This window comes from Sphingomonas sp. ID1715 (assembly GCF_013044515.1).
Lineage (GTDB): Bacteria > Pseudomonadota > Alphaproteobacteria > Sphingomonadales > Sphingomonadaceae > Sphingomonas_B.
Genome location: NZ_JABEPR010000002.1, coordinates 1 through 225,405, shown reverse-complemented (window position 1 = coordinate 225,405; position 225,405 = coordinate 1). Strand labels below are relative to the sequence as shown.

The window sequence follows — 225,405 nt, the reverse complement described above, 5'->3', positions numbered from 1 at the left end:
TCCAGCAGTTGCTCCAGGCTGGCGGGCCGAGCGGATCGCGAGCAAGAGCGCCACGGCGGCGGCGGGGCCTGTCGCCAGCGCCAGGGTGGGCAGGGCTGCCGGGGCCAGAATGGCGGTCAGCACCAGCACGCGCGCGAACATCACGGCCGAGGCTAGCGCGATTCCGGCTGTCACCGCCGCGATTTCGTTCGGACTGCCCCGCAGACGGGTTGAGAGGGCGGCGATCACGGCCGTAGACGAATACATGCCGCCGATCGCCGACGTGGCCAGAGTGCCGCGAGTGCGTCCGAACTTCTTGTCGGCGACATAGCCGGCCAGTGAAAATCCTGTGACGAGGACGACGACGGCCCACAAGGACCGTGCATTCCACGCATCATAAGGACCGAAGCTCTGATTGGGCAGCAGCGGCCAGATCGCGGCGGCGATCAGTGCAAAGCGGGCAGTCGCCTGAATGTCCGTTTCGCTGAGGCCCGATAGCCAGCCATGTAACTGCGATCGCGATGCGAGAAGAAGCGTGACGACGCAAGCGGCGGCAATCGCCTGCACTGCGAAGCCCGAAGTCGCCAACATGCCCAGCGCCAAGGTGAGCAGGGCCGCGATCGCGCTGGTCACGCTCAGGCTCTCGGGCGGTGCGGCCGCTCGGTAATAGCCCACTGCGATGCTGACGGCTGCCGCAGCTATAACAAGCCCGCTTGGCGCGCCCCAGCCCGCTTGCGCCAGCAATCCGGCAACGCCACCTAGCAAGCCGATCAGGCCGAACGTTCGAATGCCCGCGACTCTGTGGCCCGGCGGCTTGTCTCGTGATTGCCATCCCCGCTCCACGCCAATCAGAAGGCCAATCAGGAGGGCCGCGGCGAGAATGCTCGTGGTAGAGCCGAGCAGGTCGGTATTCGTCACCGTTTGCGCTCCGGAGGACTCCACTTGTTGGCTTCCGACGATCCGCCGGACGGCAAATGCGGCCAACCGTGCAGGATCATTGGCGACTGGCTGGATCGGCGCGGGATCATCGTTGTTCGTTTACCTCCCGCAACATAATCTGCCATGCATGTTGATGACGCGACGGAACCTGATCGGATCGATCGTTGCGGCGGCGGCGGTCACGCCCATGCGTGTCTATGCCAGATCCACCACGCACGCCGGGATCATCGGCGCTGCGCGACAGGCGCTCGCCCGTCATGGCCATGCGGCTTCCACGCGCGATCTGGTCGGCGTGGCCGATTTCAGCTCCGCATCCTCGGACGCGCGATTCCACATCGTCGATGTGGTCGGCGGAACGCTCTCCAGCTTCCTGGTGGCGCATGGCCGCGGTTCCGACCCCAGCCATAAAGGATGGGTCGAGCGCTTCTCGAACGAGACAGGCTCCAGCGCGACGTCCGATGGCGTCTATCTCACCGCTTCCGAATATGAGGGCAAGCACGGCCGCTCGATGCGGCTGAAGGGCCTCGACCGGACTAACTGCAATGCCGAAGTGCGGGCGGTCGTTGTGCACGGCGCCTGGTACGTCAGCCCCCAGATGCTGCGCGATCATGGCAAGCTTGGCCGAAGCGAGGGTTGCCTGGCGTTCAGCGAAGCGGACCTGCCGCGCGTCCTTGAACGATTGGGGCCGGGCCGTCTGATCACCGCAGGCAAGTTTTAACCGGCGAAGTCGAGAGCGCCGCGGTCGACGAGCTCGGCTGCGACCACATCGTCCCGACCATAGATGTCCGGGTAGGTGAGGAGCTTGCCGCCGCCATCCGCTTCAGCTGTGAAATAGACGACGTAGACCGGCAGCGGCGCCGCCAGATCGATCTTCTCTGTTTGTCCGGAGGCCAGCAGGCGATCGAGATCGGCGCGACTTTGGCCCGCCTGCCCGGCCAGCAACAGGGCGGCCAGATCGAACGGGTTCTCGGTCCTGACACAGCCATGGCTGAGCGCCCGCACCGGCCGCTGGAACAGCGCCTTGGACGGCGTATCGTGCAAATAGATGCTGAACGGATTGGGCATGACCAGCTTGATTTGCCCGAGCGAGTTGGTGGGTCCCGGACGTTGGCGCACGGCGCCGTTCGCCCACACATAGCCCCGCGCCCGCGCCGTTGCCGGCTGGGTTCGGATCAGCTTGCCGATGCTTTCCGCGACGATACTCTTCGGCACTTCCCACCAGGGATTGACGATCATGCCGGTTACAGTCGCGCTGAACTGCGGCGTCGGGGTCGAGGGCTTGCCAGTGATCACACGGTGCATGGCAACGGCGCGGCCCTCATCGTAGAAGGTCACGGAGTAGCTCGGCACGTTGGTTTCGAGCCGGCGAGCGCCCAGTGCCCGGGGGAGCCACCGCCAGCGCTCCATGTTCACCCGGATCGCCTGGAGTCGCTTCGCGTCCCCGGCTGATGTCTTTGCCAGGGCGGCACGCAGCCTGACATAGCGCTGATCGGAAGGAAGCAACTCGGCCAGCAGGGGGCGGATGCGTTCGCCACCAAGGGCGCGCTGCATCAGCGCCTCGCCTGCAGCCTTGCTGAGCGCGGGGCCGACAATGAACCAGGACAGCCGATCTTCGGGCCCGACATGGCCCTGCGTATAATCGCGCGCAAGGTGAATGAAGCGCCCCGAAGCCACTGCGTCCAATGCCGGCCCTGCACCGCTGCCAATCGCCCGACGCAACTCCTCAGGCTCGTAATCGCGCGGGTCGAGCCCTTCTGCCCGGGCCGCGGCGATCGCGTCCAGCAAGTCGGTCGCGGCCGCTACGGTCCAGCGCGGTGCCTGCTCCTGGGCGCGGGACGGGCAAGTCGAGAGGCCTGCCGCCAGGGCCAGGCACGCAAACGCTGCTCGCACGAGCTTACGCCTTAATGACCGAGCACCATGGGCAGGTTGCACGCGCTCAGCATCGCGCGCGTGACGCCGCCGAACAGCGCTTCGCGAACCCGGCTGTGGCTATAGGCGCCCATTACCAGGTAAGCCGCGCCGAAGCGCTCTGCTTCCTCGCGGATGGCAACGGCGATGCTGCTCGTCGCCGGCGCGATCTCCACCTCGGCATGGATGCCGTGGCGGGACAGGTAGGTGGCCCCTTCTTCGACCGTCAGCGCATCGTCCAAGTGTTCGCCCACCTGAAAGATCTTCACGTCGCTGGCGAGTGCCAACAGGGGCACAGCGCGCTGCAGGGTCGACATCGCGCGTTCGGAACCGTCCCAGGCGACGATCGCCTTGCCCCCGGCATCGAACCCTCGGCAGGAATCGGCGACTGCCACGACGAGCGCGTGCCGCTGGGTGAGGACTTCCGACACGATGTGCCGCATGTCGGGAGCGGGCGCTTCATCAATCTTGCGGTTGAGCACCACCAGATCAGCCGTCTTGGCCGCCTCGGCGACGCAGTCGGGTAGATAGCCGGTCGTGTCCGTCCAACTCCAGCTAATGCCTTCGCGGGCAAGCCGCGGCTCGAGAGCCGCCCGATTGGCGGCTTCGCGTTGCCGCTCATCGTCGAGCAGGATGGCCATACCACTCCCGCCGATGCCATCGACTATCACTGGCAGTTGCACGGCTTCGATGCAGTTCAGATGGCCGGAAAGCGCGCGAGTCAGGTCGAGCGCAGCCTGCAACCGCGCCTCTTGTCCGGCATCGTCGTGGACGAGCAGCAATATGTTTTTCATGACAAACCTCTTCCGTTCTTCCGTTCGTTCCTAGCCCTACGGGTTCTCGGGAGGTGTCTGAATCAGGAGTTCTACGGATCGCCGGATGCCAGCTGCTTCAGGGAAGAAGAGCCATGAACACGCTCCGAGCAGCCATCTTCTACGCCGGCGTCATCTTCGGTTTGGGCTTCGCATTCGGTACGGTCCGCGTGTTGTTGCTGATGCCGCGGCTGGGGCCAATCAGCGCGACCTTGATCGAAGTCCCGCTCATGCTCGCGGCTTCTTGGCTGGTCTGCGGCTGGTCGGTGCGGCGCTGGGGCTTGCCGAGGCGCTTCTCCGCCAGGGTGGCGATGAGCGCGATGGCCTTCGCCCTGCTGATGGGCGCCGAGGTGCTGCTCGGCCGTTATTGCTTCGAGCGGAGTTCGAGCGCCCAGATCGCTGCCTTGACCGCGCCGGAAGGTCTGATCGGCTTGGGCGCCCAGCTCGGCTTCGCGCTGATGCCACTGGCCCGCCGCTAGGGACCATTGCGTATGCCAGGATACGAATCTCGGCGTCAAAACCACTCTCGAGGGCGAGAAAGGGTTTGAGATGAAGACGATGCACGCTGCCCTGGTGCGGGAATTCGGGAAGCCGCTCACCATCGAGCAGGTTCCGGTGCGCGAGCCTGGGCCGGGTGAGGTGTTGATCAAGATCGCCGCCTGCGGGGTCTGCCATACCGATCTCCATGCCGCGAACGGGGACTGGCCGGTCCGCCCCAAGCTGCCCTTGATCCCGGGCCATGAAGGTGCCGGCTATGTCGCGGCGTTGGGTGCGGGGGTGAGGGACTTGAAGGAAGGCGATGCCGTGGGTGCGCCGTGGCTTCACGATGCCTGCGGCCATTGCGAATATTGCACTGCCGGCTGGGAAACGCTGTGCGAGCGTCAGCGCAACACCGGCTACGGAGTCGATGGCGGCTTTGCCGAATATGTCGTCGCACCGGCCGCCTTTCTCGGTCGCTTGCCGCGTGATGCCGACATGGTGCGCATGGCGCCGATCCTTTGCGCCGGCGTCACCACCTACAAGGGACTGAAGGAAACCGAGGCACGGCCCGGCGAATGGGTCGTCATCTCCGGCATCGGCGGACTGGGGCATGTCGCCGTGCAATATGCGAAGGCGATGGGGCTGCACGTGCTGGCTGTCGATGTCGCCGGCGACAAACTGGCCCTCGCATCACGTCTGGGCGCGGACGCGACCGTGGAGTGCACCGCCCCCGATGCGGTAGAGCAGGCACAGCGGATCACCGGCGGCGGGGCGCACGGCGTGCTGGTCACCGCCGTTTCCACCGGCGCCTTTGCCCAGGCGCTTGGCATGGCACGTCGCAAGGGGACTGTCGCGCTGGTCGGCCTGCCGCCGGGTGACTTCCCGACGCCGATCTTCGACGTGGTGCTGAAGCGGCTCACCATTCGGGGCTCCATCGTCGGCACGCGCAAGGATCTTGAGGAAGCGATCGCCTTTGCCGCCGAGGGCAGGATCGTGCCCAATGTCGAAGAGAAGCCGCTCGAGGCGATCAATGACGTGTTCGCACGGATGAAGGCAGGGAAGATCGATGGACGCATCGCGCTTCGGCTCTGATCCGCGCAAATCCTGGCTGCCTGGGGCCGGTGGCTTTGCGCGCTTCGCCACCAGCGTCGCCATGCTGGCTGGCCAGCCGATCGCCTTTGTGCTGGCGCTGGGAGCGATCCTGCTCTGGCTCTTGAGCGGTCCGCTGTTCGCATGGTCGGATACCTGGCAGCTCGTGGTGAACACAGCGACCACCATCATCACCTTCCTGATGGTGTTCCTGATCCAGAACTCGCAGAATCGCGACGCGGCCGCGATGCAGGCGAAGCTCGACGAACTGATCCGCGCGATGCGCACCGCGCGCAACGACTTTATTGGGATTGAGCATCTGACGGACGTGGAGATCGAGCTCATTCGGCGCGATCTCGAGCAGCAGGTCGCCGCGCATGAGCCGGGACGCCGGGCCGCGGACAGCGTGAGGCACCTGCTGAAGCGCCGCTAGCTGGAGCTGGCGAGCTCTTCCCGGAACCTCGGGTGAGCGATGCCGATCAGGGCTTCCTTGCGCTCGAGGAGCGACTTGCCGGTCAAGTCGGTCCAGCCATATTCGGTGACGACGATCTGCGTGTCGTTGCGGGGCGTGGTCACCGGCCCGTTCAACGCGGGCACGATGCGCGAGATCGTGCCGTCCTTGGCCGTGGAAACGCAGGCGATGATCGACTTGCCGCCCTTGGACGCCCTGGCCCCGCGCACGAAGTCGAGTTGACCGCCCGAGCCGCTATATTGCCGACCCATCATGTGCTCGGAGTTGCACGCGCCGGACAGGTCGACCTGCAGGGTCGCGTTCACCGACACCACATTGTCGTTCTTCGCGATGTGACGTGGATCGTTGACGATGTGGACCGGCGCGCTGTGCATCGACGGATTGTCGTCCAGAAAATCGTAGAACGCCTTGTCGCCCATCGCGAAGGTGAACACGCTGCGCCCGGTGTACGTCGTTTTGCGCCGGTTGGTGACAGCGCCGCTCTCCACCAGCCTGGCCAGGCCGGGCGTCAGCAGCTCGGTATGGATGCCGAGGTCCTTGCGGTCATGCAGCAGCGCGCAGACAGCGTTCGGCAGCGTGCCGATACCCATCTGAAGGCAGGCGCCGTCATCCACCATCGCGGCGATCGTGCGGGCGATGGCCTCGTCTTCGGGCGACGGCATTGGAAAGGCGAGGTCGGGAAGCGGCGCGGCGTTTTCGACGATGGCATCGACTTCGGAAACATGCAGCAGCGAGTCGCCGAAGACGCGGGGCATGTTCGGGTTGACCTCGACGATCAGGCGCTTGGCAGCGCGCGCGGCGGTGGTCGCATAGTCGTTGCCGGTCCCGAACGTGAACCAACCATTCCGGTCCATCGGTGAGACCGTGACAATGAACGCGTCGAGGCTGACCCGTTCCGACAGGATGCGCGGCGCCTCGCTGAACGCAGTCGGCACGAACTCGACCGGGTGACGGCCTTGCGCTTCACCCTTGCGCATCAATTCGCGCTCAATGCCGGTCAGGAACATGCAATGGGGGCGGATGCGGTCCGTCAGTTCGTAGCGCAGCACCGTTGCGCCCGCATGAAGCAGGGAATGAAAATACCAGAGGTTGAAGCCGGGCAGGCTCCCGCGCTCGACGCGGCTGGCCAAGGCGGCGAGCAGGGCGGGCGGCTCCGATATCGCCATGCCCATGGCGACATTCGCGCCGGCTCCGATAGCTGCGACGGCAGCGTCTGCGCTGACGAGCTTCGATGCATACGAATCGGCGGCGTTCATGCCGCCATTTGACCCTCCGCGGCCACGACGCGATAGGGCAAACGGTCGCCGTCGGGCTCGGTGATGGTCACATATTCGCCCGGCTTCAGCGGGTGCGATTCCAGATGGAAGAGATCCTCGTCGTCGGCGTCACCTACGGCATAGGAAAATGCCCAGCCGTTCGGCTTGCGGATGACATAGCCGGACCGGTCGCGCTCATTGGGCCAATGGCGTCGGACCGTCGCAAGCGCGGGTGAGCGGCGAAATTCTCCGTCGTCGACCAGCCCCTCATCGTCCAGGGGCAGGTGGAGCAGATAGGCACGACTCGCCGATCCGTTCGGGAAACGGGGCGATCGGGCCAGTTCCAGGCGGATGGTCTTCCATTTCATGGTTTGAAAATGGCCACTGCAGAGCTAGGTCGAAATACGCATTGATACGGAGCGCACGTCCGGTGAAATGAGCCGATGCCGTCGACCGCTGCTTCTCAATCGCTTCACACCCTAAGCGAGGCTCATCTCCGCTCCATTCTATCCACTGTGCAGGATGCGATGGTGGTGATCGACCCCCAAGGCAAGATCCTATCATTTAGCGCTGCAGCGGAGCGCATGTTCGGTTATTCCGAGGCAGATGTGCTGGGCGAAAATGTCAGCATGCTGATGCCCTCGCCTGATCGCGAGCGGCACGACGGTTATCTTGAACGCTATAAGCGAACCGGCGAGCGGCGGATTATCGGCATCGGACGCGTCACGACAGCAAGGCGGCGAGACGGATCGACCTTCCCCATCGAATTGTCGATCGGCGAGGCCCGCACTGGAGAGGAGCGGCTGTTCACCGGTTTCATCCGGGACCTGACGGAGCGTCAGCAGACGGAGCGCCGGCTACAGGATCTGCAGAGCGAACTCGGCCACGTATCGCGGGTCAGCGCCATGGGGACGCTCGCCGCCGCTCTGGCGCACGAACTTAACCAGCCGCTGAGCGCGATATCGACCTATATGGAAGCCTCGCGCGATCTGCTCAGCCAGGAGATGACCCCGGACGGGGCCGAGATGCTGAAGGAGGCGTTCAACGAGACTGCCGACCAGGCGATCCGGGCAGGTCAGATCGTTCGGCGTCTACGCGATTTCATCGCCCGCGGCGAAGCGGAGCGGAGGGTGGAAAGCCTCTATAAGTTGATCATCGAAGCGAATGCGTTGGCCCTGGCCGGCGGAGGCGATCGGGGCCTCGATCTGTCGCTTGATCTCGATCCAGACGGCAATCTCGTGCTGGTCGATCGCATCCAGGTTCAGCAGGTGGTGCTCAATCTTGTGCGCAACGCCGTCGAGGCGATGGAAGGATCGCCCGTCAAGAAGCTCGAGATCCGTTCCCAGCGCGAGGGCGAATATGTGCACGTCACGATCGCCGACAGCGGCCCCGGCCTTTCCGAAAACATCCGGGCCAATCTGTTCGAACCGTTTCAGAGCACCAAGGATGCGGGCATGGGATTGGGCCTTTCCATCTGCCGGACGATGATCGAGGCACAGGGCGGGCGAATCTGGGCGGAACCGTCACCCTTGGGCGGCACGGCGTTCCAGTTCACCCTGGCGGCGGGAGACGAGATCCAGAATGACTGAGAAGCAGGTCTATATCGTCGACGACGACGAGGCGATCCGCAGGTCGCTGAACTTCATGCTGCGCACCTCGGGCTACAAGGTGGAGCAATTCACTTGCGGCGAGGAATTCCTGAAGGCTGCGACCAAGCTTTCGCCTGGATGCGTATTGCTCGACATCCGGATGCCCGGTCTGGATGGGCTGGAGGTGCAGCAGGCGATGGCGCGCGAGGGTGTGACCCTGCCGGTCGTCATCATGACCGGGCATGGCGACGTGAACCTGGCCGTTCGGGCGATGAAGGCGGGCGCGATCGACTTCATCGAAAAGCCGTTCGAGAAGGCAACGTTGATGTCGGCGCTCGACCAAGGCTTTGCGAGGCTCGGGGAAGACGATGTGCGCAAGCTTCGCGCGCAAGAGGCGGCAACCCGGCTGGAGGTGCTGACTCCGCGCGAGCGCGATGTGCTCCGGGGGCTGGTCGAAGGACTACCCAACAAGACCATTGCCTATGATCTCGGCATCAGCCCGCGCACCGTCGAGATCCACCGAGCCAATCTGATGACAAAGCTGAATGTGAAGAGCCTATCGGAGGCGCTACGCATTGCCTTCACCGCCGGATTGGGAGTGGTGGAGGCTTAAGGAGGCATCCGGATAGCGGCAACGCCAGCGCTGCGGGAAGCTTCGTGGATGAAACGGGAGTTTGCCATGCGCCATGTTTATCATCAGTCGAGCTTGTTCGACGATGCATTCCGGCTGTGGCTGTTGTCGTTTGAGCTCGTTGGCGAGGGTGTTCTTGCCGCAGCCGAGTTGCTGGGATTGTCTGTGAGACGCCATCAGCAGCAGGGGACCCAGCTTCAGGTGCCAGATCCGATCGCGCAGCACGGCGAGCATAATCTCTTCGCCTGAGAGGCCAGCACAGTCTCCACAGATGATGCCCCGGCGCTCCGCGCGAGGGACGCGCAGCCCTTCGTCAACTGAAGGCGATCGGCCCCGATCGGCGCGCATAGGGACTTACCCTTAGTCACCCCCAAAATTGCGCCCAATCAAAGTCCGCTGCGGCGAGCGCTTCTAACGCGATGGCAGACACATACGAAAGGACGAAGACAATGCGTTATCTGGCCATCGCCGCGATGCTGATGGGGGCCGCTTCTCCTGCGTGGGCAGAGGCAGGCGATGTTCTGGTGCGACTGCGCGGCATCGTGGTCGCGCCGAACGAGAAGTCCGGCAGCGTGCTGCCCGCCTTCCCGGGTGAGCGCGTGTCGGTCAACAACAGCTTCATGCCCGAAGTGGACGTTACCTATATGGCGGCCGACCATTGGGGGCTGGAACTGATCGCCGCGACCACCAAGCACAGCGCGTCGGGCCGCACCGGCACGACGGGCACGATCGGCAAGCTCGCCTCCACCTGGGTGCTGCCGCCGACGCTCACCCTTCAATATCATCCGGTGAAGGATGGGCCGGTGCGGCCTTATCTCGGCGCTGGCGTCAACTACACGCTCTTCTATTCGGAAAAGGCCTCGCGCGGGCTGGTCACGGCGGTGGGCAAGACGAAGGTGCGCATGTCCGACAGCGTCGGCTGGGCGGCGCAGGCGGGCGTGGACGTGGACGTCGGGCGCAACCTGTTCCTGAACCTCGACGTCAAATATATCGACATCGACACGACGGCGCGGCTCGACACCACCGCGGCCGGCACGCAGCGGGTGCGCATCAACCTGAACCCCTTCGTCTTCGGCGCCGGGGTGGGCATGCGCTTTTAGGCGGCGAGCGCCTGGAGCTGGTCGGCGCGGGCGAGCACGACGCCCCGCCGGCCGGCCAGCTCGATCACGCCTTCGGACTTGAAGCGCGTGAGTTGCCGGCTGACCGTCTCGATGGTGAGGCCGAGCAGATCGGCCATCTGCTGGCGGCCGAGCGGGAGGTCGAAGCGCCCGCCGTCCCTGTCCTGGCCGGCAAAGGCGAGCAGCAGCGCCGCCACCCGCTGCTCCGCCGAGCCCCGGCCGAGCAGCAGCAGCTGGCGCCGCGCCCGGTCGAGGTCGTCGAGCGTGCGCTGGAACAGGCTAAAGACCAGCCCGCCATGGTTCCGCGCGAACTGCTCGAACTCCGCCTGACCGAAGAGACAAAGCTCCACGGGGCCGAGCGCGATGGCGCTATAGGGCGATTGTGCGCCGAACAGTCGGCCAACGAAGTCGCCTGGTTGGGCAAGGCCGACAATCTGCTCCCGACCGTCGGAGGACAGGATGCAGAGCTTCACCGCGCCGGACTTGATATTGGCGACCACGACGGCTTCCTCGCCTTCCCAGAGCAGTGCCTGGCCGGGGGAAAGCGTGCGGCTACGGCCGAGCCTGCTCAGCGCGTCGAGGTCCTGCGCCGAAAGCGTACCGCACAACCCCGTGTCGAAAGCCTGGCAGCTGTTGCACCGCTCGCTCATACCGCACTGCTGAACCGGCGCGGATCGACCTGGCGATAGGGATCGAAGCAGGCGGCGATGGCCCGCGCATAGGGCAGCGCCCTGTCCGTCAGCTCCAGCCGATCCTCGTCGAGCGCGATCAGGCCGGCCGCCGCGAAGGGATCGAGTGAGGCGCGGGCGGCAGGAAAGCGTGCCGCGCCGTCGGCTGCGCCGTGGCAGAGCAGCCGCTCGATGATGCGGCCGCGCGCCTGGTCTTCGGCGGTGCGGAGGACGCCGCGTTCGGTGGCGAACTGGCCCGCGAGCGTGCGCATCCGGTAACGTCCGGCGCTCTTCTCGTTCTGGGTGAGGAGGCCGGGGAATTGGCTAATCGCGCTGGCGCCGAGGCCGATCAGCACCTCGGCGCGATCCTCGGTGAAGCCCTGGAAGTTACGCCGCAGCCGCCCCTCGCGCGCCGCCACTGCCAGACCGTCACCAGGCAGGGCGAAATGGTCGAAGCCGACCGGTTGATAGCGCGCCTTGACCAGCAGGTGATGCGCGAAGGCGGCCTGCCGGAAGCGGCCGAACTGGTCGGGCAATTCCGCCCCGTCGATCCGCTTCTGCCGAGGGATCAGGTGCGGCACATGGGCATAGCCGAACACCGCCAGCCGTTCCGGACGGAGCGCAATGGCCTGGTCGAGCGAGTCGAACAGCTCCGGCAAGTCTTGACCGGGCAGCCCGTACATGAGGTCGAAGTTGATCGACTCGATCCCCACCGAGCGTAGTTCCTTGGTCACCTCCGCGATCAGGTTCGTCGGCTGCACGCGCCCGATCTTCGCCTGCACGCTGGGATTGAAGGTCTGCACGCCGAGGCTGGCGCGGGTGACCCGCGCGCGGGCGAGTACGTCTGTCCACTCGGGCATATAACCGCGGGGATCGAGTTCCACCGACAGCACCGCATCACCGGTGTCGAAGCGATCGTTCAGATGCGCGACGAGGCGGCCAAAGGCGGCGGTGTCGATCGCGTTCGGGCTGCCGCCGCCGAACGCCACGCGGGAGATGCGCACGCGGTCGGAAATGCGGCCGGCGAGCAGGTCGATCTCCGCGTGCAGCGCGTCGAGATAGGCGGCGAGGCGGGCGCTCTTGTTGGCCGCGCCGGTGTTGCAGCCGCAATACCAGCAGATCTGCTCGCAATAGGGGATGTGGAGATAGAGCGAAACGGCCGCGCCCGGCACGACCGTCGCCAGTGCCGCCTCATGATCGCTGCTGCCGACGGCATCGCGGAACTCGGCCGCGGTCGGGAAGCTGGTGTAGCGCGGGACAGGCCGCGCTAGCAGTTCGGGATAATAGGGCCACATGCGTCCGATCTGCCGGCAAGCGCGGCGTGGACCAATACGGACTTATACCGATCCAGCCCGTTTGCGGCCGTGGCAGAGCATCGCGTGACAGGCCGAAGGGCAGCTCCGGTCGCGCTGGTCGCGGTCGATCGGGATGTCCGTGCTGCCGCCATTGCAGAGCGCGACGTGCAGCGTCATCACCGTCACGGGCCTGACCGGCCAGGCGAGCATCAGCGCGGCGGCGAGGGCGGGGAACGGCGTCACGGCTGTTCGTCCTCGATCAGGATGCGCACGGCCGCACCGTCCATATCCTCATATTGGCCGTTGTTCAGCGACCAGATGAAGGCGACCAGGCCGCTGAGGCCGAGGCCGAGGGCGACGGGAATCAGGAACGCCAGGCCGCTCATTTAGCGCAACTCCGCAGGCGCAGGGCGTTGGCGATGACGATGATCGAGGAGGTCGACATCGAAACGGCGGCGATTAGCGGCGTCACATAGCCACCGATGGCGAGCGGCACCGCGAAGACGTTATAGCCGATCGCCAGCACGAAGTTCTGCTTGACGATGCGTAGCGTGCGCCGCGCGGCGCGCACCGCGACGGGCACGGGCGCAAGGCTGTCGCCGAGGAACACCGCGTCGGCGGCGGTCTGCCCGACATCGCTCGCGGAAGCGGGTGCGAGCGAGACATGCCCGGCGGCGAGCGCGGGGCCGTCGTTCAGGCCGTCGCCGACCATCAGCACGCGCTTGCCGCCGGCGCGGAGCGCTTCGATCGCCGCGAGTTTGCCCTGCGGCGTCATGCCCGCCCGTGCGGCGAGGCCGAGCTCGCTCGCGACCGGCAACACGGCTCGCGGCCGGTCGCCGGACAGGATCTCGGACTGAATGCCGAGGCGGCGCAGCTCGGCGATGGCCTCGGCCGCGCCGGGACGCAGCCGGTCGCTGAAGCGGAGCAGGCGCGGTTCGGACCGGCCGATCGCGAACGCCGCGACCAGGCCATCTTCGTCGGCGCCGAGCACGTTCAGCCAGTCCGGCCGGCCCAGCCGCACGACCTGGCCGTTCCACAGCCCTTCGACGCCCTGGCCAGGGGTTTCCCGCAACGCCTCCACCACGGCCGCCTGCACGCCCCCCGCCTGCAATGCGGCTGCCAGCGCACGCGAAATGGGGTGAGTGCTGGCCCGCGCCAGCGCCAGCGCCAGCGGCTTTTCCTCATCGGAAAGCGGCAGCTGTTCCGCGACCGGCCGGCCGAGCGTCAGCGTGCCGGTCTTGTCGAAGCATGCATGATCGGCTTCGGCGAGCCGTTCGAGCGCAGAACCGTCCTTGATCAGGATGCCGCGCTTCATCAGCGCACCAGCGGCGACCACCTGCGCCACCGGTACGGCAAGGCCCAGCGCACAGGGGCAGGTGATGATCAGCACGGCGACCGCGATCAGCAACGACGCGTGCCAGCCCGCGCCGGCGATCATCCAGCCGGCAACGCTCAATGCCGCCAGCGTGTGCACCGCCGGCGCATAGTAACGTGCCGCCCGGTCGGCGATGCGGACATAGCGCGACCGGCTCTGCCCCGCCGCCTCCATCAGCCGCGCGATTTCGGCGATGGTGGTGTGCTCGCCCGCCGCCGTGACCCGCAGGGTGAGCGGTGCATCAAGGTTGAGCGCGCCGGCGACGACACGTCCGCCTGGCGCGACAGACTCGGGCCGGCTCTCGCCGGTGATCAGCGATAAGTCGAGGCTGGAGCGGCCGCTCTCGACCATACCATCTGCCGCAATCCGTTCGCCAGCCGCCACCAGCAAGGTCATGCCGGGCTCCAGCTCCGCGGCCTTCAGCCAGGCAGTCGTCCCGTCCGGTCTCAGGATCGTGCCGCCGGGCGCCGTCTGGCGCAGCAGCGCGGCGACGCCGTGCCGCGCCCGGTCGCGCATCATGCTGTCGAGATAGCGGCCGATCAGCAGGAAGAAGAGCAGTGCGATCGCCCCGTCGAAATAGGTGTGCTTGCCGCCGACGATCGTCTCGAACAGGCTGAGCGCCGTCGCAAGGATCACGCCGATCGAGATCGGCACGTCCATGTTGGTGCGGCCGCGCCGAAGCGCCGCCCAGGCCGACTTGAAGAAGGGCTGGCCGGCATAGGCGACCGCCGGCATCGCGATCAGTGCGCACAACCAGTGGAACAGGTCACGGGTCGCGCCACTCGCTCCCGACCAGACCGACATGGCGAGCAGCATCACGTTCATCGCCGCGAAGCCCGCCACACCCATCGCTTTCAGCAGCGCCTTGCTCTCGCGGTCGTCCGGCGTCTCCGTCCGCGCCGTGATCGGCTGCGCCTCGAATCCGAGCTTCTCCAGCTCGGCCCGGATCGCATCCGGCGTCAGCTCCGCCACATGATTGACCATCACGCGCTTGGACGTGAAGTTCACGCGGGCGCTGCTGACGCCGGCGAGCGGCGCGAGGCCGGCTTCGATCTTGGAGATGCATCCGGCGCATCGCACACCGGGCAACGCAAACTCGCTATGCTGCGCCGCCACGCTCACAAGGTGATGTCCTTCAGATAGGCGGCACGATCGCCACCGCGGCGGACTTGAAGATGGAGGCGCCAGCGCCCTGGCGGGAGTGGCTGACGGGAGAGGTAACGTCCGGGTGCAACCTCCACGAAGGCGAGCTTGAGCTCCTTCAGTCGCCCCAGCGGATGAACCGCGTTGGCGGCGAGGTCCGCGCCCTCGACGGTCCTGACAGCGACCAGGCCCGACCGACCGGACACGTCGGTCGTCCACCCCAATCGTTCCTGAGCTTCGGCCTCGGCAATCCACTTGTTGAATTCCTGGCTTGCCACGTAGCTGTTCTCCACCACCTTGCCGCCAAAGGTGCGGGTCGCCTGCGTGGCCATAACCGTGTTCACGCCGATGACGACGGCGAAGAAGCCGATCATCGAAGCGGCCATGTGGCGGCCGGTGAATGATTTGCGCACAGGAAAAGCCTACTCTGGACGTTCGAACCGAACCTCGTCGGTGTCGCCGGCCTTGTCGCCGTCCAGGGCCTCCACTCTCAATGCGTAGTTTCCCGGACCCGAACGCGGCGCGCGGACATAAATGCGCCGCTTTTCAACCTGATCGGCGGGCACGGTCAGCGTCAGGCTGGTCGCGGCCTGTCTTTCGTTTGCAAGCGAGTCCCACATGGTGGCGCCGGGCAGTCCCTCGACGATGACGCGCACGGCGCGGGGCCGCGCCTCCATGTTCCGGATCTTGATCGTATAGGCATTGCGGATGTCGCCGTTCGACATCTGCACATAAAGCGGGTTGCGCTCCTGCGCGACGGACAGGTCGAGGCGGACGCGAGCGCCCAGCGACAGCACCATCGCAATGCCGATCGCGGACCACAGGCCGAAATAGAGAAGGGTGCGCGACCGCAGCAGCGTCCGCTTGATCGGCACCGGCGGCGCGCCCGCCGCTTCTACCTTGCAGTCCTCCAGCGTCGCATAGTCGATCAGCCCGCGCGGACGGCCGATCTTCGCCATCATCTCGTCGCACGCGTCGATGCACAGCGCGCAGGTGATGCATTCGAGCTGCGCGCCGTTGCGGATATCGATGCCGGCGGGGCAGACCTGCACGCAGGCCATGCAGTCGATGCAGTCACCGCTTTTCGCATTGACGTCGATCACGTCGAGCTGCCGCTTCAGCCCGTGGGTGCGCGGTTCGCCGCGCCAGTCCTTATAGGTGACGATCAACGACCGTTCGTCGAGCATGGCAGATTGGATCCGCGGCCAGGGGCACATATAGTTGCACACCTGCTCCCGCATCCACCCGGCAAAGACATAGGTGGTGGCGGTCAGCGTCGCGACCGTCGCGTAGGCGACATAGGCCGCCTGGCCCGTGGCCAGGTCGCGCAAGAGCGTCGGCGCGTCGGCGAAGTAGAAGACCCAGGCGCCGCCGGTCAGCAGCCCGACCAACAGCCACAGGCTGTGCTTGGCGACCCGTTTCGCGACCTTCTCCAGGCTGAGTGGCGCCTTGCGGAGCCTGATCTGGGCATTGCGGTCGCCGTCAATCCAGCGTTCGATGTGCAGGAACAGGTCGGTCCAGACTGTCTGCGGACAGGCATAGCCGCACCAGGCACGTCCCACCGCCGAGGTGATCAGGAACAGGCCGATGCCTGCCATCACCAGCAGGCCGGCGACGTAATAGAATTCGTGCGGCCAGATCTCGATCGCGAAGAAGTAGAAGCGGCGATGCGCGAGATCGACCAGCACGGCCTGATCGGGAGCGTATGGCCCCCGATCCCAGCGCAGCCATGGCGTCACATAATAGATCAGGAGCGTGACGGCCATGATCGCCCATTTCAGGCGCCGGAAAAAGCCGTCGACCTTGCGGGGAAAAATGTCCTGCCGCTTGGCGTAGAGCGGCTTCTTCTCCTCCACGCGCTCCATCACGCCCATGTTATTCGCCGCCGCCCAGGCTGTGCACATAGGCGGCCAGCATGTTGAGGGTGGCCGGATCCAGCTTCCTGTTCCAGGCCGGCATCACGCCGTAGCGCGCATTGGTGACGGTCTGGATGATCGACTCGCGGTCGCCGCCATAGAGCCAGATGGCGTCGACCAGATTGGGCGCGCCGAGCTCGCGGTTGCCCTTCAGATCGGGGCCGTGACAGGCAACGCAATTCGCTTCGAACAGCGCCGCGCCGCGCTGGGCGGACGCGCTGTTCTTCTCCGCCTTGCCCATGAAGCGCACATACGAGACCACGTCTTCGACCTGCTCGGGCTTCAGGATGCCGTCGCGGCCGAAGGCGGGCATCTGGCTCATCCGGGTGGTGTCGTCGCCGGGCTGGCGGATGCCATGTTCCAGCGTGGCACGGATGGTCTTCAGGTCGCCGCCCCACAGCCATTCATTGTCGTTGAGGTTCGGATAGCCCTTGGAGCCCGCCGCACCCGATCCATGGCACTGGACGCAGTTGACCTTGAACGCCGCACGGCCGCCTTCGACCGCGGTGCGCATCAGCGTGGGATTGGCTGCAATCTGTTCGACGTCGAGGCTGGCGAGCTGATGCTCGATGCCGGCGCGCGACTTCTTCACCTGTGCCTGTTCGTCGGCCAGTGCCCCGCGGCTCGTCCAGCCGAGCATGCCCTGCGACGCGCTGTTCAGGAACGGGATGGCCGGATAGGCGATGCAATATCCGATGGCGAAGACGATCGTGGCGTAGAAGGTCCACAGCCACCAGCGCGGCAGCGGGGTGTCCCGCTCTTCGATGCCGTCCCATTCATGGCCGGTGGTCTGTTCAACGATATCAGCCATTGTTCGGCTCCTCGTCGCGCAGCGGGATCAGCCGCGCGCTTTCATGTTGGGCCCAGGCGGAGGGACGCAGCGCGCGCCACAATGCCGTCAGGAAAAGCAGCAGCAGGAAGACGAGACCCCAGCTGTCCGCGAACTCGCGCGCGAAATGGTAATTCACTTCGCTTCCTCCTGCGCGGCGGCCGCCTTGGTATCGACCAGGGTGCCGAGCATCTGCAGATAGGCGACGAGCGCATCCATCTCGGTCACCCGCTTGGGGTCACCGTCCCAGTCGCGCACGGCGACACCCGGATAGCGCTTGGCGAAGGCGGCGGTGTCCGCTTCTGGATCGGCCTGCGCCGTCATGTCGGCAGCGGCGTTCTTCACCTGCGCGTCGGAATAGGGGACGCCTACCCGCCGCAGCGCGGTCAGCGTGGCGGACGCGTCCGGCGTCTTCAACTCGCGCTCGGCCAGAAAGGCATAGCCCGGCATGATCGACTCCGGCACCACGGCGCGCGGGTCCTTCAGGTGCTGGACGTGCCATTCGTCCGAATAGCGTCCGCCGACGCGTGCCAGGTCCGGCCCGGTTCGCTTCGACCCCCATTGGAACGGATGGTCGTACATCGACTCTGCGGCCAGGCTGTAATGGCCATAGCGTTCGGTCTCGTCCCGGAAGGGGCGGATCATCTGGCTGTGGCAGTTGTAGCAGCCTTCGCGGACATAGATGTCGCGGCCGGCCTGCTCGAGCGGTGTATAGGGCCGGACGCCCTTCACCTTCTCGATCGTGGAGTCGATCCAGAAGAGCGGCGCGATCTCCACGATGCCGCCGATCGCGACCGTGATGAGGGCGAGGACGAGCAGGAGCGTGACGTTCCGCTCGATCTTGCCATGGTCGAGGATTTTGGTTGCCATTGTTCGTGTCCTTACTCGGCCGGCACCAGCTCGGGCGCTTGCGGGGGACGTGGGGCGGCGACGCGGGCGGGGCCGATCGGCCGGTCGGCGTCGGGGTCGTAGGAGGCGTCGCTCAGCGGCGCTTCATCCCGGCGCTTGCCCCGGATCGTCTGCACGACGTTCCAGATCATGAAGGAGAAGCCGAGCAGGTAGAGCCCGCCGCCCATTGCGCGGATCAGGTAATAGGGCTTCATCGCCGCCACGACCTCCGCGAAGCTGTAGACCAGGTATCCGTCCGGCCCATATTCGCGCCACATCAGGCCCTGCATGATGCCGGCAACCCACATCGAGCTCGCGTAGAGGACGATGCCCGCCGTCGCGCACCAGAAGTGCCAGTTGATCATGCGCAGCGAGTAGAGGCGCTCGCGCTTCCACAGCCGCGGAACCATGAAGTACACGCAGGCGAAGGTGATCATGCCGTTCCAGCCCAGGGCGCCGGAATGCACGTGCCCGATCGTCCAGTCGGTATAGTGCGACAGCGAGTTGACGGCCTTGATGGACATCATCGGGCCTTCAAAGGTCGACATGCCGTAGAAGGCGAGCGATATCACCATCATCCGGATGATCGGATCGGTGCGGATCTTGTCCCACGCCCCTTGCAGGGTCATCAGGCCGTTGATCATGCCGCCCCAGCTGGGCATCCACAGCATGATCGAGAACACCATGCCCAGCGTCTGCGCCCAGTCGGGCAGCGCCGTGTAGTGGAGGTGGTGGGGCCCGGCCCAGATGTACATGAAGATCAGCGACCAGAAGTGCACGATCGACAGCCGGTAGCTGTAGACCGGGCGCTCGGCCTGCTTGGGCACGAAGTAATACATCATGCCGAGGAAGCCGGCAGTCAGGAAGAAGCCGACCGCGTTATGGCCGTACCACCATTGGGTGAGCGCATCCTGCACGCCGGCGAACAGCGAATAGCTCTTGGTGCCGACCAGGCTGACCGGCAGCGCCAGATTGTTGACGATGTGCAGCATCGCCACGGTCACGATGAATGACAGGAAGAACCAGTTGGCCACGTAGATATGCGGCTCCTGGCGCTTGACGATCGTGCCGAGGAAGACGGCGAGATAGGCGACCCAGACCAGGGTCAGCCACAGATCGACATACCATTCGGGCTCGGCATATTCGCGGCCGCCGGTAACGCCCATCAGATAGCCGGTCGCGGCCAGCACGATAAACAGCTGGTAGCCCCAGAAGACGAAGCGCGCGAGCGCGGGGAAGGCCAGCCGGGCGCGGCAGGTACGCTGCACCACCCAGAAGCTGGTCGCGATCAGCGCATTGCCGCCGAACGCGAAGATGACGGCGGAGGTGTGCAGCGGTCGCAATCGCCCGAAGCTCGTATATTCCAGCCCCAGGTTCAGCGCCGGAAAGGCAAGCTGCAGCGCGATATAGAGGCCGGCCAGGAATCCGGCGACACCCCAGAACAGGGTCGCGATCACACCCCAGCGGATCGGGTCATCGTCATAGCCGGTCGGCGCCGGCCGCGGCGCCTTGAGCCCCTGCAGCACCGCATAGTCGGCATTCTTCATTGCCCAGATGCCGGCGATGAGCGCCGCCGAACCGGCGATCGCCATATGGACGGCAAAGGCCTGATCGACCGTCACCATCATCCCCATTAGGGCGATCAAGGCTACGGCGAACCAGCCGAACGTCTTGAAAGTCAGCGTGTCCATTCTCTTGTCCCCTGCGCCCCACCGGACGCGTCTCGACGGAGCGGCAGGCCGCCTCGTCCGATTGGGAGCGAATGGCGTTTCGCACGTGCACAATCGATACGGAGTTCTACGGATGGGGTGCGGGGCCGCGCTCAACTATCTGGGGAGCCATGGAAATCGTGCCGCTCACCGCCAGGCCCCAGCCGGACTATGGTCAGATCTTCACCCAGGCGATCGGTCGGTTGCATGCCGAGGGTCGGTACCGGGTGTTCATCGACATTTTGCGCAACAAGGGGATGTTCCCCAACGCGCGCTGCTTTGCCGGGCATAATGGTCCGAAGCCGATCACGGTCTGGTGCTCGAACGACTATCTGGCGATGGGCCAGCATCCGAAGGTGATCGCGGCGATGGAGGAGGCGCTGCACGATGTCGGCGCGGGCTCCGGCGGCACGCGCAACATCGGCGGCAACACCCATTATCATGTCGATCTGGAGGCCGAGCTTGCCGACCTGCACGGCAAGGAAGCGGCTTTGCTGTTCACCTCGGGCTATGTCTCGAACGAGGCGACGCTGTCGACGCTCGCCAAGATCCTGCCCGGCTGCGTGATCTTTTCCGACGAACTCAACCACGCCTCGATGATCGCCGGCATCCGCAACTCAGGGTGCGAGAAGCGGGTGTGGCGGCACAATGATGTCGCGCATCTGGAAGAGCTGCTCGCCGCCGAAGACCCGGATACGCCCAAGCTGATCGCGTTCGAGAGCGTCTATTCGATGGACGGCGACGTGGCGCCGATCGCGGCGATCTGCGACCTGGCCGACAAATACGGTGCGCTCACCTATCTCGACGAAGTGCATGCGGTCGGCATGTACGGCGCGCGCGGCGGCGGCATCTCCGAGCGGGACGAGGTCGCGCACCGGCTGACCATCATCGAAGGGACGCTCGGCAAGGCATTCGGCGTCATGGGCGGCTATATCGCGGCGGACCAGGTGATCGTGGACGTGATCCGCTCCTATGCGCCGGGCTTCATCTTCACGACCAGCCTGTCGCCGGTGCTGGTCGCGGGCGTGCTCGCAAGCGTGCGGCACCTGAAGGCATCGAGCGCCGAGCGCGACGGCCAGCAGGCGGCGGCCGCTAGCCTGAAGCGCATGTTCGCAGACGCGGGCCTGCCGGTGATGCCGTCGACCACCCACATCGTGCCGGTGATGATCGGCGATCCGGTCAAGGCCAAGCGGATCAGCGACATCCTGCTCGCCGAGTATGGCGTTTACGTCCAGCCGATCAACTACCCGACCGTGCCGCGCGGCACCGAACGGCTCCGCTTCACCCCCGGCCCGAGCCACACGGCCGAGATGATGCAGGAACTGACCGACGCACTGGTCGAGATCTTCGGCCGGCTCGAACTGAAACGGGCGGCTTGAGCCTTAGCCGTCGGCCGACGCGAGAGGTGCTTCCGAAGCGGCCTGACGCACCATAACCATGTGAACGGACATCTTGAGGGCGCTTGACCCTGACATGATGTCAAGTCCTAGAGGGGTCTGCGTTGGAGGATTCGGATGATGAAACACGATCGCCACGCAGGACATGGAGCACACGGCCTGGGGAGGAACTGCTGCAGTTCCGGGTCAACGCCGACAGCGTCCACTGTCAAGGACCCCGTCTGCGGCATGTCCGTCGATCCGGCCGCAACACCTCACCATGCGCAGCATGAGGGTCATGAGTATCATTTTTGCAGTGCCGGTTGCCGGACGAAGTTTGTAACGGATCCCTCTGCCTACCTCGGCGACAGGCCTCGTCCCGAACCCAAAGCGACGCCCGGTGCAATGTGGACCTGCCCCATGCACCCGGAGATCAGGCGGGAAGGACCTGGCACCTGTCCCATCTGCGGAATGGCGCTGGAGCCGGAGGAGCCGTCGCTCGATGATGGCCCCAATCCCGAACTCGTAGACTTCACCAGACGCACATGGGTCGCTGGCGTCCTGACTGTGCCGCTGGTGATGGTCTCGATGGTCGCCGAAATGCTCGGGATCCATTTCGTGCCACCTGCCTGGAACCCATGGGTTCAGCTCGCACTGACGGCTCCGATTGTGCTGTGGGCGGGCTGGCCGTTCTTCGAGCGGGGATGGGCTTCGCTTCGGACGCGGCACCTGAACATGTTCACGCTGATCGCCATCGGCGTCGGCGCCGCCTTTCTCTACAGCCTGGTCGCCACGGTCTCACCCGGACTGTTTCCGCCCACCTTCCGCATGCGCGGCATGGTACCGGTTTATTACGAGGCAGCAGGGGTCGTTGTGACCCTCGTGCTGCTGGGACAGGTTCTGGAGCTGCGTGCTCGGGCCGCGACTGGACGGGCGATCCGCGCTCTCATGGACCTCGCGCCGAAGACTGCGAGAAGGATTTCTCCGGACGGCAGCGAAGCGGAGATATCTCTTGCCGATGTCTTCGTAGGCGACTGGCTCCGCGTCAGACCAGGCGAGGCGATCCCGGTGGACAGTGAAGTCGTCGAGGGCCGCTCCTCGGTCGATGAGTCAATGCTGACGGGGGAGCCTGCTCCTGTCCTGAAGGAGGTCGGTGCGACCGTTACCGGCGGAACTGTCAACACGACCGGCGCCCTCGTCATCCAGGCTCGGGCAGTCGGAGCCGACACCGTCCTGGCGCGCATTGTGAAGATGGTCGCCGAGGCGCAGCGCAGCCGTGCCCCGATCCAGGCAGTGGCCGACCGTATCTCCGGATGGTTCGTGCCGCTGGTCGTGGCGATCGCGGTTGCCACTTTCGTCGTCTGGAACCTTGTTGGGCCGGAGCCTCGCTTTGGCCACGCGCTGTTGAATGCCATTGCCGTACTGATCATAGCCTGCCCCTGTGCGCTGGGTCTGGCCACGCCGATGTCGATCATGGTCGGCACCGGCCGCGGTGCTCATGCCGGCGTTCTCGTCAAGAATGCCGAGGCGCTGCAGGCGCTGGACCGGGTCGACACTCTGGTCATCGACAAGACAGGGACACTGACGGAGGGCAGGCCGAAGCTGGTCGCCGTCGAGACGCTGGGCGAGGTGCGAGAGGACGAGTTGCTCTCGCTCGCTGCGGCTGTCGAAGCACGTTCCGAACACCCGCTCGCGCACGCGATTGTCGTGGCAGCGGAGGAGCGCGGCCTTGAAGTGCCCTCAGCCGAGGATTTCGCGTCGGTGACCGGAGCCGGTGTTTCTGCCCGCGTCGCCGGGCGCAGGGTCGCGATCGGAAACGGCACGATGATGCGCGCCGAAGGAGCCGACCCGGAGCCAGCACGCGCGAACGCTGAGGCAAGGAGGTTGGAAGGCGCGGGCGTGATGCTCGTCTCTCTTGACGGTCGTCTGGCAGGCCTGCTGGCCGTCGCTGATCCGCTTAAGGATTCTGCTCGCACGGCCATCGCGGATCTTCACACCGAGGATCTGCGAGTTGTGATGTTGACCGGAGATGGCCACGGTACCGCGGATGCCGTGGCCAGGATGATCGGCGGTATCGACGAAGTGCATGCTGATCTGAAGCCGGAGGACAAGGCGCGTATCGTCGTGGAGCTGAAGGCGCAGGGAGCCGTCGTCGCCATGGCGGGGGACGGTATCAACGATGCGCCTGCGCTAGCTGCCGCCGATGTAGGCGTCGCGATGGGAACCGGTACGGACGTGGCGATCGAGAGCGCGGGCATGACTCTCACCAAGGGTGACCTGTCGGCAATGGTTCGGGCGCGGCGGCTCGCCAGGGCAACGATGCGAAACATCCGGCAGAACCTGCTCTTCTCTTTCCTGTTCAACGGGATCGGCGTGCCGGTTGCCGCCGGCATACTCTATCCCGTCGCGGGCATATTGTTGTCGCCCATGCTCGCCGGGGCGGCAATGGCGCTGTCTTCATTTGCCGTCGTCACGAACGCGCTGCGGCTGAACGGAGCTCGACTGTGAACATCGGACAGGCTTCCGACGCCACCGGGGTGTCCCAGCGAATGGTTCGCCACTACGAAAAGATCGGGCTCATTCCGGCGCCTCCACGGCGAGACAGCGGCTATCGGGACTATTCCGACGAGGATGTGCATCGCCTGCGGTTCATCGCTCATGCTCGGGATCTTGGCTTCCCAATCGAGGAAATCCGTGAGCTTCTGGGCCTCTGGTTGGATCGCGATCGGTCAAGTGCCGACGTGAAGGCGCTGGCGATCGCGCGCGCCGAAGATCTTGGTAGAAAAGCGCAGGTGCTGGAGCGTATGCAAGCGACCTTGCTGGATCTCGCGGCGCGATGTCACGGAGATAGCCGACCGGATTGCCCGATAATAGCTTCGTTGGCCGACGGTGAGCGGACGTAACCGATGCCGCTTGATCGCCGGGCCGGAGCGGACCACAGGTGCCTCGGCCAGAGGCGCTGATCACTCCATGCCTGATCGAACTGACCCGAGCTTTCCCTGCAGCGACCGACGAGTGTTTGCTTCGGAGCAACTTGGAACTTGGCTCTGGTGGCCCGAGCGGCCACAACTCGGTCATCTGGACTCGTGACACTTCCGCCGAAGTGTCACATTTCAGGAATGGGTGCCTGGCGAGCTTTGCGGAAAGCGGGGACGCGATCGAAACTGCGGCCGGTCCACACATAGGCATCGAACATTCACTCAGGCTCGTCAGTCAGGTTCTTGTCGGTTGTCGCTAAAGGCAATGAGCTGTCGCGACGATAGTCGAAGCTGGGGGAGGGCCCGTCACCGTGGCCAGGTTTGCAGTGCCCGCGCTGTGCCTGCTTGCTCGTACTCAGCAGCCGAGCCCTCCCGAGACGAGATTCAATTTCTCCGGTGGCGCATACAGCACCCGAGCGGGCTGACGCATGGCTTCAATCCTGGTGTGGAAAGCTATGCTATACCAGCACAAACATGAACGAAGCCAAAGAAGCTACGTACGTTACCATGCGCCGCCAACAGACAGGTTGAGGCGAGGCGTGTGCGCGGACGTGCGTCAAAGGCCGCTGAAAGCCATGCGCAAAGTGGGCATGAGCGTGGGCAGGGATTTGTTTTGGAGAAGAAAACCGCTTGTTATTAACGGCAGCTGGCGGAGACGGAGGGATTAGAACGGCCATTCTATGCTATTGAATTAACTCAGAATTATTGCGCCAGCGAAGATTACGCCCACATTTACGCCCACACTTTTCCAGATTGTCGTTTTCGCTCGACAGAACCACCACTGTCTCCCCACTCGTCTCCTAACGATGTAACTTGAATGTCGGGTAGTAGTCGGCGATTACCGGCGCGAGGCGTCTGGACCCTGCATGGAATTGTAAGAGCAGATCCGCGCCGAATTGCATAGATCCTAAGTGTACCGGGGACGGGGCCGGTCAGGCCTGCAGCATGTCGGGCACCTCTTCTTTAACACCTGAGTGGAGTTGGCGCTGGCAGGATCGTGTCGGAGTTCACCCCGACCCAACTCGTCGACATACTCTGATGAAGATGTGTGCCCAGCCAGGAAGAAGCGCGCACGTTGCACCAGTAGATCGAACCGTCGCCTCAGTCCGGGAAGGTTGAGCGAATGACCCGTTCCGGGGGTGGCGCGAATCTCCGCCGCTCGCGTAATTCTGGAAACCAAGGCAACAATACCAGGGCGGACAACTTTTATGAGAGCGCGGCTTTCGCCGGTACCTGTGATGATAGTGATGGTTCTGGCTGGCCTAATGGCCGCGGCTGCCTTCACGCAGTTGGCGATAAGCCGTCCATGGCTGGGCCTGACGTTTGCCGTTCATGAATCTAGGGCCATCCACGTGGTGTCTGCGCCCGGCATGGATCTAACCGCGAAGCAGGTAACGGCCATTCGCGGGAATGATGGTCAAAGAGTTGCAATCGAGGCCGGTGACCTGATTGAAGAGCCGGACACGCTGGCAACCTATGCGGACATGCGACGCTTCTTTGCCCGCCAGTCGGCGCTGGCCGGTATGTTGCGCGCCCAGAGTATCTCGATCGAGGCACTGGACGGCGATACGCTGCGACAGATGATGGTTTCGCCCGCCAGAATGCGGCCGATCGGTGATCTTCCCGCCGCATTTTGGGTGCAGATGCTTGTCGGCCTGTCGAGTTTTTTGATCGGCGGCTGGGTCTGGGCCTTGCGGCGAGACGATTTGCCCGCGCGGCTGTTCGCCCTGGCCAGTCTTGGAATTCTGGTTTTCACATTTCCTGCCGCGCTTTACAGCACTCGTGAACTCGCCATCGATGGTGGCCTTTTCCGCGCCCTTTCGGTTATGAATCACGGCGGCGCCCTGCTTTTTGGCGCGGCGATGATCGCGCTGCTGCTGCGCTATCCGAGGAGTCTTGTTCCGACACGATGGCTCTGCGCGCCGTTCGTGTTGTTTGGGACATGGTGGCTGGCGGACAGCATGCAGCTGTTCGATGGGCCTCTTGTTGGTTCACAGTTGCCGACGATGCTCGAGATGATCGGCATCCTGCTGGCAGCCGCGCTGCAGTACTGGCGCTCGCGCCGTGATCCCCGCAACCGTGCGGTTGTGCGGTGGTTCGGTCTGTCGGTTGCAATTGGCTCCGGCGCTTTCGTCTTCACGGTGATCGCGCCCAGCCTGGTCGGTCTGACGCCGAGTTTGCCGCAGGGTTATGCCTTTACCTTTTTTCTCCTGATCCATGGCGGAATAGCTGTCGGCGTTGCCCGTTACCGCCTGTTCGACCTCGACCGATGGGCGTTCCGCATCCTGTTCTACATGACGGGCGCTGCACTGCTGATCGCGGTGGACGTGCTGCTCATATCGTGGGTCGCGCTGGACCGCGCGCCGGCTTTCGGGCTGGCGCTAGTGCTGGTTGCATTCCTTTACCTGCCCCTGCGCGATATGATTGCGCGTAAGCTGTTCCAGCGCGGCGGAGAGGTCAAAGCGAGGTTCCAGGACATGCTTGCCGTCGCCCTCGCAGACGGCGAGACGGAGCGCATGGCCCGCTGGCGTGACTTGCTCACGCGAGTGTTCCAGCCGCTGAATATCGTGCCGGGTGATAGCATCGCTCAGCCTACCGTCCTTGACGATGGCGCAGCCCTTGCCATCCCCGCCACCGGAGTGTTGCCGCCTCTGCGGCTTGAACACGCCATGCACGGTCGGCGTCTTTTCTCGTCACGAGAGCAGACAAGGGCGGGTGAACTTTGCGCTATGTTGGATCACGCAATCGCAAGCCGCCTTGCTCACGAACAGGGTGTTGCCGAAGAGCGCCAGCGCATCACCAGCGACATGCACGACAATATCGGCGTGCAACTGCTCGGCGCGCTGCACAGCCGCGATCCGGTGCGGAAGGATGAACTGATCCGCGACACGCTAGCGGACCTGCGGGAAATCATCAACAACAGCGCCGGCGAGCGGCTGACCCTGGCCGAACTGATGGCCGACCTCCGCGTAGAGATTGCCGACCTGCTGTCATCCGCAGGCATCGGGCTGGTCTGGCAGATGGACACTGCGGCGGAATTGCCGCCCCAATCGGTAGCCGCCATGCGCTCGATCCTGCGCGAAGCCGTGGGCAACGCGCTACGCCACGCCGAAGCTTCGACGGTCGGCATACGCCTATGTGACACGCTGGGTGGCCTCGTTCTGACGATTGCGGATGACGGAAAGGGCTTCGATCCTGACACTGCTCAGGCGGGCAACGGCCTGCGCAACATGCGTTCGCGCGCGACCGCGCTTCACGGCACGCTGACCGTTTCGCACGGAGCAGCCATGGGGATGCGCGGAACGGTGATCGAAGTGCGCTTTCCGCTGGAAAGCGTGGCGGCATGAAATCTGTGCTGATCCTGGAAGACGTATCGGAAACGCTGCACTGGCTCGGCGAGATCGCGGCCGAGGCGTTCCCGGGCTGCGGGGTGACGGGCGCATCCAGCGTGAACGACGCGCTGGCCGCAATCGGTCGGCAGTCCTTTGACCTGGCCCTTATCGACTTGCGCCTGCCCGACGGTTCCGGTTTTGACGTGCTGCGCCGCCTGCGCACGGCCTTTCCCAACACCATCTGTGTCGTCACCACTGCTATCGCTGATGACAGCTCGATCGTCGGCGCGCTGTCGGCGGGCGCATCCGGCTATCTGCTGAAGGAGCAGATGCGCGAAGGAATCATCCGCCAATTGCAGCAGATCAACGAGGGGGTTCCGGCGCTATCACCCTCGATCGCGCGGCGGATCATGGAGCATTTCCGGCGGACCGGGCCAGCGGCGGGCGGAACCGGCGACTTGACAGCGCGTGAACTGGAAGTGCTGACCCTGATCGGACGGGGCATGCGCAATGCGGAGGTCGCCGCGCAGCTTATGCTCAGCGAGAACACGGTCTCAGGCTATATCAAGGTGATCTACCGCAAACTAGGAATTTCCAGCCGGGCCGAAGCGTCATGGCATGCTGCGCAGCTTGGCCTGTCCTACGGGGGAAAAGAATGAGAATGACTGCCTCCTAGAATGCAGGCGTCAAGCATGTTCAATGACTTGCTTCCGCCGTGATAGCCCCCCTGAACAGGGGGTGCATGATCTCCCAAAGACCGGTTAGGCGCCAGTTGCTCGCGGTATTACGCGCGCGGGCGCTTGATGGGGGCACTGCCAGAAATGACCGGAAAATTTGCGAGCAACGCATTGTTGAACACCACGACCGCGATCGTCGGCACGTTGGGGTCTGCTGCCTTGCTGGCGGGATTTCCTGCACCTGCGTTCGGTCAGGTCACAGGTTCCGAAGAGATACCCGGAAGTCCGGACGGAGCCGAGAACGGGTCGAACTCCGACGGCACTTCCGTCGAATTCGTGGACATCTCCGGCGACGGTACGTCGGTCATCGGCTTTCACAATAAGGTGGTCGGGAACAAGTCTGTTCTCGAAGCCTGGGTATTCACCCCGACCGGCGCGACGAAACTCGCAGCGCCAACCGGTTACCTTCACTACGTCGGCTATGGCATATCCGATGATGCCTCGGTGATCGTCGGCGAGGCCAAGCCGACCGCACGCACGGATTTCAGCGGCATGGTGGGGGTAAAATGGCTGAACGGCACGCCCACAATCCTGGCACAACCTACCGGCGCTGGAAATTACAAGGCAGTCGCCGTCAGCGGTGACGGCAACGTGATCGGCGGTCTGGCAGTATATCGGGCTTCAACATCCCGATCCTGTGGACGGGCCCCGCCGCTCCAGAGCAGCTGCTTCAGGTCGGCACGACCAGTCCAGTGCAGAATGGCGTGACCTTCAACGCCGAAATTACCGGCATCTCACGGGATGGCTCGGTCATCGCCGCTATCGGCGGGCGCGGCCAGCAGCGGGACGCAAATGGGACCATCGTTGGGCCAAACGTCCAGGCGCTGCGGTGGACCCGCGCCACCGGCTTTGTCGAACTGGGCGTTCTTGCCAGCCATTCCGCCGCCGGCGCGAGCAGTTGGGCGAACGACATTTCGGTCGATGGCGGAACAATCGTCGGCTATTCGCAGCAGGGCGGCGTGATGGGCAACGACCTGTTCAAGAACGATAACCAGATCGCCATCAAGTGGACCCAGGCGGGCGGCATGGTCGCCTTGCCAAAGCTGACCAACCAGGTCGCATCCTCTGCCTACGGGGTGAATGCAGATGGCAGCGTGATTGTCGGTGAAGCCCTTGTTCCCGGACAGCCTATCGGCACGCTGGTGATCAACGAATCCCACGCCGTGCGCTGGAATGGCGCAAACGCGCAAACGGTTGCGGCATGGCTGGCCGCCAATGGCGTGGCCAATGGCACGAACCAGTACCAGAAGGCCCTGGGCGTCAGCGACGACGGCAACGTGATCGTGGGCTCTGGCATCATTAACGGGCACAAGCAGGGCTATATTGCCCGCGTTGCCGGAGCGGCCCCGTCACCGACGCCTACTCCGACACCCACGCCGACTCCGGCACCCACGCCGACTCCGGCACCGACTCCGACTCCGACTCCGACACCTACTCCGGCGCCGACGCCTACTCCGACTCCGACGCCCGCGCCCACGCCCACGCCCACGCCGACTCCGACACCCACACCAGGGCCGGTGGCTATCAGCGCCCCGACGCCGGCCCCCATTGCTACGGCAGTTCCCTCGATCACCGGCGATGATCTGCTTCCGGGTGGTCCGGGGAGCGGCAATGTCCGTTACAACAGCATTTCCGGAGACGGACGCGCCATTGGGACCTCTGACGGGTTCATCATAACGGGCTCAGGGCGTTACAAGGTTTCCTCTGCCCGACAGTTTTTCAACCAATCAGATGACGATAAGCGGTCTTTCCAATGACGGGACCGTAGCCGTCGGATCCTATGCTGCCACCTCCCAGATCACTGCGGCCTTCCTGTTCCGCAATGTCGATGGCACGGGAACATCGGTCAGGCTGGCGGGATTTGACGGCGCGGTAAATGTCCAGGCGCTCGGCGTTTCGGCGGATGGGCGCGTGGCCGTGGGCTTCAGCTCGCCGGAGTCCAGCGCCAGCGCAAGCACTCGCGCGGTCATCTGGATAGACGGCGGTCGCGCCAGGCCGATCACGTCGAACGGATTCGCCTATTCGCTGGCCCGCGCGGCCTCAGCCGATGGATCCGTCGTCACCGGAGAGGCTTCGGGAGGCGGCTTTGATGGCCAATTTTCGGCCTTCCGCTGGACCCAGGCAGGCCAAATGGTGTCGCTGGGAGCGATCGGCCGCTACGGTGAGTCGTTCAGTTCCTCCGGAAACGACATTTCCGCAGATGGCTCGGTCATCGTCGGGAGCTCAACCGCTCCTACCGGTATGGTCGCATTCCGATGGACACAGGCGGGTGGGATGGTCGCGCTTGCGTCCCTGCCGGGACAAACGCGATCAGTCGCAAACGCTGTAAGCGCCGACGGCGCGGTCATCGTCGGCACCTCGTCTGCGGGTTTCACCGACTCGGCAGTTCGCTGGACGGCCGCTGGCACCCAGTCGATCGCCGACTGGCTCGCCGTTGCGGGCGTGAACAACGGCGCGAATATCTATAACAGTGCGGCCGATGTGAGCGCTGACGGCACGATGGTGATCGGGCACGGGAACATCAACGGCACCAGCCAGCCCTATCTTGCGAGGGCCGCAGCCGGATCACCCGCTCCGACGCCAACGCCAACGCCAACGCCAACGCCCACGCCGACACCGGCTCCGACACCAACGCCGACACCCACTCCAACTCCGGCACCGACACCCGCTCCAACACCAGGAACCGGCGTCATCGGTCTCGACGACTTTGGAGCAACCGTGATGCAGGCAGCGCCCAATCTAGCGTTGCAGGGTGGGCTTGGGCTGATGATGTGGGGGGCACATCACCGGATCCTCACCGATTATGTGCAACCGGGCCGCGGCTGTGCGTGGACCGTGCTCGATTATCGCCGGGATGGCCGCAATGATGGGGATTCCACGTTGGCCGAAGCAGGCGCCTGCGTTGACGCCGGCCCGCTCCGGCTAGGGGCTGGCATCGGCTATGACCGGTCGAATTCCGATCTGCCGCTGGGCGGCAGGCAAAAGCTCGAAGGCTGGCATGGCGTGGCCGAGGCCGACCTGCGGCTCGGCCAGAGCGGCGCTGTGATGAGTGCGACAGCGATCTATGGTGACTGGAACGTCAACCTGCGTCGCAACTATCTCAACGGTACGAACACCGACACCAGCACCGGATCGACTGACGCCCGTGGGCTTGCCCTGCGCGCTCGGCTTGACTGGTTTGACATCGTGGGAAGCGGCCGCTTCGGACTGACCCCGACGATCAGTTACACTTGGAGCCGGGTGACGGTCGATGGCTATACCGAGACTGGCGGCGGCTTCCCGGTCACTGTCGGTCGCTCCAGTGACAAAGCTTCAGAAGGGCGCCTGGGCCTGACCGGTCGCTTCGCCCTGGCCGAGCCAACCACGCTGCGCCTGCGCGGGGAGTATATCCACCGCTTCGACCGGTTTGACGGTGGTCCGGCCTTCCAGATCATCGGCACTGGCATGGGGGGTGCGGGCGGCGTCTATGCGGTAGACCGCGACCATGCCCGGCTGGGCGCGGACATCGACCAGCGGATCGGGCGCAGTGGCGTGCTCTCTCTCTCGGCACACAAGAGCGTGGGCAACGCGGGAGGCAATCCGTTCTCGGTCAGCGCCTCGCTCCATTTCGGGTTCTGACCGGCGGTTCCTGTGCGCGGGGCTACTGTCCGGCGCGCAGGAACCTGTTCGATCGACAGGGACAGAATGCAATTCGCTGAACCGAGCTGGCAGGAATGGATCGCCAGGAACCTCTCCGCAGGCTGCGATCCGGCGGACATGCAAGTCCGGATGATTGCCGCCGGATGGAACGAGGCGGATGCACGGGCAGCCCTTTCCACTGGCATCGCGCAGGTGTTCCCCGACCTGACGGCACCCGTCGTGGCACTGCCGGTTGTGCCTGACACCGGAATGATCCGGTGCGAGGATCGCGAGATCAGAGTGACCTTTCGACTCCAAAACCCCGCCATCGCGCTCTGTGAAAACGTGTTGTCTGAGGAAGAACGAGCTGAATTGCTGAAGTACGCGCAGGAACGGGGGCTGCAGCCATCCACGGTAGTGGATGAGGTCAGCGGTGACAATTTGCCCCATCCGGAGCGGACGAGCTCAGGCGTGATGCTGGACCGCTCCGAGACCGGCTTGATCTCCCGGCTGGAGCGACGTCTTGCAGCGCTGACTGACTGGCCAGTCGTCAACGGCGAGGGTCTGCAGATACTTCGTTATCGGAAGGACGAAGAATACCGACCGCACTTTGATTCCTTTCCAGATGGTGCCGGCGGTGCGGTTCATATTGCGCACGGCGGCCAGCGTGTGAATACCGTGCTGATCTATCTGCAGAGCCCGGCATCGGGCGGCGCTACAGCCTTCCCGTCTTGTGGCGTCGCGCTGTGCCCGCGGCCCGGATCAGCGGTGATCTTTCGCAACGTCGACCTTGCTGGCCGACGTGATCCCGCGAGCCTGCACGCGGGATTGCCGGTCGTAGAGGGCGAGAAGGTCATCATGACATATTGGCAGCGCGCGGGCGCGTTCGCATGACCATGCGATCAGGGGCGGTGACTTGCCGTGTTCGGTACCCGCGAGTGAATCACCCGAAGCTGCTATGTTGACCCCTATGCAGGCGACGACTCTATGGGTCGAAGGCACAGATGGCCGAGCGACAGACGCTTCCTCAGCTGGCCGATCGCCGCCTGGGGCTTCGAGAGCGAAACCGTCCCAACCGCGATCCGGCTGTCTGCGGTCCCGTTGATCTGATGCACGCAGGTCAACCCGGCCGCTTCCGATCCGAGCCCCGCGTGGTGGGGGTAGAGGAGCAGCAGGCGTTCGCCCTGGTAGACGTGAGCGTAGGCCATCATCTGGTAGACGTCGGCTTGGCCGACGCCGTACTTTGGATCATCGATCGCGCCCTTGAGGCGCTTCCATTTGGTGTCGATCACCAGCAGTGGCGCGCCTCGGCTGGCTATCGTGATGTCCGGCTTGGCGGCAAAGCGGCTTTGCCCCGTCTCGAGGTCAGCCGCGCATAGCCCCGTGGACCCTGCAGGCGGACCTCAAAGCCGGTTCCAGACAGGGCGCGGGCAAGGCTCCGTCCGACGAACTCCTCGAACAGCTTGTTCATCTCGAACAGGAGCGAGAAGCCCCGAACGTCACCGCTGCTCGTCGTATGGAAGCGGTCGCCGAGCAGCAGCTTAACCAAGGAAAGCAGTGCGCCCAGCGAGCGGTTGGTTCGGTCGATAACCACCTGATGCCCACGGAAGGGCTTTGACAGGCAGCGCGGTGATGTCGGCGAAGGCAGAGCTAAGCTCCGACTGTCGCTGCTGGTTCTCCCGCCCCCTCGCAAACCTCCCGTCTTGCCAATTTCCTGTGAACACCTTGCCCCCCCGTACGTTGAGGGCCAGATCGTCAGTGAGGCAACTCAGCAGGTGCATAGCCTGACAATCGCGGAGTGAGGTCAGCTTGCATATCTCTCCTGAGCTGCCCCTGCTGCCGCTTGAACCAATTCCGGAAGCCACACTGATTATTGCCGGGAGCGCGGGCCGAACATGCCGGAGGTTTCTCGGACTGAACGGCCCAAGTTCCGAACCGGTCACTCTCCTTTCGGGTTGAGGCAGTTCCGGCTCCCTCCGTCTAAATGGCGATGCGGAGGCGACCTCTGATGAGCGTGCGGCTGGACTGCTTTAGGAACCGCCTTTTCCTGGACGCGCCATCACTTTGCTCCGGTAGCCTCTCGCAGAAGCTGGTTAGCTTGCGCGTACAACCAGGTCCAATGCAGCCCCTATCCGATCAAAATATTCTTGTGCGACGCGCGAGGTGAGCTAAGAGCTCATGATGAACGATGAGGAGCGACATGATCGGCGCGCGGGCCTTACGAGCCTGGAGCCAATCGTTGCGATGGGACGTAACTGCTGGCGCATCGAAGCTTGTCGCCGAGCTTCGGTCATTGTGGACGCAGCCGATTATTATCATCTCGTACAAAAGGTCATGGCAGCGGCGCGCGACCTCATTCTGGTGATCGGCTGGGATTTCGACACTCGCATTCAACTGGAACCAAGCCGGGGCTCGTCGAAAAGCACGCTTGGGCAATTCTTCCTCACCTTGGCCCGGAAAAAGCCAGATCGCCGAATAGCGATTCTTAAATGGAGCTTCGGCGCAAAAAAGCAGCTCTTCCGGCCGACCGCCGCGCTGATGCTATGGAAATGGGAGCGAACGAAGGCGATCGATTTTCGGTTCGACAGCGCTCACCCGCCAGGATGCAGTCACCATCAAAAGATAGTGGTGATTGACGACAGTCTGGCTGTGTGCGGCGGAATCGATATTTCGACCGCGCGTTGGGACACTTGCGAGCACGCCGATCGGGACGAACGCCGGCGGCTGCCAAACGGCAAGGCTTATGCGCCGTGGCACGATGCGACGATGATGCTGGAAGGCCCGATTGCTTCGGCTCTCGGGTCTCTCGGCTGCGACCGCTGGCATCGGGCAACAGGGATGGACCTCTCGCCCCCGCACTCCCCAGCTGACTCGCTGTGGCCTGACGAGCTTCCCGTGCAGTTCGTGAACGTCGATGTCGCCATCAGTCGAACGCGCGCCGAATATCAAGGCGCCAGCGAAATCCGCGAGATCGAAGCGCTCTATCTCGACATGATCGCGGCCGCGAAACGCTTCATCTATTTCGAGAACCAGTATTTCACGTCCGCCAAACTGGCTGCAGCCATCGCCAAAAGGTTGCAGGAAGAAGAGCCGCCAGAGTTTGTCATGGTCATGCCGCGCCAGGCTGACGGTTGGCTCGAGCAGAAAGCGATGGACGGCGCGCGAGTGCGCCTTGCTTGCGAGATCGCCCAGGCTGATCGGCAAAACCGGTTCCGCATCTATGTGCCGATGACGCGCGGAGGCACCGACATCTACGTCCATGCCAAAGTCTCGATCGTCGACGACCGCCTGATACGAGTGGGCTCGTCGAACCTTAACAATCGCTCGCTCGGGCTGGACAGCGAATGCGACGTGGTGATCGATGCGGCCTTGCCGGCCAACCGAGAAACGGTTCCCGAGATTGCACGCTTGCGCACGCGGTTGATCGCTGAGCACCTCGCGGTTGAGCCTAAAGCTTTCGCGCATGAGTTTCAGCAACGTGGATCACTGGTAGACGCGATTGAAGCGATACGTGGACAAGGCAAGACCTTGGACCTGCTCGATCTTACCAAGCCGGGGCCATTGGACCAGTTCATCGCTGACAACGAACTGCTCGATCCTGAGAGCGCGGATAGTTTTTTGGACCCTATCGGCGAACGTGGCTTGCGACGTCACTGGCGAGAAGGGCTCAGGCGGATCCGGTCGCGGAGACTCGGGACATCGAGCAATGCCAACAACCCCCTCAATAGTGCGAATAGGAAAGAGCCGAGCGATGAGTAATAAGGCCAAGAACTACGAAGTCATCGTTGTCGGGGCTGGCCCTGCTGGACTCACGGCTGCGCTCTACCTCGCTCGCTTCCGGCGCAAGGTGCTTGTCATCCACGATGGCAACAGTCGCGCCTTGCGGATACCGACCACGCATAATGCGCCGGGTTTTCCGGATGGCATTCGCGGGACTGAGCTAATCGAGAGAATGACGCGTCATGCCGTCGAGTTCGGCGCGAAGATTCTCGAGGCGAAGATTACCGATCTTGAGCAGTCCGAGGGTGGCTTTCGGCTGGTTGGCGAGGACGGGCGCGCATGGAACAGCCGCAGCGTCATCCTCGCCAGCGGAATATTGCTCAATCAGGTCGACCTGCCCCCCGATCTACATGAACAGGCGATCGAAGCAGGGGTTTTGCGGTACTGCCCCATATGCGACGGCTTTGAGCATTCCGATGCACGAATCGGTGTCATCGGCTGCGACAGCAATGGAGCGGCCGAGGCGTTGTTCCTTCGGCAGTATTCGGCCAACATAACATTGATGCCGCTCGGCTATCCGGAGTTGTCTCCTGAACAGTCCCGGGAGTTGCGCGGAGCCGGGATCGCGGTCGAGACAGGCGCGCTGACCTTACTTGAGCCTCATGTCGATCACATGGCCGTCCACCTTGAAGATCGCGATGAGCCGTTACGGTTCGATGTCATCTATCCCGCGCTTGGTGTTCGGCCGCGTGCCGAGCTCGCCTCACGCGCCGGCATCACCCTCGAGCCCGATGGCTGCATCCCGGCCGGTTCCGTGAACGACAGCGGAGTCGCAGGGTTTTTTGCTGCTGGTGACGTGACGGAAGGGCTTGACCAGATAAGCGTCGCAATGGGGCATGGTGCGGTCGCCGCCACCAACGCCCATAATTGGCTGCGAGAGCAGGATTCTCACACACTTCAGGCAGAGGACTAGCCCGAAACTGCTTTATTGCGTGCAGAGGCGGAACGTGCATACTGGTGACCGGTTCACAGGAAGCAACAGGAGCGCGTGACATGCCCAAATCCAAGAAGCTGAAATCATCCGCTTCGCCAGCGCCATCAAAATCCGAAGAGCGGTATTCGCGAGCCAACAAAACGAGCAAGGCCAGCAGGCTTACGCCGCCGGCCGAAGCCCCCAGAGAGGCCATCGCGTTGCTAAAGGCCGACCACCGCGAGGTCGAGGATCTGTTCAGCCGATTCGAGAGCGCGGCTGGTGACGCGGAAAAACGCGATCTTGCCAACGCTATTTGCGTCGCGCTGAAAGTTCACGCCCGTCTCGAAGAAGAGTTGTTCTATCCTGCTGCGTTCGGCGTTCTCGAGGACAAGACCCTGCTCGACGAGGCGCAGGTCGAACATGCCAGCGCCAAGGATCTTATTGCGCAGATCGAGGCTGGTGCACCTGGAGAAGCATTCTTCGACGCGCGAGTACAAGTTCTGGCCGAATACGTCGCACATCACGTGAAGGAGGAGGAGAGCGAAATCTTCCCTCAATGCGCGCGCAGCAAGATTGACCTCGAAGCGCTTGGGGTCCGGATGAAGATGCGCAAGCAGGAGTTGATGACGGGTTTCGCCGTTTCCAATCCGATACTCGCCCTTTCCTGATCCTCGAAGCTGATTGGAACCCCGCTGTGGCCCGGAATCCCAAGAACATGACGCCCCCCGCCATCAAGAGCGGAGAGACCCCGCGCAAGGCTCCCAAGGTGCCGCCGGGCGCCGAGATCTCCCAACGCTATGCGGAGCCACAAGGCGCGGGTGGCGAGACGCACCAGGTCGCCGGCAAGGGGGTGGCCACGCTCACGACGCAGCAGGGCATCCCGGTTGCCGACGACCAAAACTCTCTGAAGCAGGGCGCGCGCGGGCCTATCCTTCTTGAAGACGCGCACTACCGCGAAAAGATATTCCACTTCGATCACGAGAGAATTCCCGAACGCGTGGTGCATGCCCGCGGATACGGCGCTCATGGCTTCTTCGAGCTTACCGAGTCCTTGGCAGACGTTACCCGCGCCGATGTCCTCCAGCGAGTGGGGGAGCGTGTCCCAGCCTTTGTCCGCTTCTCGACGGTTGCCGGCAACAAGGGCTCATTCGACCTGGCGCGGGATGTGCGCGGGTTTGCTGTCAAGCTTTACACCAACGAGGGTAACTGGGATCTTGTCGGCAACAACATCCCCGTATTCTTCATCCAGGATCCGATCAAATTTCCGGATCTCGTGCATGCCGCCAAGCCTGAACCCGACCGGGAGTTTCCCCAGGCACAGACCGCGCACGATAATTTCTGGGATTTCATCAGTCTCACGCCCGAGTCGATGCACATGATCATGTGGACGATGTCGGACCGGGCGATTCCGCGGTCGTATCGCTTCATGGAGGGCTTTGGCGTCCACACCTTCCGGTTGCTTGATGCGGACGGCAATTCGACTTTCGTGAAGTTCCACTGGAAGCCCAGACTGCGCCTCCAGTCGGTCGTCTGGAACGAAGCGGTGAAGATCAATGGAGCCGATCCCGACTTCCACCGCCGCGATTTGTGGGACGCAATCGAAGCGGGCGATTTTCCCGCCTGGGACCTGGGAGTTCAACTGTTCAACCAGGATTTCGCGGATAAGTTCGATTTTGATGTATTCGACCCCACGAAGCTTATTCCCGAAGAAATCCTGCCCGTGCGGACAATCGGCCGGCTCGTGCTTGACCGGGTGGTCGACAACTTCTTCGCCGAAACCGAGCAGGTGGCGTTCTGCACCCAGAACGTGCCGCCTGGGATCGACTTCAGCAACGATCCACTGCTTCAGGGCCGGAACTTCTCCTACCTCGATACGCAGCTCAAGCGCCTCGGTGGACCCAACTTCACGCACATCCCCATCAATTCGCCGCGTTGCCCGATGGCGCACTTCCAGCAGGATGGGCACATGGCCATGCGCAACCCGAAGGGGCGCGTGAATTACGAGCCCAATAGCTGGGGCCCCCAGATGGGCGGTCCACGCGAGGATCCCGTGCGCGGCTTCCGCAGCTTTGTCGAAGTGAACGGCGAGCCCAAGCAGCGGCTCCGTGCTGAAAGTTTCGCGGACCACTACAGCCAGGCGAGGCAGTTCTATATCAGCCAGACTCCGATCGAGCAGAAGCACATCGGTGACGCGCTCGTCTTCGAGCTGAGCAAGGTCGAACGACCCGACATCCGGGTGCGGGTTGTCTCTCATCTTCTTAACATTGATCAGGAGCTCGCTCAGACCGTCGCTAATGGGCTGGGGGCAGTGCTACCGAAGCCGGCGCAAGCTGCCATGCCCACGCGCCACGACCTCGACCCTTCGCCGGCGCTGAGCATCGTGGTCAACGGACCGGAGGGTTTTGCGGGGCGGAAACTCGGAATTCTGGTGACCGACGGTACCGATGCATCTTTGTTTGACGCGCTCGTCGAAGCGGTAACTGCCGCTGGCGGCACCTATGAAGTAATCGCGCCCAGAATCGGCGGCGTCACCTTATCCAACGGAGAAGGGCTCGCCGCCAAGCATATGATCGACGGTGGGCCATCGGTGCTATTTGACGCGGTTGCGGTGATCCCGTCGATGAACGGTGCCCATGTCCTGGCGGCAGACGCGCCCAGCCGCGATTTCGTGAGCGACGCATTCGCTCATTGCAAGTTTTTGGGTCTCAGTGAGGGCGGTACCGCGCTCATGACGGCTGCGGGGCTCGGGGAAAAACTGGACGAAGCCTGCATTGGGCTTGATGCGCCGGGTAAGGCCTCGCAGTTCATCGAGGCATGCGCACCGTTACGGTTCTGGCAACGCGAACTTAGTGTTGACCTCGACGCGAAGCCAGCGAGACCTCGTAACGGAAAAAGGAAATCGAAATAGCCTAACTGCCTCGGCAGCACGCGAGCACTTGAAAATTCAACACGTCGAGTGGTTGACGCATCTTCGCTGCACCAGATGAAGCGGATTTTCGCGCATCATGCTGACAAGCGGGAAAGTTGCTGGACAACCCTACCAGATCGGCTGGAATCCTCGGCTTGCAGCAGACGTTCGAGCCCCCGCGCTGCACATCGCGTGGGCTCCGGCGCGACGTGGGCGCGGACTCCGGTAGCCCCTTCGATCCGCTCGGCGAGAAAGCGCTACAAGCGCTCCGCCGTCGGTAAGAGTTATACCGTCCTCCAGAACTTTTTCCTAGACCGGGCGGCATGTCGCCCATGACGTCGCCGACGATTTGCACGATGTGATCGATGTGTTTCAACCATACGGGCAGGAACTCGACGCCTTGGTCCTTCAACACCCGCGGCAAACCGGTCGCCATTTCAGTCCGCCGATGTCGAGCTTGGGCCGCGATCATCTCCTCCCAGCTGAGCCGCGACAGTCGGCTTTGGAGATTGGCGACGTTTTCCCTCTAGGTCTCGCGCTCGGTAAGAGAGCTCCAACGCTGGAATTGGTGCGCGCTTGCAATCCTTCCGCCAATGCGACAGACTTGCGGTTTCCTCGGGGAGAGAGCGAATGGCGCGAGATACCCATCGAATAATGCCGCACAAGGATGGTTGGCAGGTCAAGCGCGACGGCGGCAAGCGAGCAAGCCACGTCACCGAAACCAAAGCCGAAGCGGAAAAGATCGGCCGGGAGATCAGCCGCAACCAAGGTACCGAGCTCAGCATCCACAACAAGGACGGACAGATCGGCAGTTCCGACAGCCACGGGAATGACCCTCGCGGACGAGGCTGACGTCGCAGATATCGTACGCAACCACGGTTGCTAGCCAAGCCACGACGGGTCGCGTCACGGTTACGGAGTGAAGACATGGGATGGATTATCGCGCTTATTGTCGGCGGCGTTGCGGGCTGGCTGGCCAGCATGGTGATGAACCGCAATGCCTCAATGGGCATCTTCTGGAACATCATAGTTGGCATTGTCGGATCGCTGATTGGCAATTTGATCGCCGGCCCGCTGCTGGGGATTAGTGGCAGCGTGCAGGAGTTTTCGCTTACTGGACTGATCGTTGCGTTCGTCGGCGCGGTGATCCTGCTCGGAATCGTGAATCTCGTGCAGCGCAAACAAATTCGCTGATCGGGACGGGTGGGCGCTCGCGCCCACCCTCCTGACCACCGCGACTAGCGGCGTCCTCCAAGGATCGAGCCGAGTACTCCGCCCAGTCCTCCGCCCATGCCGCCGGCGGCATTGCCGCCGCCCATGCCGCCGAGCACTTGGCCGAGCACAGCGCCCAGCCCACCGCCGCCCTGGCCCGTCCGGCCGGACTGCGAGGACAGGTAGCCCGCGACCAGCATGGCGAGGATCGGCAGCATCTTCTTCAGCAGCGCCGGATCGAGCCCGGTCGATTGCGAGGCTTCACCGGCCACCTCGCGGCTGACTTCCTTCGAGCCGAAGATCTCGCCGAGGATGTCGTTGCCCTTGTTGACCGGGGTCGGGGCGGGGCTGACGACCTCGCGCGTCAGGTCGGCGCCGCCGAGCGACTCCAGCACCGCGCCGAGCCCGCCCAGTCCGCCCATGCTCGCACCCCCGGCGCGTTGCCCGAAACCGCCGAGGATCGAGGGCAGCAGCGCCGCCGCGCCGCGCTGGGCTTCGGCTTCGGAGATGCCCAGCTGGCCGGCAATGGCTTCGATGCCGCCTTGCGAGCGAAGGATGTCGTTGAGGTCCATGGTCGTCTCCAAAATGGCTTGCCGGCTGGTTGTAGGCGCTTGCCGACGCTTGGCAACTTGTCGGCACATGGCGCTTGCCATCGCCCGGGCCGGGGGCCACGCTCCCTGTCCCCCAAGAGGAGTACCCCCATGAGCATCTTCAGCAAAATCAAGGACGCGATCTTCCCCAAGGCGCGCGCCGCCACGCCTCCCGCCGGGACCGGCGCCCCGGGCGGAGGCCTCTCCCCGCAGCCCCGGCCGGCGGCGCCCGTCGCGGTTTCCGAAGTGGACGTCGAGCAGACCCTGGCGGCGATGGCCGAGGGCAAGGATCTCAACTGGCGGTCGTCGATCGTCGACCTGATGAAGCTCATCGGGGTCGATTCGAGCCTCGACAACCGCAAGGAACTGGCCCGCGAGCTGGGTTACACCGGCGAGCTCGACGGCAGCGCGGAGATGAACATCTGGCTGCACAAGGCAACGATGCGTGAGCTCGCGGCCAACGGCGGCAAGGTCCCCGCCGAACTGCTGGACTGAAGCCGGGCCGGCCGACCCCGCCGTGTGGCGGGGCCGGCTTGCTCGATCAGCTTCTTACCGGGCGACGGCCACCGGGCCCTGCGCGGCATCGGTGTAAACCTGGTAGGATTCGCCGCCCGAGCAGGTTGCTGTGATGGTGCCGTCGGCGCCCCGTTCCGCGCTCGACACTTCGGCGCAGGCCTGGCCGCTCGCGGTGATGACCTCGCCGGCAATGCGCGAGGCAAAATTTGCGCTGATCTTTCCGGTCGGAATCAATGATATCTGGCCCCCAATTTTAGGGGTATAACGGGTCCGCGCCAGCGGACAAATCCTTTAAGAGGTGCCGGCAACGCTTCGGATCCAGTCATCAATCTCGGACTCCACCCAAACGGTACATTTCGGGCCAAGCGAACGGGATCGCGGAAACCGGCCATCGCTCATGCGCTGATAGATTGCGGATCGCCTCAGACCGACCCGGGCCATCACCTCGGGCAAGCGCAGAAGCCGCCCGGGCGCGAGCCGCGAAGGATGGGCTTCGATCGACAGCGGCATGGCATCATTGCTCTGGGGAAGGGCATTCATTTGTCGTCCAGTCGTTAGTTAGCTCGGTCCCCTCCGAGGCAGATCGGTTAGCGGCTCAGCGACATCGCGAGGTCGCGGCCCACAAAGTCATCGATATGCTTGGCCAACATCCGCGCCACGAGCTGTGACGTGCCGTTGGCCCAGCGCGGCCTGACGTCTTCGACTCGTCGGCCCAGCGTGCGCTCAAGATGCGCTGGCAGGGCGCTGATGAACTCTTCGAGGAACTCGCCCATCTCAGTGCGCATCCATTCGCAGGCCAGGTCTTCCTGCCCTGTCAGCGCGAGCACGAGGGTCGCGCGCGGACTCGCACCGCAGGCGACAAGGATACGCGCTGCTTCATCGAGGCCGATCGGACGTTCGCCGCGCAGGACGCGCAGAAGGGTTTCGCGGTGCATGCCGACTTCGCGGGCGATCTGGTGCCGCGGCTTGTCGGCGCACTCGACGGCATGGGCCAGGGTACGCGCGATACAGTCGTTCGCGTGACCGGTGGGGGACGTTGGCTGATACATGGCACGACTCTTCTGTTGGTGTGGTGAGTCGCAGGCATATCGCGAGAGCTATACTGTAGGAAAACGAAAAGAACACATAGGGAACATCTCGTTTCTAGGCGGATCATGCCGAGGCAGCGATTCGCCGGTGATCCCCGGCGCATCGCACGGAGCTTTCCAGCGGTGATTCCCTGCTAAGCGGTTGAGATCAGCGGGACTCTCCGCCAGCGCCACCAGCGGTTCGTCCATATGCGTCCGCGGTGGCCGGCAATGCACCGGCACCTATTTCCTACAACCGTTTCCTAGATGCATGTGGAACACACAGCGAACGAAAGAACGCTGCGTTCACCCCTCGAAGCGGAGCTTCACATGCAGTCTCTCAGCCTCCCCCGGCGCTTCGGCGCAAGCGGCCTCGGCCTCAATCGCGTTGGCAGGGCCGCCAACATTGCCATCCCCGTCGCCATCGCCGCACTCGCGGCCGGTGCCGCCTATGCCGGCGCCGACACGACCTTCACCCCGGCGCTCACCAAGTTCACCGACTTCCTCGAAGGCTCGGGCGGCAAGATCATCACCGTCCTCAGCCTCGCGGGCGGCCTGATCGGCCTCGCCTCCGGGCGCTTCTCGCTCAGCCAGGTCGCGGTTCCCGTCGGCGTCGGCATCGGCGTGGGCACGGGTGTCCCGATCGTCACCTCGGTCGTGACCGCGGTCATCTGACGGTCGGGCAGGGAAGGCGCGTCGCCATGGCGGATCGATACATCATTCCCCGTCGGCTCGACGATCCGGAGCTCATCGGCTTCTGGACCATCGACGAGTTCGCCGGGATGATCGTCCCCTTCACCTGGGGCATCCTCAGCCAGCATATCTTCATCGGCATCGTTGTCGCCTTCGGCGCCTGGTTCGCGCTGCGAAAGGCAAAAGCAGGACGCGCCAGCTCCTGGCTCACCCATGCCGCATATTGGTATCTGCCGGCCGGATTCCTGGGCCTCCGTGCGACGCCGCCTTCCCATTGCCGCCTGCTTGCCGGTTGAGGGGAGACACCCATGTTCGCCGACATTTCGCACGAGCGCCAGCAGTCGCTGCTGAGGCAGCGCAACCTGTTCGCGCTGACCAGCGCCGGCCTCGCCGTCGCGCTTGCCGTAACAACGAGCCTCGCGGCGACCCGTGACCGCGAGGTGGTGCTTCTGCCGACGCTGCCGAAGCAGCTGACGGTGAGCAGCGCCGGGGTCGAGGCCGACTATCTCGAGCTCGTCACCCGCGACACCGCGCTCGTCCTCCTGAACCGCAGCCCCGAGGGCCTCGACTACTGGATGAGCGAGATCCTGAAGCTGGCCGATCCGGCCAGTCACGGCCGCCTCAAGGCAGAGCTCATCCGCATCGTCGAAGAGCAGCGCGGCTCGGACGTGACCCAGGCATTCGTCATCCGGACGATGACCGTCGATCCGAAAGCGCTCACGTCCGAGGTCACGGGCACGCTCAAGACCTTCGTCGGTGCGCAGGTCATCGCCAGCGAAGAGCGCCGGTTCCGCTTCAGCTGGACCTACCGGGGCCTGCGGCTCGCGCTCTCGGGCTTCGTCCAGCTGCCACCCCAAGACAAATCCAAGGAGGCCCAGTGATGGCTTACCAACGCAGGAGGCTTGCGCGCGGCGCGCTGCCCAGCCTGACCGCGATGCTCGCGCTCACAAGCTTGCCGGCGCATGCGGCCGACCAGTTCAAGCAGGCGGCGGACGGCGCCGGCATCGAGTGCTCGGTCTCGGCCCGCGAGCTCACCCGCTTCGCGCTCGTCGGCGACCAGTTTGCGAGCGTGTCGAAGATGTCAACCGGCACGCCGTACAACGACTTCGCCATCACCAACGAGCCCATTCGCGGCGACATCTACGTCTCGGTGCCCGAGACCTATGCGGCCGGGTCGATCAGCTTCTTTGCGACGACGAAGAAAGGCTTCGTCTACAAAGTCTCGTGCCGGGTCGAGCCGATTCCGGCGGCGCAGGTGTTCATCACAAACCCCGCGATCGCCACCAACCGGGCCGCGGAATGGGAGAGCGAAACCCCACTCGCGACCAGCGCCGTCCGCCTCGTGCAGGCGATGGCGAACGACCGGACGGTCGAAGGCTTCGAGGTGCGGCAGGCGAACGACCTGCCCGCGCGCGCCGGCGACCTCGAGATCCAGCTTGTGGCGGAATACCGGGGCGCCAGCCTCGCCGGCAAGGTCGTCCGGATCACTAACCGCGGACGCAAGTCCATCACGCTCGCGGAGCGCGACCTCGCGCCCCGCGACACCCTCGCCGTGTCGATCGTCAACCCGACGCTCGAGCCCGGCTCCAGCACGACGGCCTTCGTGGTCGGCGCCAACGGGGAACGCAGCCATGACTGACTTGCACCAGAATCCCGCTCCGCTGCAGGCCGAGCCCGCCTCGCCGTCGGAAGTGGCCGGCCTCAACGCCCGGACCGCGCGCCGGCAGAGGCTGCTGCTCGGTGGGATCGCCGCCGTGGCACTGGTCGGCGGTAGCTGGTTCATCCTCGGCGGGGACGAGGACGGCGCGTCCGACGACCCGCAGGCGGCGCAGACCATCGATACCGCCGGACTCGTCAACCGCGACCTCTCGCAGCGCGAGTTTGTCGCCAGCTACGGCAACCGGCTCGACGCGGTGACGCGCGAGCAGAAAGCGCTCAAGGAATCCGCCGTCCCGCGCAGCGAGGTCGAGGCGCAGCTCGCCGCGCTCAAGGCAGAAAACCAGGCCATGCGCGTCGACGGGCAGGCCGCGATCGACGCGATCTCGGCCGAGAACGCGGACCTCAAGTCGCGGCTCGCCGCGCAGGTTTCCGCGCCCGCACCGGCAACGCCGCCCCCGGCCTATGGACCGCAGGCGGGCAGCTATGATGCGCGCGGAACCACCCCGCCCACCACAGCGGCAGGCGGCGGCGAGGCGATGATCCCGTCACCGGGAGAAGTGAAGCTGCTGAGCTTCACCAGCGAGAAGGCCGGCGCAACCGGGCTTCGAGCGGCACGCCCGGAGGCGCCGCCGGTCGTGGTCGAGGACTCGCCCGATTACCTTCCGCCCAACTCCTATGCCCCGGCGCGGGTGATCGTCGGCGTCGACGCCTCCGCGGGCGTCGCCAGCCAGACCGATCCGCTGCCGGTCGTGCTGAGGATCACCGGGCCGGCGCGGTCGGTCATGCAGAACGGGAAGGTGCTCACCACCCGCATCCAGGGCTGCGTGGTCAATGGCGCGGCGCGCGGGGACCTCTCCTCGGAGAAGGTCTATGTGAAGCTGGCCCGCATGACCTGCGACCAGCCGGGCGGCCGGGTGGCGGTGAGCGAGGTCAAGGGCTTCATCAGCTTCGCCGGAAAGTCCGGCGTGCGCGGGCGGGTCGTGAGCCGCGAAGGCAGTCTCGTCAGCCAGGCGCTGCTCGCCGGGATCATCGGCGGCTTTGGCCGCGGCTTCTCGGCCAACGCCACCAGCCTGTTCTCCGGCATCACCACCAACCCCGACGGCACACGCGGCCAGCTCTCGGCCGGCGATATCGTGACGGGCGGGCTCGGCCAGGGCGCCGCCGACGCCGCCGATACGGTCAGCAAATATCTGATCGAGCGCGCCGAACAGTACCAACCCGTCGTCGAGATGCCGACCGGCATCGATGTCGAGATCGTGTTCCTCGACGGCGTCTACGTGAGGAATTCCCAATGACCCCCGACGCGATCAAAGCACCCAACAAGCCGGCCCGCCGCTGGCTGCGCCCTGCGGCCGAACTCGCTGCCGTCGTCGCCATATCGGCCGCCACCGGCTGGGGCGTAGCCAGCCTGGCAGCGCCGACGGCCGCTCCCGACACCGCCACGGTGCGCGCAGCGCTCAAGCTCAGGCTTCCGAAGACGCCGATCGACGCGATCGACTGCTCCGGGCTCGGCGGGCTGTGCGAGGTCGCCTCCAAACAGACGCTCTTCTACGTCGACCGGGCGGCCAAGTATCTCGTGATCGGCCGCGTCTACGACATGGAGGCGCGCCAGGACCTGACCGCCGCGCGGCTGCTGGCGCTCAACCCGGACCTTCTCACCGCCGGCGCGGCACGCCGAGAGGCCGGAGAGGACGAGCCGCCGCAGCAGCGCCCCAGCGTGCCCACGCGGGTCTCGCTCGCCGGGCTGCCGGCGAACGGGGCGATTACCTGGGGTCCGGCGGATGGGCCGAAGGTGGTCGTCTTCTCCGACTTCAATTGCAGCTACTGCAAGAAGCTCGAGGGCGAGCTCAAGGCGATCGGCGCGCGGGTCGAGGAACGCCCGATCTCGATCTTCGGCGCGGAAAGCCGCCAGGTCGCCGAGCAGGTGCTCTGTTCGCCCCGGCCGGAGATGTCGCTGCGCATGGCCTATTCGGGCCTGGCGCTCGCCAATCCCAAGCCGTGCGACACGAGCGGCCTCGACGCCAACGAGGCCTTTGCCAAGGCGCACGGCTTCGGCGGAACGCCGGTGATCGTGCGGCCGTCCGACGGCGCCGTGCTCGAAGGCTATCGCCCCGCGGCCGCGCTGCGCGAATTCCTCGGCGCCGCTCCCCGCCAGACCAGCAAAGGATGACCCCCATGCCTTACCCCAAGCGCCTCATTGTCTGCGCCGGCCTCGCGGCGGCGCTGAGCGGCTGCACCACGTTCGGCACCAACATCCAGGGCGAGTTCACCTGCCGCGCGCCCAAGGGCGGCTGTGCGCCCAGCCATGTGATCGACGCCGGCGCGACCGCCGCGCTCGAGCAGGCTCGCTCGTCGCCCGAGCTCGCCCGGGTCCGGGCCGGGGTTGCGGCCGGCGACACCGGCCGGACTTCGGAACGCACGCTCAAGATCGTTTTCCCGGCGCATGTCGATGAAGCCGGAACGCTGCATGACGAAGCCGTCGCCTGGGCGGTCGTCGAAAATCCGCGCTGGGCCGCGGAGCTGCGCCGCAAGCCCGGCGAAGAGGCCGCGCCTCCGCTGATGCGGCAGCTCGGCCGGCAGCTCAAGGCGGCCCAGGCTGCAGATGACCCTGTCGCAAAGGAAAGCGGCGACGAGGCCGATGCCGATCTCGGCTCGCCCTTCTCGCCGGCCGCCTCGCCCATTCCCGATTCCCCCGTTGCCTCGCCGCTGGTCCTCCCCTCCACGGCGCGCGAGGCCGTCGCCGGTGCCAAGGCACCGGCGGTCGAGGGGTTCGACATGTCCCCTCCCCTGCATGATCGGACCCCTCGGCCAGGCGGCGAGGAGCCGCTGACATACCCGAGCGTCGAAGCGATCGAGGCTGCCAAGGCCCCGAAGGGCGCCGACACCGGCACGACCTCCACGCCCGCGCCGGCCGACAAGGAGCCCAAGTGATGGCCGAGCGGCTGAACACGATCGTCGATCGCGTGCTCACCGGCCTGCTCGGCGACGCCGAACATGCCGAGAAGCGCCGGCCGCCGCTGATGCTCGACATGCTGTCGGACTGGCTGCCGTACCGCGTGTTCGACCCGGCGAGCCAGCTCTATTTCAACGCGCGCTCGAAGGGGTTCATCCTCTCGGTGACCCCGCTGATCGGCGCCGACGAACGCACGGGCGAGATCCTCGGCGCCTTCTTCTCCGAAGGCCTGCCGCCCGGCGCCTGCCTGCAGGTGCTGCACCTCGCGTCCCCGCGCATCAGCCGGATCGTCGCGCCGTGGTTTGCGCCGCGCTACGTCCAGGGCGGGGTCTATGAGGCGATCGCCCGCCACCGCGCGAAGCGGCTCTACGGTCTCGTCTGGGAGTCGGGCTCGGCCGACGCGCCGTTCCACGCCCGGCATCACCAGGTGATCGTCTCGGTCGGCGTCCCCGCGACCAAGGGCGTCGGCAACGAGGAGCTCAAGCAGACCCGCGACGGGCTGGTCGCGATGCTGAAGTCGCTCAATCTCGGCGTCGCCGAGGTCGGCCCGGAGCAGCTGATCGCGCTTGTCGACGACCTCACCTCGCCGACGACGGCGCCGCAGGACGACGCGGCGTTCTACAACCCGAACGATCCGATCGCCGCCCAGGCGATCCGCCACGACATCGAGCTCGTCGTCCACGAGGACCGGATGCACTTGCGCACCGAGCGCTTCCGCCCGACCGGCCGGACGAACGAGGGCGTGCCGGAGATCGGCACCGTCTATCCCGACGCTTTCGACGTGCGGCACTTCGCGGTTCGCAACATGCCGCAGCGCTGGGCGCCGTGGGAATGCGCGCGGCTGATCGGCGACCTGTTCACCGACAAGCTGCGCTTTCCCTGCCCGGCCGCGACCATGCTGTGCCTCGTCTATCCGGACCAGGAGGCCGCCAGCGCCAAGGCGGGCTTCAAATTCATGCGCACGACCAGCCTCGCGGGCACGAGGAGCGCGCGCTTCCTGCCGCGCATCGGCGAGCAGGCCGCCGAATGGCAGCACGTACAGGCCGAACTCCAGGAAGGCCGCCGGCTTGTCCGCGTGTTCTACGGCATCACGGCCTATTCGCCGCTCGGGTCGGGCGACCGCCACGAGCGGGCGATCAAGTCGATCTACAAGGCCGCAGGCTGGGATCTCGCCGACGAGCGATACCTTCAGGTCCAGGGCCTGCTCGCGGCCATGCCGCTGACGCTCGCCGACGGGCTCGGCGCCGACATGGAGCGCCTGAAGCGCTTCAAGACGGTGCTGTCGACGACCGCCGCCAACATCGCGCCGATGCAGGGCGAATATCTCGGGAGCGCGCAGCCGCACCTGCTGTTCGTCGGCCGTCGCGGCCAGCCCTTCTTCTGGTCGCCGTTCGAGAACGACGCCGGCAACCACAATGTCGCGATCTGCGGCAAGTCGGGCTCCGGCAAGTCGGTGCTGCTGCAGGAGATGTGCGCGGCGCTCCGGGGCGCGGGCGCGCAGGTCGTGGTGATCGACGACGGGCGCAGCTTCGAGCATTCGGTCAAGCTCCAGGGCGGCCGCTTCGTCGAGTTCACGATGAAGGCCGGCTTCTGCCTCAACCCCTTCTCGATGATCGACGCGACCCGCGCCGAGGAGGATGAGGACTATCGTCTCGACTGCTTCGGCATGGTCAAGGCCATTGTCGGGCAGATGGCGCGGCACAGCCAGAAGCTGAGCGACACCGAGCGCGGGCTCATCGACCGGGCGGTCAACAGCGTGTGGAGCGAGCATGGCGTCGCGGCGACAATCACCGGCGTCGGCGAGGCGCTGGCGGCCCAAGGCAACGAGGCGGCCACGGACCTCGCGACCGCGCTGGCGCCCTACATGGCCGGCGGCACCTATGGCGCCTTCTTCGAAGGCCAGGCGAGCCTCGCGCTCGATGCCGACTTCACCGTGTTCGAGATGTCCGACCTGGCGAGCCGCGAGGAGCTGCGGGCGGTCGTGCTCTCGGCGATCATGTTCATGACCAGCCAGGCGATGACCCGTAGCCCACGCCAGGTGCGCAAGCTGCTGCTGATCGACGAGGCCTGGTCGATGCTCAAGGGCGGCTCGATGGGCGAGTTCGTCGAGACCTACGCCCGCACCTGCCGCAAGTATGGCGGCGCGCTCGCCACCGCGACCCAGTCGCTCAACGATTACTACAAGTCGGACGGGGCGACCGCCGCGCTCGAGAACAGCGACTGGATGCTGATCCTCCAGCAGAAGCCCGAGACCATCGCCGACTTCAAGGCGTCGAAGCGGCTCGACATGGACGATCGCACCGAGACGCTGATCCGCAGCCTCAAGCGATCGGGTTCGGACTACTCGGAGGTCTTCATCAAGGGACCGGAGACCGAGGCGATCGGCCGGCTCGTGCTCGACGATTATTCGGCGACGCTGTTTTCGAGCTCGCCCCAGACATTCGCCGCGATCGATGCCGAGATCGCCCGCGGCCACCAGCTCGCCGACGCGATTGAGCGGATCGCCTTCGCGGGCCGCACCTCAATCCACCCTCAAGCAAGGACCTGAAAACCCATGTCACTCCACCTCGTCACCCCCTCCGAACCGGCGCAGGAGCTTGCCGCGGAGGACGATCGCCCACCGCCCGGCAAGGGCTGGCGCGGCCATGCCGCCGACACCTGCTACATCCTCCTCAAGGCGGGGGGCTTCCTCGCCACGACCTACCTGATGACGCTCGGGCTGCCCCTCCTGTTCTTCCTGATGATCTCGGGCGGCGACGTGGAGCTGTTCTTCGCGCAGCTTGCCAATTTCGCCGACCGCTTCCTCGGCGCCGATCCCGACCGCCAGGTCGGCTTCGTCAATGAGCTCAAGTTCGGCCTCATCAGCCTCGCCACGCTGCTCGCCTGCCTGCGGCTGCCCGGCTTCCTGTGCGAGGTCAACGAAGGACTGCGGGAGGAAAGGCCGTGAAGAACATATTGGCAACACCAGTCCTGCCGAAGGGTCGCTTCGGCGTCAGCCTGACGGGAATCGCGCTCGCGCTGAGCATGGTCGGCTCCACGCTCTGGGGCCTGTGGGCGACCGACAAGCTGCTCGCGCTCGAGAAGCGCGAGGTCGTCACCGTCCAGCTCAGCGGCATCATGGGCGACTTCGTCGAGGCCGAAGCGCGCGCCGGGCGGACCCCCGAGGAAACCCGCCAGCGGGTCCAGGCCTATCTCAAGGCGGTCGAGGCTTCGGTCGGCCAGCTCTCGCGCGAGGGCCGCACCGTCCTCGTCGCCGAAGCGGTCGTGGCGGGCAGCACCCCCGATCTCACCGAAGCGGTGCGCGCCGACGTCGCGCGCCGGATGGGAGCCTCTCCCGATGCGCGCCGCTGACACGCGTCCGTCGGCATGGCCGCGCCTCGCGCTGTGGGGCGGCGTCGGCGCCGTAGCGCTCGCGCTCAGCTCGCTGTCCGCGTTCGCGCGCGACCACGCGCTGATGATCAACGCGAGCCCGAGCCTGCCTTACTGGGCGGTCTGGCTGACCCGCGGCGCCGAGCCGCAGCGCGGCGACATCATCCTGTTCGATCCGCCGGCCTCGCCGCTGCTCATGAAGCACTTCGGCAGCGAGCCGAAGCCGTTCGGCAAGCGCGTGAGCGGGGTGCCGGGCGACGTCGTGACCGAACGGAACCGCGCCTTCTTCGTCAACGGGCGCCTGGTCGCTAGGGCCAAGCCGCGGAGCCGGCTCGGCGAGCCGCTGGCGCTCGGTCCGACCGGCACCGTTCCCCGGGGCTGCTACTTCGTCACCACCGAGCACAAGGACGGCTTCGACAGCCGCTACGCGGCGATCGGCTGGATCTGTGCGCCGCGCATCCTTGGCGTGGGGAGGCCGATCCTGTGAACCGGGCCATCCTCATCGTCGGGCCGCTCCTCGCCTGGCTTGGCACGGCCACTCCGGCGCTCGGCCGCGACTACGGCCAGCAGGGCGCCGTCTGGCCGATCGTCGAGCCTGACCTGCTCGCGCAGATTCACGCCCGGCTGACCCGGCTCGAAAAGACCGGGGAGACAGCGCGGCTCAACCAAGAGCTGAAGCGCCGCACGATCGCGCGCGTCAACCGCCCCGAGCCGGTTGCCGGCGTCGGCCCGGCCTCGGCAACTCGCAGCTGGCGCTTCGATCCGACGATCACCGTCGAGCGCAACATTGCCGACGACAAGGGCCGGGTGATCATTGCCGCGGGCACGCGGGTCAATCCGCTCGACACTGTGCCGCTGCGCGCACCGCTGGTGTTCCTCGACGGCGACGATCCGGCGCAGCTTGCCTGGGCGACCCGCCGCTTCGCGGCGACGCGGGCAAAGCTGATCCTCGTGCGCGGCGCGCCGCTCGAGCTGATGAAGGCACGACAGCGCCGGTTCTACTTCGACCAGGGCGGCAGCCTCGTGAAGCACTTTGGCATCCGCGCGGTGCCCGCGACGGTCGAGCAGCAGGGCCGCCTCCTCGTCATCACCGAGCAGGCGATAGAGCCGCAGAAGGGCAAGGCGTCATGATCCGCAAGGATCTCCATTCCCGCATCGGCGCCTTGTTGCTGCTGCTGGCCGCGGGCCTGCTGGCCGCCAGCCCCGCGCAGGCGGAGGCCGGGCCGGGCCGCTGCACCGGCAAGTTCGTCAATCCGATCACCGACATCTGCTGGTCGTGCCTGTTCCCGATCTCGGTCGGGGGCTTGAAGATCTGGCCCTCGGAGCGGCCCGACACCGACAATCCCGATTCGCCGGTCTGCCTGTGCGGCCTGAGGCCCGGGATCTCGATGGGCTTCTGGGAGCCGGTGCGGCTCGCCGATGTCAGCATGAAGCCGTGGTGCTTCGTCAACCTTGGCGGAATGAAGCTCGATCCCGGCTTCGACATCGGGTTCAAGACGATGGCCGGCCCGTCGGCGGTCGGCGGCGCGACGCAGTACAACTCGCAGTGGCACGTCCACTGGTACGCCTATCCGCTGATCTACTGGATGGAGATCGTCGCCGACTTCCTGTGCCTCGAATCCGGCTCGGTCGACATCCTCTACATCACCGAGATCGACCCGCTGTGGCAGGACAGCGAGCTCACCGCGATCATCAATCCCGAAGCCGTCCTGTTCGCCAATCCGCTGGCGCTCGCCGCCTGCGCCGCCGACTGCGTCGCGGCGACCGCCAAGCTGCCGACCGACGAGCTGTTCTGGTGCGCCGGCTGCCAGGGGACGATGTACCCGCTGAACGGCAACGTCTCGGCGACGATCGGCCATGTCCAGGCCTCGCGCCTCGCGCTCGCCCGCTTCTCCTACAAGCTCCACCGCGAGCTCGTCGCGTGGGGAACGATGGGCAGCAAGGGACTGTGCGGCAAGTACCTGATGCCGGTGATGCGCAAGCAGCAATACCGCTTCCAGGCGACCAACCCCAACCCGCAGACGAAGGGTCGCTACGCCTGCGCCCCCATCGGCGCCTCCACCACCTTCATGTCGGCAGGCCAGGTCTATCCCGCCATCGGCGAGGACATGGGCTACCTGGTCTGGCGCAAACGGAACTGCTGCGCGCTATGAAGACGCTCCCCCATCTCCTCGCCCTGGCCGCGCTCGCGGGCGCCGCCGCCTTGGCCGGCGCCGCGGCCCAGACCGCCGACCCGGACCTCGATCTTGAGGCGATCCGCGCACGCGCCGCCGAACAGGCCGGCGAAGCCGACGCGCTTGCTGCCGGAGCGCGCGCCCGCGCCGAGCAAGTCGCCGGAGAGGCGCGGACCAGCGCTGCCGACGGCCAGGCGCACGGCCGGCGCTTCGCCCGCGAGGCTGCCAAGAGCGCAAGGCCCGATCCGGCACAGACCTTCGATTTCGACCGGATGGTCGCTGATGCCGGCACGATGGCGAGCGAAAGCATGGGCGAGGCCCCGCGCTTCATCGCCTTTGCGTCGCTGTCGATGCCGCCGGCTGCACTGCGCGCGATGATCGACGACGTCACCCGCGCGGGCGGCGTGATCGTCCTGCGCGGCCTGCCCCAGAACAGCGCAAAGGTGCTGACGGCCGCGCTGTCGAAAGTCGTGCGGCCAGGCGAGGAGCTGGCGAGCTTGGGGATCGATCCGCGCCTGTTCCGCGCGTTCGGGATCGAGGCGGTGCCCACCTACGTCGTCGCCGGCAGCGACTTCGACCTGTGCGACGGGTTCGACTGCACGACCGCCGTCCCGCCGCATGACCGCATGAGCGGCAATGTGAGCGCCGCCTACGCGCTCGAGACCTTTGCCCGCGGCGGCGGCCCCGGCGCGCTCATCGCCGCCCAGCATCTCGCCCGACTTGAAAGGCCCGCCCCATGAAGACGCTTCTGCTGCTCCCGATGCTCGCTTGCGCCTGCCTCCTGCCGGCCGGAGGCGGCCACGCCCAGACCACAACCGAGGCCGCCAAGGCGGACGGCAAGGCGTTCGGCCGCGAGAAGGCGGCCGACGCCAAGGAGGCGGCGACCACCCGCCCCGACGCGGGCCGGGTTCCCAATTTCGGCGGCGTGCCGAGCCAGTCCGATTACTTCGATGATCCCGACCGCATGAGCCGGGAGGCCGCGAGCCAGGCAAGCTCGAGCACCGGCTATCGCACGATGCGGGACTCGATGGACCGGCGCGCGCGCTTTGCCCCGCAGGATCTCGACGCGGTGATCGCGCGCAGCAAGACGCTGAGCGAGGATCCGCTCGCCTATACCAGCGGGATGGCGATCGGCGGCTCGCAGGGCCGCTGCGTTCCGCTGCCGGCCGGCGCCGGGAGTGCCGGTCGCTACATGGCGACCTGCAACACCGGCTACACCGCCAGCCAGGAGACGCGCACCTGCCGCGTCACGCTCGAGGCGAGCGTCGTTCCCGGCACCGACTATATCTACCGCTGCTCGCTTGGTGCCTGGGACGGCAGCCTCGATTGTTCCGAGCTTCCGGCAGGGACGTGCCGGCGCACGCGCCGCCTGTCCTACCGCTGCCTGCAGTGGACCTGGATTGGGGGACGCAAGGTCTGCTCCGAGCCGGACGGGGCGATGTTCGAATATACCTGCTCGCAGCCGGTCCCCGGCCTGACACCCGACCGGATCGCGGGCAGCCCGACGGTCACCACTACCCGGAACGAGAGCGGCTGCGCGGGCCTTGCCGCCGACAGCAGCTGCCAGCAGGACGCGGAGACCTGCACCGACGGCGATCCCGTCGCCCGCGTCATCAATGGGGTGTCGGTCACGCAGCCCTGCTGGGCGTGGTCACGCAGCTACACCTGCGCGCAGTTCACGGAAGCGCAGGATTGCGAGGCGCTGGAAGGCACGGCCGGCTGCAATCTCGTGCGCGAGGACTGCCTGACCGACGAGCCCTGCCGGACCTGGGAGCGGGTCTATGACTGTCCCGTCCCGGACCAGCCGGCTAGCACCAACCAGTTCATCTGCGATGGCGACGTCTACTGCATCGACGGCTCGTGCGAGACGATCCAGCGCGAGGCCAATGACGAGTTCAAGGATGCGGCCGTCGCGCTGAACGCGATGAACCAGGCGCGTCGCGAGTTCGACGCCGACACGCTCACCCTGTTCCGCGGCACGCGCAACACCTGCTCGTCCAAGGTCTTCGGAGCGCTCAACTGCTGCCGGGGCAAGGGATTTCCGCTGATTCCCGGAATCCAGCTGCTCATGGCGCTGGGCTGCAGCCGCGAGGAGATGCTGCTCCACCAGCGCGATGCGCAGGGCCTGTGCGCCTATGTCGGCAGCTATTGCTCGGACAGCTTCCTCGGCGTCTGCCTGACCAAGAAGAAGGTCTATTGCTGCTTCGAGTCCAAGCTGTCGCGGATCCTGCAGGAGCAGGGCCGCCGGCAACTGAACAAGCCGTGGGGCAAGCCGAAGAGCGAGCAGTGCCTCGGCTTCACGATCGACGAGTTCGCTCGGCTCGACCTCTCGAAGATGGACTTCAGCGAGGTCTATGCCGAGTTCACGGACGCCGCCCGCCTGCCCGACGAGCTGCAGGCAGCCACCGAAATCCAGCAGAAGATCGAGGACTATTATGCCCGCGCACGCCAATAGGCCCGCCCGGCGGCTTCCGGCCGCCTGCCTCACGCTGGCCATCCTTCTGACGACAGCCGCACCGGCGCATGCCCAGGAGCCGCCGCTCGTCGCGACCGGCGACGGCCAGGACAGCTTCTACTGCGAGAAGCGTCGGCTTGGTTATTGGTTCTACTGCACCAGGCCCCGGCCGGCCGAAGCGCCCGAGCCCGCCGCACCGCCGCCGGCGAGCGCGACCAGCCAGCTCGATGCGATCACCGCGCAGCTGCGCGAGCTGAAGGCGAAGGCGATCCTCGAGCCGACGCCGGCCAACGTCACCGCCTATATCCGCTTCCAGCGCGAGCAGCTCGACCGCGCGTCGCTGTTCAGCGATGTCTGGCAGCGGGCGATCTGGCAGGATCCCGAGCTCGACTACACGCTGCAGCGGCCGGTCTCGACGCTCGGCAAGATGCAGTGGCAGGACGCGCGCAGCGCCGAACGCAACGCCGTGATGGCGCAGCTCGGGGCGCGTTACGGGCTGTTCTACTTCTTCGCGCAGAGCTGCGGCGCCTGCGAGGTGATGTCGCCGATCGTGCAGTCGGTCGCGTCGACCTGGCACATCGCGGTACGCGCGATCTCGACCGACGGCGGGCCGTCGCGCCATTTCCCCAACTACACCGTCGAGACCAACCAGCGCACCCGCATGGGCCTCGAACCGAAGGTGACGCCGGCGGTGGTGCTCTGGGATGCGCTCAAGGGGCGGGCCATCCCGATCGGCTACGGCGTCATGTCGGCCGACGAGCTCCAGGACCGCATCTACCTCCTCACATCGAAGGAAGCCGGACGTGACTACTAGGATGAAGCGCATGGTCGCCGCGCTGCTGGCGATCACCCTGCCCGTCGCCTCGGCGCAGGCCGATGTCGGCAGCTCGATGGACGCGTTCCTGAAGGACGTGGGCGGCGCCTCGAACATCAACGGACCGACCGCATTCGAGGGCCAGTCCGCCGGCTACTACAGCCTGGGCAATGTCTGGACGCGCTTTCCGCAGAAGACGACGAACATCGCCAATCTGCAGCTGCCGCGGGCGCGTGCGGGCTGCGGCGGCATCGACATCTTCGCCGGCTCCTTCAGCTTCATCAACGCGAGCGAGCTCGTCGCGATGCTGAAGGCCGTCGCCAACAATGCCGTGGGGTTCGCCTTCAGCCTGGCGATCGACACCGTCTGTCCCGAGTGCTCGAAGATCATGCAGGAGTTCAGCCAGAAGGCTCAGCTCATGAACAATCTCAACATCAACAGCTGCGAGCTCGCGCAGGGGCTGGTCGGCGGCGTCTGGCCGAAGGGCGACCTTGCCGACAAGGCGATCTGCGAGGCGATCGGCAATTCCGAGGGAATCTTCACCGACTATGCCGCGGCCAAGCACGGCTGCGGCACCAAGGGCCAGCGCGCCAGCACGACTGCGCAGGGCGACGGCGAGTATGCCGACGTCAACCCGGCGGTGGCGCGCAACTACACCTGGACCATCCTCAAGAAGTCGGCCTTCTTCTCGCCGAACGGCACCTTCGATCGCGAGCTCGCCGAATATGCGATGACGCTGATCGGCACGATCATCTACGTGCCGCCGAAGGACGACGAAGCGGGCAAATTCGTGCCGTTTGCCGGCGATTCCTCCTCGACGCTGGTGACCGCGCTGCTCGACGGCACGGCCGGCAGCACCGTCAAGGTGTTCGACTGCGACGAGCCCGACCAGTGCCTCAATCCCACGTTCAAGACCCTCAGCGTCCCGGCATCCAAGGCGCTGCGCCCGCGCGTCGCCGGGCTGATTGCCGGCATGGTCCAGGCGATCCGCGACGACACCGCGATCACCGAGGGGCAGAAGGAGCTGCTGCAGGTGGCCTCGGTGCCGCTCTACAAGATCCTCACCGTGCAGGCCGCCTACGGTCGCGGTATGCCGACCGACGATCGCGAGACGCTCGCCGAGATTGCCAGCGTCGACCTCCTCTTCGCGGTGCTCGACCGGATCGTCAGCGAAGCCGGTCGCTCGATGTCGAGCTTCATCGGCGCCGACGAAGCCAAGATCGCGATGTGGCAGGGCCAGGTGAATACGGTCCGCCAGGCGCTCGCCGATCGCCAGGCGAACACGCACCTCAAGGTCAATGCGATCATGCAGATCATCGAGAAGACGGCGTTCATCGAGAACGTCCTCGCCGCCTCGATGTCGCCCGGCATGGCCGCCTCGCTCGACTGGTCGCGCGGCGTCCAGACCCGCGCCCTGACACACTGAGCCACACCAGCGCGCCAGAAGGCGGGAGCCAGGACTATGGTCGAGATTTTCACGGTCGGCGGCGGGGACTATCTCGTCAACGTCTTCCAGGCGGTCGCGGCGTGGACGGGCAACGGCGGCTACAAGAGCCTGATCCAGGTCGTGCTGGTGATGGGGCTCGGCCTATCCGCGCTGACGCTCGCGTTCAACCAGGACTGGCGCGCGTGGATCAACTGGTTCCTTGGCGCCACGTTGATCTACTCGTGCCTGATGGTGCCGCGGCTCGACGTCCATGTGACCGACCGCCTCAACCCCGGCCTCGCCCCCGCCAACGTCAGCAACGTGCCGCTCGGCCTTGCGCTGATGGCGAGCTTCACCAGCCAGGTCGGCGACTATCTGACCGGGTCGGCCGAGGTGGTTTTCGGCCTGCCCGGCGACCTCAACTATTCGAAGAACGGGATGATCTACGGGGCGCGGCTCTACGACGCGACGCGGTCCTTGCGCATCTCGGATCCCGAGTTCGCCGCCAACCTCGACGAGCACTTCCGCCAGTGCGTGTTCTACGACGTGCTGCTCGGCCGCTATTCGATGAAGCAGCTCGCCGAGACCAACGACATCTGGGCCACCATCGCGCCAGGGGGCCAGGCCCGCGCACAGCGCTTCCTCACGCGCGACCCCTCGTCGGGGCAAGTCAGCTCGAGCATCGTTACCTGCCGCGAAGCCTACACAGCGCTGAACGCCCAGTGGGCGGGGCTGATCGACGGCATGGGAACGGTGTTCGGGCGGCAGCTCTACCCGAACCAGACCGCCGCGCTCGCCAAAGCCAAGCTGTTTGCGGACCTGCCGATCGCTTACCAGTACCTCGCCGGCGTCTCGGCCAATGCGACAGACATCTTCAAGCAGACGCTCACTATCAACGCGATGAGCCAGGCGATGCACTCGATGTCCGGCAGCAGCGGGGCCGGCAATGTCGACGTCTATGCGCAGACCCGCGCCGACATCCAGACCGAGCGGACCTACGGCTCGATCGCCAGCAACGCGATGAAGTGGGTGCCTCTGCTCAACGTCGTGCTGACGGTGCTGTTCTACGCGCTGTTCCCGGTCCTCTTCCCGCTGTTCCTGATGCCAAAGACCGGCCCGCTCGCGCTGAAAGGCTACGTCACCGGGTTCTTCTATCTCGCTGCCTGGGGTCCGCTGTTCGTGATCCTGCACATGATGCTGATGGTGAAGGGCGCGGCCGACATGACCGCGGTCGCGGGCGCCAACGGCCTGAGCCTCGCCAGCTTCACCGGCATGGCCGACGTCAACAGCGACATCGGCACCCTCGCGGGCTACCTCATCGCCTCGGTCCCATTCCTCGCCGGCGGCGTCGCGAAGGGCGCGATGGCGATCTCGCACCACGCGACGAGCTACCTCAACCCGAGCCAGAACGCGGCCGAGGAAGCCGCGCGCGAGGCGAGCACCGGCAACGTCGCGCTCGGCAACACCAGCTTCGAGAATTCGAGCGTCCTCACCCGCCAGTTCGCGCAAGGCACGATCGCGCCGAGCTTCACCTATGGCGCCGGCCAGACCCGGACTTTCAGCGACACCGGTTCGATGACCACGAGCTTCGGCGAGGCCAGCTACGACCAGCTTCCGAACTCGAGCTATCCCTTCACGCCCACGCTCGGGCAGGAATTCACGTCGCGGCTATCAACGATGGCATCACAGGCCCGCTCCAACAGCGAGAGCTATGCCAACATCGCCTCCGAATCGACGACCAACGCCGTCACCCGCTTCCGCGAGCTCCGCGACCAGTTCAGCCGCGGCAGCAGCTTTGAGACCGCCACAGGCCAGTCCAGCTCGGACAGCATCCAGACGGCCTTCAGCGAAGTCGACCAGGCCTCCACCAACCTACAGCGGCAGTTCGGGCTGTCACGGCGTGCCGCCGACGACATTACGACTGCATGGTTCCTGAATGGGGAAGCATCCGTGGGGATGGGGGTGGGCGGCAAGACTAGCGTGTTCAGCGCAGGGGCCGGACTCAAGGGCGGTCGAAATCAGGCGTGGACAGACAGCGATATTGGCATTGCTTCCGAAGACCGCTCTCGGATCATGGGCAGTCTCCAGCAGATGTCTGACAGCCGGAACTGGTCGAGCACTCGCGACGAATTTGCCCGCTCGGTGAGCACCTCGTCGAGCTCGTCTATCTCGACGACAGCGACCGGCATGAACGCCTCCCTGACCGAGGCACAAAGCTACAGCCGAGAGGCGCGGCGTGCCGAGGAACTGGCGAACCGTTTGGAGTCTCAGGCGTCGTTCTTTGAAGGGAACAGCGCGGCCGGGAGCCTGAACCTATCGCAGGCTTATCGCGAGTGGGGACTAGTCGAGGTCGAGCGCAATCGGGATTTCTATGGAAACGCTCGCTTCGACGATGTGGCGTTCCAGCTCAGCCCGGAAGGCCAGGCGCTGCAAGCCAAGTTCATCGAGAGCTACGCTGAACAGCTTCGGGACGGGATCGAGGAGCGTCTGGTGCTCACCCCCGGACAGGCTGTGTCGCGACCGAACGTCTCTGATGCCGAGGCAGTTCGAGGCCGAGCTTCGGTCGGAGGGAGCATGCCGTCAGCCGCGCCGCAAACGGATCCCGGCGGCATTCGGGATGAGGTCGAACGCGTTCAGGTGGCTGGGCGGCAGCGGATCGGCGGAGCGCGAGAGCGTCTCGATACCGTTACCAGAGATGCTCGGGGAGCGAGTGCCGAGGCAGCTGACGACGTGAAGAAGTGGTAAGGTCAGCCGCGCAGAACGTCCCAGTAGATCACGAACCCAGCGAAGATGGCAAAGAGGGTGAGCGCGAAGATGCCCAGCCGTCTCGCCCACGGGTCAGCCCAGGTCTTTTTCCACCTGTATTCGGTCAACCGATTTTCGCGGATGGCCTGATCGATCTCGGCAAGTCCCTCCCACTGCTGGGAGGGCTGAGAATCGGAGCGTTCAAAGTCGGATTGCGTCATGATCGCATTCATCTCACCTCTCCTCAGAACATAGCAGAAACAAGGGCTCAAGCCAGAAAAACATGCTCCACGAGAGACCCGCAGCCTTTCCTCAGAAACGGGAGATGGTGGTCAGGTACCGTCGTCTTGATCCGGTAGGAGCATGATCTCACTACGGATGCCGGGCCGGGTCATCATGTCGGCGACAGTCGGCAAGCTTGCCGACATTGCCGAAAGAAGATCCGCCTCTAGTGCCTTCAATTGCTCGCCGTTCAAGGAAGGCAGCTTGGGATTGTCTGCTCGTCCCAACGTGTTCAGCATCTGCAGAACTTCCCAATCACGCAGGACGTGGGTCCGACCTCCCGGGTCCCGCCATGCCCCCAACACAATCCTGGTAACCGAATGGTCCTGGCCGGTGACCTGGTCCTCGACCGACGCAATGAGCAAGGGTGCGGGCAATCGCAGGCAGATCGCCAACGTGCTTTGCAGGCCCTCTCCTTCCTTCAAAGCACGATCGAAAAGCGTGTGCCCCACCCCCATAAGACGCGTCGGGCCTTCCCGATTTGCCAGGCTGGCGTTGCGATCGAATAGCAGGCCTTTGTACCGATCCTGCATTGCGTAATCTTCATCGACCCATTTCTCAGGTGTCAGGACATCCAACCCGTCGTCCCTCCGGAACACGCGCCGGCCTTCGAATTCCATCATCATCGCGAAAAAGCGCTCGAGATCGGGAAGATCGACTTGCGGGAGATTTCGTCCGACCTGGGCAAAGTCGAAGCGGGTCACGTTTCCGAGCATCGTTTTGACCTTGTCGACCAGATCTTCTCCGCCAATGGTGGCGGCTTCCCGGTCGAACCACTGGTCAAGACTTTCGCGCGATTGCGTCTGCCCGACCGCAAATATCTTCTCGAACGCGCTCGGACCGGTCATGCCGATGACGAGCTGACTGATGTCTTCTCGTTCATCCATGGCCTCGTCGAGGGCGCGCTGAATCCGCTCCAGCTTGGCGTTCAGCAAATCCCAAATTCGCGCCTCGACCGTGTCCGGGTTTCTCAGAATGAACACCTGGACAGGCCTCGTCTGACCATAGCGAGACAGCCGGCCAACGCGTTGGTGCAGACGCATCGGATTCCAGGGCATGTCGACATGGACGAGAGTCGCACAACGCTCTTGAAGGTCGATACCTTCGCCGGCTGCCTCGGTTGACACGAGAAAGCGGATGCCGCCCTGGTTGAAGGCTTCTGCTGCCGCGTCGCGGGACCAACTCTTTGGCCCTCGCGAACCGTCTGCCCGGTTGACCTCGTCCAAGCGCTCATCGCCATTGATAAATCCACAGCAGCCGTGACCAAAACGGGCGTGCAGGGCATCGACGACCAGAGCTTGGGTCGCCTTGTATTCGGTGAAGAGGAGTACGGGCTCGTCAGCGGGCAATTCGCCGTCGATGAGATCGACCAGACGTTCGATCTTTCGCTCTTGCTGGATGGGTTCGGCCAACTCGAGCAGTTCATCAAGCCTCGCGATCTCGCCTTCCATCAGCTCGGCGAGCATTTTGCTCCATGCTTCTTCGTCAGCTCGGGCGCGATCATCCAACGTCTCGTCCTCGTCTCCTTCGGTTATGGTCGGAGAGGGAGCGCGTGCCTGTTCGGCAACATCGGCCAGCTTCGCCCGGCGCTTGGTCAGAGCGCTGCGAATGGCGGCAATCGAACTGGCGGCCAGCTTTTGCAGGGCAATAAGCAGGAGCATGCGCGCTGACTGTGCCCGGCCATCGAGGGTTGACGCATAGGCTCGCCCATCGATGATGAAGCTGCTCAACGTTTCGTAGAAGGCGCTTTCCTCTGGGCTGAAGGCGTATTCGCGCGTCTCCACCGTGACCGGAGTGAAGAGCCGGTTCCCTTTAAGGTCGGTGACCGTCGCCTTGTTATTGCGGATCATGACTTCGGGAAGCTTGCTCAACTGCTCATCGATGTCATGTTCGGGTCCGAACTGGTCCGAATCGAGCAGGCTGAGCAGGGACAGAAAGCCGAAGTCCTTGCCGCGGTGCGGGGTGCCAGTGAACAGCAAGAGCGAGCGGATCTTGTGCCGTTCCTCGAGCGCGCGCAGGAGCTGGAAAGAAAGGGTCTCTCCAGTCCGTTCATCGGCATGGAGGTGATGCGCCTCGTCAACCACGACCGCGTCCCACGGGTCAGCGGAGAGAAATCGACTACCTTCGGACCGACCGTCTGCGACTTCCCGGCGAAGTGTGTGGACGGATGCGACCACCATGTTCGCCGTATCCCAAAAATCCACCGCCGGCGTATCAACCGAGCGGTCGTAGACCTGGAGGCGGATATCGAACATCTGGCGTAAACGCTTTTGCCATTGGGGAACCAGTTTCGCAGGGGCCAGCACGAGTAAGCGACGGATTTGCGCCCGAGCCACCAAAGGCATGAGCACAAGACCAGCTTCTATGGTTTTTCCCAGACCCACATCGTCGGCCACCAACCATCTGAAGGGGAAGGTCCGGTTGACCTTGTGGCAGACCCAGAGCTGGTGTGGGAGCAGCTGGACGCGCGATCTTGAAAACACCCCCCACTGGTCGTTCACCGACCGTATCGCCATGGCGCTGGCGCGCATCAAGGTTTCCGCACTTCCATCGAATGTGCCGCTCGCCAGTGCCTGATTGAGCGATCGAGCGAGCGTGAGTTCCGTGCGCAGGACCTGCTGGATCGCTGCGCCAAAGCGGGCAACAACGAATTCGCCGGCATCTGCGATCACCTGACCCATGCCGTGACGTGGGTGGTTCACCCTCGCATCGGCAGCCAGTGCTTCAGGCATCTTCATCGTCGGTATCGTCCCAATCGTTACCCGGCCGCCATTCCTCGACGTCCGCATCGTAGAGGATCGAGGCGAGGTCATCGCGGTGCTTGGCGAGCGTGATTACGTGCAACGGCAGATCACCATCGCCATCGAATTGAGCGTCGCCGCCTATAAGACGTTCAACTGCGCCATGCAGGACGCGTCCCTCGTCAATGCCGCGCTCGAATTGGCCCAGGCCGAGCGTATATACGAGGCGACGGACGCGCTCCGCCGTGCTCCACCCGTAAGGCATAATCTGTTCGGCCTGTGCCTGCGAATAGATGCCCTTGCGGGCCAATTCTCGTACGAGCCAGTTTGCGCCGATGCCGAGCGATCGTGCCAGAGGCGCTGCTTCAATACCCATGCGAGCGGCAACGTGAGAGAATGCCGGCCGCAAATGCCCGCGCAGGCTTACATCGCCTTCTTGAACGACCACCGCTGGCAATTTGATGAATAGCCTTTGGTAGTTCTCGAGATGCCGCGCGATCATGCACAGATCAGGAAGGCATCTGCGCCAAATCAGGTAGCCTTCATCCGCATCCGGATCACTCCAAGCTCGTAGGCGTTCGACAAAAGGCCTCAATTCCTCGTCACAAGGATCGATTGTCGCGAGTTCCTGCCACCAGCCATCCTGGATTGCCTTGGCAACAAACTGCCGGGACTGCGCTGGCTTAATCCGCCCCAGAGTCTGGAACGTTGCGAGCGAGAGCATGGTGAACCAGGCAGGCTTATTCCCGTCAGCCAAGGCCGCGGAGGAAAAGTCCTCGGGATACACCGCGCGATCATACGCATGGCGCAGATCGCGCTGATTTTCCCGCCACCATTGCGCGATACCCGAGAGCGCCTGCTCAGCATCAGGCTGCCAGGCGGCGGGCGGATCAACGGGGCTTGGATACAGGCCGAAGGAATACCCAAGCTTTGCAAGTAGTCGGTTTTTCTCGTCCGGTCGTAGTCCGGCTAGCAGAGGGGAGTTCGCCAGTTCGTCCACACCAGGGAGCCACTTTGCAGCGCTCGCCAGATGAGCAACAGTCCGATCATCCGCGCCGACCAAATAGCGAATGAACCCTTCTTGGCGCGCGGTGCTGTCACCTGCACTCTCCGCCCATTTCTCCCACACATTCGGCGTATGGCCTGCCTGCTCGCGTGCGAAGGCCGCGAGGTCAAATGCTGCGCCTCCGTAGTTCGCAGCCAGGCGCCCAGAAGCAGGAGCGAAGGCCGCCCTCTCTTGTTCATCGCTATCTCCCTGCGGAAATGCCAGCAGCCGGATTGGCTGCCAGCTTCCATCTTCGGCAACCCAGAGCCGCTCGCGCAGGAACTTGCGGAATCCTGATTCTTCCTCACCGGTCATGGCGAGCGACACCACTTCGCCGCAAAGACAGGAAAGTCGCTCCGCTAGCACGCAGTCGATGCCCTCGGCTCCAGCAAGCACTTCGGCCAAGGTAACTGCATCCAAGCGTTGCCCTGAAGGTAGCCCGACTGATCTCAACAGCTGGCCTGTCTCCTCGGTGACAACCGAATTGTTGAGTTCGTCGTCGGTGAGCAAACCCGAGATTGCGCTTAGCGCTCCGCGATCGGCCAGCGATCCCGACAAGCGCCATTTGACGTCAGCCGCACGCGTCGCGCCGCCAAATGCCAACGGCACCAACGGGCGTTCCGCCCATAGCCGAGCAAGCCCATTTCCTGACTTGTGCAGCGATTGCTCGGATCCCTGGCTTGCCAGGTCCTGCGCAAAGAGATGCACGAGCTTTCGCCAGAAATCCTCTCGCCCTTCCAAGTCCAAGCCTGTAGCGCGCGCAAAGCCTGCCCAATCGGCAAGGCAACGGTCATAAAAGGCAATGATCCGCGGCCCAAGGGCGAGCCCAAGTCGGGCAAATCGGCTATCCTTCTCGTCGGCCGTACCGGACAATTGGGTACGACCGGGATCGACGGGAAAGCGGCCTTCCAATAGCCAGGCTCCCCGGCGGCGTTCGCCCACGAGCGGAACTAGGTGCCAGAACTGCGGCACATCGCCCGGCAAGGCATGTGGCCCGTTACGTCCGAAAGGCAGATAGAGCCGAAAATCGTTCCCCAAATCGAAGCGCAATAGGTGGCGACCGCTATCGATTGTCAGCCAGCTTACGCCATCAACCAGCCGATGGTCCTCGTGCCGGAACACCGTCTCGCCTTCATGGCCCACCAATTCGATTGATGCATCCTGACCGAGCGCGGCCAAGAACGGAGCCGCATCCCGAAACGATTGCCATGCCTCGAGTGCCTCTTCTGATCGAGCAGATGCGACCGGAATTTCAATGAGTGTCGCTTTGCGTCCCCTGTCATGGAATGGGATTACCGTGCTGCCTCCCGCGTCCCAGTCGGTAGGGATCATGCCGCCCAAGATGCGGATGGCTATGCCCCCGCTGGCCAGCCGAACTTCGTCCGCGAGCATGTGCGCGGTCTTGAATCCAAGGCCGAAGCGACCGGTTACCGCATCCCCATCTTTGGCAGAGTGATTGATGGCGAGCATATTCGAAAGGTCGCGGCGATGCCCTTCTTCTTCTGCCTTGAGCGGGTCACTCCCCGGCTGATTGACGGGTCGACCCCAATGGATCACCCGCAAACAGGTAATCACCTCATCGCCATCGTAGATAGCTTCGACGCGGAAGCGTCCGTTACCGTGCCACTGTGCCTGAGCATCGACGGCATTCTGGTATAGCTCGAACAAGACTCGATGTGGGGCATAGCCCATCTCGTCGATCTTCTGGCGGGTGGCTTCGAGGAGTTCCCTCGCTCCCTCGTCCGACTGCGCGGCTGCCCAAAGTGCATTGCGGGCCTTGTCCCGATCGCGAGGCGCGTCGCGATGATACTCATTCAATGCTGCGCGCATCACAGGTCCGGTCTTAATGCCGGCGAGGCGATCGTGGAGTACCTCCTGCAATTCCGCGCAGGTGTCTGCGAGTGTCCGCTGATCGCTGGCAAAATAGCTCGCTAGAAGCTCCGACAGTGCTGCCTTATGCCGCTCGAAACCCAGCATCAGAGCAAGGGCCAGCTTTCTGACAAATTGATCCAATAATCGCCGGGCCTCGGCCTCATCGCACGGTGAAACCGGCCCGATCACGAGGTCGTAGACGTGTCGATAGCCGGCATCGTCGCGCTCGATTCCCCGCGGGATACAATCCAGCAGCAGGGCGTCGCCTTTCCCAGAGAGAGGAACCGTACAATCCGTGCCAGCCGCGGACCGCACATTGACCAGGCCCAGCTCCGGGAACTCAACTGCGAAACGCAATTCAGCGAGCCGCTCTCGATTGGAATTGGCCATGCCGCGCTGTTCGTCAGCCAGCATGTCGAAATCGTCGCAGATTCGGTGGAAGGACCGCTGACCTTCCCACTTGGCGGCGAGAGCCTGAATCTTCTCATCCCTGCCGAGCATGGCGAGGGCCAGCAGGATTCCGTCACGCACATCATACTGGCTGAGCGGAGAGAAGGCGCGTTCGATGGCGCTGAGCCAGTCAGCCGCTGCGGGCTTTCGGATTGAGTTGAAGGGCGTCGCCTGATCTTCGGGCTGATCGAGCTTGTCCGCGTATTCGCGCGCGACCAGCGCCGAAGACTCGATCCCCGCTGCACTTAGTGCAACGCTGTCGGCCCTGCCGAAACCACCTGCTTCGGTCGGAACGTGCAGATCTGCAGGAAGATAGCTGGACCCATTCGTCAAAGCAGCCAGATTTCGGCCAAATGCTGCACGGTAAAGCCGCCGCGCCGCTTCAGCATTTGTGCCGAGCCCGCTCAGGTTGGTCAGCGCATTCAATTGAGTAACGATGCCCGCCCGAGCGGGCGCATTTAAAACTTCGGCCATTCCTGCAACGACCGCATCCGCCATGCCGTCGCGCAAGGCTGCAGCGATCAGCGGCCACGCTTCCGCATCGAGCTCTGCATCCGACCTCGCCAACTTCGCCAACTCGTCAAGATGCTCCACGACATCGAGGCACAACCCGGTTGCACCGTGGTCAGCCGCAAGCTGGGAGGCCAAGAGAAATGACTCAGATCGATCGGGTTGAAGGCGCCCGAGGTGCCGCTGCACATTCTCGTCGCGCAGGCAGCTAGGAAGCGCGCTGGCAAATAAGAGCCCACCCTGGTCAAGAATCAGATTCTCGAGTGCATGTTCTGCATCCAGAGGCAGGTCGAGGACATTGGTTGGTCTCCATCCACTGCCGCCCGCACGGATCCACGCCGTGTGACGAAGCGCCTCAATCAGGTCATCGGGCAGGTTCTCAATTTCGCCCAGTGCCGCAGCAATTTCCGAGGTGAAGCATTTAGGGTTTGGCGCGGACAGTGCTGTGCGAATTGCCGCTTCAGGTCCCCAACGCGCGATCAGCCTGTTCTGAACCGCGGCTGCTGGCGGATCTCCCCATAGCTCGACCAGACGCGTAAAGGGCAAGAGCGCGGGCGCGATATCCGACGTGCGACCGCGGAACAGGTCTGTGGCTGAAAGCAGACCTTCGTGCCCATCGGATCGGTGCAAAGGCAGCGCTTTCAGAACATCTTCGTCGATACCCGACTTGAGCAATGCCATGGCCTTGGCATCGTCCATCGGCGGCATGGTGCCGCCGCTCTGCGCATCCTGAAGCCAGGTTCCTAGTTCGGAGAGATCGATCCGACGTAGGCCGATGCGGTCGCGCAAGGCCTTTCTCAATTCCGCCGTCGTAGCGGCGGCGACGAGGCAATCCTCCCTGTCTTGCAACAGCGCCTGCACAAGTTCGTCGAGTATCCCGCCGAGCTCATCGAGTTCGATTAGGCTGACATGCGAAGGCAAAGCTGGGTCGCGCGCAACGAGCCGGCGCAATTCGTCACGAGGGGCATCTGGACCGAGCAGCTCCGCGAGCTCGCCACACCTGCCAGGATCTCCAAAACGATTGGCCTGCCTTAAGACGGCCAAGAGGGATTCCGCCTTCTTTGCCGAAGCCAGATCCCCAAGACCGCCATCCTTCAAGCCAACTCGGTATATGGCGGGTGACGCTACTGCCCCGGCGAGCACAACCAGTTCCCGATTTGGCGCGGCATCGAACAGCAGGCCCAGCCGCTTAAGGGCAGCGATAGCACCCAAAGACAGGCGCACATCTGCATCGTCCTGCATCAATCGCGCGGGGATGACCTGCAATTCGCGAGCTCGAGCGTCCCCGGCCAGTGCATCTAGTGGAGGACCATTGCGCAGGAGATGCGAAACTAGGGCCGATGCTTCTTGGGCTACCGCACCTCGAATCGCGAGGAAGGGTTCTGTCGCGGCCAACAATTCAATCGTCTCGTTCAGCCCCAACTGCCGAGACATAGCCCCGCCCTGATCCGCCCAAGACGCCTTGACCGGAATGCTCCTTCCCGTTGCAGCCAGCGCCCGAAGAAGCTCACGGTTCTCTACGCTGGGGGGAAGGATAAATATGCGATCCTGCGGCAAGCGCCGAACGAGCGATTTAAGCTTCTCGGCACTTGCGAAGCTTTGCTCAACCATCGCGATGGCGCTGCGGCAGGTTTCGGCCAGCGCCGCCCGCGCCGCTTCGCCGGGCTGCGCCGCCTCGAGTACAGCCGACAGCGTTTCGGCCACTTGGCCCTTCTGAAAAGCCGTGGGACCGGCAAGGCGCACCAAGTCGGCAAGCTGCTCATCCGGCCAACGCGGATCGGAGTCGGCCAGCGCGGTACCGAAAGCCAGAACGATCTCATTCTCGCGGCACCAGTCTTCAAGGCGGGGAAAGGCGGCCATAAGACGAGCCAGCGACGCTACATCGCCCCTCACTACCGGGCGCAGCGAGGCACCAGAACAAACCTGCCAACTTTCCGACCTGTCACCCGGCCAGCACCGGGCAAGCGCCTTGCCTTGGCAAGCCTCAGCTCGGTGATCATCCCACCATGGAGTGCGCTGCAGGGCACGGATTAGAGCATGGCGCTCAGCGTCGCCAGGCAAGCCGGGCAAGGCATCCGCCATAGCATCGAGCAGCAGCGGTAGCGCAACTTCGCGGCGCAGGGCCTGGTTCCAACGGGTCTCAATATGATCGTCGTCGCGCAGCTTGCGCCGGTCGCTGGACACGAAGAAATAGCCGTGCACCAGCACATCGATATTGCAGGCACCGCGTTCGAGTGGCTCGGTGAACAGAGGTGTACCCAGCGGCAAGTACACCGCGTTGCGCAATCGCAACTGGCCCGTTCCCTCCCGGGCGGCCGAACGGCAAAGGATCACAGCTCCGTGCGGATTGGCCTTCGGCGGAATGTGCTTGCCGTGGATGTCGAACACCTTGTCCCATCCATCTGCCTTCAGCAGCTGGGCGGCTTGTCCATCCGGTTCCCACTGCTGGCGTCCGCTAAAGGTCAGCTCGAAACCGGCACCATCGACTTGACCGCCGATATCTGGCGCGCCTTCCACACCCGGGCCCGATAAGCGTCGCGCGCCGCCGCGCATCGAAATCCTGCGCCCCTCGCCCGCGATCGGAATGATCTCTATACTTTCCAGATTGCGCAGGCAGCACAGGGTCGCGGCTAGTTCCTCGCCGGCGAGGATATCGTCGATGGCGCTATCCGGTTTCCAGTTCGTATCTGACAGGCACAAGGCCACCCCAGGGCGCAGGCTGGCCGTGCGCAGCGGCAGGAACAGTACCATGCCCCGGTTGATGCCAAGCGCCGCTGTCTTATCGAGCAGCATCTGCCCTTCGGCGGCGGAGAGTTTGGGCCAGTCGCGATGCGCGGCATCCGCTTCGGCGACGTGTTCCCATGGGTTCATGATCAGCGTTTGCGGCCGGCCTTCCTGGTCCTCCACCCGGCCAAGCGCGATGAATGCGTCGCATAGGTGATAGACTGATTTCTGACCCAGACCGAAACGCCCTACGGCCGAGCGTTCATCCGCCTTGCTGCCGCCGCTTGCGCGAGTAATCGCCTCCATATGCCGGGCGAACACCTTTCCGTCATTGGCTACGATCAGGCCAGGTGTTCGCAGCAAAGGATTGACGGCGCCGTCAAAGCCGCTGTGACCGGCGACAACCATGTGGCGGGCCCCGGCATCTTCGGCGTTCTGGAGCAGTTCCTTGAAGATAGTGAAGCCCGAGGCATAGCTCTCGCGCAGAATCTGCTGGAGACGCAGAATATCGGTCTCAGCTGAATGGACGAGGCCGCTAGACCATATATCCATCCCACTCCGTAATACGGCAGCGTTAGCGTTGGCCACGTTTCCCCCTAAAAACAAACTTCTACCACTCGATATCGGGTTCCGCCCCCCGGTTATCGAGCCGCCTATCACATGCCGTTTGATTTCAGATAACGTCTTGAATGTCTTTACCGACCTGAACTGGCAAAGTCGGTTAGAGAAACCAAGGGCGCGAGTTCATCATACTGCTGGAGAATGCCGAACCCCGAAAGGGTGGAAATTTCCACTCCGTCTGTTGACTAATTTTGTCAACGGACGCACTTTGTTCTCATCGGAGGGCGCGATGAGTTCGGCAGGTTCACACATACAGCAGCGGCGCAAGGCGATGGGGATTTCGCAGTCCGCATTGGCGGCTCAGATCGGCGTCGACAAGAGCTATCTGAGTCTCGTCGAGAGCGGCAAACGAGTGCCTACAGAAGAGCAGATTTCAAATCTGAGTTCGATCCTCGGTCTTCCGGCCGAGTTGCTACTCCTCCAAGCCGGACGCCTGCCTAAGGACGTCCAAGGTGCCATAGAGACAGATGCGACCGCAGTTACGGCGGCCGTTAGGGTGTGGGCCGAGCAGGACGCGATCGTTTATCCGACGCGGCCAGAGGTCATTCCCTCGTCAAATTCGCGTCAACGGCGCGGGGTAGGAAACGGGACGACGATTCCGCCCCTGATCCATGTCAGCAAAGCCAGCACGACCTATCGTGCTCACAGCTATCATACGAAGGTGCCTCCCTCGGCGATCACGCCGTTCATCGAAGCATTCACCAACCCTGGGGACTTGGTTAGCGACCCGTTTTGCGGATCGGGAATGACAGGTGTGGCCGCGCTTAATGTTGGCCGCAACGCCCTGCTGTCCGATCTCTCGCCGGCAGCCGTGCACATTGCGCGCAACTACACCGCGCCTTGCGACCCGACTGCTTTCAAGGAAGCGCTTCTGAAGGTTGAGCGCGACGTGAAGCCGACCATTGACTGGCTATACGTACCGATCGGAAGCCAGGGCGAACGGATCGAATATACTGTGTGGAGTGATGTCTTCGCCTGCAATGGCTGCGCTGCCCACATCAGCTATTGGGACGCTTTGCATAAAGGGCTCGGCAAGAAGCTCGTTTGCCCCAGATGCAAATCGACGCTCGAGAAAAGTGGTCTCATCTGGGTCGGCGAGACGCCGGTGCAGACGCATGTTTCGAAGTCCGGAAAACGGATGACGTCACATGAGCCCACCGCTGCCGAACTGGCCCTGATCGACGAGATCAGTGCGACGACCATACCCTACTGGATACCCTCGGTGTCGTTTGGGCCTGATCGCGAGATGTGGCGCTCGGCTCATTCAGCGATGGGTATCAGTGATGCAGCGAGCTTCTACACGAAGCGAAACCTCCACGCGCTTGCGGCGATCCGACATTCGATCATCCAGGTCGCTGAGGGCCGCATCCGCGAGGCGCTGTTGTTCGCCTTCACGGCCTGCGTGAACCGCGCTTCGAAGCGATACCAGTGGAATGCCAAGCGGCCGACCAACGTGATGACCGGCACGATGTATGTGTCGTCGCTGCGGTATGAGTGGAACGTCCTTAGTCTGTTTAGGCGTAAAGCGGCCGACGTGCTGCGGTTCTTCCAGACTCGGCAAGGCATCAGCGCGCAGGCGCAGGTCTTCCAGTGCTCGGCGACCGATCTGAGCTGCATCCCGGACCAGGCCGTTGACCTAGTCTTCATGGATCCGCCGTTCGGGTCGAACATCTTCTACGCCGACAGTTCACTGCTCTGGGACGCTTGGCTTGGAGCGCAAACGGATCAGACGAACGAGATCGTTGTGAATCAGCGGCGACCCCGCGCGTCCGGCGGCAAGGACTTGGACCTTTACGGTGATCTGATGGCCAAAGCCTTCGGCGAAGCCGCCAGGATTATGCGCAGGGGCGGTGCCGGCGTGCTCGCCTTCTCGAACACGGATGACCGTGTCTGGACCGAGGTTCAGGACGCGCTTTCCGACGCAGGACTGGAAACGCGAAGCGTCCACGTGCTCAACAAAGGGCAGCCGTCAATCAAGGGGGTCAAGGGTCAGCTCGGGCAGGAGCGGGTCACGAGGCTGGATCTAACCCTTACGCTTGCTCACCGGTCACGTCCGGCTCGAAAGCGGGAGGGCGCACCAGCCGCTTTCATCGACGCGTCTATCCAGCGGGCCTTGGTCGAAGGCGCCACAGATCAAGACCATCTGTACACGGCGGTGCTGCGTGATGTGCTCCAGGCGGATCTTTCGGCATCCGGAATTACCATCGATGGGATCGAGGCCAGGCGCGCCAAGCTCGGTCCGCCGACGGTTGCGGAGAAGATGACTGATTTCGTCGCCGGCTATCTGTCCGACGAGCCGCTGCCGGCCAGCAAAGGCGGGTCTTCGCCCGCTGCGCCGCCGAGCAGGAGAATGGTCCCCGGTTCACGCAATACGGCGTTTTATAACGCTCACAGCTACCACACCAAGGTGCCTCCAGAGGCGATCCTGCCGTTCATCGAACACTTCTCAAAGCCCGGGGACGTTGTGCTCGACCCGTTCTGCGGCTCGGGAATGACTGGGGTGGCAGCAGCGCTCGCAGGACGGCGTGCGATCCTCAACGATCTTTCGACCGCCGCAGTGCACTTGGCGTGGAATCATACACACGCCTGTGACGGAGACGCGCTCGAGGCCGCATTCGACAGGGTTGCCGCTGCCGTAAAGAGCGACTTCGACCGCTTTTATGCGACCCGTGACGAAACTGGGGCGCCGGCGTCGATCAGGTGGACGCTTTGGAGTACGCGGCACCGTTGCCCACAGTGTCATGCTGATTTCCTCTTGTGGGACACGGTTGATCGAAAGACGGGGCGCATGACCCGCGAGACTGAATGTCCGAGCTGCGATCACCGCGCCGACCGCAGGCATTTCAAAGTGATCGACAACGAGCCGGCGCTCATCTCGTTCGAGCGTCCAAACGGGGGCCGCGGTGAGCGAGCGGCCACCGAACAGGATCGCGAGGATGCCGAACGGTACGCGTCGCAAACAACAGACGCGGCTTTCCCTGATGTTCCGCTCGGCGCTGATCGCGAAATGTACCAGCGGTGCGCGCTCCATCTCCAGGGAATCCGTTCTGTCCGGGACATGTACACCGATCGGAATCGGCTGGCGCTCTCGGTACTGTGGAAGGCGATCCAAACCGAACCCGACGAGCGACTGCGGGCCGCCTTGGCGTTCGCGTTCACGAACACCGCTTGGCACGGAACGAAGATGCGGCGGTTCAATGCACGTGGCGGACACAGGCCACTCACCGGGACGCTTTACGTGCCTCAGCTCTCGGCGGAAGTGAATGTGCTGCATGTGCTTCGCAAGAAGATCGGGCAGCTGCGCTCGTACTATGCCGCGTTCAAGCCCACGGCGGCCGAGCCGCCCCGTGTGATGTCCGGCAGCGCCACTGATCTTTCGCGGATACCAGATGGCAGTATCGACTACGTGTTTACCGATCCGCCTTTCGGTTCGAACATCTTCTATGCCGACTGCAATCTGATCTGGGAGGCTTGGCTCGGACGGGTCACCGACCCGGCTCTGGAAGCCGTAGTGAACAGGTCGCTTTTGCCCACCGATGGCGGAAAGACGCTCGCGGATTATTCGGAATTGATGGCCGGTTCGCTGGCGGAGATAGCGCGCGTCCTCAAGCCAGGTGGCTGGGCCACGGTCGTCTTCCATAACACCGACAGCAAGGTGTGGCGGTCGCTCAGCGAGGCAGCTTCGTCGGCCGGCTTCGAATTTCACGAGGCGGCCTCGCTGGATCGCAAACAGCAGAGTCATAAGGGATACAAAGGCCGAGACGGCGAGGAGAACGTCGCTCACTTCGACGTCGTGATGAATCTGCGCAAGCCGGAAGTCGCGAGAGGTGAACGCGCAGCACCAAACGGCAAAATCGACCTGGTCCGGCTTGTCGGGGACGCCACCGCCATTCCAGACGTCGCGGCCAGAGGCGTGCAAGGTGTGCACGCTGAAGTGATGCGGCGGCTCATGTCAGAAGGGCACACCGAGTTTCCCAATTTCCATGAGGTGCGGGCCGCACTCGAAAGCGCGTAGCTTGACTCTAGCTGCTATTTAGCTGACTCACAGCTTATTAAGCTGTGCAGTATGCGGAAAAATGGCGTTAGCTGGCAGGATAGGCTACTCGAATTGGATGATATTTTGACCATTCGTGACGTGGCGACTCGCCTGAAGCTAGGCGAGCGCACGGTCACAGCAATGCTTGCCGACGGCGAACTGCCCGGCTTCAAGCTTCGTGGCCAATGGCGACTGCGCCGCGATCACTTCGAACATTGGCTCGCCAGCGTGGCCGCGGGAGCGAATGTTCAGGCGATTACCTCCGAGATCATGGGCGGCATCTCGCAGTCGCCGCATGGTGCCATTCCCCCGGCTCCGGTTCCCGACGAACTGCCCGGGCAAGATGATACCGGGCAAGCCATGAACCTACTGACCGAGCGCGTTCCTCAGGCGGAGCTCCATCGGCGTTTTATCAGGGCGCTTGGTGCGGGGGTGCGGTCGCACACCGATCTCGAGCACAAGCCACTCGAGGCGGACCTTGCTACGCCGCTACCCTCGCGCGTGCGCCTGTATATCTTCAATGCGACGCGGCCGCCGGGCGGCAGACCTGTCGGCGAGCACAAGGTGCAGCTGATTGTTCCCGGTCAGAAGCGCGGTCAGCGTGCTAGTTTCGACCAGACCGGCGGCCGTATCGTCCTGCTGGCGGGCTACGCGGCGGAGGAGGATGTGTTCGTCCTTTGGGACGCCGGGCTCTACACCGATTTCGCCTGGTCGCGGAATGTGCAGGTTAAGGCGACCACCATCATCGAAGCGACCGCCGGGAAGATTGCCGAGCAGGAGCGAAGGCTGCGGCCTGCGGGCGGCGATGCCGTCACCGAGACTTTGCTCGCCTGTCCACCGGCGCGTTTGGCGGATGCCTTGGTCCGCCGCGTGGAGATAACTCGCGACCGCATGGCCCGCGCCTGATGGGCCGGCTCCGCGATCATGATTTCAAGCGGGCCTATCACAAGCCCGAAGACGACGTCGCAGAAGGCTTCTACCTACCGGCGGTTCGCGCGTCGGTGACGTACGACCGAGCGGTCGGTTTCTTCTCGAGCACCATCTTTCTCCTCGCATGGCCGAGCCTCAAGGAATTCGTTGCGGCAGGCGGCAAGATGCGGCTGATCTGCTCACCCATCTTGTCGGAAGGCGACCACGAGGCATTGCGCGAAGGGTATACCGAACGCGCAGAGATTGAGGCCGGCCGTGCGATAGCTGAATCCTTCAGGGAACTGATGGCGACGGAAGGTTTGGCGAAGCCGGCAGTGGTTTTGGCGTCGCTCGTCTCTGCAGGTGTGATTGACTGCAAAATCGCCTGGGTCGGCAATGAGGCCGGTGGCCGGCCGAAGCGCCTCTTCCACGACAAGGTAGGCATTCTCGGCGACAGCTTTGGCGATCGTGTGGCGTTCAAAGGATCGATGAACGAGACGTGGCCGGGCCTTGCGCGCGATGGCAATCTCGAATCCGTCGATGTGTTTGCGAGCTGGCGTGACGAAGGCGAGCGCCTTCGCGTCATCGACGAGGCCGATTATTTCGAGAAGGTGTGGGAGGATGAGTGGCCGGGCATCACCGTTCGCGCCCTTCCGGACACAGCAAGAAACGCCATCGTATCCGCCGCGGACGCGGGGCGCTGGCCTGAATTCGTCGATGAAATCTGTCTCGAGCTCGATCAGGCCGCCCGGTGGTCGGCTGAGGCAGGAAAATCGGGCGGGCGCACGCCGCGACCCCATCAGGTCGCCGCCCTCGAGGCATGGGAGGCCCGGGGCCGCCGGGGCATTTTCAAGCATGCGACCGGATCCGGCAAGACGTTCACTGCGCTGTGTGCGATCCGGGACGGTCTCGGCCGGGACGAAATCCCGCTCATCCTCGTTCCGAGCGATCTGCTCCTGAAACAATGGGACGAGGAGCTTCGCGGCGCCTTCGGAGATGCCGGCCTGCAGTTGATGGTCTGTGGCGGCGGGCACGCTAGGTGGCGCGATGGAGCGCGTCTGCGAACATGGAGCCGCCCGGGAGAAGGAGCGCCTCGCGCCGTTCTGGCCACAATCCAGACCGCCTCTAGCGACGAGTTTCGCGGTCTAATCGTTGGTGGGCAGCACCTCTTGATGATCGCCGACGAGGTGCACAGACTCGGTGCGACCAGCGCGAGTCAGCTGCTGGCACTGGATACGGGTGCACGGCTCGGTCTGAGCGCCACTCCCGAGCGCGCCGGCGACCCCGAGGGAACGGCGCTGATCATGGACTACTTCGAGGGAATCGTTCCGCCGCCTTTCGGGCTGGAGGACGCGATCAAGGCGGGAGCGCTGACGCCATACGCATACAATGTCCACACGGTTGCGCTCCAGGATGACGAACGTGCAGACTGGATAAAGGCGACCGACGAGTTCCGCCGTCTTTACGCCCGTTCGATGGCCGGTGGTGGCGACGGGTCGGATAGCCTTTCTGCTCGCCTCAAGCTGCTGCTGATCCGCCGGGCAAGGATTGTGAAGGGCGCTCGCGCGAAGGTCGCTTTGGCTGGCCGCATCCTGGCCGACGCCTATCGCTCCGGGCAGCGCTGGATCGTGTACTGCGACGACCAGGATCAGCTTGCTGAAGTCAAGCGCTCGATTGCCCAGTCGGGCGTTGGCGACGTGTACGAATATCATAGCGCAATGATCGGAGATCGCGCTCGGACGCTGGAGGTGTTCGGCGAACGCGGCGGCGTGGTGGTGTCGATCCGCTGCCTCGACGAAGGTGTGGACATTCCCTCCGTCACGCATGCGCTGATCCTCGCCTCATCGAAGAACCCGCGCGAGTTCATCCAGAGGCGCGGCCGGGTGCTCAGACGATCGCCGGGCAAGGCGCTGGCGCACCTGCACGACGTGATCGTGGCCCCCGAAATGGACGACGATGACGCGATGGGCGGCTCGATCCTGAAGGGCGAATTGGCGAGAGCGATCGAGTTTGGCAGTCACGCAGTAAATCCGGGGGCTGTGGCCGACCTTCGTCGCCTTGCGGCGGCCGCAGGGTTCGACTGGGCCAGCCTCACCGAAAATGGATTCGAATTGGACAACGAGACAGACGAGATGGAGATGACAGATGCCTGACGACGCGCACGCTAACCGTAATGCATCGGTCGCGGACACCATCGAGAGAGTGCGTTCGGAGCGCTTTCCGGATGTTGATCGAGATCTGGTGCTGGAGATTCTGCGCCTGCACGCCGACGGCGTCGTACCGGATAACGTCGCTCGGTTGATCGACGAGGCGATCGCGAAGCGCGCGGCGGAGTGCAACTGATGCTTCGGATCAAGTCTCTTCACCTAAAGGACTTCGGCGCATTCAAGGGTGAACAGGCATTCGACCTCCCTGATGAAGAAGGCGTCACGGTCTTTTACGGCGAGAACATGCGCGGCAAGACGACGTTGCTAAACGCCTTCCGGTTCGCTCTTTTCGGCAAGATCATTGGCCGCGGACGGCGAGCGGTGTCATTCCACGACATGATCAACTGGGAGGCGCGCGCGGAGGGTGCACGCAGTTTCGAGGTTCGGCTGCAGCTCACGCACGCCGGTGCGGAATACCGGCTGACGCGAACCGGCCGCCCCAAAGCCGGAGTCGGTTCGCCAACTGGACATGAAGACTACGTCGCTGACTACTATCTGGAGCGGGGGGGGCATATCCTGCCCGCGCAGCAGGCGGCGCTGGAACTGGAACGCATCCTCCCCGAACAGATCGCGCGCTTCTTTCTGTTCGATGGCGAGTTGCTACAGGAATACGAGGACCTGCTGCACGGCGACACCGACATGGGGCCGAAGATCAGCCAGGCGATCGAACGCATCTTGGGCCTACCGACGCTCACCAAGTCGCGCGACAGTCTGAAGGCGGCGCTCGACAAGGCCGAAGAACGGGTAGCGCTCGCCGCACAGGGCGATCAGAAGACGAGAGAATTCGGCAATCAGCTTCAGAGTCTTGTCGAGGAACGCGAGGTGCTGACCGCGGACCTGTTCCGGCATGAGAAAGACCTCGAAATCCTCCGGGCTAGGAAGGTCGCAATCGAGGACGACATGCGTCGTCGTGAACGCATGGCGTCTCTGCTGGACAAGCGCGACCGGCTCGCCGGCGAGGTCGAGGCGCTTGAAGGACTCATTCAGAAAAAGAAGGAAGAGATATCCAAGGCAATGGCGCCGGCTTGGTCCGCCGTCATTCGGCCACAGCTGGCAGCGGCGGTGAGCGCCCATCGAACTCGGGAGGCCGAACTGCAAAGCGCGGTTACGCGGGCGCAGGTCCTGCACAGCCTGGCGGAAGGACATGACCCAGCGTGCCCCACATGTCTCCAGATCGTATCGCCCGATGCACAGGCGAAGATCCGCTCCTTGCTTCCGGGGGGTGCCGACGGCTCTCCCGAAGCCGATCAGCGTGAGCTCGCTGGCGTTCGGCGACGCCTGGATGCGCTGGATGCACAGCTGGCGGACTCAAATCCCGAGGCGCTTCGTCTGCTTTGGTCCGATTTGGAGGAGCGCAAGCGCGAGGTCTACTCGAAGTCGGCCGAGATCGAGGAAATCGGCAAGCAGCTGACTGGCGACGCAGAGGACGAACTGAAAGGCCTCCGGGGGGAGTATGACTCCGTCGTGCGGCAGATCGCTGCCCTTGAGGAAGGCGTGAAAGCGACGACCGAAAAGCTTGCCGCTAACGCAACCTACAGGGACAACATCCAGAAGCGGCTTGATAAATTGGCCGGCGGTCAGATGGACTCCGAGCGTCGCCGCCGGGATTTGGCCAGCAGGTTGTACGAGTTGTTCAAGGATAGCGTCGACGTCTACCGTGACCAATTGCGTCATCGGGTCGAGGCGGACGCGAGCCGTTACTTCCAGCAGCTGACAACCGAACAAGACTATGCCGGCCTGCGCATCAACGACAGCTATGGTCTGACGATCGTCCATCGCGACGGGACTGATATTCCTATCCGCTCGGCTGGTGCGGAGCACGTGGTCGCGCTGTCGCTCGTCGCTGCTCTTCAGAACAACGCTCAGCTTCGGGGGCCGATTGTGATCGACTCACCGTTCGGCCGTCTCGATGGCGGGCACCGGTCACGTATCGTCGAGGTGCTTCCGGACATGGCCGATCAGGTCGTTCTATTGGTGTATGAGGAGGAACTGCCGCCGGCGCGTGCGCGTGAGGCTCTCAAGGGCCGGCTTCGCGCAGAATGGGCGCTGGAGCGGCAGTCTGCCCGTCATACCGAACTCGTGAAGCGATAGGAGGTAGGCGATGGCTGTAGAGAAGACTGTCGACAAGAAGACCATCGGGATCACCCCAGGAAACGAGCGCGTCCTTGCTGCCTTGGCGGCCGAAGGCCTGTTCGCTTCTGAGATCGAGGCGGCGAAATTCGCGATGGCGCACGCCATCAACAATGGTGCCAGACGGGGGACGACCGAGGGCGCCGGTACCAAGTGGAATGTCGGGAGTGTGGATTCAGACGGCGCGCTGAAGGCGGTCGTCGAGGCGCTGTTCCCTGATGAGAGCCAACCATACCGCTTGGTCGAGCACCTCATGAACGAAGGGCTGCGGCTGTTCGATAAGGGCGATGCGCTTCCTCCTGACGTTGCCGGAGTGCTGTTCGCCACCAAGGCGGGATAGGTAGAAACGGATGGCACGCCTGAACAAGGGAGCGCTGGTCGAACGAGCAATTGACGCCATTGCCGCGGATGGCTGGGCAGTTGCGCGCCTGACGCACGGCGCCACACACCCCGCGCGCTTTACGATGGAACGTGAGGGCGTGAGCCACACGGTCAAGCTCTACATCTGGAATCTTTCCCACGGCGGCAAGAGTCGCTCCGAGTCCGAGTTTCGGATCCAGGTCACGGGGATCAGCGGATTCGAGCCCGAACCGAATGGCCGGACGCTCATACTTGGCTGGAGTGAGGAGTTTGGCGTTTTTGCTGGCTTCGACGTGCAGCATCGGCTGGGTCCGTTAGGTGCCTCCCCATCGATCCAGATCACCGCGGCGACGCTCCAGGCTGGTGGCGCCAACGGCGCGGCGAAACAGGACAAGGGCAGGGGTGAATGGGCGCTGGCTGTTCGACCCGACAAGGTCGGGCGCTATGTGCAGCATCTAGCGGCCGCCCATGCCGGTGAGCTTGAGCCGATCCTTTCAGACGAGCACAGTCCGGCTGCCGATCCGCTCGCATCGGAAATTGCATATCTGGCTGACAATGCGGAATTCGACCTAACCGTCCCCGGGGAAACCGAACTGCGCGCGGAAATGATTGCCGGCGTGGAGGGCGTACTGGCGGCGCTCGGGTCGGCCAAGCCCGAGCCTCCACCTCAGATGGGTCACAACCTACCCCCCGGACCAATCGATGAGCAGCCGGCGCTCGGACCGGAGATCGAAGCTGCCGCCCAACAGATCAAGTCTGAGCTCGAATCCGACTCGCCCGATGCGCGCGCAGTCGGGCGAGCGGGAGCGTTCCTCGCTTGGGCAGGGAAGATACTTCAGATCGCTAAGCAAGAGGGAGCCAAGGTCCTTGAAAAGAGCAAGGACGTGGCGCGCGAGTACATGGCGAAGGCGCTATGGGGCACTGCTGGCACGCTGGGCGTGATGTTCAAGGAAGAGATCGTGGAACTGCTTCGGCATTTGGGACGGAGCATACTGAATTGGCTTCAGCACATTACGATACTCTAATCGACGAGATGCTGATCAAATCTGGTGGTTCCTATGGATGAGCAGAGCGAACGAACAAGCCGGAGCGCGAAGACGTCTGCCGCTGCGTTACTGCCTTGCCTCGGCCTGCACGAGATATAATCTCACGCGCTCCTTCGTTTTACGCCTTAGTCTTCGACCCGACCGTAGATCCTGAACAAACCTTGGGTCACCTACAGCCATCCTTCCAAACGTGCTCGGCCGCACCTTAGTACGCGCCAGATAGCTCTCGACCTGTTCCAGAAGCTCCATCGCACTCGACTCGCATCACTCTTGCGTTCCTGTTATGTTCCTACTAGGAAGACATCCTAGAGTCTAGGATCGGATTTCCTAGATGCACTCACTTGGGACGTCGGCGATGGACGAAGCACGCAAAGCCCTGGACGAATTGATCCAGCAAAAAGGGTACAATTACTCCTCGGTTTCCCGCCTCCTCGGGCGCAATGCGGCCTATATCCAGCAGTACATTCGGCGCGGGAGCCCCCGGAGTCTAGACGAGCAGGATCGCGCGGTGCTCGCCCGGTTCTTCGGTGTCGACGAGAAGATCCTTGGGGCTCCCGAGCGCCGCTCGGGACCGGTTGTCGAGCTGGTCCACGTGCCCGTGCTCAGCGTCGAGGCTTCCGCCGGTCATGGGGCGCTGGCCGAGATGGAATCCAAATGCTCCCAGTTCGGCTTTGATGAGAAATGGCTCCGCCGGCTGACCGCCAGCAAGGCGTCGAGCCTTTCCATCATCGGCGTGCACGGTGACTCGATGGAGCCGACCCTCCACGACGGGGACGAAGTCATGGTCGACCTCGCCGACGGGCAGGGGCGGCTGCGTGACGGCATCTACGTTCTGCGCATGGACGACGCGCTCAACGTGAAGAGGATCGCGATCGAGCCGCAGGGCCGCAGGATTTCCGTGCTGAGCGACAACCCGGCCTATCCGAGCTGGCGGGGCCTCGAGCGCCGCAGCATCAACATTGTCGGGCGGGTGCTTTGGTTTGGGCGTGCGCTGCAGTAAGCCCGCCGTTCCATGCTGAACTTCCTTGCCGCCTCGATCGTTGCCGCCGGACAGACCTTCACATGCACCCCGACCCATGTGTGGGATGGGGATGGACCGATCTGGTGCGCGGAGGGGCCCCACGTCCGGCTCTCCGGTATCGCGGCGCGCGAAATGGACGGCACCTGCCGAACCAAGCAGCCCTGTCCCGACGCCTCACCGACGGAAGCCCGGGACGCGCTCGTGGGCCTGCTCGGCGGCGCCCGCGGACGCAATTCGACGGGCCACGTTGCCGTCGCCGGCCCCAGGATGACGTGCCGCTCCGAAGGTTCGGCGGGGGGGAACAGGACAGCAGCCTGGTGTCGGTTGCCAACAGGCACGGACCTGTCGTGCGCCATGATCCGTACGCGCACGGTCCTGCGTTGGGATCGCTACTGGAAAGGCCCGGACTGCCGATGAACGCCGACCTGCACCTGCGCGGCCGTCTCGAGCGGGGAAGAGTGGGCCTGGTCCTTAGGGCCGACGGCGGCGGCACATGGGAGCTCGACGCCGGAGGGCGAGCGCACCGGCTGGTCGGCCAGGAGGTCGAGGTCGTGGGACAGCGCGCCGGGTTCAACGGGGTCGCCTGCGAGCAGGTGTGGCCCGCCGGCACACCGCGGCCGCGACAAAGCAGGGTTAGGATCGAGTATCTCCTGGCCGGGGGCCTCGTCGCCTACGGCGTCATTGCCTTCCTCGTGGGGCTGGTCGGCTATTTCCGCTGATGCTGAGCGAATGGGAGCTCTGGGCCTGCGCCAATCGGGTGCTGCAGACCCACGGCGAAGAGGCTGCGCTCCACGGCGCCGAGCAGATCGGTGCGCTCGTCCTGGAAGGCGATGCCGAGGGTGTCCGTACCTGGCAGGGTATCGCCGCCCGTATTGCGCAGCTTTCCGCAACCGGTGGGCACGCACCGCCGATTGATCGAATGAACTGATCGGCCGGCGAGAAGGGCCTTAGATCCCGATTTCGAACGGCTTGGTGAGCGACCGATCGCGCTCGGGCGGCTGGCGCTCCGGTAGCGGCGACCTCCCTTTCGCTTGGCCCTTGGCGGCGGCGTCGCGAAGCAGATCCACGGTCTCCAGCGCCGAGCGCTTCATGCCAGGGTTGCGCTCGACGGCCGCCTCCAGCTTGCCGGCATTGTCGACGAACAGGGTGAGGCCGTCGCGCAGCCGAGTGATCGTCACCAGGAAGGTCTGCTGGTTCGAGAGATTGCGCTCGCGGCTGTCCATGACCGCAATGCCGCGATCGGAAGTCAGCCCCTGGGCCATGTGCGCGTTGAGCGCGTAGGCCAAGTCGAGCCGTTCGAGCATCGGGTCGCCGCGCGAGAGCCGGTGCTCGGCCCCGAGCGAAGTCTTCACCGTCACGCGCCGGTCGTCGATCGCGACGATGCGCGCCTGGTCGGCATTGAGCAGTCCGCGCTTGTGGTCGGTTTCGGTCCAGCGGATCCGGTCGCCAACGTGAATGTCGAGCGAGCGGACTTCAAACAGCCGGAGCGGGTCCTGCTCGCCTTGCGGGCGCAGCTGACCGGGACGAAACTCGAAGCGGCGGCCGCGTTCGTTCTCGAGCGTCACCCGCTCACGAACAGCGTCGGTTTCCACCACCCGGTACTGGCCCTTGAGCAATCTCTGGCCGCGCTGGCGCCGGTCGATCTCGACCACCATTCCTGGGCCATAAGTGCGGGCATAGCGCAGCTCCTCGCGCGTCACATTGACGCGGGAGAGGGTGTCCACTCTCATGCCCACGGTCCCGAGCTCCCCGTTGGCGCGCAGGCCCGACTGCACGGCGTCATTGACCTGGCTCCGCAATGCGCGGCCGGAGGCATAGATCGACGTGCGCTCGCGCTCCTCCGGCGACAGCGACAGCCAGGCGGCTGCCGCCTCGACGGCGGCTCCCTCAGCCACCTCCACGACATGCTTGCCCAAGTGCCGCAGCGCCTCGTCGATCTGCCCGCCCTGAGCCGCATATTGCGCCCGGCGAAGCGCCTGCTCGCGCGCGCGGACGTTGATATTCATGACTGCGGTCTCGACCCCGGCCTGCTGCATCACGTCGAACGGCTTTCCCGCATCGACCGCGCCGAGCTGCTTGCGATCGCCGATGCTGGCGAAGCGGTCGAGCTCGAGCAGGTTGGCGAGCCGGACGAGCTTTACCTTGTCGGCATTGCCGACCATCGAGGCCTCGTCGAGCAGCACGACGGTGCCGCGCATGGAAGACCGAGCTTCGGCAAGCCGCGCCGGATCACCGCCTTCGAGGAGGTCGCGGTGGCGCCGAAGGAAGCGCGTGACGGTCATCGACGGGATGCCGGTCTCGCGCTCGAGCATCTGCACGAGCGTGTTCTGCACGGCCAGGCCCAGCACCGCCCGACCCTCCTCGCGCAGGATGTCGGCGACGGGCTTGAGGACTGTGCTCTTGCCGGCGCCGGCGATGCCCTGGATCGCGACGATGCGGTTGTGGGAGCCGAGCAGCAGGCGCCCTGCATTCTCCTGCCCGGGATTGAGTGTCATCCCGTATTTGAGCTGGGAGAGCGCCTGCAGCCGCTCGCCGGCAACCTCGGACGGCACGATGGCAGGAGCACTTCCCCGGCCGCTTTCGACGCTCGCGATGATGCGCTGCTCAAGGCCGATCGCATCGCGCGTCGTCACCAGTTCGCGGTCAGCCCCTTTGCCCCTGAGCAGGTGGCCCTGGCGCAGCAGCTGGTCCACGCGGTGCTCGATCTCGGACATCGAGGTGGGCAAGGCGAATCCAAGCGCCGTTCGATAGATCTCGGCGCGCGGAAATGCCGCCTCGCGCTCGCCTAGGTGACGAACGGCTGAGGCAACGGCGTGCACTGCGGCGATCTGCTCTGGTGTTCGCTTGCCCATATGCGCCGGTACGAGCGGGTCGCCCTGCCGCAGCCCGAGACGCTCGGCAAAGGAGGCGGCGAGGGAGCGCCCGCGCTCGACAAGCGAGCGGACCGTCTCGCCCAAGCCGGGCACGTTCCCGAGGTCCTGGACCGCCCGCGCGTTGGCCCTAGAAATGACCGCCGCAGGGTCGAAACCGAGCCTGGCCGCAGCCTCCTTCCACTTGCGCGCGAGCGCATCGCGGTCCTCGATCCTGGCCTTTTCCGCTCGCGTCATCAGCGTCGCGGCATCGAGTACGCCGGGTCCCCGATGGTCCATCTTCGAAACGGCTTCGAGGATCTCGGCACGGCGGGTGCTGAAGGCGTCTCGGATGGATTTAGGAACGCCCACGGCTTCGAAATTGCCGTGCTTGCCGAACTCCCCGACCTCGTAGCCGAGCTTTTCGACGGACAGGCGAAAGCGCGCCATGGTTATCGCATTGAGCAGCGTGTTGTGCTCCCAGAGCCTGTCGTTCCTGAGCGCCCGCCATTTGCCGTCCGACCCTTGCGTCACGTTGGCGACGACGGCGTGGATGTGCGCATTGGGCTCCTGGTTCCGGTTGGTATCGTGCTGGAACAGGCTGATCACGAGGTTGCCGGTCGCGATCACGCGCTCCTTCCCGCGCACCTCCATCCGGGTCTCGGCGAGGTTCTTTTCGGCCCAGGCCAGCGTCTCCTTCACCGCGGCAGAATAGGCGTCGAGGATGCGCCGATCCCCGCCCACAAGCGCGAGCAGCGACCAGCTCTTGGGCATCGAGAAAGTGAGGTCCGTGCCGGCGCGGTGCACGCGGTTGTCGCTGCCGACACGGCTTCCGTCCGGCAGCAGGCCCTTGAGCACAGCCTCGAACTGCCGGGCCTCGATGCGGCCCTCGAGGCCGAGCGTCTGGGCGCCCTTTCCAAGCCATTCGCCGGAGCGATCGGCATCTGCCCGCGTGTAGTAATTGTCGGCGGCGAAGTAGTTCGCGGCGCCGCCGGCGGTGCGGACATTGGCTACCGAGAGCATGGTCCGGACCCCGACCGGGCAGCGCCTCCTGCCATCGTCAAAGCTCCAGGTCGCCGAGATCGGGCTCCTCGCGCGGCGGGGCGTCGCGCTCGGGCATGCCGTCCTCGAGCATCAGCTTCCGGGCAGCGACATCGGTCGGCCGCCCGACCGGCCTATCCGCATTCTGGGGCCGACTTGCGGGATCCTTCACGACAGGAGCATCGGGCCGGCCGGGCTCCTGCGCATCGCGCGCGGGGTCGTTCCCGGCAGACGATGTGCCCGCGCGAAGCACGGCGTCCGTAGGTAGCGTGAAGGCAGGTGGAGCGGGGTTCGCCTGGGCGGGAACATCGGCCGCATGTCTGCCGTGTGCCCCCGTCGCAGAGGGCGCCCCGGCGTCGACGCTCAGGTGCGAGGGAGGGTCCTGCGCGGGCGACATTTCGCTCCTCGATTTCTCGGTCCGGTCGCGCGGCTCGAGTGCCAGTACGCCTTGCTTGGGGACCACCGACTTGCCCGCGCCGTCGTCGTTCGACGACGGATGTTCGGTGGTCCCCGAGGCTGGAAGAGCAGCCGGCCGGAGGGGCGGCGCCGCCCGCGGGAGCGCTCCTGCCAACGGCCGATCGCTGGCCCGGCCGATGAAGGTCTCGGCGACCCGTGGACGGCTCACCGGCTTCAGCTTGACGGGTGCGGCGGGGAAGCCGTCGGGGAACTTGATGTACCCTGACAGCCTCGGCAGGTTCATCAGCTGGTCGGGCAGCAGCAGCGGCTCAATATGCTTGCGCGGGGTCAGGCTGACCGCATCGCGGGCATTGTTGTAGCCGTAGGTATAGGCCTCCTCCATGTCCCGCACCTGCCGGTGACCGATGAAGTCCGAGCACCAGGTCGCGGTCTCCCTATCGGCCGTGCCGAGGATCAGCTTGGTTCGCGCGAGCGACGACAGCGTCATCGCCATGTTCTCGCCGTAGACCTCCTTGAGCTTGGCGTAGGCATGCAGTCCGAGGACGATCGCACCGCCGAAATTGCGCGCGGTCTGGAGCCCTTTCTCGAGCGCCGGAAGGCGATGCAGCGCGCCCAGCTCGTCGATGAAGAACCAGCATTTGAGGTCCTGCGTGCGCGCGGTCGTCATCAGCGTGTTCATCGCCGTGTCGAGCCAGAGGGTGAGCAACTGGGCGCAGACGCTCATGTCGACGTAGCGCGCTGAAATGAACACCACCGACCCTCTGCCGTCGTCTTCCTCGACCCACTGGCGCAGCGAGAAGCGGGGACCCGAGCCGGGCAGGAGCTTGAGCGCCTTGGCGTTGACGTTGAACACGGCCCGGATCGATTCCGCCATCCGGGCGGCTTCCGGTGCGGTCAACGGATCGGCGATCGTGCCGCGCATCATGGCGTGGACCCGCGAGAGGTCGGCGGTCATGAGCTCGCGCGCGAGCGCGCCGTTCGTGGCGCGGCCCTCGGCAACGAGCTTGAGACAGAATTCGACGAACAATGCCCTCGCGGCGATCACCCAGAACTGCGCTTCGCCGCCGCCATCATGCGGCACCAGGGCCTCGGCGGCGGCCCAGAACTCACCCTCGCTGCGGCATTCGTCGAACAGGCTCCACGCGGGGCAGCGTGCGTCGAGCGGGTTGAGGATGGTGTCGCGGCGGCCGTCGTGGAAGTGCTCGATGAACGCGCCGATGAGATCGAAGATGACGCAGCGCTGGCCCTTTGCCCGGGCTTCGGCGATCATGTCCGACATGGCGACCGTCTTGCCCATGCCAGTGGTGCCGATGAGCATCGCATGGCTCTGCTCGAGCCGCCACGGATAGACGACCGTTGCCAAGTGCGATGGCTGGTAGGGAAAGGCAGACGCGAGCTCGCGCGGGCTGCACAGGCGCCACTTCCAGCCGAGAGCTTCGGTCAGCTCCCGGGTGCGCTCGCGCCGGTTGTGCACGCGCAATTCGTCCACCAGCTCGGGCAGCGTGACAAGCAGGGCGCCGCGCTCATGCTTGCGTTCCTTCGAGCGGCTGCCGAAGCGTGCCGCGAACCAGTAGAAGAACGCGAACGCGGGCACCAGCAGCAGCGCCGACCGGACCAGCGCGTCGCCCAGAAGGGCAAGCATATGGTCCCATGCCCGCACCACCGGCGGGAAGCTGTCGAGCATGGCGATGGGCAGCTGGATGGTTCCGCCAAACGCGGTCTCAAGCGCGATCCGCTTCTCGGGATCGAACTCCATGAAGCCGTAGATCGCGGCATAGATACGCATGCCGACAAGGTACATCTCATGATCGGACAGCTGCCCCGAGAGGGTCCACCATGAGGTCCACGCAATCACGATGGCGGCGACGATAAGCGGGCCCTTGAGGCCGGCAGCGAACATGAAGCTGAAGTGGCCGAGGAGCTGGCTGCCGCGGGTGAAGTTGACGAGGTTGCGTTTCATGCCTCGCCTCCCTCGTCGGTGCCGGCGACAAGGCCGAGTTCACGACATTTGCGGGCATAGGCCTGGTGCGCGCGCTCGCGCAGGGCGTGGTCCGGGTGCCCGGCCAGGAGCGCGTCGACGCCGACCATCATGAAGACCGAATGACGGGCTATGCGCTCGACCGAATGCTCGAGCCGCGAGACGTAATCGTCGTCGTCGCAGGCTTGGGCAAGCAGCGAGCGGATCCACTCGCTGACGCTGATTTCCCGTCGCCGCGCAGCGGCACGCACGCGCACGGCAAGGTCGTTCGACACATGGACTTGGAGAGAAATCGGCCGTGACATTCACGGACTCCTCGAATGCGGAGCCCGGTGTCGCGCGGCGAAAGGCCCTTCCTCGCTAGGTCAAATCCGAGAACATGTCAAGAACATCTGAAATGCCGGATTTCCGCGACGCGGAGCGGCCCGTCATTCGAATCCGATTTGAAAATCGGCTCCAATCAAATTCGATTGAGAAGCTGCCACGTGCGATATTTCCGACTAAATTACTGCCATTCCAGGATTTTCTCCTGCGACCCGTCGCGTAGGGTGTGCCCCCTGTCCCCAACTTCGATGCCGACTCCGGGAAACGCGCCTGGCCCGAATGGAACGGATTTGAAGCTCTTACCGGTGGGCCGCCGCGCGCGACGGCCGCGGGCGCGGATCCGGCGGTTTGAGGCTGGGCAATCCAGCCGCGAGGACATAATCTGCGCGCAAGAAACCGGACCTCCGGGAGCACGCGAATGTCCAGCGTAACCTTGTCGGCAACGCCCAAGGGCAATGGCTTCCAGGCGACGATCACCTATTCGGACGGGGTCGCCGTCAGCTCCGCCGAAGCCTTCCCAAGCGAGTCCGAGGCAATCTCGGCAGCGGCCCTGAAGCTGCTCGAAATGCCCGACAGGCTGGAACGCTCAAGCCAGCCGAATTCCGACGGCCGAACGGGGGAAAGCTCCTTCGATAGAGCGCCCTCGAACAGCCTGGATTAGGGAACCGAGCAAAAAGAAAGGAGGAAGCCCGGGCGGGCTTCCTCCTTGCGTGACCGGATCAGAATTCGTCGCTCAGCTTGCTCGGCACGGCCTCGATGACGCGGTCCAGCAGCGCCTCGGGCAAGGCGTTGTAATCGCCTTCGTCGACCGCGACGTAGCCGGCATCTTCGTCGACCAGAACGTACTGCGTGAAGTAGCTGTGAAAGGACCTGGCATGGGCCTGATCCAGCGCGGCCATGAAGGCCGCGCGGTCGGCATTCAAACCTCCAAGATCGGCGTTCGATGAAACATGCATGGCTATCCTCCTGATGTTCGATGCGTCGCATCAGGAGCTCACGCGGAGGCGGGCGGCGGGCGGGGTCAGGGACCGCGTGGAACACGCGGCCGCGGAAGCGGCGATGGGGGCAACGATTTTGTCGGAGCAGGGATTCATCCCTGCTGCGGCAAAATGGTGGGGCCCCGTCGTCCTTGACGCGGCTTGTCGGCCGCATCACGCTCGGACTACTCGCGAGAGAGACCTCTCCAACATCTGCGGGTTGGCCCCGCCTTGCCCACAAAAACCGTTTTCCTACACGCCTTCGTGATGGCAGATTCCCGCTCGGAGGGGACCAACGGCCAGCGAAAGGAACATGCGAATGGCCAGGTCCAAACCGAGCGCTCGGGATGCGCTCAGGAAGCTGCGCGAGCAGCGCGAGGAGCTCGATGCAAGGGAAGCCAGGCTCCGCGAGGAAGCGGCGGCCGAGCTCGGCAGGCTCCTCGTCGAATGCGGCGCCGAGACGCTCGAGCCGGGCGCACTCAGGCAGCTGATCCGCCAGTCGATGACCCTCGGGATCGACGAGACGCTGAAGCGTCTCGCCCCCGCCTGAACCCTGCCGCGGCGGCGCGCGGGCTCGATGCCCCGCGCCACCGCATTTGACCCAAGCACAAAGAAAAGGCCCCGACGGCGCGTGCCGCCGGGGCCTTGTCGTGGAGAGGTTGGCTCAGTCCTCGTCGATGTCGGGCGCGCCCTCGTTGCTGCCCGAACGGCCCTTCGAGAGGAAGTCGACCTTGTCGGCGATGATCTCGCAGCCGTAGCGCTTGACCCCGTCCTTGTCCTCCCACGAGGTGTAGTGGATGCGGCCCTCGACCGTCACCAGCTGGCCCTTGGCGCAGTACTTGGCGACGTTCTGGCCGAGCCCGTTGAAGCAGGTCACGCGGTGGAACTCGCTGTCCTTGGCGGTGTAGCCGTTCTCGTCCTTGTAGGTCTTGCCGTCCTTGCGGGCCGGCCGGTCGGTCACGACCGAGATCGAGGTGACGGTGGTTCCGCCCTGGGTGGTGCGGGATTCGGGATCGCGGGCGATGCGGCCGACGAGGATAACGAGATTGGTCATGGTTCTTCTCCTGATCCGCAGGTCCGGGTCCATCCCGGCTGCGAACCAAGGGAAGAAGCGGCCACCGGGCTGTCGCACCGGGAGGCGCCCATGCGCCGGACGGGGAACCTGAAACCGGTTCGGGTGGTGCGGGCAGCCGGGCTCAAGCCCGGCAACACGGCCGGACCTGTTTCGGGTTGCGGCGGCCAGGAGCCGATTCAAGGGAAGGTTCGCGAAGAGCCGGAATGGTGCCCGGACGATCGGGAGGAGCCAGATCGAACCCGCTACCATCGGGCTCGCCTCCGCCGTTCCGCTCCCCAGCGGCGGAGCCGGTTCAGATTGCGATGCGGACCGGCTGGCCGTCCCCAGCGCGGGACCGGACGAGAACTTCATCGCCAGCAGCACCGGCGTTCCCCGCGGCGGCCCTTGCGGGCTCATCGAGCGGGTTGCCTTTCAGCATCCAGGCCGCGGACGAGATGAGTCGCGCCCAGTCCGCAAACGAGGGAATGAAGCCGAGGTCCTCGCGAACGTGCTGCTCGCCGACGAGCCGCACCGGAACCGTCCTGCCGTCGGCATTGACGATGGTCGCGCCGAACATCGATTCGAGCATGAAGATGCCCTCGGTGTGATGCCGCAAGGCGCGATGCCGGGGATCGGCAAGAATGGCCTTCGACTGGTCGAACCACTGGTGGAGCGGCAGGTAGTCGTCAACGGGGCCGCCCCACTTCCGAACCGAGGACAGGGCATGATAATAGCAATGCGCCATTTGCCTTCTCCTAGAGCTCGGTCGAGTGCTCTTCGTAGCCCGTGTAGCGCAGGCTGCATTCGAGCATGAACGTTGCGGTCCCGACATCGATCATCAACGCGCCGCTGGCGCCGTCGTTGATTTCCCAGCCCGGATGGTGACGCTCGAGCGCGAGATAGCCGAGCGATTCAAGCGCGCCGTTGAGGGTTTCCTGTTTGGCCTCACCCGCCGCCGAGGCATCGCCGTCAGGAACTATGGCGACGAACATTTCGGGACACGCGAGCACCTGTCCCGCAGCGTCGCGGCATTCGATCTCCTCGATCGCACCGCTGTCCCCGTAGCCGTCGAAGCGTATCTCGACGGAGGCAATCCCCCCCTGCCGGAGCTGCGGAATGAGCGCCTGCTTGAGGTACTGCAGGCGGGTGTCCGCCTGCGCTGCGCGCTCGGCCTGGCGAGCGGCGAAGTCGACGATCGCGGCCTGGATATCGGTCATGACAATTCTCCTGTGCTGCAAGGAGCGCGGGGTCGGTTCCCGCGCCCGCTGCCGCAGGCGCAGTCTCCCCTCTCGGGACACCGGACGCGGTCGCGACTTTTTGGCATGGGCTGAAGACGGTGGGGATTCCGGGCGGCGATCGTCCGACAGGCGCACCTCCTTTGCCAATCTCCTGTGAGCGGTCGTCGCCCCCTCCGGAGGGGGTGATGACGGCCAGTCAGCTAGGCATCTCGGCGGGGCGCCGGTCGGGGCCTGATCGCGGCGGATAGTGGGGTACGCCTGCATATCCCGTTGGACGCACCCTGCGGCCGCTTGTGACTAGGTCCGGTCGACCGTCCCCAGCCCATGACGAATGGCCGGACGGTGTCTCCGCCCGGCCCGCCGCACAAGGGCCATCTCCCCTCTGAGGAGCGAAACGCCAGCGCCGGAAGGGCGCTGGCGCGAACGCGTGCAGCGATCATTCGCTGCCGTTCGACGGCGCCTTGGGGCTCGTGCCAAGGGGGCCGCGCCGGTCGACAATCGTAATCCGGCGCGCCTTGGCCTCGATCACCAGGCGCTCAAGGACGCCGTTGCCGGGAAAGGCGACGACGTAGCGCGGATCGAGCGAGAGCATGCGCTCATTGCGCTTGAAACCCGCGCGGGCGCCAAGCCGCATGTCGAGCGAGAAGGTGACCTGCGGCACCTCCCGGCGCTCGGCCCAGGACGACGCCAGGCGGTCGGCGCCCTTGGTGTCGCCGCCGTGGACCAGCACCATGTCGGGCACCCGGTCGCGAACCTTGTCGAGCGTTGCCCAGATATTGTTGGCGAAGGTGAGCGCCTCCTCGTCCGTCGCATGACGTGTACGCCCGCCGGCAAAGATGACCGGAGTGCCTTCGGGCATCGCGGCGCGGCGTTTCGCCTCGGCGCGGGCGCGCAGAAAGTCGCGCCCTTCGACGAGCGCGGAGGTGAGCATCGCGCCATGGTTGAAGCGCGAGCTCGATACGGGTTTCCATGAACTGCCGAACTCGTTGAGGTAGAGCGCCGCAGCGACCTCGCGCATCTCCTCGAGCGCCAGCATCGCGCCTTCGGCGCACTGTGCGCGTTCGATTTGGGTCTCGAGTTCGTGGGTGTGCACCTCGGACCCGTCGGCCGTGGCGAGGAGCGCGCGCACCTCGTCGGTCGCACGGTCGAGCGCCGTCGCCTTGCGGGCTGCGGAGCGGTGGAAGAGGTTGACGAAGGCCCAGCCGAGATCCTCGGCGTCGGCTTCCAGCGCGGTGCCGGCGAACAGCGCAAAGAGGTCCGACCAGATCGCGTCGAGCGTCTGGACCACGGCCTCGCGTTCGGGAAAGTCGGTGCTCGATACGGGGGCTGGACCGATCGAGAAGCCGGCGAGATCGAGGCCGGCGAGCTGGTCGGCGAATGACGTGTGCATGAGCGTTTCCTCCTGACTGGCGTGACGCCGGCGCCGCCATCGCGGACTGCGCCAGCGAGAGCCCGTCAGGGCCAGCGCGAAGGCGGCTTCCTGCACCGCAAGGGAAACCCGCTTCGGCGGGCTGGCGCGGGCAGGCGCTGGCCGAAGGCCGCGCCAACACGGGCCCGCCGAAGCCGGGTTGCGGGGGCCGCCGGCTGGCCCAGGGCCTCTCTCGCCAAGGCGCACGGGCCGCAAGCGGCGAGCCCGCTGGACCGGTTCAGGAGGAGGATGGAGGCGGCTGCCGCGAAGCTGTCGGGAAGCTTAGGCAGCGCGCTTGCGATAGATGCCCTCGCCGTTCGACATGTGCCCGAGGCAGTCAAAGTCGCCGAACTCGGCGTCGAACCTTGGCGCGATCTGTGCAAGCCAGCGTCGCGCCCTGGGGGAGCGCGCAGTGCGGGAGTCGGCGTCCCAGTACGAGCCGTCGTCGCGCTCGACGATCCAGATTGCGACGAGGCCGCAGTAGATCGAGATGCCGAAGTCGGCGAAGGCGTTGCGAGCGAGGATCCGGTCCTCGCGGCCGCGCCAGCCGTCCTGCGGCTTCAGCGAGGGAAAGAGGTGCATCGCCCGTTCGACGACGTCATCCCGGAGCCATTCGTACTCGAAATCCCAGTCGTTCTCGTCCTCGACCTCGAGCATGGTGAAGGCGACAAGGCTCCCCGAAGGGTAACTGACCGATCGGCCCATAACACCCTCCTCAGGCCGCCATCGCGGCAGCGCTTGTATCTTCGATCGTATCGGCAAGCTCACGTCCACCGAGCTTCAGCAGCAACGAGGAAGCTTCCTCTGCCTTGGCGGCGGCGGTCAGGATGGCGCGATCGTCATCGCGCAGTAGCTTGAGCCAGTGGTCGATGTAGCTGGCGTGGTTGTCGAGATGGGCGACCGGCAGGCCCAGCTCGGCGCCGAGCATCGCGCTCGAGAGCTCGGCGACCAGCTCTTCGGCGGCGTAGGCCGCGGTGCCGAACCGGTTCTTGAGATCGCGGTCGAGGCGGCTGGCATGGCCGGTCCAGTGCGACAGCTCGTGCGCGAGCGTCGCATAATAGTGGTCGAAGCCGCCAAAGAGCTGCGCGGGCGGCATGGTGATGCGGTCCGCGATCAGCTCGTAATAGGCTTCGTCGCCCTGGTGGCGAAGCACGGCCGGAATGCGGGCGAAGAAAGCGTCAAGCTCCTGCTCCCTCCCGGCAGGCTCGACCAGCTCCAGCGCGGCGGCGGGATGGAAGCGTTCAGGAAGGCCGTCGACCTGGTCGGCGTTGAACACGGGATAGGCCTTGAGGACGCGCCGGGATTCTTCGGCGGTTTCCCCGGGCTCGCCCGCTTCAACTTCCTTGGTGTAGCTCTTGTAGAAGATTGCGATGGTGGACTTCGCGCCCTTGCGCACCTGGCCCCCGAGCTTCTGCGCCTGGTTGTAGGTCATCCAGAACGGCGAGGTGTAGCCGCACATGTCGGCGACCATCCACAGCCAGAACACGTTCATGCCGCGATAAGGCGTGCCGCAGGCGCGCAATGGACGCGAAACGGCTACGCCGCGCCAGGGCTTGATCCACGGTCTGGTGCCGGCTTCGAGCCGCGCAACGATTTCCTGAGTGATGCGCGCAGCGGGCGACTGCCCGGCGCGGTCGGTCTTGCGAAAGGCCATGATGCGTCTCCTGATCCGGCCCGCGGGCGTGATCGCCACGCGAGGCCGCAAGCCGCAAAGCTCGCTCTGCTCTCTGCCCAAGAAGGAAGCGGCCCCCTGCCCGGAGGCAGGGGACCGCTTCACCGGAACGAGCGGCGTGCCTGTCAGGAGGAGGTCAGGCAGCCAGCTCGCGCGGGTCCTCCTGCCCGTCGCTCAAGCCGTCGGCGGGCGCGCCATCGGCCTCGTTCCCGGGCGAGGATGCCTGTTCGGGCTCGTCCGGCAGAGGGCTCGCGAAGCGCATGACCTCGGGCACCCAGGCGAGCGCGCGCTCGCGGACTTCGACCTCGGTGATGTAGGTTCCGGAGAAAACGCGCTCGGCGCTCATCGCGAGGTCGGCTTTCTTGACCGATGCGAAGCGGGAGGAAAGCTCCGTGCCGCCGACGTCGGCGAGCGCGTCGAGGATCACCTGCTTCGACACCCGATCGAAGTAGTTGGCCGCGGTCGGACGCCACCATTGGGCCGTGTCGATGCCGATGAGACAGCCGAGATGGTCCTGGAAGGCGATCCGCCGCTCGCCAGCCATGTTGAGGCTGGCCTCGAGCGTGCGCGCGACGACGAAGCCAAGCCAGGCGGCGCGGGATTCATCGGACAGCGCCCGGAAACGGTCGAACCGCGCCGACACGTCCTCGCCGGCCCGCCAGCTCTCGTCGAACCCGGCCTTGAGTTCGGCCAGAGCCGCGCTCGCCGGGGCATCCTTGGCCTCGAAGCCGACGATGGGCCCGGCAGGCGCCCCGCCGCGCAAGGTCGTCGACGCCCGCGAACGCCAGTCGTGCGTGTCGGCGTCGGCGAGCGAGAAGACCAGCAGGTCGAGCGCCAGGCCGGGGTCGGACGCGATGTGCAGCGACAGGATGTCGCGGCGTTGCATGGCGAGCTCGTCGACGAGCCGCTTTGACAGAGCCGAGCGGCGCCCGCCTTCGCCTGCGTCAGCTGGAACGATCTCGATTCCCTCGTCCTCGGCTCCGGCGACGACGTCGCGTTCGCCATAAAAGACCGGCTGGAGCACCGGCGTGCCGTCGCGCGAGAGCGTGAGGATCATGCCTGCCTCGGCCTTGAGCTCGGGCGCCAGCACAGGGGGGCGGTTGCGAAGCTCCTGGCACTCGCGCTCGATCGCTTCGATCGCGGCTTCGGCCGCGGCCGCGGCTTCCTCGGCGCTGTCCTCGTCCTCGACGATTGCCGCGTGCTCGTCCCAGGAGGCGTCAAGCGCCTCGAGGCGGGCGAGTTCGGCCTCGGTCAGCGGCGCCGGTTCCGCGGGAAGCCGGACCAGTCCGTCGACGAGGTCGTGGCTCGCGTAGGAATCGAGCGTTGGCCGGACCCAGGCGAGGCCCTGCTCGGCGGCAATCGCCTGGGCCTGCTCTTCCATCCGAGCCTGGGCGAGACTTTCGAGAAGCGCCACATCGACCCAGGACTCGCTGTCGTCATCGTCGAACAGCTCGCGTTCGATGCGGCCGCCGGCCGCAACATAGGCATCGCGGCCGACGAGCCGGGCGCGCGGATCGCTGCCCCGCACGGTGCCCGAGAGCACCATCCGGCGAATGCTGTCGGGGCTCGGCGCGTAGTAGCCCGCGAAAGCCTGTTCGAAAACGCGGGCCTGGATCTCCTGGTTTGAGGTGGCGCCGAAGGCTTTGGCGATGTCGAGCGTGATCTCGCCGGCGGCGAGCGCTTCGAAGACGACAGGCGCCAGCTGGGCGAGACGCAAGCGGCCCTCGACGAAGCGCACGGTAAGCCCGAAGCGGCGAGCGACGTCCTCGATGGAGGCCCCGCTGTCGACCAGCGACGCGAAAGCCTGTGCCTCGTCGGCCGGGTTCATGGCCAGGCGGTGGAAGTTCTCGGCGAGGCTGGTTTCGACGGCACTGTCGTCATTCTCGAGGACTAGGCAGGTGACCTCATGCCCGCGTGGCAGGACCTTGTCGTCGACCAGGGCAAGCATCGCACGGCGACGGCGCTCCCCGGCCTCGACCTCGAACCTGCCCTTAGCGGCAGGCCGCACGATCAGGTTCTGCAGAAGGCCGTGGGCGGCGATGCTGGCCTTTAGTTCAGCGTCCGCCGCAGCATCGGCATGGCGGCGGACATTGCGGGGCGACTGGACGAGCTTGTTCAGCGGGATCGTCTTGATCATGGGCTGTCTCCTGACTGCGAGCCCCGGCGCGTCGACCGTCGACGCCCAAATGGCTCACACAGAGGACAGCCCTCTCTCCTCTCTCAATTCGACCTATTGGGCCGCTAGCGGAATGTCTGTTTTGAAGCGTGGATCCCTACGAAGCAGACTTTCTGCACAAGCCGCCTCCGACATTTATCAGTCTGCTGCTAATCCGGCTTTCTCGACGTGCGTTTCTACTGGCAAACCCTTGTCCACGCGTTCGGAATACCGATCGACCAGTTGATCTGCATGCGGCCGCAGGAGGACGGTGAAGCGGACCAGTTCCTCCATCACGTCGACGATGCGGTCATAATAGGCAGACGGCTTCATCCGCCCGGCTTCGTCGAACTCATCATACGCCTTGGCGATCGAGGACTGGTTAGGGATGGTGAACATGCGCATCCAGCGACCAAGCACGCGCAATGTATTGATCGTGTTGAAGCTTTGCGAGCCGGCGCAGACCTGCATCACGGCCAGCGTGCGTCCCTGTGTTGGGCGCAGGCCTTTGTAGGCCAGTGGCAGGTGGTCGATCTGCGCCTTCATGATCCCGGTCATCTGGCCGTGCCGCTCGGGACTGCACCACACCTGCGCTTCCGACCACAGCGAATGCTCGCGCAGCTCATGAACGGCGGGATGATCGTCGTCTTTCACCTGATCCGGTAGCGGCAGGTCGGATGGGTCGAAGATCCGCGTTTCGCAACCGAACCACTGCAACAGGCGGGCAGCTTCCTCCACCGCCAGCCGCGAGTAGGATCGCTCCCGCAGCGAGCCGTAAAGCAGCAGGATGCGCGGCGGTGGGTCCATGGCGCCGAGCCCCATTGTTGGGTTGCGATGGAGATACTCGGCACGCAGCGAGGGCAGGTGATCGGGATCGGAGAGGGTGCGAAGGCGGGACATAAGGCTCGCTTTGTCTCAGGACTGGGGGAAGCGATCGCGCGTGCGGTTGGCGAAGGCCACTAGCGACAGCATCACCGGGACTTCCACCAGCACTCCGACGACGGTCGCCAGTGCTGCGCCACTGGTCAGGCCGAACAATCCGATGGCAACGGCCACCGCCAGCTCGAAGAAGTTGGATGTGCCGATTAGCGCGCAGGGCGCGGCTATGTCGTGAGGCACTTTCCACGCCTTGGCCGCAGCATAGGCGATGGCGAAAATCCCGTAGGACTGGATGATGATCGGAATGGCGATCAGCACGATCAGCAGCGGATTAGCGATGATGGTTCCGGCCTGAAAGGCGAACAGCAGAACCACGGTCGCCAGCAGGCCGATGATCGACCAGGGCTTGAGCCGCGCAGTGAAGGCATCGACCGCCGCCTCGTCCCCATCGTGCGAGCGAATGACCTGCCGTCTGGCGATCGCCCCTGCCACCAGCGGAATGACGACATAGAGCACGACCGAGAGGAGCAGCGTCTCCCACGGCACAACGATATCGGTCACGCCCAGCAGCAGCGCCACGATGGGCGCAAAGGCGAAGATCATGACGAGGTCGTTCACCGACACTTGCACCAGCGTGTAGGCCGGATCGCCCCGCGTCAGCTGCGACCAGACGAACACCATGGCGGTGCAAGGTGCTGCGCCGAGGATGATGAGCCCGGCGATATACTGGTCTGCATCGCTTTCCGACATCAGCCCGGCATAGAGGAAATCGAAGAACAGCACCGCCAGCGCCGCCATCGTGAACGGCTTGACCAGCCAGTTGACGACCAGCGTGATGATAAGCCCCTTGGGCTTGCGACCTACATCCTTGATGCTCGAAAAGTCGATGCCGACCATCATCGGAAAGATCATTGCCCAGATCAGCACCGCGACCACCAGATTGACCGAGGCGTATTCCAGCCCTGCCATGACGCCGACTACGCCCGGTGCGACCATGCCAAGCGCCAGGCCGACGAGGATGGCTCCCAGCACCCAAAGTGAAAGGAAGCGCTCGAACGTGCCGAGTGGCGAGACCGCCGGAGCGGGTTCTGCAATGGTCCGGGTCATTTGCGTTTCCTGTCATTCGCTCAGCGCACGCGCATGCCTGCTGCGTCCACCACCTGTTCGCCATCTTCCTTGGTGAATGCAGTTTGTTGGTCAGCCGGAACGAGATCGAGCACCTCTTCCGACGGGCGGCAAAGCTTCACGCCGAGCGGCGAGACCACCAGCGGGCGATTGATAAGCACGGGATGCTCCGTCATCGCGTCGATAAGCTGCACGTCCGGCAGGGTAGGGTTGTCGAGCCCGAGTTCGGCGAACGGCGTGCCCTTTTCACGCAATAGCTCGCGAGGGGTGATACCGGCCCGCTCGATCAGGCTTTCGAGCATTGCGCGCGAAGGTGGCGTCTTGAGATATTCGACCACGTGCGGTTCGATCCCGGCATTGCGTATCATGGCGAGCGCGTTGCGCGAGGTCCCGCATTCGGGATTGTGATAGATGACGATGTCGCAAGTCACTGGGCGTTCCCGTCTTTGACCTGTGCTTTGGCGCTAGCGCCATCCTCTCGCCCGATCTCGGCAAGCTTGCTGCGCATTGACATCTCGTCGATGGTCTTGATCGGCAGCATCAGGAACAGTTCGATCCGGCGCTTGAGATAGCTCAAGGCGTCGAGGAAGGCCTCACGCTGTTCCTCTCCTTCGACGGCGGCAGGGTCCTCGACGCCCCAGTGGGCGGTGATCGGTTTGCCGGGGAAGACGGGGCAGCTCTCGCCAGCGGCATTGTCACACACCGTGAAGATGAAATCGAACTGGGGCGCGCCGGGCTTCGTGAATTCGTCCCAGCTTTTCGAATGCAGGCCTTCGGTCGGATAGCCAAAGTCGCCCAGCACTTCGATCGCCATCGGGTGCACATCACCTTTCGGCTGGCTGCCGGCGCTGTAAGCAGCGAACCGGCCTTCGCCCATCTTGTTCATCAGCGCTTCGCCTAGGATCGAGCGCGCAGAATTCCCGGTGCAAAGAAACAGGGCGTTGTAGACCTTGTCAGACATTGAAACCTCGAAATGAGCGGTGGTTGATGATCAGGGCTTGCAGGCCGCGATCTCGGAAAAATCGGCGCAAAGCAGCGGATCCCCCTGGCAGCAATCTTCCATCAGGAAGGCGAGCAGCTGCCGCATGCCGGCGTAATCCGCACGATAGCGGATCACTCGGCTCTCGCGCTGCGATGTCGCGAGGCCTGCCCGCTCGAGATTGGCAAGGTGATGCGACATCGTGGAGGCGGGAACGCCGCAACCCTGCGCTATCTCGCCCGCCATCAGCCCGTCGGGCCCAGCCTTTACGAGCATGCGGAAAACTGACAGCCGCGTTTCGTGCCCGAGCGCCTGCAGGGCATCGACGGCCCAGATCTGATCGCCCTGCATCATACGAATCTCCGTTTGCTTTGGACATATTATAAAGCGGTTCCGCACCAGCTCAAACCATAATTCGAGAAGAATCGAAATCACGGATTTAGGCTCGGTATGCTGCCCGGCAGAAAACCAGTTGCTTGCCAGAATTTGCGTGCAATTAGGGCGGCAGGCTCTTCCCTTGAGGTTTGTAGATTTTGCAGGAACTGAAAACGAAGCAGGGCATCCGTCTCTCCTCCACGGGGTGGTCGATCATCGGCCTGCTGGTGGGCGTCGGATTTTTCCTCGTCACGGCATATGCCGCCTACGGCAACGTGGCCGGAATGCGGGACAACGAGGCGCGGATCCGCAACACGCACGAAGTGCTCACGGCGCTCGACGAGCTGATGATCGCGACCCTGGATGTGGAAAGCGGCCAGCGTGGTTTCGTCATTACCGGTGAAGACAAGTATCTCGAGCCCTATCGAATGGGGGTTGAGGATGCCCGTCGAAGCCTGTCCTCGCTTGAAACGCTGATGCAAGCCAATCCGGTCCGGGGCGAGAGCCTCGATGTGCTTCGGTCCAAAGTCGAAACCAGGCTCAGACTTTCCGAAGATGCGATCCAAACGCGGCAGGAGGAGGGGTTTGCAGCAGCTGTAGAAGTGATCGACAGCGATCAGGGCAAGGTCGCCATGGACGCAATCCGGCAGCAAATCGCGCAGATGAATGTCGAAGAGGCCCGGGAGCGCCAGCAGCGTATCGCTGAGCTGGCGGCGGCTTCGCGTGCTGCGATCATCGGCGCTGTGATTACGAGCCTGATCGGTATTGGCCTGACCATCGCCATCTTCATCCTCATGGCAAGAAGCAGTCGCAACCGCGAGCGGCAGAGCTGGCTACAGGCTGCACAGGTGGAATTGAGCGAAACCATGCGGGGCGAGAAGACGGTGCCCCAGGTGGCTGACGCCGTGCTGTCGTTTCTTGCCGAAAGAACCGGCGCGAATGCCGGGGCACTCTTCAAGGGCGAGAGCGGCACGTTCAATCGTGTAGCCATGCTCGGCGTTGCGGACAGCGCGTCTGTGCCGGAGACGTTCGGTCTGAACGAAGGCCTTCTAGGCAAGGTGGCAGCGGATGCGCGCGCAACCACGCTGTCGGACCTACCCGCCGGCTATCTGAAGATCGGATCGGCGCTGGGGAGTGACACGCCGAGACATCTCATCGTGGCCCCTATCTTCAACGAAGGAACGGTTAACGCGGTCGTCGAGCTCGGATATTTCGATGCCGTGGATGATCGCGTGCTCGAACTGCTCGACAACGTCTCGGACTCGATTGGCGTCGCGCTCCGCTCGGCGCGCTTCCGCGAGCGATTGCAGGAAGCACTGGAGGAAACCCAGCGGCAGGCAGCCGAATTGCAGGCCCAAAGCGAAGAACTGCGGGTATCCAACGAGGAGCTGGAGGAGCAGGGCAACGCGCTTAAGGAATCCCAGGCGCGCCTTGAACTCCAGCAGGTCGAACTGGAACAGACCAATAGCCAGCTCGAAGAGCAGGCGCAGACCCTCGAAGGACAGCGCGACGAACTGAAGCGCGCGACCGCCGCGCTGCAGCTCAAGGCGCGCGAACTGGAACAGGCGAGCCAATACAAGTCGGATTTCCTCGCCAACATGAGCCACGAATTGCGCACGCCGCTCAATTCGCTGCTGATCCTGTCCAAGCTGCTCGGAGACAACAGCGACGGCAATCTCAGCGCCGACCAAGTCAAGTTCGCCCGCACCATCGAGTCCTCGGGCAACGATCTGCTCAACCTCATCAACGACATCCTCGACCTGTCGAAGATCGAGGCAGGCCACGTCGAGATCGAGGCTGGCACGGTTTCGACCGATCGGCTTACCTCCGATCTTCGCAAGGTTTTCGAGCCGCTTGCACAGCAGCGCGGTCTGGAGCTTCGCATCGCGCTGGCCTCCGATGCGCCGCGTTCGATCGAAACCGACCGGATGCGGCTGGAACAGGTGCTGAAAAACCTCCTGTCCAATGCGATCAAGTTTACCGAGGACGGAAGCGTCACCCTGACCATATCGCCGGGCGAGAGCGATATCGTCGACTTCGCCGTGGCCGACACGGGCATCGGCATCGATGAGGCGCAACGCGAGGCGATCTTCGAGGCCTTCCGCCAGGCGGACGGCACGATCAGTCGCAAGTTCGGCGGAACGGGGCTGGGGCTGTCCATCTCGCGCGAGCTGGTCCGTTTGCTTGGCGGCAGCATCCGTCTCGAGAGCGAAAAGGGCAAGGGCAGCACCTTTATCGTCAGTGTGCCCGCCATATATGACCCCGCAACGGTTGCACCTCGCCAGCTCGCGCCTGTAGGCGAGGGATCTTCGGAGCCGGTGCTCGCGCCCGCGCGCGTGCCGGTCAGGCCCAAACCAGCTCAAGCCAGCGCGAGCGTGCTGGAAGACGACCGTAGGGACCTTTCGGAAGAAAAGCGGCTCCTGCTGGTAATCGAGGACGACTCGACCTTTGCCGGTATCGTGTGTGACCTGTCGCGCGAACTGGGCTTCCAGTGCATCGTCGCGGGAACGGCGACCGAAGCCATAGACCTTGCCCGCGAATATCGCCCGAGCGCGATCGTGCTGGACATCGGCCTACCCGATCAGTCCGGCCTGACCGTGCTTGATAGGCTCAAGCACGAAGAAGAGACGCGCCATATCCCGATCCACGTGATATCCGGGACGGACCAGAGCCAGACCGCGCTGGCGCTCGGCGCGATCGGCTTTCTAGAAAAGCCCGCCCCGCGCGAACGTCTGGCCGAAGTGCTCGCGGGCTTGCAGGATAAGCTGGCTTCACGCGTGCGCCGCGTGCTGATCGTGGAGGATGACGAGGTCCAGCGCGAAGCGGTGGCTAGACTGCTCGGTTCGCAGGATGTCGAGACTGTGGCGGTCGGCACCGCAGCCGAATGTCTCGAGGAATTGCGTCGCGGCCAATACGACTGCATGGTTCTCGACCTCGCACTGCCCGATGCGTCGGGCTTCTCGCTGCTTGAAACGTTGAGCGAGGAGAAGGACGGGCCCCTTCCGCCGGTCATCGTCTATACTGGCCGCGACCTGTCGGCCGACGAGGAACAACGACTGCGCCGATATTCCAGCTCGATCATCATCAAGGGTGCGAAGTCGCCCGAGCGCCTGCTGGACGAGGTATCGCTGTTCCTCCACCGGGTCGTATCGGATCTGCCCCCCGAACAGCGCCAGATGATCGAGAAGGCGCGCCACCGCGATGCCGCACTGGAAGGCCGACGCATCCTCATCGTCGAGGACGATGTGCGCAATGTCTACTCGCTCACCAGTATCCTCGAGCCACGCGGTGCCCTGACACGGATCGCACGCAACGGGCAGGAGGCGCTCGACGCGCTCCGCGAAGCGGCGGATGATCCTGACAAGGCTGTCGACCTCGTGCTGATGGACGTGATGATGCCGGTGATGGACGGCCTCACCGCCGCCCGCGCGATCCGCGCCGATTCGCGGTGGAACAAGCTTCCGATCGTCATGCTCACTGCCAAGGCTATGCCCGACGACCAGCAGAAGTGCATCGAGGCAGGCGCCAACGACTACATGGCCAAGCCAATTGACGTGGACAAATTGCTGTCGCTGGTGCGGGTATGGATGCCCCGGTGATGAGCGAGGGCATCGAGGATATCGAGATCCAGCTGCTGCTGGATGCCATCTATCGCCATTATCACTACGATTTCCGGCACTATGCTCGGGCGTCGATAAAGAGGCGGCTGCTGCAGGCCCGCAGCCAGTGGGGATACGACAGCATCTCCGCTATCCAGTCGGCCGTTCTCCACGACGAGAGCATCCTCCCGCAGCTGCTGAATTTCCTCACTGTGCAGGTGAGCGAGATGTTCCGCGACCCATCCTATTTTCGCGCGCTGCGCGAGAAGGTCGTGCCGCATTTGCGCACCTATCCCTCGCTCAAGGTATGGGTTGCAGGGTGCAGCCAAGGCGAGGAGTTGTATTCCCTGGCCGTTCTTTTCGCGGAAGAGGGGCTGTTCGAACGAACGATCTTCTATGCTACCGATATCAACCCCGCTGCCCTCCGTGCGGCGCAGGCGGGCGTATATCCGCTCGACCGCATCCAACTCTTCACCAAGAACCACCGCCTGTCGGGCGGGCATAGCTCGCTGTCGGACCATTACACCGCGGACTACGATCGGGCCGTGTTCAGCAAGTCGCTGCGAGAACGCACTGTCTTTTCGGACCACAGCCTAGTGACGGACGCAGCCTTTGGCGAGATGCACCTGATCTCCTGTCGCAACGTGCTCATCTACTTCGATCGCGAGTTGCAGGACCGGGTCGTGGGCTTGTTCGGCGAGTCGCTCGTGCACGGCGGGTTTCTCGGCATTGGATCGAAGGAAAGCCTGCGTTTTTCGGAACATGCGGACATGTTCGCCGAATTCGTGCGAGAGGAGAAAATCTACCGGAGGAGCGCGTGATGAGCCTCGAGGCCGTCGTAATCGGCACTTCCGCGGGCGGCGTCCAGGCGTTATCGCAGGTGCTCCCCAGGCTGCCAGCTGATTTTCCCGCCCCGGTTCTCGTGGTCGTCCATGTCCCGCCACGGCAAAGCAATTCGCTCGTCGACCTGTTCGCCGCAAAGTGTCGGCTCCCGGTCAAGGAGGCGGAGGACAAGGAACCGCTCGCGCCCGGCACGATCTATTTCGCTCCGCCGGATTACCATTTGCTCGTCGAAGCCAGCGGGACCATTGCCCTGTCGTCCGACGAGCATGTGAATCACTCGCGCCCCGCGATCGATGTGCTGTTCGAAAGCGCAGCCGATGCCTTTGGTCCGGGATTGGCCGGCATCGTCATGACCGGGGCAAACAGCGATGGGGCCCAAGGCCTGCGGGCCGTATGTGCCGCCGGTGGACAGGGGATCGTGCAAATCCCCGCCACGGCAGAAGTCGCGACCATGCCCGAGGCTGCCCTGGCCGCCTGTCCCAGCGCGCGGACCATGCAACTGGAAGAAATCGAACCTGCTCTGGAGGCGATGATCGCGCGATGACCATTACCGTGAAATTCCTGTTGGTCGATGATCTCGAGGAGAACCTGCTCGCGCTAGAGGCGCTGCTGGCACGTGAAGACCTTGAATTGCACAAGGCCCACAGCGGTGAGGAAGCTCTCGAACTGATGCTGGGCAACGAATATGCGCTTGCCCTGCTCGACGTGCAGATGCCTGGGATGGATGGCTTCGAACTGGCCGAAATCATGCGTGCGAACGAGCGTTCGCGGCATATTCCAATCATCTTCCTCACTGCAGGCAGCGGGGAAGCGGCGCGCAAGTTCCGCGGATACGAGGCAGGCGCCGTCGATTTCATCCAGAAGCCGATCGAAGCCGACATCCTGCGATCCAAGTCGAGCGTCTTCTTCGACATGTTCGTCCAGCGTCAGCAGATAATTGCACAGCGCGATGAACTGGCCAGCCTGACCGCGGCATTACAGGCCGCCGACCAGCAGAAGAACCGATTCCTGGGAGTGCTTGCCCACGAACTGCGCAACCCGCTGGCGGTGCTGGCGGCCGGGCTCAATTTCCTTGAACGCCCGAGGGAGGGCCTGAACAACGAGACCATACACAAATCTATAGGGCAGCACTTGCAACACATGACGCGGCTTGTCGACGATCTGCTCGATATCAACCGTATCGAGCACGGCAAGATATCGCTGCGCAAGGAAACGCTCTTGCTCGGCGACCTCATGCCGCAAGCACTGGAAATCGCAGGGCCGGCAATCGAGGCGGGAAACCATGAACTGCTGGTGGAAATACCCGAAGAGCCGATCATGCTCGATATCGATCCGGCGCGCTTTATCCAGATTGTTGGCAACATCGTCGGCAACGCGGCTCGGTATACACCCAATGGTGGTCGGATCGCTGTCACTGCTGCGAAGTCGGATGATCGCGCGACCCTGACAGTGTCGGACAACGGCGTAGGCATCCCGACCGACCGGCAAACGCTGATATTCGAAATGTTCGAACAATCGGACAATGGTCTCGGGATCGTCGGTGACGGACTGGGGATTGGTCTCGCACTGGTGAAACAACTCGTGGAACTGCACGGCGGGGAAATACGCCTTCTCGAGAGCGCTCCGGGAGAAGGCAGCACGTTTGAGGTGTGGTTGCCGCTAGCGCAGCAAGATTGAACTCGAATATAACCGTCTGCGAGCGGTGGAGCTCCTTTCTCCGATCATCCAGGATGAAATGCTCCCGAAATAAGAGACGCCCGCGGCAGGTAGTCTAATGCATCCGGACGAAGCTCTTTGAGCGCTCGGCGCTAAGGGCGCGAACTCAAAGGATCCGCATTGAGAACGGCAGCTTTCAGGACAAAAACCCAAACACTCGAATGACTGGGATGGGCGCATAGCGGCCATCCCACGCTTACCCCGGGATGTGACCCAATTTGTGCTAGATCGCTTTGTGGTCCGTTGTGTGTCGTTGTCGTCAAATCAATACGCGGATGCAGCTAAGTACTTGATGTTGTTGAAATTAAGGGAACTCTTAATCAGCGGGTCCTAGGTTCGAGCCCTAGTGCGTCCACCACATTTCCCTTTTTCGTAAATCAGATACTGAGCTTGCGAGATCGGGCAATTGAGAGCATTTTTTTGCTAGGCAGCTCTTTAGGTAGCAGAGCGCTAATTCGGCGCTGCAGTGCAGTGAACGGTTCATGGCCTGCGCTCTGTCGAACTGAGCTTGAGCGAGTAATCGGCTCACCTTCCCGCCAGCGGCGCACGCTGGGATGGCAGCTCGGAAACTCAGGCAGCGCGGTGTCGTGCTGACAGCTAGGCCGCCCGAGCTTCGATCCAGAGCGCCCGATGGACAAGAATGACGCCCTTGGCTGGATGCCCTGCCAGCTCGGATACGCCCCATAGACGGTAAGAACGGTCAGACAGTTATTCGTGGAGGCTAAGAGCAGATTGGGGCCAGGGGCGCGATAGGCCTGGTTCTCGAACCGTCAGTCGCGCAGCACCCGCTCGATAGCGGTGTCGACACTGGTCCGATCACCGCACCGCTGAGCGCCTACCGCCGATCCGGTTTGCGTTCTGTTCCTTCGAGCGATAATATCGTCATCTGACGCTAAAGCATCTCGAGTGGACGGCGGTCGCGTGGCCTGGGAAATTCCGCATCGAGTGTCGCAAGGTCGGCGTCGGAGAGCACGATATCTGCGGCCGCGCGGTTCTCCCGCACATGTGCAATCGAACTCGCTTTCGGGATGGCGATGAGGCCATCGTGGCGCAAGGTCCAGGCAAGTGCGACCTGCGCAGGGGTTGCGCCAACCCGGGACGTTACTTTGTCGAGGGCGGGATGGCTTGAGAGGCGTCCCTGCTCGACGGGACTGTACGCCATCACTGGCACTTTGTGCTGGGCGAGCCACGGCAACAGGTCCAACTCAGGTCCTCGACGGACGAGATTGTAGAGGATCTGATCGGTCACGCAGCCATCCCCGCCGGCAGCGACAAGCTCGTCCATATCGTCGGTATCGAGGTTGCTGACACCCCAATACCTAATTTTCCCCGCTGATTTTAGCGCCTCCATTGCCTCTATCGTCTCAGCGAGCGGCACTGATCCCCGCCAGTGGAGCAGGTAGAGGTCGAGCCGATCGGTGCCGAGCCGCTTCAGGCTCGCCTCGCACGCACCGGCAAGGCGGGAGCGCGATGCGTTCTGCGGATATGCCTTGCTGACGATGAACAACCGGTCGCGAACGCTGCCCAACGCCTCGGATATCAGCGTTTCCGCCGCACCATCGCCGTACATTTCGGCGGTATCGATGAGCGTCATGCCCAGTTCGACACCGGCGCGCAGCGCTGCGATCTCATCGGATCGGCGCTCGGCACGTTCGCCCATCTTCCAGGTGCCTTGACCCAGTGAAGGAACCACTTCCCCGCCGGGCAATGTCACGTATTTCATGTGCTTTCGTCCTATGAGATGAGTTCGACTGTTCGGTCGCGGGAGGCGGATTGGAAGATGACCATCACGTAACGATCATATCGCGGCCGGCCATCGATCGAGTGCCATTTTGGCAATGGAGAGCAGTTCGTCGATCGTAGCGCCGTCGCGCGCCTGAACGGACATGCCTTCCATGACCGTATTGATGAATTTGCCTAGCACGGCCGGATCGGTGTCGGCCGCAAGCTCGCCCTGCGCGGCGCCGCGTTGCAGACGCTCGATCAGGAGGGCCTCCGCCGCGATACGCTTGTCGCGCAGCAGGCATTCGATGGCGGCGGACGCCGGCGAAACGGCTGCCGCTGCCGAATACATGAAGCAGCCGGCCGGCGTTCCAGGTTCCGAGAATGATGACGCCGCTCGTTCCAGCAGGCCTTTGACGGCCTCGTAGGTGGACAACGCCGGATCGTTGATGGGTGCATAGAGGTGGACGCTGAACGTCGCGGCGTAGCGCTCGATCACCGCCGCAAACAGCCCCGCCTTGTTGTCAAACGCTGCATAGAGACTGGCGGCGGCGACGCCAGTCTCCGCCACCAGATCGGCCATCGATGTCGCCTCGTAGCCACGCTGCCAGAACAGCCGCACCGCCTTGTCGAGCGCAGCGTCAGTGTCGAACACACGAGGGCGACCTGCGCGGCGACGGGCTTTCGTCTCTGTCATCTCTGGTGCACGATATGGAACGATCGATAAATAATATCTTGAAACGGGTGGTCCGCTCCCTTACAGAACGATCATTCAATAATCAAGGAGTCTCCAATGAGCCGCATCGTCCGTATCCACGAATATGGCGACGCCAGCGTCCTCAGGATTGAAGATGTGGCAGTCCCCGCGCCCGCGGCCGACGAAGTGCAGATCGCGGTGAAGGCTATAGGCATAAACCGCGCCGAGGTGATGTTCCGCAACCATGCCTACCTTCAGGAAGCCGAGTTCCCGAGCCGCCTTGGTTATGAGGCTGCCGGCACTGTCGTTACGGTCGGCGCGGACGTGACCGGGTTTGCGGAAGGCGAAGCCGTCAGCGTCATCCCCCCGCTCGATATCGCGCGCTGGGGCACTTATGGCGAGGTCGCCAACGTGCCCGCCCGCCTCGTCGTCAAGCATCCGGCGGCGCTGTCGTTCGAGGAAGCGGCGGCCGTGTGGATGCAGTATGTCACCGCCTGGGGTGCGCTGGTGGAGCAGGCGAAACTCGGCGAGGGCGATTTCGTCATCGTCACTGCTGCCTCCAGCAGCGTCGGCCTTGCTGCCTTCCAGATTGCGCGGATGGTCGGCGCGACGGTAATCGCGACGACGCGTACCGGCGCCAAGCGCCAGGCCCTGATCGATGCCGGTGCACATCATGTCGTCGCGACCGCGGAAGAGGATCTGGTAGCGAGGGTGATGGAGATAACCGCTGGTCAGGGCGCGCGCGTGGTGCTCGATCCGGTCGGAGGCCCGTCGTTCGAGCCGCTGACCGAAAGCATGGCACGCGGCGGCATCCTGCTCCAATATGGCGCGCTCAGCAGCGAACCGACGCCGTTCCCGTTGTTCTCCGTGCTGGGCAAGAGCCTCACGCTCAAGGGTTATATCTACAGCGAGATCGTCTCGGACGACGCCGCACTCGATCGCGCCAAGGCGTTCATCGTGGCGGGTCTGGAATCGGGCGCGCTCAAGCCGCGGATCGCGCGCACTTTCCCGCTCGACGCCATCCAGGACGCTCACCGCTTCCTTGAATCGAACGAACAGATCGGCAAGGTCGTCGTTACGGTCTGACCGGCATAGCGGCGCTGACGCAACGGCCTCGCACCAGCAATCGGTTTAATTCAACTAAGGTATCCCAACATGAAATCTCGCGCCGCTGTAGCCTTCGAGGCAGGCAAGCCACTCGAAATCGTCGAGATCAATGTCGCCCCGCCCCGGAAAGGCGAAGTCCTCATACGGGTGACGCACACCGGTGTGTGCCACACCGACGCGTACACGCTGGCGGGGAGTGATCCGGAGGGTGTTTTCCCGGTGGTTCTGGGCCACGAGGGCGCGGGCATCGTTGTCGAGGTCGGTGAAGGCGTCACCAGCGTCGGGCCGGGCGATCACGTGATTCCGCTCTACACCGCCGAGTGCGGCAAGTGCGACTTCTGCCTGTCGGGCAAGACCAACCTGTGCGTCGCTGTCCGCGAAACGCAGGGCAAGGGCTTGATGCCCGATGGGACCACCCGTTTTTCGTACAATGGTCAGCCCCTCTATCATTACATGGGCTGTTCAACCTTCAGTGAATATACTGTCGTTGCCGAAGTCTCGCTCGCCAAGATCAATCCCGAGGCAAACCCCGAACATGTCTGCCTGCTCGGCTGCGGCGTCACGACCGGAATCGGCGCAGTCCACAATACCGCCAAGGTCCAGCCCGGAGACTCGGTCGCGGTGTTCGGCCTCGGCGGCATCGGCCTCGCGGCGATTCAGGGTGCGCGCCAGGCGAAGGCGGGTCGCATCATCGCCATCGACACCAATCCGTCCAAGTTCGAGCTGGCGCGCCAGTTCGGCGCGACCGAGTGCATCAACCCCAAGGACCATGACAAGCCGATCCAGCAAGTGCTGATCGAGATGACGGGCTGGGGCATCGATCATACCTTCGAGTGCATCGGCAACGTCCACGTCATGCGCGCCGCGCTTGAATCAGCGCACCGTGGCTGGGGTCAGTCGATCGTGATTGGCGTTGCCGGCGCGGGCGAGGAAATCTCCACCCGCCCATTCCAGCTCGTCACGGGCCGCGTATGGAAGGGGTCCGCTTTCGGTGGCGTCAAGGGACGGACACAGCTCCCCGGCATGGTCGAGGACGCGATGAGAGGCGATCTCGATCTGGCCCCATTCGTAACCCACACGATGGGTTTGGAGGAGATCAACGAGGCCTTCGCACTGATGCACGAAGGCAAGTCGATCCGCTCGGTCATTCACTACTGACCCGCCGATCCGAAGCGGCGCGAGGCGCCCGGATCGACAACTCGCCCGTCATCATGGCCCGACCCGGCCATGATGACGCGCGCTCTGGCAAAATCGCAACGCGTCGCGATGCGGCAACAACCGTTGGATGGATTGCGTCGGAAATGCATTGATCTGTTACCCCGACCGTAATGAACACGGGCCGCACGGGCGGATAGGGCAGGAAGACTGAATTGAAGAACAAGGATATTCACGCGACGACGCCGGCCACCGATCATGGGCATACGGGGCCGCCCGCTTGCGTGCAGGTTCGCGGCGCGCGCCAGAATAACCTCAAAAATATTGACGTCGATGTACCGCGCGACGCCTTCGTGGTGTTCACCGGCATATCGGGCTCGGGCAAGTCATCGCTCGCGTTCGGCACCCTTTATGCCGAAGCCCAGCGGCGTTATCTGGAATCGGTTGCGCCCTATGCCCGTCGCCTGATCGACCAGGCCGGCGTGCCGGAGGTCGCCGCGATCGACGGTTTGCCGCCTGCGGTCGCGTTGCAGCAGCAGCGCGGCTCGGCCAACGCGCGATCCTCGGTCGGCAGCGTGACGACGCTCTCCAGCCTGGTGCGGATGCTCTATTCGCGCGTCGGCGAATATCCGCGCCATCAACCCATGCTCTATGCGGAGGATTTCTCCCCCAACACGGTCGCGGGGGCCTGCGCGACCTGCCACGGCATCGGCCGCGTATATGACGCGACCGAAGAGACGATGGTGCCTGACGACAGCCTCACCATTCGCGATCGGGCGATCGCCGCCTGGCCAACCGCGTGGCATGGCCAGAACCTGCGCGATATCCTCATTTCGCTCGGCTATGATGTCGATACGCCGTGGCGCGACCTGCCGAAAAAAGATCGCGACTGGATCCTCTTCACTGAAGAGGCGCCGACGGTGCCGGTTTATGCGGGCCTGACGCCCGAACAGACCCGGACGGCGCTCAAGCGCCGCATGGAGCCGAGCTACCAGGGCACCTTCACCGGCGCGCGCCGCTATGTGCTGGAAACCTTCGCCAACACTAAGAGCGCGCTGATGAAGAAGCGCGTCTCGCAATATATCATCGGCCGCGATTGCCCGACCTGCGACGGCAAGCGCCTGAAACGTGAAGCCCTGTCGGTCAAATTCGTCGGCCTCGACATTGCCGAGTTCGGTGACCTGACGGTGCTCAAGCTGAAGGACTTGCTGATGCCCGTCGCGCATGGCGCGTATGGGGCGGTCTCCGCCCCCTCAAAGGGCCATGTTCTGGAAAAAGCGGCCCGCGATGCAGCGGTCGAACAACGGGTTGCGGCGGGCGGCTCTGCGCACAAGAGCGCGCCCGACGTACGCCGCACGCCCAATCTCTCCGACGAGAAGCGGATCGCCGCCCAACGCCTTGCCTGCGAATTGATCGAGCGGCTAGAGCCGCTGATCGATCTTGGCCTGGGCTACATTTCGCTCGACCGCAGCACGCCGACGCTCTCCTCCGGAGAGCTGCAGCGCTTGCGGCTTGCCACGCAATTGTCGTCACAGCTTTTCGGCGTGGTCTATGTCCTTGACGAGCCTTCGGCAGGGTTGCACCCGGCAGATGGCGAAGCCTTGCTCACCATCCTCGAGCGTCTCAAGGCGGCGGGCAACTCCCTGTTCGTCGTCGAACATGATCTCGACGTGATCCGCCGCGCGGAATGGCTCGTCGATGTCGGGCCAGGAGCCGGGGAAAAGGGCGGTGAAGTCCTCTACAGCGGGCCGATCGAGGGGCTTGCCGACGTCGAGACTTCGATCACCCGCCGCTACCTGTTCGCAGAGCCGCTCCGCAGTGAGCGCACACCGCGCGATCCCAAGGCATGGCTACGCCTGGAAGGGATCAGGCGGAACAATCTCCATGGTCTCGACGTCGAGTTACCCATCGGCTGCTTCACCGCTGTCACCGGCGTTTCGGGATCGGGCAAATCCAGTCTTGTCAGTCAGGCGCTGCCCGAGCTCGTCACGGAACACCTCGGCGGCTCACCCGTGGCCGAGGAGGAGGATATCGATCCGCTGCTCGATGCGCAGAACGACACTGAAGGACGCATTGTCGCAGGCATGGAGCATGTCCGCAGGCTGGTGCGGGTCGATCAGAAACCGATCGGCCGCACGCCGCGCTCGAACCTATCCACCTACAGCGGCATGTTCGACCATGTGCGACGGATCTTCGCTGATACGCCGCTCGCCCGCCGGCGGCACTACAGCCCGGGAAGGTTCTCGTTCAACGTCGCGCAAGGCCGCTGCCCTGTGTGCGAGGGCGAGGGATACGTCATGGTGGAGCTGCTGTTCCTGCCGAGCGTTTTTGCCCCGTGCTCGACCTGTCATGGTTCTCGCTACAACCCGCAAACGCTCGAAGTCGAATGGAACGGGCGCAATATCGCCCAGGTGCTCGAACTGACGGTCGACGATGCGTGCGATTTCTTCGCTGGCGAGGCATCTGTGATGCGCTCCCTCGACGTGTTGCGGGAGATCGGCCTTGGATATCTGAGGCTCGGACAGCCGGCGACCGAGCTGTCTGGCGGGGAGGCGCAGCGCATCAAGCTGGCGACTGAACTGCAACGCGCTCAACGCGGCAACACGATCTACATCCTCGACGAGCCAACTTCGGGGCTTCACCCCTCCGATGGCGACCGGCTGATGCAACACCTGCAGGGCCTCGTAGACGCTGGCAATACCGTCGTAGTCGTCGAACATGACATGCGCGCCATCACGCAGGTGGACTGGATCATCGACATGGGACCGGGGGCCGGGGAAGATGGGGGCCGTATCGTTGCCAGCGGCGTTCCTGGTGTAGTTGCGGAAGCGGAAGGCAGTCTCACCGCCCGCTATCTCAAGGCGGCACTGTAGGTCGTAAATCTGGCCGAACGCACGTTCGATCAGGTGCACCTCAAACCCACGCTGGAATGGGTCGATTCTGGAAGCGGGAGCCGGCGATGTGTCACCGCGGGTTGACTCGGCTCAGGGTTCGAGTGCCCGTCGGGTGGGCCATGTTCGTGTGATACGCGGCGTGGCGGACGGCCAATCGCTGGCCATTCGCCACACTTGCTTTGTGCGGACCTTCTCCGGGAAAAGGGCCCTCACATGGTTCGTCGAAACGCCCCGTCTTAATTCCCCGCTGCGATTTCGTCGACGAGTTTGGCACAGAAGGCGGGCAAATCATCGGGATCACGGCTGGTAACAAGGCCGTTGTCGACCACGACTTCCTCATTGGTCCATGCACCGCCGGCGTTCTCGATATCGACCTTCAGCGTCGGGTAGGACGTCAAGGTGCGACCCTTAAGCACGCCCGCCTCGATCAATGTCCAGGGTGCATGGCATATGGCCGCAACGGGTTTTTTCTGATCGAAGAAGGCCCGGATGAAATCAATTGCCTCGCCGCTGCCGCGCAGCTTGTCGGCACCGACAGTCCCTCCGGGCACAACAAGTCCGTCGAAATCGTCGGCTTTCACCTCGGAAAACGTCTTGTCGATAGTATAGCTGCCGCCCTCGTCGAGATCGCCATTGACTGTGCGAGCCTTGCCCGGTTCAAAACTGACCACGGTCACTCTGCCACCAGCGTCCTCGACAGCTTGCTTGGGCTGCGAGAATTCTGGTTCTTCCGTCCCGCGGGGTGCGATCAGAATGGCAACGGATTTACCTTCCAAAGTCATAATCTGTTTCCTGTACCGTCGAAGATTTAGGTCAGGTGCCCGGTTTGAGCACGACCTTGGTCCAACCAGCATCGCGCGCGTCGAAATGCTTGTAGGCGTCCGGTGCCTGATCAAGCGGCAATCGGTGCGAGATGATTTGGGCGGGATTGGCCCGGTCTTGCTCGATAAGCTTCATCAGGCGCCGGTTGTAGTGCTTCACATTGCACTGGCCGGTGCCGATCTTCTGGCCCTTGAACCAGAAGTTGCCGAAGTCGAACGCCATCTTGCCTTCCTTCTGGAGATCGTCGGGCGCGTTCGGGTCTTCCGGAATGAACACGCCGACGACACCGATTCCGCCGGTGGCCTTCGTGCTTTTGACGAGGCAGTTCATCGTGTAATTGCTGCGCTCCTTGCCGTGGCGATCGCAACACTGATACCCGACCGCCTCGACCCCCCGGTCGGTCCCGAGGCCGCCGGTCGCGTCAAGGATCTGCTGGGCGGGATCGCCCTTGCGCATGTCGATCGGAATAGCGCCCATCGCTTCGGCCAGTTTCAGACGGTCATCGTGAGAATCGACGACAAAGATCTGAGAGGCGCCGCGAATTTCGGCTGAATGTGCGGCCATCAGACCGACCGGACCGGCGCCGTAGATCGCGATGCTTTCGCCAGGCAGGAAACCGGACAGTTCGACGCCATGCCAACCCGTCGGGAAGATGTCGGAGAGCATGACATAGTCATCCTCCTTCTCCTCGGCGTCCTCGGGCAGCTTCAGACAATTGAAGTCCGCGTAAGGAACGCGCATCAACTCGGCCTGACCACCCTGCCACGGACCCATCTCGGCAAAGCCATACGCTGCGCCGGCGGTTCCAGGGTTGGTCGTGAGGCAGAAACCCGTCAAACCGCGTTCGCAATTTTCGCAGAAGCCGCAACCGACGTTGAACGGCATGCACACGCGATCGCCCTTCTTATGCGATCTACGGCAGAGCCGACTTCGATGACCTCGCCAAGGTTTTCGTGGCCGAACACCTTGCCCTTCTCGAAACTGGTACGGCCTTCATACATGTGAAGGTCCGACCCGCAAATATTGGTCGTGGTCAGCCGGATGATAACATCGGTCTGCTTTTCGATCTTTGGATCGTCAATGGTATTGACAGAAACATCTTTGGGCCCGTTGTACACGACAGCTTTCACGGATCTTTTCCTTTTGCAGCTCTTCTAGCGTGCCGACCGCTCCGCTATTTCGCGGCCAGCAGGGTGAACTTGTGAATCTGCGGCGGTTCAGAAAACAGTTCTTCTGCCTTCTCCATCAGTGCGGCAGCAACCTTTCCGTCAAGATGGGCCTGCCGATCCTCCTCTCTGTCGAACGTATCGAAGATCGCGTACGCACCGGGACCTTCCTCGATCGCATACCAGGTCAGAGTGCCCGCCTCAGCTTGAACGAGCGGCAATGCCGAGGTCAGGAAATCGGCGACATCGCGCTCTTTTCCGGGCTTGGCCTTCAGTGGTACATACAGGGCAAGTTTCGGCATAATTGACTCCTCGAATAAAACGGACAGATATCATTCGGCAAAGCAACGGACGAGCGGACGGGTACGTTCCCCATGAGGCGGAGCACACGCGGCCCCGCCTCCTCGTCGAAATCAGAACTGCTGTGCGGTCGGCCGGATGACGATCACGTTGACGTCGACGTCATCAGGTTGTTCGACAGCGAACGCGATAGCACGCGCCACCGATGCCGCCGGGATGGCCTGCTTGTAGAAGTCCAGCACCGTCTCGGCAGCCGCGCCAGAGGTCGTGAACTTCAAATCGCTTTCGACAGCTCCGGGCTCGATGGACGTGACCCGGACCTTTTCCCCCACCTCGTGGCGCAAGCCCTCGCTGATCGCGCTGACGGCGAACTTGGTGCCGGAGTAGACCGTGCCGCCCGGTGCGAAGACCTTGATGCCCGCAACCGAGCTCAAATTGATGATATGACCGCTGCCCTGCTCCAGAAAACCGGGAAGGGCCGCCGCGATGCCGTAGAGCGTACCCTTCAGATTGACGTCGATCATCTGGTCCCACTCGTCGGTGTTGACCTCGGCCATCGGACGGATCGGCATCAGCCCGGCGTTGTTGATCAGCACATCGAGGCGGCCGAAGTCGGCAATTATTGCGGCGACGACGGACTGGACCGCCGCCTTGTCGGTCACGTCCAGCGCGTAGCTACGTGCCGTGCCGCCGTTTGCGGCAATGTCCGCGACGACCTCGTCGAGCCTGTCTTTGCGCCGCGCGGCGATAGCCACCTTCGCGCCCCGTTTCGCGAGAAGACGCGCGGTTTCCGCGCCGATGCCGGTGCTGCCGCCGGTGATGAGAACGACCTTGCCTTCGATACCCTTGGTCATGACTGTATTCCTTCAAATCAGTTGTTGATTTTTCGCCGGATCGCGGCCCCGCGCCAGCCCCCGGGCTGATGGGATCACTGCGTGCGCAACAGGACGGGCCCGGCGCCCACCTTGATGCGGAGCAGCTCGTAGGGCTTGCGCCGCAGGTCCCGCCCGCCGTGGAAGCCCGGCTGGCGGTGGAGCTGGTTGGCGGTGAAGTAGAGGTAGCCGTCGGTGCCGATCGACAGCGTGTCGGGCCAACTGATGCGCGGGTCGCCGACCAGCGTCGTCCAGCGGCCCTGGTCGAGCACGCGGATCGCGTTGTTCTCGTAATCGCCGGCGAACACGCGGCCCTTGTCGTCCTCGGCAATCCCGTCCGAGGCGCCTTTGCGCCCCAGGCTGCGGACCGCGCGGGCCAGTTCCTCCTCGGACACCGCGGGATCGCGCAGCATCGCCGTGGGCACCGCGTGCAGCGTGCGGCCCGACAGTGGACCGTAATACAGCAGGCTGCCGTCGGCGCTGAGCGCAATCGCGTCGCTTGCGATCGTGACCGGCGTCGCGGGGCCGTTGGCCGGGCGGTTCATCAGCACCGCGCCGTCGACAACCGGGGTAAAGCCGGGCTCGGGGTTGGTCGTCGCATGGTTCGACAGGCGCCGGATCGCCCGCCCGCTGGCGATATCGACGACGATGATGCCGCCGATGCCCTCGTTGCTGCTGTCGGTGATGTAGGCGACGCCCTCGGCGCCCTGACGCAGATCGAAGCGCACGTCGTTGAGGTAGGTCGTGGGCAGCACCACGCTGGGCGGCAGGACGATCGTCTTCACCACCCGGTCGGTCGCAAGATCGATCGCGACCAGCTTGGCACCGCCGGCCTGTGGTTGAGAGAATTTGGGCGCCGCCGTGTCGAGCACCCAGAGGCGGTTAGCGCCGTCGGCCACCACGCTCTGCACCGAGATGAAATGCCCCGCCGGGTCGGCCGGATCGGGCTGGTTGGTCGCGGCGTCGGGATAGGGCACCGCCTTGCCGTCGACCAGCTCGGCCACCGTGAACGGTGCGTTGTCGCCCCATTGCGGGAAGTTGACGAAAATGCGCCCGTTGGGGGCGACGGTCACGCCAGTCGGCATCGCGCCATCGAAGGTCGCGACCTGCTCGACTTGAGGCGCGGATCCACCTTCGCGCGTGGTCGCACAGGCGGCGAGCGTGAGAGCGGCGCCAGCGGCAAGAAGCAGTTTGACGGAAGCTTTCATGGGATCATTTCCTTGAGGATGCGGCCCGCTTCGGGGGGCTCGGACCGGAGGTATTGCGGGGGCGCCTTTACCGATGCGCCAAGCGCGGTGGCGGCGTGCCAGGGCCAGCGCGGATCCCACAGCGCAGCGCGGGCTATCGCTATGGCGTCGGCATGCCCGTCTTCGAGGATGCGCTCCGCCTGGTGCGGTTCGGTGATCATTCCGACCGCCACGACAGGCATGGCGACCGCGTCCTTGACAGTCCGCGCCAGCGGCACCTGATAGCCGGGACTGACAGGGATTTGCTGGCGCGGGTCGAGCCCGCCGCTGGAAACGTGGATCGCCGCGCAACCGCGCCGCTCCAGCTCTTGTGCAAACCTTGCGGTCTCCTCCGCCGTCCAGCCGCCTTCGACCCAGTCGGTCGCCGAAACGCGGACGGTCACCGGGCGGTCGGCCGGAAACGCTTCGCGCACGGCATCGAACACTTCGAGCGGGAACCGCATCCGGTTGTCGAGGCTGCCGCCGTATTCGTCGCCGCGCCGGTTGGAGATCGGCGAAAGAAATTCGTGGAGCAGATAGCCATGCGCGGCGTGGATCTGGACGGTTTCGATGCCGAGCCTGCCGGCGCGCCGGGCGGCATCCGCGAACGCCTGCCGGATGCGGGCAAGCCCTGCCTTGTCCAGTTCAACAGGGGGATGGTCGTCCGGATCGAAGCGAATGGCACTGGGTGCCACGGTCTGCCAGCCATTCTCCGCGTCGGGGGAAAGCTGCGCTCCGCCGTGCCACGGCTTGGCGCAGCTCGCCTTGCGGCCGGCATGGGCCAGCTGGATGATCAGCGGCATGTCCGACCACCGGCGCACACTTTCGAGCACGCTTCGCATCGCCGCTTCGGTGCGGTCATCGTACAGGCCGACGTCGCCATAGGTGATGCGCCCTTCCGGGCTCACGGCAGTCGCCTCGATCGTCAGCGCGCCGGCGCCCGAGAGCGCCAACTGACCGAGATGCATCCGGTGCCAGTCGGTCATCGCGCCATCCTCGGCCGAATACTGGCACATCGGCGCGATGACGATGCGGTTGGCGAGCCGCAGCCCGCCAACCTCAATCGGTTCGAACAATTTAGCCATCACCATTCGCCCGTGTTGGGCATGGAGGCCCATGGTTCGGCCGGAGCCTTGTGTTCGCCCTTCTGCAGCAGTTCGATCGAGATCCCGTCCGGCGAGCGGATGAACGCCATGTATCCGTCACGCGGGGGGCGATTGATCGTCACGCCGCCCGCCTGCAGCCGCGCGCACGTTTCGTAGATGTCGTCGACCCCGTAGGCGAGGTGGCCGAAGTTGCGGCCCCCGATATAAGTCTCGGCAGGGCTGCCGTCTTCGGGCGGCCAGTTGTACGTCAGCTCGACCTCGGCTTCGCCCTGCTCGCCGTCGCCGCGGAAATCCTCGTCGGCGGCAAGGTAGATCAGCGTATAACGCCCGGCCTGGTTCTCCATGCGCCGGGTCTCCTTGAGACCCAGCAGCGTGAAGAACCGGATCGCCGCCTCGGGATCGGCGACGCGCAGCATGGTGTGGAGATAGCGCATGATCAGGCGACCTTGTCCTTGAGGGCTTCCATCACGAGCTCCGCGGTGCGCGCCGCGCTGGCGGGGTTCTGGCCGGTCACCAGATTGCCGTCGCGCAGGGCGAAGGGGGCAAAATCGGGGCCGCCCTCGTGCTTGCCGCCGAGTTCCTCGAGGCGCGTTTCGAGCAGGAACGGCACCGCCTGATCGAGGCCGACCGCGCGTTCCTCGCTGTCGGTGAAGCCCGCGACACGGCGGTCGGCGACGAAGGGCGTGCCATCGGCCTTCTTCGCCGAGACCAGCCCTGCCGGTCCATGGCAGACGGCGGCGACGATCTTGCCCTCGCGGTCGAAGCGTTCGACAAGGCGCGCCAGCTCGTCACTGCCGGGGTAATCGAACATCGTGCCGTGGCCGCCGGGCAGGAACAGCGCGTCGTAGCCGGCGGGATCGATGCTTGTGAATACAGGGGTGCTGGCAACCTCGGCCTTCAGGGCCTCGTCCTTCAGATAACGCTCGACCGAAGCGTCGTTCTCGCCGTCGGCGTTGACGCTGCGCTGGTCGACGGGGATGGCGCCGCCCTTGATTGAGGCCAGCGTCACCTCGGCGCCCGCATCGCGGAAGGCATAATACGGGGTGGTAAGCTCCTCGAGCCAGACACCCGTCGGTTCGGTGCCGGGGGTCATGCGGTCGGCGGAGGTGGCCACCATGAGAATGCGGGTCATCGTCAATTGTCCTTTTCCATTGATGTCGGGAACACGAGCAAACGCACCCGGCGCAGGCGCACCTGCCACAAAGAAAGCGGTGAGAGCTTTCAGCAGTTGGCGGCGATTTTGCATTCGATCGTTCCTTTCGGCGGCTTAGATACGCAGGGAACGGCATCATGAAATCCAGCGGGAATGGCGGACGGCCATAAATCCGCTTATGGAACCGCAATGTCCCTCCTGCAGTTGCGCACCTTCGTCGAAGTCTACCGCCGTCGTTCACTGAGCGAGGCGGCTCGGGCAATCGGCATCACCCAACCGGCGGCGTCGCAGCACATCGCATCGCTCGAGGCGCAACTGGGCCGTCCCTTGTTCGATCGCCATTCGCGCGGCGTCCGACCGACAGCGATTGCCGATGATCTCGCTGCTTCGATCGGAAGCAGCCTCGACACGGCGGAATCGGCACTGGCCAGCGCGCGGGCCCGCTCGTCTCGCATTTCCGGCACGGTCCACATCGCCGCGCCGTCGGACCTGCTGGGAGAGATGATCACGCCCCGGCTGGCCCCGCTGCTGGAAGCAGGGCTGGACCTGCGCCTGCATATCGGCGGGCGCGAGGCGCTCTACGCCATGCTGCTCGAGGACAAGGTGCACCTGGCCGTCACCGCCTCGCAACCCGACGATCCGCGGCTGGCTTTTCATGCGCTGGGCGAGGAACACCTGCGCGCCGTAGCTTCTCCCGCCGTGGCGAGGCGGATTGCCGAATTGCCGCTTGCCGACGGGCTCAACCGGACGGCCCACCTCGCCTACGACCTCGACCGGCCGCTGCTGCGCACTTGGCTCGAGGCAAACCAGATCGAGCTGACGAGCCAGCCGGCCTTGACCGCGCCCGATTTGAGAGTGTTACGCTCGGGATTGTGCGCGGGCCTCGGCTGGACGGTACTGCCCGGCTATCTCACCCGCGGCGAACGCTCGGCCTGCACGCTGATCGAGATACCCGCCCCGGTCACGGTGCCGCGCAACGCTTACTACCTCGTCTGGGCACGCTCATCGCTGCGACACCCGCGCGTGGCCATGGCTCGGGACGCCCTGATTGCTGCACTCCGAATATAATTGTGGCGACGCCTATTGGGCCGTCAGCGCAATTTCGGGTCTGAACCAGTTGAGCGCTGGCGGAACGAATGGCGGCTGTTGGGATCGTCGGCTACAAGGCCGAACGTCCGAATTGAAGGCGCTGAGCCGACGTTCAACCCACCGATCGGAGATGATCGAGGACTCGGATTGCCCCTTCGACCGGCACAAACAGCCGGGTCTGGTAGCGGATAATTTCGGTGAAGCAGCCTTGAGCCTTGTACCAGTCGAGGCGGGCGGCGCTCCATCCGGTAAGCTCAAGTCGCTGCCCCCCGTTCACGAGGCTCCGTTTGAGCGTCAGCTGTTCCCTTCCTGCGATCTCGAGCGGACGGCCAGTCGCCAAGACCGACGCCACCAGTTCATCGGCCGAAATAGCAGGGCCCTGATCCATTCCGAGAGCCCGGCAAAGCTCGGACAGGCAGTGGATCGGAACTTCGCGGCCGAGAAGCGAACGGCCATCGCTCGCGCAAATCCGACTGATGCGCACATGGTCGGCTGGGAGCTTGTCCCAGACCGGCAGCAGCAGGCCGGTCGCGAGATGGAGCCGCTCATACTTGAGGTTCGACGCCGCCTCGTCGACCTCCGACTGCCACAGGCGCCGGAATTCCTTCTCGTCGACAGGCTCCCAGCTGCTCTCGTCCAGCTGGTCGGCGGTGAGATATCCCCTCTTGAGCGGACGATGCAGTTCGAACCGCGCGATCCGCGCACCCTCGTCGGTCATCATGCTGCGCGCGGGGACGAGAAGTCCGACGCGGCCCGAGCGGCCATTGCGCAGCGGGCGGTGTTGTGGATCGTCGATCCCGTGGTGTTCGATCAGCCTCGCCAACGTCAGAGGCTTCAGCGCTCGGGCAATCTCCAGCTCGAGCAAGTGCGTCGTCGCGCCTGACAACGCATCGGCACGAAGCAGAGTGTCCGACAGGACCTCGAAGCTTTCGGCGGTGATGGTTTCGACGCCGAGATCGAGCGTGCCGGCCTGCCGTGCGGCATCGACCCGCGCTTCGACGAGGGCGAGGAACTCGTCGAAGATCGCGTTCTGCAAAGCGATCGGGAGCGCGAGGATGCGATTGAGCCAGCGCTGGATCGTCGGCAGATCGTCGACCATGCCGCCGTCGGGCCCTTCGATCCGGAGCCCGGTCAGCTCCTGGAACCTGGCCAGTCCCACCGCCTCGAGTTTGTCGGTGAACAGCAGCCCGAACCAGCGATTGAGCGCCTCCTTGGCGTAAACGCTTTCCAGGTTATCGGCCGGATCGAAAAGATTCTGCCCGCCCGTCTGGCGCTGCCCGCGGGTGAGCGCGCCGAGGCTGTCGAGGCGCCGGGCGATCGTCGAGATGAAGCGGCGTTCGCCGCGTACATCGGTGGTAACCGGACGGAACAGCGGCGCCGAGGCCTGGTTGGTGCGATTCGTGCGCCCCAGCCCCTGGATCGCTGCATCGGCGCGCCAGCCCGGCTCGAGCAGGAAGTGCACGCGGCGGGCTTGGTTCCGGACAGAGAGATCGGCATGATAGCTGCGGCCCGTGCCGCCGGCGTCGGAGAAGACCAGGATGCGCTTGGCGCCGTCCATGAACGCCTGCGTCTCGGCGACATTGGCGCGCGGGCTGCGTGCCTGGAGCTTCTGCCGCCCGTCCGGCCCGACGATCAGTCGCCGCCTGCGTCCGGTCACCTCGGCGACCTGATCGACCCCGAACCGCTCGATGATCGCATCGAGTGCGGTGGCGATCGGCGGAAGCGCGCAGAGCTGCTCAATCATTCGCTCGCGCGCGGCGAGCGCCGAGCGGCACAGCACCGGGCGGCCTTCCTCGTCGACCATCGGCTCGGAACGCGCATTGCCGTTCTCGTCCGTGAACACCGCCATCAGGCGAACCGGGAAGCTCTTGGCGAGATAGTCGATCACGTATTCGCGCGGGGAGAGGTCGATCTCCAGCGCCTCGCGCTCTTCGTCCGAAAGTTCCGCCAGGCGCCGGTCGAGCATGGCCTCGGCGGTCGAAACCAGTTGGACGACCACGGCATTTCCGTCGGCGAGTGCGGCCTCCATCGCGGGCAGCAGACTCGGCAGCTTCATCGACAGCAGGAGCTGGGCGAAGAAGCGCTGCTTGGTGCCTTCGAATATCGATAGTGCTGCGGACTTGGCTCCGCTGTTGAGCGTGTTGCCACTGTCGCTATCGACAATACGGGTCGCCTCGAGCGCCTCGCGCAGGTTGGCGTGGATGATCGCCCAGGCTTCGGCGTAGGCGTCATAGACCGCGATCTGGGGAGCCGTTAGCTGGTGCTCCAGGATCTCATACTCGACCCCGACGAACGACAGCGCGCGGGCCGTGTAGAGCCCGAGCGACTTCAGGTCCCTCGCGACGAGTTCCATCGCTGCAATGCCGCCGTCGCGGATGTCACTCACGAAGGCCTCTCGGTTGGCGAAGGCCGTCTCCGGACCCCACAGCCCGAGGCGCGTGGCATAGGCGAGATTGTTGACGTCGGATGCGCCTGTCGCCGATGCGTAGAGCACTCGCGCCCGCGGCAGCAGGTTCTGCAGCCGCACGCCTGCCACTCCCTGTTCCGAGCCCTTGACCTTGCCGCGCGAGCCTTCACCGCCTGCAGCGTTGGCCATTGCATGTGCCTCGTCAAACACGATCACGCCTTCGAAATCGTCGCCAGCCCACTTCAGGAGCTGGTCGAGGCGCGTGGCGTCGGACCTCCCCGAGCGCAGCGTCGGATAGGTGACGAACAAGATGCCGTCCCCCATCGTCACCGGCAGACCGAGCTTCCATTGCCCGAGCGGCTGAATATCGATCGGAAGACCGCCGAGCGCCGTCCAGTCGCGGCGGGCGTCCTCAAGCAGCGCCTCGTTCTTCGAAATCCAGATGTGCCGCCGCTCGCCGCGCAGCCAGCGATCGAGGATCACGCTAGCGACCTGTCGCCCTTTCCCGGCTCCGGTCCCATCGCCGAGGAAGTAGCCCATGCGGTAGACGGCGCCTTCAGCGCTCGGCGCGAGCGAACAGCCCTTGTCCTGCGGGACCAAGCGGCCGGGCAGGTCGCGCCCATGGGCGCTAACGGCGTAGATCAGGGTCTCGGCCTGGGCAGCCGAGAGCAGACCTCGCGCAATGACCCCGGCGGGAAGCAGCGGGACTTCGGTCGGCACCGGTGCGGTGATCGAGCCCATCGCGACCGATTCAACCAGCGGCGTCGGATGCTCGTTCGCACCCGCAATCGCTATGCGGCTAGGCCGATAAGGGAGGTAGTGCCCAACCTGGTCGGCGATCGGAGCCGGCACTTCGAGCGCCTCGTACGCACAGGGTTCGCTTGGAGCTGCCGGCGCCGCGTGCCGGGGCGGCACCGGCCGCGGCCGGGCCGCCAAACTCGCGAGCCGGAACGGAGCAAGGACCAATGAGGCGGAGGACGACTGAGCCGCGGTTGCGAAGGGCCGGGCCGGGATCGCATCGATCAGCTCACATAACGCGCCGAAGTCGCTGGTGCGAGTTACCACGGGATCTGCCGCGGCTTCGATCTTGTCGAGCACCAGCAGGCGCGTTGTGATGGAGGTGCCGTGCCTCGAGAAGCCGCGCTCCACCGCAACATTGAGCTGCACCGTGACTGGTTCTCGCATCGCGCCGAGGAACCCATGGACATCGAACCACTCGGGCATGACCGCGGCCAGCCGCCCGCCGGGGGCGAGCCGCTTCCAGGCCGAGCGGAGGTGACGGCCGCCCGTATGCCCGTCGTGTCCGCGCTCGATCCCGTACGAGAAGGGTGGATTGACGAGAACAGCGGTCGGCACCTGACGTGGGTCAAGAAGCTCGTCGATGAGCTCGCCGTCATGGCCGCTCACGGCGGCCTGCGGAAATAGGCAGGCGATGCAATCCCGGCGGAGCGGAGATATCTCGTTGAGGATCAGACGTGCGTCTGCTTTCGCCGCCCAGGTCGCGAGCATGCCGGTGCCAGCAGATGGCTCGAGTACCGCCTCGCCCGTGCGGAGCACGCAGGCTCGCGCGAGAAGCCAGGCGATGCGTGGCGGCGTCGAGAACTGCTGGAGCTCAATCTGCTCCTCGCAGCGGACAGTCTGAGTCGGCAGCAATGCCTCGAGTTGCGCGAACGCTGCGTGAGCGTCGTCGGCTGGCGACGCGGGGGCGAGTCCGGCATGAGCCTGCAACCAGAGCACTTGGGCGAGCTCGATCGCTGCATGGGCATCGCGTACCGACCACCGGCCCTCGGCGTCGGTGCCGCCGAACAGACGGGTGAGGATCGCATTCAGGCCGGCGCGCGAGAGCGCCTGGCCTGCTTCAATGAGCTGGGCGATGTCGCGCGCCGCTGTGAGAACCAAGGGCTCGCTGAGAGAGGGAAAGGCGAATGCCGGTGATGCAAGGGACATGGGACCTCCTGACGAGGCTGCTCACGAACCTGCAGCCTCGCCGGAGCCTGAGCGTCCTCTCCTCTGGCCCAATCAGCTCGCGGCCAGTGCCATCCTCATCAGGACGTCATTCCAGTCCTCGTTGAGGTTCGTCGGCCGCGTGGCGATGGTCCGACGACCGTCGCAGGCGTAGGCTTCGCGGGCGCGCTCCTCGGCCAGGTCTCCGCCCGGGTCGTTATCGACGAAGAGATGAAGCTCGCGCACGCTCTCCGGGATGGTGACGAGCCCGAAGCGCTCGTTGCCGAGAGTTGCCCAGCACGGCACCCCAAAGAGCTGCATCGCCGACAGTGCCGTCTCGATTCCCTCAGCCAAACCGAGGCGCCCTCGACGTGGCGCGGCAAGGCGCACCGCCCCGTTTTGCAGGCTTCCCAGCGCCCGCTTGGGTCGCTCGAAACCGGCCAGGCGGCCCGTCAACGGGTCGAGAAAGGTCCGATGAACCGCGATGACGCCGAGGTCAGTGCGGACGGCTGCCAGCATCGCGGGCAGGAACCGGACCGAGCCGCGCGGCCCGAGCGGGGTCCTGGAGTGGAAACGCAAATCGGATGAAAATTGCGTCAGCCGCCGCTTCAGCAGGTAAACCTCGGCCGGGCTTCCCCTGAGTACATCGCCTCCGCGCCAGAGCCGGCAGGCATTGGGGTCAGGGGTTTCCGTGCGAGGCGCCTCGGACAATGGCTCGCCCGAGCCATCGAAGAGCTCGCGGGCGCGGACGCCACGGAGGCCGAGGGCCGCAATGACCTCGCCGTTCGAGCAGCCGGCAAAGCAGTGGAACAGAATGGCGCTCCGGCCGAGGCTCACGCTCAGGGACGGGGTGCGATCATCATGGGCGGGGCAACGGCACATCCCGCGGTTGCGACGCCATGTTCCGCCAAGGCTGTCGACGATCTCCCGCGCGCGGCGCTCGAGACGCTCCAGTGGATGGCTTTGGGGCATGGTTTCTCCGTTCGGCATGCCTGCTCAGCGCTGCCTCCTCTCCGCGCCCGCGCTGATGCGTTTTCCTACAACCTATGTTCTCTATATGTTCTCGCTCGATTCGACCAGACAAGGAATCGGGACATGAGCCTGCGAGTTGTATCGATCGCCCTCGGCGTGGTGGCGGCGGCGCCGGTGCTGGCGCACGGCCAAGCATCCGCGCCCGCTGTCCCTGTGGATGCCGCCATTGATGAAAGACACCAAGGCTATCGCTTGGCGCAGACGGCCGACGGCTTCCAGCTTGTGGAGCATGGGGTCTGGGAAGAGCCCTCCGCGGTTGCCGTGCAGAAATCGGGGCAAACGCCAGTCACGGTCGGCTCCAAAGGAACCGACCGGCTGGCCAGCGGAAAAACAGCGGGGCTCTCCGGGCCGAACGGCTTTCGTCGCGCAGCATACCTTCCCCATGTCTATGCTGCTGAAGCCAAATACGGTTTGCCCACGGGGCTGCTGGACGCGCTGATCTGGACAGAATCCCGCTACAATCCCTTCGCTATCAGCAGGGTGGGCGCTGCCGGGCTAGGGCAGTTGATGCCGGGCACGGCAAAGGATCTGGGTGTTTCCAATCGTTTCGACCCGCTGGCGAATCTTGCCGGCGCTGCCCGATATCTCCGGCAAATGCTGGACCGCTTCGGGACGGTGCACATGGCGCTTGCCGCCTACAATGCCGGTCCAGGGGCGGTCGAACGCGCCGGCGGGATTCCGTTGAACGGCGAGACGCCGGCGTATGTGCGCGATGTGCTTCGCCGTTGGCGATCCTGATTACGTTCAAGCCGCTAGGCAGACACTGGTTCACCCCTGCGCTGCTTGTTGGGGCGCACCTTTTCAGAGCCGGCCTCGCAATAAGCACCCCAAGCCTCCATCAGCTTGCGCCGTTTCTCCAGCATAGCGCCGCGTTGATAGGCGCGCTCGACCTCGTTTGGGTTCTGGTGCGCGAGTGCGGCTTCCGCCACTTCGCCGGGGAAGTCGGTCTTCTCCGCAACCCATGTGCGGAACGTGGAGCGGAAGCCGTGCACGGTCACCGGTTCCTTCATCCTGCGCAGCACGGCGAGCAGGGTCATGTCGGACATTGGGCCGTTGGTGCCAGGGAAAACCAAATCAGTCCCGTCGAGCCGCACGGCCATCGCGCTTTTCAGCACGGCCAGCGCTTGCGGTGAAAGCGGCACGACATGCTCGCGCTTCATCTTCATGTGCGCGGCCGGAACGGTCCACACGGCGTTCTTGGTGTCGAATTCGTCCCATTTCGCCAGCCGCACCTCCTGGCTCCGCGCGGCCGTGAGGATCGTGAACTCCAGCGCCAGGCGACCCCACACTCCGCCACTCGCCCGAAGCCGCGTCAGGAACATGGGCAGCTCGTCGTAAGGCATGGCCGTATGGTTTCGACCGTGAGGTTGCTTGGGCAGGCCTTTGCCCGCCGCCAGTGACCGCGCGGGCGCTTCCGTGGACCTCCAGCCGCGTGCGTGGGCGTAGTCGAGAACCGCGCAAATACGCTGGCGCACTCTGCGGCCTGTTTCCGGCTTAGCCGTCCACACCCCGGCGATGGCAGCAATAATGTCGCCGGCCGAGACATTGCCCACCGGCTTCGTGCCGAGCAAAGGGAAGGCGTATGTTTCGAGCGTGGCGATCCATTGGCCGCTATGCTTGCCGTTGGCCCATTGATGCTGGCGCGCTTCGTGCAGCGCGAGCGCAGCCTCGCGGAAGGTGACCGCCGCCGCCTTCGCCTCGCGCTTCTCGGCGAGGAGGTCGCGCCCATCCTCGCGAATCGCCTTGCGCGCCTCGGCTGCCTTCGCTCGCGCGCTCGCCAGAGAGACCAGTTTCGCGCTTCCGAGGCCTATATCGCGCCGTTTTCCCTCGTGCTGGATGCGTAGCTTCCATTGGCCCACACCCACGCCGGTGACACGCAAAAGCAGCCCATCACCGTCCTGATACGTGCCCGAGCCTTTCGCCAGAAAGGACTTGATCTCGTTTGCCGTCAGGTTGCCCATGATGCCTCCTGGCCCACAATACTGGAGCGGTTCTGGCCCACACTCGTTCGCCAAGCCCACACTGCGGCCCACAATTTAGCGTGGATGCTGGCGGTTCGCAACGGATCCTAAGGGGCGCTTGCGGACGAGAAATCCGCAGAAATCCGGGACTTTTACGGAAGAATGCGGCTGCTTGTGGAAGCAAAGGTGGCGGAGACGGAGGGATTCGAACCCTCGGTACGAGTAATCCCCGTACGGCGGTTTAGCAAACCGCTGGTTTCAGCCACTCACCCACGTCTCCGGATGCGGCGCGTGCGGGGCGATAGCAGGGGCTTTGGCGGCGATCAACGGCGGTTCGGCGATTCGTTCCGGCGCGATTTCGATTCCGTCCATCGCGGGTTCATTGTTCGGCGCCCAGGATTCACGCTAGGGATTCAGCGAGATAGAAGGGCGGGGATATGGGCGGAAGCATGCGGGCTTGGGTGCTGGGAGCGGCGGCGCTGGCGGTGCCGGCCTCTGCGCAAGTGCAGTCGGTCGATCCGAACACGGTGATCGACGCCGATCTGGGGCCCGCGCCCACCGCGCCGGCGACAACACCTTCGGGCCAGAACGGCGCCGTCTATTATGGCGACACGGCCCCTGCGCCTGCCCCGATGCAGCCGACCGAACAGGCTCCCGCGGCGGTGGCGAGCACTGCTCCGGCCAACGGCACCTACAAGAAGGACGATCTGATCGGCGCGGCCGAAGGCGTGTTCGGCAAGGGTGCCAAGGGCCTCGCCCAGCTGATCGAGAAGATCCTGAAGGATCAGGGCGAGCCGAGCGGCTATATCACCGGGCGCGAGGCGAGCGGCGCGTTCGTGGTTGGCCTGCGGTACGGGTCCGGCACGCTGACGCACAAGGTCGAAGGGCAGCGTCCGGTTTATTGGACCGGGCCGTCGGTCGGCTTCGATGCGGGCGGCAATGCCGGCAGCACCTTCGTACTCGTCTACAACCTGCTGGACTCGCATGACCTTTATCAGCGTTTCCCGGCGGGCGAGGGCAATGCCTATTTCGTGGGCGGGCTGACCGCCAGCTATATGCGCGCGGGTGACGTGGTGCTGATCCCGATCCGCATGGGCGCGGGCGTGCGGCTCGGCGCCAATGTCGGCTATATGAAGTTCAGCGAAAAGCAGAACTGGCTGCCGTTCTAGCCGCAGAGCGGCCGTGCGCGAAACAAGCGCGCGGACTCGCGCAAGGCCGACCGGCGGCGCGGAAGCGGCCGACCGACGGCGTGGCTTTGCCACGCCACCCCTCCACCACGCTACGCGCGGTCCCCCTCCCCGTACCGGGGAGGAGCTAGCCGACCAAGCTCCACCGCAGCGTTTCACCCGCGTGGAACGGAACCACATCGCCGATCCGCTCAGGCACCTGCACCGCCGTCTGCTCCAGCGTCACCGTGCCTTCGTTGAACGGCAGGCCGTAGAAGCGCGGTCCATTTTCGCTGGCGAACGCCTCGAAACGGTCGAGCGCGCCTTCCTCTTCGAAGACGGCAACATAGCTCTCCAGCGCATAGGGCGCGTTGAAGATGCCGGCGCAGCCGCATGCCGCTTCCTTGCGGTCGATGGCATGCGGCGCGCTGTCCGTACCGAGGAAGAATTTGGGCGAGCCGGACACCGCGGCGGCACGGATGGCAAGCCGGTGCTGCTCGCGCTTTGCCACCGGCAGGCAGTAGGCGTGCGGGTTGATGCCGCCTGCAAAGATCGCGTTCCGGTTGATGTGGAGATGTTGCGGCGTGATCGTGGCACCGACCAGCGGACCGGCATCGGCGACGAACTGCGCCGCCTCGGCCGTGGTGATGTGCTCGAAGACGATCTTCAGTTCGGCAAAGTCGCGGACAAGGCCGGTCATCGTGCGCTCGATGAACACGGCTTCGCGGTCGAAGATGTCCACCTCCGGATCCGTCACTTCGCCGTGGACGAGCAGCGGCATGCCGATCCGCTGCATCGCTTCCAGTGCGGGGTAGATGTTGCGTACGTCGGTGACCCCGTGGGCCGAGTTGGTCGTCGCGTGCGCCGGGTAGAGCTTGGCCGCGACCCACACGCCTTCGGCATGGCCGCGCGCCAGCTCGTCGGGCGCGGCGTCATCGGCCAGATAGCAGGTCATCAGCGGCTCAAAGTCTGCACCTGTCGCCGCGATTATGCGCTCGCGATAGGCGGCCGCGGCTTCGGCGGTGGTCACCGGCGGCACCAGGTTCGGCATCACGATCGCGCGGGCGAACTGGCGCGCGGTGTAGGGCGCGACGGCGTTCAGCATCGCGCCGTCGCGAAGATGCACGTGCCAATCGTCGGGACGGCGGATGGTCAGGCGCATCGGAGCTTCAGTTTCCATGGCCGAGCCCTTAACTGAGGGGCATGGCCGGAACCACCCTTACCGATCGCGCCCTGATCCGCCTGAGTGGAGAGGATGTGTGCGGCTTCCTCCAGGGATTGGTGACGAACGATGTGTCAGGCGCGCTGCCGGTCTGGGCCGGGCTGCTGAGCCCGCAGGGCAAGGCACTGTTCGACTTCGTCCTCTGGGCGGACGGCGACGACATTCTGGTCGACTGCGAAGCAGAGGCGGCGGACGCGCTGTCGCGGCGGCTCAGCATGTATCGGCTGCGGCGGGCGATCGCGATCGAGCGGGATGCCGGCTTGGCCGTGCATTGGCGTGCGGACGGAGCTGAGGGCTCCACCGATCCGCGTCTGCCGGGACTGGGCCGCCGCTGGCTCGCTCCTCCGGCTGAGCCGGCCAAGGGCTGGCGTGAGCATCGGCTGGGGATGGGCGTGACCGAGGGCCGGGCGGAACTCGGCGACGGCGCCAATCTCTGGCTGGAATGCAACGCGGCGGAGCTGAATGGAGTCAGCTTCGCCAAGGGCTGCTATGTCGGGCAGGAGAATACCGCGCGGATGAACTGGCGGCAGAAAGTCAACCGGCGGCTGTTCGTCGTCCAGACGGATCGCGATCCTGGCGAGGCGGCACAGATCTGGTACCCCGATCTGGGTCTCGCCGTCGCCCGATTGCGGGTCGAGGATGCCGCGACGCTAGCTTGGGGGCAACCGATCATGCCCGATTGGATCAAGGAGGCCGTGGCATGAAGCGGTTGTCGGCATTCGCCGCGCTGCTGCTGCTTGGCGCCTCGCAGCCAGCCATTCCGGTGCAGCGCGCGCAGATCGTCCGTGCCTATCCGCATGATCGCGGGGCCTTTACCGAAGGGCTGCTGTTCACCGACGGGCGCATCTATGAGAGCACGGGGATCGAGGGGCGCTCGTCCGTCCGCCAGGTGCGGCTCGAAGATGGACGGGTCGTGCGTCAGGCGGTGGTGCCGCCGCCCTATTTCGGCGAAGGACTGGTCAACTGGGGCAACAGGCTGATCAGCCTGACCTGGCAGCATGGCCGCGGCTTCATCTGGGACAAGGCCACGCTGAAGAAGCTCGGCGAGTGGCGCTATCCGGGCGAGGGCTGGGCACTGACGCAGAATGGTCGCGAGATCATCATGAGCGACGGCACGCCGCAGCTCCGCTTCCTCGCTCCGGACACGCTGAAGGAGAAGCGGCGGATCACCGTCACCGCCAATGGCCAGCGCGTCGCTCGGCTGAACGAGCTGGAATGGGTGAAGGGCGAAATCCTCGCCAACATCTGGATGACCGACCGTATCGCCCGCATCGATCCGGCAAGCGGGCGCGTGAAGGGGTGGATCGACCTGTCATCTATCTCCGCGCGCGTGCCCAATCGCGGCTACGACGATGTCGCCAACGGCATCGCCTATGATGCGAAGGGCGACCGCCTGTTCGTCACTGGCAAGAACTGGCCGGCATTGTTCGAGGTGCGGGTGCGCTGATATTTAGTGAAGCTTCCTTTCCTGTGTTCCTTCGCAACTCCGCGCATGGGGAGGAGGCGGCACGTCAAGAGGAGCTTGATCGATTCTGGCTCTAACTTGGCGTCTAATCTCCTAACATGGGCGCATGATCGGACTTTCAATTTCGGGCGGCCCCGACTCGCTCGCCATGCTTCTTCTCGCCTCTGCCGAAGGCCCCGTCCGAGCGGCGACTGTCGATCATGGCCTGCGACCAGAGGCGCGCGGCGAAGCCAAGCAAGTCGCCGCTATTTGCGCAGCGCGGTCTATTGCGCATGACATCCTCACCCTCTCGCTTCCGCCCGGCACCAACCAGGCCGAAGCGCGGGAGGCACGGTATGCGGCGTTGGGGGAATGGTGCCGGGCGCATGGACTGACGCGGCTCGCGACCGCTCATCACGCCGATGATCAAGCCGAGACTTTGCTGATGCGGCTGGCGCGGGGGGCTGGGCTGGGAGGGCTCGCGGGCATCCGTTCGGAGCGGGCGCTGGGCGGGGGCGTGACGCTGGTCCGACCGCTGATCCGCTATCGCAAGGCGGAGTTGGAGGCGATCGTCGCCGCCGCAGGGCTCATGCCGGTGCGTGATCCATCCAATAGCGATCCGCGTTACGACCGTACCGCCGCGCGTGCGTTGCTGGCCGAGACGCCATGGCTCAATCCGGCGCGGCTGGCGCACAGCGCAACGCATCTGGCCGAAGCGGAAGCGGCGCTGGAATGGACTGTAGACCGGCTGGAGGCGGAGCGAGCTGAAGCGAGAGGGGAAGAAGCGAGCCTCGATCCGGCCGGCCTTCCGCCCGAACTGCTCCGCCGTCTTATGCGCCGCATCTTCGCGCGCTTCGGTGAGGCACCGCGTGGTCCCGAACTCGCCCGCCTGACCGCCGCGCTGCACGGGGGCCGCGCCGCCACCCTCGGGAGCGTGAAGGCGACGCCGGGCCCCCGCTGGACATTCTCCCGCGCCCCACCGCGCCGGGGCGATCACTGACATCGAAGGCGCGCCATTGTCGGTTAACCCCTCCGCACCTATGTTGGCCGGGTCCAATCCCCGAAAGATTCGAGCGCGATGAACGACAAGAAGGATCCGAACGCCCCCAATCCCTGGATGAAGAGCTTGTTGATCTGGCTCGGGGTGGTGCTCGCACTGGTGCTGTTCGTGTCGCTGTTCGATTCGAAGACCCGCACCGTGGGCGGGGAGGGTATTCCCTATTCGGAGTTCCTGCAGCGCGTCGATGAGGGGCAGGTCAAGGAAGTGGCCATCGCCGACAATATCGTCAGCGGTAGCTTCACCAACGATTCGACCTTCCGCACCCAGGCACCGGACGATCCGCGCCTGATCGATCGCCTGATCTCCAAGGGCGTGAAATTCTCAGCGCAGGCGAAGGAAGAGCCGAGCTTCTGGATGATCCTGCTCTACCAGTCGCTGCCTTTCCTGCTGATCCTGGGCGTCGCGTTCTTCGTGATCCGCCAGATGCAGAAGAATGCCGGTTCGGGCGCGATGGGCTTCGGCAAGTCCAAGGCCAAGATGCTGACCGAGAAGCATGGCCGCGTCACTTTCGATGACGTTGCCGGCATCGACGAGGCACGCGAGGAACTGCAGGAGATCGTGGATTTCCTGAAGGACCCGACCAAGTTCGCGCGGCTCGGCGGCAAGATCCCGAAGGGCGCCTTGCTCGTCGGCTCGCCCGGCACCGGCAAGACCCTGCTCGCTCGCGCCATTGCGGGCGAGGCAGGCGTGCCCTTCTTCACCATCTCGGGTTCGGACTTCGTCGAGATGTTCGTCGGCGTCGGCGCCAGCCGTGTCCGCGATATGTTCGAACAGGCGAAGAAGAACGCGCCCTGCATCGTGTTCATCGATGAGATCGATGCGGTCGGCCGCCATCGCGGGGCGGGGCTGGGCAACGGCAATGACGAACGCGAGCAGACGCTGAACCAGCTGCTGGTCGAGATGGACGGCTTCGAGGCGAACGAAGGCATCATCATCGTCGCCGCGACCAACCGGCCGGACGTGCTCGACCCGGCGCTGCTGCGTCCCGGCCGCTTCGATCGCCAAGTCGTCGTCCCGCGCCCGGACATCGAAGGTCGCGAGAAGATACTCGCCGTCCACACCAAGAAATTGCCGCTGGCGCCCGACGTCGATCCGCGCACGATCGCGCGCGGCACGCCGGGCTTCTCGGGTGCCGATCTCGCGAACCTCGCCAACGAAGCCGCACTCCTTGCCGCGCGCAAGGGCAAGCGCCTGGTCTCGATGCGCGACTTCGAAGAGGCCAAGGACAAGGTCATGATGGGCGCCGAAAGGAAGTCCATGGTCATGACCGAGGACGAGAAGAAGGCGACTGCCTATCACGAGGCCGGCCACGCGCTCGTCTCGCTCCACGTTCCAGGTTGCGATCCGCTCCACAAGGTCACGATCATCCCGCGCGGCCGTGCTCTGGGCGTGACCTGGAACCTGCCGGAGCGCGACCGTTATTCGATGTCGATGAAGCAGATGAAGGCACGGCTCGCGCTTTGCTTCGGCGGCCGCATCGCCGAGCAGCTGATCTACGGCAAGGACGAGCTCAACACCGGCGCGTCGAACGACATCCAGCAGGCGACCGACATGGCGCGCGCCATGGTCATGGAATATGGCATGAGCGAGAAGCTTGGCTGGCTGCGCTACCGCGACAATCAGGACGAGGTGTTTCTCGGCCACTCGGTCGCGCGCTCGCAGAATGTCTCGGAAGAGACGGCGCGGCTGATCGACCAGGAAGTGCGCCGCATCATCGAGGAAGCAGAAGCGACCGCGCGTCAGGTGCTGACCGACAATCTCGACGAACTGCATCGCCTCGCCGAAGCCCTGCTCGAATATGAGACGCTGACCGGCGAAGAGTCCAAGCGCGCCATCAAGGGCGAGGATATCGGCCGCGAGGACCGCAACAAGGGCAGGGTCGTCCCGATCGCTGCCAGCGGAACCTCAATCCCGAAGACCAAGCCCAAAAAGCCGGGACCCTTTTCTGACCCGGCACCGCAAGGCGCCTAAGCGATCACCAGAACGGCGCCGGAGCAATCCGGCGCCGTCTTCTTTTGCCCCACGCGTTGCCGATCCGGGGCGTAAAGGAGGGTAAATGGAATCAATCGGTCCCGACCTGCGCGAGATGGTGCGCACGCCGCTGGCACCGGCTCATGTCGAGGCGCTGCGGGCCGTAGGGCGCGAGGCCACCTATCCGGCGGGCGCCTTCCTCGCGCAGCCAGGCCAGCTCGCCGATCGCTTCACCTATCTCGAAGAGGGCGAGATCGAGGTGGTCAATCCCTTCACCGGCGAGCGGCACCTGCCGACCTCGCTCGGGCCCACGCAGTTCATGGCCGAAATCTCCTTGCTGAACGGCGGCGCCTGGTCGCTGCCGATGCGGGCCGCCAAGGACAGTCGGGTGATCGAAGTGCCGCGCGAGCAGATGCTCGCGCTGATGTCGCAAATCCCGGAGATGTCGGACATCATCATCACCGTCTTGTCGGCGCGACGTCGACGACAGCTGGAGATGCACGACAGCAGCCTGCGCTTGATCGGGGAGGAGGCGGACCGCAATGTCCGCGCTGTCGCGGAGTTCGCCAGTCGCAATCGCATACCCTACACGTCCGTGCCGCTTGGCAGCCCGGAAGCCGCCGAGCTCGCGACCAGCTGCAATGCCGAACAGGGGCGGCCCGCTGCCATTTTCGGCCGCGACATCGTTATCGAGGAGCCAACCCCGGACAAGGTGGCGCGGCTGCTCGGCCTCCACCGCGATCTCTGCACCGAATGCGTGTTCGACGTGCTGATCGTGGGCGGCGGACCGGCGGGCGTGGCGGCGGGTGTCTATGCCGGCGCGGAGGGTCTCTGCGCGCTGGTGGTGGAGGATCTGGCGATTGGCGGCCAGGCGGGCACTTCCAGCCGCATCGAGAATTATCTCGGCTTTCCGACGGGGATTTCCGGCGCCGATCTTGTCTGGCGCGGCGAAATCCAAGCGATGAAGTTTGGCACGCGCTTTGTTTTGCCACGGCGCGTGATAGGCCTAGAGAAACTCGACGGAGGTGATTTCTGCGCGACGCTCGACGGCGGCGAGCAGCTCCGCGCCTCGGCCGTGGTCGTGGCGACCGGTGTGCAATATCGCCGCCTGCCGATCCCGCGACTGGCCGAGTTCGAGGGCGCCGGCGTCTATTATGCCGCGACCGAGATGGAGTCGCGCCACTGCCGCGGCACCGAGGCGATCATTATCGGCGGCGGCAATTCGGCCGGGCAGGCAGCGATGTATCTGAGCCGCTCGGCGCAGGCGGTGCGCTTGCTGGTGCGCGGACGGTCGCTCGCCGACTCGATGTCCACCTATCTGTCGAGCCGGCTCGAGGCCGATCCGGCGATCACCATCGAATATTGCGCGGAGGTCACCGCGCTCCACGGAAACGAGCAGCTGGACGCGGTCACGATCCGCAACCGCGACACCGGGGAGGAGCGCGAAGTCTCCACGCGCGCCCTGTTCGTGATGGTCGGCGCGGCACCCAATACGGACTGGCTGAGCGGCCTCGTATCCCTCGACAATCAGGGTTTCGTGCTCACCGGAGCGGCGGCCGGGGCAGCGTCGCCCTATGCCACATCCGAACCGGGCATCTTCGCTGTCGGTGACGTGCGCGCCGGATCGGTCAAGCGGGTCGCGTCATCGGTGGGCGAAGGGTCGGTGGTGATCTCGCACGTCTGGTCCCATCTCAGCCCGGCGGGTGGCTGATCGAAATTCCGCTTCTGCGTGATCAAACATTGTCGTTTCGCCGCCGGTGCGGACGCAATTAGACTTTTCTGCAAACGGCAAGAGAGGAGTCGTGATCATGGACGCAGTCACCAGCACCAGCCCCCTCAACGATCCTAGCAAACAGCCGGCGGTAGCCCTTCGTGCCCTGCTCGGCCGCACCAACAAGGACTGGTGGCCGGAAATGCTGGCCACGGAAATCCTCAATCCCAATGGGCCGACCAACCCGCATGGCGCCGACTTCGACTATGCCGAAGCATTTAAGGCGCTCGACTATCAGGCGCTGAAGGCCGATCTCGTCGCGCTGATGACCGACAGCCAGCCCTGGTGGCCGGCGGATTATGGGCATTATGGCCCCTTCTTCATCCGCATGGCTTGGCACGCGGCGGGAACCTATCGCACGGCCGACGGTCGTGGCGGCGCCAATAGCGGCCAGCAGCGCTTCGCGCCGCTCGATTCATGGCCGGACAACGGCAATCTCGACAAGGCGCGGCGCCTGCTGTGGCCGATCAAGCAGAAATACGGCAAGAACATCTCTTGGGCGGACCTCTTCATCCTGGCCGGAAATGTCGCGATCGAGAGCATGGGCGGGCCGGTGTTCGGCTTCGGCGGCGGTCGCGCCGACGTATTCGAGCCTGAGCGCGACATCTACTGGGGCTCGGAAGACAAGTGGGTCAACCAGGGCGTGCAGACGCGCATCGCGCCGGAGCACGGGATGCACGAGCTCGAAGGGCCGCTCGCCGCGATCCAGATGGGCCTGATCTACGTCAATCCGGAAGGCCCGCAGGGCGATCCGCATAACGACAAGGGCATGGCGCGCGACATGAAGGAGACCTTCTCCCGCATGGCGATGAACGCCGAGGAGACGGTCGCCCTGACGGCCGGCGGCCACACGTTCGGCAAGGCGCACGGCAATGGCGATCCGTCGAAGCTCGGCGCTGCTCCGGCCGGAGCCGACCTCGCCGCGCAGGGCTTTGGCTGGGTCAGCCAGAATGAAAGCGGCCGCGGCGAGCATACTGTCACCAGCGGTATCGAAGGGTCCTGGACCAACACGCCCAAGGAATGGACCGAGAACTATTTCCGCCTGCTGCTCGACTATGATTATGAGCTGGTGACGAGCCCGGCGGGCGCAAAGCAATGGCAGCCGATCAACCAGAAGGAAGAGGACAAGGCTCCGGCGGCCTGGGATCCGAACCTGAAGGTGCCGACGATGATGACCACGGCCGACATGGCGCTGAAATTGGACCCGGAATTCCGCGCGATCAGCGAGAAATTCCGCAACGATCACGAAGCGTTCAAGGACGCATTCGCTCGCGCCTGGTTCAAGCTGACTCACCGCGACATGGGCCCTAAGATTCGCTATCTCGGGCCGGAAGTTCCCGCCGAAGACCTGATCTGGCAGGACCCGATCCCCGCCGGCACAATGCCTTCCGATGCCGATGTGCAGGCCGTTAAGCAGAAGATTGCGGCGAGCGGCCTGACCGTCAGTCAGCTCATCAAGACGGCCTGGGCCTCGGCTTCGACGTATCGCAAGTCCGATCATCGCGGCGGCGCCAATGGCGCACGCATCCGCCTCGCTCCGCAAAAGGATTGGGAGGTCAATGAGCCGGAGATGCTCGCCAAGGTGCTCGACACGCTGGACGGGTTGCGCGGCAATCTCAGCATGGCCGACGCGATCGTGCTCGGCGGCGTGGTGGCGCTGGAAAAGGCGATCAAGGATGGCGGCGGCAGCGCCACCGTTCCCTTCATCGGCGGCCGAGGCGATGCGACCCAGGAGTGGACCGACGCTAACAGCTTCGCTCCGCTGGAGCCGGAGGCGGACGCTTTCCGCAACTATGTTGGCAAGAAGAAGCTCGCGGTGAAGACCGAGGAAATGATGCTCGATCGCGCCAGCCTGCTCGGCCTTTCGGTGCCAGAAATGGTGGTGCTGATCGGTGGTCTGCGCGTGCTCGGCGCCAATCATGGAGAGCGCGGCCATGGCCACCTCACCAAACGTTCGGGCCAGCTGACCAACGACTTTTTCGTCAACCTGCTCGACATGACCAATGTGTGGAGTGCCGTCGACGGGTCGAACGACGAGGAATATATCGCGACTGACCGCGCCAGCGGTGGCGAAACCTGGCGGGCGACCCGCGCCGATCTGATCTTCGGGTCGAATGCGGAGCTGCGCGCGGTGTGCGAAGTCTATGCCGAAAAGGGCGGCGCGGAGAAGTTCGTGGCGGACTTCGTCAGGGCCTGGACCAAGGTGATGAATGCCGATCGGTTCGATCTGACCTGCGCCGAGCGGCTGGGCCGCGCCGCTTGAGGACTCCGGCTGCCGCGGTGCTTGTCGCTGCGGCAGCCGCACCGCACGCGATGAATCGCCGCGACATCGACCGGCTGGATCCTGGCTGCGAGCATTGGATCGCGGCCATCGTCGCACCGGAGCGGGGCTGGCCCGGCGCGCAGGCTGCCGGCGCGGTGCTCGCTTCATGGTCGACGAGATCGGCTATTGCGCGAGCCGTAGCAACTTCGCGCACTTCGACAGCCATCTCGAATGCCTGCAATGGACTATGCTGCACCGCAACAGTCTTAGTCGCAACCTGCCCGGCGCGAAGGTCAGACCGGTCAGGTTGGATCGCTGACTCCTGGGCCTGGAGTAGCGGACGCTTCGCTAACCTGCGTTAAATTCGTTTCGTCGCCGCGACGAATGGAGTGCGCCAAACGGAACTAAGTCGCTGTTTCGGCGCTTTTACGGCTTGCCAGCCGATGAACGACAGATGCGCCGCCGTCCTGGCGTGCGCCGCGGGGGAGCTGGCGACCGAAGGAGCGCTATGAACACTGGATCTCACCGTCGCCGCGAGCGTCAGGCTTTCTCCGGCGGATCGTCTTCCAAGCCTACCCTTCTGTGCTTTTCGCATCTGCGCTGGAATTTCGTGTTCCAGCGGCCCCAGCATCTGATGAGCCGGTTCGCCCGCGATCACCATGTGATCATCTGGGAAGAGCCGGTGTTCGACGCCGGCGCCGAGCCTTCGCTCGACCTCTCGATCTGCGCCAAGTCAGGCGTCACCGTCGCCGTGCCGCACCTCAACCCGGAACAAGGGGACCTGCACGGCAAGCAGCTGCGCCGCCTGCTCGACGAGCTGATGGCTACGCGCTCGGGCCCGCTGGTGCGCTGGTATTACACGCCGATGATGCTGCCCTTTTCGCGGCATCTGCAGGCCGAATGCACCGTCTATGACTGCATGGACGAGCTGAAGAACTTCAAGTTCGCGCCCCCCGAGCTGCTGCCGCTCGAGGAAGAGCTGCTCAAGGCCGCCGATGTCGTCTTCACCGGCGGCTATAGCCTCTATGAAGCCAAGCGCGAGCGGCACCTGAACGTGCATGCCTTCCCGTCGAGCGTCGACGTCCGGCATTTCAGCCAAGGGCGCTCGGCGCAGGCGGACCCCGCCGACCAGGCGCAGCTGCCGCACCCGCGCTTCGGCTTTTACGGCGTGATCGACGAGCGCGTCGATCTCGACCTGCTGCAGGCGGCGGCGGAGGCGCGGCCGGACTGGAGCTTCATCATGGTCGGCCCGGTGGTGAAGATCAGCGAGGCGGATCTGCCGCGCCTGCCGAACATCGCTTACCTGGGCGGCAAGGACTATCAGGAACTCCCCGCCTATCTGTCCGGCTGGGACGTCGCGATGATGCCGTTCGCGATCAACGAGGCGACGCGCTTCATCTCGCCGACCAAGACGCCGGAATATCTGGCTGCCGGCCGGCCAGTTGTGTCGACGCCGATCAAGGATGTGATCCGCCATTATGGCGAGCTCGATGCGGTGCAGATCGCCAGCAACGCCAAGGATTTCGTCGCGGGCTGCGAGCGTGCGCTGGCGCTGAAGGACGAGCGCGACTGGCTGCGGCCGGTGGATGCGGTGCTCTCGACCATGTCGTGGGACGAGACTGCGGCGCAGATGAAGGCGCTGATCGTCGAGGCGGCGGAAGAGCGGAAGGTTTCCACCACCGCTGACAATCAGAAGCCGCACTATGACGTGCTGGTCGTCGGCGCGGGCTTCGCCGGCTCGGTCATGGCCGAGCGGCTGGCGCGCGATGCCGGCAAGAAGGTGCTGGTCATCGACCGTCGTCCGCACATCGCCGGCAATGCGTACGATCTGCCGAACGAGGATGGCATTCTCTACCACCTCTATGGTCCGCACATCTTCCACACCAACTCGGAAGAGATTTTCTCCTACCTGTCGCGCTTCACCAAATGGCGGCCCTATGAGCACAAGGTGCTGGCCAATGTGCGCGACAAGCTCGTGCCGATGCCGATCAACCGCACCACGCTTAACATGCTCTACGGGCTGAACTTGCAGACGGACGAAGAGGCGGAGGCCTATCTGGAGAGCCGCGCCGAACCGGTCGACGAGATCAAGACCTCGGCCGATGTCGTCGTTTCGAAGGTAGGGACCGAACTCTACCAGCTCTTCTTCCAGGGCTATACGCGCAAGCAATGGGGCATGGACCCGTCGGAGCTCGACAAGTCGGTCACCAGCCGCGTACCGACCCGCACCAACACCGACGACCGCTATTTCACCGACAGCTTCCAGGCGATGCCGTTGAACGGATTCACGGCGATGTTCGCCAGCATGCTCGACCACCCGAACATCGAGCTGAGGTTGGGCGTCGAATGGGAGGATGTCGCTCGCGAGGTGAGTTACGACAAGCTCGTGTTCACCGGCCCGATCGACGAATATTTCGGCTATCGCTACGGCAAGCTGCCTTATCGGTCGCTGCGTTTCCAGCACGAGACGATCGACACCGAGGTGTTCCAGCCCGTCGCTGTGGTGAACTATCCGAGCGAGGACGTGCCCTATACCCGGATCACCGAGTATAAGTATCTGACCGGCCAGGAAGCGCCGAAGACCAGCATCACCTATGAATATCCAAGCGCCGAGGGCGATCCCTATTATCCGATCCCGCGGCCGGAAAACCAGGCGCTGTTCAAGCGCTACGAGGCGCTGGCGCTGGCCGAGCCGAACGTGATCTTCGTCGGCCGGCTCGCCACCTATCGCTACTACAATATGGACCAGGTGGTCGGCCAGGCACTGGCGACTTACCGGCGCCTGAAGGCGGCGGAAGAGGCCGAGATGGAGGTGATGGAAAGCGCCGCCCTGCAGGCCAGCGCATCCGAGCGTCCGGCGTTGTTCGGCACTACGATGTCGAAGGCGACAGCCCGCAACGGCTCATCCGAGACGGCGGCCACACCGGCGGAGTAGGTCCTGGAGAGGATCGGCCAGGCGCCGCCGAAAGGCCCGCCTGAGCCGGCGATACTCTAGCGCGACAGGTGCTCGGCGAACTCGTCGAGCACCGCGCGGTAAAGTGCCTGTTTGAACGGCACAATCATCGCTGGCAGCTCGCTCGGCTCCGCCCATTTCCAGGCGCGGAACTCCGGCTCGGCGGTCTCGATCTGCACATCCTCGTCACGGCCGAGGAAGCGGCACAGGAACCAGGTCTGGCGCTGTCCGCGATAGCGGCCGCCCCAGATCTTGCCCTGGAGTTCAGGCGGCAGGTCGTAATCGAGTTCGCGCGATGCCCGGCCGACGATCTGGACCAGCTCCCGGGCAATGCCGGTTTCTTCTTCCAGCTCTCGCAGCGCCGCCTGTTCGGGGCTCTCGCCCGGATCGGTGCCGCCCTGCGGCATCTGCCAGGCATCGAGGGCATTATCGAGCCGCTGGCCGACGAATACCCTGTTGTCCGTGTTGAGCAACATCACGCCGACGGCGGGGCGATAGGGGAGGTCGCTCACTCCGCCGCGGCCGCCACCGTATCCGCGCCGCGCGCCGCGATCGCCATGGTCAGCTCGCCTTCCGCTTCGAGGATCATGTCCTTCAGGATGCGAAAGCAGGCCGCGACATCGCCGACGCTGGACGGGATCGCCTTGCGCAGGGTGATGAAGCCGTGGATGTTCCCGATTGCCTCGCGATATACGGTCGGCACGCCCGCGCGGACCAACTCCGCCGCATAGGCCCGGCCCTGGTCGCGGAGGGGATCGAGACTCGCCGTGATCAGCAGCGTCGGCGGCGTGCCTTCATGGCGGTGCAGGATCGGCGCGGTGCGCACATCGTCTTCGGTCGCGCGATAGGCGTCGAAGAAATACTTCATGCCGTCCCGGGTCAGCAGATAGCCGTCTCCGAAATCGTGATAGGATTGGTATTTGGTGACGTCGTCGACGGCCGGATAGATCGGCCATTGCACGATCACCGGTACCTGCGCGGGCTCGTCGCGCAGCCGCTGCGAGACGACGATCGTCAGATTGCCGCCGGCGCTGTCGCCCGCCAGCACGAGGCTGGTTACCTTGAGGCCGAGTTCCGCCGGACTGCTCGCCACCCATCGCGCCGCCGCCTCGCAATCCTCGGGTGCGGCGGGAAAGGGGTGCTCCGGGGCCAACCGATAGTCGACGGCGATTACCGGCAGGTCGAGTACGCGCGCGGCTTCCGCGCAGAAACTGTCATGCGTCTCCAGATCGCCGATTACGAACCCGCCGCCGTGAAAGAAGACCAGCGCCGGACCCGGCTGCCGCCGCTCGCGGGCATCGTAGAGGCGCACGGGAATGTCGCCGCATCTCAGGTCGCGCTTGACGGCGAGCTCGCCCGCGGGGGGATCGGCCACCTCCTTCATGGCGACCATTTGCGCGCGTGCGTCCGGCGCGCTGAGCTCGTGCATTTTGGGGCCGGGCAGATTGTTCAGAAAGCCGAGGAACATCTGCACGTCCGGACGGACATAGGGCTGGGTCATGGTGCGGCTCCTCTCGACTGGTTTGCTTCAGCCATAACCGCCGGTGCCAGCCTGGGAAAGGCTCAGCGCGCGACGAGCGGCACCCCGAACAGGTCATGCTCGTCGGCGTCTTCGATCAGCACCGACACGATATCGCCTTGGGACAGGTGGCCCGCGTCGCGCAGCAGTACAGCGCCGTCGATTTCCGGCGCATCGGCCTGCGAGCGGCCGGTGGCACCGCCCTCTTCGTCCACTTCATCGATGATGACGGGAAGCGTGCGGCCGACCTTCGCCTGCAGTCGCGCGGCGCTGATCGCTGCCGTCCGTGCCATGATGCGGGCGAAGCGCTCTTCCTTCACTTCTTCCGGCACATGGTCGGGCAGCCCATTGGCGGCGGCGCCTTCAACCGGCTCGAAGCGGAAGGCGCCGACGCGGTCGAGCTGTGCTTCGTCGAGCCAGTCGAGCAGATATTGAAAGTCCGCCTCGGTCTCGCCGGGGAAGCCGACGACGAAGCTCGACCGAATTGCGAGGTCCGGGCAGATGCTGCGCCACGCCTTGATCCGCTCCAGCACCTTGGCGTCGTTCGCCGGGCGCTTCATCGCCTTCAGCACCTTGGGGGCGGCGTGCTGAAACGGGATGTCGAGATAGGGCGTGACCAGCCCCTCGGCCATCAGCGGGATGACCTGTTCAACATGGGGGTAAGGATAGACATAGTGGAGCCGCACCCAGGCGCCGAGCTTGCCGAGCTCGCGCGCGAGATCGGTCATGTGGGCGCGGACCGGAGCGCCTTTCCAGTTATACTCCGCGTGGCGCAGATCGATGCCATAGGCCGACGTATCCTGGCTGATCACCAGCAGCTCGCGCGTGCCCGCGGCGATCAGCTTCTCCGCCTCCCGCAGGATCGCGTCCGGGCGCCGGCTCGCGAGATCGCCGCGCAGCGACGGGATGATGCAGAAGGCGCAGCGATGATTGCAGCCCTCCGAAATCTTCAGATAACTGTAGTGCCGCGGCGTGAGCTTGAGGCCGGCTTCCGGCACGAGGTCGAGGAACGGCGAGGGGATCGGCGGCGCAGCCTCGTGCACCGCATCGACCACCTGCTCATATTGATGCGCGCCGGTCACCGCGAGCACCTGCGGGAAGCGCGCGCGGATCACTTCCGCTTCCTTCCCCATGCAGCCGGTGACGATGACGCGACCATTCTCGGCAATCGCTTCACCGATGGCTTCCAGGCTCTCTTCCTTGGCGCTGTCGAGGAAGCCGCAGGTGTTGACCAGCACCACGTCCGCGCCCGCATAATCGGCGGACATCTGATAGCCGTCCGACCGGAGCTTGGTCAGGATGCGCTCGCTGTCGACGAGGTTCTTCGGACAGCCGAGCGAAACCATGCCGACCTTGGGCGGGGTGGGGAGTGTGGTAGCCATTGGGAAGGCGCGCCACATAGTGCGTCGGCCGCGCTTTTGCCAGTGGCGAGGTTGCCAAGCTCCATCCGAACGGCTCAAAGGTCCTCTCAATGGCGGGCAGGGGCGTTCTCGATCGATGCTAGGAGCGGTGCCGGCCAGTCTCGTCGAGCGCGCGCGCGCGGCGATCGAGCGCGGCGACTTGCTGTCGGCTTATGATCTGGCCCGACCGGAAGGTGCGAGCGGCTCCTCTCCCGAGCTCGCCTATATCGCGGTGCTCGCCATGGCGCGGATGGGCGAGACCGAGCAGGCGATGCGCCTCTATGAGTTGAGCGGTCTCTCCACCGCAAAGGATGTCGACAGTCAGGCACTCGGCGCCCGGCTCCTGAAGGACCACGCATTACAGGATGGCGGCGGCTATGCGATCCTGAAGCGCGCAGCCGAGGCCTATGCCGACGTCTATCTGCGCAGTCGCGACCCCTTCCCCGCGATCAACGCCGCCACGCTGAACCTGCTCGCCGGGGACAGGGAGCGTGGCGCGCAGTTCGCCCTGCGCGCGCTGGAGGCTCCTTCGGTTGCGGATCCGACGGACTATTATGGCGCCGCAACGCAGGCGGAGGCATTGATTGTTCTCGGCCGCGAGGCCGAAGCGGTCGGTGCGATCGAGCGTGCGCTCAGCTTGCCCGGGGCCAATGTTGGGGCGCGGTCGTCCACCTTGCGGCAGTTCCAGATGCTCGCCGAGCATAGCGGGCAGGGACACAAGCTCGCTTCCGTCATCGAACGGCTGACCCCGCCCGCGGTCGCCAGCTTTGCCGGTCACATTTTCAAGGCGGATGCCGAAAAGGAAGCCCGGCTGGCTGACGCGATCGATCGGGAGCTGGAGCGGGCGAACATCGGCTTCGGCTATGGGGCGCTCGCGGCCGGCGCCGACATCCTGATTGCGGAACGCCTGCTCGCGCGGGGGGCTACGCTCAACCTCGTCTTCCCGTTTCGCGAGAGCGACTTCATCGCCAACTCGGTGCTGCGCGCCGGCGAGGAATGGCTGAAGCGCTATTACGCGGTTCGCGATCGCGCCGCCGACATCAGCTTCGCGACTCTGGCCGATTATGTCGGCGACCCCGTCCAGTTCGGCTATGGCGCGGTCGTGGCGATGGGTATGACCCGGCTGCGTGCGCATCATCTGTGCACGCGCGCCGTGCAGCTCGTCTTGTGGGACGGTGTCCTGCGGCCCGGCGCGCCGGCTGGAACCGGGCATGATGTCGAGCAATGGCAGCGCACCGGCGGCGCGACGATCCACATCGATACCGCGGACGTGGACCGGGGCACCGGGCATCAGCACAGCAAGGCCCCCGATGCGGAGCGACGGCTCAAGGCGCTCCTGTTCGCGGACTTTCCCGGCTATACGCGGATCAGCGAGGCCAAATTGCCGCTTTTCTGGGCGCGCGTCATGGCGATCGCCGGCCAGGTTCTCGTCGACCATCAGGCGGAACTCGATTTCACGAACAGCTGGGGCGATGCCGTGTTCGGCGTGTTCAGCACGGCAGAAGCCGCCGCCGATGCAGGGCTGGCGCTGCAGGCAGCGCTACTGAGCGTGTCGCCGACGGAACTGGGCCTCGATCGGCCGACCCAGATGCGCGTTAGCCTGCATTACGGCCCAGTCTATGTCGGCGAGGATCCGATCACGGGCCGCCCTGCCTATTACGGCACCGAAATTTCGCGCGCCGCACGGGTGGAGCCGCTGACACCGCCCGGCAGCGTCTATGCCAGCCAGCCACTTGCCGCGCTTCTGGCCAACACGGCGCCAGAGAAGTTCAGCGCCACCTATGTCGGCAAGATCGACCTGCCCAAGGGGTTCGGCCAGTACCCGCTCTACGCGCTCAGGCGGCGGCCGAACAAAATCCTTTAGGCGAAGGAGACGCTCACGCGCCGGCGCCGCGCGGCACTGCCGAGCAGGCCGAAGCCGCCGATCATCATGGCCCACATTGTCGGTTCGGGCACGCCCCCCTGGAGCCGCGACCGGTAAAGCGGATCGTAGACCAGTGGCTGGCTCGCCGGCGGGGTTTCGAACGAGAACGGATCGTTGCTGTTGACGAACCGGAACGGCACTTCGGTCGCGAAATAATCCGCGCCGACCACCGCCCGCCCGATCTCGGCATTCAGGTCGTCGCCGCCCAGCGCCAGATTGGTGCCGCCATTGTTCCGCGGATCGCCAAACACGACCTGCGCGCCCTGGCAGACCAGCACATCGGCGCAGGCGGAGTTGGTTCTGGCGAAATATGAGGCGACATAGAAGATTGTCGTCGACTGGCCCCCGGCGAGCGCCCCAACCTCCACCGGCAGAGCGGTTGTATCCCAATCGAGCAGGTCGAAGTTTTCGCCGGTCTGGCGACGCTGATTCCTGAACTCCAGATTCCCAGTCGAAAGGAAGATGCCGTCGGAGTTCACGCCGCCGCTGGCACTGTACAGCGTCTGGAAGCCATCATTGAACCGCAACACCTGGAAATTGAACTCGGCATTCCCGCCATTATAAATCTGCGCAATGTGGCCGGGCGTGATCAGCGAGTCGAAACGCACATTCTGCGTGACGTCGCCCTGGTTCTGGATGGTGAAGGCGATTACTGTGCTGCTGCCGGTGCGGCAGCTGCCCACGCAATAATTGTCGTGCAGGAAGAAGAAACTGTCGAGATCGGCAGTACCCGTATAGTTCAGGCCCAGCTCGGACTCGGTGTTGTTGTAATTGCCGAGATAAACCGACTCCTTGCTGCCACCGGTCTTCAGCGTCGGTGTTTGCGAAGGATCGAAATTCGTGCCGAGTTGATTGACGATCTGCACATTCGTCACGACGATCGGGCCGAGTGACTGGGCCTGTGCTGGGGCGGCGAATATCGCCGTCAGTGAAGTTGCAGCCAGTGACGCACACCAGAGCGGCGAACGGCGCGCAAGGCTGCTGAGCCGATTTGAAGCATACATACGAAAGACTCCCCCTTTAGAGCGCCGCTACCATAACCGTTAACGCGCGTTAACGATAGGAGATTAGCGACACCCGCTGTCTCAGCTTGGTGCAGCCAGGGCGGCGCAGCCAGCGCGCGTTTTCGGTAAAGATGGGTCCGAAGGGTCGAGCTTGACCAGAATGGAAAGACCGGCCCGGCAATTCTCGCCGGCCTCGGCGCGCCGTCCTGCTGCCGCTAGGATGCGCGCGCGCACCATCATCAACTCGGCCTGATCGGGATCGATCGCGCCGTAATTCTCGTCATAGATTGACTTGGTGCGTGCAAGCCGCGCCAGGGCGGCATCCACTTTCCCGGCCTTAGCCTCGGCCTCGGCAGCGTAGAAATCAGCGTCGCCCACCGCTGCGTTGCGCGGACCGTAGAGACGCCGGTAGATTGCCCGCGCGCGGTCGAACGCCGTGAGCGCGCCGGCCGTCATGCCCTGCGCCGTCTTGATGCGCCCCTGCAGGATCAGCGCGGCGGCGACGGTCGGGTGATCGCCCTCCAGCACCCGGTCGTAGATGGCCACCGCCTGCGCGATCCGCTGTGCGGCGCGAGCAGCATCTCCGCTCTCGAAATCGGCGAGTGCCTGGTTCTGAAAGGCGTTCGCGGTGAGCACATGGTTGCGGCCATAGGCGGCAGAAAAGCTTTGCTCGGCCTTGGCGAAGAGGCGCTCGGCCTCGGCGAAGCGCTTCAGCCGGACCAGCGACTGACCCTGGCTCATCCACACGCGGCCGAGATCGTTGCGATGATCGCCATCGAGTTGTGCGTAGCGCGTCGCTGCTTCGCCGAGCAGCCGCGCCGACTCGGCATAGCGGCCGGCAAGAACCTCGGTCATGCCCCGCTGCTCGATCACTTCGGCATCAAGTCCGGGCGCATAGGACGCGTTCTTGGGGTAGGAGCGCGCCGCCTCGTCGATCGCGCTGCGCGCAGCCTTCAGGTCGCCGCGCTTATAGGCGACGGCGGCGAGCTTGAGGAGGATGTGCCCGCGTTCCTCGCTCATGCCCTCGGTTTGGGCGAGCGCCGCGCGCAGATCCTTCTCCGCCTCCTTGGGCAGCCCGAGATTAAAATAGATCTCGCCCGTCGCGCGCAGCAGCCGGCTGGAAATCGCCGGCTCTTCCCTGAACTCGTCCGCTGCCCGGCGGCTCGCGCGATTGAGGATGGTCAGCGCGGTGATCGTCCGCGGATTGTCGGTCGCGGGATTGGCGATCGCGAAGGTGCCGATCAGGAACTCGAGGCTGCGGTCGGCGAGCTGTTGCTGGCGCACGGCGATGCGCCGTTGCCCTTCCGCATAGATCGCGAGGCCGATGGTCACGACCATGATCGCTAGTGACGCGCCGGTGATGAACATCATGCGGCGCTGCCGGCGCGCCGCGTCGCGCCGGACCAGCCCGTCCAGCCGGACATCGGACATGCCAGCGATCAGCTTCAGCAGCGCCAGCCGCTTGCCGTCCTTGCCGGGGCGAATGTCGGCCGCGATCGGTTCGGCCGGCGTGTCGGACAGCGATCCGTCGGGCGCCAAATGGAAGCGCAACGCTTCCGGGAAGCACTCGGTGTCGCCGCCGGCATAGGGCTCGCCGGACAGGATCAGCGCTAGCGTGCGATGCTCTCCGTGCAGGCGCTTGAAGGTGAGGATTTCCTCATTGACCCATTTCGACTTGGCTGCACGCGGACTGCACAGGACGATCTGAAACCGGGAATCGGCCAGCGCCGCGCGCAGATGCTCGCCCAGGTCGCCGCTTGCCGGCAGTTCTTCGCGGTCGCGGAAGACCGGCGGCAGCTTCTTCGGCACCGGTCCGAATTCCGACGGCGTGCCGACAAGCTGCTTCGGCATACGGAAGGTTTCGAGCGCCTGGTGCAGCCAGCGTGCGGACGCCTGGTCCGCATGGCTGTAGCTGATGAAGGCGGAATAGCGGCTCATGCAGTGACCGCCGGGACGATCTCGACGACGCGATCGCCGGATTCGAGCCGCTGCGCCTCGGGCTGCCAGAAGCCGATGTCGCGGCCCGCCCGGATGATCCGGACGCCCAGTCCCGTGGTAAGCGATGAGAGTGGCCGGCCTTCTTCATGGCCGGAGATGCAGCGTTCGACCAGCTGCACCCGCCCTGCAGCGCTGGCCAGATCGGTCAGATATTCGGTGGTGTGCGTCCCTTCGCACGATCCGGCGAGCAGCAGTCCCGCGAAGCTGACCGGATTGACTACGGTCGTCGCTCCCGCCTGTCGGGCGAGCAGTTCATTGTCCTCGGCGCGGATGGTCGTGCTGATGCGGATATCAGGCGCCAGGTGCCGGGCCGTCAGGGTGATCAGGATCGCCGTGTCGTCGCGCCCGGCGGTCACCAACAACGTCTCGGCTTCAGCGATGCGCACTGCCTGGAGCGTGGCGTCGCGGGTCGCATCGCCCTGCAGCACGGTGCAGCCGAGGCTTTCCGCCTCGGCCAAGGCTTCGGCCTCGCAATCGACGACGACGACGCGCTCCGCCTTGGTGCCGCGCGCGATCAGCTCTTCCGTCGCCTCCCGCCCGGTCACGCCGAATCCGGCAACGACGATGTGATCCGTCAGCGTCTTTTGAATGATGCGCATGCGCCATTTGTCCCAGGTCCGGCGGATCACGAACGTATAGGCCGTACCGAAAAAGATCATCACGACGAAAATGCGGATCGGCGTGACGACGAAGGCATCGAACATGCGCGCCTGCTCGGTCACCGGCACGATATCGCCATAGCCGGTCGTCGTGACGGAGATCATCGTGAAGTAGAGAATGTCGGTCAGGCTGATCTCGCCGCCGGCACTGTCGCGCAGACCGTCGCGATCCAGCCAGTGCACGCCGACCGCCAGTCCGATCAGCGCCAGCACGAGCAGGATGCGCCAGCCGATCTGGAGCCAGACCGGTGTGCTGGATGGCCGCCGCAAGGTCGGGGGACGCTGCGGCGGCACGCGCATGATCTAGCGGTAAACCTGTTCGAGCGCGGCGAGGCTGGGCCGGTGAGTCAGGTCGAGCTGCAGCGGCGTCACCGAGATATACCCGTCCGCCACCGCTTCGATATCGGTGGCGTGGGCGGGCGTATGGACCATCGGACGCAGGCCGAACCAGAAATAATCATAGCCGCGTGGATCGGTGCGCTGGTCGATACGAGCGCGGCCATAATCGTGAAAGCCCTGCGACACGACGCGAATGCCCTTCACCCGATCGGCGGGCAGGGCGGGGAAGTTCACGTTGATGAGCGTGCGAGGTTCTGACGGTGCGGCCAGCAGGGGCTCCAGCACCCGCTCACCCCAGGCAGTGGCCGCGTCGAACGGCACGGTGTCGCCCATGCCTTCGCGCGCATAGACCTGGCTGAGCGCGATCGAGCGGACGCCCGCCAGCGCGCCTTCCATGGCCGCGGAAACCGTGCCCGAATAAGTGATATCGTCGGCAAGGTTGGCGCCGCGATTGACGCCGGACAGCACCAGGTCCGGCTTCAGCTCTTTCATCAGGTGGCCGACGGCCATCATCACGCTGTCGGTCGGCGTGCCCGTCACGCAGAATCGCCGCTCACCCAGCTTGCGCAGCCGGATCGGCCGGCTCAGCGTTAGCGAATGGCCGGTGCCGGACTGTTCCTCGGCGGGCGCGACCACCCAGATATCGTCGGAAAAGCGGCGGGCGATCTGCTCCAGAACCTTGAGGCCGGCGGCGTTGATGCCGTCATCGTTGGTCAGGAGAATCCGCACGCACTTACTCCGCTGGGTCGAGGCGCCGGCGGGAAGGCGGCGCCTCAGGCGGCGTTAACGGACGCGGCCGGTGCCTGCAATCGCCGCCGCATGCCGAAGCCGGCGGCGGCGAAGCCGGTCAGCATCAGCGCCCAGCTCGCCGGCTCCGGCACCGGCGCGGCGACGCCGGCCACCGACAGGCCGTCAACATAGTTAGGACCGAACGGCGTCAGGAATTCGGTCGCCCCTTGCTGGTCGGCGCGGCCGCCGCCGTTGCGACGCGTGCCGACATCGACCAGACCTAGGGTGCCGCCGCGGCTGGCCATCCCGGTCAGCAGTGTGTCGCGGCCGTTCAGGCGCGCAAAACCGACGTTCACGCCGCCGGTAAAGCCGGGATCGAAGGCGAGGAAGGATCCGAGCAGCCTGGCATCATCAAGCGCGAAGATCCTGACCAGTGGCGCGCTGCCTTCGCCCGCGCCGACGAACAGGGCATGCTGTCCCAGAAAGTCGCCGGTGGCGAGCGACATGCCGCCCGCATAGCCATTCTCGAACGCGAAGAAGTCGGCGCGCACATCGCCGCTCAGGCCATCGAACACGCGCACATGGCCGCCGCCGCCTGCTCCGGCCCCGACGATCACGTCCGCCCGGCCATCGCCGGCGAAATCCCCGACCGCGACACTCACACCGCCGGTGAAGCCATCGCCAAAGGCAAAGAAGCTTTGCCGCACCGATCCATCGGCGCCGCTGAACACACGAACATGCGGCCCGCCGCCCGCTCCGGCGCCGGTCACCACTTCGGCGCGGCCGTCGCCGTCCAGATCTCCGGTCGCGACTTGCACGCCGCCGACGAAACCTGCCTCATAGGCGAAGAAGCTGCGCAATTCGGTGCCGGTGCTTCCGTCGAACACCTTCACGTGCGGACCGCCACCGGGCCCGGCGCCGGTCACCAGGTCGGCGAGACCGTCGCCGTTCACATCGCCCGTCGCGACGCGAACGCCGCCGGTGAAGCTGTTGTAAGGCAGGATGGATGCCAAGGCCTTGCCGCCGGCGTCATAGCCATCCACGCGCGCTATCGAGCTGCCGGCGCCGGTCCCGACGAAAAAGGCCGGCTGCGGCGCTTCCTGGGCCGCGACGGCCGTGCTCAAGCTCAAGGCGACAGCCGCCGCCAGATGGTTCGCGTGCATGTTCGATCTCCCCTGTTGCCGGCGGCCATAGCATGGCCGGCGAGAGGAGTTACCTGGTTACGACCGGTCTAACGAAATCGGCGACGGAGGTCAGGCCGGGCGCAGCTCCGTCACGCCGGCCATATAGGGGTGCAGCGCCTCGGGAATGCGCACGGTGCCGTCGGGCTGCCAACAATTTTCCAGCACCGCGACCAATGTGCGTCCAACTGCCAGGGCCGATCCGTTCAGCGTGTGCACGAACTCCGGCTTGCCGCCTTCGCGCCGGAACCGCGCGTTCATCCGCCGCGCCTGAAAGTCGCCGCAGTTCGAGCAGCTCGAGATCTCGCGATAGCGTTGCTGGCCGGGCAGCCAGACTTCGAGATCGTAGGTCTTGCGGGCACCGAAGCCCATGTCTCCGGTACAGAGCAGCATGCGGCGATAGGGCAGGTCCAGCGCTTCCAGGATCGACTCCGCCGCCCGCGTCATCCGCTCATGCTCTTCGTCCGACGCTTCCGGCGTGACGACCGAGACGAGCTCGGTCTTTTCGAACTGGTGTTGGCGGATGAGCCCTTTGGTGTCGCGGCCCGCCGATCCCGCTTCTGAACGGAAACAGGGCGTCAGCGCGGTGAAGCGGAGCGGCAGTTCTTTCTCGCTCAGCAGCTGGCCGAGCACGAGGCTGGTCAGGCTCACTTCCGCGGTCGGTATCAGCCAGCGACCGTCTGTGGTCTGGAAGGAATCTTCAGCGAACTTCGGCAGCTTGTCCGTGCCGTACATCGCCTGATCGCGAACCAGCAGCGGCGGGTTGACCTCGGTATAGCCCCACTCGCTCGTGTTCCTGTCGAGCATGAACTGCCCGATCGCGCGATTGAGACGGGCAATGCCGCCCTTGAGCACCGCGAAGCGTGCGCCGGCGATCGCCGCTGCGCTCTCAAAATCGAGGCCGAGCGCAGGGCCGAAATCGGCATGTTCGGGATAGTCGCCCTCGCGCGGCGTACCCCAGCGCTTCATCTCGACATTGCTATTCTCGTCTGCGCCTTCGGGAACGTCGGCTGCCGGGATGTTCGGGATGACGGCGAGGTTGGCTTCGAGCGCCGTGTCCGCTTCCCGCGCGGCCTCTTCCAGCTGCGGCACCTGCTCCTTCAGCGCAGCGACCTCCGCCATCAGCGTGGCGGCCTCGTCGTCGCGCTTCTGTGCCTTGGCGATGCCGATCGCCTTCGAGGTCTCGTTGCGCCGGGCGAGCGAAGCCTGCAGCTCAGTCTGCGCGGATCGGCGGCGCTCGTCGAGAGCGATCAGCGCGGCCGAGACCGGCTCCAGCCCACGGCGCGCCAAGCCGGCGTCGAAGGCTGCGGGATCGTCGCGGATCAGGCGGATATCGTGCATCCGGCGCGGCTAGCGAGGGCAGGGGAGGCGCGCAACCCCGACGGCGGGGCAGGCGTTCAGTGGCCGATCAAGCGAAGATGGAGGTTCCCCGATGCAGATCCCGAACAACGGCTATGTGCTCGTCGCCGACGGCCGCAAGATGCTGTTCTTCCGCAACGAGGGCGACGAAGCCTATCCGAACCTGCAGGTGGTCACCGCGACCGAGCAGAAGAATCCGAAGACTGCCGATCAAGGCACGGATGAGCCCGGCACGACCTTTTCCAGCTCTGGCACGATGGGTTACCGTACGGGCGGCCGCAGCGCCTATTCCGACACCGACTTTCATACGCTCGAAGAGACGCGCTTTGCCGAGGACGCGGCCGCCATGCTGAAGGAACGTGCGTTGGCGAACGCTTTTGAGAGCCTGTTGATTGTCGCCCCGCCCTCCACGCTGGGCGACCTGCGCAAGCACTACCACAAGGAAGTCGAGCGCCGACTGGTCGGCGAGATCGCCAAGGACCTGACCAACCACCCGGTGGATCAGATCGAGAGGATCATTTCCGAGGCGTGAATTCGTCGCCCGCAGCAAGTTCCCGCAAGATGCGGTAAGCCGAGTGCCAATGCGACGAAACGAAAGACGCTTCTGATTCCGCTGCTTGTGCGGAGTCTTGCGCACGCGTATAGGCCGCACCCGGGCAAAAGGGGCGCGGACCCCACATCATAGTTGGGCCGCGACGGTGGAGCGGAGACGATTATGGCGACGGCGTTGAGTAGCGTTGAGGCGGGCGGCAAACTGCCGACGCCGGTCAATGACGACGATTATCGGCCCAGCGCCGACGAACCGTTCATGAATGCGCGGCAGGTCGAGTATTTCCGCCGCAAGCTGATCAACTGGAAGGAAGACATCCTCCGCGAAGCGAAGGATACGCTGGCGCATTTGCAGACGGAGTCGCTGCGGGAGCCCGACGTGACCGATCGCGCATCGAGCGAAACCGATTGGTCGATCGAACTGCGCACGCGCGACCGGCAGCGTAAGCTCATTTCCAAGATCGATGCCGCGCTGCGCCGGATCGACGAAGGCGAATATGGCTATTGCGAAGTGACCGGCGAACCGATCTCGCTCGCTCGTCTGGAGGCCCGGCCGATCGCCACGATGACGGTTGAGGCGCAGGAGAAGCACGAGCGGCAGGAAAAGGTGTCGCGCGACGAATAACTTCGAAATTCCCGATCTTTACCGATTGTCGATCTATTCCCGGCATCAGGCTGGACCATGCAGCATGATCCCGAAACGAACACCGACTCGGCCAGCGACCGAGCATCCGAACGGCGCGCCTTTTTTCTGACCACGACCCTGTTCGGACTGGATCAGGGCAGCGTCGGTGCACGCGTCCGCAACCTGTCTGCGGGCGGCATGATGATCGAATTGGCCGAAGAGCCCGAGCCTGAAATCGTGCGCGGCCAACGCCTGACCGCCGAGCTGCGCAATATCGGCCGGGTAAAGGGCGAGATTGCCTGGTGCGAGGGTCGCCGCTTCGGCATCCGCTTCGATCGCGAGATCGATCCCGAAGCTGCACGCAAGCCAGTATCGAATGGGGCGAGCACACCGGATTTCATCAAGCCCGTGCTAGTGCCCGGTCGCGCGCTCAAATATGTGGAAGGTCTGGGCCGCCGCTAGGCGCCGGCCGGCCGGCCGGCGCCGCGACGTCCGGGATCAGGTCCGCGCCATCTCGTCCTTGAGACGGAGCTTCTGCTTCTTGAGGCTGGCGACGGTGCTGTCGTCGGGGTGAGGTCGTTGCAGTTCGCTGACAATCAGGGCTTCCAGCCCCGCATGCTTGGCTTGAAGGGCTGCCAGATGCGAATTGTCCATTGCGAGACTCTCCTCTTCGTTTCGCCGATGGGGAAGGAAGTTAATCACAGCTTTGGGCCCCTGTCTTGCGCTATGTGACAGCATTGCGACGAACCGTCTCGGCGCGTGCGATGGGCCGCTTGAGCCGGTGCCGGAACCTGCCTAGTCTGCCCTGATGGGCATGAGCGAGGAAGAGATTGAGCGGCGCCTTGGCGTGCTGCGGATCGAACATCGCGACCTCGACGACTCGATTTCCGCGCTGATGGCGAGCGCGCATGTCGATCAGCTGCAGCTTGCGCGGCTGAAGCGCCGGAAGCTCCGGCTGAAGGACGAGATCGCGCTGCTGGAAGACCAGCTGATACCCGATATCATCGCGTGACCCCGCCCCAGAACGGGACGGCGTTTACCGCGAAGCGACATTCCGGCGGCGCCCCGTCTGTGGCAGAATGAGCCATGCCTTTGGAACAGACCAAGAAACTGATGACCGCGCGGCTCGTTGACAGCCTCTACACCGAGGCGATGGTGCTGGCGGACGAAGCGCGGAGCTATTTCGACGAGATCGGCCGCGCCGACCGCGACGGCCTTGCGCCGATCGATCGGGTCGCCTTCTCCTGCGAGTCGCTGAAAGTGACGACGCGGCTGATGCACGTTATCGCCTGGCTTCTGACCCGCAAGGCAGTGGCGGCCGGCGAAATCCCCGAGCGGGCGGCCACGCATGAGTCGCGGCGACTTGGCCAGGCCGCAGGCAGCGATGCTGCCGCGATTGCCGCGCTGCCGCCGGCAGCCCGGGAGATCGCGGCGGGAAGCATCGACCTTTACGACCGCGTCTCCCGCATCGACCAGGAGATGATCGAGCCCGAGCCCGACAGTCCGGCGCTCGACCTGATCCGACGGCTCGAACAGGCGCTTTGACGCAAGCTGCTAAGTCCTGACTTTGGCCTGCAGCTCGGCATAGGCGGCGCGATATTCCCGCTCCAGCCGATCGACGCGGTCGGCGACGCTTTCTACGGCGGTCACAGCGCCTATGCCCTGGCCCGAGCCCCAGATGTCACGCCACGCCTTTTTGGCCTGGTTCGCCCCGCCGCCGAAATCCATCGTCTTGTAATCGCCCTCGGGCAGGTTGTCGGGGTCGAGCCCGGCCGCTTCGATCGACTGGCGCAGATAGTTGCCGTGCACGCCGGTGAAGAGGTTGGAATAGACGATGTCCGACGCGCGGCCGGCGACGATCCCCGCCTTGTAACCGGGATCGGCATTGGCCTCGGCCGTCGCGATGAACGCCGACCCGATATAGGCGAGGTCGGCACCGCAGGCCTGGGCGGCAAGGACGGAGCGCCCGGTCGCGATGGCACCGGACAGCGCGATGGGGCCATCGAACCACTCCCGGATTTCGGAGACGAGCGCGAAGGGCGACTGTACGCCGGCATGGCCGCCCGCCCCGGCCGCAACCGGAATGAGGCCATCGGCACCCTTTTCGATCGCCTTGCGCGCGAAGCGGTCGTTGATGACATCATGAAGCGTGATGCCGCCCCAGCCATGCACCGTCTGGTTCAAATCCTCACGCGCGCCTAGGGACGTGATCACGATCGGTACCTGCCACTTGGCGCAGGTCTCGACATCCTGTTCCAGTCGGTCGTTCGACTTGTGCACGATCTGGTTGACGGCGAAAGGCGCCGCGGGCCGGTCCGGATGATCGCGATTATGCTGGGCAAGCTCTTCGGTGATCCGGTGCAGCCATTCGTCCAGCAGCGACTGAGGCCGCGCATTGAGCGCCGGGAAGGACCCGACGATCCCCGCCTTGCACTGCGCGATGACGAGATCGGGTCCCGAGACGATGAACAGCGGCGAGCCGATGATCGGCAGGCGCAGGCGGTCGAAGATCGGCGGCAGGCTCATGCCGGTTTCATAGCGAAACGAAACCGCGCGACAATGCTCGCTATTCCGCCGCTACGTCTTCCAAGGGAACCGGCACGGGATCAGACAGGCGAATCGTGTCGAGGATCCGCGCCATCTCGTCCCGAACCTTCAGCATTACCCAGTGAATGCGGCATTGTTCCTGGGAGACGCAGTTCTTGCACGGCTCATAGGCGAGCCGGCTCGCGCACGGCACCAGCGCCAGGCTGCCGCGCGTCAGCCGGATGATGTCGCCATAGCTGATCTCCGAGGGCCGTTTGGCGAGCCAATAGCCGCCGTCCTTGCCGCGCTGCGTCTCGACGAGGCCGGCGCGCCCCATTTCGGACAGGATAACGGTCAGGAACTTCGCCGGGATGTTCTGCGCGACCGAAATTTCCGTCAGTTGGACCGGCCCTTTGCCGAACCGGTCGGACAGGTGCAGCAGCGCCCGGATGGCGTAGCGAGTCCGTTGCGAAAGCATGCCAAGCCAAATGGCGGAAAAGCACCGAATTTTCAACCTGCCGATCGAACCGGCGGCCGATGCGATGAAATGCCCGACCCGAGGCGATTTGAGCAGGTTTTCCACAGCCGAGATGCTAAGCTGTGGATTGCCGACTCGCTGCCCTTTGCGGTGGCGATGCCGGGGGAGAAGAGCAATGTCGGAGTCGCAGTCTGACTATTGGGCGCGGAGGGCAGATGAACATGCCCGGCTGGCCCAGACGAGTTCGCATCACGCAGCGCACGCCGCGCACGAGACGCTCGCCCGCGCCTATCGGCGCAGAGCCGAGGAACGCAGACTTGCCGACTGAGCGGCGGACTGGCCGCCCAGATCGTCCCAGACCCCGTCCCATTGCGGCGGCGGCGGCATGTCTTGCAGCTGTGTGGCGCGATTGAGCATCGTCGCGGTCGGGCCGTCCTTCGGATAATCGTCGGAAAGCGCCGCGAAAGCGGAGCGGGCGGCGCTCCAGCGACGTTCGGCGAACAGCCGCATCGCCTCGGCATATCGGCCGAATAGGTCCATGTCGGCGACGTCGATAAAGCGCACTTCGAAAATGCGGACCGGTTCCCGCCGGCCACGGACCCGCACCGCGTCGGGGGGCGCAGCGAGAAGCTGTCGCCCAGCGCTGCCACCGTCCGGCCGCAGGCAATCACCAGGACGCCATAGATTTTCGTCAAGCCCTGCAGGCGCGACGCAAGGTTCACGCTGTCGCCGATGACCGTATAGTCCATCCGCTTCAGCGATCCGATGGTACCTGCGACCACGTTTCCCATGGCAATGCCGCAGCCGAGCCGGATTGCGCTGGCGTGAAGTTCGTCGTCATCGGACGCCTCTCCCCCGAAGGCGGCACGATGGTGGATCGTTCTGCGCCAACGATCAAGCACCAGAAGCGGCGTTGACGGGTGTGCCGTGTTGACACCCCCCGACTCCTCACCTAATCGGGCCGCGCCTTGGCGGGGTCGCTCGCCTCCGTGCGTTTTTCGCTCTCCGTGAAGGTCCACGAGACCTCGCTTTACGAGGAGAAGACGCATGGCGGAGAACGAGCCCGGTCTGGACCCGATCCGCGAGGATGCGCGGCTGGAAACGCTCGACGAGCGGTTGCAGCGCGCCCGAACGGAGGAGGCGGTCAGGTCAGGCGAGACGCGCGACAAGGGCGAGGCTGATTACAACCTCGGCAATCGCGTTCTTGCCGAACTGATCGGCGGCATGGCCGGAGGAGCGCTGATCGGCTGGGTGCTGGATCGCTTTCTCGGGACATCCCCATGGCTCCTGCTCACGCTGCTGTTCCTCGGAATAGTGGTCGCGTTCAGGAACATCATCCGGATTTCGAACCAGCGCTCGAAGTGATCTTCGGGCGCTTGGCTTAGTTTAAGGGTCGGAAACGTTGGCGAGTGGCGGCAAGATCGATCCGATGCACCAGTTCGAGGTGCAGACGATCGCGAACGGCTTCAACCTGGGCGGTCAGCAGATCGCCTTCACCAACAGCGCCGCGTGGATGCTGGTTACGGTCGTCGTGCTGTGGCTGTTCATGCTCGGCGGGATGAAGCGCGCGCTGGTGCCCGGCCGCTGGCAGATGATGGTCGAGAATTTCACCGGCTTCATCGACAACATGCTGAAGGCGAACATCGGCAAGGACGGGCGGAAATACTTGCCCTACGTCTTCTCGCTGTTCATGTTCATCCTGTTCGCCAATCTGCTCGGCCTGTTGCCGCTCGGCCTGGTCGGTATTCACCCGTTCACCTTCACCAGCCACTTCACCGTCACCGGCGTGCTGGCGATCATGAGCTTCTCGATCGTGCTGATCGTGGGTTTCTTCAAGCATGGTCTGAAGTTCTTCAGCCTGTTCGTGCCGCACGGTACGCCGCTGTGGCTGATCTGGCTTATCCCGGTGATCGAGTTCGTGTCGTTCATGGTCCGGCCCTTCTCGCTCGGGCTACGGCTGTTCGTCGCCATGACCGCGGGCCACGTGCTGCTGAAGGTGCTGGCCGGCTTCGTGATCAACTCGACCAATGCGGGCGCGGGCTTTGGGCTCGGCGTCGGTATCCCCAGCTTCGTACTGATGATCGGCATTTCCGCGCTCGAAGTGCTGGTCGCCGGCATCCAGGCCTATGTCTTCGCGCTGTTGACGTCGCTTTACATCAACGACGCCGAACATCTTCACTAAACCCGTCAACGTTTTACACGCAGGAGTTACTATAATGGACGCAGAAGCAGCCAAGCTCGTTGGTGCCGGTCTCGCCGCGATCGGCGCCGGCATGGCCGCCATCGGTGTGGGCACCGTGTTCGGCAACTTCCTTGAAGGCGCGCTACGCAATCCGGGCGCGGCCGACAGCCAGCAGGGCCGTCTGTTCATCGGCTTCGCGGCCGCCGAGCTGCTGGGTCTCCTCGCCTTCGTCGTGGCGATGATCCTGATCTTCGTTGCCTAACTGATCCGACCGGGCACTCGCATGCGGGTGCCCGGTCCGAGAGGGTAAGATGCCTCAGATTTCCCAGCTCGCGGCGACCTATGCGTCGCAGATTTTCTGGCTGCTGCTGACTTTCGGCATCGTGTTCGTGGTGATCGGCCTCGGCATGGTTCCGAAGATCCAGGCCAATGTCGACCAGCGCGACCAGACCGTCACCGGCGATCTGGCGGCGGCCGAGGCGGCGCGGGCGGCGGCCGACCGGGCGGAGGAAGAGTGGCGGACCCGCGAGAATGCCATCCGTGCCGATGCACAAAAGGTGATCGGCGAAGCGCGTGCGACCGCTGCCAAGGCGACGGAACAGACGCTTGCCGCCGCCAATGAGCGGATCGCGTCTCGTCTGACGGCGGAAGAGGCGCGGATCGCCGATGCCAGCAGGGCGGCGATGGGCGAGATTGAAGCCGTCGCAGCCGAGGCCGCGCAGACCATCGTGTCCCGCCTGTCGGGCGCGAATGTCAGCGAAGCGGAAGCGCGCGATGCAGTGAAGGCAGTGCTGGCCAATGGCTGAGAATGTGAGCGCCGGGTCGGCGGAAGTGGCCCACAACCTGTCCGAAGCCGACAAGCTCCAGGGCTCTCCGCACACCGGCGGCGAGGCGCTGGAAGGGCATGCCGGCGGTGTCGGCGAGACCAACCACCCGGATCCCGCCGCGCTCGGCATGGATGCGACCGCCTGGGTCTCCCTGGCGATGGTCGTCTTCATCGTCATCCTGCTGTTGAAGAAGGTGCCGGGCCTGATTACGCGCGGGCTGGACAACCAGATCGCCGCGATCCGCCAGCGGCTCGACGAGGCCAAGACCCTGCGCGCGGAGGCCGAGGCCCTGCGCGACGAATATGCGCGCAAGATCGCTGGCGCCGAGCAGGACGCGGCGAAGATCGTCGCCCATGCGCAGGAAGAGTCAAAGACGCTGATCGCGGACGCCGAGCAGAAGGCGAACGAGCTCAGCGCCCGCCGCGTAAAGATGGCCGAGGACAAGATCGCAGCAGCCGAGCGTCAGGCGATTGCCGAGGTCCGCGCCAAGGCAGCCGAGGCGGCAGCGGCAGCGGCCGCCAAGCTGATCGCCGAGCGCCACGATGCCAATGCCGACAAGGCGCTGGTGGACCGCACGATCTCCGGGCTCGGGTCCGTCCACTAGGCACCGGCGGCGTGGCGGCCTCTCACGCTACCTGCCAGGCCTCTCCCGAAAGCGGGGGAGGCCTTCTCATGTTCAAACAGCTTGTCGTCGCTGCGAGTGTCGCGATCTCGGCTCCGGCACTTGCGGAAGCCTGTCCGGAGCCGGCCGGCTGGGCTGTGCCGGAGCGTCATGCCGCCGCTCGGGTGCCGAGTTTTCGTTTTGCCCTGAAGCCTGAGACGGCGCACCAGCTCCAGCTGCTTCCGAGCGGGCAGGTTAAACTCGCAACAGGAAATGCTCGCAAGCCAGCTGTCGGCGGTTATGCCGGGCTCGCCGCTATCGACGTAGCCCAGGCGGGGACGCTCGATGTGCTGCTGTCCGGCAAAGCCTATGTGGACCTGGTCCGGGACGGCAAGACCGTCGTCGCCTCGGCGCACCGGCATTTAGGCTGCGGCGGTATCTTCAAGCGGGTCAGCTTCGAGGTCGTACCTGGCCGCTATATCGTCCAGCTGACCAATAGCGCGGCGCGTTCAGTCCGGCTCGCGACCATCGCGCATCCGACCGGCACGAAAAGGAAATAGCTTGTGTTAGCCGGCGGTTACCTTACGGCCGTGCGTTATGAGCAACTTGCGTAGCTTGACCTATGTGAGCCGCGTGAGCGACTCGATGTCCGAAGCCGAGTTCACGTTTTTGGGGCTGGAGGCGGGTCGCCTGAACGCGTTGGACGGCATCACCGGCCTCCTGGTCTTCAACGGCGAGCGTTTCTGCCAGACCATTGAGGGCGCTCCCGAAGCCATTGAAAATCTCGTTGAGCGGCTGAAGCGCGATCCGCGCCATGAAGATTTCGCGGTCCTGGATGACGGCGATGTGCCGACGCGGCGCTTCCGCTCCTGGGACATGCAGTTGCTCGCGGTGCCGGGCGACAAGCAGGCCGCGCTCGACCTCGCTCGCCTCCGCTTCGAGGCGGAAGCTGACTTCTCTGCCCGTGCCAAAATCTACCAGACCGTCGAAGGTGCGTTCGCCTAAGCCTGACTTTCCAGAACGTTTGCGGCGCTGAGCACGGCCCTGACGCTGGCGGTGGCCACGTCGGCATCCACCCCGACACCAAACACCGTGGCGCCGGTCGGTGTGCGGCATTCGACATAGGCGGCGGCCTGCGCGTCGCTGCCATGGCCGAGCGCATGTTCGCTATAGTCGGCGACCTCTAGGACGATTCCGAAGCTTTCCGCGAGTGCTGCCAGGACCGACGAGATCAGGCCGTTGCCGCGGCCGCTGACGCTCCGCTCGTCTCCATCGCGCGCGATCCGGCCGGCAAAGATGCGGTGCGCGGCGTCCTGCTGTTCCTGATAGGATACGAGTGCGAGACGGCCGCCATCGAGCGCATAGGTGCGGCGGAACACGGCCCAGATATCCTCCGCGTTCAGCTCGCGGCTGGTCTGGTCGGCCAGCGCCTGAACATGGCGGCTGAAATCCGCCTGCATGCGCTTGGGCAGCTTCAGGCCCTGGTCCTGCTCCAGCACCCAGGCGACGCCGCCTTTGCCCGATTGCGAGTTAACCCGGATCACCGCCTCATAGGAGCGGCCGAGATCGGCGGGGTCGATCGGCAGATAGGGCACGTCCCACAGCTCATCATTGCGTTCGGCCTGCGCGGCGAAGCCCTTCTTGATTGCGTCCTGATGGGAGCCGGAAAAGGCGGTGAACACCAGTTCGCCCGCATAGGGTTGGCGCGGATGCGTCTTGATGTTGGTGCAATATTCGACCGTGTTCACGATCTCGTCGATGTTCGACAGGTCGAGACGCGGATCGAGCCCCTGCGTGTACATGTTGAGCGCGACTGTCACGAGATCGACATTGCCGGTCCGCTCGCCATTGCCGAGCAGGCAGCCTTCGACCCGGTCGGCACCCGCCAGCAGCCCGAGTTCCGTCGCCGCGACGCCGGTGCCGCGATCATTGTGCGTGTGGAGGGAGACGATCACCGCCTCGCGATTGGGGATGTTGCGGCAGAAATATTCGATCTGGTCGGCATAGATGTTGGGCGTCGCCGCCTCGACCGTCGCCGGCAGGTTGAAGATGAGGGGCCGCTCCGCCGTCGGGCGGAGCACGTCCATCACTGCGGAACACACCTCCAAAGACACGTCGAGCTCAGCGGTGGAAAAGGTCTCAGGGCTATATTCGAAGCGCCAGTCGGTGCCCGAATAGCGCGCCGCCTGATCTCGCAGGATCGAGGCGCCCTCGATCGCGATGGCCTTCACGCCGGCCACGTCCAGGTTGAATACGATGCGCCGCCATGACGGCGATACGGCATTGTAGAGGTGCACGATCGCCGACCGGGCGCCTTCCAGGCTTTCGAAGCTGCGCTCGATCAGGTCGCGGCGGCTCTGGGTCAGCACCTGCACGGTGACATCGTCGGGCACGCGACCGGACCGGACGAGGCCGGATATAAAGTCGAACTCGATCTGCCCGGCCGAGGGAAAGCCAACCTCGATTTCCTTGACGCCGATCCGCACCAGCAGGTCGAAGAATCGCTGCTTCTTCTCTCCATCCATCGGATCGATCAGCGCCTGATTGCCGTCGCGCAGATCGGTCGACAGCCAGATCGGTGCCTTGTCGATGGTCCGGCTGGGCCATTGCCGATCGGGCAACGGCACCTGCGGGAAGGGGCGGTATTTTATGGACGGGTCGCGCAACATGGGTCTTCTCCGGAGAAGCTGGCTGAGTTTCAGTCTGCTTTGCCCTTAGGCGCGGCGCCTTGGCCGCATGCAGGTGCGCGCGCCTAAGGGCGCGTAAGTCGAAGAAGAAGGGCGCGGAGCGGTCCCATGCCGGTTCCGCTAGCGTGGCATGGTTAACAATGTCCAGCCCTTCGCTTCGTTAAATCCACAGTTACTGATTGCCGCTATCGCCTCGGCAGGCGGGACGCAGCGAGTGGTAAGTCCATGATTCAGCTCTGTTACATCAGCACCGCACGGCCGCAGGTCGGCTGGGATGGTGTCGACGATATTCTCGCGGTCTCGCGTCGCAACAACGGAGGCGCGCGAGTGAGCGGCCTGCTGCTGTTCAATGGCAAGCGCTTCCTGCAACTGCTCGAAGGTCCGGCAGTGCAGGTTGAAGAGACCTACGCGCGCATCCTGAGGGACGATCGCCATTTCGCCATCGTCAAGCTCTCCGAGCGCCAGATCGACGAGCGCGAGTTCGGCGGTTGGGAGATGGCGTTCGAACGTTTCGCCGCCGAAAACCGACGTGACGCGATCTTCGGCAAGGTGGCGGAGCTGACGCGCGGCGCCAGCCCGAGCGTGAAGGCGCTGTTCACCAGCTACGCGGCGATCTGACGCCTATTTCTGGAACGCGGCGGCGATGTCGAGCTTCACCTCGTCGCCGACCATTGGTACGCCGAAGCCCAGCCCGAACTCGCTACGCCGGATCGTCGTCGTAGCGCGGAAGCCGACATTTTCCTTGCCGCCCATCTGAGCCGGCATCTTCCCCGCGCCGTAGAAGCTGGCGTCGAGCGTCACCGGCTTGGTGACGCCGTTCAGCGTCAGATTGCCGGTGATCTGAGCCTTCTGGCCGTTCGGCACGACCGAAGTCGAGACGAAGCGCGCGTCTGCAGGGGAGGCGCCGAAGAAGTCCGGCCTGCCGCCATCCTTGCCCGGACGAAGCAGATGCTGGGTGAGGCCGGCACTGGCCGTCGTCACCTTCGACACAGGAATGGTCACATCGACCTTCGCCGCCTTGGGATTTTTCGGATCGAGCGTCAGCGTGCCGGTCACGTCGCCGAAGATGCCCGTATAGGGCGAGAAGCCGAGGTGATCGAGCGTCCACACCACTTGGGTATGGCCGGGATCGACCGTGTAGGTGCCGCCGCTGATGCCGGCCGTGTTGGCGCTGCCGGGCTTGGACATCGGCCCTTGCGCGATCAGCGGCGCGGCGAGAGCGAGCGGCAACAGAACCAGGAGCGAACGGCGCATGGCAACCTCCAGTTATTTTAGCGGAAACTAGCCCGATCCCGGCATCAGTAGCAATCGGCGATGGCGATCCGGCCACGCTTGTCGAGCTGCATGTTGAGGCGGTTGCGCCGCAGGTCCTGGATTACCGGCTCGCCAGGCCTGATCCAGCGGATCTGGTCATGGCCGACGGCGCGCCGGACGCGCAGCCGGACTGCCGGAGTCGCGCGCAGGCCGAGATAGGCGCGTGCCCGATCCGCCCCGCACTCGCGTAGCGTAATGCCGTAGCAGTTGGTACCGCGCGCGCGGCGCAGGCCCGGATCGATGCCCGGGCAGGCGTCGATGGCTGCCGGGGCGGCGAGAAGGGTGAGGGCCAGGCTCAGCATAGGGCCATGCTGCTCTGGCTCGTCTGAACGCGCGCTTTACTCCCGCTCGTCCCAAGCTCGGATCGGGACGAGCGAGAAGATGTGGCTAGTTCTTCGCCTTGTCGACGAGCTTGTTGGCGCCGATCCAGGGCATCATCGCGCGCAGCTCCGATCCGACCTTTTCGATCGGATGGGCGGCGGCACGCTTGCGCGCGGCCTTGAGTTCGGGTTGGCCAGCGCGGTTGTCGAGCACGAACTTGGAGACGAAGCGGCCCGACTGGATGTCGTCCAACACCCGCTTCATATCGCGCTTGGTCTCGTCGGTGATGATGCGCGGACCGGTGGTGATGTCGCCATATTCGGCGGTGTTCGAGATCGAATAGCGCATGTTCGCGATGCCGCCTTCATACATCAGGTCGACGATCAGCTTCACTTCGTGCAGGCACTCGAAATAGGCCATTTCGGGCGCATAGCCCGCTTCCGTGAGCGTCTCGAAGCCCGCCTGGATCAAGTGGGTCAGGCCCCCGCACAGCACCGCCTGTTCGCCGAACAGGTCAGTCTCGCATTCCTCGCGGAAGTTGGTCTCGATGATACCGGACCGGCCCCCGCCGATCGCCGAGGCATAGGAGAGGGCGAGGTCGTGCGCGTTGCCGCTCGCGTCCCGGTCGATGGCGACGAGGCATGGCACACCGCCGCCGCGCACATATTCTGAGCGAACGGTGTGACCCGGCCCCTTGGGCGCGACCATGATCACGTCGAGATCGGAGCGCGGCTCGATCAGGCCGAAATGGATGTTGAGCCCGTGCGCGAAGGCGAGGGCAGCGCCCTGTTTGAGGTTCGGCCCCAGATCATCGGCATAGATCGCCGCCTGGTGCTCGTCGGGCGCGAGGATCATGACCAGGTCGGCCCAAGCGGCGGCTTCCGCGTTGCTCATCACCTTGAAGCCGGCGCCTTCCGCCTTCTGCGCCGTCGCTGAACCGGGGCGCAGCGCGATGGCCACTTCGTTCACGCCGGAATCGCGCAGATTCTGGGCATGGGCATGGCCCTGGCTGCCATAGCCGACGATCGCGATCTTCTTGGTCTTGATCAGGCCGAGATCGGCATCCCGGTCGTAGTAAACGCGCATGCTTCTTCCCCTTCTTTCTTCGTCATCCCGAACTTGGTTCGGGACAAGGGTGGAGCGCGACCCGGAGTGAACCAGATCGCCCAAACACCCGTCGGTGGTAAGCTTGTCCCGAAACAAGTTCGGGATGACAGCTCGTGCTACACCGCCTCCCGCCCGCGGGCGATGGCGACGACGCCGGTGCGGGCGACTTCGACCAGCCCGACTTCGCGCATCAGCGTAACAAACGTGTCGATCTTGTCCGGCCCGCCGGTGACTTCGAACACGAAGCTCGCCGTCGTCGCATCGACGACCCGGGCCCGGTACACGTCGGCGAGGCGCAGCGCCTCGATGCGATGATCGCCGGTGCCCGCGACCTTAACCAGCGCCAGCTCCCGTTCGACGTGCGGACCAAGCTCGGTCAGGTCCGTAACCTTGTGCACCGGCACCAGTCGGTCGAGCTGGGCGATGATCTGCTCGATCGTCGCCGGCGCGCCCGAGGTGACGATCGTGATCCGGCTGACGCTCTCGTCCTCGGTCACGTCGGCAACGGTCAGGCTCTCGATATTATAGCCGCGGGCGGTGAACAGGCCGGCGATCCTGGCGAGGATGCCGGGCTCGTTGTCCACGACGACGGAGAGCGTATGCCGCTCCTTGGCTTCTTCCAGGATGTGCATCAGACCAGCGCCTTGGCTTCGTCGTCCATCTCGCCCGACACTTCGTTGGCCTGGAGGATCATGTCTGTGTGGGCGGCGCCCGATGGGATCATCGGGAAGCAATTGGCGAGCTTGGCGACGCGGCAATCCACCAGCACCGGGCCGGGGGTGTCGATCATCGCGGTGATGCCATCGCCCAGCTGATCGGGGCTCTCGATGCGCAGCCCGGTCCAGCCATAGGCCTCAGCCAGCTTCACAAAATCCGGCAAGGAGTCGCTGTAACTCTCTGAATAGCGGCCCCCATAGGTCAGGTCCTGCCACTGGCGGACCATGCCCATATATTCGTTGTTGAGGATGAAGAGCTTGATCGGCAGCCGGTATTGCGTTGCCGTCGCCAGCTCCTGGATGTTCATCTGGATCGACGCTTCCCCGGCGATGTCGATGACGAGCGCGTTCGGGTGCCCGAGCTGCGCGCCGATCGCGGCCGGCAGGCCATAGCCCATAGTACCCAGCCCGCCCGAGGTAAGCCACTTGTTCGGGCGCTCGAAGCCGAAATGCTGGGCCGCCCACATCTGGTGCTGGCCGACTTCGGTGGTGATGATCGGCTGGCGGTCCCTGGTCGCCTCGTAGAGCGCACGGATCGCCCGCTGCGGCATGATCTCCTTGCCGTTTTCAGGGAATGAGAGGCAGGCCTTGCCGCGCCATTCCTCGATCTGCCGCCACCAGGCGGACAGATCGTTCTTCTGGTAGCCGCGCCCTTTCCAGATGCGGATCATGTCCTCGAGCGCGCGGCCGACGTCGCCGACGATGCCTAGATCGACGCGAACATTCTTGTTGATCGAAGAGCGGTCGATGTCGATGTGGATCTTCTTGGATAGCGGGCTGAACGCATCGAGCCGCCCCGTCACACGGTCGTCGAAGCGCGCGCCAAGACACAGGATCAGGTCCGCGCCGTGCATCGCCAGATTGGCTTCATAGGTGCCGTGCATGCCGAGCATGCCGAGCCACTGGTTCGAAGATGCGGGAAGGGCGCCCAGACCCATCAGCGTGGAGGTGACGGGCGCACCGGTGATCTTGGCGAGTTCCTGAAGGAGCTGCGACGCGCCGGGACCGGAGTTGATGATGCCGCCGCCCGTGTAGAGGATCGGCCGCTCCGCCGCTGCCAGCATCTCGACGGCGGTTTCGATCAGCCGCGTGTCGGGCTTGACCTGAGGACGATAGGTCTTGTGCTGGATGGCGGCTGGCTTGGCATAGGCAGCGCTCGCTACCTGCACGTCCTTGGGAATGTCGATCACGACGGGCCCCGGACGGCCCGAAGTGGCGATGTGGAACGCCTCATGAATCACGGCACCCAGCCTTGCGGGGTCCTTCACCAGATAATTATGCTTGGTGCAGTGGCGAGTGATGCCGATCGTGTCGGCTTCCTGGAAGGCGTCTGTTCCGATCAGTGCGGTCGGCACCTGGCCGGTGATCACCACCATCGGGATCGAGTCCATCAGCGCGTCGGTGATGCCGGTCACGGCATTCGTCGCGCCGGGACCCGAAGTGACGAGCACGACGCCGGGCTTGCCGGTCGAGCGGGCATAGCCTTCGGCGGCGTGAGTCGCCGCCTGCTCGTGCCGCACAAGAATATGCTTGATCCGGCTCTGGCGGAACAGTGCGTCGTAGATCGGCAGCACCGCACCGCCCGGATAGCCGAACACATATTCGACGCCGAGGTCGGTCAGCGCCTGGATCAGAATGTCGGCTCCGCTCAGTTCTTTCGGCATTCGTCCCAACCTTGCTGGACGGCGGCTGCTAGAGAAACAAGTGAATAGGGTCAAGCAGCTTCCGTATAATATTATTTCAATGTTTGGTGAGTGAGCACAAAAGAAAAGGCCGCCCGGAGATCGGACGGCCTGCATGGGACCTCGTCTCCGGACGGCGTGTCAGGGGATAATAAGTACGAGCCCAATAAGGGCGCACGCAACCGGCGCGGCGAAAATGCCGCAGCAGTCGTCGAGGCGCACCGGACGAGTCATCTGTATCTGCCTAGCAGTCCCGCAACCCGGAATCCAGCCTTTCAGGCAGCGCGCAGACCGAGAGGGTTCCTTCGCCGCATCGCCGCGCCGGCGAGCGCGAAGCCGGCGATCATCATCGTCCAGCTGGCAGGCTCGGGAACGGCGAACGGAACGGTGTAGCCAAAGGTGCCCAGATGGACTTCGCCGCCCTGAGTGAAGCTCTTCGCCACCAGCGATCCTTCGATCGGCGTGTTGTTCGTCACCGCCGCGTTCCGGGCCAGGACCGACCCGTGCACGATCCGCTGCAGATTGACCGACGTCGCGTCGATGAAGTTCCAGATGATCGACCGGTTCAGGCTTTCGTTGAAGCCGCCGATCGAGTTCGCCGTCCAGTTCACGTTGGTCCCGGTTACGTTGATGATGATCGGATAGGCACTGCCGGAAACGTTGAAGTTGATCTCGGCCGACGACAGCAGATTCGCGTTGATGTTGAACAGCGCGAAGGCATTGTTGCCCTTGACCACATTGAAGGTGGGGCCTTGCCCGCCCATGGTGATGCTGCTCGGGTTGCTGGCGAGCGACAGCCCTGCCAAGGCTGCAGACAGGTTGGCGAAATTGTCACTGAAGCTCGCCGTCGTAGCAGCGATCGACGCCTTCAGGTCATTCGCGCCGCCGACGGCCAGGCTCGCATCCTTGGTGACGAACGCCTGGTCTTGCGCCTGCACATTCGAGGCGGTGGTGCCGTAGCTAACCTTCTTGTTCGCGGTGGGATTGAAGCCGGAGTTGTTGAACGAACCGCCGACCTTGGTGAGGCTTGAGGCGGCGTTCACACCCAAGCCAATGGCATTGCCGCCAATCTGTACCTGCACGGCGGGCAAGCCGATGCCATTCAGCACATTGACGCTGCTGGCGCCGAGATTTCCGCCGACCGTCAGGCTGGCAAAGGAGGAAGCGACGAAGCCTTGGCCGTTGCTTGCGCCGCTCGCCACGGTCCCGCTGCCGCCGAGCAGCCCGCCCACGAACAGCTTGCCCTCAACATCCGACGTCATGCCCATATTGCCAAGCACGATCGCATTGAGCTTGCTCATGGCGTCGAGCCCGGCCTGCGCCTTGATGAAATCGACGGCGGCGCTGGCGGGCATTGCGGTCAAGGCCACGGCGGCAGCGCCGAGCACCAGACGAGTCGTGATCTTCATGATTGGAGAACCCCCGGAAAAGCAAAGTCGAAACGCGCGGCCGCCCCTACTTGGGAGCGGCTGTCGGCGCCCTCTCTACCATTGCGCAGCCGGTCCGACAATTGATCGGCCCGCCGAAGCCTTGATCAGTTTGAGTTGACGAGCCGCTTGGCCGAAAGCTCCATTAGATAGGGCGTGAGCGGATCCTCGAGCCGCGGCCAGTCTTCCGGGAGCTGGTGGCGAAACCAGGTATATTGGCGCTTCGCATATTGCCGCGTCGCCTGCCGCCCCGCCTCGACCATCTCGGCGCGCGTCATGTCGCCATACAGCCAGGCGGTGATCTCGCGGACGCCGATGGCACGCATCACCGGGAGCTGCGGATCGAGATTGCGGGCCAGTAGCCGCTCCACTTCATCCACTGCCCCGCTCTCGACCATGCCGAGGAAGCGGCTGTCGCAGCGCTGCACCAGCCATTCGCGCGGGGGGGCGAGGATCAGCGGCCGAAGCGCCACCTGCGTGCCGATCCCGCCCGCTCGCTGGTCATGCCAATGGGCGAGAGGACGCCCGGTCGAGCGCACCACTTCCAGCGCGCGTTGTACTCGGGTCGTGTCGGCCGGCGCGAGCCGCTCCGCGGCCTCGGGATCTTCCTGCCTCAGCGCAATATAGGCCGCGTCGACCGCCATCCCGCGCACGGCCGAACGGATGTCGGGATCGATAGCGGGAATGGGCGCGATGCCTTGCAAGAGGGTGCGGATGTAGAGCCCGGTGCCGCCGACCAGCACGGGGACGCGGCCGGTCTGATGGGCAAGGGCGATCTGTTCGCGGGCGTCCCGGGCCCAGCGCGCCGCCGAACACGCCTCGGCGCCATCGACATAGCCGAACAGTCGGTGCGGGGCCCGGCTCATGTCGATCTCGTCGGGCCGTGCCGAGAGGATGCGCAGGTCGCGATACACCTGGGCGGAATCCGCGTTGACGATGGTGACTTGGCCCAATTCCGCCGCGGCGAGCGCAAGCGCGGTCTTGCCGCTCGCAGTCGGCCCTGCGATGAGCGCCAGCGGCGGGAGGTCGGCCGTGTTCATCGCGACGGTTGTAGCAGCAGAGCGGTTAACGAAGCAGTCACTTATCGAAGTGCTGCCGGCTGCCGCATCGGCAGAGCAGGTGGCCGACACTGTCTTCCGCCTGCGCTTCGCTGGCGATCCGGCAATGGCCCGCCGCGCTCTCGAACAGCTCCCGGCCGACGTGTTCGTGCGGCCTATCGACGCACCGATACCCCGCATGCTGGTTGCCGACATGGATTCGACGATGATCACCGTCGAATGCATCGACGAACTCGCCGACTATGCCGGGGTCAAGCCGCAGGTCGCCGAGATTACCGAGCGGGCGATGCGGGGCGAACTGGACTTTGCCGGCTCGCTTCGCGCGCGCGTCGCCCTGCTCAAGGGCTTGGATGTGTCGGTCCTCGCGCGCTGCTATGAGGAGCGGGTGCGGATCATGCCCGGCGCACGGACACTGATCCAAACACTCAAGTCGCTCGGCGCCTGGACACTGCTCGTCTCCGGCGGCTTCACCTATTTCGCTGATCGGGTCGCCGCAGAGATCGGCTTCGACGAGGCGCGTGCCAATGTGCTGGGCGTCTCGGGCGGCAAGCTCGACGGCACCGTTGCGGAGCCCATTCTGGGCGCCGAGGAGAAACGCGCGGCGTTGATCGGAAAAGGCTTCGATACTGCGGCGACGATCGCGATCGGTGACGGCGCCAACGATATCCCGATGCTGCAGGCGGCGGGCCTTGGCATCGCCTATCACGGCAAGCCGAAAGTCGTGGGAGCCGCGGGCGCGGCCGTGAGGTTCGGTGATCTGAGCGTGGTGTTGCACGGGCTCGGCATAGCGCCGGCAGACTGGCGGAACTGAACGACGCGGCGCAACCCTTAGCCGCTGGTGTCGAGCGGTTCGCCCCGGAACTCGTCGATGGCTTCGAACAGGGTCGTGAGGGCGGCCCGCTCCTCTTCGGGAATTTCCGGCCGCCAAATCTCGAACAGCAGGACGACACGGCGGGATACGCCGTCATTCCAGGCTTCATGCTCGATTGAATCGTCGAAGATCAGCAACTTGCCTTCTTCCCAGGCTCGAACTTCATTGCCGACGCGGAAGCGGCAGCCATCCGGCACGATGAGAGGCAAGTGGCAGATCAGCCGCGTGTTGAGCATGCCGTTGTGCGGGAAGATGTGCGTGCCGGGCTTGAGCAGCGAGAACAGTGCCATTGGCGAGCGCCCGCGAATGACCGGCTGCGGGACCGCCTTCTGGGCGGCCATGGTCACCGGGCAGAGCGAGGCATTGGGTTCGACCGGTTCGCCCCTTAGCAGGTGAAAGGCACCCCAGTCACGGTTGCGGACCAGATTGTGCACCTTGCCCGGACGATTCTCGTCGTCATCGACATAGGGCGGGAAATCATGGGTCCTGGCGAGCACGGCATCGAGTTCGGCGCGGATAGCGCCCGTCTGCGCCTCGAGCGATGGCACCCAGTCGAACGCGTCTCGTTCGTAGAATTGGATCTGCGGAAGGCCGGGGAAGTAGAAGGTGGTCGGCTCCTGCAGGAACAGCTGCTTCTCGCCATTGGCGAGCGCGATCGCGTCACGCACCCGCTGACTGAGCCGCGTGGCGGTCCAGCCGCCGCGTGCCAAGGCATCTTCCAGGTGGGCCCGATAGTCGCCCTTGCCGCGCTCCAGCTCGGCGGCAACGCGCTGCAACTCCGCTCTCAAGCCGGGGGGCACATCGCTAACCGTCTCCGCGACTTTCAGCGATAGCATGTAGAAGCTGTGCGCCGCGCGCGTGTCGCCCTGCCGTCCAAGCAGGTCACCCTTCATGACCAGCCCACGCAGATGCCGCGGCTGCTCGGCCAAGAGCCGGTCGAGGGCAGCGCGTTCGCCCGCTTCGTCGCGTTCGGCGCGGCATGCCTGGGCGATGAGCAGCCAGGGCGCGGCTACGCCGCTGGCGGCATCGGCGACCTGCTCGAACAGCCGGCGCGCCTCGCTTGGCGCACCGCGCTGCATCGCGGCGACGCCCTCCCGCACGATCTGGTCGGCTTCGGCCTGGGTCAGCATCGATGGAGCTTAGAGCGGGACGCGAAGCCGCCCGCAAGATGGACTTAACCCGATCTTAGCGTCTGGCGTGCGATTTCGCGGCTGAAAGCCACACCCAAAAAGGGAAGCTATGCGCGTACTCGCAATGGCATCGCAAAAAGGCGGATCGGGCAAGACCACGCTCTCCGGCCACCTCGCCGTCCAGGCCCAGCGGGCCGGGGCCGGCCCTGTCGTGCTGATCGATATCGATCCGCAGGGCTCGCTCGCCGACTGGTGGAACGAACGGCAGGACGAATATCCGGCCTTTGCCCAGACCACGGTTGCGCGCCTGGCCAGCGACCTTGACCTGCTGCGCCAGCAGGGCTTCAAGCTCGCGGTCATCGACACGCCGCCCGCGATCACCATGGCGATCCAGAGCGTGATCCAGGTCGCCGAGCTGATCGTCATCCCGACTCGCCCGAGCCCGCACGACCTGCGCGCGGTCGGCGCCACCGTCGATTTGTGCGATCGCGCGGCCAAGCCGCTGATCTTCGTCGTCAATGCGGCGACGCCAAAGGCCAAGATCACCGCCGAAGCCGCCGTCGCGCTGTCGCAGCACGGCACCGTCGCGCCGGTCACCATCCACCAGCGTACCGACTTCGCCGCTTCGATGATCGACGGCCGGACGGTGATGGAAACCGATCCCAAGGGCAAGTCCGCCTCTGAGATCACGAATCTCTGGACCTATGTCGCCGACCGGCTGGAAAAGAATTTTCGCCGCACCGTCTTCAACGTGCCCGGCGTGCAGCCGCACATGGCGGCCGCGCCGCGACCCGTGCCCGGCTTCGGCCGGCGGGTGGTTGGCCAGTGAGGGGCGGGGGCATGAACGCCAAGCCGCTCGCATCGCTCACCTCCGGCCTCCTCGCTCGCAAGGGGACCGCGAAGCCGGCGATGCGCCCGCAGGGCTTTGCCGGCTTTGGCCATCGCCAGGAAGATCTCGGCTGGAACGATATGGGCTTCGATGCGCCCCAGCCAGTGGCCGAGCCGCCAGTGGTGGTGCGTCAGCAGGAAGACCTGGCGGTTCGCCTGGCCAATGTCGAAGCAACGCCGCGCGCCGCGCCGGGTACGGCTCGCGACAAGGCGGCGTTCACGCTGCGGCTCGATGGCGACCGGCATTTGCGCCTGCGCCTCGCTTCGGCGGTGCGCCACCGTTCTTCGCAGCAGCTCGTCACCGAAGCGCTGGACGCGCTGCTCGCCGGCATGCCGGAGCTGGACGAACTGGTCGCCCAGGCAAAATCGCGATCGAAGGGAAACTAGCCATGCGTCGCAACATGTTGGTCAAGGCTACGGTGTCTGCGCTCGTGCTGGCGAGCATCACCGCTGCGGCTCCGCCTGCCTTCAAGCAGGCCCAGATCGCCGAAAAGGCGCTTGCCAAGCAGAAGGTCGCGGTGGCGGTTGAAGCTGCCGAAGCCGCCGTCGCTGCCGCGCCGCAAGACGCCGGCTACCGCATGCTGCTCGGTCGCTCCTACCTTGCGGCCGGCCGCTATCGCTCGGCGGCGACAAGCTTCGCCGACGCCCTTGCCCTGGACGGCAGCCGCGGAAGTGCGGCGCTGAGCCTGGCGCTGACTCGCATCGGTCTCGGCGAACGGGAGGTCGCGAGCGCCGTGCTTGCGCGTCACGGTTCCGCAATCGCTCCGAGCGATCGCGGGCTCGCCCTGGCGCTCGCGGGCAACCCGGCCGAAGGCGTGCAGGTACTCGAAGCCGAGGTGCGCGGCGGCGGCGCCGATGCCAAGACCCGGCAGAATCTGGCACTCTCCTATGCGCTTGCCGGCCGTTGGGCCGAAGCGCAGCTGATGGCAGCCTACGATCTCGATCCCGCCACCCTTGCGCAGCGTATCATGGAATGGTCGCGCTTCACGCGTGAGCAGCAGGCTTCCGCGCAGGTCGCGTCGCTGCTGGGTGTAGCACCGGGTCCCGACGCCGGCCAGCCGGAGCGGCTCGCGCTTGCCTCGAAGCCGGAAGTGCAGCTCGCCGAAGTCGCGCCGCCGCCGCCGGTCAAGATGAGCGAGGCGGCACCCGCGCAAGTCGAGACGGCAGCCATGCAGGCCGAGGCCGCACCAGCGCCAGCAGCATCGCCGGCGATTCAGTTCGCTGCGCGCAACGAGATCGTGCAACAGCTCGCATCGCCGGTCGTGCAGGCCGCTTACAAGCCTGCTCCGCGTCCGGCTCGCCTGCGCCCCGCAACCTTCGAACTGCCGGCCGGCGGACGTTTCGTCGTCCAGCTTGGCGCGTTCGACAGTGCGCCGGTGGCCGAATCCGCGTGGAACCGGATGAGCAGCCGCATCGGCCTGCTGCGCAACCTCTCGCCGTCGACGACCACGGTCGTGAAGAATGGCGCGACTTTCCACCGCCTGTCGGTGAGCGGGTTCGCCACGCGCACGACCGCCGTCAGCTTCTGCGAAGAGCTGCGCACGCGCGGCGGCCAGTGCTTCGTCCGCGAGATTGCCGGTGACGCGCCGCTGCAATGGGCGCGGCGGAGCGGCATGACCCGGCTCGCTGCCCGCTAAAGAATCTCGCGCCCGCCCTTGAACAGGCGGAGCACGCGGCCCTGCACCGGCAGTTTGTCGAACGGCGTGTTGCCGGCAGCGGCGCGCATCTTGTCCGAATCGACGCGCCACGGCGCTTCGGGATCGACCAGGATCAGGTCGGCTGGCGCCCCGACTTCCAGTCGCCCGCCATCGAGGCCGAGGATGCGGGACGGGTTGGCCGCGAGCAGTTCGAACAGCCGCTCCAGCCCGATCACGCCATCCCGCACCAGGTTCAACGACAGGGCCAGCAAGGTTTCAGCGCCTGCCGCGCCCGGCGCCGCATCGGCAAAGGGCAGGCGCTTGTCCTCGGGCCCACGCGGATCATGACCCGACGAGAGCAGGTCGATCGTGCCATCGCCCACCGCTTCGATGGCCGCCTGTCGATCGTCTTCCGATCGCAGCGGCGGCGACAGATGCGCGAACGTGCGGAAGTCGGCGACGGCATTGTCGGACAGGAACAGATGCGCGGGCGTGATCCCGCAGGTGACCGGCAGGCCGCGTGACTTCGCTGCCCGGATCAGATCCAGCGCCGCGCGCGTGGTCACCTGGCGGAAGTGGAGCCGAGCGCCGGTTTCTTCGACCAGCATCAGATCGCGGGCAACCGCCATCGCTTCGGCCCTGGCAGGAGCGGAGGGGAGCCCAAGCCGAGTCGCCGTCTCGCCGGCCGTCGCCACCGCGTCGGCGGTCAATCCGCTGTCCTCGGAATGGGTAATGACCGTCAGGTCGAACGCCGCGGCATAGCTCAGCGCACGATGCATCACGCCGGAGTTGGAAATCCACGAGCGCCCGGTCGCAACGGCTTTCGCCCCCGCCGCCTTCATCAAACCGAACTCCGCCAGCTCTCTGCCATCCAGTCCGCGCGTGGCGGCGGCGAGCGGATGGACCCAGATGTCCGGCTTGCCGGAATAGGCGGCGCGCTGGATTAAGCCCGGATCGTCCAAGGGCGGCGACTGGTCCGGCATGAGCGCGGCCCGTGCGATGCCGCCGAAACGGAAGGCAGGTCCATCGACGCGGAACACGCCCAGATCGACGATGGCAGGCGCGAGCAGTGCGCCGCGGCCATCGACCGTCTCGGCTTCGGGGGGAGCGTTCCCGCCGATACCGGCGATCCTCTCGCCGTCGATCAGGACGTGGCTTGCGCTTCCGTCCGGCAGGCGGACGTTGGTGAAGAGCTTCATGCCCAGCCCTCCACGCCGCGGCGTTTGCGCGTGAGCACGTCGAGACAGGCCATTCGCACGGCGACGCCCATCTCCACCTGCTCGGTGATTGCCGACCGCTGCGGATGGTCGGCGACGCTGGAGGCGATCTCGACGCCCCGGTTCATCGGGCCGGGATGCATGACAAGCGCGTCCGGCTTGGCGCGCGCGAGTCTTTCCGGAGTGAGACCCCAGAACTGGTGATATTCGCGCAGCGAGGGCACGAAGCCGCCGGTCATCCGCTCGGTCTGCAGCCGCAGCATCATGACCACGTCCGCGTCATCCAGCCCACGTTCAAAATCGGTGAAGCAGCGCACCCGCATCCGCTCGACCTCGGCCGGGATCAAGGTCGGCGGGCCGACGACCCGGACATCAGCACCGAGAGAGGTGAGGGCGAGGATGTTCGACCGCGCGACCCGGCTGTGCAGCACATCGCCGCAGATCGCGATTGTCAGGCCGTGGATATCGCCCTTGCGCCGGCGGATCGTCAGGGCATCGAGCAGCGCCTGGGTCGGATGTTCGTGCCGCCCGTCGCCGGCGTTCAGCACCGGGCAGTCGACCTTGTCGGCGATCAGCTGCACCGCGCCGGAGCTGGCGTGGCGGATGACCATCACATCGGCGCGCATGGCATTCAGCGTCATCGCCGTATCGATGAGCGTCTCGCCCTTTTTCACGCTCGATTGCGCCGCGTGCATGTTGACGACGTCCGCGCCCAGCCGCTTGCCGGCAATCTCGAAACTCAGCAGCGTCCGCGTCGAGTTCTCGAAAAAGGCATTGATCAGCGTCAGGCTGCGCAGTCGATCGTCGCGCTTTTCGGTGGTGCGGTTAAGCTCCACCCACTGCTCAGCCTCGTCGAGCAGGAACGCGATCTCGTGCGGCTGGAGGCCGGCAATCCCGAGCAGGTGCCGGTGGGGAAACATCAGCGCGTCTGGCATTAAAGCCGTCCCATAGCGCGCCTTCGGCCCCGCGTCACCAGCGTAACCAATCCTGCTCTCCCATGAACGAGCCGCTCGGAATCGGTTCAGGCTGGCGGTGGCAAAAGCGATTCGTGAGTTCGCGAGAGGGAGTAAAGATTATGCGTAAGCTCATGATGGCTCTGGCCGTTGCCGGCACCGCGGTTCCCGCGAGTGTCGTACTCGAAGCGCCGGCGCAGGCGCAGCGTTATTACGCCCGCGACGGGCGCACCTATTATGCGCAGCCGCGCTATTATAATTGCCGCCGCGGCAATGGCACGACCGGCCTGATCGTCGGCGGTGCCGCCGGCGCGCTCCTCGGTCGTTCGCTCGACGGCGGCCGTAACCAGACGCTCGGCACGGTGCTCGGCGCCGCCGGCGGTGCCCTGCTCGGCCGCGAGGTCCAGCGGAGCCGCCAGACCCGCAACTGCTACCGCTAAGACGAGTGACCCTCTCCCGCACCACGGGAGAGGGTTGCGTCGCGTTCAAGCGGCTTCGAGCTGCTTGTGCACCACCTCGTCCGCGAGCTTGCCGCTGATTTCTTGCAGGTGATCGAACTCAGCGGTGTAGCTCGCCAGGCCTTGGCTCATCGAACGCAGGTCTGCGTCCAGGCCCTGCAATGCCGATGAAGGTAGCAACGCCTCGACCACGTCCCACCGATGCCAGCCTTCGCGGGGTTCCATGCCCAGCATCTGCCCACGCCGCGAAGAGATGGCCGACGTGACTTTCGACGTGGCGCTGTTCGGCGCCACGATCGTCACTTTCGAGATCGGCTCGAGCAGATAGGGCTGCGCGGCCGCCAAGGCTTCGCTCATCGCCATGCGGCCGGCGGTGCGGAAGGCGAGTTCCGAGCTGTCCACCGAATGGAAGCTGCCGTCGGTGAGCGTTACTGCGACATCCACCACCGGAAAGCCGAGCGGCCCCTTCGCCATCGCGTCCCTGATCCCGGCCTCGACGGCCGGGATGTATTGCCGCGGGATCGCGCCGCCAGTGATCCTGTCCTCGAACACGAAACCGGAGCCACGCGGCAGCGGCCGGATCTCGATCACGCAATCGCCATATTGGCCGTGCCCGCCCGATTGCTTCTTGTGGCGCCCGCGCTGGGTGACCGTGCGGCGGATCGACTCCTTATAGCCGATCGTCGCGGAGCGGCTGGTCACGTCGACACCGTAGCGCCGCTTCAACCGCGCGAGCACCACGCTCAGATGCTCGTCGCCCATGCCCTTCAGCAGGGTTTCGTGATGCACCTCGTCCTGCTCCCAGGTGAGCGAGCCATCTTCTTCCGTCAGTTTATGGAGCGCGGTTGAGAGCTTCACATCGTCATTGCGGTTCTTCGGCGAAATCGCGACCACGTGATTGGCGGTGGGGCGCAGGACGGCGGGCGCGTCATAGGCCTGGCCCTTGCCTGTCAGCCATTCGCCGGCCTGCACACCTTCCAGCTTGGCGATTGCGATGATTTCGCCCTGTTCGGCCCTGCCGGTCTTCGCGCTCTTCTCACCCTGCATGCGGAGCAAGGTGCCGACCCGCACCGGCCCTCGCGCGCCCTTCAGCTCCGCACCCTCCGAAAGCCCGCCGCCGAACACCCGCGCATAAGCAAGCCGGCCGATCTGGTTACCGTTCGACACCTTGAACACGAAGGCGCAGGCGTCGTCCGTGCCGAGCCGCGTCGCCGCACGCTCGGGCGCGGGTGCTTCATGGCGCAATGCCTTCAGCAGACGCCGCACGCCGAAGCCGTTCAGCGCCGAACCGAACATGACCGGCACGCCGAGATGCTCGCCGGTCTCTCTAGCAAGATCGGCCAGCACCGTCTTCTGGTCCGGCGTTTCGTCCATCAGCAATTGCTCGAGCAAGGCATCGTCATGATCGGCGAGCTGTTCGAGCAGGTGCATGCGGTCGGCGACCTCCCGCTCCATCAGCTCGGCGGGGATCTCGGTACGCTCGGATGGCTTGCCCGGCACATAGTGGAACGCGCGCTCCAGCCCGACATCGACGAAGCCGGTGATGCGGTCGCCTTCCCAGATCGGAATGTGGCGCGCCAGCAGCGGCTTGGACGAGAGCGGCTGCAGCACCTCCAGCAGGTCGCGGAGCCGGCCGCGCGCCTGATCGATCTTGTTGACGAAGACCATGTGCGGGATGTCCATCGCTTCCAGCTGCCGGAGGGTCGGCTCGGCGAGTTGTGCGCGGCCCTGTTCCGGATCCACCACGACCACCGCGAGGTCGCAGGCAGCAAGCCCCAGCGCGCCATCGGCCACGAAGCCGACTGATCCCGGCGTGTCGACGAGCGCGAAATGGTCATCGAGATAGTCGAAATGCATCAGGTTGAGCTCGGTCGACCCGCGCCGCGCCCGCGCCTCGGGCGAACTGTCGCCCACGCAGTTGCCATTGTCGACGCTGCCCTGTCGGTCGATCGCGCCGCTGCAAAAAAGAAGGGCCTCGGCAAGGCTGGTCTTGCCAGCTCCACCGGGCCCGACAAGCGCGATCGCGCGTGTGCCAGCTGATCTACCAGGCATGATCGTCTCCTTCGTCTGCCGCCCGAGCAGTTCCGCGAAGAAGACGCGGCTGCTCGCGTCTGGTGAGTCGAAGCCGCGATGCTCTGCCTGTGGATAGTTTCGGTCAAGGGGCTTTCCGGGCAGCGCCGGATCGTGAACAGAGCACGGCAGAGGAGACGAAGATGGCGAACGGGCAGGGGCCGCTTGCAGGCGTGCGGATCGTGGAAATGGAAGCGATCGGTCCGGTGCCGCTCGCCGCGATGATCCTGGCGGGCATGGGTGCCGATATTGTCCGTCTTGTCAGGCCCGGCTCGCAGTCGATGGGTGGGGCCGTTCTCGGACGCAGTCGGGCGACCGTGGAGGCGGACCTGAAGAGCGAAGAGGGGCGGCAGCTTGCGCTTGCCTTGCTCGACAAGGCTGACGCCGTGCTGGAAGGCTATCGTCCCGGGGTGATGGAACGGCTCGGTCTCGGCCCCGCCGAACTCCACGCTCGAAATTCGCGGCTCGTGTTCGGGCGCATGACCGGCTGGGGGCAGACTGGACCGTTCGCGTCGATGGCGGGCCACGACATCAACTATATCTCGTTGACTGGCGCACTGCACGCGATCGGCCGCGCCGGGGAGCCGCCGGTGCCGCCGCTCAATCTGGTCGGGGATTATGGTGGCGGCGCCATGTTCCTGGTCACTGGCGTACTTGCCGCCGTGCTCCGCGCACGCGAAACCGGGCAAGGTGATGTCGTCGACGTCGCGATGACGGAAGGCACGATCACCCTGCTGTCGATGTTTCACGCATGGCTGGCAGCTGGCCTCTGGCAGGACAAGCCGGAGGCAAACCTCCTGGACGGCGCGGCGCACTTCTACCGCTGTTACGCCTGCGGTGACGGCAAATATGTCGCCGTGGGCTGTCTCGAGCCGCAATTCTACGCGGCGTGCCTCAAGGGATTGGAGCTGGATGCAGCCGACTATCCGCAACACCCGCCGTCGCGCTGGCCGGAACTGGCGCGCGGCTTCGCAAACCGTTTCGCGCAAAAGAGCCGGGATGAATGGGCAGCGATCTTCGCAGGCACCGATGCGTGCGTCACGCCCGTGTTGAGTTTTGCGGAGGCACCGAGCCACCCCCACAATCGGAGTCGCGGCAGCTTCATCGAGCGTGAAGGCGTCGCGCAGGCCGCGCCCGCGCCGCGCTTCGCGCACGCTCCGGGCACGGTCGAAGCGCCCACGTCTATATCAGCCGAGGCGGCGCTGGCCCGCTGGCGCTAGAAACATGACCCCGCCCGATGATCGGGCGGGGTCGATCGAGTCAGGCGAACGCGACCTTGACCGCGCGGCGGCGCATGCCGGCGCCGGCCAGGCCAAAGCCCGCGATCATCATCGCCCAGGTCGCCGGCTCAGGCACGGCATTGCCGTTGAAGTCCACCTTCAGCCAGACGTCGTTGTCGCCCAGAAAGCCTTGCGACCATCCGTTGACGAACAGGTCGCCGAAGTTCGTGCCGTTGTTCATGAACACGAACAGACCGGGGATGGTGTTGCCGCTGACCGGCATGCGGAAGGTGCTGTCCGACTGCTCCGGCAGGTCCGAGATGCTGAGGAACGCGACATATTCCTGTCCTGGCGTCACCGCGATGTTCGGGGCGAAGGCGAACTCCTGCAGAGTCGCCGCGGCATTCATCGTTTGGACGCCGCTGCTGTAGAGGAGGGTGCCCGCCTTCGAGCCGTCCCAGGTCGCGATGTAGCCCTTCAGGTCGAGCGTGCCCGAACCCGAGAAACGATCGCGCAGGTACATGGAAAAGCTGGAAAGAGTGGTGTCGCCCGCGCCGGCCGTGAAGGTCTGGCCATAGGTCGCGGTGTTGGTGGCACCAAATTGCTGGACATTGCCAATGTCGGTGCCGGTGGTGTCGATGTCTGCCAAGGCCGGCGTCGCGAAGCAAAGAGCCGACGATACGAGAATCGCAACCTTAAGCATGCTTTTCATCGATTTAACTCCCCCTATCAGTTGCATTGGAACGCAACTAACGACTTCTTTACTCTATTTGGCCGCTATTGCACAGCGCTGGAGTTCCGATGCGTCGTCCCGCTTTGGTACAGCAGCGCAAGTGTTCTTGATATGTTCCAAGCGCGGGCGTAGGCTCTCGGGATGAATCCGAGTCTTCGCCCGGCGCGCGGCGCGACGATCAACCGCGAAAGCAGCCGCTTCAATCTGCCCGAGCGGCTGGCGGACGGCGACTGGCTCGACCAAAGAACGCAGGTCGATGACGCGCCGCCGACGCTGCGCACGACCGTGACGATCGAGAAGCCGAAGACAATCATCACTCGGAACGCGTCGCCGGATGTGCCGTTCGACCGTTCGATCAACGCCTATCGCGGCTGCGAGCATGGCTGCATCTATTGCTTCGCTCGGCCGAGCCACGCCTACCACGATCTGTCACCAGGACTGGATTTCGAGACGAAGCTATTTGCAAAGCCGGATGCGGCGGCGCTGCTGAGGACTGAACTGGCAAAGCCCGGCTACAGCCCGCGTCCGATCGCAATGGGCACGAATACCGATCCCTATCAGCCCATCGAGGGCAAATGGCGGATCACTCGCGCGCTGTTGGAGGTGCTGAGCGAATGCCGGCATCCAGCCTCGATCACCACCAAGTCGGACCGCGTCACGCGCGACATCGACTTGCTCGCCCCCATGGCTGCGCAGAGGCTGACAGCAGTGGCGCTGTCGATCACGTCGCTCGATGCGACGGTCGCGCGCACGGTCGAACCCAGGGCGCCGCATCCGGAAAAGCGTCTCGCGGCCGTGCGTTTGCTTGCCGATGCGGGTGTTCCGGTGTTCGTCTCGATCTCACCCGTCATCCCTGCGATCACCGATCACGAAATGGAGCACCTCCTCGAACGCGCGGCGGAGGCAGGCGCGCGCGGCGCCTTTTTTCTCCCCGTGCGATTGCCGCACGAGGTGGCGCCGCTGTTCAGGGCCTGGCTTGACGAACATTTCCCTGAGCGCGCGGGCAAGGTGATGTCGATCATCCAGTCGATCCGCGGTGGGAGGGATAATGATCCCAATTTCTATACGCGGATGCAGGGGCAGGGACCTTGGGCAGACCTACTGCGCACCCGCTTCAATCGCATGTGCAAGAAGCTGCGGCTCAACGAGGAGCGGATGGAGTTGCGGACCGACCTGTTCCGCGCACCTGAAGGGCCGCAGCTGCGCCTATTCTGAAGATCGACCTAATCTGAGTTAAATAAAGGAAAATCCGGAGTTCGTTTCGGAACGAGATCGTTCCTCCCGCATTGGACCAGCAGAATAGAAGAAGGTGGGCTTCGATCGGCCGCGGGAGGGCATGTGAACGGGCGATTTTGGGCCTGTCTTTTGGTGGTTTGCACCGTTGGATCGCCGCCATCCGCGGTTCGTGCCGAAGAAGACGGCCAATGGACCATGCCGGCGCACAGTTATTCGAGCAGCCGGTTCAGCGGTCTCGACCAGATCAATCGCGACAATGTGCCGAAGCTGCAGGTCGCCTTCACCTTCTCGACCGGCATCGTCAAAGGCCATGAGGCAGCACCGCTCGTCGTCGGCGGCACGATGTACATCGTCACGCCCTATCCGAACCATGTCTATGCGCTGGACCTGACCAGGCCGGGCGCCCCGGTGAAGTGGAAGTTCGACCCGAAACCCGCGGCTGCCGCACAAGGCGTCGCGTGCTGCGACGTGGTCAATCGCGGCGCGGCCTATGCCAACGGACGCATCTTCTTCAACACACTCGACAACAACACGATCGCGCTCGACGCCGCGACCGGCAAGGAAGTCTGGCGCACCAAGCTCGACGACATCAACCGCGGCGCGACGATGACGATGGCGCCGCTGGTCGCCGACGGGAAAGTGCTCGTCGGCAATTCGGGCGGCGAAATGGGCGTGCGCGGCTGGCTGACGGCGCTGGACGCGCGGTCCGGTCGGATCGTCTGGCGGGCCTGGTCGACCGGGCCGGACAAGGATGTGCTGATCGGGCCTGAGTTCAAGCCCTTCTACGCCAGCGATCGCGGCAAGGATCTGGGCGTCACCACCTGGCCGCCCGAAGCCTGGAAGATCGGCGGCGGCACTACGTGGGGCTGGATCAGCTACGATCCCGATCTGAAGCTCGTCTATTACGGAACCGGCAATCCCGGCCCCTGGAATCCGGAACAGCGGCCGGGCGACAATAAATGGACGACGGGCATTTTCGCTCGCGACGTGCGGACCGGCCAGGCGCGCTGGTACTACCAGTTCAGCCCGCACGACCTTTACGATCACGACGGAATCAACGAGCAGATCCTCGTCAACTTCCCCGTGAACGGCAAGATGAGGAAGCTGCTGGTCAGGGCCGAACGCAACGGCTTCATCTACGTGATGGACCGAGTGACGGGCCAGGTGCTCAGCGCCGATCCCTACGGCACCGTCACTGCCGCAAAGGGCGTGGATCTGAAAACCGGGCGCCTCATTCCCAACCCGGAGAAGGAGCCGAAACAGGGCAAGGTCGTCCGCGGCGTCTGCCCGGCGGCGCCCGGCATGAAGGACTGGAATCCGTCGGCCTTCAGCCCGCGCACGGGCTTGATGTACATCCCGCACAACAATCTCTGCATGGACATGGGCGTGATGGAGGTCGGCTATCTGGCCGGCACGCCTTATATCGGCGCGGAAGTGAAGATGTATGCGGGGCCCGGCGGCAACCGCGGAGTCTTCACCGCCTGGGACCCGGGCCGCCGCCGCGCCGTCTGGGAGATCAAGGAAGACCTGCCGCTGTGGAGCGGCGCGCTGGTGACCGCCGGCGACATCGTCTTCTACGGCACGATGGAAGGCTGGTTCAAAGCCGTCGATGCGCGTGACGGCAAGCTGTTGTGGCAGTTCAAGACCGGCTCCGGCATCATCGGCCAGCCGATCAGCTATCGCGGGCCGGACGGCAAGCAGCACATCGCGATCCTGTCGGGCGTCGGCGGCTGGTCCGGGGCGATCGTCTCGGGCGGACTCGATCCAAAGGACCCCACCATCGCGCTCGGCTTCGGCGCCGCGATGCAGGACCTGCCGAACAAGTCGACCGGCGGAGGCATGCTCTATGATTTCGTGCTTCCGTAACGGGGCATTGTTCGCGCTCGCACTCCTCGCCGGCTGCGACCGGGAGGCGCGGGAGAGCAGGGGGACGCCGCTCCCCGAGACCGTGCCGGTGCCCCGCACGTCCGAGCTGGTGCCGGGGGTGAAACTTGTCGCGGCGGAAGATCCCCGCGCCAAGATGTACGAGGAGAACGCCTTTCACATCAGCGAGGGCGGACGGCTCTACAAGCAGATGAACTGCGTCGGCTGCCACGCCAATGGCGGCGGCGGCATGGGGCCGGCGCTCACCGACGATCAGTGGCGCTATGGCGGGACGATGGAGGCGATCGTCGCCACGCTCGACCAGGGGCGGCCGAACGGTATGCCAAGCTGGCGCGGCAAGCTGACGCCGCAGCAGATGTGGCAGATCGCCGCCTATGTCCGCACGCTATCGGCACAAGTGCCGAAGGACGCCGCGCCCAGCCGCAGCGACGGCATGAGCAACATCTATCCGCCGACGCTGGCCCAGCCTGAGCCGGTGAACAACGCCAACCCGGCAGCGGTGCAAGGCACGGTGCGGTGAGGGGTCTGTCCGCACCCCTCATCCGGTTTGGCCTCAGCTTGTCGAAGGCCTCCCTTTCTTTACGGCAGATGCGAAGAAGGGAGGGCTTCGACAAGCTCAGCCCGAACCATTTTGTGGTATTCTGCCTTGGCCTAAGCGGCTGCGCCGGCAAACAGAACATCCTGCCTTCTGCCGGCGCCCATACCGACGCATTCAACACACTCTTCCTCGTCTTCCTGATCGTCTGCGGCGTGATGTACGCGCTGGTGATCGGCTTTCTGGCGCTTGCAATCCTGCGGGGACGCCGGGAGGGCGGGGACGATCAGGTCAGGCCGGTGTTCAAGGCTTGGGTCGGGCTGATTACCATCGGCCTGATCGGCCTCGCCTTCGCCAGCTGGCTGACCGACCGGGCAATGGCCAGTTACGCCGCGCAACCCAATCCGGTGCGCATCCGCCTCACCGCCAATCAATGGTGGTGGAGCGTCGAATATTTCGGCAGCTATCCGGGAGAGACGGTTCGCACGGCCAACGAGCTCCACCTGCCGGTCGGTCGGCCCGTGCACATCGAACTCGCGTCCAACGACGTGATCCACAGCTTCTGGATTCCCAATCTTGCCGGCAAGCAGGACCTGATCCCCGGGCGGAGGACCGACATCGCACTACTGCCGCGACGCACGGGCCAGTTTCGCGGACAATGCGCCGAATTCTGCGGCGCGCAGCACGCGCACATGGCCCTCGACGTAATGGTCGAGCCGGAGGCGCAGTTTCTCAACTGGTGGCGCAGCCAGCTCAAGCCCGCCCCGGCGCCGAGGACGAGGCTTGAGCAAGCGGGCGCGAATTACATCGTGTCGCGCGAATGCTCGGTCTGCCACGCGATCACCGGCACGCCGATCAATGCGCGCGTAGGCCCGGACCTCACCCACGTCGCCAGCCGCAAGTCGATAGCCGCAGGCACGCTGCCGATGAACCGGGGCAATCTCTACGCCTGGATCGCCGATCCGCAGGGCGTGAAGCCGGGCAGCCGCATGCCCTATATCGGCCTTGAGCCGCGCGAACTCGATGCGGTCGTTGCCTATCTCGAGACGCTGAAATGACGCCGCGCGGCGGGGTGGCCCTGCAGGGGCCTGAACTGCACGACCGCCTGTACAAGACCTGGTCGCGCGAACCGGGCCTGATCGGCTGGCTGTCGAGCGTCGATCACAAGGAGATCGGCCGCCGCTACATCATCACCGCCTTCATCTTCTTCGCGCTCGCAGGCGTGCTCGCGCTGGTCATGCGCGTGCAGCTGGCGACGCCGGAGAGCGGCCTGATCAGCGCCGATCGCTACAATCAGATCTTCACCATGCACGGCACGACGATGATGTTCCTTTTCGCCGTGCCGGTGATGGAGGCGGTGGCGATCTACCTCGTGCCGCTGATGCTCGGCACTCGGAACATCGCCTTTCCGCGACTGAACGCCTTTTCCTATTATGTATATCTCGCCGGCGGCGTGATGCTGTGGGTCGCCTTTGCGATGAATGTCGGGCCTGACGCCGGCTGGTTCTCCTACGTGCCGCTCTCCGGTCCCCAATACAGCCCCGGCAAGCGCGTCGATTTCTGGGCGCAGATGATCACCTTCACCGAAGTGGCGGCGCTGGCAGTGTCGGTGGAACTCGTCGCGACGATCCTGAAGCAGCGGGCGCCCGGCATGCGGCTCGACCGCATGCCGCTGTTCGTCTGGGGCGTGCTGGTCACCTCGCTGATGGTCATCTTTTCGATGCCGTCGGTCACGCTGGCCTCAAGCTTCCTGATCGCGGACCGGCTGGTCGGCACGCACTTCTTCAACCCGGTCGAAGGTGGCGATCCGCTGCTGTGGCAGCATCTCTTCTGGTTCTTCGGCCACCCGGAAGTCTACATCATATTCCTGCCAGCCGTCGGCTTCGTCAGCCAGATTACCGAGACGTTCACTGGCCGGCCCGTGTTCGGCTATCCATTCATGGTGCTGGCGCTGGTGTCGATTGGCCTGCTCGCCTTCGGCCTCTGGGTCCACCACATGTTCGCGGCCGGTCTGCCGCGCCTTGGCTATGCCTTTTACACGGCGGCGAGCATGACGGTGTCGATCCCCGCGGGCGTCCAGATATTCTGCTGGATCGCGACGATCTGGGCCGGGCGCCCGCGCTTCGAGGTGCCGCTGCTCTATGTCATCGCCTTCATCGTCACGTTCGTGATCGGCGGCCTATCGGGCGTCATGGTCGCGAGCGTGCCCCTCGACCTGCAGATGCACGACACCTATTTCGTGGTTGCGCACTTCCATTATGTGCTGATCGGCGGCGGTGTCTTCCCGCTGCTCGGCGCAGTCACCTACTGGTTCCCCAAGATCACCGGCCGGATGATGTCGGAAACGCTCGGCCGCTGGAGCTTCGGCCTGTTGTTCGTCGGCTTCAACCTGACCTTCATGCCGATGCACTGGACGGGACTGATGGGCATGCCGCGCCGCGTCTACACCTATCCGGCCGGCATGGGCTGGGACATGCTGAACTTGCTCTCGACCGTCGGTGCCTTCCTCACTGCCGTCGCCGTGCTGCTGTTCGCGATTAATGTGCTGCGATCCTGGAAGCTGGGCGCGATCGCCGGTTCCAACCCTTGGAACGCCGCGACGCTGGAATGGTCGACGACATCGCCGCCGCAGCCATATAATTTCGCGCACATACCGGTCGTCGAGAGCCGCACGCCGCTCTGGGATATGGGCGACCAACTGCCGGTGATGACGGGTCTGCGCGTGGATGAGCGGGAGACGCTGCTGACCTCCGTGATCGACGCCGCGCCTGACCTGCGCGAGCCTTCGCCGGAACCGACGATCTGGCCGCTCTGGGCGGCGCTGTTCACGACGGCGCTGTTCGTCGGCTCGATCTTCACACCCTGGGCGATCGTTTATGGCGCGGTGCCGGTCGCGCTCGTGCTGATCGCCTGGTTCTGGCCCAAGCTCGGCGAGCCCGCCGAAGAGCCGGTGATGCGATGACCGCGTCCTATCGCTTCACGCGGGACCTGTCGGAGCTGCCGACCCACGCCTTCGGCCACCGCAGCCTCACCTGGTGGGGCGTCATCGCCTTCATGATGATCGAGGGCGCCGGCTTCGCGATGGCGATCGCCGCCTATTTCTTCCTGTTCGCCAATCAGGGGAATTGGCCACCGGAACCGTTTTCACCCCCGGGTCTGGTGCCGGGCCTCTTCTTCACGCTGGTCATCTTGCTCAGCGAACTTCCCAATACGCTGGAAAAGAAGGCGGCCGAGGCGGGAAATCTCGGCCAGGTTCGGCTGCTGCTGGTGGTGATGTCCGCGCTCGGCGGCCTGCTGCTGGTCATTCGCGCGTTCGAGTTCGGCCAGCTCAACGTCAGCTGGACCGACAATCCCTATGGCTCGATTCTCTGGGCGCTGCTGGTCCTGCACACGACGCACATTCTGACCGACTGGATCGACACTTTGGTGCTGACCGCGCTGATGTTCTCGAAGCACGGCGACAGCGGTCGCCGCCATGTCGATGTCAGCGAAAACGCGCTCTACTGGCGCTTCGTGTGGCTCACCTGGCTGCCGATCTGGACGATGATCTACTGGGTGCCGCGATGGAGCTGAAGGCGAAGCTCCGCGGCTGGAGGGAATCGCTGCTGCCCTGGACCGGCATGCTTGCGGCCGGGTTCGGCTGGGCATTGACCGACCAGCTCGGCTCCAATCTCGTGTTCGACAAATGCGGCGCGGCGCATCCGCTGCTGATGATCCTGATCGGTCTGGTGGGCCTGGGAGTGGCGCTGTCCGGTGGTCTCGTCTCCTGGCGGCAACGCCGGCGGGAAGAGGGAGGACGGCACTTCATAGCGATCGTCGGCGCATTGATGGCGCTGCTCTTTTCGATCGCGATCTTCCTGCAGACGGCGGCGAGCCTGTTCCTGCCGCGGTGCTTCGGATGATCGCGCTTGTCGCCTTGCACGCCGGCGCGCACGAACTGCCGGGAGACGCTCCGGGCTGGACGCTCTCTCCGGAAGTGGTGGTCCCGCTGCTGCTGACCGCCCTGCTGTACGCATTCGGCTACCGGCGTCTGTCCGGGCGCTCGGGACAGGGGCGGGAGCAGCATCGGCGGCAGGCGCTGCGCTTCGCGCTTGGCTGGCTGGTGCTGGCGGGTGCCCTGGTCTCGCCACTGCACGAAGGCGGGGAGCGCAGCTTCACCCTGCACATGATCGAGCATGAACTGATCATGGCGCCGGCGGCGTGGCTGATCGCCGTTTCCCGGCCATTGGGAGTGATGCTGTGGGCCTTGCCAACGGGGCTGCGGCAGACGCTGGGCGGCGGCGCGCGATGGTGGAGCGCGCTTGCCGAGCCGGTCGCGGCGACAGGCCTCCAGGCCCTGGCGCTGATCGTCTGGCATGCGCCGCCCCTGTTCGACCGCGCCCTGGGGCATGAAGGCTGGCACATTGCGCAGCACCTCTCGTTCCTCATTTCAGCTCTGCTCTTCTGGTACGCAATGAGCCGCGCGGCCGAAGGCGCGGCCTTGGTCGGAGCGACCTGTCTGTTCGTCACTTCCCTCATCGGCGGCGGGCTGGGCGCGCTGATGGCCTTTTCGACCAGCCCCTGGTACGCGGGCTACGCCGCGCTCGGCTTGATGCCGATGGGTCTAAGCCCGGCAGAGGACCAGCAACTGGCCGGCCTGATCATGTGGATTCCAGGCGGGATGGTGCACGCGGGTGCGGCGCTGCTGCTGCTGGCCCGCGCATTGCGGCCGCGGGAGGCTGCCGATGCGGTGGGGTAGCAAGGTCGCTCTGGCTGCCGCCGGTTGCATGCTCGCGGCCGCAGCGGGCTACACCTACAATTACATCGATGCGCAGCGGCAGCTCGCCACGCGCGCGGCACTGCTGACCGGGGGCGACCCGGCGCGCGGCTGGCAACTGGTCCAAGATTATGGCTGCGGCGGCTGCCACGCCATTCCGGACGTGCCGCAGGCGGCGGGGCTGGTGGGGCCGCCGCTCAAGGGGATCGCCGTCCGCGTCTATCTGGCCGGCCGGCTTGTCAACACGCCCGACAACATGCGCGCCTGGATCCAGCATCCGCACAGCGTCGATCCGCAGACCGCCATGCCGGAGCTCGGCGTCACTGCCGGCCAGGCGCGCGACATCGCCGCCTATCTCTACACGCTCGGCTGATGCTCGGGCTATTGCTTTGGGCGGCGGCGACCGTGTTCGTGTCCGATGAGGCGTCGAACCGGGTTTATGTGGTCGACGGCGAGAGCGGTGCGCTGCGCGGCGACATCAGCGTCGGCCGCCGCCCGCGCGGCATGGTGCTCTCGCCCGACAAAAAACGGCTCTACGTCGCGGTCAGCGAGGACAATCGCATCGACATCGTCGATCTCGCCACCGCAAAGGTCATCGGCACGCTCCCTTCGGGCGCCGATCCCGAACTCATCGCCATCTCGCCGGACGGTCGCACGATCTATGTCTCGAACGAAGAGGATGCGCTGGTTTCCTTTGTCAACGTGGCAAGCGCGAAGGTGACGCGCGAAGTGCCGGTCGGCATCGAACCGGAAGGAGTGGCGGTCAGCCCGGACGGCCGGCTGGTCGCGCCACGTCCGAGACGACGAGCATGGCGCACGTCATCGATACTCAAAGCGGTGAACTGCTCGACAATCTGCCGGTCGATACCCGGCCGCGCTATGCCGCCTTCACGCCGAACGGAACGCAGCTCTGGGTGTCGTCGGAGATGCGCGGCTCGGTCACGGTCTTCGAGACAGCCTCGCGAAAGCTGCTCGGCAAGATCGACTTCGCTCCGCTCGGCGACCAGGTGCAGCCGGTCGGCATTGCCTTTGCCCGTGACGGCCGGCGCGCTTATGTCGCGCTCGGCCGGGGCAATAAGGTCGCGGAGGTGGACACCGTGTCGCGCCACATCCTGCGCAGCTTCGGCGTCGGCGCACGCGCATGGCACCTCGCGCTTTCGCCCGACGAGCGCCGGCTTTTTACTGCGAACGGCCTCAGCGGGGATATGAGCATCGTCGATCTCGCGACCGGGAAGGCTCGCGCCGTCCAGCTGGGAGGAAAGCCATGGGGCGTCGCGGTCTCGCGCTGATCTTGGTTCTTGTCGCCGCTCCCTTGCAGGCCCGCGAGCTGCGCGTGTGCGCCGACCCGAATAATCTGCCCTTCTCGAATGACCGGCGCGAGGGCTTCGAGAACAAGCTGATCGAGATGGCCGCCGCCGATCTCGCCGCTTCGGTCAACTATGTCTGGCGGGCACAGCGCCGCGGCAATGTTCGGGAGACGCTGAACGCCGGCCTGTGCGACGTCATCCCGGGCATCGGCGCCAGCCTGGAGATGCTGGCGACGACGATCCCCTATTACCGTTCCAGCTACATGTTCGTGACGCGCGCCGACCGGCAGCTCAGTCTCGCCTGCTTCGACGATGAGCGCCTGCGCGAGCTGAAGATCGGCGTACAGCTGGTCGGCGACGACGGCGCCAACACGCCGCCCGCCCATGCGCTCAGCCGCCGCGGCATCGTCGGCAATGTCCGCGGCTTCCTGATCTATGGCGACTATCGCTCAACTACGCCCCAGTCACCGATCATCGATGCTGTAGTGCGGGGCGAAGTCGATGTGGCGATCGCGTGGGGGCCCGTCGCGGGCTGGTTCGCGGCTCGCTCGCCGGTCCCGCTCAGATTGACGCCCACGCCGCCGCTCGACGGACCGCGCCTGCCGATGACGTTCGAAGTCTCGATGGGTGTCCACAAGGAAGACCAATCGCTAAGGCGCGAGCTGAACGGCTGGATCGCCAAGAACGAAAGCCGGATCGCCGCATTGCTGCAGAGCCAGTCGATCCCGGTGATCACACAATGAAGGAAAATGGTGGACGCACTAGGGCTCGAACCTAGGACCCGCTGATTAAGAGTCAGCTGCTCTACCAACTGAGCTATGCGTCCACGAGGCGCGCCAGATGGTCGATCGTGGACGCCGCGTCAAGCGGGGGTGGAGCAAACGCCGTGCTTTTTTGACGTGCAGCGGCCCCTTGCCAGCGTGGGCGGGCTGGGCAAAATGACGATCAACCTTGGGAGAGGCAAAATGCTGGGCGGAATGCAGGACTTCGCGCTGCGCGTGCCGCGGCTGATCGATCATGCCGAGCGGGAGCATGGCGCGCAGGAAATCGTCACCCATTGGGCGGACGGCAGCGAGACGCGGACCAGTTGGGCGGGTGTAGCCAGGGATGCGCGACGGCTCGCTCAGGCGCTCGAAGGCTTGGGGCTCAAGCCGGGGGACCGTGTTGCCACTCTTGCCATGAACCATGTGCGGCACCTGACCAGCTGGTATGGGGTGATCGGCATGGGCGGGGTCATCCACACCATCAACCCGCGCCTGTTCGACGAGCAGATCGTCTATATCGCCAATCATGCCGAGGATCGGGTGCTCCTCTACGACCGGGCCTTCGCGCCCCTGGTCGAGCGGCTGAAGCCCGAGTTCACCAGCATAGAGCATTATGTCGCGTTCGATGGACCCGAATGGGATGCTTTGCTCGCACCCTATGACGGCGATTATGCCTGGGCGGAGGGCGACGAGCGCGACCCGTGCATGCTCTGCTATACCAGCGGCACCACCGGCAATCCGAAGGGCGTGCTGTACGAGCATCGATCGACGATGCTGCACGCGATGGCCGAGGTGGCGCCGTCGGTCTTCAACCTGTCGCCGCAGACGGTCGCCTTGCCGGTCGTGCCGATGTTCCATGCCGCATCCTGGGGACTACCCTTTGCCGGGGCGATGGCGGGGGCGAAATTCGTCTTTTCGGCCGTCAACGATGCCAAGGTGCTGTGCCGGCTGATGAACCAGGAACGGGTTACTCATTCTGCCGGCGTGCCGACCGTCTGGCTCGCCATGTTCCAGCACATGGACGAGACCGGCGAGCGCCCTGAGGCGCTGCAGCTCGTGACCATCGGCGGGTCGGCGGCGCCCAAGGCTATGATCGAGCGACTGATGCGGATGGGCATCCGCGTTGGCCATGCATGGGGCATGACGGAGACCTCGCCGATCGGGACCATGGGCGCGCCGCCCGCCAATTGGGACTCGCTGAGCTTCGAACAACAGGTCGAGGTCGTCGGCAAGCAGGGGCGGGTGCCGTTCGGGGTCGAGCTGCGCGTCGTCAACGACGATGGCGCGGTGCAGCCGCGTGACGGCGTCAGCTCCGGCCGCCTGCAGGTGCGGGGGCCGTGGGTGATCAAGCGCTACTTCAAGGCCGAACAGGATTCGGCAGACACGGACGGCTGGTTCGACACCGGCGACGTCGCCGTCATGCATGCGGACGGCACCATCCAGATCACCGACCGCTCGAAGGACGTGATCAAGTCCGGCGGCGAGTGGATCAGCTCGGTCGAGCTGGAGAACGCAGCGGTCGGCTGCCCGGGCGTGGCCGAAGCGGCGGCGATCGGCGTCTATCACCCGAAATGGGACGAGCGACCCCTGCTGCTGGTGGTGCGCAAGCCGGGCAGCGACGTCGGCGCAGCGGAGATCATCGCGCACCTGACGGAGAAGGTCGCGAAATGGTGGCTGCCGGACGAGATCGTGTTCGTCGACAGCCTCCCGCATACGGCAACGGGCAAGCTGTTGAAGACCGCGCTCAGGGAACAGTATCGCGACTATCGGCTGCAGACTGCCGCCTGAGCGGTCAGGCGGCGCCCAGCTCCAGCGCATCGCGAACCGCGTCCTGCAACTGGCGCGCGCCGAACGGCTTGGCGAGATAAATGGAGTCCGGCACCGGATCGCCGGGGGACGGATGGCCGGAAATATAGATGACCGGCAGGCCGGGCCGCCGACGGCGCGCCTGCTCGGCCACCTCCCAGCCGCTGATGCCCTCCATGCGAATGTCGGTGATCAGCAGATCGACTTCGGCCTGGTCGAGCTTTGCCAGTGCCTCCTCGCCGCTCCCGGCCTCCAGCGGACGCAAGCCGAGTTCGTCGACCCAATCCGCGAGCATCATGCGGATCAACGCTTCGTCGTCGACGCAGAGGACTTGCGGGGCTGACAAATGCGCTCCTTCCGACTTGATTAAAGTTAGGCACTTAGAAGGGGCAATAGCGAGCGCAAGGCCGTGGGACTACGGCCTGATGGCGGAACCGACGGTGCGGGCTCGCCGTTCCGCGACAGCAACGATCTGGAGGTTGGGATGAGGATTTGGCTGTCGATCGCGTTATGCATGGTCCCTGGCACGTCCCTGGCGCAAAACCTCGCAGTCGCTCCTGTTCTCTCGCCAGGCGCGACCTTGTTGAGCGTGACGGCCGAGGGACAGAGCCGGCGGACCCCGGACCTCGCGCTGTTCTCGGCCGGCGTGGTGACGACGGGGAGTAACGCGGCCGAGGCGCTGTCCGCCAATGCTACCCGCATGGATCGAGTGATCGCGGCTTTGAAGCGGGCGGGGATCGAGGCGCGTGACCTGCAGACCTCGGCCGTCAGCCTGCAGCCGCGCTATTCCGACCCGGAGCGCGAAGCCCAGATCCGTGCGCGGGAGACGCGTCAGCCCTATGTGCCTCCGGCCCCGACGGAGGCGCCGAAGATCATCGGCTATGAGGCGCGCAACAGCCTGAACATCCGCGTCCGTCGTCTGCCGGAAATGGGAAGGATCATCGACGCGCTCGTTGCCGAGGGCGCGAACCAGATCGACGGCCCGAACTTCACTGTCGACGCGCAGCGCGAGGCGCTCGACGAGGCGCGGACCGAGGCTATCGCCAACGCGCGCGCCCGCGCCGAACTCTACGCCCGCGCCGCCGGGCTCCGCGTCGCGCGTATCCTGTCGATCTCCGAGAGCGGCGGCTTCTATCCGGTCAATCAGATCGTGGTGACCGGCCGCATGGCTGCGGGAGCGCCGCCGCCTCCACCGCCCACGCCGATCGCGCCCGGGGAGCTGGCGCTCGGCGTCTCCCTGTCGGTGCAGTTCGAACTCGCACGGTGAGGCTGCGCGCCACGCTGCTGGTGCTGGCGCTCGCGACGGGCGCCGCGCTTGCTTCCAGCCTGGTGCAGCGCTTCGGTCCAGAACAGGCGATCTTCTGTGCGCTCGGCAAGTCAGTCGAAGGCTATGACATCTACTGCCCTAAGCCGGTGCTCAACGGCGGCTGGCCGGCACCCTTTCTGGTGGACGAGCCGGGCGTGTCCGTTCCGAACCGGCTGAGCTTCGTCGAGGATCATTGGCGATCCGGACCGTTCGTCGCCGACATCGCCTTCTATGCATGGCTGGTCGCCGGGGCGGGAACGGCGCTCCGCCGCGTCCGTTCAGACCGTCGAGGAGACCGGCGGTGACGGACCACAAGAAGAAGGGCGACTTCCACAAGAACGGGAAGGATGACGAGGGCGGTAACAAGAAGCAGGACAATAGCGACAACACGCCGAGCCGCACCGGTAACCAAAATGCCGGCCATGGCGGGCACCGCTGAGCGAAGGCGCTCAGTTCGTACCGGGCACCGATGAACTTGCGTCCGCCGTCTGCACTGGAGCCTGACGCTGCAGCCTGACCGCGGTGGCTCCCGGAAGACCTGGGAAGCGCGGCCAGGCACCCTCGGCAATGGCCTTCAGGCTCGGCGACTTCTGTCCGGCATTACGCTGGTACATCCAGTAGTTGCGGAGCACCGTGACGGCATAGCCGCGCGTTTCCCAGAACGGGATCGACTCCATGAAGAGCAGCGGATCGTCGCCGCCCTTTACCCGCACATTCCACTCGTCGAGCATGCCGGGACCCGAATTATAGCCCATGATGACCTTCGGCAGCAGGCCGCCGGTGGCGCCATAATCGCGGACCTGTTCGAGCCGCGCCTGGCCGTAGTCGAGGTTGATGGCCGGGTTGAGCAGCAGCGCCTTGTCGGGCGCGGCCGTGCCACGGCGGCGAGCGATCAACTGGGCGGTACCGGGCAGGACCTGCATCACGCCATATGCGCCTGCGGGACTGACCGCGTCGGGGCGAAAGCGGCTTTCCTGCAGTGCATGCGCGTAGACCAGCGCCTTGTCGACTCGCCAGCCGCCATCGGGCGACCAGCCGGGAGTCGGATAGCGGGACGAGGCGTCAGGCTTGGCGCCGGCGGGGCCGTTATGCGCCAGATAGAGTTGCGTGTCGGGCAGGTTAAGCCGTGCGGCGAGGGTGGCGAGATAGCCATGATCCTCGGGCCGGCCGATCTTCGCCTGGTGCTTGATCAGCTCGGCCGCACGGTCGCGTTCGCCGATCTCGGCCAGCGCCTTGGCGAGCCGGATGTTCGGCATGCTGGACAGCCGCGCCCAGCTGCGGGTGAGGCCGTCCTGCTCGTGCGGCGGCAGCTGCCTGAGGCCGAGTGCTTGCGCCGCGACGATGCCGTAAAAGGTTTCGCCATAATGGGCGGCGGCGCGAAGGCGAGACTGCACCTTGTCCGGCTGACCCGCTGCCATGAAGGAGCGGGCCGCCCAATAATGGCCGGCGGCAAGGATGTCTGGATCGCCGCCGCGCATCGCTACCGATGCGAAGGCTTCGGCGGCCCCGGCGAAGTCCTTGCGACGCCAGGCGGCGAGCCCATAGGTCCAGTCCGCCTGCACCCGCCACTCGCCCTCACCCTGGCGGGCGAGACCGGCGAGGCGTAGCGCATTACCGTCGTCGCCGTTCAGATAATATGACCAGGCGATGCGCTGCCGCCATTCGGTCAGCGCGGCGCCGGACAGGCGGGGCGCGTCGCTTTCCAGCAAGGCTTCGCAGCCGGCGGGATCGTCGATCTTGATCAGCGGCAGGATCTTGGGGGCGAGCTGGACCGCGACCGGGTCGTCCTTGACCGATGCCGCGCGTTCGCGGGCAGGCGCGGAACCGAGCCAGATCAGCCTTTGCTGCGGCGGCAGAGCGGGCGTGTCGAGCGCGCCGAGCTTCTGGGCCATCGCCGCGAGTTGCGGCGCCTGCGGGAGCCAGGGGGCAGCGCCGAGTACCGCGAGCAGCGATTCGGCCGACGAAACCTTGGGCGAGCCCTTTTCGGTATAGAGCTCGGCGAGCGCGTAGGATTTGAGCGGCCCCTCAGGCAGCGCATCGGTCTTCGCCGCGGCATCGCTCCACAAGCCGGCTTTGAGGTCGGCGATGACCGCCAGGAACGCGTTGCGTTCGGCGTCGCTCAGCACGGCTGGAAGCTGGCCCAGGGTCGAAGCCTCCGCACCGGTCGCACGATCGGCGGCATGGGCGGGGACGGTGGCGAGCAGCGCCATCCCTGCCGCCAGGAGGATACGCATCGCTACAGAGCCTTCACGAACAGCTGCAGGTCCGCCCAAGCCGCCTTCTTATAGGCGGGGCGGGTGTGCAGCATGCGGGGATGAAAGGTCGGCACGGCCGCTACTTCTACGTCGCCGAAGTTAAGCCGGTGGTAATCGCCGCGCCGCTGCTGCCAGTCATGGCCGATCAGCGCCCTGTTGGGCACTTCGCCCATGATCAGCAGCCGCTTCGGTGCGACCAGCTGAATCTGGTGGCGGGCGATCTCGATCAGCCGTTCGCCCGCATGGTCCGGCACGCGCCCGATCGAGCGAATGCTGGCGATCGGCGCCAGCCAGATTGTCTCGCGGCTGTGTCCGATCGCGGCCAGCATCTTGTCGAACAGATCTCCGACGTCGCCCGCGAGCAGCCGCCCGGCCTCGGCATCGCCCGGCTCGGGCATGTCGGTCAGGATCATCACGCCCGATTGCGGATCGCCCGACGGCAGGATGCGCGTGCGGCCCCAGCGCGCCTCCGGTACGTCAGCGCTGTCGCGCATCCAGGCGAGGAGCTCGGCCAGGGTGGACGGCAGTGGACTCCGCTCCTGCACCGCGGCGGGTCGACTCACACTTGCAGGCGTGGCTGGGCTGGGCGAAGCGACCGGCTCCATCTGCCCGGTCAGCGGACGGCTTTGCTGGGGCGCCAGCCAATCGCGTGGGGCATCTTCAACCAGCGTATCGACGCCAGCCTCCCGCCACCAGGCGATCAGGCTCGCGAGCGCATCGCGGCCGGGCAGTGCGGCAACCCCTTCCATCGCCGCCACTAAGCCTTGCGGTTGACGGGGGCGTCAACCAACTGCACTGCTCTTCACCACAGGACGTTGCCTGCTCACGACGAAGCGGGTCCGTAACGAGGAACAGTGATGAGCGAACGCGAAGCGATGCCCTATGACGTGGTGATCGTCGGCGCGGGCCCGGCGGGCCTCGGCGCGGCGATCCGGCTGAAGCAGCTCGCCAACGAAGCGGGCCGGGAACTCTCGGTCTGCATCCTCGAAAAAGGGTCGGAAGTCGGCGCGCATATCCTTTCGGGCGCGGTCATGGACCCGATCGCCCTCGACGAGCTGCTGCCCGACTGGCGCGACAGTTGCACGCTGGCGCAGACCCCGGTGACGGAGAACCATCACTGGGTGCTGACGGCCGGCAGGAAGTACGAGTTTCCCCACGCGCTGATGCCGCCCTTCATGCACAATAAGGGCTGTTACACCGGCTCGCTCGGCAATCTTTGTCGCTGGCTGGCGGAGCAGGCGGAAGGATTGGGCGTCGAGATCTTTCCGGGCTTCGCAGCCGCCGAAATCCTGTTCAACGAGGACGGCTCGGTGAAGGGTGTCGCCACCGGCGACATGGGCGTGGCGCGCGACGGCACGCATAAGCCCGACTATCAGCCGGGCCTCGAGCTCCATGCCAAATACACGTTCTTTGCAGAGGGCGTGCGCGGGCATCTGTCCAAGGAGCTGAAACGCATCTTCGACCTGGAGCGGGACTGCGAGCCCCAGGTTTACGGCATCGGCATAAAGGAGTTGTGGGACATCGATCCGGCCAAGCATGTGCCGGGCAAGGTGATCCACACCCAGGGTTGGCCCCTCACCGACGCCTGGGGCGGCGGCTGGATCTATCACCAGGCGAACGGTCAGGTGTCGCTCGGCCTCGTCGTCGCGCTGTCCTACAAGAACCCGCATCTCTCGCCCTTCCAGGAAATGCAGCGCTGGAAGACACATCCGGCGATCCGCGAGATGCTCGAAGGCGGCAAGCGCGTCTCCTACGGCGCGCGGGCGATCAACGAAGGCGGCTGGCAGTCCATCCCGCACCTCGTCTTCCCCGGCGGCGCGCTGATCGGCTGCTCGGCGGGCTTCGTGAACGTGCCGCGCATCAAGGGCAGCCATACCGCGCTCAAGTCCGGCATGCTGGCGGCCGAAGCGGCCTTTGCCGCGATCGCCGCCGACCGTCAGCACGATGCGCTCGATGGCTATGAAAGTGCGCTGCGCTCGAGCTGGATCGACGCGGAGCTGAAGAAGGTGCGCAACGCCGAGCCTGCGGTCGCCAAGTTCGGGGGCGTGATCGGCACGTTGGTCGCCGGCACCGACCTGTGGATGCGGCATCTGAAGATCGGGCTGCCCTTCACCTTCAAGCATCACCGCGACAATGAGCAGCTCTGGCCGGCCAACGCGATGCCCAAGCCGGTTTATCCGAAGCCCGATGGCGTCATCACCTTCGACCGGCTCTCGTCCGTGTTCATGTCGAACGTCAATCATGAGGAGGATCAGCCGATCCACCTGACGCTCAAGGACCCGGACGTTCCGATCAACTACAACCTGCCCATGTATGACGAGCCGGCGCAGCGTTACTGTCCGGCCGGCGTTTACGAAGTGGTGGGACAGGACGAAGGAAATCCGCGCTTTGTGATCAATGCGCAGAATTGCGTTCACTGCAAAACCTGCGACATCAAGGACCCGACCCAGAACATCAACTGGGTCGTGCCGGAGGGCGGTGGTGGACCCAATTACCCGAACATGTAGTCTGGCGCTGGCCTTCGCCCTGCTGACCGGCGGCGCGGCGGAGGCGAAGCGGGCGACAATGTCCCCGTCGCAATCCTTGCTGGCCGCCTATGCGCGCGCGCGGCTGGCGGGTTCCGATGGCGAACTGGGCCAGGCCGCCAAATCCTATTCGGAAGTGCTGGCTGCACGGCCCGACGACGCGTCGGTCGCCGCGCGCGCCTATCGCCAGGCGCTGACGGCGGGCGACTTTCCGCTGGCGCTCAAGGCGGCTTCGGCGCTCGACAAGGCGGGCGCGTTGCCGGCCGATGGGCAGTTGCTGTTCCTGTCGCGTGCGCTCAAGGCGAAGGACTGGAAGGCGGCGAACGCAGCCGTCGACCTGCTGGCGAAGGATGGCAGCTTCGACTTCGTGGTGCCGGTGCTGCGCGCCTGGGTCGCGCAGGCGAGCAAGCAGGGCGATGCGTTCGCGATCCTGGACGCGCCGACGGGAAGCGCGCTGACCTCCGCACTCGGCTCCGAACAGCGCGCGCTGATGCTGATCGCGGCCGGGCGGCTGGACGAGGCGACCACGGTTGCGCAGGCCCAGGCGCTGGCTTCGGGTGGCGGCTCAGGGGCGCTCAAGCTGATGGTCGCGGCGCGTCTGCAAGCGGACGGGCGGAAGGATGCCGCGCTGTCCCTGTTGCGCGGGGATGATCCGGTGATCGTCGCGGCTCGCGAGCTGGTCGAAGGAGGCAAGCCGCTTCGTGCCGGCAGCGCCGATGCGGCGGGCGGCGTCTCGGCGCTATTCGTGCGGGTCGGCGAAGCCATCCAGGCCGATCCGCGCTCGCCGGTGGCGCTCACCCTGGCGCGGCTCGCCACCTATCTCGATCCAGGCAATGACGGCGCGACCCTGATGCTGGCGCGGCTGCTCGCCAATGTGGGGCAACCGGAACGCGCGCTCGACCTTGCCGGCAAAGTGCCGTCGGTCAGCCCCTATGCTGGCATGGCCGTCGATACGCGCGTGGCGATCCTGACCGAACTCGACCGCCGCGACGAAGCGCTCGCCCTCGCGAAAGGCAAGAGCGAAAGCGCGGCCGCGACGCTTGCCGACCTGGTCCGCACCGGAGACCTGCTGGTCGCGCTCGACCGCCATGCCGAAGCCGCCCGCATGTATGATCGCGCGATCGCGCTCGCCGAGCGGACGCCCGAAATGGCCGACCGGCTGTGGAGCCTGTGGATGCTGAAGGGCGGCGCGCATGAACGGGCGGGGGATTGGGCAGCGGCCAAGCCGGCGCTTGAAAAGGCGGTCGCACTCTCGCCGCTGCAACCCGTCGCGCTCAATTACCTCGGCTATGCGCAGCTGGAGCGGCGCGAAAATGTGAAGAGCGCGATGGCGCTGATCGAACGCGCGAGTCAGCTGAAGCCGGATGATCCGGCGATCACCGACTCGCTTGGCTGGGCGCATTATCTGATCGGCGACGTGTCGCGTGCGATCCCGGCGCTGGAGCGCGCGGTGCAGGCGCAGCCGAGCGACCCTACGATCAATGAGCATCTGGGCGACGCCTATTGGGCGGCGGGCCGGAAATATGAGGCGCGCTATGCCTGGCGGGCGGCCGCCCTGTTCGCCGACACCGCCGATGTCGAGGCGCGGGTCAGGGCGAAGCTTGACCAGGGCCTTACACCGGCACTCGCCGCCCGCTGACTATTTTGTCGCGCTGAGCCCCTGGAGCGCGGCCATCTTGCCCTGCATGCTGCGTGCGCAGGCGGTCATCGCCGGCCCGGCATTCTCGGCGGTAACGGATTTCGCCTGCGCCACGAGGGCGGTCTTCAGCGCCGGGCCGCTCATGCGGGCGTCCACCCGACCTAGATAAAAGAGGCGCGCCGCACCGGCGACCTGCCGCTTGGCCGCGTCCTTTTCCGTTTGCGAGAAGATGTTGCTGACGATCAGGCAGCGGACATCCTGCTCGGCTGTCTGGGCCGCGGCGGGAACTGTGACGGCGGCCAGCAGCAGAAAGACAATCGCTCGCACATGCATCTCCTGTTCGTTACCGCTGCCGAACGTCCGACCGGCGGATAGGCTCAACGGAATTGAAAAGGCCCCGCTCCGGGAGTCAAAGAGCGGGGCCCTTCAGGGGTCGTCATGAGCGGGGGGTCAGCCGCTGTGACGATCTTATCGCGACCGGGTGTCGTCAGACTATGTCGATACGCATGCGAAATTGTCGCAGAGTGTCGCAATGGCGTTGCTCGGGCGGGTTGATCGCGCCATGGACGCGCTTCGCATGCCCGAGGCCGCTTCCCTCACCGAGATTGCTCCGGCGAAGATCAACCTGGCGCTGCACGTCCGAGAGCGGATGCCCGACGGCTACCATCGTATCGAGACGCTCTTCGCCTTTGCCGAAGATGGCGATCGGTTGTCGGTCTCGCCGTCTGATCGGCTGACCCTCACATTGTCCGGCCCGTTCGCGACGGGTCTGAGCGCAGGTGCAGACAATCTGGTGCTGAAGGCTGCCGAGGCGCTGCGGTCGGCTGCCGGCGTTTCGGCGGGCGCCGCGCTGCATCTGGAGAAGAACCTTCCCGTGGCTTCGGGCATCGGCGGCGGATCGGCGGACGCTGCCGCCGCGCTGCGCCTCCTCGCGCGCTTCTGGCGGGCCAACCTGCCGCTGGAGCCGATCGCCGCGACCCTCGGCGCCGACGTGCCGGCCTGTCTGCACGGGCGTACGGTGCGTGGGGAAGGGCGGGGCGACCGCCTAGTCCCGGTTGCGCCCGGCCGGCTCGCGGGCATGCCGCTGCTGCTGATCAACCCGCTCGTCCCAGTACCGACCGGACCGGTTTTCGCTGCGTGGGATGGCGTGGACCGCGGTGCCCTTCGTCAAGGCGACCCGCTGTCGGTCGCTCTGGCCGGGCGCAATGATCTCCAGCCGCCGGCAGAGGCGACCGCGCCGGTGATCGCTAGGTTGACCGAATGGCTGCGGGAACGACGCGGCGTCCTCCTCGCCCGCATGTCCGGTTCCGGTGCGACCTGCTTTGCGCTGTTTGACGAAGCTTCGGCGCTGCGGGGGGCTGCGGATGAGGCGGCACGCGAGTGGCCTGATTTCTGGACGCTGGCGACGAGGGTCGGTGTATGAGCGAGGCCTTCGAGTTGGTGCAGGGCGACAGCGACATCCTCATCGTCGTCGACCACGCCTCCAATCACGTACCGCCCGACATCGATCTCGGCATCGGCCCGGACCTGCTCCACCGTCACATCGGCTGGGACATTGGAGCGGCCTCGCTCGGCCAAGCATTGTGCGAGCGGCTCGGGGCACCGGGCATCTTCGGCGCCGTCTCCCGGCTCGTGATTGACCTGCATCGAGAGGAACACAGTCCCGCGCTGATCCCCGAGACCAGCGACGGTCACGTCATCCCCGGCAACCAAGGCCTAAGCGGGGACGCCCGCCAGGACCGCGTAGAACGCTTCTGGCGGCTATATCACCAGGCCCTGGCGGGCCAGATCGAACGCCTACCACCGGCCCTAATCGCCGCCGTTCATAGTTTCACGCCGCGGCTGGAGACGAGCGCCGGGTCGAGCCGGCCATGGGAGATCGGCATTCTCTACAACCAGGATGACCGCGCCGCGCGGCTCGCCATTGCCGAACTGCGGCGGCAGGGCTTCGTCACCGGCGACAATGAGCCCTATTCGGGCAAGCTGCTCAACGCGACGATGAACATGCACGCCGAAGCGAACGGCATCCCCTATCTGGCGATCGAAATTCGCAACGATCTGATCGGTGAGCCGCAGGGCGCGGCGCGTTGGGCGCACATTCTGGAAAGTCTGCTGCTTCATTGCCGCAACAAGCTTGCGCAAACGCTCGTGCCTCGCCCATAGGGCCGCGCATGAGCAGCCGTTTCGACAAGTCCAAGCTTCCGTCCCGTCACGTCTCGGTCGGCCCCGAGCGAGCGCCGCACCGCAGCTATTATTATGCGATGGGCCTGGACGAGGAGGCGATTGGCCGCCCCTTCGTGGGCGTGGTCTCGGCCGGCAATGACAGTGCGCCGTGCAACACCACGCTCGACGCCCAGGCCGACGCGGCGAGGGCGGGCGTAGAGGCCGGCGGCGGGATGCCGCGTCGTTTCAACACGATCACGGTCACCGACGGCATCGCAATGGGCCATCAGGGCATGAAGTCGTCGCTGGTCAGCCGCGAGGTCATCGCCGATTCGATCGAACTCAGTGTCCGCGGCCATTGCTATGACGCGCTGGTCGGCTTTGCCGGCTGCGACAAGTCGCTGCCGGGCATGATGATGGCGATGCTGCGCCTCAACGTGCCGAGCGTGTTCGTCTATGGTGGATCTATCCTGCCGGGCAGCTTCCATGGCCGTGACGTGACGGTGGTCGACGTGTTCGAGGCGGTCGGCCAGCATGCCGCCGGCAATTGCCCGCTCCAGGAACTGATCGAACTGGAAAAGGTCGCCTGCCCTGGGCACGGCGCCTGTGGCGGCCAGTTCACCGCCAATACCATGGCCTGTGTCGGCGAGGCGATCGGCCTGTCGCTGCCCAACTCGAACATGGTGCCGGCACCCTACAAGGCGCGCGACGAAGTCGCGGTGGCGGCCGGCAAGGCGGTCATGGAATTGCTCGCTCGCAACATCCGTCCCCGCGACATCTGCACCCGCGCGGCCTTCGAGAATGCGGCACGAGTAGTGGCAGCAACGGGCGGGTCGACCAATGCGGCCCTGCATCTGCCCGCGATGGCGCATGAGGCGGGGATGGACTTCGACCTGCACGACGTGGCAGCGATCTTCAAATCGACCCCCTACCTCGCCGACCTGAAGCCCGGCGGCAAATATGTCGCCAAGGACATGCACGATGCGGGCGGCGTCTACATGCTGATGAAGACGATGCTCGCGGGCGGACTACTCGACGGCAACTGCATGACGGTCACCGGTCGCACGCTGGGCGACAATATCGAACAGGTCACCTGGAACCCCGAGCAGAAGGTGATCCGCGAAGTCACCAATCCGATCACGCCAACCGGCGGTGTCGTCGGGCTGCGCGGCAGCCTCGCCCCGGAAGGTGCGATCGTGAAGGTGGCGGGCATGCACCGGCTGCAGTTCGAAGGGCCGGCGCGCGTGTTCGATTGCGAGGAAGATGCGTTCGCCGCGGTCGAGGCGCGGGACATCGCCGAAGGCTCGGTGATCGTCATCCGCTATGAAGGACCGAAGGGCGGGCCCGGCATGCGCGAAATGCTCTCCACCACGGCCGCGCTCTATGGCCTGGGACTGGGCGAAAAGGTCGCGCTGATCACTGACGGCCGTTTTTCCGGGGGTACGCGTGGCTTCTGCATCGGCCATGTCGGCCCCGAAGCGGCGGAGGGCGGCCCGATCGCACTGGTTCAGGACGGCGACGTGATCCGCATCGACGCAGAGGCCGGAACCATCGACCTGGACGTGCCGGACCTGGTGCTGACCGAACGCAGGACGCGGTGGCAGTCCCGGTCGAACGATTACCAGGCCGGAGCGCTGTGGCGCTATGCCCAGAATGTCGGTCCGGCCTTTCAGGGCGCGGTGACTCATCCCGGCGCCAGGGCGGAAACACACGTCTTCGCCGATATCTGAGAGTCTTTTCACCCGTTCGCTTCGAGCGTAGTCGAGAAGCGTGTCTCGACTTCGCTCGACACGAACGGAGAAGGGTTTGCCGGGATACATCCTGACCGCTGCCGAAATGCGCGCCGCTGAGGAGCGCGCCATCGCCGCTGGCACGCCCGTCGAGCTGTTGATGGAGCGGGCTGGGCAAGGCGTCGCGGAGGCAGCCTGGCGCTTTGCCGGGCCGGTGCCCACTTTGGTGCTGTGCGGGCCGGGCAATAACGGCGGCGACGGCTATGTCGCGGCGCGTTATCTGCAGCAGCGCGGCGTGCCGGTGCGGGTCGCAGCACTTGGCGAGCCGAAGGCGGGGGCTGCGGCGGCGGCGCGCACGGCATGGTCGGGTCCTGTCGAGCGCATCGCGAGCGCCGGCCCGGCCCCGTTGCTCATCGATGCCCTGTTCGGGACTGGACTGACGCGTGGACTCGACCCGGCGATTGCGGATCGACTGAACGACCTTGCCGCACGCGCGCGTGCGACAGTGGCCGTCGACCTGCCGAGCGGTGTCGAAACCGACACGGGCGCCTGCCTCAGTCCGGTGCCGGCCTTCGATCTTACCGTCACCTTCGGCTGCCTGAAGCCGGCGCATCGACTCTACCCGGCAGCCGGGCGGTGCGGCCGCATCGTGACGGTGGATATCGGTGTCGATGCTCGCAGCAACCTCATCGAAGTCGCTCAGCCTACGCTCGCGGCACCTGGTCCCGACGACCACAAATATACGCGCGGGCTGGTCGCGGTGGTGGGCGGCGCGATGCCGGGCGCGGGCGAATTGGCGGCGACCGCGGCGCTCCATGCGGGTGCCGGCTATGTCGTGCTCCTGCAACGGGATGTGGCTCACCGAACGCCGCATGCGATCGTGCGGCGGAGCATCGGTGAACTGGTCGGCACGCTTGCCGATCCTCGGGTCGGCGCGCTGGTGATCGGGCCGGGCCTCGGCCGCGGGCCCGACGCGGACTGGGCGTTGCGTCATGCCTTGGCAATCGGGCGACCGCTCCTGATCGACGGCGACGCGCTCCACCTGCTCAAGGGGCAGAAGCTTGACAGCCCGGCCGTCCTCACGCCGCATGCCGGCGAATTCCGGGCCTTGATGCCCCATGTCGACCACGCCTCTAAGGTGGAGTCCGCCCGGGCCGCCGCCGAAAGCCTGGGCGCTGTGATCGTCTACAAGGGACCGGACACGGTCATCGCCGCTCCGGACGGACGGGCGGCGATTGCCTGCGACGCTTCGCCCTGGCTCTCGACCGCGGGCACCGGCGACGTGTTGGCCGGCGCGATCGGCGCGATGCTGGCGCGCGGACTGGCGCCCTTCGAGGCAGCACAGGCGGGCGTGTGGTTGCACGGCGCCGCCTCGCGCAGCCTCGGTGCAGGGTTCACCGCCGACGAACTTGCCAAGCGTCTGTCGGATAGCCTGTGAGCGATCCCGACCTGATCGTGCGCGTCGCAGCGCGGGGAGAGGGCGTCACCACGGATGGACGCTTTGCTGCGCTTGCGGCACCCGGCGACCGGCTGCGCGGTGATGGCAGCGTCGAGCTAGGCCCGCATCATCGGCAGCCGCCATGCCGCCACTTTCCGGAATGCGGCGGCTGCCAGCTCCAGCACCTCGAGGACCAGAGCTATGCCGGCTTCGTCCGTGACCGGATCGTGGCCGCGCTGGAGGCGCAGCGCGTGGCTCTGCCGGAGTTTGCGCGCGTGCACCTTTCGCCGCCGAACAGCCGCAGACGGGCGAGCCTCAGCGCGCACCGGGTCGGCAAGCGGGTACTGCTCGGCTTCAAGCAGGAGCGCAGCAACCGCATCGAGGATATGCATGAGTGCCATATCCTACGGCCGGAGCTGTTCGGGCTCGTGCAGCCGCTGAGGAAGCTGCTCGCGAGCCAGCTGAAAGACCGCGGGGCCGCGACAGTGAAGATGGCGCTCGCCGATCAAGGCGTCGACTTGCTGATCGAAGCAGCACTCGCCGACGGATTGGCGGCGGCCGAGGCGCTGACGGAATTCGCGCAGGCTCATCGCCTCGCGCGGCTCTCTATCGACGATGGTGTCGGGCCGCAGACCCGCTGGGAGCCCGAGCCGGTCACGATCACCCTCGGCGGAGCGCCCGTGGCCTTGCCTCACGACGCCTTTCTGCAAGCGACCGCGGACGGCGAGGAGGCCCTGGTCCGAGCCGTCCTCGACGGCGTGGATGGCGCCGGCATCCTTGCCGATCTGTTTTCCGGCCTCGGCACCTTCGCGCTGAACCTCAGGGGGAAAGTCTATGCCGCCGAGGCCTCGCGCGATGCGGTGCTCGCCCTCAAGGCGGCGCGACCGTCCGTCTTTGCCGACCACCGCGACCTTTATCGTCGACCGCTCGCGACGGCGGAACTCGATCGCTTCGACGCGGTCGTGCTCGACCCTCCCCGCGCGGGCGCCGAGGCGCAGGTGCGCCAACTGGCCGCTTCAAGGGTGGCGCGGATCGCCTATGTCTCGTGCAACCCGGCAAGCTTCGCGCGCGACGCGCGGTTGCTCGTCGAGGGCGGCTACCGGCTGGAACGCGTGACGCCGGTCGGCCAGTTCCGCTGGTCGACGCATGTCGAGCTGGCCGCTAGCTTTCGAAGATGATGCCGTCTTTCGCCCGCATATCGATGCGAAGCTCGAAGATGTCGGGGCGGGAGTAATGGCCGTCGGTGTCCAGCGCGGCGCGCTCCTCGGCGCTGCGCGACAGATCGAGATCCGCGAGAAGCAGCTCCGCCCCCGCCTTGGCCTGCGCGATCACCATAGCGTCAGGACCGGCGATCAGGCTGCCGCCGAACTGAAGCCGTTCCGGCATCAGCTCCAGCATGGCTCGCGCCTCGGCATGTCCGCCCAGGCGCTCCAGCCCCTCGAGCACATCGTAGCGCTGCTGGATCGTGCCCGCGGCAAGCACGAAGCACCGCCCCTCGAACGCATAATGGCGCGACGCGATCGCGTAGGTTTCGCGAACCGTCGGCCATGCGGCGACATGCACGGTCTCGCCGAGGCGATGCATCGCCGCGCGGGCGAGCGGCATCCAATGCTCCCAGCAGATCAGGTTGCCCAGCCTTCCCCAGGGCGCATCGTGCACGTTGAGCGTCGCGCCGTCGCCTCGCGCCCAGATCAGCCGCTCGCCATGGGTGGGCACGAGCTTGCGGTGGGGCAGCGGCGCCTGGCCAGCGCGGAACGTGAACTGGGTGTTGTAGAGGCTACCGCGCACCCGCTCATGCGTCCCGACGGACACGACCAAGTCGTAAGCGTCGACCAACTCCTGGAGTGGTGCCAGCCGGGGGTCGGCACCGACCACTGCCTGCTCCAGCAGCAGCCGGTGCAAGGCTTTGGAGCCGGGATGATCCCACAGCGCGGCGCCGGGCGCCTCGTCCAGCCACAGCGGATAGCCGCCGAGGAAGGTCTCGCCGAACGCGATGACCCTGGCCCCGGCCGCGGCGGCCTCCTTCACGTGGTTCAACAGGGCAGCGATGCCGTCGCCGATGGCGAGCGGCAGCGGCGCTGCCTGGACGATCGCAACCCGCAGCTTTGTCACTAAAGGCCGAACACGACCTTCGCCGCTCCCCAGGTCAGCCCCACCAGGCACAGGCTGGCCAGCATGAAGATGGTGAAGCGCAGCAGGATGATGTTGACCGTCGCCTGGACAAGGCTGTGGATGATCCTGAGGATCACGTAGAACCATGCAAGGATGATGTTCAGTCCGCTGCCCGCGTCACCGGCCGCCATGTCGGCGACAGCTAGAGTCAGCGCGATCGCGTAGAAGATCGTCGGCTGCTCCATCAGGTGGTTGTAATTGTCCGCCTTCCAGCGGACCTCGGGCGGCAGGCTGCCGACCAGCTCGGACGGTGGCAGCCGCGGATCGAGCTTGGTCTTCGCGCGGCGCATCGCGGGAATGCGCGTCGCGTAAAGCCACAGCCACATGACCAGCGACCAGGCGACCAGCACCACCACGGGTGCGAGCATGGGGCTGGTTTCCATCAGCCGAGCGTCCGCATCAGCGCCAGGATGGCGAGGATCAGCAGCACCAGCGTCGAGGCGGCGAAGAGCGGAAAGCGCCAGGCGATCTTGTTCACCGTTGCCTGGACCAGACTGTGAGCGATGCGCAGGGCGACATAGGCCCAGGCCAGGATGACGGCGGTGCTGCTCACCTGTCCCATGATCGCGAGGATAGCAATGATCGCGTAGAACAGCGTCGGTTGTTCGACGAGATGCGCATAATTATGCGCTTTCCAGTTGATGCTGGCTGGCAGTACCGTTTCGAGGTCCTGGCCGCGTCCCCCGACGGCCTTGCTCATGTCGATGCCGGCGGCCTTGAGTGCCGGCAGCCGGGTGCCCGCCATCCAGACGAGCATCACCAGCGTCCACAGCACCAGCACGGCGGCCGGCGCCAGAAGATCGGCTTTCATGTATCGAACCCTCCCCGTTCGTTATGCGCGCGGAACGTGCGCGAGCGAACGGAGAGGGTCAATATGCCTTCAGGCGAACAGCTTCGCCCAGCCGCGCTTCGGACGCGTCTTCCACGCGCCGCGATGATAGGCGTCGCTGGCGAGGAGCGGCATCACCGATCCCGCTTCGGCGAACACCATCTGCTCGAGCGCGGTGTCGACCTTACCCCAGCTCGCCGCTTCCTTCAGCGTCGACGACGAGCAGGCGCCGTCGCGCACGTCGGCAACGGTGATCTGCACCGCATATTTGTGCATCTCGACATCGTCATGGCCAAGGATCTCGGCGCAGACGACCGTGTCCTGGATGAAGTTCTTCGGTACGCCGCCGCCGATCATCAGCAGGCCGGTGGTGCCCGCCTTGATCTTGATGTCGGTCAGCTCGCGGAAGTCCGCGATGGCGTCGAGCACCATATAGGGCTTGCCTTCCTTCATCCGGTCGACCTGGTGCTTGACGAGGCCGAAGCCCGCCGAACTGTCGACGAAGGCCGGGCAGAAGATCGGCACGTCATGCTCATAGGCGAGCTTGACGAGGCTGTTCTCCTTCTTGCCGTGCTCGGCCAGATACCGGCCCATCTCGCGGATGAAGGCGCGCGAACTGTACGGGCGCGGCTCCAGCGAGTCGGCGATCTTGCCGATCGTGTGATCGCAATCCTGCAGCTGCTCTTCGTCGATATAGGTGTCGTAGATGCGGTCGATGTAGAGCGAGCGCAGCGTGTTGTCGTCCGGGATCTCGAGCGCCTGATAATGCTTGTGGCCAAGGCCTTCGAAGAAATCCATGTCGACGATCGACGCACCGGTGGCGACGATACCATCGACCATGTTGGAGCGGACGAGTTCGGCATAGAGGTCCATGCAGCCGCCGGCCGAAGTCGAGCCTGCGATCACCAGGAAGATGGTGCAGTCCTTGTCTTCCAGCATCTGGTTGTAGATGCCGGTGGCGCGCGCGAGGTCGCGGCTGGTGAAGCTCATCTTGCCCATGGCGTCGATGATCGGCCGCGCGTCGAACGAGCGGATGTCGACATGCTCGACGGTGGTGGAGAGCAATTCCGCCTTGCGGGTGTCGTTGGCGAGGGTGTTCATGTGTCTCAGGTTCCGTTTTCTCAATAACCGGCGTCGTTAAGGGGACGCGGAGACCCGTTCAGTTCCCCTCCCGCTTGCGGGAGGGGTTAGGGTGGGCAAGCCCGACCCGTGCTGCGCATCAAGTCAGGCCCACCGCCGGCCCCTCCAGCAAGCGGGAGGGGAAGAGTGGCAGTCAGCAGTTACAACTTGACGACGTTCGAGGCGACCTCGCGCTCCACGGCGGTGTAGAGCGAGACCATCGGCTCGTCTTCCACTTCGACCACCTCGGCAACGCCGAAGCCGTTGAACCCGGTCCGCATCGCGCAGCCATAGGCGCCGAGCATGCCGATCTCGATATAGTCGCCCGCCTGCACGTCCGCCGGCAGCATGAACGGTCCCGCCATATGGTCGAGATCGTCGCAGGTCGGCCCGTAGAAGCTGAACGCCATCGGCTTGGCGCGGCTGTCCGGCTCGCGCAGCAGGCTGACGGGGAAGCGCCAGCCGACATGCGCGGCATCGAACAGCGCGCCATAGGCGCCGTCGTTGATGTACAGCTCCTCGCCGCGGCGCTTTTCGACGCGCACCACCAGCGAGCTATATTCGGCGCACAGCGCGCGGCCCGGCTCGGCCCAGAGTTCGGCCGAATAGGACACCGGCAGATTCTCGAACGCGCGATGGATCGTCTCGAAATAGAGTTCGAGCGGCGGCGGCTCCATGCCGGGATAGGAGCTCGGAAAGCCCCCGCCGACATCGACCACGTCGACCGTGACCGCCGCCTCGACGATCGCCTGCCGCACGCGTTCCATCGCCTGCGCATACGCGTCGGGCGTCATCGCCTGGCTGCCGACATGAAAGCAGATGCCGAGCGCGTCCGCTGCCTGACGAGCGGCGATCAGCACGTCCTTGGCCTCGGTCGGCGACACACCGAATTTGGAAGCGAGGCTCAGCTTCGAATAGTCGGACGACACGCGCAGCCGCACGCAGAGGGTCAAATCGGTAGCGCCCTCCGTGGCGGCAACGATTTTCTCCAGCTCCTCCATCGAGTCGAGGGAGAAGGTGCGGACGCCATGATCGAAATAGGCTTCCGCGATCGCCTCTTCCGCCTTCACCGGGTGCATGAAGCAGAGCACGGCCTCCGGTAGCGTCGCGCGCACCATGCGGACCTCGGCGATCGAGGCCACGTCATAATGCGTGACACCGCTGTCCCACAGGATGCGGACCAGGTCGGGAGACGGGTTCGCCTTGACCGCATAGAGCGTCTTGCCCGGAAACTTCTCCACGAAGAAGCGGGCGGCACGCTTGGCGGCATGCGGACGAATGAGCGTGACCGGCTGGACCGGGCGTTCACTGGCAATCTCAAGACCGCCGCGGGCGGCCTTGACGGGGGCGGCAGCTAGCCCCAGCGCGCTATGATGCTTGTGCAACTCAAGGGACCTCCAATGCCAGGGACGAACCCTGGTCTTCAGCTTCGACATTCACTGCCTTGCGGTGGAAGTCCCATGGGGCAGCGGAGGCGCGATATATGTTTGGGGGTCTCCCCTGTAAAGCGGTGAATCGAACCGTATTTCTTTTTGGAGACAGAACGTGATTTCACGGCGCCAGCCTGACCGTGAAGGCGTGACCAACGCGCTGAAGAAACTAGAGAAAATCGTGAGTTCGACGCCGCTGCTGCAGGCGGAGATCGGCGGGCGCACTGTGTATCTGAAGGTCGAATCGCTGCAGCCGATGGGCGCATTCAAACTGCGCGGCGCGTGGCACCGACTCACCGACCTTTCGGACGACGAGCGGGCGCGGGGCGTCGTCGCCTTCTCGTCGGGCAATCACGCACAGGGCTTGGCCTGGGCAGCGCGGCGGCTCGGCATTGCCGCGACCATCGTCATGCCCGCCGATTCGCCGGCCAAGAAGCTCGACAACACGCGGGCGCTCGGGGCGGAGGTGATTCTCTACGACCGCATGCGCGAGGCGCGCGAGGTGATCGCCGCGCGCATCGCCGACGAGCGCGGCTCCGTTGTCGTACCGAGCTTCGACGACCCTTGGGTTGTGGAAGGGCAGGGCAGCGCGGGGCTCGAGGCAGTGGCGCAACTGCAGGCGATCGGCCGCGGCGCGCCGGACCGGATCGTGACCCCCTGCGGCGGCGGGGGGCTCGCCGCCGGTCTGGCATTGGCGATCCCGGAGGCAAAGATGGTGGTCGTGGAGCCCGAAGGTTGGGACGACATGACCCGCTCGCTCCGGGCCGGCGAGATCATGCCGGTCGGCAATGCGCCGCCGCCTACGTCGTGCGACGCCCTCCAGACGCTCAAGGTCGCACCCCTGACGTTCGACATCCTGCGCGGTCGGGGAGCGTGCGGCCTCAGCGTGACCGAAGCGGAGACCGGCACGGCGATGCGCTGGGCCTTCGACCATCTGCGCCTGGTGCTGGAGCCGGGCGGCGCGGTCGCCCTCGCTGCGCTGCTGTCGGGCAAGGTCGAGCCGGGCGAGCGGACCCTGGTCCTGCTGTCCGGCGGCAACGTCGATGCCGAGACGTTCAAGCGGATGACCGACCTATGACCGGAACTCCGGCCTTGCTCCTCTCCATCCTCATGCTGGCGGCGGTCGCCCTGGTGCTGGGCGGCATCGTGCAGATCAGGCGCAAGGAGCGACGGGGATGGCTGATGCTGGTCGCGGCCGCGGTGCTGGTCGGCAATGTCCTGATCTGGGCCGTCTAGCTCGCCAGCCGCTCCGGCAGATTGTCGAAGATGCGCCGGATTTCCTGGAGAACCTGGACCGTCTTCTCCAGGTCCTCGTCCGGGAACTCGGACATCAGCGGTTCGATCTCGGGACCCATCGCCATGATGGAGTCGGCATGGGCCGCCTTGCCCGATGTGGTGATGCCGATGATCTGGTCCTCGCCATCCCCGATGCGACCGATGAAGCCGCGCTCCTCCAGCGCACCTAGATGCACGTCCATGTCCTCGACAGAGACCTGAAACAGCCAGGCCAGGACGGATCTGCGCTCCTGCTCGCGATTGTTGCGGACGAAATAGTTGAGCGCGCCGAACTGGCCGGCATTGAGCCCCGTGCGTTGGATCTGGCCGATGTGGTTGCGCACAAGGTGCTCGACCACCGCAATCTCCGTAAACAGGTCCAGCAGCAGCTTCTCGCGCGACATAATCCCCCGCTTGGTCAGATCACCGGATCGGGCAGTTCGGGTCCAGCCTGAAGTCCAGATATTTGTCCACGCTGCCCATCAGCTGCGGCATCTCATGTTCGAAGAAATGGTTCGCGCCGGGAATGGTGTCGTGGTGGATAGTGATGTGCTTCTGCGTGCGCAGCTTGTCGACCAGCTTCTGCACGGCCGAGGGCGTCACGACCTCGTCGGACTCGCCCTGGATGACGATGCCGGATGCCGGGCAAGGGGCGAGAAAGCTGAAGTCGTACATGTTGGCGGGCGGAGCGATTGAGATCCAGCCGCGCACCTCGGGCCGACGCATCAGCAACTGCATGCCGATCCACGCGCCGAAGCTGACCCCCGCGACCCAGGTCTGCTGCGCTTCGGGATGAAAGCTCTGTACCCAGTCGAGCGCGGAGGCGGCATCCGACAGCTCGCCGACGCCATTGTCGAACACGCCCTGGCTCTTGCCGACGCCGCGGAAGTTGAAGCGGAGTGTCGCAAAGCCGCGGCGCGCGAAGGTCTGGTAGAGTGCCTGAACGATGCGGTTGTTCATCGTGCCCATCGCCTGCGGGTGCGGATGCAGGATCATCGCAACAGGCGCGCGCGGGCGGGGCGGGGGGGCAAAGCGGCCTTCGAGGCGGCCTTCCGGGCCGGGAAAAATGACTTCGGGCATAGCACCTTGATCGAAAAAGCGGCCGGGATGGTGGCGCTGAGTTGCGGCGCTATATAGGATCGGAGCCGAATTTCGCAAACGGGTCCGTCACCTTGGCTCAGCGCCTCTATCTCGACCACGCCGCCACCACGCCGATGCTGCTCGCGGCGCGCGAGGCGATGCGTGCTGCCATCGCGCGCTGGGCCAATCCCTCTTCGCCGCATGCCGAGGGGCGCGCCGCCCGGGCCCAGCTGGAGGACGCCCGGCAGCGTATCGCCGCCATGCTCGGCTGGGACGGCGAGGTCATCTTCACCGGCGGCGCCACCGAGGCGATCCGCATCGCCCTGACGCGCGCCAAATGCGATGCGCGGCTGGTCTCCGCGGTCGAGCACGACGCCGTCCACCGCGTTGCGCCCGACGCCTATTTCCTGCCGGTGCAGACAGATGGCACGGTGCTGCCCGACGCGCTGTCCGGAAGGCTCAGGGCACTGGGCGCCAAGGCCCCACTCGTGGCGGTGCAGGCGGTCAATAATGAGACCGGCGTGTGCCAACCGCTCGACCGCCTCGCGCCGATCGTCCGCCGGGCCGGCGGATTGCTGCTCGCCGATTGCGCGCAGAGCGCGGGCAAGATGAAGCTGCCGGATGCGGACCTGATCGCCGTTTCGGCGCACAAATTCGGCGGCCCGCCAGGCGTGGGCGCGTTGCTGGTCAGGGATTTCGCGATGCTGGAGCCGAGCGGCGGACAGGAGCGTGGCTATCGCGCCGGCACCGAGAATCTGCCCGGCGCGGCGGCGATGGCGGCGGCGCTGGAGCAGTCGCGCGGCTGGGTCGACCGCGCCGGCGATCTGCGCGCGCATCTCGACGGTGCGATCGAGGCAAGCGGCGGCGAAGTCGTCGCCAAGAAGAGTCCGCGCTTGGCGACCATCGCCAGCTATCGCATGCCGGGCGTTGCCGCTTCGGCGCAGCTGATCCAGCTCGACCTCGCCGGCATTGCTGTGTCCGCCGGCAGCGCCTGTTCGTCCGGCACGCTCAAGACCAGCCATGTGCTGGCGGCCATGGGTTGGCAGGACAAGGAAGCCGGCGAAGTGATCCGCGTCAGCTTCGGACCCGAGACCAGCCGCGCCGACATTTACCGGTTTATCGAGGCGTGGCGGCGCATCGCCGACGGCGCCCGCTCGCGCGCCGCATGACCATCTATCTCGACTATCAGGCGACCACGCCGCTGGCGCCCGAAGCGCGCCGGGCAATGGAGCCGTGGCTGGACAAATTCGGCAATCCGCACTCACCGCATCGGCTCGGCCGGGAGGCCAAGGCGGCGGTCGAGGTGGCGCGGGAGGCGATCTCCGGCCTTCTCCGCTCGTCCCGAGCGAAGTCGAGGGGCGTAGGTGCAGAGCTCGCGAGGCGCCCCTCGACTACGCTCGGGACGAGCGCAGATGATGATGGCCAACTTCTGTTCACCTCCGGCGCCACCGAGGCTGCCAATCTGGCGATCAAAGGGGCGGCTTGGGCGGCACCTTCGCAGCGGCGCCAGATCGTCACCATCGCCACCGAACATGCGTGCGTGCTGGACACGGTGCTCTGGCTCGGGCGGCACGGGTTCGAGGCGGTCGTGCTGCCGGTCGAGGCCGATGGGCTCGTCGATCTCGACCGGCTGCGAGCAGCGGTGGGCGACCGGACCGCATTGGTCGCGGCGATGCTGGTCAATAACGAGATCGGGGTGATCCAGCCCATTGCCGAGATCGCCCGGATCGCGCGCGACGCGGGAGCCTTGTTCTTCTGCGACGCGGTCCAAGGCTTTGGGCGTTTGCCGATCCCGGACGCAGACCTCATCGCCGTATCGGCCCATAAGATACACGGCCCCAAGGGGATCGGCGCGCTTTGGGTTCGCAAGGGCGTGGTAATCGAGCCGCTAATGCACGGCGGGGGCCAGGAGGATGACATCCGCTCCGGCACGCTCAGCCCGATGCTCTGCGCAGGGTTCGGCGCAGCGGCCGCTGTCGCGGAAGCGCGGGTCGAGGATGATCGGGCGCATGTCGCCGCGCTATGGGCCATGGCGCATGAGCGCCTGCCGGACTGGAGCGTCAATGGCTCTGCCGAACATCGCTACCGCGGTAATCTCAACGTTCGCCTGGACGGTCTCGACGCGGGGCGGCTGATCGCGGATGTGCGCGGCGTCTCCTTTTCCGCCGGCTCTGCTTGCGCCAGCGGCTCGGGGCGGCCGAGCCATGTGCTGAAGGCGCTTGGCCTGTCGGATGCCGAAGCCCGGTCGAGCATCCGGCTCGGCTTCGGGCGTTACACCACGGAGGAAGAGCTGCACCAGGCGCTCGACCTGATCATCGAAGCGGCCGCGCGCCAGCGGGTGTTCGCATGATCCGGGTGCGATTCATTTCGGCGGACGGTGGTTCGGTGAGCGAAGTGCAGGGCGCGCCGGGCGACCGCCTGCTCGACCTCGCCCAGGCCGACGGTCAGCCGCTTGAGGGCACGTGCGAAGGTCAGATGGCCTGCTCCACATGCCACGTGATCGTCGACCCCGACGATTTCGCCCTCCTCCCGCCGGCGACGGAGCCGGAGGAAGACATGCTGGATCTCGCCACCGGTGCCACCCGCCACAGCCGCTTGGCCTGCCAGATCTTCCTGGATGCAAGCCTGGAGCAGCTCACCGTCCGGATTCCGGCAGAGTCGCGCAACATGCAGGGCCGTTAGCCATGGCTGCGCTGCCGGACAATGAGCACGCCGCGTCGCTCGCCGACGACCGCCTCGCGCAGGTGCTCGACAGCATCGCCGACGGCTATTGCATGGTCGGTCCCGACTGGCGGATCCTGATCGTCAACCGCGCCGCCGAGGCCTTTTTCGGGCGCTCCCGAGAGACGCTCAACGGGCTGAATCTCTGGGACGCGTTTCCGGCGATTGGTGGCACGGCGTTCGAGAAGAATTTCCGCCGCGCCGCCGCCGGAGAGACGACGCGCTTCGAGATCGAGTCCACCGTCCATCCCGGCCGTCATGTCGAGGTCAATGCCGCACCTTTGTCCGGCGGCGGTATCGCCATCGCCTTTCACGAAATCACCGAGCGCATCCGCTACGAGCGCGCGCTGCGGGAGAGCGAGCAGCGCTTCCGCCTGATCGCCGATTCCGCGCCGGTGCCGATGTGGGTCACCTCGCTCGACCGCAAGCGCTGGTTCGTGAACCGCGCCTATGTGGAGTTCCTCGGCGTCAGCTATGAAGAGGCGGTCGAGTTCGACTGGCGCTCGATCATCCATCCCGAAGACCTGCCGCGCATCTTCAAGGAGCAGGTCGAGAAGGAAGCGTCGCTCCAGCCCTTCCACCTCGAAGCGCGCTATCGCCGGGGCGATGGCAGCTGGTGCTGGCTGCGCTCCTATTCGCAGCCACGCTGGGGCCCGGACGGCGAGCATATCGGCTTTATTGGCGTCGCCTTTGACATTACCATCGCCAAGGAAGCGGAGCTGGAGCTGCAGCGCCTCGTCGCCTTGCGGACGGCGGAGCTGGAGGCGCTCTATAATCGCACGCCGACCATCCTTCATTCCGCCGGCCCCGACCAGCGGCTGATCAGCGTGTCGGATCGTTGGCTCGAATTCATGGGCTATGAGGATCGGTCGGAAGTGCTCGGACGCGAGTTGTCCGAGTTCATGACGCCCGAGAGCATTGCCAAACTCTCCGCCGAAGCATGGCCGCAGCTGCTCGCGAGCGGCGCCTATGACGATGTGGAATATCAGGTGCTGACGAAGAGCGGCGAGGTCGCTGACGTGCTCGCCTCGGTGCGGACCTGGCATGACGATCAGGGACGCTTCGTGCGGACCATGGCTGCGCTGATCGACGTCACCGCCACCAAGCGGACGGAAGAGGCGCTCCGCCAGGCGCAGAAGGTCGAGGCGATGGGCCAGCTGACCGGCGGCGTCGCGCACGACTTCAACAATCTGCTGTCGCCGATCATCGGCGGCCTCGACCTGCTGCAGCGCCGTGGCGTCGGTGATGAACGGGATCGGCGCACCATTGCTAGCGCGCTGCAGGCGGCCGAGCGCGCCAAGACCTTGGTGCAGCGGCTGCTCGCCTTTGCCCGCCGCCAGCCGTTGCAGCCGACCGCCGTTGATCCGGCGAAGCTGATCGGAGGCATGGCCGAGCTGATCGCCTCGACGGTCGGCCCCCGGATCCGCGTCGTGGTCGAAGCGGCTGACGATCTGCCGACCTGCCTCGCTGATCCCAACCAGGTCGAAATGGCGCTGCTGAACTTGAGCGTGAATGCGCGCGACGCGATGCCTGATGGCGGCGTTCTGTCGATCCTTGCGCACGACGCCATGGCGAGCGAGGGTGAGGGCGATCTGGCGCCCGGCCGCTACATCAGGCTGACCGTCGCCGATACCGGGGTGGGCATGGATGAGGCGACGCTCGCGCGCGCGATCGAGCCCTTCTTCTCGACCAAGGGGATCGGCCGCGGCACCGGCCTCGGCCTGTCGATGGTGCATGGTCTCGCCGCCCAGCTGAATGGCGCGCTGCGGCTGCGCAGTGCACCCGGAGAGGGCACCGAAGTCCAGCTGTGGCTTCCCTGCGCCGAGACACCGGCGCAGCGATCCGGCGATCATGGCCCGACTGAGGCCGTCGAAGCGCAAGGCGTGGCGTTGCTGGTCGACGATGAAGAGCTGGTCCGCATGTCGACGGCGGAAATGCTCGCCGACATGGGGTTCCAGGTCGTCGAACATGCCTCGGCCGATGCGGCGGTCGCCTATCTGATGAACGGCGGGCCGGCCGACCTGATCGTCACCGACCACCTGATGCCCGGCATGACCGGTGTCGAGCTGGCCCATGCCGCGCGGCAGCTGCGCCCCGGCACGCCGACGCTGATCGTGTCGGGCTATGCAGAGGCGAGCGGCCTCGACGCGGATATTCCGCGGCTCACCAAGCCCTTCCGCCATGCCGACCTTGCTGCGGCAATCGGCGGCATCCTCCGCTGAGGCTCAGCCCGCCTGATAGCTGGTCGGGTTGTCCTGCTGCTTCACGTCGCCCGCCGTGCCCATCACGCCGTCGGTCTCGCCGGCGCTGCCTTCGATCGGTTCCTTAGGGATCGGACCCTTGGGATCGCGGCTGCCGACCGATTTTTCATCAGGGCTGTCGATCGTCTTCTTGCCGTCGCTCATGTGCATCTCCTCGATGCACAAGAACGCGGCGCGGCCGGATGTGTTCAGGGGTAGCGGGCACCGGTGAAGTAAAGCCCGTCGGGCGGTGCGTTATAGCCGAGCGCCGAGCGGTCGGCGGCGGCAAGGGCGTCGGCCAGGTCCTGCGCGCTCCATTTGCCCTGTCCGACAAGCGTCAGACAGCCGACCATCGAGCGGACCTGGTGATGGAGGAAGGAGCGCGCTTCCGCGACGATCAGCACCCGCTCGCCTTCGCGGCGAACGTCGAGACGATCGAGCGTCTTGACCGGGCTTTCGGACTGGCAATGGGCGGAGCGGAAGGTGGTGAAATCATGCCGGCCGACGAGTAGCTGTGCCGCCTCGTGCATGGCACCTGCGTCGAGCGACATCGGGACCCGCCAGGCGAGGCCAATCTCGAACGTCAGCGGCGCGCGGCGATTGACGATCCGGTATTCATAGGAGCGGCCGATGCACGAGAAGCGCGCATGCCAATCGTCGGCCACCTCCTGGCATCAGACCTTCCATCAGGCGAAAGGGCGTCACCTCGCGCTGCAGCTCGACATGGGCGCGCATGGCGAGCGCGTGGACGCCAGCATCGGTGCGCCCTGCGGCATGGACGGCCGTCACCTCGCCGGTCATCCGCTCGACGGCGCGCTCCAGCGCTTCCTGCACGCTCGGGCCATGATCCTGCCGCTGCCAGCCCATGAACGGCCGCCCGTCATATTCGACCATCAGCGCGAAACGCGTCACAGCTGCGTGCCGGCCGGGATCGGGAAGCCGCGAAGCAACTCTTCCATACTCATCGCGCCGCGGCCCGCGCGCTGCACGCGAACGGGCCGCAGCGCGTCCGCGCCGCATCCGATCAGCAGTCGGTCGTCGAGCACTTGGCCGGGCTCCCCGGCGACTGGCTCGATCTCTGCCGCGAGGATGCGCACGCGCTCGCCGTCCAGCTCGAAAAATGCGCCCGGCGCCGGGTTGAAGGCGCGGACCTGGCGCTCGGCCGATGCGGCACCGGCCGCGAAGTCCAGCCGCGCCTCCGCCTTGTCGATCTTGGCGGCGTAAGTGACGCCCGCCTCCGGCTGAGGAACTGCTGGATAGCGGTCCAGGGCGGTAAGCACTTCGACCATCAGCGCCGCCCCTTTGCGCG

215 protein-coding genes, 2 tRNA genes and 4 pseudogenes (1 of these 221 only partly in view) are annotated in these 225,405 nt (G+C 65.1%); 122 read left to right on the top strand and 99 right to left on the bottom strand.

Features of this window, described 5'->3' with window-relative positions; translation table 11 throughout:
- Nucleotides 1-897: the 5' portion of a DUF4010 domain-containing protein gene (locus HJG53_RS05980; protein WP_171128577.1), read on the bottom strand. The gene continues 384 nt to the left of window position 1, outside the view; 897 of the gene's 1,281 nt are visible here — the first part of the coding sequence; it begins with the start codon at nt 895-897; its stop codon lies off the left edge, out of view.
- A 148-nt stretch (nt 898-1,045) separates the two neighbouring features.
- Here HJG53_RS05980 and HJG53_RS05975 point away from each other — a divergent pair, with 148 nt between their 5' ends.
- On the top strand, nt 1,046-1,636 hold the full coding sequence (locus HJG53_RS05975) for a murein L,D-transpeptidase catalytic domain-containing protein (RefSeq protein ID WP_171128575.1): 591 nt from the start codon (nt 1,046-1,048) through the stop codon (nt 1,634-1,636).
- Here HJG53_RS05975 and HJG53_RS05970 read toward each other — a convergent pair.
- The gene (locus HJG53_RS05970; protein WP_171128573.1) at nt 1,633-2,808 is read right to left on the bottom strand and encodes a L,D-transpeptidase family protein; all 1,176 of its coding nucleotides are present in this window, start codon (nt 2,806-2,808) and stop codon (nt 1,633-1,635) included. The genes HJG53_RS05975 and HJG53_RS05970 overlap by 4 nt on opposite strands.
- An 11-nt stretch (nt 2,809-2,819) precedes the next feature.
- On the bottom strand, nt 2,820-3,620 hold the full coding sequence (locus tag HJG53_RS05965; RefSeq protein WP_171128571.1) for a universal stress protein: 801 nt from the start codon (nt 3,618-3,620) through the stop codon (nt 2,820-2,822).
- Nucleotides 3,621-3,733: 113 nt separating this feature from the next.
- On the opposite strand from HJG53_RS05965, the gene HJG53_RS05960 reads away from it, so the two are divergent.
- The 3 genes from HJG53_RS05960 (at nt 3,734) to HJG53_RS05950 (ending at nt 5,640) form a co-directional block, all read left to right on the top strand.
- On the top strand, nt 3,734-4,117 hold the full coding sequence (locus HJG53_RS05960) for a hypothetical protein (RefSeq protein ID WP_171128569.1): 384 nt from the start codon (nt 3,734-3,736) through the stop codon (nt 4,115-4,117).
- Between the two features lie 70 nt (nt 4,118-4,187).
- Nucleotides 4,188-5,210 (top strand): alcohol dehydrogenase AdhP, encoded by a 1,023-nt coding sequence (adhP, locus tag HJG53_RS05955; RefSeq protein WP_171128567.1) that lies wholly within the window; start codon nt 4,188-4,190, stop codon nt 5,208-5,210.
- Nucleotides 5,185-5,640: a low affinity iron permease family protein gene (locus tag HJG53_RS05950; RefSeq protein ID WP_171128565.1), complete on the top strand. Its 456-nt coding sequence runs from the start codon at nt 5,185-5,187 to the stop codon at nt 5,638-5,640. Before adhP ends, HJG53_RS05950 begins: the two co-directional genes overlap by 26 nt.
- Here HJG53_RS05950 and HJG53_RS05945 read toward each other — a convergent pair.
- The gene (locus HJG53_RS05945; RefSeq protein WP_368039520.1) at nt 5,637-6,845 is read right to left on the bottom strand and encodes an acetyl-CoA hydrolase/transferase family protein; all 1,209 of its coding nucleotides are present in this window, start codon (nt 6,843-6,845) and stop codon (nt 5,637-5,639) included. The two genes, HJG53_RS05950 and HJG53_RS05945, sit on opposite strands and share 4 nt — an antisense overlap.
- 86 nt (nt 6,846-6,931) lie before the next feature.
- Entirely contained in the window at nt 6,932-7,303 is a 372-nt protein-coding gene (locus HJG53_RS05940) for a hypothetical protein (RefSeq protein ID WP_171128562.1), read from the bottom strand.
- Between the two features lie 75 nt (nt 7,304-7,378).
- Between HJG53_RS05940 and HJG53_RS05935 the strand changes: the two genes are divergently transcribed.
- The 4 genes from HJG53_RS05935 to HJG53_RS05920 all read left to right on the top strand — a co-directional run bounded on the left by HJG53_RS05935 (nt 7,379) and on the right by HJG53_RS05920 (nt 10,255).
- Complete coding sequence (locus HJG53_RS05935) at nt 7,379-8,524, top strand: sensor histidine kinase (RefSeq protein WP_171128559.1); 1,146 nt, start codon at nt 7,379-7,381, stop codon at nt 8,522-8,524.
- On the top strand, nt 8,517-9,137 hold the full coding sequence (fixJ, locus tag HJG53_RS05930) for a response regulator FixJ (protein ID WP_171128557.1): 621 nt from the start codon (nt 8,517-8,519) through the stop codon (nt 9,135-9,137). The genes HJG53_RS05935 and fixJ overlap by 8 nt, the downstream gene beginning before the upstream one ends.
- A gap of 66 nt (nt 9,138-9,203) precedes the next feature.
- Entirely contained in the window at nt 9,204-9,404 is a 201-nt protein-coding gene (locus HJG53_RS05925) for a hypothetical protein (protein WP_171128556.1), read from the top strand.
- A gap of 200 nt (nt 9,405-9,604) precedes the next feature.
- Nucleotides 9,605-10,255 carry an OmpW family protein gene (locus tag HJG53_RS05920; protein WP_171128554.1) on the top strand — a complete coding sequence of 217 codons (651 nt, stop codon included), beginning with the start codon at nt 9,605-9,607 and terminating at the stop codon, nt 10,253-10,255.
- On the opposite strand, the gene HJG53_RS05915 is transcribed toward HJG53_RS05920, so the two are convergent.
- From HJG53_RS05915 to ccoN, 11 genes are read right to left on the bottom strand one after another with little or no spacing between them, the layout of a single operon-like run.
- On the bottom strand, nt 10,252-10,923 hold the full coding sequence (locus tag HJG53_RS05915; RefSeq protein ID WP_171128552.1) for a Crp/Fnr family transcriptional regulator: 672 nt from the start codon (nt 10,921-10,923) through the stop codon (nt 10,252-10,254). The genes HJG53_RS05920 and HJG53_RS05915 overlap by 4 nt on opposite strands.
- Nucleotides 10,920-12,236, bottom strand: a complete 1,317-nt coding sequence (hemN, locus tag HJG53_RS05910; RefSeq protein WP_171128550.1) for an oxygen-independent coproporphyrinogen III oxidase — start codon at nt 12,234-12,236, stop codon at nt 10,920-10,922. Before hemN ends, HJG53_RS05915 begins: the two co-directional genes overlap by 4 nt.
- A gap of 42 nt (nt 12,237-12,278) precedes the next feature.
- Nucleotides 12,279-12,479: a hypothetical protein gene (locus tag HJG53_RS05905; protein ID WP_171128548.1), complete on the bottom strand. Its 201-nt coding sequence runs from the start codon at nt 12,477-12,479 to the stop codon at nt 12,279-12,281.
- Complete coding sequence (gene ccoS / locus HJG53_RS05900) at nt 12,476-12,622, bottom strand: cbb3-type cytochrome oxidase assembly protein CcoS (protein ID WP_171128546.1); 147 nt, start codon at nt 12,620-12,622, stop codon at nt 12,476-12,478. The genes HJG53_RS05905 and ccoS overlap by 4 nt, the downstream gene beginning before the upstream one ends.
- On the bottom strand, nt 12,619-14,733 hold the full coding sequence (locus tag HJG53_RS05895; protein WP_368039518.1) for a heavy metal translocating P-type ATPase: 2,115 nt from the start codon (nt 14,731-14,733) through the stop codon (nt 12,619-12,621). The genes ccoS and HJG53_RS05895 overlap by 4 nt, the downstream gene beginning before the upstream one ends.
- Nucleotides 14,730-15,167: a FixH family protein gene (locus HJG53_RS05890; protein WP_368039517.1), complete on the bottom strand. Its 438-nt coding sequence runs from the start codon at nt 15,165-15,167 to the stop codon at nt 14,730-14,732. Before HJG53_RS05890 ends, HJG53_RS05895 begins: the two co-directional genes overlap by 4 nt.
- A gap of 9 nt (nt 15,168-15,176) precedes the next feature.
- The gene (gene ccoG, locus HJG53_RS05885; protein ID WP_171129645.1) at nt 15,177-16,619 is read right to left on the bottom strand and encodes a cytochrome c oxidase accessory protein CcoG; all 1,443 of its coding nucleotides are present in this window, start codon (nt 16,617-16,619) and stop codon (nt 15,177-15,179) included.
- Nucleotides 16,620-16,629: 10 nt separating this feature from the next.
- Nucleotides 16,630-17,481, bottom strand: coding sequence for a cytochrome-c oxidase, cbb3-type subunit III (ccoP, locus tag HJG53_RS05880; RefSeq protein ID WP_171128544.1), 852 nt, complete (start codon nt 17,479-17,481; stop codon nt 16,630-16,632).
- Nucleotides 17,474-17,638 carry a cbb3-type cytochrome c oxidase subunit 3 gene (locus tag HJG53_RS05875; RefSeq protein WP_171128542.1) on the bottom strand — a complete coding sequence of 55 codons (165 nt, stop codon included), beginning with the start codon at nt 17,636-17,638 and terminating at the stop codon, nt 17,474-17,476. Before HJG53_RS05875 ends, ccoP begins: the two co-directional genes overlap by 8 nt.
- A complete protein-coding gene (ccoO, locus tag HJG53_RS05870; protein WP_171128540.1) occupies nt 17,635-18,369 on the bottom strand; it encodes a cytochrome-c oxidase, cbb3-type subunit II in 735 nt (244 codons plus the stop codon). Before ccoO ends, HJG53_RS05875 begins: the two co-directional genes overlap by 4 nt.
- A gap of 11 nt (nt 18,370-18,380) precedes the next feature.
- Nucleotides 18,381-20,078 carry a cytochrome-c oxidase, cbb3-type subunit I gene (gene ccoN / locus HJG53_RS05865; RefSeq protein ID WP_171128537.1) on the bottom strand — a complete coding sequence of 566 codons (1,698 nt, stop codon included), beginning with the start codon at nt 20,076-20,078 and terminating at the stop codon, nt 18,381-18,383.
- Nucleotides 20,079-20,227: 149 nt separating this feature from the next.
- Here ccoN and hemA point away from each other — a divergent pair, with 149 nt between their 5' ends.
- The 9 genes from hemA to HJG53_RS05820 all read left to right on the top strand — a co-directional run bounded on the left by hemA (nt 20,228) and on the right by HJG53_RS05820 (nt 33,031).
- On the top strand, nt 20,228-21,475 hold the full coding sequence (gene hemA / locus HJG53_RS05860; RefSeq protein WP_171128534.1) for a 5-aminolevulinate synthase: 1,248 nt from the start codon (nt 20,228-20,230) through the stop codon (nt 21,473-21,475).
- Between the two features lie 138 nt (nt 21,476-21,613).
- Nucleotides 21,614-23,980 carry a heavy metal translocating P-type ATPase gene (locus HJG53_RS05855; RefSeq protein WP_171129643.1) on the top strand — a complete coding sequence of 789 codons (2,367 nt, stop codon included), beginning with the start codon at nt 21,614-21,616 and terminating at the stop codon, nt 23,978-23,980.
- Nucleotides 23,977-24,375, top strand: coding sequence for a Cu(I)-responsive transcriptional regulator (gene cueR, locus HJG53_RS05850; RefSeq protein ID WP_171128532.1), 399 nt, complete (start codon nt 23,977-23,979; stop codon nt 24,373-24,375). The genes HJG53_RS05855 and cueR overlap by 4 nt, the downstream gene beginning before the upstream one ends.
- Before the next feature lie 1,313 nt (nt 24,376-25,688).
- Complete coding sequence (locus HJG53_RS05845; RefSeq protein ID WP_254447616.1) at nt 25,689-27,797, top strand: ATP-binding protein; 2,109 nt, start codon at nt 25,689-25,691, stop codon at nt 27,795-27,797.
- Nucleotides 27,794-28,441 (top strand): response regulator, encoded by a 648-nt coding sequence (locus HJG53_RS05840; protein WP_171128527.1) that lies wholly within the window; start codon nt 27,794-27,796, stop codon nt 28,439-28,441. The genes HJG53_RS05845 and HJG53_RS05840 overlap by 4 nt, the downstream gene beginning before the upstream one ends.
- A gap of 144 nt (nt 28,442-28,585) precedes the next feature.
- The gene (locus HJG53_RS05835) at nt 28,586-29,227 is read left to right on the top strand and encodes a hypothetical protein (protein WP_171128525.1); all 642 of its coding nucleotides are present in this window, start codon (nt 28,586-28,588) and stop codon (nt 29,225-29,227) included.
- A complete protein-coding gene (locus HJG53_RS18340; RefSeq protein WP_217352666.1) occupies nt 29,224-30,276 on the top strand; it encodes a hypothetical protein in 1,053 nt (350 codons plus the stop codon). Before HJG53_RS05835 ends, HJG53_RS18340 begins: the two co-directional genes overlap by 4 nt.
- On the top strand, nt 30,251-32,137 hold the full coding sequence (locus HJG53_RS05825) for an autotransporter domain-containing protein (protein ID WP_171128523.1): 1,887 nt from the start codon (nt 30,251-30,253) through the stop codon (nt 32,135-32,137). The genes HJG53_RS18340 and HJG53_RS05825 overlap by 26 nt, the downstream gene beginning before the upstream one ends.
- 66 nt (nt 32,138-32,203) lie before the next feature.
- The gene (locus tag HJG53_RS05820) at nt 32,204-33,031 is read left to right on the top strand and encodes a 2OG-Fe(II) oxygenase (protein WP_171128521.1); all 828 of its coding nucleotides are present in this window, start codon (nt 32,204-32,206) and stop codon (nt 33,029-33,031) included.
- Nucleotides 33,032-33,105: 74 nt separating this feature from the next.
- On the opposite strand, the gene HJG53_RS05815 is transcribed toward HJG53_RS05820, so the two are convergent.
- Both HJG53_RS05815 and HJG53_RS05810 read right to left on the bottom strand, forming a co-directional pair.
- A complete protein-coding gene (locus tag HJG53_RS05815; protein ID WP_254447615.1) occupies nt 33,106-33,432 on the bottom strand; it encodes a hypothetical protein in 327 nt (108 codons plus the stop codon).
- 20 nt (nt 33,433-33,452) lie between these two features.
- Nucleotides 33,453-33,686, bottom strand: coding sequence for an McrC family protein (locus HJG53_RS05810; protein WP_254447571.1), 234 nt, complete (start codon nt 33,684-33,686; stop codon nt 33,453-33,455).
- A 632-nt stretch (nt 33,687-34,318) separates the two neighbouring features.
- Between HJG53_RS05810 and HJG53_RS05805 the strand changes: the two genes are divergently transcribed.
- From HJG53_RS05805 to HJG53_RS05780, 6 genes are all read left to right on the top strand, one after another.
- Entirely contained in the window at nt 34,319-35,896 is a 1,578-nt protein-coding gene (locus HJG53_RS05805; RefSeq protein ID WP_171128517.1) for a phospholipase D-like domain-containing protein, read from the top strand.
- On the top strand, nt 35,889-36,830 hold the full coding sequence (locus HJG53_RS05800) for an NAD(P)/FAD-dependent oxidoreductase (protein WP_171128515.1): 942 nt from the start codon (nt 35,889-35,891) through the stop codon (nt 36,828-36,830). Before HJG53_RS05805 ends, HJG53_RS05800 begins: the two co-directional genes overlap by 8 nt.
- An 80-nt stretch (nt 36,831-36,910) precedes the next feature.
- Nucleotides 36,911-37,498 (top strand): hemerythrin domain-containing protein, encoded by a 588-nt coding sequence (locus HJG53_RS05795; protein ID WP_171128513.1) that lies wholly within the window; start codon nt 36,911-36,913, stop codon nt 37,496-37,498.
- A gap of 47 nt (nt 37,499-37,545) precedes the next feature.
- The gene (locus HJG53_RS05790; protein WP_171129639.1) at nt 37,546-39,738 is read left to right on the top strand and encodes a catalase; all 2,193 of its coding nucleotides are present in this window, start codon (nt 37,546-37,548) and stop codon (nt 39,736-39,738) included.
- 630 nt (nt 39,739-40,368) lie between these two features.
- Nucleotides 40,369-40,590, top strand: coding sequence for a DUF2188 domain-containing protein (locus HJG53_RS05785; protein WP_171128511.1), 222 nt, complete (start codon nt 40,369-40,371; stop codon nt 40,588-40,590).
- Nucleotides 40,591-40,665: 75 nt separating this feature from the next.
- Nucleotides 40,666-40,932: a GlsB/YeaQ/YmgE family stress response membrane protein gene (locus HJG53_RS05780; protein ID WP_171128509.1), complete on the top strand. Its 267-nt coding sequence runs from the start codon at nt 40,666-40,668 to the stop codon at nt 40,930-40,932.
- A gap of 44 nt (nt 40,933-40,976) precedes the next feature.
- Here HJG53_RS05780 and HJG53_RS05775 read toward each other — a convergent pair whose 3' ends face one another.
- Nucleotides 40,977-41,522: a DUF937 domain-containing protein gene (locus HJG53_RS05775; protein ID WP_171128507.1), complete on the bottom strand. Its 546-nt coding sequence runs from the start codon at nt 41,520-41,522 to the stop codon at nt 40,977-40,979.
- A 129-nt stretch (nt 41,523-41,651) separates the two neighbouring features.
- On the opposite strand from HJG53_RS05775, the gene HJG53_RS05770 reads away from it, so the two are divergent.
- Complete coding sequence (locus HJG53_RS05770) at nt 41,652-42,035, top strand: DUF3597 domain-containing protein (RefSeq protein ID WP_171128505.1); 384 nt, start codon at nt 41,652-41,654, stop codon at nt 42,033-42,035.
- Nucleotides 42,036-42,089: 54 nt separating this feature from the next.
- Here the strand turns inward: HJG53_RS05770 and HJG53_RS05765 are convergent, their stop codons facing one another.
- The 3 genes from HJG53_RS05765 to HJG53_RS05755 all read right to left on the bottom strand — a co-directional run bounded on the left by HJG53_RS05765 (nt 42,090) and on the right by HJG53_RS05755 (nt 43,105).
- Nucleotides 42,090-42,290 (bottom strand): hypothetical protein, encoded by a 201-nt coding sequence (locus HJG53_RS05765; protein ID WP_171128503.1) that lies wholly within the window; start codon nt 42,288-42,290, stop codon nt 42,090-42,092.
- A gap of 57 nt (nt 42,291-42,347) precedes the next feature.
- Nucleotides 42,348-42,566, bottom strand: a complete 219-nt coding sequence (locus HJG53_RS05760; RefSeq protein WP_171129637.1) for an AlpA family transcriptional regulator — start codon at nt 42,564-42,566, stop codon at nt 42,348-42,350.
- A 77-nt stretch (nt 42,567-42,643) separates the two neighbouring features.
- Nucleotides 42,644-43,105, bottom strand: a complete 462-nt coding sequence (locus tag HJG53_RS05755; RefSeq protein ID WP_171128502.1) for a helix-turn-helix domain-containing protein — start codon at nt 43,103-43,105, stop codon at nt 42,644-42,646.
- A 348-nt stretch (nt 43,106-43,453) separates the two neighbouring features.
- Here HJG53_RS05755 and HJG53_RS05750 point away from each other — a divergent pair, with 348 nt between their 5' ends.
- From HJG53_RS05750 to HJG53_RS05665, 18 genes are read left to right on the top strand one after another with little or no spacing between them, the layout of a single operon-like run.
- Nucleotides 43,454-43,798: a hypothetical protein gene (locus tag HJG53_RS05750; RefSeq protein ID WP_171128500.1), complete on the top strand. Its 345-nt coding sequence runs from the start codon at nt 43,454-43,456 to the stop codon at nt 43,796-43,798.
- A gap of 26 nt (nt 43,799-43,824) precedes the next feature.
- Nucleotides 43,825-44,112: a type IV conjugative transfer system protein TraL gene (traL, locus tag HJG53_RS05745; RefSeq protein ID WP_171128498.1), complete on the top strand. Its 288-nt coding sequence runs from the start codon at nt 43,825-43,827 to the stop codon at nt 44,110-44,112.
- Nucleotides 44,113-44,124: 12 nt separating this feature from the next.
- Nucleotides 44,125-44,697, top strand: a complete 573-nt coding sequence (locus HJG53_RS05740) for a type IV conjugative transfer system protein TraE (RefSeq protein ID WP_171128496.1) — start codon at nt 44,125-44,127, stop codon at nt 44,695-44,697.
- Complete coding sequence (locus HJG53_RS05735; RefSeq protein ID WP_171128494.1) at nt 44,697-45,455, top strand: type-F conjugative transfer system secretin TraK; 759 nt, start codon at nt 44,697-44,699, stop codon at nt 45,453-45,455. Before HJG53_RS05740 ends, HJG53_RS05735 begins: the two co-directional genes overlap by 1 nt.
- A complete protein-coding gene (locus tag HJG53_RS05730; RefSeq protein ID WP_171128492.1) occupies nt 45,448-46,770 on the top strand; it encodes a TrbI/VirB10 family protein in 1,323 nt (440 codons plus the stop codon). The genes HJG53_RS05735 and HJG53_RS05730 overlap by 8 nt, the downstream gene beginning before the upstream one ends.
- Complete coding sequence (locus tag HJG53_RS05725) at nt 46,767-47,645, top strand: DsbC family protein (RefSeq protein ID WP_171128490.1); 879 nt, start codon at nt 46,767-46,769, stop codon at nt 47,643-47,645. Before HJG53_RS05730 ends, HJG53_RS05725 begins: the two co-directional genes overlap by 4 nt.
- 5 nt (nt 47,646-47,650) lie before the next feature.
- Nucleotides 47,651-48,406: a conjugal transfer protein TraV gene (locus HJG53_RS05720; protein WP_254447570.1), complete on the top strand. Its 756-nt coding sequence runs from the start codon at nt 47,651-47,653 to the stop codon at nt 48,404-48,406.
- Nucleotides 48,406-50,976 (top strand): type IV secretion system protein TraC, encoded by a 2,571-nt coding sequence (gene traC, locus HJG53_RS05715; RefSeq protein ID WP_171128488.1) that lies wholly within the window; start codon nt 48,406-48,408, stop codon nt 50,974-50,976. The genes HJG53_RS05720 and traC overlap by 1 nt, the downstream gene beginning before the upstream one ends.
- A 6-nt stretch (nt 50,977-50,982) precedes the next feature.
- Nucleotides 50,983-51,375, top strand: coding sequence for a hypothetical protein (locus tag HJG53_RS05710; RefSeq protein ID WP_171128485.1), 393 nt, complete (start codon nt 50,983-50,985; stop codon nt 51,373-51,375).
- A complete protein-coding gene (locus HJG53_RS05705; RefSeq protein WP_171128483.1) occupies nt 51,372-51,779 on the top strand; it encodes a type-F conjugative transfer system protein TrbI in 408 nt (135 codons plus the stop codon). The genes HJG53_RS05710 and HJG53_RS05705 overlap by 4 nt, the downstream gene beginning before the upstream one ends.
- Nucleotides 51,766-52,284: a S26 family signal peptidase gene (locus HJG53_RS05700; RefSeq protein WP_171128482.1), complete on the top strand. Its 519-nt coding sequence runs from the start codon at nt 51,766-51,768 to the stop codon at nt 52,282-52,284. Before HJG53_RS05705 ends, HJG53_RS05700 begins: the two co-directional genes overlap by 14 nt.
- Nucleotides 52,285-52,292: 8 nt before the next feature.
- Nucleotides 52,293-52,928, top strand: coding sequence for a type-F conjugative transfer system protein TraW (gene traW / locus HJG53_RS05695; RefSeq protein ID WP_171129635.1), 636 nt, complete (start codon nt 52,293-52,295; stop codon nt 52,926-52,928).
- On the top strand, nt 52,925-53,950 hold the full coding sequence (gene traU, locus HJG53_RS05690) for a conjugal transfer pilus assembly protein TraU (RefSeq protein WP_171128481.1): 1,026 nt from the start codon (nt 52,925-52,927) through the stop codon (nt 53,948-53,950). Before traW ends, traU begins: the two co-directional genes overlap by 4 nt.
- Nucleotides 53,947-54,711: a type-F conjugative transfer system pilin assembly protein TrbC gene (gene trbC, locus HJG53_RS05685; protein ID WP_171128480.1), complete on the top strand. Its 765-nt coding sequence runs from the start codon at nt 53,947-53,949 to the stop codon at nt 54,709-54,711. The genes traU and trbC overlap by 4 nt, the downstream gene beginning before the upstream one ends.
- Entirely contained in the window at nt 54,708-56,426 is a 1,719-nt protein-coding gene (locus tag HJG53_RS05680; RefSeq protein ID WP_171128479.1) for a conjugal transfer protein TraN, read from the top strand. Before trbC ends, HJG53_RS05680 begins: the two co-directional genes overlap by 4 nt.
- On the top strand, nt 56,407-57,240 hold the full coding sequence (locus HJG53_RS05675; RefSeq protein WP_171128478.1) for a conjugal transfer protein TraF: 834 nt from the start codon (nt 56,407-56,409) through the stop codon (nt 57,238-57,240). Before HJG53_RS05680 ends, HJG53_RS05675 begins: the two co-directional genes overlap by 20 nt.
- A gap of 1 nt (nt 57,241) precedes the next feature.
- Nucleotides 57,242-58,666, top strand: a complete 1,425-nt coding sequence (locus HJG53_RS05670; protein WP_171129633.1) for a conjugal transfer protein TraH — start codon at nt 57,242-57,244, stop codon at nt 58,664-58,666.
- Between the two features lie 36 nt (nt 58,667-58,702).
- Nucleotides 58,703-61,411 carry a conjugal transfer protein TraG N-terminal domain-containing protein gene (locus HJG53_RS05665; RefSeq protein ID WP_171128476.1) on the top strand — a complete coding sequence of 903 codons (2,709 nt, stop codon included), beginning with the start codon at nt 58,703-58,705 and terminating at the stop codon, nt 61,409-61,411.
- Between the two features lie 2 nt (nt 61,412-61,413).
- Here HJG53_RS05665 and HJG53_RS05660 read toward each other — a convergent pair whose 3' ends face one another.
- The 3 genes from HJG53_RS05660 to HJG53_RS05650 form a co-directional block, all read right to left on the bottom strand.
- Complete coding sequence (locus HJG53_RS05660) at nt 61,414-61,644, bottom strand: hypothetical protein (protein ID WP_171128474.1); 231 nt, start codon at nt 61,642-61,644, stop codon at nt 61,414-61,416.
- Nucleotides 61,645-61,743: 99 nt separating this feature from the next.
- Nucleotides 61,744-64,425 (bottom strand): DEAD/DEAH box helicase, encoded by a 2,682-nt coding sequence (locus HJG53_RS05655; protein ID WP_217352665.1) that lies wholly within the window; start codon nt 64,423-64,425, stop codon nt 61,744-61,746.
- Complete coding sequence (locus tag HJG53_RS05650; protein WP_171128470.1) at nt 64,418-71,587, bottom strand: sacsin N-terminal ATP-binding-like domain-containing protein; 7,170 nt, start codon at nt 71,585-71,587, stop codon at nt 64,418-64,420. The genes HJG53_RS05655 and HJG53_RS05650 overlap by 8 nt, the downstream gene beginning before the upstream one ends.
- A gap of 298 nt (nt 71,588-71,885) precedes the next feature.
- Here HJG53_RS05650 and HJG53_RS18335 point away from each other — a divergent pair, with 298 nt between their 5' ends.
- The 11 genes from HJG53_RS18335 (at nt 71,886) to HJG53_RS05595 (ending at nt 84,293) form a co-directional block, all read left to right on the top strand.
- On the top strand, nt 71,886-75,671 hold the full coding sequence (locus HJG53_RS18335) for a DNA methyltransferase (RefSeq protein ID WP_217352664.1): 3,786 nt from the start codon (nt 71,886-71,888) through the stop codon (nt 75,669-75,671).
- Between the two features lie 93 nt (nt 75,672-75,764).
- Nucleotides 75,765-76,598 carry a helix-turn-helix domain-containing protein gene (locus tag HJG53_RS05635; protein ID WP_254447569.1) on the top strand — a complete coding sequence of 278 codons (834 nt, stop codon included), beginning with the start codon at nt 75,765-75,767 and terminating at the stop codon, nt 76,596-76,598.
- A gap of 188 nt (nt 76,599-76,786) precedes the next feature.
- Nucleotides 76,787-78,754, top strand: a complete 1,968-nt coding sequence (locus HJG53_RS05630) for a DEAD/DEAH box helicase family protein (protein ID WP_171128466.1) — start codon at nt 76,787-76,789, stop codon at nt 78,752-78,754.
- Nucleotides 78,747-78,944: a hypothetical protein gene (locus tag HJG53_RS05625; protein WP_171128464.1), complete on the top strand. Its 198-nt coding sequence runs from the start codon at nt 78,747-78,749 to the stop codon at nt 78,942-78,944. The genes HJG53_RS05630 and HJG53_RS05625 overlap by 8 nt, the downstream gene beginning before the upstream one ends.
- On the top strand, nt 78,944-80,899 hold the full coding sequence (locus tag HJG53_RS05620) for an AAA family ATPase (protein ID WP_171128462.1): 1,956 nt from the start codon (nt 78,944-78,946) through the stop codon (nt 80,897-80,899). Before HJG53_RS05625 ends, HJG53_RS05620 begins: the two co-directional genes overlap by 1 nt.
- 10 nt (nt 80,900-80,909) lie before the next feature.
- Complete coding sequence (locus tag HJG53_RS05615) at nt 80,910-81,278, top strand: hypothetical protein (protein ID WP_171128460.1); 369 nt, start codon at nt 80,910-80,912, stop codon at nt 81,276-81,278.
- Nucleotides 81,279-81,288: 10 nt separating this feature from the next.
- Nucleotides 81,289-82,323 (top strand): hypothetical protein, encoded by a 1,035-nt coding sequence (locus HJG53_RS05610; protein WP_171128458.1) that lies wholly within the window; start codon nt 81,289-81,291, stop codon nt 82,321-82,323.
- Between the two features lie 376 nt (nt 82,324-82,699).
- Nucleotides 82,700-83,344: a helix-turn-helix transcriptional regulator gene (locus HJG53_RS05605; protein WP_171128456.1), complete on the top strand. Its 645-nt coding sequence runs from the start codon at nt 82,700-82,702 to the stop codon at nt 83,342-83,344.
- Nucleotides 83,345-83,356: 12 nt separating this feature from the next.
- Nucleotides 83,357-83,782, top strand: coding sequence for a thermonuclease family protein (locus tag HJG53_RS18620; RefSeq protein ID WP_254447568.1), 426 nt, complete (start codon nt 83,357-83,359; stop codon nt 83,780-83,782).
- Nucleotides 83,746-84,084: a DUF5818 domain-containing protein gene (locus HJG53_RS05600; protein WP_254447567.1), complete on the top strand. Its 339-nt coding sequence runs from the start codon at nt 83,746-83,748 to the stop codon at nt 84,082-84,084. Before HJG53_RS18620 ends, HJG53_RS05600 begins: the two co-directional genes overlap by 37 nt.
- Nucleotides 84,084-84,293: a hypothetical protein gene (locus HJG53_RS05595; RefSeq protein ID WP_171128454.1), complete on the top strand. Its 210-nt coding sequence runs from the start codon at nt 84,084-84,086 to the stop codon at nt 84,291-84,293. The genes HJG53_RS05600 and HJG53_RS05595 overlap by 1 nt, the downstream gene beginning before the upstream one ends.
- Nucleotides 84,294-84,312: 19 nt before the next feature.
- Here HJG53_RS05595 and mobF read toward each other — a convergent pair whose 3' ends face one another.
- Genes mobF through HJG53_RS05580 form a run of 3 tightly spaced genes read right to left on the bottom strand, consistent with a single transcriptional unit; the run spans nt 84,313 to nt 89,925 of the window.
- The gene (gene mobF / locus HJG53_RS05590; protein ID WP_171128452.1) at nt 84,313-87,237 is read right to left on the bottom strand and encodes a MobF family relaxase; all 2,925 of its coding nucleotides are present in this window, start codon (nt 87,235-87,237) and stop codon (nt 84,313-84,315) included.
- A gap of 37 nt (nt 87,238-87,274) precedes the next feature.
- Nucleotides 87,275-89,632, bottom strand: a complete 2,358-nt coding sequence (locus HJG53_RS05585) for a type IV secretion system DNA-binding domain-containing protein (RefSeq protein WP_171128450.1) — start codon at nt 89,630-89,632, stop codon at nt 87,275-87,277.
- On the bottom strand, nt 89,629-89,925 hold the full coding sequence (locus tag HJG53_RS05580) for a hypothetical protein (protein ID WP_336919403.1): 297 nt from the start codon (nt 89,923-89,925) through the stop codon (nt 89,629-89,631). The genes HJG53_RS05585 and HJG53_RS05580 overlap by 4 nt, the downstream gene beginning before the upstream one ends.
- A 467-nt stretch (nt 89,926-90,392) precedes the next feature.
- Here HJG53_RS05580 and HJG53_RS05575 point away from each other — a divergent pair, with 467 nt between their 5' ends.
- A complete protein-coding gene (locus tag HJG53_RS05575; RefSeq protein WP_171128448.1) occupies nt 90,393-90,635 on the top strand; it encodes a hypothetical protein in 243 nt (80 codons plus the stop codon).
- Nucleotides 90,636-90,693: 58 nt separating this feature from the next.
- On the opposite strand, the gene HJG53_RS05570 is transcribed toward HJG53_RS05575, so the two are convergent.
- The gene (locus HJG53_RS05570; RefSeq protein ID WP_171128446.1) at nt 90,694-90,930 is read right to left on the bottom strand and encodes a hypothetical protein; all 237 of its coding nucleotides are present in this window, start codon (nt 90,928-90,930) and stop codon (nt 90,694-90,696) included.
- Nucleotides 90,931-91,270: 340 nt separating this feature from the next.
- Between HJG53_RS05570 and HJG53_RS05565 the strand changes: the two genes are divergently transcribed.
- Nucleotides 91,271-91,501 (top strand): DUF6437 family protein, encoded by a 231-nt coding sequence (locus HJG53_RS05565; RefSeq protein WP_171128436.1) that lies wholly within the window; start codon nt 91,271-91,273, stop codon nt 91,499-91,501.
- A 114-nt stretch (nt 91,502-91,615) separates the two neighbouring features.
- Here the strand turns inward: HJG53_RS05565 and HJG53_RS05560 are convergent, their stop codons facing one another.
- From HJG53_RS05560 to HJG53_RS05505, 12 genes are all read right to left on the bottom strand, one after another.
- Complete coding sequence (locus HJG53_RS05560; RefSeq protein ID WP_171128434.1) at nt 91,616-92,005, bottom strand: single-stranded DNA-binding protein; 390 nt, start codon at nt 92,003-92,005, stop codon at nt 91,616-91,618.
- 313 nt (nt 92,006-92,318) lie between these two features.
- Nucleotides 92,319-92,750, bottom strand: a complete 432-nt coding sequence (locus HJG53_RS05555) for a hypothetical protein (RefSeq protein WP_171128432.1) — start codon at nt 92,748-92,750, stop codon at nt 92,319-92,321.
- A gap of 10 nt (nt 92,751-92,760) precedes the next feature.
- Nucleotides 92,761-93,222: a DUF6878 family protein gene (locus tag HJG53_RS05550; protein ID WP_171128430.1), complete on the bottom strand. Its 462-nt coding sequence runs from the start codon at nt 93,220-93,222 to the stop codon at nt 92,761-92,763.
- Nucleotides 93,223-93,679: 457 nt separating this feature from the next.
- Nucleotides 93,680-94,633 (bottom strand): DUF2493 domain-containing protein, encoded by a 954-nt coding sequence (locus HJG53_RS05545; protein ID WP_171128428.1) that lies wholly within the window; start codon nt 94,631-94,633, stop codon nt 93,680-93,682.
- Nucleotides 94,634-94,933: 300 nt separating this feature from the next.
- On the bottom strand, nt 94,934-95,356 hold the full coding sequence (locus tag HJG53_RS05540) for a hypothetical protein (RefSeq protein WP_171128426.1): 423 nt from the start codon (nt 95,354-95,356) through the stop codon (nt 94,934-94,936).
- Nucleotides 95,357-95,366: 10 nt separating this feature from the next.
- Nucleotides 95,367-96,305 (bottom strand): ArdC family protein, encoded by a 939-nt coding sequence (locus tag HJG53_RS05535; RefSeq protein ID WP_171128424.1) that lies wholly within the window; start codon nt 96,303-96,305, stop codon nt 95,367-95,369.
- Nucleotides 96,306-96,459: 154 nt separating this feature from the next.
- Complete coding sequence (locus HJG53_RS05530) at nt 96,460-98,460, bottom strand: ParB/RepB/Spo0J family partition protein (RefSeq protein WP_171128423.1); 2,001 nt, start codon at nt 98,458-98,460, stop codon at nt 96,460-96,462.
- Nucleotides 98,461-98,637: 177 nt separating this feature from the next.
- The gene (gene arsH, locus HJG53_RS05525) at nt 98,638-99,378 is read right to left on the bottom strand and encodes an arsenical resistance protein ArsH (protein WP_171128421.1); all 741 of its coding nucleotides are present in this window, start codon (nt 99,376-99,378) and stop codon (nt 98,638-98,640) included.
- 15 nt (nt 99,379-99,393) lie between these two features.
- A complete protein-coding gene (arsB, locus tag HJG53_RS05520) occupies nt 99,394-100,464 on the bottom strand; it encodes an ACR3 family arsenite efflux transporter (RefSeq protein WP_171128419.1) in 1,071 nt (356 codons plus the stop codon).
- Nucleotides 100,465-100,484: 20 nt separating this feature from the next.
- Nucleotides 100,485-100,913: an arsenate reductase (glutaredoxin) gene (arsC, locus tag HJG53_RS05515; RefSeq protein WP_171128417.1), complete on the bottom strand. Its 429-nt coding sequence runs from the start codon at nt 100,911-100,913 to the stop codon at nt 100,485-100,487.
- The gene (locus tag HJG53_RS05510; RefSeq protein ID WP_171128415.1) at nt 100,910-101,443 is read right to left on the bottom strand and encodes an arsenate reductase ArsC; all 534 of its coding nucleotides are present in this window, start codon (nt 101,441-101,443) and stop codon (nt 100,910-100,912) included. The genes arsC and HJG53_RS05510 overlap by 4 nt, the downstream gene beginning before the upstream one ends.
- Nucleotides 101,444-101,473: 30 nt before the next feature.
- Complete coding sequence (locus tag HJG53_RS05505) at nt 101,474-101,812, bottom strand: helix-turn-helix transcriptional regulator (protein ID WP_217352700.1); 339 nt, start codon at nt 101,810-101,812, stop codon at nt 101,474-101,476.
- Between the two features lie 308 nt (nt 101,813-102,120).
- Here HJG53_RS05505 and HJG53_RS05500 point away from each other — a divergent pair, with 308 nt between their 5' ends.
- The 4 genes from HJG53_RS05500 to HJG53_RS05485 are packed head-to-tail and all read left to right on the top strand — an operon-like array spanning nt 102,121 to nt 107,955.
- Nucleotides 102,121-105,435, top strand: a complete 3,315-nt coding sequence (locus HJG53_RS05500) for a response regulator (RefSeq protein WP_171129627.1) — start codon at nt 102,121-102,123, stop codon at nt 105,433-105,435.
- Nucleotides 105,420-106,256, top strand: a complete 837-nt coding sequence (locus tag HJG53_RS05495) for a protein-glutamate O-methyltransferase CheR (protein ID WP_217352663.1) — start codon at nt 105,420-105,422, stop codon at nt 106,254-106,256. The genes HJG53_RS05500 and HJG53_RS05495 overlap by 16 nt, the downstream gene beginning before the upstream one ends.
- Nucleotides 106,256-106,822: a chemotaxis protein CheB gene (locus HJG53_RS05490; protein WP_171128409.1), complete on the top strand. Its 567-nt coding sequence runs from the start codon at nt 106,256-106,258 to the stop codon at nt 106,820-106,822. Before HJG53_RS05495 ends, HJG53_RS05490 begins: the two co-directional genes overlap by 1 nt.
- Nucleotides 106,819-107,955 carry a hybrid sensor histidine kinase/response regulator gene (locus HJG53_RS05485; protein ID WP_171128407.1) on the top strand — a complete coding sequence of 379 codons (1,137 nt, stop codon included), beginning with the start codon at nt 106,819-106,821 and terminating at the stop codon, nt 107,953-107,955. The genes HJG53_RS05490 and HJG53_RS05485 overlap by 4 nt, the downstream gene beginning before the upstream one ends.
- A gap of 931 nt (nt 107,956-108,886) precedes the next feature.
- Here the strand turns inward: HJG53_RS05485 and HJG53_RS05480 are convergent.
- Complete coding sequence (locus tag HJG53_RS05480) at nt 108,887-109,717, bottom strand: aldo/keto reductase (protein WP_171128405.1); 831 nt, start codon at nt 109,715-109,717, stop codon at nt 108,887-108,889.
- Nucleotides 109,718-109,792: 75 nt separating this feature from the next.
- Entirely contained in the window at nt 109,793-110,371 is a 579-nt protein-coding gene (locus tag HJG53_RS05475; RefSeq protein ID WP_368039512.1) for a TetR/AcrR family transcriptional regulator, read from the bottom strand.
- Between the two features lie 138 nt (nt 110,372-110,509).
- On the opposite strand from HJG53_RS05475, the gene HJG53_RS05470 reads away from it, so the two are divergent.
- The 3 genes from HJG53_RS05470 to HJG53_RS18975 all read left to right on the top strand — a co-directional run bounded on the left by HJG53_RS05470 (nt 110,510) and on the right by HJG53_RS18975 (nt 115,548).
- Complete coding sequence (locus tag HJG53_RS05470; RefSeq protein WP_171128401.1) at nt 110,510-111,499, top strand: zinc-dependent alcohol dehydrogenase family protein; 990 nt, start codon at nt 110,510-110,512, stop codon at nt 111,497-111,499.
- A gap of 69 nt (nt 111,500-111,568) precedes the next feature.
- Nucleotides 111,569-112,678 (top strand): S-(hydroxymethyl)glutathione dehydrogenase/class III alcohol dehydrogenase, encoded by a 1,110-nt coding sequence (locus tag HJG53_RS05465; protein ID WP_171128399.1) that lies wholly within the window; start codon nt 111,569-111,571, stop codon nt 112,676-112,678.
- 281 nt (nt 112,679-112,959) lie between these two features.
- Nucleotides 112,960-115,548 carry an excinuclease ABC subunit UvrA gene (locus HJG53_RS18975; RefSeq protein ID WP_171129625.1) on the top strand — a complete coding sequence of 863 codons (2,589 nt, stop codon included), beginning with the start codon at nt 112,960-112,962 and terminating at the stop codon, nt 115,546-115,548.
- Between the two features lie 257 nt (nt 115,549-115,805).
- Here HJG53_RS18975 and HJG53_RS05455 read toward each other — a convergent pair whose 3' ends face one another.
- From HJG53_RS05455 to HJG53_RS05420, 9 genes and pseudogenes are all read right to left on the bottom strand, one after another.
- Nucleotides 115,806-116,351 carry a type 1 glutamine amidotransferase domain-containing protein gene (locus HJG53_RS05455; RefSeq protein WP_171128397.1) on the bottom strand — a complete coding sequence of 182 codons (546 nt, stop codon included), beginning with the start codon at nt 116,349-116,351 and terminating at the stop codon, nt 115,806-115,808.
- Between the two features lie 31 nt (nt 116,352-116,382).
- Nucleotides 116,383-116,955: a zinc-binding dehydrogenase gene (locus tag HJG53_RS18605; protein ID WP_254447611.1), complete on the bottom strand. Its 573-nt coding sequence runs from the start codon at nt 116,953-116,955 to the stop codon at nt 116,383-116,385.
- Between the two features lie 216 nt (nt 116,956-117,171).
- Nucleotides 117,172-117,392: pseudogene (locus tag HJG53_RS18600) on the bottom strand (alcohol dehydrogenase catalytic domain-containing protein); the annotation flags it as partial.
- Nucleotides 117,393-117,565: 173 nt separating this feature from the next.
- Complete coding sequence (locus HJG53_RS05445; RefSeq protein ID WP_171128395.1) at nt 117,566-117,859, bottom strand: putative quinol monooxygenase; 294 nt, start codon at nt 117,857-117,859, stop codon at nt 117,566-117,568.
- A 111-nt stretch (nt 117,860-117,970) separates the two neighbouring features.
- On the bottom strand, nt 117,971-118,711 hold the full coding sequence (locus HJG53_RS05440) for an SDR family oxidoreductase (RefSeq protein WP_171128393.1): 741 nt from the start codon (nt 118,709-118,711) through the stop codon (nt 117,971-117,973).
- Nucleotides 118,712-118,785: 74 nt separating this feature from the next.
- Nucleotides 118,786-119,937 (bottom strand): L-dopachrome tautomerase-related protein, encoded by a 1,152-nt coding sequence (locus HJG53_RS05435; protein WP_171128391.1) that lies wholly within the window; start codon nt 119,935-119,937, stop codon nt 118,786-118,788.
- Nucleotides 119,934-121,046, bottom strand: coding sequence for an NADH:flavin oxidoreductase/NADH oxidase (locus HJG53_RS05430; protein ID WP_171128389.1), 1,113 nt, complete (start codon nt 121,044-121,046; stop codon nt 119,934-119,936). The genes HJG53_RS05435 and HJG53_RS05430 overlap by 4 nt, the downstream gene beginning before the upstream one ends.
- Entirely contained in the window at nt 121,040-121,495 is a 456-nt protein-coding gene (locus HJG53_RS05425; RefSeq protein WP_171128386.1) for a VOC family protein, read from the bottom strand. The genes HJG53_RS05430 and HJG53_RS05425 overlap by 7 nt, the downstream gene beginning before the upstream one ends.
- 2 nt (nt 121,496-121,497) lie before the next feature.
- A complete protein-coding gene (locus tag HJG53_RS05420; RefSeq protein ID WP_254447566.1) occupies nt 121,498-122,307 on the bottom strand; it encodes a type 1 glutamine amidotransferase domain-containing protein in 810 nt (269 codons plus the stop codon).
- Nucleotides 122,308-122,403: 96 nt separating this feature from the next.
- Here HJG53_RS05420 and HJG53_RS05415 point away from each other — a divergent pair, with 96 nt between their 5' ends.
- Nucleotides 122,404-123,282, top strand: coding sequence for a LysR family transcriptional regulator (locus tag HJG53_RS05415; RefSeq protein WP_171128384.1), 879 nt, complete (start codon nt 122,404-122,406; stop codon nt 123,280-123,282).
- Nucleotides 123,283-123,415: 133 nt separating this feature from the next.
- On the opposite strand, the gene HJG53_RS05410 is transcribed toward HJG53_RS05415, so the two are convergent.
- Both HJG53_RS05410 and HJG53_RS05405 read right to left on the bottom strand, forming a co-directional pair.
- Nucleotides 123,416-127,657, bottom strand: coding sequence for a strawberry notch family protein (locus HJG53_RS05410; protein ID WP_171128382.1), 4,242 nt, complete (start codon nt 127,655-127,657; stop codon nt 123,416-123,418).
- Nucleotides 127,658-127,729: 72 nt separating this feature from the next.
- Complete coding sequence (locus tag HJG53_RS05405) at nt 127,730-128,626, bottom strand: toprim domain-containing protein (RefSeq protein WP_171129621.1); 897 nt, start codon at nt 128,624-128,626, stop codon at nt 127,730-127,732.
- Nucleotides 128,627-128,749: 123 nt separating this feature from the next.
- Here HJG53_RS05405 and HJG53_RS05400 point away from each other — a divergent pair, with 123 nt between their 5' ends.
- A complete protein-coding gene (locus HJG53_RS05400) occupies nt 128,750-129,424 on the top strand; it encodes a lytic transglycosylase domain-containing protein (RefSeq protein WP_171128380.1) in 675 nt (224 codons plus the stop codon).
- Nucleotides 129,425-129,438: 14 nt separating this feature from the next.
- Here HJG53_RS05400 and HJG53_RS05395 read toward each other — a convergent pair whose 3' ends face one another.
- Together HJG53_RS05395 and HJG53_RS05390 are read right to left on the bottom strand one after the other, a co-directional pair.
- The gene (locus tag HJG53_RS05395) at nt 129,439-130,647 is read right to left on the bottom strand and encodes a site-specific integrase (RefSeq protein ID WP_171128378.1); all 1,209 of its coding nucleotides are present in this window, start codon (nt 130,645-130,647) and stop codon (nt 129,439-129,441) included.
- A 187-nt stretch (nt 130,648-130,834) separates the two neighbouring features.
- Nucleotides 130,835-130,927 (bottom strand) — tRNA-Ser (locus HJG53_RS05390).
- A 169-nt stretch (nt 130,928-131,096) separates the two neighbouring features.
- Here HJG53_RS05390 and HJG53_RS05385 point away from each other — a divergent pair.
- The gene (locus HJG53_RS05385) at nt 131,097-131,816 is read left to right on the top strand and encodes a DUF1134 domain-containing protein (RefSeq protein WP_254447565.1); all 720 of its coding nucleotides are present in this window, start codon (nt 131,097-131,099) and stop codon (nt 131,814-131,816) included.
- A 145-nt stretch (nt 131,817-131,961) separates the two neighbouring features.
- Here HJG53_RS05385 and pyrC read toward each other — a convergent pair whose 3' ends face one another.
- The gene (gene pyrC / locus HJG53_RS05380; protein ID WP_171128374.1) at nt 131,962-132,993 is read right to left on the bottom strand and encodes a dihydroorotase; all 1,032 of its coding nucleotides are present in this window, start codon (nt 132,991-132,993) and stop codon (nt 131,962-131,964) included.
- A 23-nt stretch (nt 132,994-133,016) separates the two neighbouring features.
- On the opposite strand from pyrC, the gene HJG53_RS05375 reads away from it, so the two are divergent.
- The 8 genes from HJG53_RS05375 to glf all read left to right on the top strand — a co-directional run bounded on the left by HJG53_RS05375 (nt 133,017) and on the right by glf (nt 144,479).
- Entirely contained in the window at nt 133,017-133,739 is a 723-nt protein-coding gene (locus HJG53_RS05375) for a folate-binding protein YgfZ (RefSeq protein WP_171128372.1), read from the top strand.
- Nucleotides 133,736-134,482, top strand: a complete 747-nt coding sequence (locus HJG53_RS05370) for a glutaminyl-peptide cyclotransferase (RefSeq protein WP_171128370.1) — start codon at nt 133,736-133,738, stop codon at nt 134,480-134,482. The genes HJG53_RS05375 and HJG53_RS05370 overlap by 4 nt, the downstream gene beginning before the upstream one ends.
- 124 nt (nt 134,483-134,606) lie before the next feature.
- Nucleotides 134,607-135,479 (top strand): tRNA lysidine(34) synthetase TilS, encoded by an 873-nt coding sequence (gene tilS, locus HJG53_RS05365; protein ID WP_217352661.1) that lies wholly within the window; start codon nt 134,607-134,609, stop codon nt 135,477-135,479.
- Nucleotides 135,480-135,557: 78 nt separating this feature from the next.
- The gene (gene ftsH / locus HJG53_RS05360) at nt 135,558-137,510 is read left to right on the top strand and encodes an ATP-dependent zinc metalloprotease FtsH (protein WP_171128368.1); all 1,953 of its coding nucleotides are present in this window, start codon (nt 135,558-135,560) and stop codon (nt 137,508-137,510) included.
- 85 nt (nt 137,511-137,595) lie between these two features.
- Nucleotides 137,596-139,221 (top strand): cyclic nucleotide-binding domain-containing thioredoxin-disulfide reductase, encoded by a 1,626-nt coding sequence (locus HJG53_RS05355; protein ID WP_171128366.1) that lies wholly within the window; start codon nt 137,596-137,598, stop codon nt 139,219-139,221.
- A 97-nt stretch (nt 139,222-139,318) separates the two neighbouring features.
- Nucleotides 139,319-141,544, top strand: a complete 2,226-nt coding sequence (gene katG, locus HJG53_RS05350) for a catalase/peroxidase HPI (RefSeq protein ID WP_171128364.1) — start codon at nt 139,319-139,321, stop codon at nt 141,542-141,544.
- A gap of 166 nt (nt 141,545-141,710) precedes the next feature.
- Entirely contained in the window at nt 141,711-141,863 is a 153-nt protein-coding gene (locus HJG53_RS05345) for a hypothetical protein (protein WP_171128363.1), read from the top strand.
- Nucleotides 141,864-142,178: 315 nt separating this feature from the next.
- Nucleotides 142,179-144,479 (top strand): UDP-galactopyranose mutase, encoded by a 2,301-nt coding sequence (gene glf, locus HJG53_RS05340; protein ID WP_171129617.1) that lies wholly within the window; start codon nt 142,179-142,181, stop codon nt 144,477-144,479.
- A gap of 56 nt (nt 144,480-144,535) precedes the next feature.
- Here glf and HJG53_RS05335 read toward each other — a convergent pair whose 3' ends face one another.
- The 3 genes from HJG53_RS05335 to rimO form a co-directional block, all read right to left on the bottom strand.
- Nucleotides 144,536-145,009: an RNA pyrophosphohydrolase gene (locus tag HJG53_RS05335; RefSeq protein ID WP_171128361.1), complete on the bottom strand. Its 474-nt coding sequence runs from the start codon at nt 145,007-145,009 to the stop codon at nt 144,536-144,538.
- A complete protein-coding gene (locus tag HJG53_RS05330; RefSeq protein ID WP_171128359.1) occupies nt 145,006-145,998 on the bottom strand; it encodes an alpha/beta hydrolase in 993 nt (330 codons plus the stop codon). The genes HJG53_RS05335 and HJG53_RS05330 overlap by 4 nt, the downstream gene beginning before the upstream one ends.
- 62 nt (nt 145,999-146,060) lie before the next feature.
- Nucleotides 146,061-147,398: a 30S ribosomal protein S12 methylthiotransferase RimO gene (gene rimO, locus HJG53_RS05325; protein ID WP_171128357.1), complete on the bottom strand. Its 1,338-nt coding sequence runs from the start codon at nt 147,396-147,398 to the stop codon at nt 146,061-146,063.
- A 127-nt stretch (nt 147,399-147,525) separates the two neighbouring features.
- On the opposite strand from rimO, the gene HJG53_RS19075 reads away from it, so the two are divergent.
- Nucleotides 147,526-149,280 (top strand): tetratricopeptide repeat-containing protein, encoded by a 1,755-nt coding sequence (locus HJG53_RS19075; protein ID WP_171128355.1) that lies wholly within the window; start codon nt 147,526-147,528, stop codon nt 149,278-149,280.
- On the opposite strand, the gene HJG53_RS05315 is transcribed toward HJG53_RS19075, so the two are convergent.
- The 6 genes from HJG53_RS05315 to serS all read right to left on the bottom strand — a co-directional run bounded on the left by HJG53_RS05315 (nt 149,277) and on the right by serS (nt 156,591).
- Nucleotides 149,277-150,344, bottom strand: a complete 1,068-nt coding sequence (locus tag HJG53_RS05315) for a PEPxxWA-CTERM sorting domain-containing protein (protein WP_171128353.1) — start codon at nt 150,342-150,344, stop codon at nt 149,277-149,279. The genes HJG53_RS19075 and HJG53_RS05315 overlap by 4 nt on opposite strands.
- 81 nt (nt 150,345-150,425) lie before the next feature.
- Nucleotides 150,426-152,282, bottom strand: coding sequence for a toll/interleukin-1 receptor domain-containing protein (locus tag HJG53_RS05310; RefSeq protein ID WP_171128351.1), 1,857 nt, complete (start codon nt 152,280-152,282; stop codon nt 150,426-150,428).
- Nucleotides 152,279-153,301: a TrkA family potassium uptake protein gene (locus HJG53_RS05305; RefSeq protein ID WP_171128349.1), complete on the bottom strand. Its 1,023-nt coding sequence runs from the start codon at nt 153,299-153,301 to the stop codon at nt 152,279-152,281. The genes HJG53_RS05310 and HJG53_RS05305 overlap by 4 nt, the downstream gene beginning before the upstream one ends.
- A gap of 3 nt (nt 153,302-153,304) precedes the next feature.
- The gene (surE, locus tag HJG53_RS05300; protein ID WP_171128347.1) at nt 153,305-154,069 is read right to left on the bottom strand and encodes a 5'/3'-nucleotidase SurE; all 765 of its coding nucleotides are present in this window, start codon (nt 154,067-154,069) and stop codon (nt 153,305-153,307) included.
- Nucleotides 154,070-154,113: 44 nt separating this feature from the next.
- Nucleotides 154,114-155,232, bottom strand: coding sequence for an FG-GAP-like repeat-containing protein (locus HJG53_RS05295; protein WP_171129615.1), 1,119 nt, complete (start codon nt 155,230-155,232; stop codon nt 154,114-154,116).
- A gap of 90 nt (nt 155,233-155,322) precedes the next feature.
- Nucleotides 155,323-156,591 carry a serine--tRNA ligase gene (gene serS / locus HJG53_RS05290; RefSeq protein ID WP_171128345.1) on the bottom strand — a complete coding sequence of 423 codons (1,269 nt, stop codon included), beginning with the start codon at nt 156,589-156,591 and terminating at the stop codon, nt 155,323-155,325.
- Between the two features lie 91 nt (nt 156,592-156,682).
- On the opposite strand from serS, the gene HJG53_RS05285 reads away from it, so the two are divergent.
- The 3 genes from HJG53_RS05285 to HJG53_RS05275 all read left to right on the top strand — a co-directional run bounded on the left by HJG53_RS05285 (nt 156,683) and on the right by HJG53_RS05275 (nt 158,245).
- Nucleotides 156,683-157,141 (top strand): host attachment family protein, encoded by a 459-nt coding sequence (locus tag HJG53_RS05285; protein ID WP_171128343.1) that lies wholly within the window; start codon nt 156,683-156,685, stop codon nt 157,139-157,141.
- Nucleotides 157,142-157,324: 183 nt separating this feature from the next.
- Nucleotides 157,325-157,783, top strand: a complete 459-nt coding sequence (gene dksA / locus HJG53_RS05280) for an RNA polymerase-binding protein DksA (RefSeq protein WP_171128342.1) — start codon at nt 157,325-157,327, stop codon at nt 157,781-157,783.
- Nucleotides 157,784-157,840: 57 nt separating this feature from the next.
- Entirely contained in the window at nt 157,841-158,245 is a 405-nt protein-coding gene (locus tag HJG53_RS05275) for a PilZ domain-containing protein (protein WP_171128340.1), read from the top strand.
- A 36-nt stretch (nt 158,246-158,281) separates the two neighbouring features.
- On the opposite strand, the gene HJG53_RS05270 is transcribed toward HJG53_RS05275, so the two are convergent.
- Nucleotides 158,282-158,437, bottom strand: coding sequence for a YdcH family protein (locus HJG53_RS05270; protein ID WP_171128338.1), 156 nt, complete (start codon nt 158,435-158,437; stop codon nt 158,282-158,284).
- A 160-nt stretch (nt 158,438-158,597) separates the two neighbouring features.
- Here HJG53_RS05270 and HJG53_RS05265 point away from each other — a divergent pair, with 160 nt between their 5' ends.
- A complete protein-coding gene (locus HJG53_RS05265) occupies nt 158,598-158,795 on the top strand; it encodes a YdcH family protein (protein WP_171128336.1) in 198 nt (65 codons plus the stop codon).
- Between the two features lie 74 nt (nt 158,796-158,869).
- Nucleotides 158,870-159,328 carry a DUF1465 family protein gene (locus HJG53_RS05260; RefSeq protein ID WP_254447564.1) on the top strand — a complete coding sequence of 153 codons (459 nt, stop codon included), beginning with the start codon at nt 158,870-158,872 and terminating at the stop codon, nt 159,326-159,328.
- Between the two features lie 9 nt (nt 159,329-159,337).
- Here HJG53_RS05260 and HJG53_RS05255 read toward each other — a convergent pair whose 3' ends face one another.
- The 4 genes and pseudogenes from HJG53_RS05255 to HJG53_RS19070 all read right to left on the bottom strand — a co-directional run.
- On the bottom strand, nt 159,338-160,309 hold the full coding sequence (locus tag HJG53_RS05255; protein WP_171128334.1) for a nitronate monooxygenase family protein: 972 nt from the start codon (nt 160,307-160,309) through the stop codon (nt 159,338-159,340).
- Nucleotides 160,310-160,349: 40 nt separating this feature from the next.
- Nucleotides 160,350-160,787 carry an Rrf2 family transcriptional regulator gene (locus tag HJG53_RS05250; protein WP_171128332.1) on the bottom strand — a complete coding sequence of 146 codons (438 nt, stop codon included), beginning with the start codon at nt 160,785-160,787 and terminating at the stop codon, nt 160,350-160,352.
- 288 nt (nt 160,788-161,075) lie between these two features.
- The gene (locus HJG53_RS18590; protein ID WP_254447563.1) at nt 161,076-161,351 is read right to left on the bottom strand and encodes a hypothetical protein; all 276 of its coding nucleotides are present in this window, start codon (nt 161,349-161,351) and stop codon (nt 161,076-161,078) included.
- Between the two features lie 83 nt (nt 161,352-161,434).
- Nucleotides 161,435-161,836 (bottom strand): annotated as a pseudogene (locus HJG53_RS19070) (adenylate/guanylate cyclase domain-containing protein); the annotation flags it as partial.
- On the opposite strand from HJG53_RS19070, the gene HJG53_RS05240 reads away from it, so the two are divergent.
- The 7 genes from HJG53_RS05240 (at nt 161,835) to HJG53_RS05210 (ending at nt 165,402) form a co-directional block, all read left to right on the top strand.
- Nucleotides 161,835-162,152 (top strand): AtpZ/AtpI family protein, encoded by a 318-nt coding sequence (locus HJG53_RS05240; protein ID WP_171128327.1) that lies wholly within the window; start codon nt 161,835-161,837, stop codon nt 162,150-162,152. The pseudogene HJG53_RS19070 and the gene HJG53_RS05240 overlap by 2 nt on opposite strands.
- 37 nt (nt 162,153-162,189) lie before the next feature.
- Nucleotides 162,190-162,969, top strand: a complete 780-nt coding sequence (locus tag HJG53_RS05235; protein ID WP_171128325.1) for a F0F1 ATP synthase subunit A — start codon at nt 162,190-162,192, stop codon at nt 162,967-162,969.
- 34 nt (nt 162,970-163,003) lie between these two features.
- Complete coding sequence (locus HJG53_RS05230; RefSeq protein WP_171128323.1) at nt 163,004-163,231, top strand: F0F1 ATP synthase subunit C; 228 nt, start codon at nt 163,004-163,006, stop codon at nt 163,229-163,231.
- Between the two features lie 49 nt (nt 163,232-163,280).
- Nucleotides 163,281-163,775 (top strand): ATPase, encoded by a 495-nt coding sequence (locus HJG53_RS05225; RefSeq protein ID WP_171128321.1) that lies wholly within the window; start codon nt 163,281-163,283, stop codon nt 163,773-163,775.
- Nucleotides 163,768-164,400, top strand: a complete 633-nt coding sequence (locus HJG53_RS05220; protein WP_171128319.1) for a F0F1 ATP synthase subunit B — start codon at nt 163,768-163,770, stop codon at nt 164,398-164,400. Before HJG53_RS05225 ends, HJG53_RS05220 begins: the two co-directional genes overlap by 8 nt.
- A 68-nt stretch (nt 164,401-164,468) precedes the next feature.
- Nucleotides 164,469-164,957, top strand: coding sequence for a hypothetical protein (locus HJG53_RS05215; RefSeq protein WP_171128317.1), 489 nt, complete (start codon nt 164,469-164,471; stop codon nt 164,955-164,957).
- Nucleotides 164,958-164,994: 37 nt separating this feature from the next.
- Nucleotides 164,995-165,402: a BLUF domain-containing protein gene (locus tag HJG53_RS05210; protein ID WP_302477354.1), complete on the top strand. Its 408-nt coding sequence runs from the start codon at nt 164,995-164,997 to the stop codon at nt 165,400-165,402.
- On the opposite strand, the gene leuA is transcribed toward HJG53_RS05210, so the two are convergent.
- Nucleotides 165,399-167,066 carry a 2-isopropylmalate synthase gene (gene leuA / locus HJG53_RS05205; protein WP_171128312.1) on the bottom strand — a complete coding sequence of 556 codons (1,668 nt, stop codon included), beginning with the start codon at nt 167,064-167,066 and terminating at the stop codon, nt 165,399-165,401. The genes HJG53_RS05210 and leuA overlap by 4 nt on opposite strands.
- Before the next feature lie 243 nt (nt 167,067-167,309).
- Here leuA and HJG53_RS05200 point away from each other — a divergent pair, with 243 nt between their 5' ends.
- Entirely contained in the window at nt 167,310-167,702 is a 393-nt protein-coding gene (locus HJG53_RS05200) for a BLUF domain-containing protein (protein ID WP_171128310.1), read from the top strand.
- Between the two features lie 3 nt (nt 167,703-167,705).
- On the opposite strand, the gene HJG53_RS05195 is transcribed toward HJG53_RS05200, so the two are convergent.
- From HJG53_RS05195 to miaA, 7 genes are all read right to left on the bottom strand, one after another.
- Nucleotides 167,706-168,338: a YceI family protein gene (locus tag HJG53_RS05195; protein ID WP_171128308.1), complete on the bottom strand. Its 633-nt coding sequence runs from the start codon at nt 168,336-168,338 to the stop codon at nt 167,706-167,708.
- Between the two features lie 44 nt (nt 168,339-168,382).
- Nucleotides 168,383-168,700, bottom strand: coding sequence for an I78 family peptidase inhibitor (locus tag HJG53_RS05190; RefSeq protein WP_171128306.1), 318 nt, complete (start codon nt 168,698-168,700; stop codon nt 168,383-168,385).
- Nucleotides 168,701-168,785: 85 nt separating this feature from the next.
- The gene (ilvC, locus tag HJG53_RS05185; protein WP_171128304.1) at nt 168,786-169,805 is read right to left on the bottom strand and encodes a ketol-acid reductoisomerase; all 1,020 of its coding nucleotides are present in this window, start codon (nt 169,803-169,805) and stop codon (nt 168,786-168,788) included.
- 137 nt (nt 169,806-169,942) lie between these two features.
- Nucleotides 169,943-170,458: an acetolactate synthase small subunit gene (ilvN, locus tag HJG53_RS05180; RefSeq protein ID WP_171128302.1), complete on the bottom strand. Its 516-nt coding sequence runs from the start codon at nt 170,456-170,458 to the stop codon at nt 169,943-169,945.
- Nucleotides 170,458-172,206, bottom strand: coding sequence for an acetolactate synthase 3 large subunit (locus tag HJG53_RS05175; protein ID WP_171128300.1), 1,749 nt, complete (start codon nt 172,204-172,206; stop codon nt 170,458-170,460). Before HJG53_RS05175 ends, ilvN begins: the two co-directional genes overlap by 1 nt.
- Before the next feature lie 293 nt (nt 172,207-172,499).
- Entirely contained in the window at nt 172,500-173,633 is a 1,134-nt protein-coding gene (locus HJG53_RS05170; RefSeq protein WP_171129611.1) for a collagen-binding domain-containing protein, read from the bottom strand.
- Between the two features lie 125 nt (nt 173,634-173,758).
- On the bottom strand, nt 173,759-174,691 hold the full coding sequence (gene miaA, locus HJG53_RS05165) for a tRNA (adenosine(37)-N6)-dimethylallyltransferase MiaA (RefSeq protein ID WP_171128298.1): 933 nt from the start codon (nt 174,689-174,691) through the stop codon (nt 173,759-173,761).
- 124 nt (nt 174,692-174,815) lie between these two features.
- Between miaA and serB the strand changes: the two genes are divergently transcribed.
- Complete coding sequence (gene serB / locus HJG53_RS05160) at nt 174,816-175,520, top strand: phosphoserine phosphatase SerB (protein WP_254447609.1); 705 nt, start codon at nt 174,816-174,818, stop codon at nt 175,518-175,520.
- A gap of 17 nt (nt 175,521-175,537) precedes the next feature.
- Here serB and HJG53_RS05155 read toward each other — a convergent pair whose 3' ends face one another.
- Nucleotides 175,538-176,710: an aspartyl/asparaginyl beta-hydroxylase domain-containing protein gene (locus HJG53_RS05155; RefSeq protein WP_171128294.1), complete on the bottom strand. Its 1,173-nt coding sequence runs from the start codon at nt 176,708-176,710 to the stop codon at nt 175,538-175,540.
- Nucleotides 176,711-176,819: 109 nt separating this feature from the next.
- On the opposite strand from HJG53_RS05155, the gene HJG53_RS05150 reads away from it, so the two are divergent.
- Genes HJG53_RS05150 through HJG53_RS05140 form a run of 3 tightly spaced genes read left to right on the top strand, consistent with a single transcriptional unit; the run spans nt 176,820 to nt 179,235 of the window.
- The gene (locus HJG53_RS05150) at nt 176,820-177,539 is read left to right on the top strand and encodes a ParA family protein (protein WP_171128292.1); all 720 of its coding nucleotides are present in this window, start codon (nt 176,820-176,822) and stop codon (nt 177,537-177,539) included.
- 11 nt (nt 177,540-177,550) lie between these two features.
- Nucleotides 177,551-177,985 (top strand): hypothetical protein, encoded by a 435-nt coding sequence (locus HJG53_RS05145; protein ID WP_171128290.1) that lies wholly within the window; start codon nt 177,551-177,553, stop codon nt 177,983-177,985.
- A gap of 2 nt (nt 177,986-177,987) precedes the next feature.
- Nucleotides 177,988-179,235 carry an SPOR domain-containing protein gene (locus HJG53_RS05140; RefSeq protein ID WP_171128288.1) on the top strand — a complete coding sequence of 416 codons (1,248 nt, stop codon included), beginning with the start codon at nt 177,988-177,990 and terminating at the stop codon, nt 179,233-179,235.
- Here the strand turns inward: HJG53_RS05140 and HJG53_RS05135 are convergent.
- Together HJG53_RS05135 and HJG53_RS05130 are read right to left on the bottom strand one after the other, a co-directional pair.
- Nucleotides 179,232-180,434 carry a dihydroorotase family protein gene (locus tag HJG53_RS05135; protein WP_171128286.1) on the bottom strand — a complete coding sequence of 401 codons (1,203 nt, stop codon included), beginning with the start codon at nt 180,432-180,434 and terminating at the stop codon, nt 179,232-179,234. The genes HJG53_RS05140 and HJG53_RS05135 overlap by 4 nt on opposite strands.
- Nucleotides 180,431-181,387 (bottom strand): aspartate carbamoyltransferase catalytic subunit, encoded by a 957-nt coding sequence (locus HJG53_RS05130; RefSeq protein ID WP_171128283.1) that lies wholly within the window; start codon nt 181,385-181,387, stop codon nt 180,431-180,433. The genes HJG53_RS05135 and HJG53_RS05130 overlap by 4 nt, the downstream gene beginning before the upstream one ends.
- A gap of 140 nt (nt 181,388-181,527) precedes the next feature.
- Here HJG53_RS05130 and HJG53_RS05125 point away from each other — a divergent pair, with 140 nt between their 5' ends.
- Entirely contained in the window at nt 181,528-181,845 is a 318-nt protein-coding gene (locus tag HJG53_RS05125; protein ID WP_171128281.1) for a glycine zipper 2TM domain-containing protein, read from the top strand.
- A 45-nt stretch (nt 181,846-181,890) separates the two neighbouring features.
- On the opposite strand, the gene HJG53_RS05120 is transcribed toward HJG53_RS05125, so the two are convergent.
- Nucleotides 181,891-183,915, bottom strand: coding sequence for an elongation factor G (locus tag HJG53_RS05120; RefSeq protein ID WP_171128279.1), 2,025 nt, complete (start codon nt 183,913-183,915; stop codon nt 181,891-181,893).
- Nucleotides 183,916-184,076: 161 nt separating this feature from the next.
- Between HJG53_RS05120 and HJG53_RS05115 the strand changes: the two genes are divergently transcribed.
- Nucleotides 184,077-185,153 (top strand): CaiB/BaiF CoA-transferase family protein, encoded by a 1,077-nt coding sequence (locus HJG53_RS05115; protein WP_171128277.1) that lies wholly within the window; start codon nt 184,077-184,079, stop codon nt 185,151-185,153.
- Nucleotides 185,154-185,193: 40 nt separating this feature from the next.
- Here the strand turns inward: HJG53_RS05115 and HJG53_RS18585 are convergent, their stop codons facing one another.
- Nucleotides 185,194-185,865: a PEPxxWA-CTERM sorting domain-containing protein gene (locus HJG53_RS18585; protein WP_254447562.1), complete on the bottom strand. Its 672-nt coding sequence runs from the start codon at nt 185,863-185,865 to the stop codon at nt 185,194-185,196.
- Between the two features lie 162 nt (nt 185,866-186,027).
- Here HJG53_RS18585 and HJG53_RS05105 point away from each other — a divergent pair, with 162 nt between their 5' ends.
- The 12 genes and pseudogenes from HJG53_RS05105 (at nt 186,028) to HJG53_RS05055 (ending at nt 196,347) form a co-directional block, all read left to right on the top strand.
- The gene (locus tag HJG53_RS05105; RefSeq protein WP_171128275.1) at nt 186,028-187,101 is read left to right on the top strand and encodes a PA0069 family radical SAM protein; all 1,074 of its coding nucleotides are present in this window, start codon (nt 186,028-186,030) and stop codon (nt 187,099-187,101) included.
- Nucleotides 187,102-187,224: 123 nt separating this feature from the next.
- Nucleotides 187,225-188,988: a methanol/ethanol family PQQ-dependent dehydrogenase gene (locus tag HJG53_RS05100; protein ID WP_368039511.1), complete on the top strand. Its 1,764-nt coding sequence runs from the start codon at nt 187,225-187,227 to the stop codon at nt 188,986-188,988.
- Between the two features lie 7 nt (nt 188,989-188,995).
- The gene (locus tag HJG53_RS05095) at nt 188,996-189,526 is read left to right on the top strand and encodes a c-type cytochrome (RefSeq protein WP_217352660.1); all 531 of its coding nucleotides are present in this window, start codon (nt 188,996-188,998) and stop codon (nt 189,524-189,526) included.
- A 68-nt stretch (nt 189,527-189,594) separates the two neighbouring features.
- On the top strand, nt 189,595-190,599 hold the full coding sequence (locus tag HJG53_RS05090) for a c-type cytochrome (RefSeq protein WP_171128269.1): 1,005 nt from the start codon (nt 189,595-189,597) through the stop codon (nt 190,597-190,599).
- On the top strand, nt 190,596-192,503 hold the full coding sequence (ctaD, locus tag HJG53_RS05085) for a cytochrome c oxidase subunit I (protein WP_171128268.1): 1,908 nt from the start codon (nt 190,596-190,598) through the stop codon (nt 192,501-192,503). Before HJG53_RS05090 ends, ctaD begins: the two co-directional genes overlap by 4 nt.
- Nucleotides 192,500-193,114 (top strand): cytochrome c oxidase subunit 3, encoded by a 615-nt coding sequence (locus HJG53_RS05080; protein WP_171128266.1) that lies wholly within the window; start codon nt 192,500-192,502, stop codon nt 193,112-193,114. Before ctaD ends, HJG53_RS05080 begins: the two co-directional genes overlap by 4 nt.
- Nucleotides 193,105-193,443, top strand: a complete 339-nt coding sequence (locus HJG53_RS05075; protein WP_171128264.1) for a hypothetical protein — start codon at nt 193,105-193,107, stop codon at nt 193,441-193,443. The genes HJG53_RS05080 and HJG53_RS05075 overlap by 10 nt, the downstream gene beginning before the upstream one ends.
- Nucleotides 193,440-194,279 carry a cytochrome c oxidase assembly protein gene (locus tag HJG53_RS05070; protein WP_171128262.1) on the top strand — a complete coding sequence of 280 codons (840 nt, stop codon included), beginning with the start codon at nt 193,440-193,442 and terminating at the stop codon, nt 194,277-194,279. The genes HJG53_RS05075 and HJG53_RS05070 overlap by 4 nt, the downstream gene beginning before the upstream one ends.
- Entirely contained in the window at nt 194,266-194,670 is a 405-nt protein-coding gene (locus HJG53_RS05065; protein ID WP_217352659.1) for a cytochrome c family protein, read from the top strand. Before HJG53_RS05070 ends, HJG53_RS05065 begins: the two co-directional genes overlap by 14 nt.
- Nucleotides 194,670-195,053, top strand: a pseudogene (locus HJG53_RS19065) (hypothetical protein); the annotation flags it as partial. The gene HJG53_RS05065 and the pseudogene HJG53_RS19065, both read left to right, overlap by 1 nt.
- 53 nt (nt 195,054-195,106) lie before the next feature.
- Nucleotides 195,107-195,586 carry a hypothetical protein gene (locus HJG53_RS18580; RefSeq protein WP_254447561.1) on the top strand — a complete coding sequence of 160 codons (480 nt, stop codon included), beginning with the start codon at nt 195,107-195,109 and terminating at the stop codon, nt 195,584-195,586.
- The gene (locus HJG53_RS05055) at nt 195,562-196,347 is read left to right on the top strand and encodes a quinoprotein dehydrogenase-associated putative ABC transporter substrate-binding protein (RefSeq protein ID WP_171128260.1); all 786 of its coding nucleotides are present in this window, start codon (nt 195,562-195,564) and stop codon (nt 196,345-196,347) included. Before HJG53_RS18580 ends, HJG53_RS05055 begins: the two co-directional genes overlap by 25 nt.
- A gap of 7 nt (nt 196,348-196,354) precedes the next feature.
- On the opposite strand, the gene HJG53_RS05050 is transcribed toward HJG53_RS05055, so the two are convergent.
- Nucleotides 196,355-196,430: transfer RNA gene (locus HJG53_RS05050), tRNA-Lys, on the bottom strand.
- 139 nt (nt 196,431-196,569) lie between these two features.
- Here HJG53_RS05050 and HJG53_RS05045 point away from each other — a divergent pair.
- Nucleotides 196,570-198,156, top strand: coding sequence for a long-chain fatty acid--CoA ligase (locus HJG53_RS05045; protein WP_171128258.1), 1,587 nt, complete (start codon nt 196,570-196,572; stop codon nt 198,154-198,156).
- 4 nt (nt 198,157-198,160) lie between these two features.
- On the opposite strand, the gene HJG53_RS05040 is transcribed toward HJG53_RS05045, so the two are convergent.
- Nucleotides 198,161-198,520, bottom strand: coding sequence for a response regulator (locus HJG53_RS05040; RefSeq protein ID WP_171128256.1), 360 nt, complete (start codon nt 198,518-198,520; stop codon nt 198,161-198,163).
- Between the two features lie 138 nt (nt 198,521-198,658).
- On the opposite strand from HJG53_RS05040, the gene HJG53_RS05035 reads away from it, so the two are divergent.
- From HJG53_RS05035 to HJG53_RS05025, 3 genes are read left to right on the top strand one after another with little or no spacing between them, the layout of a single operon-like run.
- Nucleotides 198,659-199,441 (top strand): SIMPL domain-containing protein, encoded by a 783-nt coding sequence (locus HJG53_RS05035; RefSeq protein ID WP_171128254.1) that lies wholly within the window; start codon nt 198,659-198,661, stop codon nt 199,439-199,441.
- Entirely contained in the window at nt 199,438-199,785 is a 348-nt protein-coding gene (locus HJG53_RS05030) for a hypothetical protein (RefSeq protein ID WP_171128252.1), read from the top strand. Before HJG53_RS05035 ends, HJG53_RS05030 begins: the two co-directional genes overlap by 4 nt.
- Nucleotides 199,782-199,919 carry a hypothetical protein gene (locus tag HJG53_RS05025; RefSeq protein ID WP_171128251.1) on the top strand — a complete coding sequence of 46 codons (138 nt, stop codon included), beginning with the start codon at nt 199,782-199,784 and terminating at the stop codon, nt 199,917-199,919. Before HJG53_RS05030 ends, HJG53_RS05025 begins: the two co-directional genes overlap by 4 nt.
- Nucleotides 199,920-199,929: 10 nt before the next feature.
- Here HJG53_RS05025 and HJG53_RS05020 read toward each other — a convergent pair whose 3' ends face one another.
- A complete protein-coding gene (locus tag HJG53_RS05020) occupies nt 199,930-201,714 on the bottom strand; it encodes a lytic transglycosylase domain-containing protein (protein WP_171128248.1) in 1,785 nt (594 codons plus the stop codon).
- A gap of 2 nt (nt 201,715-201,716) precedes the next feature.
- Nucleotides 201,717-202,484, bottom strand: a complete 768-nt coding sequence (locus HJG53_RS05015) for a uracil-DNA glycosylase family protein (protein WP_171128246.1) — start codon at nt 202,482-202,484, stop codon at nt 201,717-201,719.
- A 108-nt stretch (nt 202,485-202,592) separates the two neighbouring features.
- Between HJG53_RS05015 and HJG53_RS05010 the strand changes: the two genes are divergently transcribed.
- On the top strand, nt 202,593-204,242 hold the full coding sequence (locus HJG53_RS05010) for an electron transfer flavoprotein-ubiquinone oxidoreductase (RefSeq protein ID WP_171128244.1): 1,650 nt from the start codon (nt 202,593-202,595) through the stop codon (nt 204,240-204,242).
- The gene (locus HJG53_RS19060) at nt 204,217-205,899 is read left to right on the top strand and encodes a tetratricopeptide repeat protein (RefSeq protein ID WP_171128243.1); all 1,683 of its coding nucleotides are present in this window, start codon (nt 204,217-204,219) and stop codon (nt 205,897-205,899) included. Before HJG53_RS05010 ends, HJG53_RS19060 begins: the two co-directional genes overlap by 26 nt.
- On the opposite strand, the gene HJG53_RS05000 is transcribed toward HJG53_RS19060, so the two are convergent.
- Nucleotides 205,900-206,226: a hypothetical protein gene (locus HJG53_RS05000; protein WP_171128241.1), complete on the bottom strand. Its 327-nt coding sequence runs from the start codon at nt 206,224-206,226 to the stop codon at nt 205,900-205,902. It abuts the gene before it with no gap.
- Nucleotides 206,227-206,476: 250 nt separating this feature from the next.
- On the opposite strand from HJG53_RS05000, the gene HJG53_RS04995 reads away from it, so the two are divergent.
- The 5 genes from HJG53_RS04995 to HJG53_RS04975 all read left to right on the top strand — a co-directional run bounded on the left by HJG53_RS04995 (nt 206,477) and on the right by HJG53_RS04975 (nt 212,408).
- On the top strand, nt 206,477-207,322 hold the full coding sequence (locus tag HJG53_RS04995; RefSeq protein ID WP_171129606.1) for a 4-(cytidine 5'-diphospho)-2-C-methyl-D-erythritol kinase: 846 nt from the start codon (nt 206,477-206,479) through the stop codon (nt 207,320-207,322).
- A complete protein-coding gene (locus HJG53_RS04990; RefSeq protein WP_171128239.1) occupies nt 207,319-208,062 on the top strand; it encodes an N-formylglutamate amidohydrolase in 744 nt (247 codons plus the stop codon). Before HJG53_RS04995 ends, HJG53_RS04990 begins: the two co-directional genes overlap by 4 nt.
- A gap of 8 nt (nt 208,063-208,070) precedes the next feature.
- Nucleotides 208,071-209,792, top strand: coding sequence for a dihydroxy-acid dehydratase (gene ilvD / locus HJG53_RS04985; protein ID WP_171128237.1), 1,722 nt, complete (start codon nt 208,071-208,073; stop codon nt 209,790-209,792).
- Nucleotides 209,793-209,868: 76 nt separating this feature from the next.
- Complete coding sequence (locus tag HJG53_RS04980; RefSeq protein ID WP_254447560.1) at nt 209,869-211,230, top strand: NAD(P)H-hydrate dehydratase; 1,362 nt, start codon at nt 209,869-209,871, stop codon at nt 211,228-211,230.
- Entirely contained in the window at nt 211,227-212,408 is a 1,182-nt protein-coding gene (locus HJG53_RS04975; protein WP_171128235.1) for a class I SAM-dependent RNA methyltransferase, read from the top strand. The genes HJG53_RS04980 and HJG53_RS04975 overlap by 4 nt, the downstream gene beginning before the upstream one ends.
- Here the strand turns inward: HJG53_RS04975 and HJG53_RS04970 are convergent.
- The 5 genes from HJG53_RS04970 to HJG53_RS04950 form a co-directional block, all read right to left on the bottom strand.
- A complete protein-coding gene (locus tag HJG53_RS04970; RefSeq protein ID WP_171128233.1) occupies nt 212,392-213,342 on the bottom strand; it encodes a nitrilase-related carbon-nitrogen hydrolase in 951 nt (316 codons plus the stop codon). The two genes, HJG53_RS04975 and HJG53_RS04970, sit on opposite strands and share 17 nt — an antisense overlap.
- Complete coding sequence (locus tag HJG53_RS04965; RefSeq protein WP_171128231.1) at nt 213,342-213,785, bottom strand: MAPEG family protein; 444 nt, start codon at nt 213,783-213,785, stop codon at nt 213,342-213,344. Before HJG53_RS04965 ends, HJG53_RS04970 begins: the two co-directional genes overlap by 1 nt.
- Nucleotides 213,785-214,213, bottom strand: a complete 429-nt coding sequence (locus HJG53_RS04960) for an MAPEG family protein (protein ID WP_171128229.1) — start codon at nt 214,211-214,213, stop codon at nt 213,785-213,787. The genes HJG53_RS04965 and HJG53_RS04960 overlap by 1 nt, the downstream gene beginning before the upstream one ends.
- Before the next feature lie 69 nt (nt 214,214-214,282).
- Entirely contained in the window at nt 214,283-215,332 is a 1,050-nt protein-coding gene (locus HJG53_RS04955; RefSeq protein WP_171128227.1) for a deoxyhypusine synthase, read from the bottom strand.
- Nucleotides 215,333-215,511: 179 nt separating this feature from the next.
- Nucleotides 215,512-216,735, bottom strand: coding sequence for a type III PLP-dependent enzyme (locus HJG53_RS04950; RefSeq protein WP_171128225.1), 1,224 nt, complete (start codon nt 216,733-216,735; stop codon nt 215,512-215,514).
- A 160-nt stretch (nt 216,736-216,895) separates the two neighbouring features.
- On the opposite strand from HJG53_RS04950, the gene HJG53_RS04945 reads away from it, so the two are divergent.
- Together HJG53_RS04945 and HJG53_RS04940 are read left to right on the top strand one after the other, a co-directional pair.
- Nucleotides 216,896-217,858, top strand: a complete 963-nt coding sequence (locus HJG53_RS04945; RefSeq protein ID WP_171128223.1) for a threonine/serine dehydratase — start codon at nt 216,896-216,898, stop codon at nt 217,856-217,858.
- On the top strand, nt 217,855-218,016 hold the full coding sequence (locus tag HJG53_RS04940) for an LPXTG cell wall anchor domain-containing protein (RefSeq protein WP_171128221.1): 162 nt from the start codon (nt 217,855-217,857) through the stop codon (nt 218,014-218,016). Before HJG53_RS04945 ends, HJG53_RS04940 begins: the two co-directional genes overlap by 4 nt.
- On the opposite strand, the gene HJG53_RS04935 is transcribed toward HJG53_RS04940, so the two are convergent.
- The gene (locus tag HJG53_RS04935; RefSeq protein ID WP_171128219.1) at nt 218,013-218,459 is read right to left on the bottom strand and encodes a hypothetical protein; all 447 of its coding nucleotides are present in this window, start codon (nt 218,457-218,459) and stop codon (nt 218,013-218,015) included. The two genes, HJG53_RS04940 and HJG53_RS04935, sit on opposite strands and share 4 nt — an antisense overlap.
- 19 nt (nt 218,460-218,478) lie before the next feature.
- Entirely contained in the window at nt 218,479-219,135 is a 657-nt protein-coding gene (locus HJG53_RS04930; RefSeq protein WP_171128217.1) for an alpha/beta hydrolase, read from the bottom strand.
- Nucleotides 219,136-219,227: 92 nt separating this feature from the next.
- Between HJG53_RS04930 and HJG53_RS04925 the strand changes: the two genes are divergently transcribed.
- The 4 genes from HJG53_RS04925 to HJG53_RS04910 are packed head-to-tail and all read left to right on the top strand — an operon-like array spanning nt 219,228 to nt 224,078.
- On the top strand, nt 219,228-220,304 hold the full coding sequence (locus tag HJG53_RS04925; RefSeq protein WP_302477353.1) for a cysteine desulfurase family protein: 1,077 nt from the start codon (nt 219,228-219,230) through the stop codon (nt 220,302-220,304).
- Complete coding sequence (locus HJG53_RS04920; protein WP_171128215.1) at nt 220,301-221,485, top strand: cysteine desulfurase family protein; 1,185 nt, start codon at nt 220,301-220,303, stop codon at nt 221,483-221,485. The genes HJG53_RS04925 and HJG53_RS04920 overlap by 4 nt, the downstream gene beginning before the upstream one ends.
- On the top strand, nt 221,482-221,817 hold the full coding sequence (locus HJG53_RS04915; protein ID WP_171128213.1) for a 2Fe-2S iron-sulfur cluster-binding protein: 336 nt from the start codon (nt 221,482-221,484) through the stop codon (nt 221,815-221,817). Before HJG53_RS04920 ends, HJG53_RS04915 begins: the two co-directional genes overlap by 4 nt.
- A gap of 2 nt (nt 221,818-221,819) precedes the next feature.
- Nucleotides 221,820-224,078, top strand: a complete 2,259-nt coding sequence (locus HJG53_RS04910; protein WP_171128211.1) for a PAS domain-containing sensor histidine kinase — start codon at nt 221,820-221,822, stop codon at nt 224,076-224,078.
- Between the two features lie 3 nt (nt 224,079-224,081).
- Here HJG53_RS04910 and HJG53_RS04905 read toward each other — a convergent pair whose 3' ends face one another.
- The 3 genes and pseudogenes from HJG53_RS04905 to HJG53_RS04895 form a co-directional block, all read right to left on the bottom strand.
- A complete protein-coding gene (locus HJG53_RS04905; RefSeq protein ID WP_171128209.1) occupies nt 224,082-224,261 on the bottom strand; it encodes a hypothetical protein in 180 nt (59 codons plus the stop codon).
- Between the two features lie 44 nt (nt 224,262-224,305).
- Nucleotides 224,306-225,008, bottom strand: a pseudogene (gene truA / locus HJG53_RS04900) (tRNA pseudouridine(38-40) synthase TruA).
- On the bottom strand, nt 225,005-225,405 hold a 401-nt coding region (locus HJG53_RS04895; protein ID WP_368039509.1), incomplete at its 5' end, for a methionyl-tRNA formyltransferase. The pseudogene truA and the gene HJG53_RS04895, both read right to left, overlap by 4 nt.

Excerpts from the sequence above, each read along its gene's own strand:
- mobF (WP_171128452.1), bottom strand. The coding sequence starts at position 87,237 with ATGCTCTCGGTAGCCAATGTCCGCACCGCCGGCGGCGCCGCGAACTAC.
- HJG53_RS05915 (WP_171128552.1), bottom strand. The coding sequence starts at position 10,923 with ATGAGCGAGCGGTGCAACAGCTGCCAGGCTTTCGACACGGGGTTGTGC.
- HJG53_RS05975 (WP_171128575.1), top strand. The coding sequence starts at position 1,046 with ATGTTGATGACGCGACGGAACCTGATCGGATCGATCGTTGCGGCGGCG.
- miaA (WP_171128298.1), bottom strand. The coding sequence starts at position 174,691 with ATGAACACGGCCGACCTCCCGCCGCTGGCGCTCATCGCAGGGCCGACT.
- HJG53_RS05670 (WP_171129633.1), top strand. The coding sequence starts at position 57,242 with ATGAAGCGCATGGTCGCCGCGCTGCTGGCGATCACCCTGCCCGTCGCC.
- pyrC (WP_171128374.1), bottom strand. The coding sequence starts at position 132,993 with ATGGAAACTGAAGCTCCGATGCGCCTGACCATCCGCCGTCCCGACGAT.
- HJG53_RS05770 (WP_171128505.1), top strand. The coding sequence starts at position 41,652 with ATGAGCATCTTCAGCAAAATCAAGGACGCGATCTTCCCCAAGGCGCGC.
- HJG53_RS05780 (WP_171128509.1), top strand. The coding sequence starts at position 40,666 with ATGGGATGGATTATCGCGCTTATTGTCGGCGGCGTTGCGGGCTGGCTG.
- HJG53_RS05285 (WP_171128343.1), top strand. The coding sequence starts at position 156,683 with ATGCAGATCCCGAACAACGGCTATGTGCTCGTCGCCGACGGCCGCAAG.
- HJG53_RS05560 (WP_171128434.1), bottom strand. The coding sequence starts at position 92,005 with ATGACCAATCTCGTTATCCTCGTCGGCCGCATCGCCCGCGATCCCGAA.
- serS (WP_171128345.1), bottom strand. The coding sequence starts at position 156,591 with ATGCACGATATCCGCCTGATCCGCGACGATCCCGCAGCCTTCGACGCC.
- hemN (WP_171128550.1), bottom strand. The coding sequence starts at position 12,236 with ATGTGGCCCTATTATCCCGAACTGCTAGCGCGGCCTGTCCCGCGCTAC.
- HJG53_RS05200 (WP_171128310.1), top strand. The coding sequence starts at position 167,310 with ATGATTCAGCTCTGTTACATCAGCACCGCACGGCCGCAGGTCGGCTGG.
- HJG53_RS05190 (WP_171128306.1), bottom strand. The coding sequence starts at position 168,700 with ATGCTGAGCCTGGCCCTCACCCTTCTCGCCGCCCCGGCAGCCATCGAC.
- HJG53_RS05835 (WP_171128525.1), top strand. The coding sequence starts at position 28,586 with ATGGGGGCACTGCCAGAAATGACCGGAAAATTTGCGAGCAACGCATTG.
- HJG53_RS05140 (WP_171128288.1), top strand. The coding sequence starts at position 177,988 with ATGCGTCGCAACATGTTGGTCAAGGCTACGGTGTCTGCGCTCGTGCTG.
- HJG53_RS18605 (WP_254447611.1), bottom strand. The coding sequence starts at position 116,955 with ATGGCCGCACATTCAGCCGAAATTCGCGGCGCCTCTCAGATCTTTGTC.
- HJG53_RS04955 (WP_171128227.1), bottom strand. The coding sequence starts at position 215,332 with ATGAACACCCTCGCCAACGACACCCGCAAGGCGGAATTGCTCTCCACC.
- HJG53_RS05135 (WP_171128286.1), bottom strand. The coding sequence starts at position 180,434 with ATGAAGCTCTTCACCAACGTCCGCCTGCCGGACGGAAGCGCAAGCCAC.
- HJG53_RS05415 (WP_171128384.1), top strand. The coding sequence starts at position 122,404 with ATGTCCCTCCTGCAGTTGCGCACCTTCGTCGAAGTCTACCGCCGTCGT.
- HJG53_RS05195 (WP_171128308.1), bottom strand. The coding sequence starts at position 168,338 with ATGCGCCGTTCGCTCCTGGTTCTGTTGCCGCTCGCTCTCGCCGCGCCG.
- HJG53_RS05225 (WP_171128321.1), top strand. The coding sequence starts at position 163,281 with ATGCCTCAGATTTCCCAGCTCGCGGCGACCTATGCGTCGCAGATTTTC.
- HJG53_RS05170 (WP_171129611.1), bottom strand. The coding sequence starts at position 173,633 with ATGAAGATCACGACTCGTCTGGTGCTCGGCGCTGCCGCCGTGGCCTTG.
- HJG53_RS05255 (WP_171128334.1), bottom strand. The coding sequence starts at position 160,309 with ATGAGCCTGCCGCCGATCTTCGACCGCCTGCGCCTGCCGATCATCGGC.
- HJG53_RS05045 (WP_171128258.1), top strand. The coding sequence starts at position 196,570 with ATGCTGGGCGGAATGCAGGACTTCGCGCTGCGCGTGCCGCGGCTGATC.
- HJG53_RS05620 (WP_171128462.1), top strand. The coding sequence starts at position 78,944 with ATGCTTCGGATCAAGTCTCTTCACCTAAAGGACTTCGGCGCATTCAAG.
- ccoO (WP_171128540.1), bottom strand. The coding sequence starts at position 18,369 with ATGGCAACCAAAATCCTCGACCATGGCAAGATCGAGCGGAACGTCACG.
- HJG53_RS05665 (WP_171128476.1), top strand. The coding sequence starts at position 58,703 with ATGGTCGAGATTTTCACGGTCGGCGGCGGGGACTATCTCGTCAACGTC.
- HJG53_RS05395 (WP_171128378.1), bottom strand. The coding sequence starts at position 130,647 with ATGGGCAACCTGACGGCAAACGAGATCAAGTCCTTTCTGGCGAAAGGC.
- HJG53_RS05430 (WP_171128389.1), bottom strand. The coding sequence starts at position 121,046 with ATGGTGATGGCTAAATTGTTCGAACCGATTGAGGTTGGCGGGCTGCGG.
- ilvN (WP_171128302.1), bottom strand. The coding sequence starts at position 170,458 with ATGCACATCCTGGAAGAAGCCAAGGAGCGGCATACGCTCTCCGTCGTC.
- HJG53_RS05065 (WP_217352659.1), top strand. The coding sequence starts at position 194,266 with ATGCGGTGGGGTAGCAAGGTCGCTCTGGCTGCCGCCGGTTGCATGCTC.
- HJG53_RS05785 (WP_171128511.1), top strand. The coding sequence starts at position 40,369 with ATGGCGCGAGATACCCATCGAATAATGCCGCACAAGGATGGTTGGCAG.
- HJG53_RS05155 (WP_171128294.1), bottom strand. The coding sequence starts at position 176,710 with ATGCTGACCCAGGCCGAAGCCGACCAGATCGTGCGGGAGGGCGTCGCC.
- HJG53_RS04905 (WP_171128209.1), bottom strand. The coding sequence starts at position 224,261 with ATGAGCGACGGCAAGAAGACGATCGACAGCCCTGATGAAAAATCGGTC.
- HJG53_RS05440 (WP_171128393.1), bottom strand. The coding sequence starts at position 118,711 with ATGACCAAGGGTATCGAAGGCAAGGTCGTTCTCATCACCGGCGGCAGC.
- HJG53_RS05940 (WP_171128562.1), bottom strand. The coding sequence starts at position 7,303 with ATGAAATGGAAGACCATCCGCCTGGAACTGGCCCGATCGCCCCGTTTC.
- HJG53_RS05070 (WP_171128262.1), top strand. The coding sequence starts at position 193,440 with ATGATCGCGCTTGTCGCCTTGCACGCCGGCGCGCACGAACTGCCGGGA.
- HJG53_RS05550 (WP_171128430.1), bottom strand. The coding sequence starts at position 93,222 with ATGACCGATATCCAGGCCGCGATCGTCGACTTCGCCGCTCGCCAGGCC.
- HJG53_RS05555 (WP_171128432.1), bottom strand. The coding sequence starts at position 92,750 with ATGGCGCATTGCTATTATCATGCCCTGTCCTCGGTTCGGAAGTGGGGC.
- HJG53_RS05355 (WP_171128366.1), top strand. The coding sequence starts at position 137,596 with ATGGAATCAATCGGTCCCGACCTGCGCGAGATGGTGCGCACGCCGCTG.
- HJG53_RS05795 (WP_171128513.1), top strand. The coding sequence starts at position 36,911 with ATGCCCAAATCCAAGAAGCTGAAATCATCCGCTTCGCCAGCGCCATCA.
- HJG53_RS05080 (WP_171128266.1), top strand. The coding sequence starts at position 192,500 with ATGACCGCGTCCTATCGCTTCACGCGGGACCTGTCGGAGCTGCCGACC.
- HJG53_RS05035 (WP_171128254.1), top strand. The coding sequence starts at position 198,659 with ATGAGGATTTGGCTGTCGATCGCGTTATGCATGGTCCCTGGCACGTCC.
- dksA (WP_171128342.1), top strand. The coding sequence starts at position 157,325 with ATGGCGACGGCGTTGAGTAGCGTTGAGGCGGGCGGCAAACTGCCGACG.
- HJG53_RS04910 (WP_171128211.1), top strand. The coding sequence starts at position 221,820 with ATGGCTGCGCTGCCGGACAATGAGCACGCCGCGTCGCTCGCCGACGAC.
- HJG53_RS05680 (WP_171128479.1), top strand. The coding sequence starts at position 54,708 with ATGAAGACGCTTCTGCTGCTCCCGATGCTCGCTTGCGCCTGCCTCCTG.
- ilvC (WP_171128304.1), bottom strand. The coding sequence starts at position 169,805 with ATGCGCGTTTACTACGACCGGGATGCCGATCTCGGCCTGATCAAGACC.
- HJG53_RS05655 (WP_217352665.1), bottom strand. The coding sequence starts at position 64,425 with ATGCCTGAAGCACTGGCTGCCGATGCGAGGGTGAACCACCCACGTCAC.
- HJG53_RS05935 (WP_171128559.1), top strand. The coding sequence starts at position 7,379 with ATGCCGTCGACCGCTGCTTCTCAATCGCTTCACACCCTAAGCGAGGCT.
- HJG53_RS05510 (WP_171128415.1), bottom strand. The coding sequence starts at position 101,443 with ATGTCTGACAAGGTCTACAACGCCCTGTTTCTTTGCACCGGGAATTCT.
- HJG53_RS05570 (WP_171128446.1), bottom strand. The coding sequence starts at position 90,930 with ATGCATGTTTCATCGAACGCCGATCTTGGAGGTTTGAATGCCGACCGC.
- HJG53_RS05700 (WP_171128482.1), top strand. The coding sequence starts at position 51,766 with ATGCGCGCCGCTGACACGCGTCCGTCGGCATGGCCGCGCCTCGCGCTG.
- HJG53_RS05855 (WP_171129643.1), top strand. The coding sequence starts at position 21,614 with ATGAAACACGATCGCCACGCAGGACATGGAGCACACGGCCTGGGGAGG.
- HJG53_RS05660 (WP_171128474.1), bottom strand. The coding sequence starts at position 61,644 with ATGAATGCGATCATGACGCAATCCGACTTTGAACGCTCCGATTCTCAG.
- HJG53_RS04960 (WP_171128229.1), bottom strand. The coding sequence starts at position 214,213 with ATGAAAGCCGATCTTCTGGCGCCGGCCGCCGTGCTGGTGCTGTGGACG.
- HJG53_RS05720 (WP_254447570.1), top strand. The coding sequence starts at position 47,651 with ATGCCTTACCCCAAGCGCCTCATTGTCTGCGCCGGCCTCGCGGCGGCG.
- HJG53_RS04940 (WP_171128221.1), top strand. The coding sequence starts at position 217,855 with ATGACCGGAACTCCGGCCTTGCTCCTCTCCATCCTCATGCTGGCGGCG.
- HJG53_RS05405 (WP_171129621.1), bottom strand. The coding sequence starts at position 128,626 with ATGCCCCAAAGCCATCCACTGGAGCGTCTCGAGCGCCGCGCGCGGGAG.
- HJG53_RS05545 (WP_171128428.1), bottom strand. The coding sequence starts at position 94,633 with ATGCACACGTCATTCGCCGACCAGCTCGCCGGCCTCGATCTCGCCGGC.
- HJG53_RS05575 (WP_171128448.1), top strand. The coding sequence starts at position 90,393 with ATGTCCAGCGTAACCTTGTCGGCAACGCCCAAGGGCAATGGCTTCCAG.
- ccoS (WP_171128546.1), bottom strand. The coding sequence starts at position 12,622 with ATGAGCGGCCTGGCGTTCCTGATTCCCGTCGCCCTCGGCCTCGGCCTC.
- HJG53_RS05615 (WP_171128460.1), top strand. The coding sequence starts at position 80,910 with ATGGCTGTAGAGAAGACTGTCGACAAGAAGACCATCGGGATCACCCCA.
- HJG53_RS05605 (WP_171128456.1), top strand. The coding sequence starts at position 82,700 with ATGGACGAAGCACGCAAAGCCCTGGACGAATTGATCCAGCAAAAAGGG.
- HJG53_RS05020 (WP_171128248.1), bottom strand. The coding sequence starts at position 201,714 with ATGCGTATCCTCCTGGCGGCAGGGATGGCGCTGCTCGCCACCGTCCCC.
- HJG53_RS05120 (WP_171128279.1), bottom strand. The coding sequence starts at position 183,915 with ATGCCTGGTAGATCAGCTGGCACACGCGCGATCGCGCTTGTCGGGCCC.
- HJG53_RS05735 (WP_171128494.1), top strand. The coding sequence starts at position 44,697 with ATGGCTTACCAACGCAGGAGGCTTGCGCGCGGCGCGCTGCCCAGCCTG.
- adhP (WP_171128567.1), top strand. The coding sequence starts at position 4,188 with ATGAAGACGATGCACGCTGCCCTGGTGCGGGAATTCGGGAAGCCGCTC.
- HJG53_RS05445 (WP_171128395.1), bottom strand. The coding sequence starts at position 117,859 with ATGCCGAAACTTGCCCTGTATGTACCACTGAAGGCCAAGCCCGGAAAA.
- ccoP (WP_171128544.1), bottom strand. The coding sequence starts at position 17,481 with ATGGCTGATATCGTTGAACAGACCACCGGCCATGAATGGGACGGCATC.
- HJG53_RS05920 (WP_171128554.1), top strand. The coding sequence starts at position 9,605 with ATGCGTTATCTGGCCATCGCCGCGATGCTGATGGGGGCCGCTTCTCCT.
- HJG53_RS05960 (WP_171128569.1), top strand. The coding sequence starts at position 3,734 with ATGAACACGCTCCGAGCAGCCATCTTCTACGCCGGCGTCATCTTCGGT.
- HJG53_RS05490 (WP_171128409.1), top strand. The coding sequence starts at position 106,256 with ATGAGCCTCGAGGCCGTCGTAATCGGCACTTCCGCGGGCGGCGTCCAG.
- HJG53_RS05150 (WP_171128292.1), top strand. The coding sequence starts at position 176,820 with ATGCGCGTACTCGCAATGGCATCGCAAAAAGGCGGATCGGGCAAGACC.
- HJG53_RS05495 (WP_217352663.1), top strand. The coding sequence starts at position 105,420 with ATGGATGCCCCGGTGATGAGCGAGGGCATCGAGGATATCGAGATCCAG.
- HJG53_RS05965 (WP_171128571.1), bottom strand. The coding sequence starts at position 3,620 with ATGAAAAACATATTGCTGCTCGTCCACGACGATGCCGGACAAGAGGCG.
- HJG53_RS05330 (WP_171128359.1), bottom strand. The coding sequence starts at position 145,998 with ATGACCCAGCCCTATGTCCGTCCGGACGTGCAGATGTTCCTCGGCTTT.
- HJG53_RS05755 (WP_171128502.1), bottom strand. The coding sequence starts at position 43,105 with ATGTATCAGCCAACGTCCCCCACCGGTCACGCGAACGACTGTATCGCG.
- HJG53_RS05925 (WP_171128556.1), top strand. The coding sequence starts at position 9,204 with ATGCGCCATGTTTATCATCAGTCGAGCTTGTTCGACGATGCATTCCGG.
- HJG53_RS05265 (WP_171128336.1), top strand. The coding sequence starts at position 158,598 with ATGAGCGAGGAAGAGATTGAGCGGCGCCTTGGCGTGCTGCGGATCGAA.
- HJG53_RS05540 (WP_171128426.1), bottom strand. The coding sequence starts at position 95,356 with ATGGGCCGATCGGTCAGTTACCCTTCGGGGAGCCTTGTCGCCTTCACC.
- HJG53_RS18580 (WP_254447561.1), top strand. The coding sequence starts at position 195,107 with ATGGCGCACGTCATCGATACTCAAAGCGGTGAACTGCTCGACAATCTG.
- HJG53_RS05345 (WP_171128363.1), top strand. The coding sequence starts at position 141,711 with ATGGTCGACGAGATCGGCTATTGCGCGAGCCGTAGCAACTTCGCGCAC.
- HJG53_RS05215 (WP_171128317.1), top strand. The coding sequence starts at position 164,469 with ATGTTCAAACAGCTTGTCGTCGCTGCGAGTGTCGCGATCTCGGCTCCG.
- HJG53_RS05465 (WP_171128399.1), top strand. The coding sequence starts at position 111,569 with ATGAAATCTCGCGCCGCTGTAGCCTTCGAGGCAGGCAAGCCACTCGAA.
- HJG53_RS05625 (WP_171128464.1), top strand. The coding sequence starts at position 78,747 with ATGCCTGACGACGCGCACGCTAACCGTAATGCATCGGTCGCGGACACC.
- HJG53_RS05220 (WP_171128319.1), top strand. The coding sequence starts at position 163,768 with ATGGCTGAGAATGTGAGCGCCGGGTCGGCGGAAGTGGCCCACAACCTG.
- HJG53_RS05710 (WP_171128485.1), top strand. The coding sequence starts at position 50,983 with ATGTCACTCCACCTCGTCACCCCCTCCGAACCGGCGCAGGAGCTTGCC.
- fixJ (WP_171128557.1), top strand. The coding sequence starts at position 8,517 with ATGACTGAGAAGCAGGTCTATATCGTCGACGACGACGAGGCGATCCGC.
- HJG53_RS05790 (WP_171129639.1), top strand. The coding sequence starts at position 37,546 with ATGACGCCCCCCGCCATCAAGAGCGGAGAGACCCCGCGCAAGGCTCCC.
- HJG53_RS05530 (WP_171128423.1), bottom strand. The coding sequence starts at position 98,460 with ATGATCAAGACGATCCCGCTGAACAAGCTCGTCCAGTCGCCCCGCAAT.
- HJG53_RS05260 (WP_254447564.1), top strand. The coding sequence starts at position 158,870 with ATGCCTTTGGAACAGACCAAGAAACTGATGACCGCGCGGCTCGTTGAC.
- HJG53_RS05950 (WP_171128565.1), top strand. The coding sequence starts at position 5,185 with ATGGACGCATCGCGCTTCGGCTCTGATCCGCGCAAATCCTGGCTGCCT.
- HJG53_RS05485 (WP_171128407.1), top strand. The coding sequence starts at position 106,819 with ATGACCATTACCGTGAAATTCCTGTTGGTCGATGATCTCGAGGAGAAC.
- HJG53_RS05410 (WP_171128382.1), bottom strand. The coding sequence starts at position 127,657 with ATGTCCCTTGCATCACCGGCATTCGCCTTTCCCTCTCTCAGCGAGCCC.
- HJG53_RS05090 (WP_171128269.1), top strand. The coding sequence starts at position 189,595 with ATGCGAAGAAGGGAGGGCTTCGACAAGCTCAGCCCGAACCATTTTGTG.
- HJG53_RS05480 (WP_171128405.1), bottom strand. The coding sequence starts at position 109,717 with ATGAAATACGTGACATTGCCCGGCGGGGAAGTGGTTCCTTCACTGGGT.
- glf (WP_171129617.1), top strand. The coding sequence starts at position 142,179 with ATGAGCCGGTTCGCCCGCGATCACCATGTGATCATCTGGGAAGAGCCG.
- HJG53_RS05650 (WP_171128470.1), bottom strand. The coding sequence starts at position 71,587 with ATGGATATATGGTCTAGCGGCCTCGTCCATTCAGCTGAGACCGATATT.
- HJG53_RS05295 (WP_171129615.1), bottom strand. The coding sequence starts at position 155,232 with ATGCACGCGAACCATCTGGCGGCGGCTGTCGCCTTGAGCTTGAGCACG.
- HJG53_RS05840 (WP_171128527.1), top strand. The coding sequence starts at position 27,794 with ATGAAATCTGTGCTGATCCTGGAAGACGTATCGGAAACGCTGCACTGG.
- HJG53_RS05075 (WP_171128264.1), top strand. The coding sequence starts at position 193,105 with ATGGAGCTGAAGGCGAAGCTCCGCGGCTGGAGGGAATCGCTGCTGCCC.
- HJG53_RS04995 (WP_171129606.1), top strand. The coding sequence starts at position 206,477 with ATGCCCGAGGCCGCTTCCCTCACCGAGATTGCTCCGGCGAAGATCAAC.
- HJG53_RS05505 (WP_217352700.1), bottom strand. The coding sequence starts at position 101,812 with ATGCAGGGCGATCAGATCTGGGCCGTCGATGCCCTGCAGGCGCTCGGG.
- HJG53_RS05370 (WP_171128370.1), top strand. The coding sequence starts at position 133,736 with ATGAAGCGGTTGTCGGCATTCGCCGCGCTGCTGCTGCTTGGCGCCTCG.
- HJG53_RS05210 (WP_302477354.1), top strand. The coding sequence starts at position 164,995 with ATGAGCAACTTGCGTAGCTTGACCTATGTGAGCCGCGTGAGCGACTCG.
- ccoG (WP_171129645.1), bottom strand. The coding sequence starts at position 16,619 with ATGGAGCGCGTGGAGGAGAAGAAGCCGCTCTACGCCAAGCGGCAGGAC.
- HJG53_RS04915 (WP_171128213.1), top strand. The coding sequence starts at position 221,482 with ATGATCCGGGTGCGATTCATTTCGGCGGACGGTGGTTCGGTGAGCGAA.
- serB (WP_254447609.1), top strand. The coding sequence starts at position 174,816 with ATGGCCCGCCGCGCTCTCGAACAGCTCCCGGCCGACGTGTTCGTGCGG.
- HJG53_RS04930 (WP_171128217.1), bottom strand. The coding sequence starts at position 219,135 with ATGCCCGAAGTCATTTTTCCCGGCCCGGAAGGCCGCCTCGAAGGCCGC.
- HJG53_RS05775 (WP_171128507.1), bottom strand. The coding sequence starts at position 41,522 with ATGGACCTCAACGACATCCTTCGCTCGCAAGGCGGCATCGAAGCCATT.
- HJG53_RS05270 (WP_171128338.1), bottom strand. The coding sequence starts at position 158,437 with ATGGACAATTCGCATCTGGCAGCCCTTCAAGCCAAGCATGCGGGGCTG.
- HJG53_RS05825 (WP_171128523.1), top strand. The coding sequence starts at position 30,251 with ATGACGATAAGCGGTCTTTCCAATGACGGGACCGTAGCCGTCGGATCC.
- HJG53_RS05315 (WP_171128353.1), bottom strand. The coding sequence starts at position 150,344 with ATGTATGCTTCAAATCGGCTCAGCAGCCTTGCGCGCCGTTCGCCGCTC.
- HJG53_RS05435 (WP_171128391.1), bottom strand. The coding sequence starts at position 119,937 with ATGAAAGCTTCCGTCAAACTGCTTCTTGCCGCTGGCGCCGCTCTCACG.
- HJG53_RS05470 (WP_171128401.1), top strand. The coding sequence starts at position 110,510 with ATGAGCCGCATCGTCCGTATCCACGAATATGGCGACGCCAGCGTCCTC.
- HJG53_RS05805 (WP_171128517.1), top strand. The coding sequence starts at position 34,319 with ATGAACGATGAGGAGCGACATGATCGGCGCGCGGGCCTTACGAGCCTG.
- HJG53_RS05010 (WP_171128244.1), top strand. The coding sequence starts at position 202,593 with ATGAGCGAACGCGAAGCGATGCCCTATGACGTGGTGATCGTCGGCGCG.
- traU (WP_171128481.1), top strand. The coding sequence starts at position 52,925 with ATGATCCGCAAGGATCTCCATTCCCGCATCGGCGCCTTGTTGCTGCTG.
- HJG53_RS05455 (WP_171128397.1), bottom strand. The coding sequence starts at position 116,351 with ATGACTTTGGAAGGTAAATCCGTTGCCATTCTGATCGCACCCCGCGGG.
- HJG53_RS05845 (WP_254447616.1), top strand. The coding sequence starts at position 25,689 with ATGATAGTGATGGTTCTGGCTGGCCTAATGGCCGCGGCTGCCTTCACG.
- ilvD (WP_171128237.1), top strand. The coding sequence starts at position 208,071 with ATGAGCAGCCGTTTCGACAAGTCCAAGCTTCCGTCCCGTCACGTCTCG.
- HJG53_RS05105 (WP_171128275.1), top strand. The coding sequence starts at position 186,028 with ATGAATCCGAGTCTTCGCCCGGCGCGCGGCGCGACGATCAACCGCGAA.
- HJG53_RS05305 (WP_171128349.1), bottom strand. The coding sequence starts at position 153,301 with ATGCGCGTGCCGCCGCAGCGTCCCCCGACCTTGCGGCGGCCATCCAGC.
- HJG53_RS05630 (WP_171128466.1), top strand. The coding sequence starts at position 76,787 with ATGCGGCTGATCTGCTCACCCATCTTGTCGGAAGGCGACCACGAGGCA.
- rimO (WP_171128357.1), bottom strand. The coding sequence starts at position 147,398 with ATGGCTACCACACTCCCCACCCCGCCCAAGGTCGGCATGGTTTCGCTC.
- HJG53_RS18620 (WP_254447568.1), top strand. The coding sequence starts at position 83,357 with ATGCTGAACTTCCTTGCCGCCTCGATCGTTGCCGCCGGACAGACCTTC.
- HJG53_RS05145 (WP_171128290.1), top strand. The coding sequence starts at position 177,551 with ATGAACGCCAAGCCGCTCGCATCGCTCACCTCCGGCCTCCTCGCTCGC.
- HJG53_RS05740 (WP_171128496.1), top strand. The coding sequence starts at position 44,125 with ATGTTCGCCGACATTTCGCACGAGCGCCAGCAGTCGCTGCTGAGGCAG.
- katG (WP_171128364.1), top strand. The coding sequence starts at position 139,319 with ATGGACGCAGTCACCAGCACCAGCCCCCTCAACGATCCTAGCAAACAG.
- ccoN (WP_171128537.1), bottom strand. The coding sequence starts at position 20,078 with ATGGACACGCTGACTTTCAAGACGTTCGGCTGGTTCGCCGTAGCCTTG.
- HJG53_RS18585 (WP_254447562.1), bottom strand. The coding sequence starts at position 185,865 with ATGAAAAGCATGCTTAAGGTTGCGATTCTCGTATCGTCGGCTCTTTGC.
- HJG53_RS04920 (WP_171128215.1), top strand. The coding sequence starts at position 220,301 with ATGACCATCTATCTCGACTATCAGGCGACCACGCCGCTGGCGCCCGAA.
- HJG53_RS05310 (WP_171128351.1), bottom strand. The coding sequence starts at position 152,282 with ATGAGCCGCTATTCCGCCTTCATCAGCTACAGCCATGCGGACCAGGCG.
- HJG53_RS05015 (WP_171128246.1), bottom strand. The coding sequence starts at position 202,484 with ATGGAAGGGGTTGCCGCACTGCCCGGCCGCGATGCGCTCGCGAGCCTG.
- tilS (WP_217352661.1), top strand. The coding sequence starts at position 134,607 with ATGATCGGACTTTCAATTTCGGGCGGCCCCGACTCGCTCGCCATGCTT.
- HJG53_RS05610 (WP_171128458.1), top strand. The coding sequence starts at position 81,289 with ATGGCACGCCTGAACAAGGGAGCGCTGGTCGAACGAGCAATTGACGCC.
- traL (WP_171128498.1), top strand. The coding sequence starts at position 43,825 with ATGGCGGATCGATACATCATTCCCCGTCGGCTCGACGATCCGGAGCTC.
- arsH (WP_171128421.1), bottom strand. The coding sequence starts at position 99,378 with ATGTCCCGCCTTCGCACCCTCTCCGATCCCGATCACCTGCCCTCGCTG.
- HJG53_RS05175 (WP_171128300.1), bottom strand. The coding sequence starts at position 172,206 with ATGCCGAAAGAACTGAGCGGAGCCGACATTCTGATCCAGGCGCTGACC.
- HJG53_RS05750 (WP_171128500.1), top strand. The coding sequence starts at position 43,454 with ATGCAGTCTCTCAGCCTCCCCCGGCGCTTCGGCGCAAGCGGCCTCGGC.
- HJG53_RS05425 (WP_171128386.1), bottom strand. The coding sequence starts at position 121,495 with ATGCGCTATCTCCACACCATGCTGCGCGTCGCCGATCCCGAGGCGGCG.
- arsB (WP_171128419.1), bottom strand. The coding sequence starts at position 100,464 with ATGACCCGGACCATTGCAGAACCCGCTCCGGCGGTCTCGCCACTCGGC.
- traC (WP_171128488.1), top strand. The coding sequence starts at position 48,406 with ATGGCCGAGCGGCTGAACACGATCGTCGATCGCGTGCTCACCGGCCTG.
- HJG53_RS05945 (WP_368039520.1), bottom strand. The coding sequence starts at position 6,845 with ATGGCGATATCGGAGCCGCCCGCCCTGCTCGCCGCCTTGGCCAGCCGC.
- HJG53_RS05130 (WP_171128283.1), bottom strand. The coding sequence starts at position 181,387 with ATGCCAGACGCGCTGATGTTTCCCCACCGGCACCTGCTCGGGATTGCC.
- HJG53_RS05730 (WP_171128492.1), top strand. The coding sequence starts at position 45,448 with ATGACTGACTTGCACCAGAATCCCGCTCCGCTGCAGGCCGAGCCCGCC.
- HJG53_RS05400 (WP_171128380.1), top strand. The coding sequence starts at position 128,750 with ATGAGCCTGCGAGTTGTATCGATCGCCCTCGGCGTGGTGGCGGCGGCG.
- HJG53_RS05125 (WP_171128281.1), top strand. The coding sequence starts at position 181,528 with ATGCGTAAGCTCATGATGGCTCTGGCCGTTGCCGGCACCGCGGTTCCC.
- HJG53_RS05375 (WP_171128372.1), top strand. The coding sequence starts at position 133,017 with ATGGCCGGAACCACCCTTACCGATCGCGCCCTGATCCGCCTGAGTGGA.
- HJG53_RS04935 (WP_171128219.1), bottom strand. The coding sequence starts at position 218,459 with ATGTCGCGCGAGAAGCTGCTGCTGGACCTGTTTACGGAGATTGCGGTG.
- HJG53_RS05675 (WP_171128478.1), top strand. The coding sequence starts at position 56,407 with ATGCCCGCGCACGCCAATAGGCCCGCCCGGCGGCTTCCGGCCGCCTGC.
- HJG53_RS05240 (WP_171128327.1), top strand. The coding sequence starts at position 161,835 with ATGGCGGAGAACGAGCCCGGTCTGGACCCGATCCGCGAGGATGCGCGG.
- HJG53_RS05725 (WP_171128490.1), top strand. The coding sequence starts at position 46,767 with ATGACCCCCGACGCGATCAAAGCACCCAACAAGCCGGCCCGCCGCTGG.
- HJG53_RS04965 (WP_171128231.1), bottom strand. The coding sequence starts at position 213,785 with ATGGAAACCAGCCCCATGCTCGCACCCGTGGTGGTGCTGGTCGCCTGG.
- HJG53_RS05820 (WP_171128521.1), top strand. The coding sequence starts at position 32,204 with ATGCAATTCGCTGAACCGAGCTGGCAGGAATGGATCGCCAGGAACCTC.
- HJG53_RS05115 (WP_171128277.1), top strand. The coding sequence starts at position 184,077 with ATGGCGAACGGGCAGGGGCCGCTTGCAGGCGTGCGGATCGTGGAAATG.
- ctaD (WP_171128268.1), top strand. The coding sequence starts at position 190,596 with ATGACGCCGCGCGGCGGGGTGGCCCTGCAGGGGCCTGAACTGCACGAC.
- HJG53_RS05055 (WP_171128260.1), top strand. The coding sequence starts at position 195,562 with ATGGGGCGTCGCGGTCTCGCGCTGATCTTGGTTCTTGTCGCCGCTCCC.
- HJG53_RS05585 (WP_171128450.1), bottom strand. The coding sequence starts at position 89,632 with ATGAAACGCAACCTCGTCAACTTCACCCGCGGCAGCCAGCTCCTCGGC.
- HJG53_RS05760 (WP_171129637.1), bottom strand. The coding sequence starts at position 42,566 with ATGCCGCTGTCGATCGAAGCCCATCCTTCGCGGCTCGCGCCCGGGCGG.
- HJG53_RS05500 (WP_171129627.1), top strand. The coding sequence starts at position 102,121 with ATGCGGGACAACGAGGCGCGGATCCGCAACACGCACGAAGTGCTCACG.
- HJG53_RS05385 (WP_254447565.1), top strand. The coding sequence starts at position 131,097 with ATGCGGGCTTGGGTGCTGGGAGCGGCGGCGCTGGCGGTGCCGGCCTCT.
- HJG53_RS05420 (WP_254447566.1), bottom strand. The coding sequence starts at position 122,307 with ATGCAAAATCGCCGCCAACTGCTGAAAGCTCTCACCGCTTTCTTTGTG.
- HJG53_RS04990 (WP_171128239.1), top strand. The coding sequence starts at position 207,319 with ATGAGCGAGGCCTTCGAGTTGGTGCAGGGCGACAGCGACATCCTCATC.
- HJG53_RS05535 (WP_171128424.1), bottom strand. The coding sequence starts at position 96,305 with ATGGCCTTTCGCAAGACCGACCGCGCCGGGCAGTCGCCCGCTGCGCGC.
- HJG53_RS05275 (WP_171128340.1), top strand. The coding sequence starts at position 157,841 with ATGCAGCATGATCCCGAAACGAACACCGACTCGGCCAGCGACCGAGCA.
- HJG53_RS05595 (WP_171128454.1), top strand. The coding sequence starts at position 84,084 with ATGCTGAGCGAATGGGAGCTCTGGGCCTGCGCCAATCGGGTGCTGCAG.
- leuA (WP_171128312.1), bottom strand. The coding sequence starts at position 167,066 with ATGTTGCGCGACCCGTCCATAAAATACCGCCCCTTCCCGCAGGTGCCG.
- HJG53_RS05800 (WP_171128515.1), top strand. The coding sequence starts at position 35,889 with ATGAGTAATAAGGCCAAGAACTACGAAGTCATCGTTGTCGGGGCTGGC.
- HJG53_RS05230 (WP_171128323.1), top strand. The coding sequence starts at position 163,004 with ATGGACGCAGAAGCAGCCAAGCTCGTTGGTGCCGGTCTCGCCGCGATC.
- HJG53_RS18335 (WP_217352664.1), top strand. The coding sequence starts at position 71,886 with ATGAGTTCGGCAGGTTCACACATACAGCAGCGGCGCAAGGCGATGGGG.
- ftsH (WP_171128368.1), top strand. The coding sequence starts at position 135,558 with ATGAACGACAAGAAGGATCCGAACGCCCCCAATCCCTGGATGAAGAGC.
- trbC (WP_171128480.1), top strand. The coding sequence starts at position 53,947 with ATGAAGACGCTCCCCCATCTCCTCGCCCTGGCCGCGCTCGCGGGCGCC.
- HJG53_RS05250 (WP_171128332.1), bottom strand. The coding sequence starts at position 160,787 with ATGCTTTCGCAACGGACTCGCTACGCCATCCGGGCGCTGCTGCACCTG.
- hemA (WP_171128534.1), top strand. The coding sequence starts at position 20,228 with ATGGAAATCGTGCCGCTCACCGCCAGGCCCCAGCCGGACTATGGTCAG.
- HJG53_RS05565 (WP_171128436.1), top strand. The coding sequence starts at position 91,271 with ATGGCCAGGTCCAAACCGAGCGCTCGGGATGCGCTCAGGAAGCTGCGC.